Raw genomic sequence first — 224685 nt, forward strand, 5'->3', positions numbered from 1 at the left:
GTACGGATCCTGCTCGGTCAGCGACACGCCGCTGGTCTGGCAATGCGTCCGCAGCATCTTGCTGCGCTCGTCCTGCGCGCCCAGCTTCGTCATGGCGCGATGCCACAACAGGCGGGCGGCGCGCAGCTTCGCCACCTCCATGAAGAAGTTCATGCCGATCGCGAAGAAGAACGACAGCCTGCCGGCGAACTTGTCGATATCCAGCCCGCTCTCCACCCCGCGCCGGACATATTCGATGCCGTCGGCGATGGTGAAGGCCAGTTCCTGCACCTGCGTCGCCCCGGCCTCGTGCATGTGATATCCGCTGATCGAGATCGAGTTGAACTTCGGCATGTGGGCCGAGGTGTAGGCAAAGATGTCCGCGATGATCCGCATCGATGGCTCGGGCGGGTAGATATAGGTGTTGCGGACCATGAACTCCTTCAGGATGTCGTTCTGGATCGTCCCTTCCAGCAGCGCCTGATCGACGCCCTGTTCCTCTGCCGAGACGATGAAGAAAGCGAGCACGGGGATCACCGCGCCGTTCATCGTCATGCTGACGCTCATCTGGTCGAGCGGGATGCCGTCGAACAGGATCTTCATGTCCTCGACCGTGTCGATCGCCACCCCCGCCTTGCCGACATCGCCGGTGACGCGCGGGTGATCGCTGTCGTATCCGCGATGGGTGGCAAGATCGAAGGCGACGGACAGCCCCTTCTGCCCGGCGGCCAGGTTGCGGCGATAAAAGGCGTTGGATTCCTCTGCGGTCGAGAAACCGGCATATTGCCGGATCGTCCAGGGGCGACCGGCATACATCGTCGCCTTCACGCCGCGCGTATAGGGAGTAAAGCCCGGCAGGCCGGGGTCGATGCCCGCCGCATCCTCGGCGGTGTAGAGCGGCTTGATCGCAATCCCCTCCGGCGTGTGCCAGGTGAGGTCGCGGCCCTTCACTTCCTTCGCGGCGAGCGCGGCCCAGTCGGCGGGGGTGGGTTTGGCCGTCATACGCAATCTCAAATCCTGTTCCCCTCTCCCCTTGTGGGAGAGGGTTGCGAAAACTTGGCAGCTTGCTGCCTAGTTGGAGCTGGGTGAGGGGTGTTGAGGTGCAGGCCATAACGCCGCCGCACCGCCATTACCCTCATCCAACTGCGGCTAGCTCGCTTCGCTCACAAGCCTTCGTATCCTTCTCCCACAAGGGGAGAAGGTTTGTCATGCCCACGCGGCGTCTCCATGATCTCGGTCAGCACGCCGCCCATGTCGCGCGGGTGGACGAAGAAGATCAGCGTCCCATGCGCGCCGATCCGCGGCTCCCCCAGCACGCGCTTGCCTCTGGCCTCGAACCACGCCCTGGCGACATGAATATCGGGCACCTCATAGCACAAATGATGTTGCCCCCCGGCCGGGTTCTTCGCCAGAAACCCATGGATCGGCGAGTCCGTGCCCAGCGGCTCGATCAACTCGATCTGCGTGTTCGGCGTATCGACGAAGCATACGCGCACGCCCTGTGTAGGCAGGTCGAATGGCTCGTGGATGTGCGTCGCGCCCATCACGTCGCGGTAGAAAGCGATGCTGTCCGCGATCGACGGTGTAGCGATTCCGATATGGTTGACGGGGCCAAGCTTCATTGTTGGAAGTCCGTGTCGGATTTAACCGAGAGCAGCAGCTCATCATAGATTCGGTTCATGAATTTTCGCGCGTCCAGTGCGGATTTGAACAGCAGATCAACGCCCATTGCGTCGAGAAGCGGTCGAATGTCGTCCGTCGTTCCGTCAGAGTTTTTCCAATCGCGCCATTCCTTGAGAATGCCACGACGGTGTTCAGTCGAGCCATCCCTCACCGCACATTTAATCGCTCCCTCAAGCGATCCGTACAAAAGGTCGTAATCCTGGTTGAAGTAGCACCCCATCATGTTTGCCAGCCAAGGCCAGCGCTCTTCAATTCTCTTTCGGCACTCGCGCTTGGCTCTGCTCATAGCGGAATATTGTCATGCTTCTTCCATGGGTTCTCTAGGCTCTTCCCCCGCAGCTTGCGTAGGCCCAGCGCCACCCGTCGCCGCGTCGAATGCGGCATGATCACTTCGTCCACGAAGCCCTTGCTCGCCGCGACGAACGGGTTGGCGAAGCGCGCCTCGTACTCCGCCGTGCGCTCGGCGATCTCCTCCGGCGTGCGGCCGCGGAAGATGATCTCCACCGCGCCCTTTGCGCCCATCACGGCGATCTCGGCGGTCGGCCAGGCATAGTTCAGATCACCGCGCAAATGCTTGCTCGCCATCACGTCGTATGCGCCGCCATAGGCCTTGCGGGTGATGACCGTGATCTTGGGCACGGTCGCCTCGGCGTAAGCGAACAGCAGTTTCGCGCCGTGCTTGATGATGCCGCTATGCTCCTGTCCCACGCCGGGCAGGAAGCCGGGGACGTCCACGAACGTCAGGATCGGAATCTCGAAGGCGTCGCAGAAGCGGACGAACCGCGCGGCCTTCTTGCTGGCGTTGATGTCGAGACATCCGGCCAGCACCATCGGCTGGTTTGCGACCACGCCGACCGTACGCCCCTCGATCCGGCCGAAGCCGATCAGGATATTGCCCGCGTGCGCCGGTTGCAGCTCGAAGAATTCGCCCTCGTCCAGCACCTTCACGATCAACTCGTGCATGTCATAGGGCTGGTTGGCGGATGGCGGGATCAGCGTGTCGAGGCTGTCCTCGATGCGGTCCCACGGATCGTCGCTCGGGCGGACCGGCGGCTCCTCGCGGTTCGACGCGGGGAGAAAATCGAAGAAGTCGCGCGCGGCCAACAGCGCCTCGATATCGTTTTCGAGCGCCAGGTCAGCAACGCCCGACTTGGTCGTGTGGGTGATCGCGCCGCCCAGTTCCTCCTGCGTCACCACCTCGTTGGTCACCGTCTTCACCACGTCCGGTCCGGTGACGAACATATAGCTCGAATCCTTCACCATGAAGATGAAGTCGGTCATCGACGGCGAATAGACGGCGCCGCCCGCGCACGGCCCCATGATGAGGCTGAGCTGCGGGACCACGCCCGATGCCAGCACGTTGCGCTGGAACACCTCGGCATAGCCGCCAAGGCTCGCCACGCCCTCCTGAATGCGCGCGCCGCCCGAATCGTTCAGGCCGATGACTGGCGCGCCCACCTTCATCGCCATGTCCATGATCTTGCAGATCTTCTGCGCATGGCGTTCGGACAGCGAGCCGCCGAACACGGTGAAATCCTGGCTGAACACGAACACAAGCCGGCCGTTGATCGTCCCCGATCCCGTCACCACCCCGTCGCCGGGAACCACCTGATCCTGCATCCCGAAATCGGTGCAGTTATGCTCGACATACATGTCCAACTCTTCGAAGCTGCCGGGGTCGAGCAGTACGTCCAGCCGCTCCCGCGCGGTCAGCTTGCCCTTGGCGTGCTGTGCGTCGATCCGCTTCTGGCCGCCGCCCATGCGGGCACCCTGACGGCGGCGTTCCAGTTCCTCGATCGTGGAGGCCATGCGCGTTACTCCGCTGCCTGCAATTCGGCCTTTGCCTCGACTGCCATCGGCGTAATGCCCAGCCGGGCGAACAGCGCGGCGTCGCGGTCATCCCCCGCATTGGCGGTGGTCAGCAACCGGTCGCCGGTGAAGATACTGTTCGCCCCAGCCATAAAGCACAATGCCTGCGTCGCATCGCTCATGCTTTCGCGCCCCGCGGACAGGCGGACCATGCTCTCCGGCATGGTGATCCGCGCCACCGCGACGGTGCGGACGAACTCGATCTCGTCGATCCGGGCCAGCGGCGTATCGGCCAGCATATCGCCCAGCACCGTGCCCTTGACCGGGACCAGCGCGTTCACCGGCACGCTTTCCGGATGGCGGGGCAGGGTGGCCAGCGCATGGATGAATCCGACCCGGTCGCTGCGCGTCTCGCCCATGCCGACAATGCCGCCGCAGCAGACGTTGATTCCGGCCCTGCGAACATGCTCCAGCGTGTCCAGCCGATCCTCGAACGAGCGCGTGGTGATAACCTCGCCATAGCGTTCCGGGGACGTATCGATATTGTGGTTGTAGTAATCCAGGCCCGCATCGGCCAGCATCCCTGCCTGCTGCTCGCTCAGCATGCCCAGCGTCATGCAGGTTTCCATGCCCATCGCCCGCACGCCCTTCACCATCTCGACGATGGCGGGCATGTCGCGGTCCTTGGGATTGCGCCACGCGGCACCCATGCAGAAGCGGGTGGAGCCATGGTCCTTTGCCTGCGCGGCCGATTGCAGCACGGCGCGCACGTCCATCAGCTTCGTTGCCTTCAGCCCGGTTTCGGCATGAGCGGACTGGTTGCAATAGCCGCAATCCTCGGGGCAGCCGCCGGTCTTGATGCTGAGCAGCGTCGACATCTGGACGGTGTCGGGCGCGTGATGCTGCCGGTGGATCGTCTGGGCCTGGAACATGAGTTCGCCAAAGGGCAGGTCGAACAGCGCGGCGATTTCGGTACGAGTCCAATCGGTGCGGACGGAATCTGTATTGGGGGAAATGGGGGCTCTCCTCTCTTGATGCCCTCTCTATCCGATCGCACGGGCTTGTGAAGGGCAGGGGCAGCACGGCTTTGCCCCCGGGCAGAAAAGCTATGGCTGAAATACGGCCCGGCCTATCCCATGTTGCGTGGACGCCCGGCCTGACCCTAGATGCCGCGCAAGCGAATCCACCAAGGCACGATCATGACCGTTCATTCGACCCAGATGCTGATCCTCGGTTCCGGCCCGGCGGGGCTGACCGCCGCCATCTATGCCGCGCGCGCCAGCATGAGCCCCATCGTCGTCCAGGGCATCCAGCCCGGCGGCCAGCTGACCACGACCACGGACGTCGAGAATTATCCCGGCTTTGCCGAGGTGATCCAGGGCCCCTGGCTGATGCAGCAGATGCAGGCGCAGGCCGAACATGTCGGCACGCGCATGATGTACGACACCATCGTCGATATCGACCTGTCGCAGCGGCCGTTCCGCCTGATCGGCGATTCGGGCGATGTGTACGAGGGCGAGACGCTGGTGATCGCCACCGGCGCCCAGGCGAAATGGCTGGGGCTGGAGAGCGAGGACCTGTTGAAGGGCAAGGGCGTATCGGCCTGTGCCACCTGTGACGGGTTCTTCTATCGCGGCAAGAAGGTGGCGGTCATCGGCGGCGGCAACACCGCGGTCGAAGAGGCGCTGTACCTGACCAACCACAGCCATGACGTCACCCTGATCCACCGCCGCGACACCCTTCGCGCCGAAAAGATCCTGCAGCAGCGGCTGTTCGCCAATGATCGCATCACGACGCTGTGGAACAAGGAAGTGGTCCGCTTCATCGACGGCGGCGGCATGGCGGGGCTGGTTGGCATGGAACTCCGCGACACCGTGACGGGCGAACTGTCGACGATCGAGGTGGACGGCGGCTTCGTGGCCATCGGCCATTCCCCGGCGACATCCCTGTTCAAGGGGCATCTTGAGCTGGACGAGGACGGCTATCTGAAGGTCGATGTCGGCAGCACCCGGACCAGCGTGCCCGGCGTGTTCGCGTGCGGCGACGTGATGGACAAGGTGTATCGCCAGGCCGTCACCGCCGCCGGCACCGGCTGCATGGCCGCCCTGGATGCCGAGCGGTTTCTGGCCGCCGCGCATTTCGCCATGGCCGAAGCGGCGGAATAAGGGAACGCCCCCGCTTCGGTCAGCCTTGCAGCACCGTTAGCATTTGATCCCTTAGCCAGCGTTTGTCCGCATCGCGCGCAAAGCTGTGGCTGTCGGTATCGCAGCGGATGACACTGATCCGGCCATGCAGCGGGGCAAATGCCGGGCCACGCCACGCATCGGCAAAGGCAATGGCGGTATTGTCGCAATCGGCCAGCAGCATAGTGACCGGCGCATCGCTCGCCATCAGCGCGGCTGCAACCGTGTCGGCGAGTGCACCCGGCTGAGACGGTTTGCGAACGATGCTGGCCAGGCCCTTCAAAAGCTTGGCAATGCTGACGTCACCGCGCAGCAGGCGCAACAGCTGTCTTGGATCGCGAAACCGATCGGCATAGCGGGCGCGGATCGCGGCGGGCGGGGGCATATCGCCGGTCGGCTCGACCACCCAGGGATTGGCCAGCACGAGCGCGTCGATCCCGGCGTCGCGGTGAAACAGCGCCAGCGCCGTGGCCGCATCGCAGTTGCCGAAGCCGATGATGCGGGTCAGCAAGGGACAATGATGCCGAAACGCCGCGGCTGCCGCCGCAATGTCGGGGCCGCTTGAAAGAAACCCGCCATTCTCGCCGGTCGAATCCCCGACGCCGCGCCGGTCGAACCGGAACACCGGGTAGCCGGCGGCGGCCAGTTGCGCCGCCAGCATCGCCATGCCCCGATGTGCGCCCCAGCGCACTTCATTGCCGCCGGATGCGATCAGCAGTCCGGTGGTGCCGTCCGCATCGTCAACCGATCCGATCAGGGTCTGGTTGGCACAGGGAAAGGCGATCAGCCGCCGCATTGCCGCACCCAATCGGCGACATCGGCCGCCAGCGCCGTTGCAAGGGCTTCGTCCTGCCCCGGTTCCGACCGCCGCCACAGGGGGGCCGCATCGAACCGGACGTCCGCCGGGGCGGGATCGCTGGCCAGCCGGGCGACCCGGCGCGGCATCGGCGGTTCGTCCTCGGTTTCGGGTGCCAGGGCATGGCCATGCGCCAGATGGACCAGCAGGTCTCCGGGTATCGCGTTGCCGGCCAGCGTCACCGTCGGCAAGGGGGTTTCCGGGGCGGGGGCGGCCATCAGCGCGGCCATTTCGCCCTCGAACGCTGCATCGCGCCCGCTTGCCTGTCGCGCACGGATCAGGTCGCGGACCAGCGATGCGCCCTCCACCGGTGCGAACTGATACAGGCTGGCCGCTGGCGTCCATCCGGTCAGCAGCGCCCCGCCGCGCAGCGTCAACACATGCACCGGCCGATCCGGAGAGACTTGATACGCACATTCCGCAAATGCGGATAACCACAGGAGGTAACTAGCCTTTTCCACCGGCGTTTCGCTTTCACCCATGCCCGGCAGGTCAGGCAGGGCGCATGTCAGCCCATGCGACGCCAGCGCCCGCATCACCGACAACAGAAAGGCGCGGGTCCGGTTCGATTCCTCGAACAATGCCTGCGCGATCAGCACGAGGGGGCCGTCGTCCGGTCCGGTTCGCAGCATCGGTTCGCGGCTGCCGGGCCAGGGAAAGCCCGGCCAGTGATGGGGTTTGACGGCGTATCCGCCGATCACACCAGCGCCCGTTCGGCGGCGAAGCGGGTTAGGCTGCCAAAGCTGTCCATCATGTCGGCATCGACATCCGCATCGTCGATCACGATGCCCAGCCGGTCCTCGATCTCGGTCAGCACCCCTGCCACGGCCAGCGAATCGAGTTCGGGCATCGCGCCGAACAGCGGCGTATCCGGCGCCAGCGCGGCCGCCCGTGCATCGGTAAGCGCCAGCACATCGCGCAAGACGTCGCGGATCACCGCTTCGATCCGGTCATATCCCTCTTGTACCAACCGCCCAGTCCTATTCCGTTTCGTCCGGTCCGCGCGTGGCGGACCGCCAGTCTGGGCGGGCGTTAGCCGCTGTCCCGATCAAAGCCAAGACTGCCCCTTGGCGACGGCCTGCCCGGGCGGCTATCACGTCCGGCGATGATCGCGCTCGACCCCCAGCCCAGACCCGTCGACCATCTGACCCAGTTCGGCCAGCCGCATCATCCTGCCCTGGCCGGTCGGGCTGGGGAATTGACCTATGCCGCGCTGGAAACGGCGGTTGCCCGGCTGGCCGGCTGGCTTGCCGAACAGGGTCTTTCGGCGGGGGACCGGGTGGCGACTTGGCTGCCGAAATCCTTGACCGCTTGCCTGATGCCGCTTGCCGCGCCGCGTGCCGGGCTGATCCATGTGCCCATCAATCCCCAGCTCAAACGGGCACAGGTCGCGCATATCCTGGCCGACAGCGGCGCGCGGCTGCTGGTCAGCCAACCTGCGCGGCTGGCGTTGCTCGGCAAAGGCGATGTCCCCGATGGGTGTGCATCGGCAACCGTCGAACAGGCACCGCCCGCCGGGGACCCCTTGCCGCCATCCACCGTCGATCCGGACACGCTGGCCGCGATCCTCTACACATCCGGTTCGACCGGCCGGCCAAAGGGCGTGATGCTGAGCCACGCCAATCTGTGGCTGGGGGCGATCAGCGTCGCGAATTATCTGCGGATCGATCCGGCGGATCGCGTGCTGGCCATCCTGCCGCTCAGCTTCGATTACGGCCAGAATCAGCTGTTTTCCACCTGGGCGGCGGGTGGTTGCGTCGTGCCGCTGGATTATCTGACCGCAAGAGACGTCGTTGCGGCGGTCGAACGGCACGCCATCACGACGCTGGCCGGGGTGCCGCCGCTATGGGTGCAGCTGATGGAGGCGGAATGGCCGCGGGCCGTGGCGATGGCGCTGCGGCGGCTGACCAATTCCGGCGGGGCGCTGACCCCGGCGATGGTGCGGTCGCTGCGGGCGCGGTTCCACAATGCCGACCTGTATCCGATGTACGGCCTGACAGAGGCGTTCCGGTCGACCTATCTGGACCCCGATCTGGTCGACGAACATCCCGATTCCATCGGGCGGGCGGTCCCGTTTGCCGAGGTGATGGTGGTACGACCCGATGGCAGCCGGGCGGCGCCCGGCCAGCCGGGCGAGCTGGTCCATGCCGGGCCGCTGGTCGGGCATGGATATTGGCGCGATCCCGAGCGCACCAAGCAGCGGTTCCGGCCGGCGCCGGAATGGTCGGCCGAAGGCGGCATGGCCGTATGGTCCGGCGATACGGTCGTCGAGGACGCGCACGGGCTGCTGCGGTTCGTCGGGCGCGATGATGAAATGATCAAGGTTTCCGGCAACCGGATCAGCCCGACCGAGATCGAGGAGGCAGCGCTGGCCGGGGCGGAGGCAGCGGAGGCGGTAGCGATCGGCGTGCCCGATCCGCGCACCGGCCACGCGATCTTGCTCGTCGCCCGCCCGCAGGGCGATGCCGCCCGTGCCGAAGCTGCGCTGCGCGACCGGCTGCGCCGCGATCTGCCCGGTTTCATGCAGCCTGCGCGCTATGTCTGGCGGGACGAACTGCCGCGCAACGCCAATGGCAAGCTGGATCGCGCAAGGCTTCGCGCGGAACTGGCGTCATGAAGCCGACGGGGCCGATCCCGCCGGATTATGCCGATCAGCACCGGCTGTCGATCGCGGGTCGCCCAGCATCGGACTGGCTGGCGGAATCGGGCGACGGTCCGTGCGTGCTGTACGACTTTGCCGTGGTCGCTGCCCGCATCGCCGCGCTGCGCACCGCCATGCCGCCGGGGCTGGACGTGCATTATGCGATCAAGGCCAATCCCTATCCGCCGCTGCTGGCCGCCATTGCCCCGCTGGTCGATGGCCTGGACGTGGCATCGGCGGGTGAGCTGGCCCTTGCCGGCACGCTCAAGTCCGGATCGGCGATCAGCTTTGCAGGACCGGGCAAGCGGGATGCCGAGCTGGATGCCGCCATCCTGGCCGGGGCGACGCTGAACCTGGAATCGGAAGGGGAGGCCGCGCGAGCGCTGGCGATCGGCGATCGTCTGGGCATCGCCCCGCGGCTGGCCGTGCGAGTGAACCCCGATTTCGAACTGCGCGGCTCGGGGATGAAGATGGGCGGCCGTGCCTCCCCCTTCGGCGTGGATGCCGAGCGGGTCCCGCCACTGGTTCGGGCGATTGTCGCTGGCGGGGCCGACTGGCGGGGGTTTCACCTCTATGCCGGGTCGCAGTCGCTGGATGCCGACGCCCTTTGCGATACCATGGCGGCATCGGTAGCCCTTGCCGCCCGCCTGGCCGACGAGGCCGGACATGCGCCGCCGCTCGTCAATCTGGGCGGCGGTTTCGGCATCCCCTATTTCGCCGGCGATGAGGCGCTGGATATCGCAGCGATCGGCCGTTCCCTCGCGGTTACGCTGGACGGGCGGCCCGAGCCCCTGCGCGACAGCGGCTTTGCGATCGAACTGGGGCGGTGGCTCGTCGGCGAATGCGGCGTGTATCTGACCCGGATCGTCGATGTGAAGGACAGTCGCGACGAACGATTCTACATCGTCGATGGCGGCCTGCACCATCAACTGGCCGCCAGCGGCAATTTCGGCACGGTGGTCCGGCGCAATTACCCGGTGGCGCTGGCCGACCGGATGCGGGACACGCCGGGCAGGCCGGTATCGGTGGTGGGATGCCTGTGCACCCCGCTGGACAGGCTTGCAGACCGGGTGGCGCTGCCCGATGCCCGGCCGGGTGACGTCGTCGCCCTGTTTCTGGCCGGGGCATATGGCGTCACGGCCAGTCCGGCTGCGTTTCTAGGCCATCCGCCCGCCACCGAACGACTGGTCGGCACGGATTGAGCCGGCCGCTCGCCTAACGCGATCTTAACCTCTTAACGCCATCACAGCCTTGAATTGGTGCGATTTGGCCGGGACGCCGGTCGATTCCGCACCGCATGGAGGCTGGGCGTGATGCGTTTGACACTTCGGACCCGTTTGCTGGCCGCACCGGCCACCATGGCCCTGCTGGGGACCATGCTGAACGGATGCGCAACCGGCAATCGTCAGGAACTGCCCCCTGCGGCGTTTGTCGCCGGGCGGGAGGCGCCGAGCGAGGAATATGTCATCGGCCCTCTGGACCAGCTCGACATCTTTGTCTGGCGCAATCCCGAACTGTCGGCAAAGGGGGTGCAGGTGCGTCCGGACGGCCGCATTTCCACCCCGCTGATCTCCGACATGCCCGCCGTCGGCAAGACCCCGTCGATGCTGGCCGACGACATGAAGATCGCGCTGGGCGAATATATCCAAGATCCGATCGTGTCGGTCATCGTCCAGAACTTTGCCGGCACGTTCAGCCAGCAGGTGCGGATCGTCGGCGCCACCGAAAAGCCCGCATCCATCCCCTATCGTGCCAGCATGACGGTGCTGGACGCCATGATCGCGGTCGGCGGGCTGTCGCCCACGGCGTCGGGCAACCGCGCCCGCCTGGTCCGTTACGACCGCAAGACGGGCAAGCAGACCGAATACAAGCTGCGGCTGGCCAGCCTGCTGAAGGACGGGGATACCGCCGCCAATGTCCGGCTGGAGCCGGGCGACGTCATCATCATCCCCGAATCCATGTTCTGAGGCGGCTGGCATGGACGGCATTTACGACGAGATCCGCGCGGGCATCCACGGCATCTGGCATCGACGCTGGGTGGCGCTGGCGGCTGCCTGGATCATCTGCCTGGCCGGCTGGTTCGGGGTATCCATGATCCCCACCCAGTATCAGTCGACGGCGCGCGTGCTGGTGCAATCGCCCAACCTGTTGCCCGATGGCACCGCCAGCGCCCAGGCACAGGTCGAACAGGCGCGGGAGATCGAACGGGTCCGCCAGACGCTGACATCGGCTGTCAACCTGGAAAAGGTCGTGCGCGGCACCGAACTCGCGCGCCAGGCATCGACGCCGCAGCAACTGGCAGGCCAGGTGGCGACGCTGCAAAAGGCGGTCAAGATCACGGCGCAGCAGGACAATCTGTTCGAAATCAGCGCATCGATCAGCAATCCCGATCTGACCGACGGCGGTAATGCCCGGCTGGCGCGTGCCGTTGTGCAAAAGATGATCGACATCTTCGTCGAGGATAACCTGACCCAGTCGCGCGACGGCACCGGCCAGTCGCTGCGCTTTCTGGACGAACAGATCGCCCTTCGCCAGCGGCAGCTGCAGGACAAGGAAAACCAGCGCAGCGATTTCAACAATCGCTTTCTGTCCGGCTTGCCCGGCACGGGATCGCTGAACGACCGGATCGGCCAGGCGCGGACCGCGCTGGCCGATGTCGATGCCCAGATGGCGGGTGCCAATTCCAGCCTGTCGGCGATCAATTCGCAGATGGCGGGAACGCCGGCGATGGTCGCTGGGGCTGGGGGCGCGGTTGCGGGCCCGGCACGTGCCCGGCTGGCCGCGATCGAGGGCCAGATTGCCGAGGGCCGTGCCCGCGGCTGGACCAATTCGCATCCCGACATGCGCGCGCTCGCGGCGCAGCTGGCGCTTGCCCGCGCCGCTGCCGCGAACGAGGGGACGGGCGGCGCGGTGGCCGGGCAGCAGAACCCGGTCTATGTCGGTCTGCGCACGCAACAGGCCGAACGCCAGGCGCGCGTTGCCGAACTGGGCCAGCGCAAGGCGATGATCGAGGGGCAACTCGCCCAGCTTCAGCGCGCGCTTCAGTCCGATCCCAATGCCGCAGCTGCGCAGGCCCAGCTGGACCGCGATATTGACGCGCTGCGCGAGACTTACCGTCGGCTGGTCGACGACCGCGAAAACGTGCGGCTGAAGGGTCAGGTTCAGGCTGAAACCGCACCCGTGCGGTTCAAGGTGATCGATCCGCCCACGCTGCCGCGTGCTCCCGCATCGCCCAACCGTCCGCTGCTGCTGGCGGCGGTGCTGATCGTCGGCCTTGGCGGCGGCATGGCGGCTGCCTTTGCCCTCAGCCGCGTCCAGACCACCTGGCCGACCGCCGACCGGCTGGAACGGGCCAGTGGCCTGCCGGTCATCGGATCGATCAGCGAAGTGGTGCTCGCCACTCAGACCGCGCTTCGCCGCAAGCGACTGATGCTGTTTGCCGGTGGTGCAGGGGGGCTTGTCGTCGTGTTCGTGGCGATGCTGGGCATCGACCTGATCAGTGTCGGCATGATGGCGTGAGGAACCGGTAATGAACGAACCCCGCCGCATTCAGGGTAGCCTGCTGGAACGTGCCGCCGGCCTGAACGCCTTTGCGCCGCCGCCGCGCCCTGTCGCTGCGCCTGCCGCACCCGTAATCGACCGGACCGCTCCCGAAGCGAGGACCGATTCGCCGGTTGCCCCGGCGGCCGAACGGCCTGTCGTAGCACCGGTTGCCGCCCCGGCTCCTGCATCGCCCGCAGCGCGTCCGGTGGCACGGACCGTGCGCCGCCGCGTTGCGATCGACCGCGAGCGGCTGGCCGATCATGGCCTGCTGGTCCCCGATGCGCCGGTCGATGTGCTGGCCGAGGAGTTTCGGCTGGCCAAGCGGCAGGTGCTGCTGACCGCGCGCAAGGTGGCCGATGCCGATGATGCCCGCGCCCGCATGGTCCTGATCAGTTCGGCCCGGCCGAATGAGGGCAAGACCTTTTGCGCGATCAACCTCGCCATCTCGCTCGCCGCCGAAAAGGATGTCGAGGTGTTGCTGGTGGATGCCGATTTCGCCAAGCCGGACGTGCCGGGGCGGCTGGGCGTCGATGCGGGTTCGGGCCTGCTGGATGCGCTAGCCGATCCGGCCTTCGACGTCGAAAGCTGCATCCTCGATACCGACATCGCCAATCTAACGTTGTTGCCGGCGGGCACGCTTCGCGCCAACGATACCGAATTGCTGGCCAGCAATCACGCGCACGCGCTGCTGCACGGTCTGGCGATGGCTGATCCGCGCCGGATCGTCATTTTCGATTCTCCCCCGGCGCTGGCGGCATCGCCGGCATCGGTACTGGCGCTGAATGTCGGTCAGACGCTGATCGTGGTGCGCGCAGACCGGACGACCGAGGGGGATTTGCGGGAAACCGTCGCTCTGCTCGACGGATGCGACCAGCTGCAGCTGCTGATCAACAGCGTCACCTTTCAGCGGAGCGGCCCGCGCTTCGGCAGCTATTACGGACAGGAGTCCCAGAAATGACCCGGCTTGCCCTGATCGGTGCGGGGGTCGGTCTGATCGGCATTGCGGCTCCGGCCGTCGCCCAGACCGCAGCGCCCGCCGAACGCACCGTCGCCATCTCTCCCTATGTTCAGGTCGGCCAGATCCTGACCGCCGACCTGCGGGAAAACGACGTGCTGACCTATTCCACGGTCACCGCCGGGATCGATGCCACCGTCCAGACACAGCGCGTCACCGTCCAGCTGAATTATCAGTATGAGCGGCGCTTCTCCTGGGATGACCGGCTGGAGGACGGCGACGTTCATTCGGGACTGGCCAATGCCGCGGTGCAGATCGCGCCGGGCCTGTCGGTCGAGGGGGGCGCGATCGCCACGCGCGGCCGGTTCGACAGCCGCGGTGACGCACCGACCAATCTGGTGGGCAATGTCGGCAACACGGTCCAGGTCTATTCCGCTTATGTCGGCCCCAGCTTTTCCAGCCAGGTCGGCCCGGCATCGGTGACCGCCGCCTATCGGTTGGGCTATACCAAGGTCGAGTCGCCGGGCGTGGTCGGCATCGATCCGACCGCGCCGCCAGTCGATGTGTATGACGACGCCACCAGCCAGCTGGCCATCGCCTCCGTCTCGACCGGGGCGGGCGATGTGCTGCCCGTCGGACTGACGGTCAGCGGTGCCTATCAGCGCGAAGAGGCGCGCCAGCTCGACCAGCGGTATGAAGGGGGCTTTGCTCGCGCGGATGCGGTGCTGCCGGTCAGCCGGACCGTCGCGCTGGTCGGCGGCGTCGGCTATGAAAACATCGATATCAGCCAGCGCGACGTGCTGCTGGACGCCAATGGCGATCCGGTGCTGGATACCAATGGCCGGTTCGTCACCGATCCCAATTCGCCGCGCCGCCGCGCCTTTGCCTTTGACGGCGTCTATTATGACGGCGGCCTGTTGTGGCGGCCCAGCCCCCGGCTGACGCTGGAGGCGCGCGTGGGCGAACGGTACGGCACGTTCAGCGGCACGGGTTCGCTCAGCTGGCAGACCTCGCCCTCGTCCGGGCTGCAGATCGGCGTCTATGACAGCGTGCAGAGCTTTGGCCGCCAGCTGAACGGCGCGATCGACCGGCTGCCGACCAGCTTCACCAACAATCGCGATCCGTTCAGCGACAATTACAATGGCTGCATCTTCGGATCGGGCGGCGACGCCGGCGGCCAGTGCCTGAACGGCGTCTTCCAGTCGGTGACCACGGCCAATTTCCGGGCGCGCGGCGTCGATGCGGTTTGGTCGGCCCAACGGGGCAACACGCAGTTCGGCGTCGGTGGTGGTTATGCCCATCGCCGCTTCTATGTCCCCGACGTGCCGGTGGGCGCGGTGATCGACGGCGCCAATGACCAGGCCTGGTATGTGCAGGCATTCGCCGCGCGGGCGCTGGACAGCCAGTCGAGCGTCACCGGCAATGTCTATGGCAATTATTACGACAGCGGGATCGTGGGCGGCGGCGATGTGTGGGGGCTGGGGGCGAATGCCGCCTATTCCCGCAATTTCGGCCGGCTGAACGCTCAGGTCGTCGGCGGGATCGACACGTTCGATTCCGACGCGGCGCTGCGGTCGGACATCGTTGCACAGGCGCTGGTCGCGCTGGGATATCGTTTCTGATCCGGCGCGGGGGCGCGCCACGGAGAGCCTGATTATGTACGACGCCCATTACGGATTGAGCGGACGCCCGTTCCAGCTGACGCCCGATCCGACCTTCTGGTTCGACACGGCCAGCCACCGAAAGGCGATGGCCTATCTGGGCTATGGCCTGAGCCAGGGCGAGGGCTTCATCGTCATCACCGGGGAACCGGGGACTGGCAAGACCACCCTGGTCGCGCATCTGATGGAAACCATCGACTCCGACCAGCTGCAGGTGGTGCGCATCGTCACCACCCAGGTGGCGGCGGCCGATCTGCTGCATCTGGTCGCCGACGGGCTGGGCGCGGACACGCGCGGGCTGGCCAAGGCCGATGTGCTGAAGGCGATCGAGCGGGCGCTCCACGCGGTTGCCAGGGCGGGCCGCCGTGCGCTCTTGATCGTCGACGAAAGCCAGTCGCTGCCCGTCGACAGCCTGGAAGAGCTGCGAATGCTCTCCAACTTTCAATCGGGCGGCTTTCCGCTGCTGCAGATCCTGTTGCTGGGCCAGCCGGAGTTCCGCACCCTGCTGACCGGGACCGGCGGGCTGGAACAGCTTCGCCAGCGGGTGATCGCCATGCACCACCTGATGCCGATGGAGCCGGAAGAGGTCGGCCCCTATCTGGCGCACCGGCTGGCCCGTGTCGGCTGGACCGGCAATCCCGATTTCGAGGGCGAGGCGATTGCGGCCATGTATCGCTGGTCGGGCGGCGTCCCGCGCCGGTTGAATCAGCTCGCCACCCGCGTGCTGCTCTATGGCGCGGTCGAACAGCTCGACCGGTTCAGCGCCGAACACATCGATGCGGTCGCGGCCGATCTGGATGCCGACATGACCCAGCCCGAGCAGGACGGGGCAGGGGAACCGGCCACGCCTGCGCCGGCACTGGAGCCGATGGCGCTGACCCCGGCGGCCGCGCCCCGCCCGCCATTGCCGATCCGGCCGGAGGGCGAGGCCGTCCATGCCAACGCGCTCCCCACTCGCCCGGTGGATGACGCGTTCGCCGCCCGGCTGGACGCGATCGAGGCGCGGCTGGAGGAACAGGATGCGGCGCTGCGCCGGGTCTTGACGCTGCTGGTCGACTGGATTGAAACCGACGCCCGCAAGGCGGAAGTGGCCGGCGTTCAATCCAACGCCGCCTGATACCGGGCAGGGGAGCCGTTCAATGCTGCATCATCCGATTGCGCCCGGCCCCGTGCTGAATGGCATGTCGGTGGATATCGAGGACTGGTTCCAGGTCGGCGCCTTTGAAACGGTGCTGTCGCCCGATCGCTGGGACAGCCTGGAACACCGGGTCGAACGCAACACCGATGCCGTGCTGGCGCTGTTTGCAGAGGCGGGGGTTTCCGCAACCTTCTTCACCCTTGGCTGGGTGGCGCATCGCTATCCGGCGCTGATGCGGCGGATCGTCGATCAGGGGCATGAACTGGCCAGCCATGGCTGGGCGCATGGCCGGGTGTTCCGCATGACCGCCGACCAGTTCCGCGACGATATCGACCGCGCGCGAAAGACGCTGGAGGATGCATCGGGCACGCCGGTCACCGGCTACCGCGCCCCCAGCTTCTCGATCGATCAGCGGACCCCGTGGGCGCACCCGATCCTGGCGGAGGCCGGCTATGCCTATTCGTCCAGCGTCGCTCCGGTGACGACCGATCATTATGGCTGGGCCGACGCGCCAAAGCGGGCATGGCGACCGGTGGCGGGCAGCGATCTGATCGAGCTGCCGATCACGCTCGGCAGCCTGTTCGGCAAACCGACGCCGGCGGGGGGCGGGTTCTTCCGCTTGTTCCCCGGCGGCTTCACCACGCGCGCCGTGCGCGACGCCAATGCCGACGATGCACGGCCGGCCATGTTCTATTTCCACCCATGGGAGATCGATCCGGGTCAGCCGCGGGTCAGCGATGCGCCGCTCAAATCCCGGATCCGCCATTATGCCCGGTTGGGTGCGATGGCGGGCAAGCTGCGCACCCTGCTGCGCGACCACCGCTGGGGCCGCTGCGACGCGGTCGCCGCCGCCGAAGCGGCCCGGCTGCCATGAACGCCCCAGCTTTTGCCAGCGCGCTGTCGGTGCGCGTCGCCGACTTGGGCGATCCGGCGGAGCGCGCCCGGATCGACGCGTTCGTCGACGAACAGCCCGCTGCCACCCCCTTTCACCATAGCCGGTGGTCGATTGCGACGGCGCGGGGAACGGGACAGCGCTGGCATTATCTGGTTGCAGAGGATGCGCGCGGGTCGCTTCGCGGCGTGCTGCCTCTGACCGAGATGCATTCGCCCCTGTTTGGCCGGGCACTGGTTTCGACCGGTTTCGGCGTCGATGGCGGAATCCTGGCCGACCATGGCCGCGCCGTCGCGGCCCTGGCCGAATCGGCGGTTGCCCTGTCGCATCGCCTGTCCTGTCCCACGGTCGAGTTGCGCGGCGGTGCGGCCCCCGGGGATGGATGGGTGGCGGACGGGCACAGCTATCTGGGCCATGTGCGTCCGCTGGCGGCCGACGACGCCGCCGAATTGCTGGCGATCCCGCGTAAGCAGCGCGCGGAGGTGCGCAAGGCGCTGGACAAGGATTTGGCCGTCACCACCGGTGATGCCCCCGCCGACCGGGCGGCCCATTATGCCGTCTATGCCGAATCCGTCCGCAATCTGGGCACGCCGGTGTTTCCCGTGCGGCTGTTTGCAGAGGTGCTGGATGCGTTCGGTTTGGATGCCGATATCCTGACGGTGAGCCACGGCGCAGAACCGGTGGCCAGCGTGCTGTCGCTCTATTGGCGCGGCACGGTCTATCCCTATTGGGGGGGCGGCACGCACGCCGCCCGTGCGCTTCGGGCCAACGACCTGATGTATTATGCGCTGATGGGTCACGCCCGGCGTCGCGGCTGCACGGCATTCGACTTTGGCCGGTCGAAAACGGGAACCGGGGCGGCCGCGTTCAAGAAGAACTGGGGGTTCGACCCTCAGCCGCTCGCCTATTTCAAGCGCGCCTGGGACGGGGTGCCGATGCGCGAGGTCAATCCGCTCAGCCCGAAATTCCGGCTGCAGGTGGCGGCCTGGCAGCGGCTGCCGCTGGGCATCGCCAACCGGCTTGGGCCATGGATCGCCCGGGGCCTGGGCTGATGGGCGACATCCTCTACCTCGCCCATCGCATTCCGTATCCCCCCGACCGCGGCGACAAGATCCGCAGCTATCATCAGCTGGTGCATCTGGCGGCACGCCACCGGGTGCATCTGGTCGCCTTTGCCGACGATCCGCGGGATATGCATCACGGGCCGGCACTCGGCCGGCTGGCGGCAAGCCACCACATCCTGCTCCGGACCAAGGGGCGGGCGTGTGCCGCCATCGAGGCACTGGCCGCTGGCCGCCCCGTGTCGCTGACGGCCTTTGCCGATCCGGCAATGGCGCGCGCGGTGAATGCCGTGCTGACCCGCCATCCGATCGATACCCTGTTCGTGTTTTCCGGCCAGATGGCGCAATATCTGCCGGATCGGACCACGGCCCGGATCGTGATGGATTTCGTGGACATGGATTCCGCGAAATTCGCCGATTACGGGGCGGGGACCGGACCAATGGCCTGGATGATGCGGCGCGAGGCGCGATTGCTTCAGGCATTCGAGGCGGCGGTGGCCGCTCGCGTCGATGCCAGCTTGTTCGTCAGCACGGCCGAAGCCGGACTGTTCACGGACCGCACCGGCGCACCGCGCGTTCATGCCGTCGAAAACGGCATCGATACCGATCGTTTCGATCCTGCGTCCGTCGCGCCGATCGATGTCGCCGGCCCGTTGATCGTGTTCACCGGCCAGATGGACTATCGGCCGAACGAGGATGCGGTTGCCGGTTTTGCCCGCAACGTCCTGCCCCTGATCCATGCCCGCAGGCCCGATGCCCGCTTTTCGATCGTCGGGCGCGCGCCGACCGAAGCGGTGCGCAGGCTGGCGCAATTGCCCGGCGTGATCGTGACCGGAGAGGTGCCGGATACGCGGCAATGGCTGGCGGCGGCATCGGTCGTCGTCGCTCCGCTGGCGATTGCCCGCGGCGTGCAGAACAAGGTGCTGGAGGCGATGGCGATGGCCCGCCCGGTCGTCGCCAGCCCGGCGGCGGCTGAGGGAATCGATCATGGCGGCGCGCTGCGCGTTGCCGATGGATCGGCGGCGATGGCGGCGGCGGTTGCTGGCCTGATCGACGATCCGGCGGCGGCGCTGCTCGGCGCCCGCGCCCGGGATCAGGTGATTGCCCGATATGGCTGGGATGCCTGCCTGAGGGGACTGGACGCGCTGATCGGCTGTGATCGCCCGGCCGCGCGGGATGCGGCATGACGCTGGCCTGGCCCAGTCCCTTGGCCGTGCAAACGGCCCCGGCCGCCTGGCAGCGCCACGGCATCGCGCTGGCCGTCGCATGGGCGGCGCTGTTGCTGCTGTTTGCAGGCGACGTGGCTGACCTGGCCGAAATCTATTGGAATTCGACGACGTTCGGCCATTGCCTGTTCGTGCCGCCGATCCTCGGCTGGCTCGTCTGGCAGCGTCGGACGGAGCTGGCGCAGGTAACGCCGGTTGCCTGGTGGCCGGCCCTGATCCCGCTTGCCGGGGCGGCCCTGCTCTGGATTGTCGGCGATGCCGCCGGGGTCGCTCTGTTGCGGCATGTGGCGCTGGTCGGGATGATGCAATGCTCGGCGATCGCGCTGCTCGGGCCGAATGTGGCGCGCGGGCTGATCTTTCCGCTGGCCTATATGATCTTTCTGGTGCCGTTCGGCGAGTTCATGGAGGCACCGCTTCAGTCGGTTACGGTCGACATGGTGATGGCGTTGCTTGCGCTGTTTCAGGTGCCGGCATCGGTTGACGGCGTGCTGATCACCACGTCCAACGGGTTTTTCGAGGTGGCAGAGGCGTGTTCGGGCAACAAGTTCCTGATCGCCATGCTCGCCTATGGCTCGCTGGTCGCCAATGTCTGTTACCTGTCATGGCGGCGACGGATCGCGTTCATGGCAATGGCGCTGGTCGTGCCCGTGCTTGCCAACGGGGTGCGGGCATTCGGCACCATCTATGCCGCCTGGTGGACCAGTGTGGAGGCGGCGACCGGGTTCGACCATATCGTCTATGGCTTCGTCTTCTTCGCGCTGGTCATGGTGGCCGTGATCGCCATGGGCTGGCGCTGGTTCGACCGCGATCCGGCCATGCCCTGGTTCGATCCGGCCCGGCTCCAGTCGCCGCCCGCCCGGACCTTGGATCGCTGGACGGCCACCGGCGCGGTCATCGGGATCGCGGTGCTGGCGGCGACGGCTGCCTGGGCCACCGACCTGCGCGCCCAGCCGCTGCCCGCGCGGATCGACCTGCCCGATGTTCCGGGCTGGACGCGGATCGAAGCCAGCCGCACCGCGCCGTGGGAGCCCAATTATCCGACCGCCGATCACCGGCTGATCGGCCGGTACCGCGATTCGGTCGGCCGGACGGTCGATCTGGGCATCGCCGTCTATGCCGGCCAGCGCGAGGGGCATGAGCTGGTCGCCCATGGCCAGGGCGCGATCCGCGAAAACGACGTCTGGGTCCGCATCGAGGATATGGACCCGATCCAGGACGGATCGACCCTGCGCATGATCGGGCCCAACCGGGTGGAGCGGGAAGTGGCGACATGGTACCGTGTCGGCAATGTCGTCACCGCCAGTGAAAAGCGCGTCAAGCTGGAGACGCTTCGGGTCAAACTGCTGGGCGGGCCGCAGCGCGCCGTTGCCGTGCTGATTTCCGCCGAACGCACCGATCAGGACAGCCGCCGCGCGATCCGGGATTTCCTGGCGGCGATGGGGCCGATCGACCGGGTTGCCGATCGCGCTGCCGGGATGCCGCGCTGATGTGCGGCATTGCCGGGCTGTATCATCCCGAAACGCCAAAGCCGGTCGATCCCGCCCGCATCGCCATGATGACCGATGCCATCGCGCATCGCGGGCCGGACGGATCGGGCGTGTGGACTGCGCCGGGCGTCGGGCTAGGCCATCGGCGGCTGTCGATCATCGACCTGGCGGGCGGGGCACAGCCCATGGCTCTGCCGTCGGACAGCCATGTCGTCGTGTTCAATGGCGAGGTTTACAATTTTCTCGAGGTTCGCGCCGAGCTGGAGGCGATGGGCGCGCGGTTCACCTCGAACAGCGATACCGAAGTGCTGCTGCATGGCTGGCGTGCCTGGGGTCCGGACCTGCTCGCCCGGCTGAACGGCATGTTCGCCTTTGCCCTGTACGATGCCGACCGACGCAGCCTGTTCCTGGCGCGCGACCGGATGGGGGTGAAGCCGCTCTTCTATACGGAGCTTGCCGATGGCGCGGTTGCCTTTGCCTCCGAACTCAAGGGGTTGCTGGCACATCCTCTGTTCCGGCGTCAGGTGAATCCCGCCGCGATCGAGGATTTCATGGCCCTGGGCTATGTGCCCGACGATACGGCGATCCTGGCCGGAGTGTCGAAACTGCCGGCCGGGCATTTCCTGTTGCTGGAGCGCGGTCGCCCGGTGCCGCAGCCGGTGCAGTGGTGGGATGTCGATTTCTCGCGCCGCGCGCGCGGCTCGACGGCGGACCTGCAGGCGGAACTCACCCATCATCTGCGCGAGGGGGTGCGTTCGCGGATGGTGGCGGATGTGCCGCTCGGCGCGTTCCTGTCTGGCGGCGTGGACAGCTCTGCGGTGGTCGCGCTGATGGCAGAGACTAGTCGCCAGCCGGTCAAGACCTGCACCATCGGCTTTGCCCAGGCCGATCATGACGAAACCGCCTATGCCCAAGCGATCGCGGACCGCTTTGCCACCGACCACCGCACACGCCGCGTCGATGCCGATGATTTCGGCCTGATCGACACGCTGGTCGCGGCCTATGACGAACCCTTTGCCGACCCGTCGGCGCTGCCCACCTATCGCGTATGCCAGCTTGCGCGCGAAACGGTGACGGTTGCCCTGTCCGGCGACGGCGCGGACGAGGCGATGGCCGGGTATCGCCGCTATCGCTTTCACGCGGCCGAGGAACGGGTGCGCGGCGTGATCCCGGACGGTGTGCGTTCTACCCTGTTCGGAACCGCCGGGCGCCTATACCCAAAGGCCGACTGGGCGCCGCGCATGTTCCGGGCAAAAACTACGCTGCTGGCGCTGGCGGAGGATGGGGCGGATGCCTATGCCAAGGCGGTCGGCGTGACGACGCCCGCGCTGCGCCAGCGGCTGTACGGTGATGCCATGCGCCGTACCATCGGGGGGTACCGGGCGGAGGAGCGCTATCTGGCCGCCATGCGCGACGCCCCGGCGCGCGATCCGCTGGACCGGGCGCAATATGCCGATTTCCGGCACTGGCTTCCGGGCGACATCCTGACCAAGATCGATCGGACCAGCATGGCGGTGGGGCTGGAGGCGCGCGAGCCGCTGCTCGATCACCGGCTGATCGAGTTCGCCGCCACCCTGCCGGTATCGATGCGCTTGCGCGGCGGGCAGGGCAAATGGCTGATGAAACGGGCGATGGAGCCCTATCTGCCGCGCGATATCCTCTATCGGCCAAAGCAGGGGTTCGACGTGCCGATCGCCGGCTGGTTCCGTGGCCCGCTGGCGGATCAGGCGGCGGCACTCGCCACGTCGCCCGTGCTGCTGCAATGGTTCGACGGCAAGGCGCTTGCCCGGATCGCAGGCGATCACCGGTCGGGCATGGCCGATCATGATCGCACGCTGTGGCAGCTCATGACCCTGGAACGCAGCCTCAGGCGCCTGCTGGCCTGATCTCAGGCCAGGTGCCGCCCCATGAATCGGGCGAACTGGTTGCCCCAGCCATGCGCCGGATGGGCGCTGTTGAGCGCCATGCCATAGCCGTGACCACCCAGTTCATAGACGTGCAATTCCGCCTTTACCCCCGCAGCGCGGGCGGCGGCAAACACGCCAAGGCTCATGTCCACCGGCACCAATCCGTCATCGACCGAATGGACCAACATCACCGGCGGCAGCTGTGCCGTGATCCGGCGGTCGGACGAATAGCGGGTCAGCGCGGCAGCGGGCGGGTTCGGGCCCAGCAGGTTGATCGCGGACTGGCCCTTCAACCCGCTGTTCGGCGCGACGGTCGACACGGCATAGACCAGCCCAAGGCAATCGGGCCGCGCTGGCAGCCGGTCGGCGGCGTCGATGGGCGTATAGACCCGGTCGGCATGGCCAACCGCCAGCGACAGGGCCAAATGGCCACCGGCCGAAAAGCCGAGCACCGCGATCCGGCGTGGATCGATGTTCCATTCGCTCCACCGCGAACGAATGACGCGCATCGCCCGCTGCGCATCCTGCAGCGGCACGTCCCAACGGTCGCGCCACCCTTCCGTCGGCAGGCGATAGGTGAGCACGAACACCGTATAGCCGAGCGTATTGAGCGTCCGGGCGACGTTGACCCCCTCGTTTTCCACCGACACGAATCCATAGCCGCCGCCGGGGATGGCCAGCACCGCGCGTCCGTTCGACTGGGCCGGGCGGAATACCGCCAGCGTCGGCATGGCGATGCCGCGACCCCAGAGCTGGCGATCATTCGGCGCGCCGTTGATCGAATTGTTCGGGGCGGGCAGGGTGGCCGGCGCGTTGGGCGGTCGGCCGGGCCAAAGCGGCACTGCGCCGGGCGGAGGCCAGCTCGTGATGGTCGGCCCTGCCTGAGCGGCAGTCGCGGCCATGGCCGGGGCGGATGCGCCCGCACCGGCCAGCCCGATTGCCCCGCCAATGACGCTGCGGCGGTCCAGGGTCAGGGTCATCGGCAATCCTTTGGTCAGCGGAACAGGGGGATGGCCGCATGCAGCGTCAGCGCAGCCAGCGTCAATGTCGCCAGCGTGAACAGGGCAAAGCGCACGACCACCCGGTTGCTGGTCACCTGCACCAGCGAATGGGCGATGCGCAACCCCACATAAGCCCATGCAATCATTGCATTGATGCCGCCGCCCTGCTGGATCACGGCCAGCGTCAGGCAGATGGCGTAGAACAGGACCGGCTGTTCCAGCAGGTGATTGTAATTGTCCGCCGGCCACTGGCTTTTCGGGTCGATCCGCTGGCGCAGGTCGGCGCCCGTGCCGCCGGTCAGCCGCCGCACGTCGATGCCCGCCTGCCGCATCGCCGGAATGCGGGTCAGATACATCCATAGCCACATCACCAGCGTCCATGCGATCAATGCGACGACGGGTTGCAGGATCGTGATCCCGCCAAGCTGTCCGTGCATGAAAAAAGCCTCCCCCGAATGTCCTCGGGGGAGGCTGGATCAATCATATCGGTTGTTCAACCCGGTACCGGTCCGTGTTCCTGCGAAAGCCGGAATCCAGAGCGGCATGGCGTAGGCCCCGCGGCCCTTGGCACCTGCGTTCGCAGGTGCACCGGGGCGATCAGGCGAACAGCTTGGCCCAGGCGCGCTTGGCGCGGTCCTTCCAGTGGCCGCGATGATAGGCGTCGCTGGCCAGCAGCGGCATCACGCTGCCCGCTTCGGCGAAGACCATCTGTTCGATGCCGGTGTTCACCTTGCCCCAGCTCGCCGCTTCCTGCAGCGTGGAGGAGGAGCAGGCACCGTCGCGCACATCCGCCACGGTGATCTGCACCGCGTATTTGTGCACCTCGACATCGTCATGGCCGAGGATTTCGGCGCAGACGACCGTGTCCTGGATGAAGTTCTTGGGCACGCCGCCGCCGATCATCAACAGGCCTGTCGTGCCCGCCTGGATCTTGATCTCGGTCAATTCGCGGAAATCGGCGATGGCGTCGAGCACCATGTACGGCTTGCCCGCCTTCACCGAATCCACCTGATGCTTCACCAGACCGAAGCCAGCCGAGGAGTCCACGAATGCCGGGCAGAAGATCGGCACGTCATGCTCGTATGCGAGTTTGACCAGACTGTTGTCCTTCTTGCCATGCTCGACCAGATACTTGCCCATCTCGCGGATGAAGGCGCGGGACGAATAGGCTTTCGGCTCCAGCGTCTCGGCGATCTCGAAAATGGTGTGGTCGACATGCTGCAACGCCACCTCGTCGATATAGGTGTCGTAGATCCGGTCGATGTACAGCGAACGCAGCGTATCGTCGTCCGGCACTTCCAGCGCCTGATAATGCTTGTGGCCCAGCCCTTCGAAGAAATCCATGTCGACGATGGTCGCGCCGGTGGCGACGATCACGTCGACCATGTTGTTGCGTACCAGTTCGGCATAGAGGTTCATGCAGCCGCCGGCCGAGGTCGAACCGGCAATCACCAGCACCACCGTGCAATCCTTGTCGGCCAGCATCTGGTTGTAGATGCCCGTCGCGCGGCCCAGGTCGCGGCTGGTAAAGCTCATCTTGCCCATCGCGTCCACGATCGGGCGGGCGTCGAAACTGGTGATGTCGATATGCTCGACTTCGGTCGACAGCAGCTCCGCCTTGCGGGTGTCGTTGATCTTGGTGTCGGTCATGGTTGGTCTCTCGATCAATCACGCAGTCATTGGGGTCGGGGACGCGCAAACCCTTTTAAGGATGCTATCAGGCCCGCTCGCCCTGAGCCTGTCGAAGGGCTGTCCTTCTTCCGATGAAGAAAAGACAGGGCTTCGACATGCTCAGCCCGAGCGGGCACTGTAGTGAATGGCCTGCGTTACAGCTTGACGACGTTCGATGCCACCGCGGCGTCTTCGTCCGCCGCGACATACAGGCTGGTCATTGGCTCATCGTCGACGATCACCGTCGCATCGGAGCCGAAACCGTTGAACGCGGTGCGCATCGCCGCGCCGTAAGCGCCCAGCATCCCCACCTCAATATAGTCGCCCGCGCGCACATCGGCGGGCAGCATGAACGGCCCGGTCATGTGGTCGAGGTCGTCGCAGGTGGGACCATAGAAGCTGAACGCCATGTCGCGGGCATTGCTGTCCGGCTCGCGCAGCAGGCGGACGGGAAAGCGCCAGCCGATATGCGCCGCGTCGAACAGCGCGCCGTAAGCGCCGTCGTTGATGTACAGCTCGTCGCCGCGCCGCTTTTCGACGCGCACGATGATCGAGCTGTATTCAGCGCACAGTGCCCGGCCCGGCTCGCACCACAGCTCCGCCGAATAGCTGATCGGCAGGCTTTCGAAGGCGCGGTGGATCGTCGCGAAATAGCGTTCCAGCGGCGGCGGCTCCATGCCCGGATAGCTGGACGGAAAGCCTCCGCCGACATCGACCACGTCCACGGTCACGCCCGCCTCGACAATGGCGATGCGCACCCGCTCCATGGCGTTGGCATAGGCCTCCGGGCTCATCGCCTGGCTGCCGACATGGAAACAGATGCCGAGCGCGTCCGCCGCCTGGCGGGTGGCCATCAGCAGTTCCTTGGCCTCGCCCGGCGCGGCGCCGAACTTGGCGGCCAGCGACAGCTTGGAATGATCGGACGACACGCGGAGCCGGACGCACAGCGTCAGGTCGCTTGCCGCGACGCCGTCGCGGCTGGTCGCGCGGACGATCTTTTCCAGCTCCTCGATGGTGTCGAGCGAGAAGGTGCGCACGCCGTGCGTGAAATACGCCTCTTCGATCGCTTCCTCAGCCTTGACCGGGTGCATGAAGCACAGGGTCGCGCCAGGTACTTCGCGGGCAACCAGCCGTACCTCGCCGATGGAGGCGACGTCGAAATGCGTCACCCCGGCATCGAACAGGATGCGGAGCAGATCGGGCGACGGGTTCGCCTTGACCGCATACATCGACCGCCCCGGAAACTTCTCGACAAAGAAGCGGGCGGCACGCGATGCGGCGTGCGGACGAACGAGCGTGACCGGAGCAACCGGTCGAGTGGAGACAGCTAGCCCCAGCGCGCTATGATGCTTGTGCAATTCAAGGGACCTCCAAATGCCTTGCGGCAAACATTGACGAAAAGCTGCCTTGCGGTTGGAAGTCCCATGGGGCAGCGGAGGCGCGGACATATGCAGGATGGCCCCGGCTGTAAAGACATTGCACCGGGTTTTTTCGGGTCGGGGTGATTTTGTGACACTAATAAGACAGCCGACGCGCGCCGGAGTGCGCGATGCAGCAGCCAAGATCGCCGCAATTCTGCCGCCGACACCTCTGTTCGTCGCCGAAATCCGCGGGGTGCCCGTTGCGTTCAAGGCGGAATCGCTTCAGCCGATCGGGGCATTCAAGCTGCGCGGCGCATGGCACCGGCTGACGGCGATCGATCCGATGGTGCGGGCACCCGGAGTCGTCGCCTTTTCCTCGGGCAACCATGCGCAGGGCGTCGCCTGGGCGGCACGGCGGCTGAACATGCCTGCGGTCATCGTGATGCCGGAGGATGCGCCCCGCGTGAAACGCGATGCCACGCTCGCGCTGGGGGCAGAGGTGGTCACCTATGACCGGCGGAGCGAATCGCGTGAGAAGATCGCGGCGCATCTGGCCCATGCGCGCGGCGCGACGCTGGTGCCCAGTTTCGACGATCCTTGGGTCATCGAGGGCCAGGGAAGCGTCGCGATCGAGGCGCTGACCCAGATGGTCGAGATGCGCCTGCCCGATCCGTCGCACATCCTGGTCCCCTGCGGCGGGGGAGGGCTGGCGGCCGGCATGGCGCTGGCACTGCCCGATGCGCGCGTCACCCTGGCCGAACCTGCCGGGTGGGACGACATGCGCCGCAGTCTGGAGGCTGGATGGATCGAACCGGTCGGCCCCGACGCGCCCCCCACTGCCTGCGATTCGCTGCAGACGCCGCGGGTTGCGGAACGGACGTTCGAGGTGCTGGCCCGGCGCGGCGCAACCGGAGTTGCCGTAACGGAGCCGGAGGTGCGGGCGGCCCAGCGCTGGGCGGCGGCGCGCCTGCGACTGGTGATCGAACCAGGCGGGGCGGCGGCACTGGCTGCGATATTGGCGGGCAGGGTTGAGCCGCAGCCGGGAATGCTGGTCGTGCTGTCGGGGGGGAATACCGATCTGGATGCGTTCGCACAGGTGCTGGCAACATCCGATTGATCCGCTAAAGCACCCTCATGCCCGGCGCACTCACCTCGATCGGCAATGCCGCGCCCGCCATCGCCATGCTGGCGGTGTTCGCCCTGGTCATCGGCGCATTGGTGCTGTTCCGGCGGGGCGGGAACCGCCGCCAGCCCGTGCTGATGCTCGTGCTGGCGGCCATCCTGTTGGCCAACGTCCTGATCCTGACGCTCTGATCCGCGTCAGCTGGTCCGGAACCGGTGTCGAGCGTTGTCCTTGCGGACGCGTCGCTCACCGGATCGGACAGGAGGGATCCAGCCGGAAATCCAGATATTTGTCCACGCTGCCCATCAGGTCGTCCATTTCGTCCTGAAAGAAATGGTTCGCGCCCTTGATGGTGTCGTGGTGGATGGTGATGTGCTTTTGCGTGCGCAGCTTTTCCACCAGCTTCTGCGTGCCGCCCGGCGTCACGACCTCGTCGGCATCCCCCTGGATGATGATGCCCGACGACGGGCAGGGGGCCAGAAAGGTGAAGTCGTACATGTTCGCCGGCGGTGCGATCGAGATGAAGCCCCGGATTTCCGGGCGTCGCATCAACAGCTGCATGCCGATCCAAGCGCCGAAACTATATCCGGCGACCCAGGTGGTCGATGCTTCGGGGTGAAAGCTCTGCACCCAGTCGAGCGCGGCCGCCGCGTCGGACAATTCGCCCACGCCGTTGTCGAACACGCCCTGGCTTTTTCCGACGCCCCGGAAATTGAAGCGCAGCGTGGCAAAGCCGCGCCGCTGGAACGTCTTGTACAGTTCCTGGACGATCCGGTTGTTCATCGTGCCGCCCGACTGGGGATGCGGATGCAGGATCATCGCCACGGGCGCGCGGGGGCGGGGGGCGGGGGCGAAACGCCCCTCCAGACGACCTTCTGGGCCGGGAAAAATGACTTCGGGCATGGTTACTCGCGAAAATGGCCGGCCCGCGCTGGCGCGGGTCAAGTGACCGGCTATATAGACGCTCGGGCCGCGCGTGCAATCATTGCGCCCGTCCCGCAAATGGGAATTGCCGATGGCCAGTCGCATCTATCTCGATCATGCCGCGACGACGCCGATCCTGCCGGTCGCCCGTCAGGCGATGGCCGATGCGCTGCTCGATTGGGCCAATCCCTCCTCTCCCCATGCAGAGGGGCGGGCGGCGCGCGCCCGGCTGGAGGCTGCGCGGGCCGCGGTCGCCGATGTCTATGACTGGCCGCACGAGGTGATCTTCACCAGCGGCGCGACGGAGGCGATCCGCATCGGCCTGCGCCGGGCACAGGCCGGCCGCCGGCTGGTCGGGGTGACCGAACATGATGCGGTGCTGCGGGCGGCGAGCGATGCGGTGATGCTGCCGGTCGATCCTGACGGCGAGGTCGATCTGGACCGGATGGAGGCGTTGCTGGCCGATGCGGGCGAGCGGCCGCTGGTCGTGGTGCAATGGGGCAATAACGAAACCGGTGTCCTGCAGCCGCTGGCCGATGTGTCGGCACGGGTGAAGGCGGCGGGCGGCCTGTTGTTCGTCGACGCAGCCCAGATGCCCGCCGGTTGGTCCGACGCGCACCGACCGCAGGATCATGCCGATTTCATTGCCGTGTCTGGGCACAAGCGCGGTGGGCCGCCCGGCGTCGGCGCGCTGTTGGTGCGCGATTTCGCCCTGTTGCTGCCGACCGGCGGGCAGGAGCGCGGCTATCGCGGCGGTACCGAAAATCTGCCCGCGATCCTGGGCTATGCCGCTGCGCTCGCCGAGCCGGAGCCGCTGGACCGGCTGGCGGCGCTCCGCGACCAGCTGGAGGACGCGATCCTTGATGCCGGGGGCGAGGTGATCGGGGAAGATGCCCAGCGTCGATCCCCGCTGGTCGGTGCGTACCGGATGCCGGGGATGAAGGCGACGACCCAGCTGATCCGGTTTGACATGGCGGGCATCGCCGTGTCGGCGGGCAGCGCCTGTTCGTCGGGATCGATGCGGCCCAGCCATGTGCTGGCCCATATGGGCATCGACGGGGACGAGGCGGGCGAGGTGGTCCGCATCAGCTTTGGCCGGGACACGCAGGAGGCCGATGTCGATACGGTCTGCGATGCCTGGGAATCGATCGTGGGGCAGCGCGAATGTCCCGATCCGGACGAGGATAACCGCGACGGGCCGGTCGCCGGATGATCTATCTGGACCATCAGGCGACGACGCCGCTCGCGGCCGAGGCGCTGGCCGCGATGCTGCCTTGGCTGTCCGATGACGGATTCGCCAATCCCCATTCCCCCCATGCTGCCGGTCGACGGGCCAGGGCGGCGGTCGAGGCGGCACGGGCACAGGTGGCGGCCCTTTTGCCGCCGGGTGGGCAGGTCAGCTTTACCAGCGGGGCGACCGAGGCGCTCAATTGGGCGATCAAGGGTTTGCCGCCGGGCGATATCGTCACGCTGGCGACCGAGCACGCGGCGGCTCTGGATACGGTCGAAGCATTGCGGCGACAGGGCCGGGACGTGACCATCCTGCCGGTCGGCAAGGACGGGCTGGTCGACATGGATGCCGCGGTTCAGGCCATCGTGCCGGGGGTGGCCGCCGTCGTCGCCATGCTCGTCAACAACGAGATCGGCGTGATACAGCCCATCGCCGCCCTTTCCAAGCTGGCGGATTTCGCCGGCGCGGTTCTGATCTGCGACGCGGTGCAGGGCTATGGCAAGATCGCGGTACCCGATTGCTGCGACATCGTCGCCGTCTCCGCGCACAAGATCTACGGGCCGAAGGGCATCGGCGCGCTGTGGATCCGCGACGGCATCACCCTCGACCCGTTGATCCATGGCGGCGGGCAGGAGGGAGCGGGGCGATCCGGCACGCTGTCGCCCGCCCTGTGCGCCGGCTTTGGCGCGGCGGCGCGGCTGGCCGGACAGCGGATGGCCGGTGATGCCGCCCATGCCGCCCGCCTCTTCGCCCTGGCGCGCGACCGGCTGGGCAGCGGCTGGGCTCTGAACGGGGCCGCCGATCCTCGCTGGCCCGGCAACCTGAACGTCCGGCATGACGGGCTGGACGTCGCCCGCCTGATGAGCGACTGTCGCGACATCGCCTTTTCGGCGGGGTCGGCTTGCGCCAGCGGATCGGGTCGCCCCAGCCATGTGCTGCGGGCGCTGGGCCTCAGCGATGCACACGCCCGATCCAGCATTCGGCTCGGTTTCGGGCGGACCACGACGGAGGACGACCTGATGACCGCCCTAGACCGCATCTGCCGTGCCGCCGCCGATCAACGGATCGCTGCATGATCCGGCTGCGCTTCATTGCCGCCGACGGCCAGACGGTGCGGGAGGTTGCCGCAGCACCGGGCGGTCGGCTGCTGGAGGTGGCACAAGCCGATGGCCAGCCGCTTGAGGGGACATGCGAGGGCCAGATGGCTTGCAGCACCTGTCACGTCCTGGTCGCTGCCGAAGACTATGACCGGTTGCCCCCGCCGGTCGAGGAGGAAGAGGACATGCTCGACCTTGCCCCAGGGGCGACGCGGTTCAGCCGCCTGGCGTGCCAGATCGTGTTGACCGACGCGCTGGACGGGCTGACCGTGCGCATCCCGGGCAGCCACCGCGACATGCAGGGACGATAGGACGCCCATGACCATGACCCTTTCCCGTCGCCAGTTGGTGCTGGGCGGCATTACTGCTACCGCCATCGGACTGCCCGCCGCGACCTGGGCACAGGCCCGCGATCCCATCGCCCGGATCGTCGAGGAGGCGGGGGGCCGGATCGGGGTGGCCGCGCTCAACACCAACACCGGCCAGCGGCTGATGATCGATGCCGAATCGCGTTATCCGATGTGTTCGACCATCAAATTGCCGCTGGTCGCCGCCGTGCTGGCGCGGGTGGACGACGGACAGATCGGCCTTGGCGATCCGGTGCGTTTCGGCACGGCCGACCTGCTGGATCACGCGCCCGTCGTTCGCGCCGCCATCGGTCAGGGAGAGCTCAGCGTCGAGGCGCTGTGCGCCGCCGCCATCGTCCAGTCCGACAATACGGCGGCCAATCTGCTGTTCATGAAAGTGGGCGGCCCCGGCGGCCTGACCCGTTTCCTGCGCGCATCCGGCGATCCGGTGACTCGGAGCGACCGGATGGAGCCGGAGTTGAACCGGTTTTCGCCCGGCAGCGACCTGGATACCACCAGCCCCTATGCGATGGCCCGGCTGGCCAAGCAGTTGCTGACCGGCGGAGACGTGCTGGGTGCTGCATCGCGTGCCCGCCTGATGGGCTGGCTGGCCGCATCGACCACGGGCGTGAACCGGCTGCGCGCCGGACTGCCCGCCGCCTGGGCCGTGGGCGACAAGACGGGCAGCAGCGGGCGGGGCCACTGGAACGATGTCGCAATCGCCACGCCGCCCGGCCGCAAGCCCATCGTCATCGCCAGCTATCTGGAGGCATCGGGCATGGACCCCGCCCGTGCGGAGGCCGCGCATCAGGAAGTGGGCAAGCTGATCGGGGCGATCTGGGCACGCGCCTGACCTGACCCGGCTTGCATCGCGGCGCGCGCTGGCCCATATGCGCTGGCGGAAGTCGGGCGGGCGGTGCCGTCGCGAACCTGGTCAGGTCCTGACGGAAGCAGCCACAGTGATTTCGCTCCGGGTCGTCCCGGCTTCCACCTCCCTTCGCCAGCTCCCGTTTGCCGCCGCTGCCGCCCAGCGCTGTCCGGCAACGTGCCGTCCTGCGGTGCGACCCTTCGACTCCGCTCCATTCGCCCGCTAGGATGCTCGGCACATGAGCGACGAATCCTCCTTCGACCTGGGTGAGCCGCCCCAGCCGCCGCGCGATGCCGCCTATCGCGTGCTGGCGCGCAAATACCGGCCACAGACGTTCAGCCAGCTGATCGGCCAGGATGCGATGGTCACTACGCTGGGCAATGCGATCCGGCGCGACCGGCTGGCCCATGCGTTTCTGCTGACCGGCGTGCGCGGCGTCGGCAAGACATCGACCGCGCGGCTGATTGCCAAGGCGCTGAACTGCGTCGGCCCGGACGGTGAGGGCGGTCCGACCATCGATCCGTGCGGGGTTTGCGAACCGTGCCGTTCGATCGCGGAGGGTCGCCATATCGACGTGATCGAAATGGACGCCGCCAGCCATACCGGCATCGGCGATATCCGCGAGATCATCGAGGCGGTGCGCTATGCCGCAGTGTCGGCGCGTTACAAGATCTACATCATCGACGAAGTGCACATGCTGTCGAACGCGGCGTTCAACGGCCTCTTGAAAACGCTTGAGGAGCCGCCGCCCCACGTCAAGTTCCTGTTCGCCACGACAGAGGTGCACAAGGTGCCGGTCACCGTCCTGTCGCGGTGCCAGCGTTTCGACCTGCGCCGAATTCCCGCCGAGCTGCTGGCCGGTCATTTCGCCCATGTCACCGCCGCCGAAGGATTCGAGGCGGAGCCGGAGGCGCTGGCCCTGATCGCCCGCGCGGCAGAGGGTTCGGCCCGCGACGGCCTGTCGATCCTGGACCAGGCGATCGCCCATGCGGGGATCGAGGGCGGCGCGGTGACGGCAGAGGCGGTCCGCCAGATGCTGGGCCTGTCCGATCGCGGGGCGATCCGTGCGCTGCTCGGCCATTTGCTGGCGGGGGAGGCGCCGGCGGCGCTTGCGGCGCTTCGCGGCCAATATGATCTGGGCGTCGATCCGCTGGCGGTGCTGCGCACCCTGTTGGAAACCGTCCACGCCATCACCCTGACCAAGATCGGGACCGATGGCGGCGTTGCGCGGTCGGACGAAGAACAGGTGGCGCTGGCCGAATGGGCGGCGGGGCTGACCCATGCCCGGCTCCACCGCTTGTGGCAGCTGCTGCTGCGCGGCCATGAAGAGGTGACGCGCGCGATCCTGCCGATCGAGGCTTGCGAAATGGCCCTGCTGCGCATCATCCATGCCGCAAGCCTGCCCGATCCGGGCGAACTGGCGCGGATGATCCGGGGCGGAGAGGCGACGCTGGCCGGGCCGGTTGCGGCAGGCCCGGCGGCGGCGGAGGGGGAGGGCGCACCGGCTGCCGTGACCCCGGGTCCGTCGGCGACCCCGGCCGATGCTGCAGAACCCGGCATCGCCCTGCCCGAAACGCTTGGCGCGATGATCGACCTGCTCGGCGATCGCGGGTTCGGTGCGTTGGCGATGCAGGCGCGCAACCTGCTCCGGCCTGTGCGCTACGCCCCGCCGGTCATTGAAATCAGCAACAGCCGCCCGCTGCCGGCCGAATTTGTCGGCGACCTGAACCGGGCGCTGCGTCAGATCACCGACGCCCCCTGGTCGGTCACGCTTGTCGCTGGCGAAGGCGACCCCACATTGCGGGAACAGGAGGAACAATCGAGACAGGCGCAGCGCGCGGCCATCCTGGCCTCGCCGATGGTGGCGGCGGCGATGGCTGCCTTTCCCGACGCGAAACTGGTCGATTGACGGCCCGCAATTCAAGGAACAGGTGACGGATGAAATCGCTCGAAGACATCATGGCCATGGCGCAGAACGTTCAGAACGAACTGCAAAAGGCCCAGGCCAATCTGGACGGGATCGAGGTCGAGGGTGCGGCCGGCGGCGGGCTGGTCAAGGTGCGCGCCAGTGCCAAGGGAAGGATCATCGGGCTGGATATTGACGAATCGCTGCTCGCGCCGTCCGAAAAGACGATGCTCGAGGATCTGATCACGGCCGCCATGAACGATGCGCGGGCCAAGGCGGATGCCGCTGCCCAGGGCGAGATGTCGAAGCTGAGCGCGGGCATCCCGCTGCCGCCCGGTTTCAAGCTGCCCTTCTGATCGCACGGAACCGGATCGGTACGTCGGCGGTTCCGTCTTCCATCATTGATGGAGGGAATACATGGAACCGCGTGAACCGAACACCACTCACACGACCGTCATCGAAAAGCGTGGCGGCGGCGGCACCGTCATCATCGGCATCGCGCTGCTGATCGCGGTTCTGGTCGGTGCCTATTTCCTGATGAACATGAACCGCAACGAAGCGATCGAGACCGAGGCCGTGACCGATGCGGCCCGTTCGGTCGGCGATGCGGCGGACAAGGCCGGGGATGCCGTGGAAAAGGCGGTTCCGGGCGAATAACCCATGCCTAGCGCGGGGATCGGCGGATTGCCGTCGGTCCCCGTAGTTCGCTTGTGCTAAGACCCGGGGCAAACGCGTCGCCCCGGAACTCAATCTAGACAGCGATCCAGCCCGTCACGCGCAACGACGCCGATCCGGGCGGCGATCCGGTTGCCGTGCCGTCGGGTAAATCCGCTCGGGGCGATGCCGGGGCGCTTCTTGGGGAGGGGGAGCACGGCGGCGATCCGCGCCGCCTCGGTACGGGTCATGCGGTCAGCGCCATGCTTGAAATATCGTCTGGCCCCAGCTTCGACGCCGTAGGTGCCAATGCCGGTTTCAGCGACGTTCAGATACACTTCCATGATCCGGCGCTTGCCCCAGATCAGTTCGATCAGCACCGTGAACCATGCCTCCGCGCCCTTGCGGACAAAGCCGCCGCCTTGCCACAGGAAGACATTCTTCGCGGTCTGCTGGCTGATGGTCGATCCGCCGCGCAGAACGCCGCGGCCGCTGGCATTGCGGGCGGCGGCGGCGGCGATCGCCTTGTAATCGAACCCGGGATGGGAGCAGAAATTGGCGTCCTCGCCTGCAATCGCCGCGCGGGGCATGTCGCGGTCGATCGCATCCAGCGACCGCCAGCTTCGCGTCGCGCCGTGTCCGGCCATCATGTCGCCGATCATGGTCAGTGTGATCGGTGGGTTGACGAAGCGATAGATCAGCACCAGCGCGACCGAGGCGACGACGAAGATTGCCGCCGCCTTCCACAGCCAGCCGACGATGCGGCGGCCGATGCCGGGCTTGCGGCGGGCGGGACGGGGGGCGGCACTGGCCATGCCCCGTCCTTAGCGGCTGATCGGTGCCTGCGCCAAGTGGGCGTCAGGCGGTCAGCAGCCGCTTTTCCCCGGCCAGCCGCATCATTGCCTTTTGCAGCTTTTCGAACGCGCGCACCTCGATCTGGCGGACGCGCTCGCGGCTGACATTGTACACCTGGCTCAATTCTTCCAGCGTCTTGGGATCGTCGGTCAGGCGGCGTTCGGTCAGGATGTGCCGCTCCCGCTCGTTCAGGTCGTCCATCGCCTCCATCAGCAGCGCGTGGCGGACATCGGCCTCCTGCGCCTCAGCGACGCGTTCGTCCTGCAAAGGCCCTTCATCGGCCAGCCAATCCTGCCACTGGCTTTCGGAATCGTCGCGCATGGAAACGTTCAGCGAGGTATCGCCGCCCATTGCCATGCGGCGGTTCATGGACGTCACCTCTTCCTCGGTAACGCCCAGATCCTTCGCGATCTTGGCGACATCCTCCGGCCGCAGGTCGCCGTCCTCGAACGCGTCCAGCTTGGCCTTCATCCGGCGCAGGTTGAAGAACAGTTTCTTCTGCGCCGCCGTGGTGCCCATCTTGACCAGGCTCCACGAACGCAGGATGAATTCCTGGATGCTCGCGCGGATCCACCACATCGCATAGGTGGCTAGGCGAAAACCCCGATCCGGCTCGAACTTCTTCACGCCCTGCATCAGGCCGATATTCCCTTCGGAAATCAGCTCGCTGACCGGCAGGCCGTATCCGCGATAGCCCATGGCGATCTTTGCGACCAGGCGCAGGTGGCTGGTGACCAGCTGGGCCGCCGCCTCGGGGTCGCCATGCTCCTGAAAGCGCTTGGCCAGCATATATTCCTGCTCGGGCGCCAGGATGGGGAATTTCTTGATCTCGGAAAGATACCGGCTCAGGCTCGCCTCGCCGCCGAGCGCCGGGATCGTCGCCGGGACATTGCTGGATTTCGCCATCACCAAATCTCCCTTTACCGGTTCGTTGAAGCAGGATCGGCAACGTGCCGCCATCTGCCCCTTTCGCCGTATTGAATTTCAACCGCCAAGATGAACGATCAGTTCCCGAATGTCAGGCGGAGGTTCGCTATCGAACGACAAAGCGGTATTTGTCACAGGATGAATGAACCCCAGCCGGGCCGCGTGCAAGGCCTGACGCCTGAAACCTAGGGTTTCCAGCGCCTCCCGATGTCTGGGCACGGTCCGGCCATAGACCGGATCGCCTACCAGCGCATGACCGATGGACGCCATGTGCACCCGCACCTGATGCGTGCGCCCGGTTTCCAGCCGGCATTCGACCAGCCCGGCATGATCCAGTGGCCGAACCAGCCGCCAGTGCGTGACCGCCCGCTTGCCATGCGCGACGATCGCCACCTTCTTCCGATTGACCGGCGACCGCGCCAGCGGCGCGTCGACTACGCCCGACCCCTGTTTCGGAACGCCGTTCACCACCGCCAGATATCGGCGATCGATCGAATGATCCTTGAACTGTCTGGCCAGGCCGACATGGGCACGGTCCGTCTTTGCCGCGACCATCAGGCCGCTGGTATCCTTGTCGATCCGGTGGACGATGCCGGGCCTCGCCACGCCGCCGATCCCGGACAGCGAACCGCCGCAATGGTGGAGCAGCGCATTGACCAGCGTGCCGTCGACATTGCCCGCCGCCGGATGAACGACCAGCCCGGCCTGCTTGTCGATAACGATCAGATGCGCGTCCTCGAACACGACCGTCAGGTCGATGGCCTGTGCTTCGTTATGGGCGGGCTTGGGATCGGGAATAGTGACCGAAAACGGCGTGCCGGCCGCTGCCTTGCGCTTGGCATCCCGGACCGGACCGTCCGGCCCGATCACCGACCCTTGCGCGATCAGCAGCTTCAGCCGTTCCCGCGACAGGGTGGGCAGCGCATCCGCCAGTGCACGGTCCAGCCTCCAGCCATCAGCCTCAGCCGAAATGCGCGCTTGCAGTGTTGAGACCCCCCGATCCATGGTATCGGCCAAGATGGGTTGTGCATTGTCCATTTCAAGGGGGATAGTGAACGCAATCGTTCACGAAAGCAAGCGCGCCGCGCCGCTGGAGGCATGCGGCATCCTGTTCGGCAGGGACAACGCGGTCGCTGACTGGCAACCGGCCGCCAATGTCGCCGCCGACCCCGGCCGGCGCTTCGAAATCGATCCGGGGGCGCTGATTGCGGCCTATCGTCGGGAACGAAGCGGCGGGCAGGCGGTGCTCGGATGGTGGCATTCGCATCCGTCGGGTGTGGCGGTTCCTTCGCAAACGGATGCGGCGATGGCCGCGCCCGATGGCCGCATCTGGCTGATCGTGGCGGGCGACGAGGTCCGCGCCTGGCGGGCGGTGGCGGGTGGCTCCATGGTCGGACGGTTCGATCCCGTGCCGCTCGATCTGACCTGATCGCTTGCGGTGGCGGGTGGCCAGCGCCTAGAGATGGGCATGAGTAACGGGAGTGTGTCCGCCTTGACCATCAGCGCCACCGATTTCGCCAGCCTGCTGTGTTCGCGGCTCTGCCACGATCTGCTGTCGCCCGTGGGCGCGCTGAACAACGGGTTGGAACTGCTTGCCGATGAAACCGACCCGGACATGCGTGCCCGGTGTCTGGAGCTGTTGACGGACAGCGCGCGGGCATCGGCCAACAAGCTGAAATTCTTTCGCTTGGCCTTTGGTGCGGCAGGCGGATTCGGCGAATCCGTCGATGTGAGAGAAGCGAAACAGGCGCTGGAGGGGCTGTTCGGCGACAACAAGCGCCTGACCATCGGCTGGATGATCGAAGCGCAAAGCCTGCCCAAGACCGCGGTCAAGGTCATGCTGAACCTGGCGCTGATCGGCGGCGATGCGCTGATCCGGGGCGGCCAATTGGATATCGGGGCCGAAATCGATCACGGGCTCGTCGAAATCGTCGTCCGGGCGGCGGGGCAGCGGATCGTGCTGGATACGGAAATGCGCTCGGTACTGGCGGGCGAGCCGGTGGAGGCTGTGACGCCGCGCGCGGCTGCCGCCCATCTGGTCCGCCAGCTGGTCGGCGATGCGGGCGGAACCGTCATGATCTCGCCGCCGGATGCCGAAATCCTGTTGTTCGGGGCATCGCTGCGGGCGGCGTGATCTCCGATTTAGGCACCCATCCGGCTCTAACGCGGAATTAACCTTGGTTGTCCCATGGTCGCCGCGTCAGGGGCTGGCTGGAACCAATGGACGATCTGCTTATCGAATTCATCGCCGAAACGCGCGAGACGCTGGAGGCGCTTTCCGGCGAGATTGTCGCGTGGGAAGCCAATCCCGACGATCGCGCGCGACTGGATGCGATTTTCCGTTTCGTCCACACGGTAAAGGGTAGTTGCGGCTTTCTCGACCTGCCCCGGCTTGCGCGGCTCAGCCATGCCGCAGAGGACGTGCTGTCCGATGTGCGCGACGGCAAGCGGCGGCCCGATCCGCTGCTGGTCAATGCGGTACTGGCGATTGTCGACCGGATCGGCGAGATCGTCGAGGCCATCGACGCCGGTATCGCGCTGGACGATACGGGCGAGGATTATCTGATCGCGGCGCTCGCCGATGGCGGGGTTCAGCCGCAACAGGCGTCCGGCGCGGCGACCCCGGCGCAAACGCTGCGCACCGCGTCCCGGTCGGTCCGGCTCAGCGTCGAACTGCTCGACCGGATGATGAGCGGCATGTCCGACATGGTGCTCGCCCGCAACGAACTGGCCCGCCGCCTGCGCGACAGCGATGTCGATCCGGCGATCGAGGCATCGCTGGGACGGCTTTCCGCCACCGTTGCCGAAATGCGCGACACCGTGACCCGGACCCGGATGCAGAAGGTGGAGGCGCTGTTTTCCCCGCTGCCGCGCATGGTGCGCGATACCGCCGCCGCCTGTGGCCGATCGGTGACGCTGCAGATCGAGGGGTCGGAGGTCGAACTGGACCGCGAAATGATCGAGGTGATGCGCGACCCGCTGGTCCACATCATCCGCAATTCGATCGATCACGGCATCGAACCGCCCGCCGAACGCCGCCTGGCCGGCAAGCGCGAAAATGGACGCCTGACCGTGTCGGCGCGCCAATCGGGCAACCAGATCGTGATCGATGTTGCCGATGACGGCCGGGGAATCGATCCCGACCGGCTGATCGCCAAGCTGGTCCGCATGGGCCGCAGCGAACAGGAACTTCAGGCGCTGTCGCCCCGCGCCAAGCTTGACCTGGTGTTCGAACCGGGCCTGTCGACCAAGGATCAGGTGACGGAGATTTCGGGGCGCGGCGTCGGCATGGATGTGGTGCGTGCGTGCATCGAACAGATCGGTGGCCGCATCCTGCTCGACAATGCGCCGGGCCGGGGCCTGCGGGTGTCGATCCATGTGCCGCTGACCCTGTCGATCATCCCGACCATCGTCATCGGGCTTGGCGGACAGCGGTTCGCCGTGCCGCGCCAGACGATCGAGGAAATCGTGATGCTGCGCGGCGATTCCGTCCGCATCGACTGGCTGGGCGATCGCCAGATCGCCACGGTGCGCGGCCGTCGGCTGCCGCTGGTCGATCTGTGCGCGATGATGGGTCTCGGCACTTGCCGTCGGGACGATGAAGAGGGCCGGCAACTGGTCATCATCAATCTGGGCACGCTCAGCTATGTCGTTGCGGTCGATTCGGTCCTGGACAATGAGGAACTGGTCATCAAGCCGGCCGCCCCGGCCATCATGGCCTGCGGGCTGTTTGCCGGTCAGACGCTGCCCGACAACGGGGTGCCGATGCTGATCCTGGACTGTGCGGGAATCGCGACGTCGGCCGGTCTGTCGTCGACCGGCGCGCTGGCCGAAGCCGCCGATCCGGATCAGGCGGCGGCGGCCGAGCCGGGCTATGCCGCGCTCCTGGTGCATGACCTGGACGGCGCCCGGCGGCTGGTGCCGCTGGCGGCGGTCGACCGGATCGAGCAGGTCCCCATCGATGCGATCCGCACCAGTGCCGGTCGGCTGCGCATGACGATCGACGGGGCGATCATCCCGCTGTTCGTCACGGTCCCGCTTGGCGATCGCCAGCGGGTGAACGTGTTGCGGCTGCGCGATGGTGCATCGGAAATCGGCTATGCCATCGCCGAAAGCCTGGACATCGTCCGGGTGGTCGCGCCGTTGGTGCCCGCGCCCGACAGCGGCCCGGTCGCGGGCGTCACGCTGATCGACGATGAACCCGCCGAACTGATCGACCTGATCTGGCTGTTCGCCACCATGGCCGATCGAACGGCACCGGCGGACGACCGCCCGATCTGCGTGATCGGCGAGGATGCCAGCGGCTGGGCCCAGATCTTTCTGCGTCCCATGATCGAGGGGATGGGCTTTTGCGTCGTCGACCAGCTAGCCGAGCATGAGCGTGCCGACCTGCTGATCCTGACCGAGGCTCAGGCCCTGGCTCCGCTGCCTGCGGCGGCCACGGTCCTGACGCTGCGGTCGGCACCCGAACCCGATCAGTCGCGGCCGGACAGCCTGTGGCGCTATGACCGCCCGGCGCTGATGGCTGCGCTCAAATCGTCGATGCAACACAGGGGCGCACGATGACCGAACGGCTGTATCTGCTTGCGCAACTGGACGGGCGCACCGTCGCCATCGATTCGGATCAGGTGCAGTCCGTCGTCGATCTGGGCGACATCACGCCCGTGCCGTGCGTGCCCCAGCGGGTGCGCGGACTGGCGGCGCTGCGCAGCCGGGTGGTCACCGTCATCGACACGCGCGTCGCGCTTGGCCTGGACGGGCTGACGGTATCGCGTCGGGCCGTGATCCTGTCGCACGACAATCACCTCTATGCGATGCTGGTCGATACGCTGGACGATATCGTGCCGCTGCCGATGGCTGGCCTGAACGCCGCCATGCCGGTGGCGGGCACGTGGGGGCGGGTCGCCACCGGCATCGTCGATCATCTGGGCGAGCCCGTGCTGGTCATCGACCTGACGGCGATGGTGCCGCTTCAGGCCGAAGCGGCCTGATCGGCCTGACCGTTAACGCGCTGGTTACCGCAGCCGTGCCAGAACGAAAACCATAGCAGTATCGGGAAGCGTTTCATGAAATCATGTCTGGTCGTCGATGATTCCAAGGTGATCCGCAAGGTCGCGCGGCATATCCTTGAGACGCTCAATTTCGAGGTCCGCGAAGCGGGCGACGGGCGCGAGGCGCTCGAATCCTGCATGGCCACGCCGCCCGATGTCGTCCTGCTCGACTGGAACATGCCGATCATGAGCGGCATGGATTTCCTGCGGGCGCTCAAGGACAGCGGGATCGCCTCCAAGCCGAAGGTGGTGTTCTGCACGACCGAAAACGGCATGGCCTATATCCGCGCCGCGATCGAGGCGGGGGCGGACGAATATGTCATGAAGCCGTTCGACCGCGAAACGCTGCACAGCAAGCTGCAAATCGTCGGCATGGCCTGATCGACTGCTGCGACAACGGCGGAAACGACCATGCACGGGCCCAGTCATCATCGGATACAGTCGGACACCGATGGCTCGGCGGCCCGGCGAGTCCTGATCATCGATGACTCCGTCGTCGCGCGATCGGTGATCGAACGGCTGGTGCAGTCCATTCCGGGGTTTGTCATCGCCGGTGCGGTTCCGGATGCGATGCGGGCACTTCGGTTCCTGACCGAGAACCGGGTGGATGTCATCCTGCTCGACATCGAATTGCCCGGCATGGACGGGTTGACCGCGTTGCCGCGCCTGATCGAGGCGGGGGCGGGGGCCAGGGTGCTGATCGTGTCCTCTGCCGCGTCCGACGGCGCTGCGTCCTCGATCCAGGCACTGGCGCTGGGGGCTGCGGATACGCTGGTCAAACCGGGCATCGGCAGTTTTGCCGGCCGGTTCGCCGACAACCTGACCGAAAAACTGTCCAGGCTGGTCGACCGGCCTCAACTCGATGCGGTGCAGGTGCCTGTGCCTGCGCTGCCGCTGCCGCCCCAGGCCATCGGCAGTTTCGACGTGATCGCCATTGGCGCTTCCACCGGCGGTATCCATGCGCTCAGCGGGATGCTGCGGGAAATCCCGCCCGGCATGACCGCACCCATCCTGATCACCCAGCATCTGCCCGAAAGCTTCATGCCCTATTTCGCGGCCCAGCTCGCCGTGCTGGCGGGTCGGCCATGCGATGTCGCCTCCGATCACCTGCGGGTCCGTCCCGGGCGGATCGTCATCGCGCCGGGCACGGCGCACATGGTCTGCGTCAAGACCGCCGACGGGGTCGCCATCCGCCTGTCCGACAGCCCGGCGCCCAGCGGCTGCCTCCCGTCGGTCGATCCGATGTTCCATTCCATCGGCCAGGTTTATGGCGACCGGGCGCTGGCCGTGGTGCTCAGCGGCATGGGACGCGACGGCGTTCGCGGCGCGGCGGAACTGGTTGCGCGTGGTGGGCGGCTGATCGCGCAGGATCAGGCGACGTCGGTGGTCTGGGGAATGCCCGGTGCCGCCGTTCAGGCGAACCTGGCGCAATTTGTCCTGCCGCCCCAGGAAATCGGCCGCCTGATTGCCCGGCGGCGTCCCGCATGACCGTTGCTCATCCGCCGCTCGCGTCCACGCGTGCCATCACCGCCATTGCCGCCCTCCTCGAACGGCGCACCGGCCAACAGATCGCCGAATCGCGGTTGTGGCGGATCGATACGGTGTTGAAACCCGTCATGCGCAATCACGGCATCGCGACGCTGGACCATCTGGCGGCGGCGATTGCCGGAGCCCGGTCCAGTTTGGCGGACGACGTGGTCGAAGCGCTGTTGAACCACGAAACCTCGTTCTTCCGCGATGGCCCGCTGTTCGACCAGCTGGTCGATGCCGTCGCCCAGCGCGCCCGGGAAACCCCGCATCGGCGGCAGCGGATCTGGTCGGTCGGCTGTTCCTTTGGCCAGGAACCCCTGTCGCTTGCCATGCTGTTTGCCGATCATCCCGATCTGGCCGGCGCGCAATGTCCCGAAATCACCGCCACCGATGTCTCCGTCGTGGCGATCGATCGCGCGCGCGAAGGGCGCTATTCGCAGTTCGAGGTTCAGCGCGGCCTGCCCATCCGGCGGCTGATGCAGCATTTCGACAGCGGCAGCGACGATCAGGAATGGCATGCGAGCGCCGAGCTCGTCTCCCGCATCCGCTATCGCCAGCATCACGTCGCCGCCGACGAACCGCTGCCGGGCCGGTTCGATCTGATCCTGTGCCGCAACGTCCTCATCTACTTCGCCCCGGATCAGCGGCAGCGGGTGTTCGCCCGGTTGGCGGCGGCGCTGCGGCCCGACGGCTTGCTGGTGCTGGGTGCGGGCGAAACGGTGATCGGTCAGACCGATGCGCTGGTTCCCAGTACCCGCCATCGCGGCTATTACGAACTTCGCGGCGGCTGACTTGCCTTTTTCCGGTCCGCGCCGCATCCCGGCTGCGTTGGCTTTGGGAAATGCCCCGCGCAATGGACTGGATTGACTCGCCTTCGCCCAATTTCAACGATCGGCGGCTGCCGATCAGCATGATCGTGCTGCATTATACCGGGATGGCCGACGCCGACGTCGCCCTTGCCCGGTTGCGCGATCCCGATGCGCAGGTATCCGCCCATTATTTGGTCGAAGAGGATGGCCGCATCCACCGGCTGGTGGCCGAGGAGCACCGCGCCTGGCATGCCGGGCGGGCGCACTGGCGCGGCATCACCGACGTGAACAGCGCCAGCATCGGCATCGAAATCGTCAATCCGGGCCATGAATTCGGCTATCGCCCGTTTCCCGACGAACAGGTGGCGTCGGTGGTGCGGCTCGTCCATGCGATCAAGGATCGCTACGATCTGACGCGCGGCAACATCGTCGGCCATTCCGACGTAGCGCCCGCGCGCAAGATGGATCCGGGCGAACTGTTCCCTTGGGGCAAACTGGCGCGACTGCGGCTGGCACTGCCGCGTCCCACCCGCAATCTGGTCGATCCGGGCTGGTCCGATGCCGGTTTCCTGCTGGCGCTGGAACGGTTCGGCTATGACGTCGGCGATGCGCAGGCTGCCGTGACCGCGTTCCAGCGGCGGTTTCGCCCCGAAATGGTTGACGGCGTGATCGATGCCGAATGCCGGATGATCCTGCTCGCGCTATTGCTTCCCAAACCGCAGGGAGACGATTAGGGACAAAGGGGTCAGAGGGCCGGGCGGCCGCGGTCTCCGCATGTGCGGGGGGCGAGGAAAGTCCGGGCTCCACGGAACAGCGGTGCCGGGTAACGCCCGGCGGCACCGGCTTTCAGCCGGGGTCAGGGAAAGTGCCACAGAGAGCAGACGGCCACGGTTTCGACCAGGTCATGGTGAAAGGGTGCGGCAAGAGCGCACCGCGCGCCCGGCAACGGGGGCGGCACGGCAAACCCCACCGGGAGCAAGACCGAATAGGGATGCCATATGGGCCATGTTCCGGCCCGGCGTCCGGGTTGGTTGCTTGAGGCGGCGTGCAAGCGTCGTCCTAGAGGAATGGTCGCCCATCCCCGATAAGGGGTGGACAGAACCCGGCTTACAGGCCCTCTGACACCATCATGCCGCCGCCGGGCTGGTTGCCGAAAGTACGCGGTCCAGCGGGCCGAGCGCATCCAGGTCGGTTTCGGCCTCGATATCCAGCAACGGCTTGATCAGCCCGTCGCGCAGGTCATAGACCCAGCCGTGCAGGTGCAGCCGCTGGCCGCTGCCAAAGGCCGCCTGCACGATGTCGGTGCGGGCCAGGTCGAGCAACTGGTCGCGGACGTTGCATTCGACCAGCCGGTTCAGCTTGGCCTCGGCATCGGGTTCCGCCTCGATCTCGTGCCGGTGATTGGCATGGACGTCGGCTGCGTTCTTCAGCCAGTCGCCGATATGCCCCTCCGGCGCACCGTTCAGCGTCGCGTGCAGGCCGCCACAGCCATAATGGCCGCAGACGATGATGTGACCGACCTTCAACACCGTGACGGCGAATTGCAGGACGGACATGAAGTTATCGTCGGTGGTGTGGACCAGATTGGCGATGTTGCGGTGGATGAACAATTCGCCCGGCTGGGTGCGGGTGATCTGTTCCGGCGATACCCGGCTGTCCGAACAGCCGATCCACAAAACGTCGGGCTTCTGTCCCTCGATCTGGCGCCGGAAATAATCGGGATCCAGCTCGGTCAACTCCTGCGACCAGGCGCGATTGGCCAGGATCAACTGGTGATAGGTTCTCATGCGTACACCACATCCTTGGGTTCGGCCTTGATCAGGGCGGCGGCCTTGCGCGGAATGTCGCCCCGGACGAAAAGGTCGATGTTCCTGAACCGCGCGCCTTCGCTGAAGCCGTTGATGATGTCGATATTGTCGGGATCGACGAAATCGGTCGCGGTCAGGTCGATGATGACGTTCGCGCCGTCCGGCACCCGGTTGAATGCCTTTTGCAGCTCATATTTGTGGATGAAATACAGGTTGCGGCGCGCCCGGACCAGCACGTTGCCGTGCGTATCTTCGACATAGGTGACGGCCGGGCGGAAATTGCGCGCGATCACGAACACGAACCCGATGACCAGCCCGATCGCAATGCCCTTCAACAGGTCGGTGAACAGGATCGCGGCAACCGTGGCCAGGAACGGGATGAACTGCGCCCAGCCCAGTTTCCAGAACTTTGCATACAGGGCCGGCTTGTTCAGCTTGTATCCGGTCTGGATCAGGATGGCGGCCAGCACCGACAGGGGGATCAGGTTGATGATCGTCGGGATCAAAAGGACGCTCAGCAACAGCCAGAAACCGTGCATGATCGTCGATGCCTTGGACGCGGCATTGGCATCGGCGTTGGCCGACGACCGCACGATGACCGACGTCACCGGCAATCCGCCGATCAGTCCGGACACCAGGTTTCCGCTGCCCTGGGCCAGCAATTCGCGGTTCTTGTCCGTCGTCCGGCGTTCCGGGTCGATGGTATCGATCGCCTTGACGCTCAACAGCGATTCCAGGCTGGCGACCAGCGCCAGGGTGATGGCGGCCGACCAGACGGCGGGCAGGGTGATCGCGCTGAAATCGGGATAGGAGAAAAAGCTGGTGAACTCGGCGATCGATCCGGCGACCGGCACCTGCACCAGGTGCGACTGTTCGATGACCAGTCCGGGGGCGGCGGCGGCAAAGACCGCATTGGCGATGACCGCGAATGCCACGACGACCAGCGGCCCCGGCAACAGCCGCAACATGCCGTCCTTCGGCTTGTTGGCATCCCACCAGAACAGAAAGATCAGCGATATCAGGGCGACGATCGTCGCACCCCACTGAATGCTGTTCTGGATGGTGTACCAGATGGTCGACATGGTGTTCATGCCGTCCTGCTGCAGGAACGCGAAATCGCCCTCGACATCGCCGTCATAGCCCAGCGCGTGCGGAATCTGCTTCAGGATCAGGATCAGGCCGATGGCGGCCAGCATCCCCGTCGTCACCGATGTCGGCACGAATTCGCCCAGCACGCCGCCCTTGGTAAAGGAAAAGGCGATCTGCATGACGCCGGCCAGCACGACGGCCAGCAGGAACGCCTGATAGGTGGGCACGGATTCGATCGCCGTCAGCACGATCACGGTCAGCCCCGCGGCCGGGCCGCTGACCGACAAGGGCGATTTGGACAGGATCCCGACGACGATGCCGCCAACAATGCCGGCAATCAGCCCGGAAAACAGCGGTGCGCCGGACGCCAGGGCAATGCCAAGGCATAGCGGCAATGCCACCAGGAATACGACGATCGAGGCGGGGAAGTCGCGCCGCCAGTTATCGGCGAAGGAGGCGAGGGGGTTTGACATGGCGGTCCAATATCGTCGGTGGATGCGACAGGATGATGGCAGCCGCGTCGGCAGGCAAGCGATACGATCTTAAATGCCGGGCATATAGCGCACTGCTATCGAATGAATAAGGCACCCCTATACGCTGCCTTTGACAACAATGCTTGGCGATGGCGGTCGCCATGCCTATGTGCCGTCCATGGCGCGCTCGACCCGTTCCAACGACTGGGGATTTCCCCGCTGGCGCGGCTATGGTTCGTCGCGCGAGGCGCAGCCGGTGCGTCTGTGCGACCGGGATGGCTGCGACCGGCCGGGCGACCGGCCAGCGCCGAAAGCGCCGAACAATCCCGATCGCTGGTATTTCTGCGAGGATCACGCCGCCGAATATAATCGCGGCTGGAATTATTTCGAAGGATTGAACGAGGCCGAGGCCAAGGCGCGCGAGCAGGCGGAACGACGCGCCGCGAACGGTTATGCAGAGGCGTCGCATTATGCCTGGTCCGGCCCGGGCGATGGCACCCGCTCGCGCGAGGAAATGCGCGCGCTTGGCGTGCTGGAGCTTGAATCCGACGCCAATTTCGATGCGGTACGCACCGCGTGGCGGCGGCTGGCAAAGGCCAATCATCCCGACGTGCAGCCCGGCGATGCAGAGGCGGCGAAGCGGTTTCAGGCGATCCAGGCTGCCTATGAGGTGTTGCGGGCGGCAGAGGAACGGCGCCAGCCGCGGGGCGCTTCGTGAAGACGCGGGTCCGTGCCAACTGGTCCAATGCCGTCATGGTGTGCGCCAAATGCTCGAAAAAGCTGGATGGCGGGTTCGGGAAAGACGGTCGCACCCCGCTGACCAAGGCGCTGCGCAAGCATCTCGGCGCGAAAAAGGGCCGGAAAAGCCCGGTCGGTATCGTCGATGTCAAATGCCTGGGCGTCTGTCCGCGCGATGCAGTGACGGTGCTCAACGGGCGCGAACCGGGGGTGTGGAACCTGGTGCCCGCCGGGGCCGATCTGGATCAGGTCAGCCGCGAACTGGGCCTGGTTCCCGGCAAGGACCAGGCGGAATAGCGCGGATCGCCTGACCCCGCTCGTGCGGCTCAGCTCGATCCGATCACCGATGCCAACGCCGCCTGCCATCCGGCCAGCCGGGCCGCGCGTTCCGCATCGGCCAGGGCCGGGGTGAACCGGTCCGTCCGGTCCTGCATTGCCGCTGCGGCCTCGGCCAGGTCGGAATACAGGCCGGCACCCACCGCCGCCAGCATCGCGGCCCCCAATGCCGTCGTCTCCACCATCCGGGGCCGTTCCACCGGCACGTTCAGCATGTCGGCCAGGTCCTGCGCCATCCAGTCGTTGGCTGCCATCCCGCCGTCGATCCGCACGGTTTCCCAATCCGCACCGTCGGCGGCAAAGGCGGTTTTCAGGTCGTGCGCCTGATAGGCCATCGCCTCCAGCGCAGCACGGACGATGTGCGGGCGCTCGGCGGCAAAGCTCAGGCCGCTCAGTGCCCCGCGCGCCGATGGCCGCCACCACGGCGCGCCCAGGCCCGACAGGGCGGGCACGCAGTAAACCCCGGCCGTATCGGGCACCGATGCGGCCAGGTGGGCGGTATCCGCCGCGCTGTCGATCAGGCCCAGCCGGTCGCGCAGCCATTGGATCAGGCTGCCGGCGACGAAGATCGACCCTTCCAGCGCATAGGCGCGCTGGCCGCCCATCTGCCATGCGACCGTGCCGAGCAGTCGGTGGCGCGACATGGGCGGGGTGGGGCCGCTATGCGCCAGGATGAACGCGCCGGTGCCGAACGTCGCCTTGGTCTGGCCAGGGGTCAGGCAACCCTGGCCGATGGCTGCCGCCTGCTGGTCCCCGGCCAGTCCGCAAATCGGGATCGCCGGGCCGAACAGCCGCGTCTCGCCAATCCGCCCCGCACTGTCGACGATGCGGGGCAGGGCCGCGCGCGGCACGTCGAACAGGTCGATCAGCCCGTCGTCCCATGCCCCCGATCCCAGACCCATCAGCAGGGTGCGCGACGCATTGGTCGCATCGGTGACATGCGCCCCGCCGGTCAGGTGCCAGACCAGCCAGCTTTCCACCGTGCCGATGGTCAGTCGCTCGCCGGCCGCCGCCAATTGCGGCCAATGCGCCATGGCCCAGGCGATCTTGGTTCCCGAAAAATAGGGGTCGAGCAGCAATCCGGTGCGGGCGCGCACCCCCGGTTCCTCGCCGGCATCGATCAGCTTGCCGCACAGCTCGGCGCTGCGGCGGTCCTGCCACACGATGGCCGGGGCCAGCGGCTCGCCGGTGGTCCGGTCCCAGAACAGGATGGTCTCGCGCTGGTTGGCGATGCCGATGGCGGCGATGCGGTCCGCGCCGCCCGCCGCCGCGACCGCCTCGTCCGCCGCCGCCCGGGTCAGGTGCCACAGGTCGCCTGCATCCTGCTCGACGCGGCCGGGTGCCGGATAATGCCGGGGGATGGGCCGCGCCGCCTGCGCGACGACCTGGCCCGTCACGGTAAACAGCATCGCGCGGGTGGAGGTGGTGCCGGCATCCAGCACCAGGATCAGGGGATCGGACATGGCAGTCAGCTTATGCGGGATTACACCGGCTGGGAATGACGCTAGGATCGCGCCATGGATGTACGCCCGCCCGAAGCCGATCTGGATCCCGCCTTGTCCGCCACGGGCGGCGCGGCGGGGGCGCCGCCGCTGGCGCGTGCCGAACCGGATGCCGACGAAACGCGGCGAGACCGGCTGCTCGCCGGACTGACGCTGATCGCCGGGCTGGGGCTGTTGCTCGCCACGCCCTTTGCGCTGCGGGCCGGGGCGCAGTTCTTTCTGCCGCTGACGGCCGCGCTGGTGATCGCCGTGGCGCTGGTGCCGATGCTGGAATGGCTGGAGCGCCGCCGCATCCCGTCGGGCCTGGCGGCGCTGATCTGCCTGTTGCTGCTCTTGGTGGTGGCCAACGCAGCGTTGGCGTCGATCGTGGTGCCCGCCACGGGCTGGGTCCGCGAACTGCCGGTGCGGATCGAGCGGATCCAGTCGAACATCCGGCCGCTGATCGATTATTACGCGCAGCTCGAGGATTTCGTGAACCGGTTGATTGCCGAGGTGGCGGCGGCGCCCGCGCGCACTGCCGATGCAGCCGTAGGATCGCCGCCGACCTCGCTGATGGACCTTGTCGGCACCAGCGCGCCGTCCGCGCTCCTGGAGATGTTCTTCGCGATACTCGTCATCTATTTCGTGCTGTCGGGATGGAGCCGGTTGCGCGCCCGGGCCATCACCGCGCGGCAAAGCTTTGACGGGGCGATGGCCACCGCGCGGGTGATCCAGACCGTGGTCAGCGATACCTCTGCCTATCTGGGCACCATCACTCTCATCAACCTGATGCTTGGTCTGACGGTCGCGGCGGGGCTGTGGCTGATCGGAATGCCGACGCCTCTGATGTGGGGCGGGATCGTCGCGTTGCTCAACTACATCCCCTATCTGGGTCCGATCCTGGCAGCGGCGTTGCTGGCGCTGGGCGGATTGATGACGTTCAACGATCTGGTCTGGGCATTGCTGCCCGCCGCGCTGATGACGGCCGCGCACCTGATCGAGGCGAATCTGGTGACGCCGCTCGTGGTCGGTCACCGGCTTACCATCAACCCGGTGCTGATCCTCGTCTCGCTCAGCTTCTGGGGATGGGTGTGGGGCACCACCGGCGCATTGCTGGCCGTGCCGCTGCTCATCATCATCCAGACGATCCTGAACGCCGCCGGAAAGCCGGATATCGCTGGCTTTCTGTTCGAACGGGGGATGCTGGTGCGCGGCGCGCGGCGGGGACAGACCGATGATTCCGCCCCCGGTCATCAGGGTGTTGACAGGGCACCGACCCTCCCTTAGAGGCCGCGCTCTCGCAAGCGAATGCGGGTGTAGCTCAGTTGGTTAGAGCGCCGGCCTGTCACGCCGGAGGTCGCGGGTTCGAGCCCCGTCACTCGCGCCACTTGCCGCCATTGGCGGTCGGTCGGCGCGCCCCGCCATCGCGGCGAACCCCCTTAATCGACAGTATTGCGGATTGGCTCAATCGGGCCGCTGAACGGTCCGATGGCTGCGACGAATGGCATATCGGTGCCATTCGCCGACGCATCCTGCTCGCCCTTGATGCGTTGGCATCATGCGGGCGAGCAGAATCGCTTGCATCTCAATGCTTTGGATGGAGGGATTTATGGACGTCGATACGCACGAAACCGCGCAGCTGATTGCATCGGACAAGGTCGAGGGCACGGCGGTGTACAGCCCCGACGGCGAAAAGCTGGGCCATGTCGAACGCTTCATGGTCGACAAGGTGTCGGGCCGCGCCGAATATGCCGTGCTTGCCTTTGGCGGGCTGTTCGGCATTGGCCACCGCCATTACCCGCTGCCCTGGCAGGCGCTTGCCTATGATACTGCAAAGGGCGGCTATGTCGTCAGTGTCAGCCGCGAGCAGCTGGAAGGCGCGCCGTCCTACGAACAGGACGAACCGTCCTATGACCGCGCCTATGGCGAACGGGTCTATGGCCATTACGGCCTGACCTACATGTAATCCGGGATCGGGGACCGGTCAGCGCCAGCGGCCGGTCTCCATCCACATCAACAGCGGGCGCATCGGCATGATCCAGATGATGCCCGCCACCAGATAGATCACGGCCTGCACCGGCCACCACAGCATCGCGATCCAGTCGGACAGGCTGGCGATCAGCACCACCCAGACCAGAATGATCCCCATGATGGCCAGCGCGCCCACGGGTTTGCGCCAGCTTGGTGCATCATCCTGCATCGCTGTCCTCCTGATGGCGCAGCGCGCCGGCTTCGGTCACGACGGCATGCAGCGGCACGTCCCATGGATCGGTCGGCACGGCCGGCACCTGCTGCACCGACCAGGCGACGCCGATGCGCCGCGCATTGGGATAGCGGGCAAAGGCGCGATCATAATGGCCTGCCCCCTGGCCCAGCCGGTGCAGGGCGGCATCGAATGCCAAGAGCGGGGTCAGGATAAGGTCGGGGGCCAGCTCCTCGGCTCCCTCGTCGGGTTGCTTCAGCCCCATCGGCCCGTCGACCAACGGCTCGCCGGGCTGCCACGCCAGAAACCGCAAGGGCGCAGCGCGCGACGTCACATGGGGCAGGGCGATGCGGGCCTGATGCTCGGCAGCGGCGTGGATCAGCTGTTCGCAACCGGCCTCGCTGCCGATCGCGATATAGGCCGCCACCAACCGATCGCGGCGGATCATGTCGATCAGCCAGTGCGGCGCGGCGACCTGTGGCGGCCCGGCGGCGACGAATCCGTCGCGGCGGTCGCGCATCACGGCGCGCAATTCCCGCTTGCTGGCTGTCATCCGGCCCTCCGCCTGTGTGGCCGATGGAGTGGCGGAACCACCATGGGCCGTGTGCTTGAATATCCTCTGACGCCAGTTACGTCAGGTGGGAACCATGTGCATCGGACCAGGGTCCGAACAGGGACAGCTCCCTAGGAGAGTGAATCGCCTCAGGGATAATCGCTAAAGCGCGCACCGGGCAGTCCCGCCATGGTCATAGTTAGGGGCTCGTCGGCATTTCCTCAAGCTGCGATGCGATGCGCTCCAGCCGTTCGGCAATCTCGTCGACCAGCGCGGGCGGCAGGCCGGTCGGCGGATTGCGCTCTGCCTCGACCAGCTTGTCGGTCACGATCAGCGCCAGCAGCAACAGGGTGCGTTCGTTGGCGATGCCGCCGGATGCCCGGATGGCGACATCGGCATCGGCATTCAGCCGGTCGGCCAGGAGTTTCAGATGCGCCTCTTCGCCGTCGCGGCACTGGACGATATGGGTCTTGCCCGCGACGGTCAGCGATATCTGGCCCATCAGTCCTGTTCCTCCGCTGCGTCCCGCCGGGCGATCAGTCCGTCCAGCACCGCAACCGCATCGGCCATGCCCGCCTTCAGCGCGGCATGGCGCCTGGCAAGTGCCTCGGTCGCGGCGGTGCGGGCGGCGGCGGCACACTCGATCCGGGCCAGGGCGGCCTCGATCCGGGCGAGTTCGGGGGCGGGTTCGCGGTTGGGCATCCTGATCCGATAGGCGGCACGCATCCGGCTCGCAAGCCATTGCGATTGCCGCGGTGCGGCAGGTTGACGGCAGCGGACGGCGGTTCCAAAGGGGCGGGCGTTCACGACTCGCCGTCCCGGCCGGGTGCAGGGGCGGCATCCGTGCCGGGCAGTCCTGCCCATTGCGCCGCCGAAGGGAGACGAGCGAACCGATGACCGTGCAGCAAACTGCCATGGCCAATGCCATCCGAGTGCTTTCGATGGACGCAGTTCAGGCGGCCAATAGCGGCCACCCGGGGATGCCGATGGGCATGGCCGATGTCGCCACGGTCCTGTGGACCCGCTATCTGAAATTCGATGCCAGTGCGCCGAAATGGGCCGACCGCGACCGGTTCGTGCTGTCGGCGGGCCATGGCTCGATGCTGATCTACAGCCTGCTGCACCTGACCGGGTTCGAACGGCCGACGCTGGATGACATCCGCCGCTTTCGGCAGCTGCACAGCCCATGCGCCGGGCATCCCGAAAACTTCGAGCTGCCGGGCGTCGAATGCACCACCGGGCCGCTGGGGCAGGGGCTGGCGATGGGCGTCGGCATGGCGATTGCCGAGCGTCACCTGAATGCGCAGTTCGGCGACGATCTGGTCGATCACCGCACCTGGGTCGTCGCCGGCGACGGCTGCCTGATGGAAGGGATCAATCACGAGGCGATCGGCATTGCCGGCCATCTGAAACTCGGCCGACTGATCGTCCTGTGGGACGACAACAACATCACCATCGACGGCAACGTCACGCTGTCGTCCAGCGAGGATATTCCGGCACGTTATGCCGCGACCGGCTGGCACACCGTGTCCTGCGACGGCCATGACGCCGACGATATCGCCCGCGCGATCGAAGCGGCGATGGTCGACGAACGCCCCAGCCTGATCCGCTGCACCACCGTCATCGGAAAGGGTGCGCCCAACAAGCAGGGCACGAACAAGACCCACGGTGCGCCGCTGGGTGCCGATGAAGTCACCGCCACCCGGGCCGCCATCGGCTGGGACCTGGAGGCGTTTCAGGTGCCACAGGACGTGCTCGACGCCTGGACCGAGGCCGGCAAGCGCGGCCGGGGCGACCACGCTGCCTGGAACGAGCGGCTGGCGGCCCATGCCGACCGCGCCGAGTTCGAGCGGCGCATGGCAGGCGAGTTGCCCGCATCCTTCTCGATGCAGGCGCATATCGACGGCCTGCTCGCCGCCCCGCAAAAGGTGGCGACGCGAAAGGCGTCGGAACTCGCGCTCGGCGCGATCAATGCCCAGCTGCCCGAGACGGTCGGCGGATCGGCGGACCTGACCGCGTCGAATCTGACCAAGACCAAAGAAACCGAATCGCTGCTGCCCGGCAATTATGGCGGTCGCTACGTGAATTACGGGATCCGCGAATTCGGGATGGCCGCCGCGATGAACGGCATGGCGCTGCATGGCGGCGTCATCCCCTATGCCGGTACGTTCCTGGTGTTCGCCGATTATTGCCGCGCCGCCATCCGCCTGTCCGCGCTTCAGAATGCGCGGGTCGCCTATGTCATGACGCATGACAGCATCGGCGTTGGCGAGGATGGCCCGACGCATCAGCCGATCGAACAGGTGATGAGCCTGCGCCTGATCCCGCATCTCGACGTGCTGCGCCCGTGCGATGCGGTGGAAACGGCGGAATGCTGGGAACTGGCCGTCCGTCGCGCCGACGGCCCGTCGGTGCTGGCGCTGTGCCGTCAGAACCTGCCGCAATTGCGGACCGAGGCGGCTGAGAATCGCTCGGCGCGCGGTGCCTATCGCCTGCGTGCGGCCTCTGCACCGCGCAAGGTCGTGCTGATCGCCACCGGTTCCGAAGTCGCGATCGCCGTCGGCGTTGCCGAACATCTTGAAGCGGACGGCATTGGTGCCGATGTCGTGTCCATGCCCAGCTGGCTCCGTTTCGATGCGCAGGACGCGGCCTATCGCGCCGATATCCTGCCTTCGGATACGCTGAAGGTGTCGATCGAGGCGGGGGTCACATCGGGCTGGCAGCGCTATACCGGCGCGGACGGCCTGAACATCGGCATCGACCGGTTCGGCGTGTCCGGCCCTGGCGACGATGTCTATGCTTATCTTGGCCTGACCCCCGACGCCATCGCGCCAAAGGTCAAGGCGGCGCTGGGCTGATTTTGTCCGTTCAGGCTGAGCTTGTCGAAGCCTTGCCTTTCTTGGAGAAGGGCTGCGCTTCGACAGGCTCAGCGCGGACGGTTGCGGGATTGAAGGAGAATTGAGATGACCAGAATTGCGATCAACGGGTTCGGGCGCATCGGCCGGCTGGTGGCGCGCGCCATCCTGGAACGGGCCGACAGCGGGCTGGAACTGGTGACGATCAACGATCTGGCGGATGCCAAGGCCAATGCCTGGCTGTTCTCGCGCGATTCGATCCATGGCCGCTATCCCGGGGAAGTCGCTGCCGACGGCACCGACCTGATCGTCGATGGCAAGCGCATCAAGGTGACGGCGGAGCGTGATCCGGCCAACCTGCCCCACGGCGACAATGGCGTCGATCTGGTGCTGGAATGCACCGGCTTCTTTACCGACCGTGCGTCGTGCGAAAAGCATCTGGCGGGCGGCGCGAAGAAGGTGCTGATCTCCGCGCCGGGCAAGAATGTCGACCTGACCGTCGTGTATGGCGTCAACCACGACAAGCTGACCGCCGATCACACCATCGTGTCGAACGCGTCCTGCACGACCAACTGCCTGGCGCCCGTCGCCAAGGTGCTGAACGACAGCGTCGGCATCGAACGCGGCCTGATGACCACGGTGCACGCCTATACCAACGACCAGAAGATCCTGGATCAGATCCATCCCGACCTGCGCCGCGCCCGCGCCGCCGCGATGAGCATGATCCCGACCACCACCGGCGCCGCCCGCGCGGTGGGCGAGGTGCTGCCGGAGCTGAAGGGCAAGCTGGACGGCTCGGCCGTGCGCGTCCCCGTGCCCGATGGGTCGCTGATCGACCTGACGTTCCAGCCGGGCCGCGACACGTCGAAGGAAGAGATCAACGCCCTGCTGAGGGCGGCGGCCGAAGGGCCGATGAAGGGCGTGCTCGAATATAGCGAAGACCCGCTGGTTTCCGCCGATATCGTGCACACGCCGTTCAGCTCGACCATCGACAGCCTGGAAACGGCAGTGATCGACGGCAAGCTGGTCCGCGTGGTCAGTTGGTACGACAATGAATGGGGCTTCTCCAACCGGATGGTCGATACCGCCGGGGCCATGGCGAAGTTCCTGTAACGCCGATGGGCCGCATCGCCGGCATTGCCCGCCACGCCCGGTCGCGCGGCCCGATCGAGACGATCGACCGGGCCAGGATCAGCATTGCGGGCGGCATCGCCGGCGACCTGCGCGGCGCGCGCAAGCCCGGCGGCACCGGCAAGCGCCAGGTGTCGCTGATCGAGGCGGGCGACTGGGCGGCGGCAATGGTGGAGGTGGGGCACAACCTGCCCTGGTGGCATCGCCGCGCCAATCTGCTGGTCGAGGGGCTTGATCTGCCCCAGCGGCCGGGCGCGCTTCTGGCCATCGGTGACGAGGTGGTGCTTGAAATCACCGTCGAATGCGATCCGTGCACGCGCATGGAGGAAATCGCGCCGGGCCTGCGCGCCGCGCTGACCCCCGACTGGCGCGGCGGCGCGCTTGCCCGCGTGATCCGCGAGGGCGAGATTGCGGTGGGCGATGCGATCCGGGTGATCGAGAACGACACATAACGAAAACCCCGTTCAGGCTGAGCTTGTCGAAGCCTTGCCCTTCTGGCCAAAGCAGGACAGCGCTTCGACAGGCTCAGCGCGAACGGATAAACCGAGGGGCGATTAGCATGGCACGCAGTTTCAAGACGCTGGACGATATGGGCGACGTCACCGGCAAGGCGGTGCTGGTGCGTGAGGATCTGAACGTCCCCATGGCGGACGGATCGGTGACGGACGACACCCGCCTGCGTGCTGCCGTCTCGACCATCGCCGAACTGTCGGATCGCGGCGCGCGCGTGGTCGTGCTCGCCCATTTCGGCCGACCCAAGGGCCGCCCCGATCCGACCCAGAGCCTCAGCCAGGTGACCGGCGCCCTCTCCGCCGTCCTTGGCCGCGAGGTCCGCTTCATCCCCCACAGTGCCGCGCCGGAAGCGGTGGCGATGCTCCGCCCCGGCGATATCGGCTTGCTCGAGAACACCCGTTTCGATCCGGGCGAGGAAAAGAACGATCCCGAAACGGTCGCCCGCCTGGCCGCGCTCGGCGACCTCTATGTCAACGACGCCTTTTCCGCCGCCCACCGCGCCCATGCCTCGACCGAGGGGCTGGCCCGCGCACTGCCTGCCTTTGCCGGGCGTCAGATGGAGGCGGAACTGGACGCGCTCGACAAGGCGCTGGGCAATCCCGAACACCCCGTCGCCGCCGTGGTTGGCGGGGCCAAGGTGTCGACCAAGCTCGACGTGCTGAAGCATCTGGTCGCGCGCGTCGATCACCTGATCATCGGCGGCGGCATGGCCAATACCTTCCTGGCCGCGCGCGGCGTCGATGTCGGCAAGAGCCTGTGCGAGCATGACCTGACCGGCACGGCGGATGCGATCCTAGATGCGGCAGAGGCGGCCAATTGCACCGTGCACCTGCCCTATGACGTCGTGGTGTCGAAGGAGTTCGCCGCCAATCCGCCGTCCTTGCGCACCGTCAATGTGCATGAGGTGGCGGCCGACGAGATGATCCTCGACACCGGCCCCGCTGCGACCGAGGCGCTGGCGGACGTGCTCAAGACGTGCCGCACGCTCGTCTGGAACGGCCCGATGGGCGCATTCGAAACGCCGCCCTTCGATGCGGCCACTGTCGCGCTTGCCCGCACGGCGGCAGCGCTGACCAAGGAAGGGTCACTCGTCTCGGTCGCGGGCGGCGGCGATACCGTGGCTGCGCTCAATCAGGCGGGGGTCGCGGGCGACTTCACCTTCGTCTCAACGGCAGGCGGTGCGTTCCTGGAATGGATGGAGGGCAAGGCGTTGCCCGGGGTCGCCGCGCTTTCCAACTGACGGAATTGTCAGGGTGTTGCGCCGCAACAAGCTAGCGGCTATGCGCCGCTGCATACGTATGTAAGATGGAGTCGCCGGATGAGCTTCGACACGACTACAAAGATCGCCACCGGCCATGGCTTCATCGCCGCGCTCGATCAGTCGGGCGGCTCCACGCCAAAGGCGCTGGCCGGATACGGCATTGCCGATGATGCCTGGTCCTCGGATGAACAGATGTTCGCGCTGATCCACGACATGCGCGCCCGCATCATCCGCTCGCCGGTGTTCGCCGGGGACAAGGTGATCGGCGCGATCCTGTTCGAACGGACGATGGACGGCACCGTCGATAGCGTGCCGGTTCCGACCGCGTTGCTGCAAAAGGGGATCGTGCCGTTCCTCAAGATCGACCAGGGACTGGAGCCGGATACGGACGGCGTCCAATTGATGAAGCCCATGCCCGGCCTGTCCGACCTGCTGGCGCGCGCCGCATCGCTGGGCATCTTCGGCACCAAGGAGCGCTCGGTCGTCCACCTCGCCAACGCGGCAGGGATCGACGCGGTCGTTGCCCAGCAGTTCGAGATTGCGCGCCAGGTGCTGGCCGCCGGGCTCGTGCCGATCATCGAACCGGAAGTGAACATCAAATCGCCCGAGCGGGCCGATGCCGACGCACTGCTGCGCGATTCGATCCTGCGCGCGCTGGATGCGATGCCCGGCACCGACCGGGTGATGCTGAAACTGTCGATCCCGGCCCAGCCCGGCCTGTTCGATCCGCTGGTCGATCACCCCCGCGTCCTGCGCGTCGTCGCCCTGTCCGGCGGCTATGCCCGGCGCGAAGCCTGTGCTGAACTCGCCAGGAACCGCGGCATGATCGCCAGCTTCAGCCGCGCGCTGCTCGACGATCTGCGCCACGGCATGTCCGATGCCGAATTCGACGCGGCGCTCGGCCAGGCCATTGACGACATCTACGCGGCGTCGGTCGAAAAGCAGGTCGTCGCCGCATGATCCGATGCTAACGCGCTGATCCGCCGCGCCTTCACCTCACGCACAGAAATTTCGCCGTTTAGGTCGTTCGTGATATGAAACGACCGGCTGCAGGGCGCGAGTCGTGCTCGGCAGCCGGGGGGCTGTTGATGGCAGGCGGATGGATACGAGCGGCACTGGCGCTGCTTGCAGTTATGGGCGCCCTGGCGGCATCCGCCGCTCCGGCATCGGCCCAGACCTATGTCCAGGTGATCAACCGATACCGCGCGGCGGAGGGGCTGCACAGCGAAACCGGCCCGGTGACGTCCGGCCCGTTCAATCCAAGATGGTGGAGCGCGGACTGGACGTTCGAGCCCACAGGCGAGCCGAATGTCTATCGCATCGTCAATCGCCATCGCGGCTCCGTGCTGGCGGCGACGCCGGCACTGGCTCTTGCCTCCCCTGCTCTGGTTTCCCCGGGCGCGCTCTGGCAGGTCGAGGATGCGGGAAACGGCTATTACCGGATCGGCAACCGCATGGTGCAGGGCGCCTATCTGCATACCGAAAACGGGCGGCTGGAACTCGGTCCGATCCAGCCCGGCTGGTGGAGCGCGCACTGGGCGCTGAAGGGCTTTGGCGCGCAGACGGGCCGCAGCACCGAACAGAATGTTTATTATGCCCCCGATCCCGATGATCGGGGGCAGCATGGCTGGATCGCCGGGCGCGATCCGGTGATCACGGTCTATAATCCCCTCGATGGCGCGCCGTTTCTTCGCTATCGCTACATGGGCGAGCCGGGCAGTTCCGATGGCTGTTCCGGCCCCGGCGCGGCATCGGACAAGACGCGGTTCCGCTCCGCCTGCTTCGCCCATGATCTGGCTTACGACACGCCGTTCGCCGCGTTCGGCTTTCCCGCCTATGAAAGCGACGGCATGTCGCTGGGCCGCGATATCGCCGACTTCCTGTTCCTGAAGGACATGATGACGATCTGTGACGGGGACTGGACGTGCGAGGCGAGCGCGGGCTCGTTCTGGACGGCGGTGCAGGGCTTTGCCAAGGACGGTTATCGCGGCAATGCCCCGGCCACGCTGATGGAAAAGGGCGGCGTGATCGCGGTCAAGAACAATGGCGGCTATTCCGCCATCCTGCGGGTCGAATGGACTGCGCCCGATGGCTCGTCCAAGTCGACCCAGGTGGAAACGACCGCCGGCACCCAGGCGATGGTGGTGCCGCTCTCCATCGGTGCCCGCAACATCCAGATGTCGGTGGAGGCGCGCGGCGGCAAGGCGATCGCGAAAAAATCCTTTGCCGGGCCGGGGATGTACGCCTTCACCGTGACCGGCACGACGTTGGTGAACGGGATCGAGGACGGGCTGAAGGGCGGGACCGCCGCCGGTGCCTTCACGACGGTCAAGGAAGCGTTCACCGGCGGCACCGCGCCCAGCGGATTGCGCTCGATCCGGCTGCGCTCGGAGGCGGGCTATGTCAGTTCGATGGCCGTGCAGTATTTCGAGGGGACGACGATGCGCTTCGTCGCCACCGACAAGATCACGGCGGGCCTCAGCCGGGTGATCGTGCTGCCGCCGGGCACGAATTTCGACCTGCCGATCACCGTCACCATCCAGGGGGTCGGCACCGTCAAGGCCGATCCGCTGTTCAGCACCACGATCATGGGCGCGTTCCAGGGCGAGAAATGCGTCAAGGCAACCGGCACCATCTTCAACGCCGGGGGTGCGACATGCTGATCCCCCAGCCGTTGGAAAGGCAAGATGCGCAATACCATGAGAAATCGACCGACATTGACGTGGTCAAGCGGGGGGACGGGATGACAGGTTCGATATCGCTGCGGCAGATCGCCGGAATCGTCATGGCGGCACTGATCGCCAGCATCTTCGCCAGTTCCGCTGCCATGGCGCAGCAGGGCGTGCGGATCGAGAACCGATGGAAGCCGGACATGGCGGTGGAATCGCGCAACAGTCCCGTGCGGGTCGCGCCGATCGGCCCGGAATATGTCGAATCGCATTGGACGTTCGTGAAACAGGGCAACAACGCCTATTTTATTGTGCATCAGGCGACGAACCTCGTGCTGACGGCTGCGGCCCGCCCGACGCTGAAACCGTTCAACAATACCGATACCAGTCAGGTGTGGATCGTCGAAAATGTCGGCGGCTTCTACCGCATCCGGCCCGGTGCCAATGCCTTTGCCGGGCAGGCCCTGCATATCGAACGCGGCGTGCTGGAGGTCGGCGCGGTCGAGCCGGGCTGGTGGAGCGCACACTGGACGCTCAGGAACTTCAATCCGAACGTTTCCGTAGCCATGCCGCAGGCGGCGGTCGGCGCGCAGGCCGTAGCCGCGCGACAGCAAAGCGCGCCGCGGTACTACCGCGTCGTGAACCGCTATAATCAGCAGCAGGTACTGGATTGGGTGAACCCGACAGTCGGCACGAGTGCGCTGGGTGCGACCGAATGGAAATCGCTTTGGGTGTTCATACCGATCACGGTGCAAACCGCAAACGGACCCAAGGAGGCCTTTACCATCCAGACGTTCAGCAAGTCTGAAGTCATCTCCGGCGAAACACGGCCAATGCTGCGGCCGGTGAACTCGCAGAACCCGGACCCCCGGACGCTGTGGTTTGTCGAGCAGTCCGGCAAGTTCGTCCGCATCCGCAATGTAGCGGCGCCCGACAGATATCTGAATATCGAGCCTGGCAGTTTGGATTACGGCGCCATCCAGCCCGGGTGGTGGAGTGCCGACTGGATCTTGGAGCCGTACGATCCCGAGACGACGGCGCGCCTCATCAATACCCGCGAGGCCGCCAATCCCCAGCCGCAGCCGAAGCCGCCAGCCACCGCCACCCCGGCGGTGGCCGGGCCAACGCAGGCCGCCCGCTATTACCGCGTCGTCAATCGCTACAACCAGCAACACGTGCTTGACTGGGTGAACCCGACGGTCGGCACAAGCGCGCAGGGGCCGACCGATTGGAAATCCTTGTGGGTGTTCATCCCGATCACCGTTCAAATCGCAAATGGTCCCAAGGAGGCCTTTACCATCCAGACATTCAGCAAGCCTCAGGTCATCTCCGGCGAAGCACAGCCCATGCTGCGGCCGATGAATGCCCAGAATCCGGACCCCCGGGCGCTGTGGTTTGTCGAGCAGTCCGGCAAGTTCGTCCGCATCCGCAATGTGGCGGCGCCCGACAGATATCTGAATATCGAACCTGGCCGGTTGGAATACGGCGCCATCCAGCCCGGGTGGTGGAGTGCCGACTGGATCCTCGAACCCTATGATCCCGATGCGACGGCGCGGATCATCAACGAGCGGGACGCCGCCGCGAATCCATAGCGCCATGCGCTGCTGGTGCCTTTCGCCCCGTGCTTTGGCGCGGTAGGGAGCGGCATGATCGACGATATCGACCCGCTTGGCCCGCTCGACCCCGACTTTGCCGCGCAGTTCGTGCGCGACGACAGGCGGCCGCCGTGCCAGCTCTATCTGATCTCGCCGCTCGATGTCGGTGGAGCGTTCCCCGACCGGCTGGCACGTGCGCTCGATGCCGGGCCGGTCGCCGCCTTCCAGTTCCGCGTAAAGGGGTTGGACCAGCATCAGGCCGCGCGGCTGGCCGAGCCGCTCCAGCGCATCTGCGCCGATCGCGACGTCGCCTTCATCGTCAACGACAGCGTCAGTCTCGCCAAAAGGCTGGGCGCTGACGGCGTGCATCTGGGGCAGGGGGATGACGACCCGCGCGAGGCGCGCGCCGTCCTGGGTCCGCAGGCTCAGATCGGCGTCACCTGTCACGACAGCCGCCACCTCGCGATGGAGGCCGGGGAGGCTGGGGCCGATTATGTCGCCTTCGGGGCGTTTTATCCCACGACCACCAAACAGGTCCGGCACGTGCCCGATCCGGTGATCCTGTCCTGGTGGTCCACCGTGTTCGAGCTGCCCTGCGTCGCCATCGGCGGCATCACGCCGGCCAATGCCGCGCCGCTGGTGGCGGCGGGGGCCGACTTCCTGGCGGTCTGTGGCGCGGTCTGGAACGGCGATGAGGCGGCGGCGGTCGCGGTCTTTCAATCTGTGCTGGAAATGTAGGATTTCGCCTGCTCTGCTGACGGGATGAACCCCCTGCCGTCAGCATCATCCGTCTCCGGCCCGCACCGCGAAACCGTCAACCGATCTCGTGTAAACCGCTTCATTTCGTCAAAAGCGTCAACCCCTTTGTCAACCGGGCGCTGTCGACCGCTAAACGCGCACCCGGTGGGGGGTGATTTCATGGGTGACGTGCCACCACTTTCGCCACCTTCCGGCACCCCGCTTGCCCCGCCGCCCGCCAGCGGCTAAGGGCGCGCCTTCTTTCTCATCCTTGGCAGGCAGGCGATCCATGAAGATCAGCGGCGTTGATATCCGTCCCGGCAACATCATCGAATATGAAGGCGGCATCTGGCGCGCCGTGAAAATCCAGCACACCCAGCCGGGCAAGGGCGGCGCCTATATGCAGGTGGAGCTGAAGAACCTGCGCGACGGGCGCAAGAACAACGTCCGCTTCCGCTCCGCCGAAACGGTCGAGCGCGTGCGGCTCGACACCAAGGATTTCCAGTTCCTCTATCCCGAGGGCGACGGCCTCGTCTTCATGGACAAGGAAACCTATGATCAGGTGACGCTGCCCCGCGACCTGCTGGGCGATGCCGCCGCCTTCCTGCAGGACGGCATGGACGTCGTCATGGAACTCTATGACGAGGAAGCGATCAGCGTTCAGCTGCCCGACACGATCGAGGCGACGATCGTCGAGGCGGATGCGGTGGTAAAGGGGCAGACCGCCTCGTCCAGCTACAAGCCCGCCGTGCTCGACAATGGCGTCCGCATCATGGTGCCCCCGCATATCGCATCGGGCACCCGCATCGTCGTCGACGTGTACGAACAGACCTATGTCCGCCGCGCGGACTGATCGTGCGCTATGAGGACGATCCGCGTTTTGCACCTTACTCTTTCGTGGACAGCTGGGTGCTGGGCTACGAGATCGAGCCCGAGCGGATCGTCCTGACCGTGGACGCGGTCTTGTCAAACGACCATCCATTTGCCGGCCCTCCTCGCCAAGGCGAGATGTACCGCTATGAACAGATCGAGCTGCGCTTTGATGGGGTCAGTGAGCTTCGGTTCGCTGAAAGTTTTCAGCCCCCCGCGCGCGACTCTGCGGGCGAAGCTGATTACGGCAGTATCGGTCATTTTGAGGTCGGTTCGGACGGACGCTACATTCTGCAAGGCATGATCTTCGGGGATTTGGATTTTAAAGCGCGCGACTGTCGCCTAACCGTCCTGTCGCGCGACTGGGAGAATTGAGTTGGTTGCCCATTCCGGCCTGATCACTGTCATCGACCGCGCTGCCCGCAAGGCGGCGCCGCGCCTGCGCCGCGACTTCAACGAGGTGCAGCAGCTTCAGGTCAGCCGAAAGGGGCCTGCCGATTTCGTGTCGATCGCCGACAAACGCGCCGAGGACACCATTGTCGAGGAACTGCGCAAGGCGCGGCCCGACTGGGGCCTGGTGCTCGAGGAAGGCGGTACGATCGAGGGCGATCCGGACAAGCCGCGCTTCATCGTCGATCCGCTGGATGGCACCACCAACTTCCTGCACGGCATTCCGCATTTCGCCATCTCGATCGCGGTCGAAGATCCGCGCGGCAGCCAGGGCAAGCCGGAAATCACCCACGGCCTGGTCTATCAGCCGCTGACCGATGAGAGCTTCTGGGCGGAAAAGGGCCGGGGGGCCTGGGTCCAGTCCGAACGGCTGCGCGTCTCCGCCCGCCGCGATCTGGCGGACGCGCTGATCGCCACCGGCATCCCGTTCCTGGGCCATGGCAATTTCGCCGAATGGACCCGCATCTTCGGTGCGGTCGCGCCGGAAGTCGCCGGCATTCGCCGGTTCGGCTCGGCCGCGCTCGACCTTGCCTGGGTCGCGGGGGGCCGGTTCGACGGTTTCTGGGAAAGCGGCCTGCAAAGCTGGGACATCGCCGCTGGCCTTTTGCTCGTCAAGGAAGCGGGCGGGTTCGTCACCGACTATCGCGGCACGGATCAGGCGCTGGTTAAGGGCGAGGTGCTGGCCGCCAACGACACGCTTCATTCCAAGCTGCACAAGCTGGTGGCCGGGTCGCTGCGCTGACGCAGCAACCCGCCGGCGCCGGGATCAAAGTTTCATATCCTCCTGAAACTGGCCCAGCAACGACAGCCACACATCGACCGAATCGGCCAGGTTCGCCTCCGCGACCCCTCCGAAATCCAGGTTGACGTCCATCTCCAGCCAGGGGTCCTGCGTGTCGTCCAGATAGGCCCGGGTAAATCGCTTGGACTTGTTCCAGGCGTTCATCTGTTCCAGCGTCCGCTTCTCCTTGGTGGACCAGCCGGCAAACAACTGGATCGTCTTGCAGTTCTTGGCGGTCCCTTCATCGCAGTTCAGCAGCGGCACGAAAAACTGGGCGCCGGACGCTGCACTCTTTATCTCGATGCCACCCTGTTCCGTCCTGGTCACCTGAGCCTGAAGCCCCTTGGCCTACAACACGCCAACGATCTCCGCCTCGGTTGCCGTCGCCATCTCAGCCGTTGCCGGTGCAGCGATGGTCAGCATGGCCGCCAGGGCCGCACCGCGAGCCCACATCTTCAACTGAATCGCAATTTTCCCCCCGGTTTTGTTCCCCGACACAGCATCATCCCGCCATCCCGGCTTGGCAAGTGCATCTGCGGTGGCCCGGTTACCGCCCGAATAATGGACCCGGAACCGGATTGGCTATTTTTGGGCGAGTCTTGGCCTTGCGGGGCGGGGGGCATCGGCTTAGAAGCCACCCCAATCCATATCGCAAGCGCGAGAAAAACCTTGGTCGATCTCAGCCAATATCTGCCGATCCTCTTGTTTCTTGGGGTCGCGCTGGCCCTCTCAGTGGCGTTCGTGTTCCTGCCCATGGCGGTGTCGCGCCTGACCGGCGCGCACAAGCCGTCCCCTGAAAAGCTGACCGAATATGAGTGCGGTTTCCCCGCGTTCGAGGATAGCCGCAGCCAGTTCGACGTGCGCTTCTACCTGGTCGCCATCCTGTTCATTATCTTCGATCTGGAAGCGGCGTTCATCTACCCCTGGGCCGTATCCGTGTTCGATCTCGGCTGGGTCGCCTGGACGTCCATGATGATCTTCATCGCCGAACTCGCGCTGGGCCTGGTCTATGCGTGGAAAGTCGGCGCGCTGGATTGGGAATAAGCCATGAATCAGACCTCTCCCATCCTCGCGCCGCAGGGCGGCATTGTTCAGCCCGATCAGCAGTTTTTCAACGACCTGAACGGCGAGCTGACCGACAAGGGTTTCCTGGTCACCTCGACCGAAGACCTGTTCCAATGGGCGCGGACCGGCAGCCTGTGGTGGATGACGTTCGGCTTGGCCTGCTGCGCGGTGGAGATGATCCACGTCAACATGCCGCGCTATGACATGGAGCGGTTCGGCGCCGCCCCGCGCGCGTCCCCGCGCCAGTCGGACGTGATGATCGTCGCGGGCACGCTGTGCAACAAGATGGCCCCGGCGCTGCGCCGCGTCTATGACCAGATGTCGGAGCCGAAATACGTCATTTCGATGGGCAGCTGCGCCAATGGCGGCGGCTATTACCATTATAGTTACTCGGTCGTTCGCGGATGCGACCGGATCGTGCCCGTCGACATCTACGTCCCCGGATGCCCGCCGACGGCCGAGGCGCTGCTTTATGGCGTCATGCAATTGCAGCGAAAGATCCGCCGGGTCGGGACGATCGAACGGTGAGCAGCCTGACCGCCCCCCGCTATGCCGCCAATGACGGCGTGATCGACACCGCCCGCGCGGCGCTTGGCGACTTGCTGATCGATGCCGTCGATCATGTCGGCGAGGTGTCGCTGACCGTCGTGCGCGACAGCCTGGTCGCGGCGATGGTGACGCTGCGCGACACCCCGGGCCTGGAATATCAGCAGTGCATGGAAATCGCCGGGGTCGACTATCCTGAGCGGGCCGAGCGCTTCGACGTCTGCTATCATCTTCTCAGCCTGACCCGGAACCACCGTATCCGCGTGCGGGTGATGACGGACGAGGTGCAGCCGGTGCCCAGCGTCACCGGCATCTGGCCCGTCGCCGGGTGGCTGGAGCGCGAAGTGTACGATATGTACGGCGTGCTGTTCGTCGGTAATCCTGACCTGCGCCGCATCCTGACCGATTACGGCTTTCGCGGCCATCCGTTGCGCAAGGATTTTCCGCTGACCGGCTATGTCGAGCTGCGCTATTCCGAAGAGGCCAAGCGCGTCGTCTATGAACCGGTGAAGCTGGCGCAGGATTTCCGCAGCTTTGATTTCATGTCCCCGTGGGAGGGCGCGCAATACGTCCTGCCCGGCGATGAAAAGGCGCCTCAGCCAGAGGCAAAGGGTGCCCAGACGCCGGCCGCTGCCAAGGATGTTTCCAAGACCGAGGACAAGGGGCCGACGCCTGCCGCGGTGGACAAGCCCAAGGTGACCGACAGCCCGGCCGACACCGGCGCGGGCAAGGCCGAGCCCGGCAATAATCCGGCGGACAAGCCCAAGACCGACCAAGCCCCAGCATCCGCCGCCAGGCCGGAGGGAGACGCCTGATGGCCGATTATCTGGAAGAATTGGAAGGCCGCACCGACGCCGCCGATCCGACGACGGGCGATGTCGAGATCCAGAACTACACGATCAATTTCGGGCCGCAGCACCCGGCCGCGCACGGCGTGCTGCGCCTGGTGATGGAGCTGGACGGCGAGATCGTCGAGCGGCTCGACCCGCATGTCGGCCTGCTCCACCGCGGCACCGAAAAGCTGATCGAATACAAGACCTATACCCAGGCGCTGCCCTATATGGACCGGCTGGATTACTGCTCGCCGCTCTGCATGGAGCACAGCTTCGTCCTGGCGGTCGAAAAGCTGCTCGGCCTCGAAGTGCCGCTGCGTGCGCAATATCTGCGCGTGTTCTTCGCCGAGCTGACCCGCATCTCCAACCACATGCTGAACCTGGGTTCGCATGTGATGGACGTGGGCGCGATGACGCCGAACCTGTGGATGTTCGAGGTCCGTGAGGACTGCATGAACTTCTTCGAGCGGGCATCGGGCGCGCGGATGCACTCCAACTATTTCCGCGTTGGCGGGGTGCATCAGGACGTGCCGCTGAAGCTGCTTACCGACATTGCGGAATGGCTGGACACCCGCCTGCCGCAACTGTTCGGCGACGCGATCAGCCTGGTCGCGGAAAACCGCATCTTCAAGCAGCGCAATGTCGATATCGCCGTGGTCAGCCGCGACGATGCGATCAAATGGGGCTTTTCCGGCCCGATGATCCGCGCCGCGGGCATCCCCTGGGATATCCGTAAAAGCCAGCCCTATGACGTCTATGACCGCATGGAATTCGACGTGCCGGTGGGGACGAAGGGCGATTGCTATGACCGGTTCATGGTCCGCGTCGAGGAAGTGTATCAGTCCGCCCGCATCATGAAGCAGTGCCTGGCGCAGATGCCCGAGGGCCCGATCATGACCGAGGACCGCAAGGTCGGCCCGCCCAAGCGCGCCGAGATGAAGCAGTCGATGGAAGCGCTGATCCACCACTTCAAGCTCTATACCGAGGGCTATCACGTGCCCGCCGGCGAAGTGTATGTCGCGACCGAAAGCCCCAAGGGCGAATTCGGCATCTACATGGTCTCGGACGGCTCGAACAAACCGTACCGCTGCAAAATCCGCCCGACCGCGTTCAGCCATTTGCAGGCAATGGACTTCATGTCGCGCGGGCACATGCTGGCGGACACCACCGCGATCCTGGGCGCGATGGACATCGTGTTCGGGGAGTGCGACCGGTGATCGGTTGTTGCCCCGTCATTGCGAGGGCGGCAGGCCCGCGGCAATCCAGCGAACGGCCCGTGGCTCAGGATTGCTTCGCTACGCTTGCAATGACGGAAAGTGTTTTGTGGGGGTGCGGCCGGTGAGCCAAGATGCTCGTGACTCGATCTATCTCTGGCTAGGCGGCATCGCATTTGTAGCGTTTTTTTGGATTTCGCTGCAGCTGCACCTTTTTGACCGGATACCCGAGTGGGTCATCCAATTTGGCCAAGGTTTGCTCATTCTATTGTTGCTGGTCCGGTTTGGCCGTTGGTGTCTGGGGCAAATTGAAAAGCGAAGTGAATCAAATGGCTGACGCACCTAATATCCCCTCCGAGGCCGAGACCCGCGCACGCTGGGGCGCATTTGCGTGGAACGAGGCCAACGCCGCCAAGGCGAAAGAAATCATCGCGCGCTATCCCGCCGGGCGGCAGATGTCGGCCACGCTGCCGCTGCTTGATTTGGCCCAGCGCCAGGTGGGGGCGGAGACGCAGACGCAGGGCTGGTTACCCGTGCCGGTGATCGAGTTCGTCGCCCGCACGCTCGACCTGCCCTATATCCGCGTGTTCGAGGTCGCGACCTTCTACACGATGTTCAACCTGGCGCCGGTCGGCCGCTATCATGTGCAGGTGTGCGGCACGACGCCGTGCATGCTGCGCGGGTCGGACGACGTGATGGCGGCGTGCAAGAACAAGGGGCTGATCAAGGGCAAGACGACGCCCGACGGCCTGTTCACGCTGACCGAGGTCGAGTGCATGGGCAATTGCTCGTCCGCGCCGATGGTCCAGATCAACGACGACAATTACGAAGACCTGGATTATGATCGCACGGTCGCGATCCTCGATGCCCTGTCGCGCGGCGAAAGCCCCAAGACCGGCACGCAGGAGCCGGGTCGCCATACGGTCGAGCCGCTGGGCGGGCCGACCACGCTGACCGCGATGGTGACCGAAAACCACGATTACCGGGGTGAATGGGCATGAAGAACCAGAGCCTGATCGTCACCATCCTCGCCATCATCGGCGGGATCGTGGTGCTCGGCTGGGCACTCAAGCTGACGTTCAAGCTGATGGGGCCGCTGCTCCTGATCGGCCTGGGCGTCGTGATCTACCTCATGTTTTTCAAAGGCAAGGGCGGCGTACGATGAGCCTGTCTGACAAGGATCGGATCTTCACGAACCTCTATGGCTATCAGTCATGGCGGATCGATGCGGCCATGGGGCGTGGCGACTGGGACAATACCAAGGCGCTGCTGGCGCTCGGCCAGGACACCATCATCGAGCGGATCAAGGCATCCGGCCTGCGCGGGCGGGGCGGGGCGGGCTTCCCCACGGGCATGAAGTGGAGCTTCATGCCCAAGGAGCCGAAGCCGGATCGCCCCAGCTTCCTGGTCATCAATGCCGACGAATCCGAACCCGGGTCGTGCAAGGACCGTGAGATCATTCGCCACGATCCGCACAAGCTGATCGAAGGGGCGCTGGTCGCCGGTTTCGCGATGCGCGCGCGTGCGGCCTATATCTATATCCGCGGCGAATATATCCGCGAGGCGGAGACTTTGTTCGCCGCCGTGGCCGAGGCCTATGACAAGGGCTTTCTGGGCAAGAATGCCTGTGGCTCCGGCTATGACTTCGACGTGTTCGTCCACCGCGGCGCGGGCGCCTATATCTGCGGCGAAGAGACCGCGATGATCGAAAGCCTGGAGGGCAAGAAGGGCCAGCCGCGTCTGAAGCCGCCCTTCCCGGCGGGTGCTGGCCTGTATGGCTGCCCCACCACCGTCAACAATGTGGAATCGATCGCGGTTGCGCCGACGATCCTGCGGCGTGGGCCGGAATGGTTTTCCAGCTTCGGGCGGGAGAATAACAAGGGCACCAAGCTGTTCCAGATCAGCGGCCATGTGGAAAAGCCGTGCGTGGTCGAAGAGGAAATGAGCATCCCCTTCCGCGAGCTGATCGAAAAGCATTGCGGCGGCATTTGCGGCGGCTGGGACAATCTGCTCGCCGTGATCCCGGGCGGCTCGTCGGTCCCGCTGGTCCCGGCGGAGCAGATCATGGACGCGCCGATGGATTTCGACGGGCTGAAGGCACTCGGCTCGGGTCTGGGCACCGCCGCAGTGATCGTCATGGACAAATCCACCGACATCGTCCGCGCGATCAGCCGTCTGAGCTATTTCTACAAGCACGAAAGCTGCGGCCAGTGCACGCCGTGCCGTGAGGGCACCGGCTGGATGTGGCGCGTGATGGAGCGGATGCGCACCGGCGATGCCGATGTCAGTGAGATCGACACGCTCTACAATGTGACCAAGCAGGTCGAGGGCCACACCATCTGTGCGCTGGGTGACGCCGCCGCGTGGCCGATCCAGGGCCTGATCCGCCATTTCCGCCCGGAAATGGAGCGACGCATCGCTGAGCGGAATGGTGGCGGCATGCTGGAGGCGGCGGAGTGATTGCTGCCCTGCTGATCGCCGCGGCACTGCAGCAGCAGCCTGCGCCACCCTTGCGGGCCGATACGCGTCCCGCAACCTGGCCTGATCCCGTCAGCGATGGTCAGGATGAACAAGGCGCCACGGATCGCGGTCGCCTTCGGATTTTCGAATTCGGCACATGCGTTGCGCGCCGCAGCCCGGCAAAGGCAGCCGAAACCCTGCGCCAGGATTTTCGCAGCAAGAGCTATGCCTCCGGAATGGCGCAACTGGTGCAGACCAACATGGATGCATGCCGCACCTTTCGCCGGGGGCGGATGAGGGCTGCCAACCTGTTGGGCGCTGGCGCAATGGCGGAGCAGCTGCTGGAATCGGCACCCGTTGCACCGAACGTCCGGCTTGCAAGGGCTGCTGCAGGTCCGGCGATCCCGTCGTTCAGTCCGTCCGATGCGATCGCGATCTGCGTCGTCCGCTCGGTGCCCGACGACGTTGCCGCGCTGTTCGCGACGGACGTTGAAACGCCGGCGGAAACCAACGCTGCCGCCAAGCTGGATATCGTTGTGACGCGTTGTTCAAGCCCGGTGAGCCGGGTGGAAACGTCCGTTTCGGGTCTGCGATCGATGCTGGCCACGGCCGCATTCCGCAGCGCCGACGCGGCGGAGAAGAAGTAAGCCATGCCCAAGTTGAAAGTCGACGGAATCGAAGTGGAAGTGCCGCAGGGGGCGACCGTGCTCCAGGCGTGCGAGGCGGCGGGCAAGGAAATCCCGCGCTTCTGCTATCATGAGCGCCTCAGCATCGCGGGCAATTGCCGCATGTGCCTGGTCGAGGTGAAGCCGGGGCCGCCCAAGCCGCAGGCGTCGTGCGCGCTGCCCGCTGGCGAGGGGCAGGAAATCCGTACCGACAGCCCGATGGTCAAGGCCGCACGCGAAGGCGTGATGGAATTCCTGCTGATCAACCACCCGCTCGATTGCCCGATCTGCGATCAGGGCGGCGAATGCGACCTGCAGGACCAGTCGGTCGCCTATGGCAAGGGTCAGAGCCGCTATTCGGAAAACAAGCGGGCGGTGACCGAGAAATATATGGGTCCCATCGTCAAGACGGTGATGACCCGCTGCATCCACTGCACCCGCTGCGTCCGCTTTTCGGAGGAAGTGGCGGGCGTGGAGGAAATCGGCGCGATCTATCGCGGCGAGAACATGCAGATCACCAGCTATCTGGAAAAGGCGGTGTCGTCCGAGCTGTCGGGCAATGTCGTCGATCTGTGCCCGGTCGGCGCGCTGACCAGCCGCCCCTATGCGTTCGAGGCGCGGCCATGGGAGCTGAAAAAGACCATGGCGATCGACGTCATGGACGCAGTCGGCACCAACATCCGCCTCGACAGCCGGGGTCGCGGGGTGCTGCGCGCGCTGCCCCGGATCAACGAGGACGTGAACGAGGAATGGGCGCACGACAAGACGCGCCATGCTGTCGATGGCCTTGCCCATCGCCGCCTAGACCGCCCGTTCGTTCGCAAGGACGGCAAGCTGCGGCCGGCAAGCTGGGAAGAGGCGTTCGCTGCGATCAAGGCGGTCGATGCCGGGTCCAGCGTCGCCGCGATCGCGGGTGACCTGCTCGATTGCGAGACGATGTTCGCCGCCAAGAAGCTGGCGGGGGCGATGGGATCGTCGCTGCTCGAGGGCCGCCAGACCGGCATGGCCTATGACGTGACCAACCTGGCCGCGGTCGCGTTCAATTCGACCATCGCCGGGATCGAGACGGCTGACGTCGTGCTGCTGGTCGGCAGCAATCTTCGCTGGGAAGCGCCGCTGGTCAACACGCGGCTTCGCAAGGCCGTACGCAAGCGCGGGGCGAAGGTGTTCGCCATCGGGCCGGAAGTCGATCTGACCTACAAGGTCGAGTGGCTGGGCGACGACCTGGGCCTGCTGGGTAAGCTGCCCGGCCATGTTGCCGAGGCGCTGGACGCGGCCGAGCGGCCTGCGATCATCGTCGGGCCGGGTGCGCTGAAGGCGGGCCATGGCGCGGCGCTCAAGCTGGCTGTCGATGGCAAGATCGTGCGTGACGGATGGAACGGCTTCAATGTCGTCCACACCGCTGCCGCGCGCATGGGGGCGCTGATGCTCGGCTTCGCTCAGCCGGGTGGCATTGCCGATATCGCAGCGGCAAAGCCCAAGCTCGCCTTTTTCCTGGGCGCTGACGAGGTCGATTTTGCGGCGTTTGCGGACAGCTTCAAGGTCTATGTCGGGCATCACGGCGACAAGGGCGCAGCCCATGCCGACGTGATCCTGCCGGCTGCCAGCTATGCCGAAAAGCCCGGCACCTACGTCAATCTGGAGGGCCGTGTTCAGCGCGGCGACCGCGCGGTTTTCCCGCCCGGCGATGCGCGCGAGGACTGGGCGATCCTGCGGGCGCTGTCCGACGTGCTGGGCCACACCCTGCCGTTCGACAGCTTTGACCAGCTGCGCGCGGCGATGGCGGCGGAAGTGCCGGCGCTGGGCGCGGAGGGGCTGGTCGAATATGACTGGAACCCGCCATCGCTGCCGGTCGAGGCCAGCGGCGCGGTGACCTATCCCATCGCTGACTTCTATCTGACCAACGCGATCTGCCGGGCCAGCCCGACGATGCAGCGCTGCTCGGCCGAACTGATCCACGGCCAGGATTTCGCGGAGGCGGCGGAATGACCGAATTTTTCCAGACCACGCTCGGCCTGCCGTTCGAGGCCGCCTGGTTCACCGCCACCATCATCGGCATCCTGCTGATCGCGTTTCCCGTCATGCTGGCGGTGGCGCTGATCATTTATGCCGATCGCAAGATCTGGGCGTCGATGGCGCTGCGTCGCGGGCCGAACGTGGTCGGGCCGCTGGGCCTGCTTCAGTCGTTCGCCGACGGCCTGAAGGTATTCCTTCAGGAAACGATCATCCCGACGGGCGCGAACAAGGGGCTGTTCCTGCTCGCCCCGATCATCACCTTCACGGTCGCGCTGATCGTCTGGGCGGTGGTGCCGTTCGATGTCGGTGTCGTCCTGTCCGACATCAATGTTGGCCTGCTCTACATCCTCGCAGCATCATCGCTCGGCGTGTACGGCATCATTTTGGCCGGATGGGCGTCGAACTCCAAATATCCTTTCTATTCCGCCATCCGCGCTGCGGCGCAGATGGTCAGCTATGAAGTGTCGATCGGCTTCGTCCTGATCGCGGTCGTGCTGTGGACCGGCAGCTTCAACCTGTCGGAAATCGTCGAGAATCAGAAGGGCCATGTGCTTGGCTTCATCAACGCTTACGGCTTCAACCCGCTCTTGTTCCCGATGGCGGCGGTGTTCTTCATTTCTTCGCTTGCCGAGACGCAGCGCGCGCCGTTCGACCTGACCGAGGCGGAGAGCGAGCTGGTTGCGGGATATCAGACCGAATATTCGTCCATGGCCTTCGCGCTCTATTGGCTGGGGGAATATGCGAACGTCATCCTGATGTGCGTGCTGAATGCGGTGCTCTTCTGGGGCGGGTTCCTGCCGCCGATCGACTGGGCGCCGCTCTACCTTGTGCCCGGCATTATCTGGCTCTTCATCAAGATGCTGGTCTTCTTCTTCCTGTTCAGCTGGGTGAAGGCCACCGTCCCGCGCTATCGCTATGACCAGCTGATGCGGCTGGGCTGGAAAATCTTCCTGCCGCTCAGCCTTGTCTTCGTCTTTCTCGTTTCGGGTTACCTGATGCTGACCCGCGTTGGAGTTCCAGCATGAGTTTCGTCCAGACCCTAAAGGCGTTCACGCTGTGGGAGTTCATCGGCGCGCACGCGCTGACGCTGAAGTATTTCTTCAAGCCCAAGGCGACGATCAATTATCCGTTCGAGAAGAACCCGATTTCGCCGCGTTTCCGGGGCGAGCATGCCCTGCGGCGCTATCCGAACGGCGAGGAACGCTGCATCGCGTGCAAGCTGTGCGAGGCGGTGTGCCCAGCCCTGGCCATCACGATCGAGGCAGAGCCGCGCGAGGACGGCAGCCGTCGAACGACGCGCTATGACATCGACATGACCAAGTGCATCTATTGCGGCCTGTGTGCCGAGGCATGCCCGGTCGATGCGATCGTCGAAGGCCCCAATTTCGAGTTTTCGACGGAAACGCGTGAGGAACTGATCTACCAGAAGGAGAAACTTCTGGAAAATGGCGACAAATGGGAGCGGGCCATCGCCGCGAACCTTGCCGCCGATGCGCCCTATCGTTAATGCCGCGCCGAGTTCGATTCACCGCCGTTCGGGCTGAGCTTGTCGAGGCCCTGACCTTCTTCACCGTGAAGCAGGACAGCCCTTCGACCAGTTCAGGGCGTACGGTGCCAGGGGACACGATCAAACTGTGATCCAAGCCATCGCCTTTTACCTGTTCGCGGGCATCGTGCTCATTTCCGGCGCGATGACCATCGCGTCGCGCAACCCGGTTTATTCCGTGCTGTGGCTGATCCTCGCGTTCTTCAACGCCGCCGGGCTGATGGTGCTGGTCGGCGCCGAGTTCATCGCGATGCTGCTGGTGATCGTTTATGTCGGCGCGGTCGCCGTGCTGTTCCTGTTCGTGGTGATGATGCTCGATATCGACTTCACGGAATTGCGCGCCGGGGTCGTCCGCTATTTCTGGATCGGCCTGACGCTGGCGGTTGCGCTGGCGGCGGAGATAATGATCGCCATCGGCGCCTGGAGCGCGGGCAAGATCGACCTGTCGGGCCGGATCGCCCCGATCGACCCGTCGGTCAGCAATATCGAGGCGATCGGGCAATTGCTCTATTCGCGCTATCTGTTCGCGTTCGAGGCGGCGGGGCTGGTCCTGCTGGTCGCGATGATCGGGGCCATCGTGCTGACCCATCGCCAGCGCACTGGCGTGTTCAAGCAGAATGTCGCGGCGCAGGTGGCCCGGCGTCAGAAGGATGCGACGCGCCTGGTCAATCAGCCCGTGGGGCAGGGGGTGTCGCTGTGATCGGTCTGACCCATTATCTCGTCGTATCGGCCATCCTGTTCACGCTCGGCGTGCTGGGCATTTTCGTGAACCGCAAGAACCTGATCGTCATCCTGATGGCGATCGAGCTGATCCTGCTGGCGGTGAACCTGAATCTCGTCGCCTTTTCCGCCTTTTTGGGCGATCTGGTGGGGCAGGTGTTCGCCATGTTCGTGCTGACCGTCGCCGCTGGCGAGGCAGCGATCGGGCTGGCGATCCTGGTCATCTATTTCCGTGGCCGGGGCACGATCTCGGTCGAAGACGTCAACCGGATGAAGGGGTGATCATCTGGTGATCTACGCCATTGTATTCCTGCCGCTGCTGGCATCCATCGTCGCGGGCCTGTCGAACAAGTCGTTCGGCACCACGCTGCCCAAGGTGCTGACCACCGGCGCGTTGTTTATTGCAGCAGGCCTCAGCTGGCCGATCTTCATCGGGTTTCTGACGGAAACGCAGAGCGCGCATGTCCATCCCGTGCTCAACTGGGTCGCGTCGGGCGACCTGACGTTCGAATGGGCGCTGCGGGTCGATGCGCTTACCGCCGTCATGCTGGTGGTCATCACCAGCGTGTCGGCACTCGTCCACCTCTATAGCTGGAGCTATATGGAGGAGGATCCGGATCAGCCGCGCTTCTTCGCCTATCTGTCGCTGTTCACCTTCGCCATGCTGATGCTGGTGACGGCCGACAATCTGGTTCAGATGTTCTTCGGCTGGGAAGGGGTGGGCCTTGCGTCCTACCTGCTGATCGGCTTCTGGTTCCGCAAGCCCAGCGCCAATGCCGCCGCGATCAAGGCGTTCGTCGTCAACCGCGTCGGCGATCTGGGCTTCATGCTCGGCATCTTCGGTACCTTCCTGGTCTTTGGCACCGTCTCGATCCCCGAAATCCTGGCTGCCGTGCCGGAACAGGCGGGATCGACCATCGGCTTTCTCGGCTACCGCGTTGACACCCTGACGGTGCTCTGCCTGCTCCTGTTCGTCGGCGCGATGGGCAAGTCGGCTCAGCTGGGCCTGCACACCTGGCTGCCGGACGCGATGGAGGGCCCGACGCCCGTGTCCGCGCTGATCCACGCAGCGACCATGGTGACCGCCGGCGTGTTCATGGTGTGCCGCCTGTCGCCGATGTTCGAGGCGAGCCAGACTGCGCTCTATGTCGTGATGGCGGTGGGTGCCGCGACCTGCATCTTTGCAGCCACCATCGGCACGGTGCAGACCGATATCAAGCGGGTCATCGCCTATTCGACCTGTTCGCAGCTCGGCTACATGTTCTTTGCCGCAGGCGTCGGCGCTTATGGCGCAGCAATGTTCCACCTGTTCACCCACGCCTTCTTCAAGGCGCTGTTGTTCCTGGGCGCGGGATCGGTGATCCATGCCATGCACCATGAGCAGGACATGCGCTTCTATGGCGGCCTGCGGAAGGAAATCCCGGTCACCTTCTGGGCGATGCTGATGGGCACGCTGGCGATCACCGGCGTCGGCATCTACGGGATCGGCGGATTTGCGGGTTTCCATTCCAAGGACGCGATCCTCGAGGCGGCCTATGCGAGCGGCACCGGCGTCGGCGCGTTCTGGGTGGGCACGCTGGCGGCGCTGCTGACCAGTTTCTACAGCTGGCGGCTGATGTTCCTCACCTTCTGGGGCAAGCCGCGTTGGGCCGCATCCGAGCATATCCAGCATGCGATCCATGACGCGCACGGCCATGACCACCATGACGATCATGCCCATGCCACGCACGGCCACGGGGACGAGACGCAGAATGCTCCGGCTCAGGAAGATGCAGGCCATGCCCCGCATCACGATCCCGTGCCGAACCATGCCAGCCAGATGGCGGCCGGGACGGGCGGCTATCATCCCCACGAAAGTCCGTGGCCGATGCTGGTGCCGCTGGCGCTGCTCAGCGTGGGCGCGATTGCGGCAGGGTTCGTCTTCTTCCCATTCTTCCTGGAGGCCGGCCATGCCGAGGCTTTCTGGAGTGGAAGCATCTTCTTCGACGCGACGCTCGCCCATGCGATGCATGAGGTCCCGCTGTTCGTGAAGCTGGCGGCCAGCATCGTCATGCTGATCGGCCTGGCAGCCGCCTTCTACACCTATATCCTGCGGCCGCGCACATCGGCGGCGGTGGCGGGTGAACTGCGCATCCTGCACCGGTTCCTGATGAACAAATGGTATTTCGACCAGCTCTATGCGCTGCTGTTCGTCCGGCCATCGCTGGCATTCGGCCGGCTGTTCTGGAAGGCGGGTGACGAAGGCACGATCGACCGGTTCGGGCCGAACGGATCGGCGGCGCTGGTCGGGGTCGGCAGCCGGCTCGCGGCGCGGGTGCAATCGGGCTATCTCTACAGCTATGCTTTCGTGATGTTGATCGGCCTGACCGCCGCCGTCACCTGGGCCATTGCGGGTTGAACGGGGCGATGAACGGTTTTCCAATCCTCTCCATCATGCTGGCCGTTCCCGCGTTGGCGGCGGTGGCCTGTCTGTTTGCCGATGCGCCGCGCGCGCGGATGATCGCGCTTGTCGCGACGCTGATCGACTTTGCGCTGGGTTGCGTGCTGTGGGCGAATTACGACATCGGCGGCGCGCAGTGGCAGTTCCAGGAAAGCTCGGCGATCTTCGGCCAGTTCACCTGGGCGCTCGGCATCGACGGCTTTGCGCTGATGCTGATCATGCTCAGCGTGTTCCTGATGCCCATCTGTATCGGGGCAAGCTGGGAAGCGGTGCAGAAGCGGGTGCCGGAATATATGGCTGCGTTCCTGGCGACCGAGGTGCTGATGATCGGCACCTTTGCGGCGCAGGATCTGCTGCTGTTCTACATCTTCTTCGAGGCTGGCCTGATCCCGATGTACCTGATCATCGGCATCTGGGGCGGGGCGAACCGCATCTACGCCAGCTACAAATTCTTCCTCTACACGCTGCTCGGCTCGCTCCTGATGCTGATTGCCATGATCTACATGATCGGCACGGCGGGTACCTCCAGCATCCCCGAACTCATGGCCTATGACTTCCCGGCAGAGGTTCAGACCTGGCTGTGGCTGGCCTTCTTCGCCTCGTTCGCGGTCAAGATGCCGATGTGGCCGGTGCATACCTGGCTGCCCGACGCCCACGTTCAGGCACCGACGGCAGGGTCGGTCATTCTGGCGGGCGTGCTGCTCAAGCTTGGCGGATACGGCTTCCTGCGCTTCAGCCTGCCGATGTTTCCGGAGGCGACGGCTCAGCTTGCCTGGCTGGTGCTTGGCCTGTCCGCGGTGGCAGTGGTTTATACCAGCCTCGTCGCGCTGGTGCAGAGCGACATGAAGAAGCTTATCGCCTATTCATCCGTCGCGCACATGGCGATCGTCACCATCGGCCTGTTCGCGTTCAACCAGCAGGGGATCGAGGGCGCGATGATCGTCATGCTCTCGCACGGCCTTGTCTCGGGCGCGCTGTTCCTGTGTGTCGGCGTGATCTATGACCGGCTGCATACGCGGGAGATTGCGCGCTATGGCGGCCTGGCGATCAACATGCCGCGCTATGCGCTGTTATTCCTGCTGTTCACCATGGCCTCGATCGGTCTGCCGGGGACCAGCGGCTTTGTAGGCGAGTTTTTGAGCCTGCTCGGCACCTATCAGATTTCGACGACGATCACGCTGATCTGCACCACGGGCATCATCCTGGGTGCGGCTTATATGCTGTGGCTGTATCGCCGCGTCGTGTTCGGCGAAATCAAGTCGGACGACGTCCGCGCAATGACCGATCTGTCGCCACGCGAGCTGGCGCTGCTGGCGCCGGTCGCTGCGGTGGTGCTGTGGATGGGCGTCTATCCGGAGCCGTTCATCGCACCCATGCGCGCCGATACGACTGTGCTGCTGGCGCGGGTCAACCGGTCGGCACCGGTGGGCGACAGCCAGCCGACGCCGGGCACCGACTCAGGCCGCGCCGAATATGCCGAGCGGGTGAAGGTGGCCGAGGGTCATCATGGACCCAGCGAAGAACATGGGCAGGCGGGTGAAGCCGCAGCCGAAGGGGCGCATTGATGAGTTACGCCAGCCAGTTGATGTTGATCCTGCCCGAACTGGTGCTGACCGTTGCAGCACTTGTGCTGATGCTGGTCGCCGCCTGGGGCGGTCCGTCCGTGACCCGCGCTGTCGGCTGGGTTTCGGTAGCCGCCTTTGTCGGGGCCGGTATTGCCCTGTTCGGTCCGGCATCGTCCGGTGGAGAGGCGTTTGACGGGCTGATCCGGGCCGATGGCTTCTCTGCCTTTGCCAAGGTGCTGATCTATCTGGCCGCAGCGGTTGCAATCATCATCGCGCCGCGCTTCTTTCATGGCACGGTCGGCGAAAACCTGCGTCCGGAATATCCGGTGCTGATCCTGCTGTCCGCCGTCGGCATGGGCATCATGGTGTCGGCGGGCGATCTGATCACCCTGTATGTCGGCCTCGAACTGCAGTCCCTCGCCGCCTATGTGCTTGCCAGCTTTATGCGCCGTGACACGCGCTCGGCCGAGGCTGGCCTGAAATATTTCGTGCTGGGCGCACTGGCCAGTGGCATCCTGCTCTATGGCATCTCGCTGGTGTACGGGTTCAGCGGCACGACCCTGTTCGATGGCATCGCTGCAGCCTATGCCGCACCCGATGCCGGCATCGGCCTGCTGTTCGGGCTGGTGTTCGTCTTCGCCGGCCTTGCGTTCAAGATCAGCGCGGTGCCGTTCCACATGTGGACGCCGGACGTGTATGAAGGTGCACCGACGCCGGTGACCGCATTTTTCGCCTCCGCTCCGAAGGTTGCTGCCGTCGCGCTGACGCTGCGCGTGGCGATGGAGGCCATGGGTCCGGCGGTGGATCAGTGGCGGCAGATCGTGATCTTCGCCAGCCTCGCCTCCATCCTGTTCGGCGCGGTCGCGGCCATTGGCCAGACCAACATCAAGCGGCTGCTTGCCTATTCGTCGATCAACAATATCGGCTTCGCCCTGGTCGGCCTGGCTGCGGGGACGCAGGACGGCATTGCGTCTGTCCTGTTCTACATGGCGGTTTATGTCGTGATGACGCTGGGTTCGTTCCTGGTCGTGCTGCAGATGCGGCGCGAGGATGGGTCGCAGGTCGAGGATATTGCCAGCCTGTCCGGCCTGTCGCGGACCCGGCCGGGGCTGGCCCTGGCCTTGGCGATCTTCATGTTTTCCCTGGCGGGCATTCCGCCGCTGCTCGGCTTCTTCTCCAAGCTTGCGGTGTTCGAGGCGGCCGTGGCGGCCGGGCTGTTCCCCTTTGCCGTTGTCGCGGTGCTCGGGTCGGTCGTCGGGGCCTATTATTACCTCAAGATCGTCAAGACGATTTACCTCGACGAGCCGGCCGCACCGTTTGCTCGGCATGACGACCGGATCGAGGGTGGGCTGATCGTCGTCAGCGCAGCCGCGATGTCGCCTCTTGGCTGGTTTGCGCTGCCCGCCCTGTCCGCCTGGACCAGTGCGGCTGCTGGAGCCCTGTTCTGATCGAGCGCATCCGTACCGTCGCGGTCACGGGTTCGACCAACGCCGATTGCCTTGAACTCGCCGCGTCGGGCATGGCCGACGGCTTCTGGCTGCGCGCCGATCGGCAAGAGGGCGGGCGCGGACGCCAAGGCCGGGCATGGCAGTCGCCTCCGGGCAACCTGTATGCCAGCACGATCGTTCGGCTCCGCCCGGACGACCCGCCGATCCATACGCTGGCGATGGTCGGAGCCGTGGCGCTGGCCGATGCCGTTCAGGGATTGACCCGGCTGGGTGAACGGTTGCGCATCAAATGGCCCAACGATCTGATGCTGGATGGTGCGAAGCTGGCCGGCATATTGATGGAGCGGATCGAGGCGGTGGTCGTGATAGGCTTTGGGGTCAATCTGGCCCATGCGCCCGACCTGAAGGATCGCCGCACGATTGCGCTCGCCGATGTCGGCAGCAGTGTGTCGCCGAGCGAACTGGTGACCGCGCTTGCCGATGCGGTTGCCATATGGCTCGCCCGCTGGCGGGCAGAGGGGGTGGCGGCCATCCGCCGGGCCTGGCTGGCCAACAGCTATCGTCCCGGAACGCCGATCCGGACCCACCATCCCGACGGACGCCGGATCGAAGGCCGGTTCGGTGGCATTACCGCCGATGGTGCGCTGATAGTCGAGTGCGCCGACGGTGAACGCGTGATCCTGCATGCGGCCGACGTGTTCCTTGCCTGATCCACTCGCGTTCGTGACCCGGAAGGAGTAGGACTGCGCCATGCTGCTCGCCATCGATGCCGGGAACACGAATATCGTCTGTGCGCTGATCGAACCCGCCCCGGGTCTGGATGGTCGGCACGCCGTTACCGCGCGCTGGCGGATTGCCACCGATCCGCGACGGACGGCGGATGAATATGCGGTCTGGCTGAACCAGTTGCTGCAATTGAACGGGCTGGATCGATCGGTAGTTACCGGCGTCATCATAGGCACGGTGGTGCCGCGCGCCCTGCATAACCTTCAGACGCTGGCCAGCAAGTATTTCGGTGTCGACGCCGTGATCGCCGGGAAGGGGCGGGCGGCATGGGGATTTGCGCTGGATGTCGACGAACCGGACAGCCTGGGCGCGGATCGCGCGCTCAACTGCATCGCGGCCCATGCGCTGCATCCAGGCGACGCCATCGTCATCGATTTCGGTACGGCCACGACGTTCGAGGTGATCGATTTCCGGGGCGCGTATAAGGGCGGATTGATCGCGCCTGGCATCAACCTGTCGCTGGATGCCCTGTTTTCCGCCGCAGCCAAATTGCCGCGCATCGCGATCGAGGCGCCGGCCGGCACCAGCGTGATCGGTCGCAATACGGTCGACCAGATGCAGATGGGCATCTATTGGGGCTATGTAGCGATGATCGAGGGGCTGGTGGCGCGAACCAGGGCCGAGATCGGTCGTCCCGCCCGGGTGATCGCCACCGGCGGTCTGGCCGTCCTCTTTGAACGGCACACCTCAATATTCGACGTGATCGAGCCGGAACTGACGCTGCAGGGTCTGGCGATGCTGTGGGCACGGGCCCATTGAAGAACGACGGCGGCACTGTCCGCCCAACATGATTGGATGAATGTGACTCCTGGTAAAGAACTGCTTTTCCTTGCGCTCGGCGGATCGGGCGAAATCGGCATGAACGTCAATCTCTACGGCACCCAAGGCAAATGGGTGATGGTGGATTGCGGCATCACCTTCAGCGGCGGCGAATATCCCGGCGTCGATATCGTTCTGCCCGATCTGCAGTTCATCGAGGATCATCTGGATGACCTGCTGGGCATCGTCCTGACCCATGGGCATGAAGATCATATCGGTGCGCTGCCCTATTTCGCGGCGGACCTGGGCGTCCCGCTGTTTGCGACGCCGTTCACTGCGGGGTTGATCCGGGGCAAGCTGGACGAAGAAGGGATCGCCAACCGCGTCAAGTTGAACGTCGTCGACAATGAAAGCAGTTTTCAGCTCGGGCCGTTCGGTTTCACCTATCTGCCGCTGGCGCACTCGATCCCAGAGGGCAATGCCCTGCTGATCGAAACGCCGCATGGCCGCATCCTTCACACGGGCGACTGGAAACTGGACGACGAGCCGTTGATCGGCCAGCCGAGCACTGCCGAGGAACTGACCGCGATCGGGGACAAGGGCGTGCTGGCGCTGGTCTGCGATTCGACCAACGTGTTCAATCCGGAAGCCTCCGGTTCGGAAGGCGATGTCCGTCGCGGGCTGGATGCGGTGATCGGGGCGGTCGAGGGGCGGGTGCTCGTCACTACCTTTGCCTCCAACGCGGCACGCCTGCAGACCCTGGCCGCCGTGGCGCAGGACACTGGCCGCAAGCTGTGCATCGCCGGACGCTCGCTGGACCGGATCCTGAAGGTCGCCAAGCACACCGGCTATCTGCGCGATTTCCCCGAAACCATCGATTTCGATACCGCGATGCGGCTGCCCCGCCATCAGGTGATGATCGTGGCGACGGGCGGGCAGGGCGAGCCGCGCGCGGCGCTGGCCCGGATCGCCGACAATACCCACCAGCTCAAATTATCGGCAGGCGACACGGTGGTCTTTTCGTCAAAGCAGATCCCTGGCAACGAAATGGCCATTGGCCGCATTCAGAACCAGTTGTCCGCAGCTGGCGTTATTATGATTACGGATCGGCAGGCGTTCGTTCATGTGTCCGGACATCCTGGTCGGCCCGAACTGGCCGAGATGTACCGGTGGATCCGTCCGGACATGGTCGTGCCGGTGCACGGCGAGATCAGGCACATGGCCGAACAGGCCCGATTTGCCGTCAGCCAGGGGGTGCCGGGCGCGGTCGTGCAGAAAAATGGCGAGATCATCCGGCTGGCTCCGGGTCAGCCCGAACGCATTGGCCATGTTCCGACAGGCCGTCTGGTCCTGGACGGCGATGTCATCCTTCCGGCGGATGGCGGGACGATCAACGAGCGGCGCAAGCTGGCCCTGAATGGTCAGATATCGATTGGGGTAGCAATCGACGGCCGCGGCCGACTGATCGGTCGGCCGCAAATCCGGTTGAACGGCGTTCCGGTGGAAGAGGAGCGCGACAGTTTTCTGGATGAAGCGGAGGAAGCTGCGGAAAAGGTCGTGCGCGATACCGGTGCCGGCGATCCCGACAAGCTGCGGGAAGCACTGCGGTTGGCGATCCGCCGGGTGGCGACGCGCTGGACCGGCAAGAAACCGGTGGTGGATGTCCTGTTGATCGGGGGCTGACCGAAATGGCCTGGCAATCGGCGCTGGCGATCTATTTCCTGTTCTGGATGTTCTGCCTGTTCCTGGTGCTGCCATTCATGCGGCGTCGCGGGGATGACGGCGCGCGGGTGCCCGGCCATGCCGATGGTGCGCCCGCGCGGTTCAGTTTCGGGCGGCTCGCGCTGTGGAATACGCTGGTCGCGACGACGGCATTCGGGCTGTTCGTGCTGAACTACAGCTATGGCTGGGTGACGGTCGACATGATCGACATCACCCCCTTGCTCGGTACCCCGCCGGAATAGCGATTTCAGGCGCGCAGCCGCTCGATCGCCTGTGCCAGCGCGACGTAGAGCTTGCCCATGTCCGACGACAACAGGGTCACGCCCAGCGGCGACCCGTCCCGCAGGGCAAGGATCTGGCGGAGCATCGCTTCAAAATCGTGGATGTAGCGGTTCACCTGTTCCCGCACGGCGTCGTCGCGGTCGTAGAGCTGGGCGATTTCGCGGGCCTGCGCCGTATCCAGCAACCGGACAGCCCGACGGGTGAACACCCCGCGATCGCCCTTCAGATAGGCTGCCCAGGCGCTGTCCGATACGTCCTGCGCAAACACCTTGGCGATGTCGATCGACGCTGAATTGAGCGCCTCGATCAATAGCGAGACCCGGCGTGCGAACTGTTCGTGATCGCCCTTTTCGCGCTCTTCGCGGGCGTCTTTCAGACGGGTCTCGATCGTCGCGGTTGCCTCCGAAATGGCGAACATCTGCTGGCTCAACCGCTCGGTCGCCCGGGCGACGGCTGCGGCGGCCGTATCGCTGGTTTCGGCCAGCTCCTCGATCTGCCGGCGGACGGTTCGGTCGACTGCCCCCTCCAGCGCGGCTGCGCCTTCGGCCTCCAGCTGGCGGGCTGCGGCAGGGATGACATCGCCCAGGGTGCGGCGGGCATGATCGCTTGCGGTCTGGGCCGTTTCACGGATGCGGACCAGCGCCTCGATCAACTGCGGCGCCGATTCGTCGGCAAATCGCCGGGTCGTCTCGATCGTCGCGTCGGCGATGGCCCGGACGCCGCTGATCCGGTCATGGCCGGTGTCCAGCGTCTCCAGCAGATGTTGCGACAACGCGGCCAGCGTGTCGCGCTGGGTGGCGATCACGCCGGCAATCGCCTCGATCGCGTCATGGGTGCTTTCGGCAGCGGTAACCAAGGCAAGCAATTCGGGCTTTGCCTCACCCACGATGCGCCGGCTGTCGGCGATGCGATGATCCAGCCGGGCCAGCGCATCGGGCAGGGTTTCGTCGACTTCCCGGGCAGCCGCATCCAGCGCGATCAGCAGCGATTCGGATGTTGCGATCACCGTCCGCGCAGTCGCGTCGCCGGTTTCCAGGGTCCGGTTCATCGCCTGGGCCGATTGGTCCAGCGCGCTGATCGCGGCGGCGAGCGACTGGCTGCGCTCCATGCCGAAGGCGTGCATGGCGGCGATCCGCTGATCCGCCTGATCGACGCCGCTGTCCAGGGTCTCGAACAGCGCGTCGCTCGCCCCTTGCTGGTCGGCCAGCCGGTCGGCCAGGCGTTGCAGCGCCGCTTCGATGGCACTGATCCGCTCGGCCAGCGCCGCGCTGCCCTCCATCCCGGTGCGTTCGATCGCGGCCTGATTGGTGGCCAGCATCGCCAGCATCGCATCACCCTGTGCGGTGATGCCGCGCCGTGCTTCTTCAACGGCTTGCGCGGCGCGGTCGAGAACGCCGTCCACCGCGTCGGACATCTGGCTCGTCACCGCCTCCAGCCGGGCGCCGGCCACTTCGCTGGTCGCTTCCATCCGCGCGATATGCGCCGCCAGCCGTTCGGCCGCGCCGCCGGCAATGGCATCCGCTTCCCGTCCGCGCTCGGCGACCCGTGCCAGCTCGGCGGACAGGCTGGCAACGCGTTCGCCCGCCGACAGTCCGGCTGCGTCCAGAGCCGCGGTCATCGCCTCGGTTTCCGCCTGCGCCTTCGGCATCAGCGCCAGGATCAGGTTCAGCCGCTGATCGACGCGGTCCGCACTGATGCCCAGCTGAGTGGAGCTGGCATCCAGCTGACGCGCCTGCTGAGAGACGGTATCGCTGACCTGGCTCAGCCGTTCGCTCGCGCGATCGCCAATGGCGAGCATGTCGTTGATCTGACGCTGCAATTCCGTGCGGTTGGCGTCCAGGGTTGCCGACATGATGGCAATCGCGCGGTCGAGGCTGGCGGCCTCTGCCCGCATCGCCGCTGCGGTAGCGGCGAACCGCCGCGCCTCTGCCCGGCTGGTGCGCAGCATCAACAGCGCGGCCAGACCGATCAGCAGAAGCGGCACGATCAACGCCGCGATGAACTGAGCCAATGCGATCGGCTCGATACCCCGTGCAAGGGCAGGGGCGCTGAGCCACAGCATCGCCCCCAGCCAGGCCAGGGTCAGGACGGCACCCAGCGCGATCAATCGGCCATGGCGCGGCTCATCTGCCGCTTCATCCTGGTCCAGCCAGTCGCCGTCCGGCTGACCCATGGCGGCGGGTTCCGCAGCCAGTGGCAGCGCAGCGTCCGTGCCAAGATCGACAGCGCTTTCCGTGCCGTCGTCGCCCTGATCGGCACGAATGCCGACAATCCTTGATCCCCCGTTCATGACACTGTCTTTACCACGTTTTCGGCCGACCGGAACCACGCTTTGGCAACGCTTGCTTAACGATCCCTGCTTAGCGTCGGGTCATGGCTTATGATCCTGGTGCCATTGATGCGACGCTGGCGGCGGCGGTGGGCGACGAGCCCGCACTGATCGCCGAATTGCGGGCGGCGTTCCTCGACGGCGTGCAACGCAGTCTGGCGATGATGGAGAATGCCGACGAGCGCAGCGACTGGCGCGTGGCGGCCCTGCGCCTGAAGGGCCTGGCCGCCAGTTTCGGTGCAGTGCGCCTGATGGCGCTGGCGGCGGAGGCTGCCGATGCTGCCCCAGGCGATATTGCGGTAACACGGCGGCTGCGCCGCGCAATCGACCGGCTCTGACCGCAGGACGTAACCGGCATCGCCGACCTATCGGCGCCGAACGAGTTCCCGCATCGCATCGTCCAGTCCGGCAAGGGTCAGGGGATACATGCGCCCCTTCATCGCATCGGCGATGATCCGCGTCGATTGACTATAGCCCCAAAGCGCTTCGGCAACCGGGTTGATCCAGACCGATGATCGCCAGGTGTCCGTCAGCCGCGACAGCCAGAGCAAGCCGGATTCTTCATTGAAATGCTCCACCGATCCGCCTGTGTGAGTCAGTTCATACGGGCTCATCGCGGCGTCGCCGACCAGGATCAACTTGTGGTCCGGCCCGTATTTGTTGAGGATTTCACGCGTGGCGATCCGTTCGTGATGGCGTCGGCGGTTGTCCAGCCACAGCCCTTCATAGGGGCAGTTGTGGAAGTAGAAGAATTGAAGGTGTTTGAACTCGGCGGTGGCGGCCGAAAACAGCTCCTCGACCAGCCGGACGTGCGGGTCCATCGACCCGCCGACGTCCAGCATCAGCAGCAGCTTGACCGCATTGTGCCGTTCGGGCCGCATCCGCACGTCAAGCCATCCCTGGCGAGCGGTGCCGGAAATGGTGGCATCCAGGTCGAGCTCGTTCGCCGCCCCTTCGCGAGCGAAACGGCGCAGACGGCGCAGGGCGATCTTCAGCGAGCGGGTGCCCAGTTCTCGGCTGTTGTCCAGGTTGCGGAATTCCCGCGCCTCCCAGACCTTGATCGCGTGGCCCCGCTTGCCTTCACCCCCGATCCGGACGCCGGCGGGATTATGGCCGGAATTGCCATAGGGGCTGGTGCCGCCGGTGCCGATCCATTTGCTGCCGCCTTCATGCCGCTCGCGCTGCTCGGCAAGCCGCTGCTTCAGCGTTGCCATGATGGTATCCCAGTCACCGATTGCCTTTAGTTCGGCCAGTTCCTCGGACGACAGATAGCGTTCTGCGACCGCGCGCAGCCATTCGGCGGGAATATCGCCCTCTGGCAGAGCGGCGGGGCCAAGGGCACCGCGAAAGACGCTGGCGAACACCTGATCGAACCGGTCGATCATCGTCTCGTCCTTGACGAACACCGCGCGCGCCAGATGATAAAAGGCATCGGGCGTCCGGTCGATTACCTCGCGGTCCAACGCTTCCAGGAGCAGCAGGTGCTCGGTCAGGCTTGCCTGGATGCCGGCCGCCCGAAGCGCGTCGATAAAGCCGAGGAACATGCTCCCCCTAACGCTCCTGGCGCTGATACAGCCGCCAGTGCGTGCCGGACATGCCGGTCGCATAGCGAGTGGCGATCGGGCGAAAGCGAACGCCGCATTTCACGATGAACTCGGGAAAGCGCTCGCCGCGATAACGGTCTGCAAGGACGAACTGGCCAGCCGGGCAGGGGGTCAGTCGAATGTCCAGCCGGTATCCGGCCTGGGCTGCCGCCACCTCCATGATCGCATCGGCGGTATCCCGGTCCAGCGTGACGGACGTGCCGGCGGGAGCAATGCGTTGCAGGATGGTGATGACCTGTGCCGGGTCGCCGCGCTGGTTGCGGATCAGCTCGACATTCTGGATGACGCTGCCCGTCATCAGTGCCGCTGCGCTGACGAGTGCCGCAATCCGCCGCCATCCCCCCGCTGCCAGGGCAAGGCCGATGATTTCACCCAGCAGCAGCAGAAAGGCGAGCCCCGCGACCAGATAATAGCGCGGATGGCCGACATTACCCGATTGAAGCAGCGCCAGCATGGCCGGAAACGCCAATATGGCCAGCCGGTAAAAGGCCAGACGCCGCGCTTCCGCCGCCCGCCCGATGATGACGAGCCCCGCCACGACAGCCAGGATCCACAGCATGTTCATCGGCCAGCCGATCGCATAATCGAACAGTTCGATGACGCCGTGCAGGAACAGCAACAGGTCGAACGGCTCATAGGCGCCGAACTGAAACCCCTTGGGATCGGCCGCAGCGGCACCGGCAATGATCGCCAGCGCAAGCAAGGCGGCCACCAGCGCCGGACCGAACAGGCGCAGACTGCCGATGATCGCCGGGAGAAACCCGTGGCGTGCCCAAAGGGTGAAAAACACCCAGCCGCCCAGCGCGACAATGCCGAACAGCATCGTCATCTGGCTGAAGATGCCGAGGAAGAAGCACAGCGCAAGCGCCGTCTGCGGCCGGTATTCCGGGCCACGCGCCAGCCAGCGATCGACCAGCAATATGGCGATCAGCAGGGCCAGCGCCATCGGCGCATAGCCCCGCGCCTCCGATCCCATGGTCACCAAGAGCGGCGACAGGGCAAACAAGGCTGCGGTGACGATGACAGGCCAGCGGCCACGGGGCGCGGCGACGGCGGCCGCAACGCCGACTGCCAATGTCCCCGTCACGATCGCAGGCAGTCGTGCGAGCCATGGCGGAGCGGCAATCCCGACCGTCTGCAGCCACAGGGAGTTGAGATGATGGCTGTTGTCGTGATTGATGTTCAGAAAGATGCCGAGCGGCGTCCCGACGTCGCGCGCCAGCCGGGCCGACCAGGCCTCGTCCAGCCACAGCCCACCCTGTGCCGCCAGCCAGCGCAGGATCAAGCCGATCGATGCGAACGCCGCAACGATCAGCCATGTCCGCCGATCCATGGATGTTTCCCCCGCCATCGCCGTCCGCCTTAGGCGGGGCATCGACCCTGCATCAAGCCCCGCGCATCAGCGGGCATAGGCGTCGATCAGCGATCCGACCACGTCCGGCGCTTCCGCGGTCAGCTCCGGCGAGGGCCGGGCAGCCGCCAGCCCGCGCTGGACCGTGCGGCCATGGATGAACCCGGCAATGGGATAGCGGCTCGAGCCGAGGCCCCGGCTGTCGCGGTACCAGACGCGCACTTCGCTCCAATCGCCGCGCTTCGACACGTCGAACAAGGTAACGTCGCGTTCGGGGCGGCCGCGCTTGCCGTCGAACCGCGACCAGTTGGCATGGGTGACCATCAGGACGCGGGGCTCGATGATCCGGCTGACCACCGCGACATGCCCCAGGCGGAGATGCGGTGCCTGGCGAAAGACGATGACCGATCCGATGCGCGGCGAATGGCCGCGTTCGTACCGGTTCTCTGCCGCGTCCCACCATGTCCATGCGTCGCCATAGATCTGGATGCCCGACATCTGCCGGGCGAACGGCACGCATTCGCCGACATAGTCGGCCCAGCCGCGCGCCTTTGCCGGGGACATGACCGGTACCGCCATGACGAGACCGCACAATATGGGGAGAGAGAATAGGCGACGCCAACGCATGACGAAGGCCTATCCCGCCAGCCCTTGCCACTGGCTTTGCGGGATTGGTTAACAACAGCCAAACCGTGTTTTCCGGATTGCCACGGATGTCGGCTGGCACCCGTGCGGTCAGTTGCCGCCCTGCCGCCGCGCCATGAAGGCCAGCCGTTCGAACAACATCACATCCTGTTCGTTTTTCAGCAGCGCTCCATGGAGCGGCGGGATCGCCTTGGACGGATCGCGGTTCTGGAGCACCTCCAGCGGCATGTCCTCGTTCAACAGCAGCTTCAGCCAGTCGATCAGTTCGCTGGTGGACGGCTTTTTCTTCAGGCCAGCGACATCGCGCACCTGATAGAACAAATCGAGCGCACGCCCGACCAGGATCTTCTGGATGCCGGGAAAATGGACGTCGATGATCGCCTGCATCGTCTCCCGGTCCGGAAACCGGATATAGTGGAAAAAGCAGCGGCGGAGGAATGCGTCCGGCAATTCCTTTTCGTTGTTGGACGTGATGACGACCACCGGCCGCTCGGTGGCTCGCACCGTTTCTCCCGTCTCATAGACGTGGAATTCCATCCGGTCGATTTCCTGCAGCAGATCGTTCGGAAACTCGATATCGGCCTTGTCGATCTCGTCGATCAACAGCACCGGAAGCCTGGGGCTGGTGAACGCCTCCCACAGCTTGCCGCGCCGGATATAATTGCCGATGTCGTTGACGCGCGGATCGCCCAATTGCCCGTCGCGGAGCCGGGCAACGGCGTCATATTCGTACAGACCCTGTTGCGCCCGCGTTGTCGATTTGACGTTCCATTCGATCAGCGGCGCATCCAGCGCGCGGGCAATTTCCTGTGCAAGCACGGTCTTGCCTGTGCCCGGTTCGCCCTTGACCAGCAGCGGCCGGCGCAAGGTCACGGCTGCATTCACGGCGACCTTCAGGTCGTCGGTGGCGACGTAGGTGTCGGTTCCCTGAAATCGCATCGGCCCGCCCGTTTCATGCTGCAACGGGTCCGGATTAACGCCGTGTCCGGCATTGGCAAGCCGATCAGGCGCTTTTGTGCATGCAGATTTCGTTCAGCGCACAAGGCGGTCCGCTTACAGCCGCCGACGCGCTTCGGCCCGTGCGGTGAGCAAATCCCATAGCCCCCGATGCTGTCCGATCAGCTGTTGCGCACCGAAGGTCATCGCCCGTTCGACGGGCGTGCTTGCCGCCATGGCCTCGACCAGCGCAGCGGTTTCGAACCGTTCGGGCAAGGCGAGGCGGGGCGGGGTGAGGCCCAGGCGCTTGGCCGCATTGTCCATCACGGCACGGAGCGTGGGCCAGTCGAGGACCAGCGCAATGGCCGCCCCCATCGCACAGCCCCGCCGGTCCGAACGGCCCAGCATGTCCAGCGCGTGGCGCTGCATCGCAACGGCGGCCTCTGCCTCGGCATGGCCCGGCGTGCTGGGCAGCGGGCCGACCGCCGACACCAGCCGGGCAAGATAGCCGCGTTCCCCGGCAAAGACGCTGGCGACATCGGCAGTCCACTGCGCCGCTTCGGGAATATCGCCGCGCGCTGCGGCCAGGTCGATCAGACCCGGATAGCGCCCATGCAGGATGCACAGATGATGGACGATGTCCGCCAGATCGCGCTCGGCGAACGCCGGCTGCACCGCAAGCGCGATGGTCCGGTGGGCGCGGGCACCATCCGCTTCGACCAGCGCCGATAGCGTATCCCAGCCATTTCCGAACCCGTGAACCGCTGCTTTTGCCATTGTCCTGCCTTGTCCTGTTCGGCCCGGATGCCGTGGTAGCCGAGCCTCAAGCGGGCAGATTAGGGCAATGGAGTAAAGAGGGGGTTTAGATGGCAGTGCCTTGTTCGCCGGATCCCCGGATCATGACCAACTGAACCTGATGAATGGTCGCTCCATGCGGAACCGGGCTGAACGCGATCGCCACCGGTAAAGGGTCGCCGCCATTGCGGAGCAGGACGCCGGAGCCAAGCCGCGGCGCGCGATCGGCGAATACGGCCTCTACCGCATGCGTTACCGCGACGCGCGATCGGATATCGAACAGGCTGGCCAGCCGCACCTGCCGCAGCGCTGCTTCGCCCAGGCCCGTCAGGTGCATCAGCGACCCGGTGGCCGATGCGCAATAGCCACGCGCATTGACGCGGACGGTCGCCACGCCGGGCAACAGGGCCAGTGCCCCGTCCACGGCCTCCAGCGCGGCCTTGGCCTCGGCCAGCGCGTGATGCAGGGCGACGTCGCGGGCAATCAGCGCAACGCCGTCGCGGAGCGGCTGAATGGTCAGGGACAACAGCCGTTCGCGGCCATTGTCGCCGATGGTCATTTCGATGCTGTCGGCGATGCGCGATGCCGAAACCCGGCGCAGGACGGTGACCAGAAACTCGGCGCCGGACAGATGGCCCAAGTCGGCAAAGCGCATTCCGATCAGCGATGCACCATTGCTGCCGAACAGATCGGTTGCAGCGCGGTTGTGCCACCGAACGACCAGCGAATCGTCCATCATCAAAACGGGCTGGGCCATGCCCTCCATCACCGGGTGACCCAAATTGTCCCGATCCATCTGGGGCGCAACCGGGACAGCGGGATCGCGGCGATCCAGCAGATCGGTCGCCATCAGGACCAATCGGGATCGACCCCGTTTATGGATGAACACAGGCCGGTTCAGCGCCCGATCCTGCCATTCGCCGAAATTGCGGACCAGTTCCGACGCCGATACCGAAATCGGCGTCCCCACGTTGCTCAGTTCCCGGTTGTCCTGCATCTGCGGTTCCTTGGAATGGCGATGCGGTCAGCATGCCATGAACCAGCGACGTCAGGTGCCAAACCCAATCCGGAATCGAGCCAGTTTGCGCAAGAAACAGGAACGATGGAAGGGTGGCGGCAAAGCGTACGCGATTTGCACCAATCGCGGATTATCGTGCCGCCGCTTGTCGAAATGGTTAAGCCGCCATTTCGGATCAATTAGACTTACTGATCCAGGAAACTGCGCATCTTGCGGCTGCGGCTCGGGTGCTTCAGCTTCCTGAGCGCCTTGGCCTCGATCTGCCGAATGCGTTCGCGGGTGACGCTGAACTGCTGGCCCACCTCTTCCAGCGTGTGATCGGTGTTCATCCCGATACCGAAGCGCATCCGCAGCACGCGTTCCTCACGCGGGGTAAGGGACGCCAGCACGCGCGTCACCGTTTCCTTGAGGTTCGCCTGAATGGCAGCATCCACCGGGATAACCGCATTCTTGTCCTCGATGAAATCGCCCAGATGGCTGTCTTCCTCGTCGCCGATCGGCGTTTCGAGGGAAATCGGCTCCTTGGCGATCTTCATCACCTTGCGCACCTTCTCCAGCGGCATGGAGAGGCGCTCGGCCATTTCCTCCGGCGTCGGCTCGCGGCCCTGCTCGTGCAGGAACTGGCGGCTGGTGCGCACCAGCTTGTTGATCGTTTCGATCATGTGCACCGGGATACGGATGGTGCGCGCCTGATCGGCGATCGAACGGGTGATCGCCTGACGGATCCACCAGGTCGCATAGGTGCTGAACTTGTAGCCGCGACGATACTCGAACTTGTCGACCGCCTTCATCAGGCCGATATTGCCTTCCTGGATAAGGTCCAGGAACTGCAGCCCGCGATTGGTGTATTTCTTGGCGATGGAAATGACGAGGCGCAGGTTCGCCTCGACCATTTCCTTCTTGGCGATGCGCGCCTCGCGCTCGCCCTTTTGCACCATGTTCACGATGCGGCGGAACTCGGCCAGGCTCATGCCCGTCGCCTGCGCGATTTCGGCGATTTCGGTACGAATGCGATCGACGCCGTCGGCCTCGTTCTCGACGAAGGCCTTCCACTTCTTGTCGATGCCAGCGACCGAGGCGAGCCAGTTTTCGTCCAGCTCGCTGCCCATATAGGAATCGAGGAACGCAGCGCGGGGCACCTTGTGCCGCTCGGCCAGGCGCAGCATCTGGCCACCCAGGGCGGTCAGCCGCCGGTTATAGCTGTACAGCTGATCGACCAGATACTCGATCTTGGCCTGATGAAACTGAACGCTTTCCACCTCGGCAGTCAGTTCCTCGCGCAGCTTTTGATACTTGCGCTCGTCCGATGCCGAAAAGTCGACGCCAGCCGCCATCGCATCGATACGCTGCTGCTGAACCTTGGAAAACTTCTTGTAGATCGCAGTGATGTTGGCGAACTTTTCCAGCGCCTGCGGCTTCAGCTGCTCCTCCATCTGGGCAAGGCTGAGGGTATTATCCTCTTCCTCGTCATCGGACGGACGGCGCGCGCGGCGCTCGGTCATCGAATCCTCGTCGTCGTCGCCGGATTCCTCCTCGACGTCTTCCTCTTCCTTGAACGACGGGCCGGCGGTCTTTTCGCTGATCTCGCCGTCGCCTTCCTCTTCCTCGTCGGACAGCGATTCGGGCGCAGGATCCTTTGACAGCATGGCGTCGAGATCCAGGATCTCGCGCAGTTGCATCGTTCCTTCGTTCAGGGCGGTGGACCAGCCGATGATCGCGTTGAAGGTGATGGGCGATTCGCACAGGCCCAGGATCATGGTGTCCCGGCCAGCCTCGATCCGCTTGGCGATGGCGATTTCGCCCTCGCGGCTGAGCAGTTCGACTGCCCCCATCTCGCGCAGATACATGCGGACGGGATCATCGGTGCGATCGACCGTCTCTTTCTTCTTCGTCTCGACGATCAGGGTGCCGTCGTCGCTGCTGTCGCCGGCATCCATTTCGTCGGCGGAATCCTCTTCCGCCTCGCCGTCTTCGCCGACATCCTCGTTTTCGACCACGTTGACGCCCATGTCGGACAATGCCGACATGACATCCTCGATCTGTTCGGACGAGAATTGATCCTGGGGCAGCATTTCGTTCAGTTGATCGACGGTGATGTACCCGCGCTTCTTCGCGCGCGCGATCAGCTTCTTGATCGACCCTTCGTTCAGGTCGATCAGCGGCGCATCGCCAGCCTCGATCGTGTCTTCGCCGCCGCCATTCGCCTTCGCCATCAAAACCCTCGAAAATTACTGCTGCGCTGCCCGAACGCAGGATTCTAATCGTCTTTGTCCGAACCCATCAGATTTGCAAGCCGTGCCTTCAACGCCATCGACTCGCGCAACAACGCCTGTTGGCGATCGAAAGCCGCCGGATCGTCGCTGGCGGCGGCGGTTGCCGTCGCCTCGGCCAGCGCCTGTTCGATCCTGGGTCCGGCCGCCAGAATGGCAATCGCTTCACCCAGATCGGCCACGGCGCGCCGCCGCTGATCCTCGACCCTTGCCCGCAGGGTCGCATCGCTCTGATCGTCCACCGCCGCAACGGGTCGGTTGAAACTGAACAGCACCCCGTCTGCACGGAGCATTTCGCCTGCAATCTGATCCAAGCCGGATGTGGCCAATATGGTACGCAGCCGAGCAGTATCAAGCGCTTGATCCTCCAGTGCCACATCGATCACGGCTTCGAACAGTCGCGCGAGGGCCGTGTCGGCACGCGCCAGGGATCCGAGAACCTCCAGGTGCCGGGCGATTTCGGCCGGATGCCGGATCAGGCCGCCCAGCACCGCCTTTGCCAGCACTCGGTCGATCCCGTGTTCCTTGACCCGCTGCGATTCCTCGGTCGGGGGCGGATCGGGGGGTGTCCACCATGGTTTGCCCTTGACCCCACGCCCGGGCTGACGTCCCGGTTGGCGCGGCGTGAACGCCCGTCGCGGCGGTGCGAAATGCGTGTCGCAGCGGTTGCGGAACTCGGCCAAATATTCGCTGCCCACGCCCCTGTCCCCGATTGCGCGGGCATGATCGGACAATCGCCGTTTCAATCCGGCACGCTGTTCGGGCGTATTGAGCGGTTCGGCCGCGAGTTCGTGCCGCCACAGCCGTTCGACCAGCGGTTCGGGCTTTGCCAGCAGTGCCTCGAACGCGGCGGGCCCGGCAGAGCGGACCAGATCGTCGGGGTCCTGACCCTGGGGCAGGGTGACGAAGGACAGGCTGCGGCCCGGTGCCAGCATAGGCAGCGCGCGGGTGGCGGCGCGGATCGCCGCCTTCTGCCCGGCGCCGTCGCCGTCGAAGCACAGGATCGGTACGTCCGCCATCCGCCACAGCCGGTCGAGCTGATGCTCGGTCATCGCCGTGCCGAGCGGCGCGACCGCCTCGTCAAACCCCGCCTGGGCCAGGGCGATGACGTCCATATACCCCTCGACCGCCACGATCCGGCCCGCCTTTCGCGCAGCGGCGCTGGCACGATCGAGATTGTAGAGCTGGCGCCCCTTGTCGAACAGCGGGGTTTCGGGGGAGTTCAGATATTTGGGCTCGCCGTCACCGATGATGCGCCCGCCGAACGCGATCACGCGCCCGCGCGGATCGCGGATGGGGATCATCAGCCGGCCGCGGAACCGGTCATAGGGATCCTTGCCCTCCACCTCGATCAGCAGCCCCGCCTCGATCAGCAGGCGGTCCCCATAATCCTTCAGCGCGTCGCGGATGCCGCGCCGATTGTCCGGGGCATAGCCAAGTCCGAAGGCGCGGGCCGTCTCCGCCCGGATGCCGCGCCGCTCCAGCACCGCCCGCGCTTCCGCCCCGTTCACGCCCCATAGCTGATCGGCATACCAGGCGGCGGCATCCGCGCAGGCTTCGTGCAACCCCTTTGCCCGTTCCGCCTTTTCGGCGGCGCGGGGATCGGGGGCGGGCATCTGCATCCCGGCCGCCTCCGCCAGTTCCTTCACTGCATCGATGAAGCCAAGGCCACGCTGATCCGTCATCCAGCGGATGGCATCGCCATGCGCGCCGCAGCCGAAGCAGTGATAGAAACCCTTGTCGTCATTCACCCAGAAACTGGGCGTCTTTTCGTTATGAAACGGACAGCACGCCTTGTATTCCCGGCCTGCGCGGACGAGCTTCACCGTCCGCCCGACCAGTGCAGACAGCGTCGTGCGCGCGCGCAATTCGTCGAGGAATTGGGGGGAAAGACTCACCCCGCCAGTGCCGCCTTTACCAGCCCGCTGGCCTTGCTCATGTCCAGTTGCGCTGCGTGGCGGGCCTTCAGCTCGGCCATGACGCGGCCCATGTCCTTCATGCCGGTCGCGCCGATATCGGCCTTGATCGATTCGATCGCGGCGGTCGTCTCTGCCTCGCTCATCTGTTGCGGCAGGAACCGTTCGATCACCGCCACCTCGGCAGCCTCCGCCGCCGCCAGTTCGGCGCGGCCGCCCTGTTCGTACATGGCAATCGATTCGCGGCGCTGCTTCACCATTTTCTGCAGGACCTCGACGACCACAGCGTCGTCATCGCCCGAAACCGTTGCCGTGCGCAGTTCGATATCGCGATTCTTGATCGCGGACTGGATCATGCGGATCGTCTGGGTCGTGGCCTTGTCGCCGCCCTTCATGGCGGAAATCACGGCGGCCTGGATATCGTCTCGGATCATGTTTCGTTCACCTGAATCGCAAAACTGGTCTCTAGCGCGGTTGACGGGCGAAGGGCAGGGGTCTAGCGGGCGGGACTTAGCGACATTGCCGGAACCCAACCAGGAGCGACCACCGATCATGGCCGATGCCAAACCCTTGCCTGCGCCGGATGGAGCCACGGGTGTTCTGGTCCTGGCGAATGGCGACGTGATCTGGGGCCATGGTTTCGGGGCACAGGGCAGCGCGGTCGGCGAAGTGTGCTTCCACACCGCCATGACCGGGTATCAGGAGATCATGACGGATCCGTCCTTCGCGGGACAGATGATCACCTTCACCTTTCCCCATATCGGAAATGTCGGTGCGAACCCCGATGATTTCGAGGCGGACGATCCCCATGCACTCGGCATGATCGTGCGCGAAATGCCGACCCAACCCAGCAATTTCCGCAGTGTCGAGACGCTGCCCGAATGGATGGCCAAGCATAACCGCATCGGCCTGGCCGGCGTGGATACCCGCGCGCTGACCCGGCGCATTCGTGGCGGCGGCGCGCCCAATGGGGTGATCGCTCATTCCGTCACCGGCGAATTCGACATTCCCGCGCTCCTGGAACAGGCACGCGCATGGCCGGGGCTGGAGGGGATGGACCTGGCCAAGAGCGTGACGCGCGAGACGCACGGGACGTGGGACGGCGGCATCTGGCGGCTGGGCTTCGGCTATGAAACGGCGGGCGAGGGCGAGCGGCCGCACGTAGTCGCCATCGATTACGGGGCCAAGCGCAACATCTATCGCAACCTTGTCCGTGCGGGCGCGAAGGTGAGCGTCGTGCCGGCCGAGGCGACATACGACCAGATCATGGCGCTGAAGCCGGACGGCGTGTTCCTGTCCAACGGTCCCGGCGATCCGGCGGCGACGGGGGATTATGCGCTGGCTCCGATCCAGCGGCTGCTGGACGACAAGTTGCCGGTGTTCGGCATCTGCCTGGGCCACCAGTTGCTGGCACTGGCGGCGGGCGCGAAGACGACCAAGATGTTTCAGGGGCATCGCGGCGCCAACCATCCGGTCAAGCGGCTGGACGACGGTGTGGTCGAGATCACCAGCATGAACCACGGCTTTGCTGTGGACCGGGGCACGCTGCCCGCCAACGCCCGCGAAACGCATGTGTCGCTGTTCGACGGGAGCAATTGCGGGATCGAACTGACCGACCGCCGGGCGTTCAGCGTGCAATATCACCCGGAGGCCAGCCCCGGCCCGCAGGACAGCTTCTATCTGTTCGAGCGGTTTGTGGGGATGTTGCGGTGAGCGCGACGCGGCAGATCGGGCGGGGTAGCCGCCGGATGCCGGTTCGGAGTGTCAATTGCCGGGGCGTCCGGTGATCGATCCGCTTCCTCCATCCCTTCGGGCGGGAGCGCTTTTGCCGTTGCCAAAGGGGGCCGAGCGGCCGCCAGCCAATCCGGGTCAAGTGCGCGTCGCGGTCGAACCCAGCAGCGCCAACGGCGCGGCTGCGCCTGTCAAACCGGTGACGGCCGATGCGGCAAGACCGACAGGCGGAGCGCGGCCGGGCGAGCCGGTCCAACCGCGTTCCTCGACACAAGGGTCCGACGATGCACGCATCCTCCGCGCCCTGTTGACGCCTGCTGCCGCGTCTGAACTGACGGAGGAAGATGTTGTCCGGCTGACGCGCATTGCATCGCGGGTGTCGGACGACGGCATCTATCTGCCGAACCAGCCCGGGGTGTCGCATCAACCCGTTTCGCCCGAGCGGGCCGCCGAATTGCTTGCGCGGCTCGACCCGGCACTTGTTCAGCGGCTTCAGGGCGGCGTGCCATTTCCGGGCCAATCGGCGGTCGATCGAACGCTTGCGGGCGCGAGCAGCATGGCAACGGTCCGCATCATTCGCTGGACCATGGCGGCATGCGTCGCCGGATTGGTGTTCCTGTTCATCGCGTGGATCCGATGATGCGCCATTGCACGCACCGCAGGATGCCGCCGCGACCGCTGGCACGCCGGCGATTTCATCATTGCAGTCGAGCCGTTCGGCCGATTGCCACATTCAATTGCTGATCAGGACAGACGCAGACCGATGCCCAAACGCACAGATATCTCCTCGATCCTCGTCATCGGCGCGGGCCCCATCGTCATCGGCCAGGCGTGCGAGTTCGATTATTCGGGCACGCAGGCGATCAAGGCGCTGAAGGAAGAGGGCTATCGCATCGTCCTGGTCAATTCCAATCCGGCCACGATCATGACCGATCCGGAGCTGGCGGACGCGACCTATGTCGAGCCGATCACGCCCGCCATCGTCGCCAAGATCATCGAGAAGGAGCGGCCGGACGCCGTCCTGCCCACCATGGGCGGGCAGACGGCGCTGAACACCGCGCTGGCGCTGTTCAACGACGGCACGCTTGAGAAGTACGGCGTCCAGATGATCGGCGCGGATGCCGAGGCGATCGACAAGGCGGAGGATCGGCAGAAATTCCGTCAGGCGATGGACAAGATCGGGCTGGAATCCGCCCGTTCCGCCGTCGCGCACACGGTGGAGGAGGCGATTGCCGCGCTCGACATCACCGGCCTGCCCGCGATCATCCGGCCGAGCTTCACGTTGGGCGGCACCGGCGGCGGCGTCGCCTATAACCGGGAAGAGTTCATCCGCATCGTCACCGGCGGCCTGGATGCGTCGCCTACCACCGAGGTGCTGATCGAGGAATCGCTGCTCGGCTGGAAAGAATATGAGATGGAGGTCGTCCGCGACCGCAACGACAACTGCATCATCATCTGCTCGATCGAGAATGTCGATCCGATGGGCGTCCATACCGGCGATTCCATCACCGTAGCGCCTGCGCTGACGCTGACCGACAAGGAATATCAGATCATGCGCAACGCCAGCATCGCGGTGCTGCGCGAGATCGGCGTGGAGACGGGCGGGTCGAACGTCCAGTTCGCGGTCAATCCCAAGGACGGCCGCCTGATCGTGATCGAGATGAACCCGCGCGTTTCGCGCTCATCGGCGCTCGCGTCCAAGGCGACGGGCTTTCCGATCGCCAAGGTCGCGGCGAAGCTGGCGGTCGGATACACGCTGGACGAGATCACCAACGACATCACCGGCGCGACTCCGGCGTCGTTCGAGCCGACCATCGATTATGTGGTGACGAAAATCCCGCGCTTCGCCTTCGAGAAGTTCAAGGGATCGGAGCCTTTGCTCTCCACCGCGATGAAGTCGGTCGGCGAGGTAATGGCGATCGGCCGCAACATTCACGAATCCATGCAGAAGGCGCTGCGCGGCCTGGAGACCGGCCTGTCCGGCTTCAACGACGTCGAGCATCTGATCGGCGCGCCGCGTGCGGAGATCGAGGCGGCGCTGGCTCAGGCGACGCCGGACCGGCTGCTGGTCGCGGCACAGGCGCTGCGCGAGGGCTTCACGGTGGCGGAGGTACACGCCATCGCCAAATATGATCCCTGGTTCCTGGAGCGGATCAGGGAGATTGTCGAGGCGGAGAATGCGATCCGCGCCGACGGCCTGCCGCGCGATGCGGCGGGGCTGCGCCGGCTCAAGGCGATGGGCTTTTCCGACAAGCGGCTTGCCTATCTGGCGGTGCAGTCGGCAGGTCTTCGCGACCGGTTCCAGGCGCGCGGCGGCCTGATCAACGAAGCGGTCAAGGCGATGACTGGCGGGGTAAACGAGGCGGATGTCCGCGCACTGCGCCACAAGCTGGGCGTGCGGCCGGTGTTCAAGCGCATCGACACCTGCGCCGCCGAGTTCGAGGCGAAGACGCCCTATATGTATTCGACCTATGAAGCGCCCAGCTTTGGCGAGCCCGAGAACGAGGCGATGCCGAGCGATCGGCGCAAGATCGTCATTCTGGGCGGCGGGCCGAACCGGATCGGGCAGGGGATCGAGTTCGATTATTGCTGCTGCCATGCCTGTTTCGCGCTGGCCGATGCCGGGTTCGAAACGATCATGGTCAATTGCAATCCGGAGACGGTGAGCACGGATTATGATACGTCGGATCGCCTCTATTTCGAGCCGCTGACCGCCGAGGACGTGCTGGAAATCCTCGACGTGGAACGCTCGACCGGCGAGCTGGTCGGCGTGATCGTCCAGTTCGGCGGGCAGACGCCGCTCAACCTCGCCAAGTCGCTCGAGGCGGCGGGTATCCCCATTCTGGGCACCAGCCCCGACGCCATCGACCTGGCCGAAGACCGCGAGCGCTTTGCCGCGCTGGTCGCCAAGCTGGGGCTGAAGCAGCCGCTCAACGGCCTGGCGCGCAGCCGGGACGAGGCGGTCGCGGCTGCCGAGCGCATCGGCTATCCGGTGCTGATGCGCCCCAGCTATGTGCTGGGCGGGCGCGCGATGGAGATCGTCGATACGCTGGCGCAGCTGGACGACTATATCCAGACGGCGGTTCAGGTGTCCGGCGACAGCCCGGTACTGATCGACCAGTATCTGCGCGACGCCATCGAGGTGGATGTCGATGCGATCTGCGACGGGACCGATGTCGTCGTGGCCGGCGTGCTTCAGCATATCGAGGAAGCCGGGGTCCATTCCGGCGACAGCGCCTGTTCGCTCCCCCCGCACAGCCTGCCTGCCGAGATCATCGCCGAGATCGAGCGCCAGGCCGAGGCGCTGGCCCATGCGCTGAAGGTGAAGGGGCTGATGAACATCCAGTTCGCGGTCAAGGATGGCGAGGTTTACCTGATCGAGGTGAATCCCCGCGCCAGCCGCACGGTGCCGTTCGTCGCCAAGGCGATCGGCAGCCCAATCGCCAAATATGCATCCCGCGTGATGGCGGGCGAAATGCTCCGCGACATGCCCGCGATCGATCGGCACATCAATCATATCGCAGTGAAGGAAGCGGTCTTCCCCTGGGCGCGCTTTCCCGGCGTGGATCCCGTGCTGTCCCCGGAAATGAAATCCACCGGCGAAGTGATGGGCATCGATCGGGATTTTGCGACTGCCTTCGCCAAATCCCAACTGGGCGCTGGCGTCACCCTTCCCGATGGCGGCACGGTGTTCATCAGCGTCAAGGACACCGACAAGGCGGTGATCCTGCCCGGGGCCAGGATCCTGTCCGAACTCGGATTTGCCATCATCGCCACGGGCGGGACGGCCGATTATCTGGCGGAACAGGGTATTGCCGTGGAGCGGGTGAACAAGGTGGCGCAGGGTCGCCCGCACATTGTCGACCGGATCCTGGACGGCAAGGTAACGCTGGTGTTCAATACGACCGAAGGCTGGCAATCGCTGAAGGACTCGGCATCAATCCGCGCATCCGCCGTCGCGCAGAAGGTGCCCTATTTCACCACCGCCCCCGCCAGCGTCGCCGCATCACAAGCGATTGCCGCCGTCCGTGGCCAATCCCTTGAAGTAAGACCTTTGCAGGCTTATTACTCGTCTTCGCACAATTGATCCCCGATCATTGGTGAACGGTGCGGGCGGCCAGGGGATGGGCCGCTTGGGACGAGATTATTGATGTAAAGGGTTTTAGGGATGGCGACCGTCGAAAAGATGCCGATGCTGGCTCAGGGCTATGAGATGCTCAGCGAGCAGCTCAAGGCGCTGAAGGCGGAGCGCCCGCAGATCGTCGATGCGATCGAAGAGGCGCGGGCGCATGGCGACCTGTCCGAAAACGCCGAATATCACGCCGCCAAGGAACGGCAGGGGCAGATCGAGGCATCGATCGCGGATATCGAGGACAAGCTCAGCCGGGCGCAGGTGATCGATCCCCGCGATCTGTCCGGTGACAAGATCGTGTTCGGCGCGACCGTGACCCTGATCGACGAGGATGAAAAGCCGGTCCGTTACCAGATCGTCGGTCTGGCCGAGGCGGACGCCAAGACCGGCATGATCAGCTATAACTCGCCGCTTGGCCGTGCATTGATCGGCCGGAAGGTCGGCGACGAGGTGGAGGTCACCGTACCCGCCGGGGACCGCTGGTACGAGGTGAGCAAGATCGAGTTCATCTGAGCCGCCGACCACCTTTGGTCGCAGATTGAAAAAGGGCCGCTATCCGATTGGGATAGCGGCCCTTTTTCGTTCAGGCGTTCGGTTCGAGAAGCCGGTGAAGATGGACGACGACATAACGCATTTCGGCGTCGTCCACCGTGCGCTGCGCCGCCGCCCGCCATGCCTTTTCGGCGCTGGCATAGTCAGGATAGATGCCGACGACATCCAGCTTGGACGGATCGGTAAAATCCAGCGTCTGCGGGTCGGTCACGCGCCCGCCGAATACCAGATGCAATTTGCTCATCGGCATTATTCCCCGGAAAGATTTGGTTTGACTCCGCTTACCGTAAACCCGGCGCGGCTCAACCCCCGGGGGCGCCGGGTCAGCCGGATTTCTTCGCTGCTTCCCGTCCCGCTTCCTTCGCGGCCAGGATGACATGCTCGACGATCGAGCCTGCCCGCGCCTTGGCACTCGCCTTGTCCGGGGTCAGCGCGCTCAACTCCTGCCGACCGACTTCACGGGCGGCAGCGGCAGCGGCACCGGCGGTTTGGGTGATGCGTTTGCCGAGCGGCCCCAACACTTCCTTTTCCCGCTGGGTCTTCGGCAACAATGCGCCGGCCGCCATACCGATCGCCAGCCCGCCGACCAGCACCGCCAGCGGATTGTCCTCGACCCGCTTGCCGGTTTCGGACTTGGTGGTGTCGATGGCCGTCGAGACCTTGTCCTTCACGCTGTCGGCGGTCGATTTGACTTTGCTTTTACCGGTCATGCCTTGTCCTTTCCTTGTCCGTTCGGCGACGTTCCCGTCCGCCGCGTTCCGATACCCCATCGTCTCAGCATCATGGCCAGGCCCATCACCAGCGCCAGCACGACGGCCGGTTTGCTGGTCGCTACCTTGCCCGCGACATTGGTCGCCAACTGCCGTCCCTTTCGAGCGGCAGCGGTGGACAGCCGCTCAAGCACCTCGTCCGGGCCAAGCTGATCGCGCAGCCGGGCCGCCGTCACGTCCATTTGGCGACGAGCGGCATTAGCCATCTGGCGCGCGGTCAGCGGGTCGATGCCATTGCTCATTCCGCGTCATCCTTGGGCGCGACGGCGGTGGGATCGAGCGGCCGGACCAGCCGCTTTGCCCGGGCCCTGGCGGTCAGGGCCAGCAGGGCAACCGACGCAAATCCGGGCACCAGCACGATCAGCATCGCCGCCACGAGGCCGACCAACGGTTGCAGCAACAACATCAGCCCGACCAGTGCCGCCAGCAGGAGCGCGGTTACGATTGCCAGCGCGGCTGCACCCATCGCCACCAGCATGATCGCATCACGCGCCCGGTCCCGAGCCACGGCTTCGGCAAACACAGCCTCTGCACGGGCATAGGCGCGGACATCCTTGACCAGCTGGCTCATCAGCTTGGGCACGGTGTCCAGTTCAACGGGATCGGCCAACACTCGCTCCCCTACAGTGCCCGACAATGCGTGTTCAGGCGGCCGGATCATTCTTCGATGCGTTTTCGGCACCGTCAGCGACCGAATCCACGCCAGCCTTGATCACGCGCGCTAGGACGAAGCCGATCGCTGCAGCCGCGCCGATCGCGACGGCTGGCGACTTGCGGACGAAATCGCGCATGTCGTCCATCAGCTCGTCCACATCCTTGCGGTCGATGGTTCCGGCCAGGCCTGCGACGGCGCTGGCGGCGGAGCGGGCATATTGCCCATATTGCTCGCCAACCTTTTCATCCACCGTGCCGGCGGCATCGTCGATCATCCGCGCGAACTCGTTCAGCGCACCGGACGCCTTGTCCTTGCCCTCGGCAGCAAAGCTGCGCGCCTTGTCGGCCGCCTGGCTGCCAAGCTTGCCGGCCTGTTCCTTCAGCGCATCGGTCGCCTTGGGGGTGGCAGTGGCGGTGTCGGCAGTGTCGATCACCGGATCATTGGGAGCCCCAACCGTCGGGGCAACGGGGTCATTCATGGTTTGATCCCTCCATTCGAATTCACTGGCGTCAACCCGTCCCCGGGCCGCTTGTTCCGTCCGACCTTCGATTGCCCGGCAGCAAAACTGCCGATAGAGGCGGGCAGGACGACCGGCGATCAACCGCCCCTCATATCTAGGAGGACCATTTCGTGACCGCAATCATCGACATTCACGCCCGCCAGATTCTGGACAGCCGCGGCAATCCGACCGTCGAAGTCGACGTGCTGCTTGAAGATGGCAGCTTCGGACGTGCGGCGGTGCCGTCCGGCGCATCGACCGGCGCGCATGAGGCTGTGGAGCGGCGCGACGGCGACAAGGGCGTCTATCTGGGCAAGGGCGTGCTGGGCGCGGTCGAAGCGGTCAATTCCGAGATCTTCGAAGCCATCACCGGCATGGATGCCGAGGATCAGGCCGATATCGACGCCGCGATGATCGAATTGGACGGGACGGAGAACAAGGGGCGGCTGGGCGCCAACGCCATCCTGGGCGTATCGCTGGCAGTGGCGAAGGCGGCGGCGGATGCGCGCGGCCTGCCGCTGTATCGCTATGTCGGCGGCGTGTCGGCGCACGTCCTGCCGGTGCCGATGATGAACATCATCAATGGCGGCGAACATGCCGACAATCCCATCGATTTCCAGGAATTCATGGTGATGCCGGTCGGTGCCGAAAGCCTGTCCGAAGCGGTGCGCTGCGGTTCGGAGATTTTTCACACGCTGAAGAAGAAGCTGCACGAAAAGGGTCTGGCGACCGGCGTGGGCGATGAGGGCGGTTTCGCCCCGAACATCGCCAGCACACGCGAGGCGCTGGACTTCATCATGTCGAGCGTCGAGGCGGCCGGATACAAGCCTGGCGAGGACGTGATGCTGGCGCTGGATTGCGCGGCGACCGAGTTCTTCAAGAACGGCCGATACGAGATTTCGGGCGAGGGCCTGTCGCTGACGCCGCACGAAATGGCGGATTATCTGGCCGAGCTGACCCGCGCCTATCCGATCCTGTCGATCGAGGACGGGATGGGCGAGGACGATTTCGAGGGGTGGAAGGCGCTGACCGACAAGGTCGGTGGATCGGTCCAGCTCGTCGGCGACGACCTGTTCGTCACCAATCCCAAGCGTCTGGCAATGGGCATCGAGCAGGGGCTGGCCAATTCGCTGCTGGTCAAGGTGAACCAGATCGGCACGTTGACCGAGACGCTGGCGGCGGTGGGCCTGGCGCAGCGTTCATCCTATACCGCAGTCATGTCGCACCGGTCCGGCGAGACCGAGGACGCAACCATTGCCGACCTGGCGGTCGCCACCAACTGCGGTCAGATCAAGACCGGGTCGCTGGCGCGGTCGGACCGGCTGGCCAAATACAACCAGCTGATCCGAATCGAGGAGGAACTGGGTGCTGCCGCCGTCTATGCCGGGCGCAGCGTCCTGCGCCGCTGATCGTCAGAACAGGCGCGCGCCGTCGGGGACGGGCAGGTCGGGGCTGAACAGCACGACCTCGCCCGCTTCGTCGGGGAAGCCGAGCGTCAGCACCTCCGACATGAACTTGCCGATCTGGCGCGGCGGGAAATTGACGACGGCCGCGACCTGCCGTCCGATCAAAGCGTCGGCCGTGTAATGCGCCGTCACCTGCGCGCTGGATTTCTTTCGGCCGATTGCCGGGCCGAAATCGATCAGCAGCTTGATCGCCGGCTTGCGCGCTTCGGGAAACGGCTCGGCCGAAACGATCGTGCCGATGCGGATGTCCACCGCCAGAAACTGGCCGAACTCGATGGATGGGGCGGGCGGGGCGGATGGTTCGTGCGACAAATGCATTGATTTTCCACGATTCGGGGGTTGATTCGCCGAGTCGGGTCGGCCATGATTCGCAAATGTCGACGGGCAATGTGGTTCGGTCAATTCTGTGGCGTGCGCTCGTCCCATCGCTGGCGATCGGGTTCATGAGCCTGTTCGCGTACAATGCGGTGCTCGGCGCCAACGGCCTGATGAAATACCGGGAATATAGCAGCGACCTGCGCGTCAAGCAGGCGCAGTTCGGTGCCCTGAAGCAACAGCGCCAGCAATTGGCGAACCGCGTCCGGCTGCTGAAGGGCAGGGCCGATCCCGACCTGGTGGACGAATTGATCCGCAAGCGGATGGGCGTGGCGCGGGAGGACGAAGTCGTCATCCTGTTGAACCAGAACTGATCGCCGGATCGTCACATTCGAATACGGGACATTGCCCTAGGGCTGAAAACACGCCTATAGGCGGGCACCTTCCTTCCCCAGGAACGAGGATCAAGAACACGTGGCAAAGGCACCGGCGAGCACCGCCAGCACCGAACCCCCCCTGTCCAATCGGGAACGCCCCGGCGAACCGCAGCGGTTCAAGGCGTCGAAGGAACAGCTTCTGGAATTCTATCGCCAGATGCTCCTGATCCGCCGGTTCGAGGAAAAGGCGGGACAGCTGTACGGACTGGGACTGATCGGCGGTTTCTGTCACCTGTATATCGGTCAGGAGGCGGTCGCCGTCGGCCTGCAGTCCGCGCTGGACGGCGACAAGGACTCGGTCATCACCGGTTATCGCGATCATGGCCACATGCTCGCCTATGGCATCGATCCCAAGGTGATCATGGCTGAACTGACCGGGCGCGAGGCGGGCATCAGCCGCGGCAAGGGCGGTTCGATGCACATGTTTTCGACCGAAAAGAAGTTCTATGGCGGGCACGGCATCGTCGGCGCTCAGGTCAGCCTGGGCGCAGGCCTGGCGTTCGGCCATAAATATTCGAACGATGGCGGCGTCTGCCTGGCCTATTTCGGCGACGGCGCGGCGAACCAGGGCCAGGTCTATGAATCGTTCAACATGGCCGAGCTGTGGAAGCTGCCGATCATCTTCGTGATCGAGAACAACCAGTACGCCATGGGCACCAGCGTTCAGCGCTCGTCCGCCGAGGACCAGCTCTACCGCCGCGGCGAAAGCTTCCGCATCCCCGGCATTCAGGTCGACGGCATGGATGTGCTGGCCTGTCGCGGGGCGGCGGAGACGGCGCTGGAGTGGGTGCGCAGCGGCAAGGGGCCGATCATCCTGGAGATGAAGACCTATCGCTATCGCGGCCATTCCATGTCCGATCCGGCCAAGTATCGCTCGCGCGACGAGGTTCAGTCGATGCGGGACAATTCGGACCCGATCGAGGGCGTGAAGAAGGAACTGGCGTCGGCCGGGGTGACCGAGGCCGACCTGAAGGCGATCGAGACCGAAATCCGCAAGATCGTCGGCGAAGCCGCCGATTTCGCCGAATCCACGCCGGAGCCGGATCCGGCCGAACTCTACACCGACGTGCTGGTGGGGACCTACTGACATGGCGATTGAACTGAAAATGCCTGCCCTGTCGCCGACCATGGAGGAAGGCACGCTGGCTAAATGGCTCCTCAAGGAAGGGGATGCCGTGAAGGCAGGCGACATCATGGCCGAGATCGAGACCGACAAGGCGACGATGGAGTTCGAAGCCGTGGACGAGGGCGTGATCGCCAAGATCCTGGTCGCCGAGGGCACCGACAATGTGAAGGTCGGCACGGTCATCGCGCTGATCGCGGGCGAGGGCGAGGATGCGTCGGCCGTCGAAGCCGCGCCCGCTGCTGCGCCGGCCGAGGCGCAGAAGACCGAGGCACCCGAGGCTCCGGCCAAGGGCGACACCCCGACCGGTACCCAGCAGCTGTCCGATGTGAAGCCCAAGGCCGCCGATCCGGAAATCCCGGCGGGGACCGAGATGGTCAAGACGACGGTGCGCGAGGCGCTGCGCGATGCGATGGCCGAGGAAATGCGGGCCGACGACCGCGTGTTCGTGATGGGCGAGGAAGTCGCCGAATATCAGGGCGCGTACAAGGTGACCCAGGGTCTGCTCGACGAATTCGGTGCGCGCCGCGTCATCGATACGCCGATCACCGAATATGGCTTTGCCGGGATCGGCACGGGCGCGGCGATGGGCGGCCTGCGCCCGATCATCGAATTCATGACGTTCAATTTCGCCATGCAGGCGATCGACCACATCATCAATTCGGCCGCCAAGACGAACTACATGTCCGGCGGCCAGATGCGCTGTCCGATCGTGTTCCGCGGGCCGAACGGCGCGGCCAGCCGCGTGGCCGCCCAGCACAGCCAGAATTACGGCCCCTGGTATGCCAGCGTCCCCGGCCTGATCGTGATCGCGCCCTATGACGCGGCCGATGCCAAGGGGCTGCTGAAGGCTGCGATCCGCAGTGAGGATCCGGTCGTTTTCCTGGAAAACGAGCTGATGTACGGCCGCAGCTTCGACGTGCCCAAGCTCGACGATTTCGTCCTGCCGATCGGCAAGGCGCGGATCGTGCGGCCGGGCAAGGACGTGACCATCGTATCCTATTCGATCGGCGTCGGCGTGGCGCTGGAAGCGGCGGAGACGCTTGAGGGCGAGGGTGTCGAGGCCGAGGTGATCGACCTGCGCACCCTGCGTCCGCTCGACACCGCGACGGTGCTGGAAAGCCTGAAGAAGACCAACCGCATGGTGGTGGTCGAGGAAGGCTGGCCGACCTGTTCGATCGCGTCGGAAATCGCGGCGGTCGCGATGGAACAGGGCTTCGACGATCTCGACGCGCCGGTGCTGCGCGTGACGAACGAGGACGTGCCGCTGCCCTATGCGGCCAATCTGGAAAAGCTGGCCCTGGTCGATGCGGCGCGCGTGGTCGCAGCCGTCAAGAAGGTCACCTATCGCGGCTGACCTTTGGTCGGAACCCATGCTGAAAGGGGCCGGGCATCGATCGATGCCTGGCCCCTTTTTGGTTCCGGTGACCGGAAAACCACCGATCAGACGTGGCGCATTGCGCTCGCTTTAGTTGCGGCTATTGCCACGACCATTACGGCCCCCCGCCGCCGGGATTGCTTTCGTCGTTGCCGTCCTCGTCATTGCCATGGCCGTTGTTGCCATCATCGTCATCATCGCCGTCGCCGCCGCTGGGTGCCGGCGGCGGCACTGCGCATCCTGACACTGTCGCGTTTTCGGTGTTGTAGATCTGGGTCATGTCGCGGGCGTCCCGCACCATCATCGACGCGATTTCGCTGAATTCCAGCCGCGGGACGAATTGCGAGCGGATGAGCGGGCGATAGACGTAATGCACCTCGACGAACATCGTCGCACCGTAATCGGTCGCCGTTACCTGGCGGTTGGCCGGGCCGACGCCGACCAGATTGGTATCGCCGGCCGATCCGTAAGTGGATGTCTTTGTCGTGCGTGTTCCGTAACAGCGCTGCCACGCGATCTTGTACCGCGCATTGCTGTTGGGATTGGCAACCGGTTCCACGCTGGACAGGATCACCCGGCCATTGGCGCGAAGGTCCAGTCCCCCGGACTGAAGCTGGGCACCCGTGAACAGGTCGTTGATGTCGGTTTCGGTGATCTTCTTCGATGCCAGCTGGCTGCCGGTGCCGATCCGTGCCGCATTGTCCGCGATGTGCAGCGCCAGCTGGCTGATCCGCATCCGGGCGATGACATAGTTGGTCGATTCCGCACCCGCCATCAGCAACAGCAGCAGGGGCGGCAACGACAGCGCAAATTCCAGCAGGGCCAGCCCGCCCGTGTCGGTACCCAGACGACGCAGGGCCAGCCGACGAAAGACCGGACGACGAATGAATTGGATGATCCGCTTCATGCCGAATATCCTCAAATTGCAACGCAGATGCCGAGGGCATTGACGACGCACGGCGTGCCGCTGGGCGTTGGTGTCGGCGTCGGCGACGTGACCGCTGCCGGGCAATTGCGGATGACCGGGGCCGCGTAGCTGCTCTGTTCGCTGTACGGCTGATTGCGCAGCACGGTGGATGCGCTGACCTTGACCTTGTCCCCCATTGACGGGACGAAACCATGCACCGGGAACAGCCGGTCATATTCCATCGACACGGTATAGATCACCGCGTCCTTGGCCCCGCCCTGTCCGGCATTGCCGCCATCGGCATCCCAGGTCGAATTGTTGTTGGCATCCTCATACGGTTCGGAATTGTCGCAGGTGCGGTTGTTGTTGGTGTCGTCCCAATCCTCGGGCTGCTTCGCCGCAGCGTCGGAAAAGGTGCGATAGAAGCGGCGCGAGAAATAGGGCGTGGCGTTGGCGTTGATCTTGCGCACTTCCTTGGTGACCTTCTCGTCGATGGTCGTCTGACGGCCCGTGGTGCCACCGTCCTCCAGCGACGAGTCGCGCGCGGCCTTTTGAACGATGCCGTGCAGCGCCGCCCGCATGTACAGCGTATGCGCAATGTCGAACGCCCCCATCAGCAACAGGCACAGGACCGGCGCGACAAATCCGAACTCGGTCAGCGTTGCCCCGCGGTGATCGGTGTTGAGCAGGCGAAGGCGCTGGATCATTTGATCAACCTCAGGGCCGAAATCTGGTCGGCGATCGATTTGAACGTGGTCAGCAGCGTCGCATTGTCGCGCGCCGTGAAGAACTTGCCGGGGCTGGCACAGCGGGTCAGCCGCGCATCGGTATCGGCATTCAGGCCATTGCCGTACGAGATGACCCAGACGGTGATGTTCTTGTTCTTGACCACCGTGCACAGCGCCTCGAACCGGGCATTCACCTGGGCGACGAGCTGTTCGTTGGTCGGCGGATTGGCTGCATCGGTCTGGCGCCGGTCGAACCAGGGCAGGCCATAGGCGGCATAGTCGGTGTTGCTGGCCACGGTGTCACCGTCGGTCATGAAGATCATGTGCCGTTCGATGTCGCCGCCCTGGGGCGTCTTGAAGTTTTCCGAGGCAAAGATGCCGGTGGGCGACATCAGCCGCGCACCCCACAGGATGCCGATATCGTGATAGGTGTTTCCGTCGGCGGTCAGATTGTCGACATAGGTCTGGAAATCCGTGACGCTTGGCCAAGCCTGCAGCTTTTTGGCGGGCTTGGGGCAGAAATAGGGGACGGAATTATAGTAATTGGTCGCGGTGTCCACCTGGTCGGCGCTCAGCTGATCCCAGCTGGTCCGCACCTGCCGCGCATAGACAAGTCCGGGCAGGGCGAAGCCCCATTTGGTGCTGGCATCGCCCGTCGGCACCAGATCCACATCCAGATCCTTGGCATCGGCCGGGATCGGGCTGTACGTCGTCGCGCGGACGGTCGCGCGCTCCTCGATGCATCCGTCCCAGGTGATCGTCCTGTTGGTCGGCGTGATCGTCCCGCTGGCGGAGTTGCCGATCTGGACGGTGAAGCTGTTGTTGTAGCCGGTGCCGTTCTTCAGCCCGGATACGTCGACCGACCGCGCATGATAGCGCCACTGCGCGCCCCAGTCGCGACGCTCATGATAACACAGGTCGCCATAGCCGTTGACCCAAGTCTTGGTCACCTGCCACTGGCGCGCGGCCGTGTCGTTATATTTCGTGCAATTGCCCCGGTTGTTGGGCCAGGTATAGCTATCGCCGACCCAATCCTGCCAGGCACCTTGGTTGCGATAGGTTCGCGACTGATAGGTCCAGCTGTCGGCAAAATAGCTTGAGGGCAGCAGTCGGCCGACATTGACGTTGGTCGCATAGGGCACGAACCCGAACCGCAATTGCACGGCGGCGCTGGTGCCGCCGCTGGGGTTGCCGGTTTCGCAGCTGGCATCCGTATCCAGCCGCGCAACGATCTCGTAGAAGCACTTCACCGCCTTGCGCAGCGCGACGATCTTGGACGTCGAACCGCTGTTGCAGTTATTGCCATCGGCATCGCAGGCCATGGATCCCGTGGTATCCAGCACGAACATCACGTCGGTATTCGGCAGCCGCATTTCGGCATCGCAGGTGACGGTCAGCGTTCGGGTCGTTTCGCCAAGTACGCGCATCAGCGTCATCGGCACGGTCGCAGTCGCCGTCCCGGTCACCTTGCCCGCATTTTCGGAAAAGGCCCGCGTCACGTTGCGTGCGCCATAGGGGGTTGCCGAGATGTTGGCGGCAAAGAACTGCTCGGCGGTTCGGCGCGGCATCTCGTTCGACTGATTCCAGGCGCCGCCCGCCATCGCCTTGCGGCCGGCCAGGGCGCCCGCATCGCAGGCATGCTGAAGCCGCGTCTTGACGATATACAGCCGGGACAGGTCGACCCCGCCGCCAACCATGCCGACCAGCGGCACCAGCGCCGCGGCCATCATGGCCAGGGTATTGGCCCGCACATCGTTCGCCAGACGGCGCAGAAATCCGGCCTGTTGACCCGATGCGATCCTGAAGAAGACGTTCATTCCTGTGTCATGCCCCGGCTATACGAGGTTGCGCCTATGCACCGGCATTCGATAAGCCGCGTTCAACTGACGTGGTTACCGCCCCGGTAACCGTTGATCGGGGCGGTTCATGGTTAGACTGGTCGACAATCCCGAGGTCGCGTTGGCGATCGGATACGCGCCGCCCCGGCTGGGCGAATCGATGCGTGCATTGCTGGCACTGGACGATGCACTGGGCGCAGTGCTGCGGGGCACGACCCAGCCGATGCTGGCCCAGATCCGGCTGGCGTGGTGGCGGGAACGGCTGGAGGCGCTGGACAGCGAGGCACCGCCCGCCATGCCCGTGCTGGTCGATGTCCAGCGCAGTTGCGTGGCAAACGGCGTTTCCGGCGCCGCCCTGGCCGGGATGGCGATGGGGTGGGAGCGGCTGGCAACGGCCGAGTCGCTGGACCTGGCGGTGCTGGATCAGTGCGCGGCTGAGCGGGGCGGCACGCTGTTCCGGGCGATCGCTGCATTGGCTGCCGTGCCGCCGCCCCCCGGGCTGGACGCGGCCGGGCAGGGATGGGCGATGGCCGATCTGTCGCGGCACCTGAGCGACATGGCTATGGCGAGTGATGCCCAGCGGCGGGCGGCGGCGATGCTGGCGGAGGGGCCGGGGCGATGGCCGGTGCCGCTGAGGATGCTGGGCGCATTGGCGCTGCTGGCCCGGATGGATTGCGCCATGCCACCGGACCAGCCGATCCCGCATGGTTCGCCGCGGCGGGTGGCGCGGATGCTGGCGATGCGGCTGACCGGGCGCTGATCGGCCTATGCCATGGCGTCAAGCTGGGTTAGCGTGGCGCAAGGCTGGGGGAGTTGGGCGATGTGGCGGTATTTGGCTGGGGCTGCGGGGGCCATGCTGTTGATGACGGCGGGCCTGTTTCTCTATCGGTCGATGGCCAGTGCTGAGGTCGATCCGCTGCCGCCGCCCCCGGCGAAGCAGGCCCTGTCGCAGCCGCTGCCTGAAGCGGCCCCTTCGGCCCCGGAGCGGAGTCGGGAGGAGAAGCGGTTCGACCGGTATGACAAGGACCGGGACGACCGGATCACCCGGGACGAATATCTGGCCAGTCGGCGCAAGGCCTATGCCAAGCTGGACAGCAACGGCGACGGGCGGCTGTCGTTCGAGGAATGGGCGATCAAGACGACCGACAAGTTCGCCAAGGCCGATGCCAGCGGCGACCGGGCGCTGACCCGGGCGGAGTTTGCGACGACGGCGGTGAAGCGGAAAGCCCCGACAACCGTCAAATGCCCGCCGGCCGAGCGGGCCCCGGAACCGGCGGACGAGGCGGCCGAGGGTTAGGCCGCCAGCCATTCGCCCAGCGCCGCGCGGGCACGGTCGGTGTACATCCGTTTCCGGTCCGCCTTTTTGGTTCGGCCAGGGATGGGCGGCATCAGGCCGAAATTGACGTTCATCGGCTGATAGCTTTCAGCCCGCGCATTGCCCGTGATGTGGCCGAGCAGCGCCCCCAGCGCGGTTTCGACCGGTGGTGGCGTCATGGTGCGGCCCGCCAGTTCGGCGGCCCAGAAGCGCCCGGCAATCAGGCCGATGGCCGCGCTTTCGACATAACCCTCGCACCCCGTAATCTGTCCGGCGAAGCGGATGTGCGGGGCCGATTTCAGGCGCAGCGTGGCGTCGAGCAGTTCGGGCGAGCGGATGAAGGTGTTGCGATGCAGGCCACCCAATCGGGCGAACTCGGCATTTTCAAGCCCCGGAATGGTGCGGAAAATGCGCACCTGTTCGGCATATTTCAGCTTGGTCTGAAAGCCGACCATGTTCCACAGCGTCCCCGTGGCATTGTCCTGCCGAAGCTGGACGACGGCATGGGGCCAGCGGCCGGTGCGCGGGTCATCGAGGCCGACCCCCTTCATCGGGCCGAAGCGCAGCGTATCCAGCCCCCGTTCCGCCATCACCTCGATCGGCATGCAGCCGTCGAAATAGGGGACGTTTTCCCATTCGCGGAACTCGGTCTTTTCGCCCGCCATCAGCGCGGCGTGGAACGCCTCATATTGTTCGCGGTCCATGGCGCAGTTGATGTAGTCGCTGCCTTCGCCCTTGTTCCAGCGCGACTGTTTCCAGGCGATGTCCATATCGATGCTGTCGGCATGGACGATGGGAGCGATGGCATCGAAGAATGCGAGCTGATCCTTGCCGGTCGCGGCCCCGATGGCATCGGCCAGGCCGGGGGCGGTCAGGGGGCCGGTGGCGATGATCGTCGGGCCGCTGGCGGGCAGGGTATCGACCCGTTCCCGCACGATGGTGATGTTGGGATGCTGGGCAAGGCGCGCGGTGACGCCGGCGGCAAAGCCGTCGCGGTCAACGGCGAGCGCCGATCCGGCCGGCACCTTGTGCACGTCTCCTTCGGCCATGATGATCGAGTTCAGCGCGCGCATCTCCTGATGCAGCAGGCCGACGGCATTGCTGTCGGCGTCGTCCGAGCGGAAGCTGTTCGAGCAGACCAGTTCGGCAAGATCGTCGGTCTGATGCGCGGGCGTGCGGTCTCCGGACCCGCGCATTTCGGACAGGCGGACGCGTAGCCCGGCATTGGCCAATTGCCAGGCGGCTTCCGATCCGGCGAGGCCGCCACCGATGATGTGAATGTCGTGAGTTTGGGTCATGGGACGGGGCCAGTTTTGACAGATCGGTTGACAGTTTTGACGAAATGAATGGGTTTTGTGAGCGGTTGACAGCCGAACATGGGTGTTCCCGCGTGATACACGGGGCTTTTGCGCAGGCGGAGCCTAGGCGCAAGCCGGGTGTGTAGGAAAGGGGCGGGATGGGAAGGGGAAGAGGAAGGAAGGCCCTTACCCTTCCCACCGCTTCCCTCTCCCGCAAGCGGGAGAGGGAGGGAGTGCCGTCAGGTGCGGAAGAGTGAGGGGCCTCTGTCTTTTCTCGTCATGCCGGAGTTGATCCAGCATCCAGCCGGCAGCAGCGGTAGGGGCGTGCGGTGGCAAGCTGGACACCGGCACAAGGCTGGGGTGACGGGGAATGCTGGCGTCGGGGCCGGAAGAAGGGCAGTGCTTCGACAGGCTCAGCACGAGTGGGAGAGCATATGGCGCGACTGATCTGGATTGCGGCGCTGATCGCGGGGGCGAGTTATTCGCTGGTCGGGTGGACCGACCTGAGCGGGCCGGGAGTCGTCGTATGGAAGGGGCTGGGCGTCGGGCTGCTCGCACTTTGGGCTGCGATGACGGCGCGGAATGGCGACGGGCGGCTGCTGGCGGCGGCGTTGGCGCTGGGGGCGCTGGGCGACGTCCTGTTGGCGGCGGTGAGCCTGACCGTGGGGGCGGTCGCGTTCCTGGCCGGGCATCTGGTCTATATCGCGCTGTTCGCCCGGCAACGGCGGGCTGCGATGAGCCGGAGCCAGCGCCTGCTTGGCTGGATCATCGCGCCTGCTACCTCGCTGATCGCCGCCTTGCTGAGCCGCGATGTCGGCGTCGCCGTCTATGCGGCGGGACTGGGCAGCATGGCGGCACTGGCGTGGACCAGCCGCTTTCCCCGATACCGGGTGGGCATCGGCGCGATGCTGTTCGTCGTGTCCGACCTGATCCTGTTTGCCCGGATGGGCGGGTTCGACAGCTGGGAGGCGCTGATCTGGCCGACCTATTTCGCGGGCCAGGCGCTGATTGCGTGGGGCGTGGCGGTTAATGGCTCTCGTCCCATTCCGCACGGTCGCGGATGATGATCAGCACATTGCCCGAAACGTCGCCGATCAGGAGTTCGCCCCAGAGGCGGGCATAGGGGTTGACCGGCGTCTGCGCCCAATAGTTGGTCGTCAGCGTCAGGCGGGTGCCGCCGCCGGGCAATGGCTCCAGCCGATAGCCGCCATCGGTGATCCGGTAATGCGGGCTGTCGGGCATCAGGTGCCGGTCCTGCATCGCCCAGCCGTCCATTGCGGCGCGTCCGAAACGGAAATCCCAATGCAGCCGCTGTCCCGGCTGCCATGCCGTCACGACTTCATCGAAGCGGATATCGTCCTGCCACGCGACATGACGGACCGCGCCCAGCCGGTCGGCATCGAGACGCACGCCGACGGGGCGCGGCAGGCCGATGAGGCTTTGCGAAATCGTGAAGCGTCCCTCGTCCGCACGGATTACCCCGGCGCCCTTGGCAATGTCCCAAACGGTCATCGGATCGGCGGCGATGTCGATGCTGCGCGTCACCGCATAGCGATCGCGGGGCAGCGGGATCATCGGTTCGACCTGAAAGGCGACGAGCGGGAGGACCAGCAGTACGCTGGCGTTGAAGGTGGCCTCGATCGATTCATGGGGCTGGCGGCGGTGGCGCAGCTTCATGGTGAGCGCGCCGCCGATCATGCTGCTCGCCAGCCAGAGCGGGGCGAGCATCAGGATGCAGATGACCCCTTCGCGGAGGAAAACCGCTGATGCGACAATGACAATGAACATCAGCGAAAAGGGGACCGCACCCAGATACCAGCCGCGGCTTCGCTCGCCCCGCGGATCGCCGACCCAGGCGATGAACGCCGTCGTCGCACCGGGCAGGACGAGCAGGAAGGTGAAGCCCACCAACGCGCCGGGGCGAGTGGAGTCGAGCAACAGATAGACGCCAAGCGCAAAGGCCAGGGCGACCGCAAAGGCACCGGCGATGCGGCGGGCGGCGGTCGGCAGGCGAGGCGATTTGAGGTTCATGTTAATCTGCCTTCAGTTCATTCTGGAAATACAGAAACATACGGGCGCGGCTGATCGGGACTGGACGGGCGGCGGGCAGTTCAGCCTTCCTGCTTGCCGGACCCGGGGATGAAACGGGCGACCCTGGCGCCCAGCTTCATGAGCGTCACAAGGGTGGGTTTGGGCAGGACGCGGACCTGATCGTACCAGCCGCCCAGCGTGCCGATGAACTCATGCATCCGCACGATGCGGTCGCGGACCTGGGGCGGGGCGGTCTTGTCCGCCTTGAGCCTTTCGGCCAGCTCGTCGAGCAGCTGGATCGTCGGGTCGATCTCTCTCCGCTTGCGCTCCCGCGTGATGCGCATGAGCATTTCCCACAGGTCCGTCTCCGCGACGAAATGATCGCGGCGGTCGCCGTCGATATGGACGCGGCGCACGATGCCATAGCCGGTCAGCTCCTTGAGCGCGGTCGAGACGTTGGAGCGGGCCAGGGTGAGCGTGTCGGTGATGTCGTCGGCGGGTAGGGGATGCTCCGACAGATAGAGCAGGGCATGGACCTGAGCCACCGATCGGTTGACGCCCCAGTGCGTGCCCATTTCCCCCCAGTGGAGGATGAACGCCTTGGCATCGGGATGGTCGAACAGGCTCACTTGCGATCCTTTCTGTAAAAACAGAAATAACAGATGATGCTGATGAGTCAATCGGGAATGCCGCGCTCTCTTGCGCTGACCGTCCGCCCGGTTATTGCGCGGAGCATGACCGAAATGTCCCGCACGTTCACGCCCGCCGAAATCGAGGCCCGCTGGTATGCCCATTGGGAGGAGCGCGGCCTGTTTCGCCCCGAACGGCCCGGCGCGGAGCCATGGACGATCGTCAATCCGCCGCCGAACGTCACCGGCAGCCTGCATATCGGCCATGCGCTGGACAATACGTTGCAGGACATCCTGGCCCGCCATGCGCGGTTGCAGGGCAAGGATGCGCGATGGGTGGTCGGCATGGACCATGCCGGTATCGCCACGCAGATGGTGGTCGAGCGGCAGTTGAACGCGGCCGGCAGCAAGCGGACGGACTTCACCCGCGAGCAGTTTGTCGACAAGGTGTGGCAGTGGAAGGCGGAGAGCGGCGGGGCGATCACGCGGCAGCTGCGCCGGCTGGGCTGTTCGATGGACTGGTCCGACGAGCGGTTCACGATGGACGATGGCTTCAGCAAGGCGGTGCTGAAGGTGTTCGTCGACCTGTATCGTCAGGGTCTGCTGTACCGCGACAAAAGGCTGGTGAATTGGGATCCGGGGCTGGGGACGGCGATTTCCGACCTTGAGGTCGAGACGCGCGAGGTGAAGGGGAGCTTCTGGCGGATTCGCTATCCGCTTGAGGATGGGAGCGGCCATATCGAGGTGGCGACGACGCGGCCGGAGACGATGCTGGCCGACATGGCGGTGGCGGTGCATCCCGAGGATGCGCGCTATACGGTGATGGTGGGGAAGCAGGTGCGGCTGCCGATCACCGGGCGGCTGATCCCCATCGTCGCGGACGAGCACGCCGATCCGGCGCTGGGGTCGGGCGCGGTGAAGATCACGCCTGGGCATGATTTCAATGACTTCGAGGTGGGCGTTCGCAGCGGGATTAAACCCGCCGAGATGCTCAACATGCTGGATGCCAGGGCCGCTGTCTGCCAGACGGCCGACGGGATGATCCCCGCCGAGCTGGTCGGGCTGGACCGGGCCGATGCGCGACGGGCCGTGGTCGAGCGGCTGAAGGCCGAGGGCTGGCTGATCCCGCATGTCGACAAGGACGGGGCCGAGCATGACGCCGAGCCGCGCACGATCCAGACGCCCTATGGCGACCGGTCGGGCGTGGTGATCGAGCCATGGCTGACCGACCAATGGTATGTCGACGCCAAGACGCTGGCCAAGGGGCCGATCGAGGCGGTGAAATCCGGTGCGATCCAGGTCGTGCCGAAGTCGTGGGAAAAGACGTTTTTCCACTGGATGGACAATATCCAGCCTTGGTGCGTGTCGCGGCAATTGTGGTGGGGGCACCGCATCCCGGCATGGTATGCCGAGGACGGCCGGGTGTTCGTCGCCGAAACCGAGGCGGAGGCACAGGCCGAGGCGGGGGCAGGCGTCGCGCTGACCCGCGACAATGACGTCCTCGACACCTGGTTCTCGTCCGCGCTGTGGCCGTTCGGTACGCTGGGCTGGCCGGAGAATGGCGACCGGACGCTGGGCGGCCGCTATCCGAACGACATCCTGATTTCCGGGTTCGACATCCTGTTCTTCTGGGATGCGCGCATGATGATGCAGGGGATGCATTTCATGGGCGATGTGCCGTTCCGCAAGCTGTACCTGCACGGGCTGGTGCGCGCGGCGGACGGGCAGAAGATGTCCAAGTCCAAGGGCAATGTGGTCGATCCGCTGGGCCTGATCGACAAATATGGCGCGGACGCCCTGCGTTTCTTCATGGCGGCGATGGAGAGCCAGGGCCGCGATGTGAAGATGGACGAGGCGCGGGTCGAGGGATACCGGAACTTCGCCACCAAGCTGTGGAATGCGGCGCGATTCTGTCAGGCGAACGGGATCGGGGCGAGCGCATCGGTTGCGGCGCCGGAAGCGAGCCTGGCGGTCAATCGCTGGATCATCGGCGAGACGGTGGCGTGCGTGCAGGCGGTCGATCTGGCGCTGGCCGAGCTGCGGTTCGATGCGGCGGCGAACGCGATCTATCAGTTCGCGTGGAGCCGGTTCTGCGACTGGTATGTCGAGCTGATCAAGCCGGTGCTGCAGACCGAAGGGGCCGAGGGCGGCGCGGAAACGCGTGCGGTGGCCGGATGGGTGCTGGATCAGATCCTGGTGCTGCTCCACCCGTTCATGCCGTTCGTGACCGAGGAATTGTGGCACGCGCTGGGCGAGCGGGAGCATGACCTGATCGTCGCCAAATGGCCGATGCCGGATGCGCGCTCGCTGGATGCGGAGGCGGGGCGCGAGATCGACTGGCTGATCCGGCTGGTGAGCGAGGTGCGGGCGGCGCGGGCTGAACTGAACGTGCCGCCGGGCGCACGGCTGGCGTTCCACCTCCGCGATGCGGGCGAGACGACGCTGGGGCGGCTTGACCGGCAGGCAGCGGCGATTGCGCGGCTGGCGAGGATCGACCGGGCGGAGGGCGCAGAGCCTGAGGGCGGCGCGCTGCAGGTGGTGGTGGACGAAGCGGTGCTGGTCCTGCCGCTGGAAGGCGTGATCGATCTGGAGACCGAGAAGGCGCGGTTGACCAAGGCGATTGCTGCTGCGGCGAAGGAGCGGGATGCGCTGGCCGGGCGGCTTTCCAATCCCAGCTTTGTCGAGCGTGCGAAGCCCGAGGCGGTGGAAAAGGCGCGGGCCGATCATGCGGAAAAGGCAGCGGAGGCGAATCGGCTGACGGCGGCGCTCGCGCGGCTGGGATAGCAGGACGTGCCGGTCGCGCTCAGAATACCGCGTGATCGCCGCGGTCGACGGTGACGGCTCCGTCCAGCACGGCGCGGTAGTGATCGAACAGGGTGTCGGTGCCGGTTTCCGTGGTGGCGGCTGCATCGTAGCGCCCGGTGACGGGATCGCGCACCAGCATGGATTCGGTGGCGTAATATCGGCCGATCCTGGCCAATTCGGCCTTGTCGGCCAGGGATGGGACCACCCGGCCAGCGACGCCCAGCCCGGCGATGATCCCGTTGAGCAGGCCGATGGGCACCGAGCGAAAGCGGGGCGGCCGACCCGTCATTGCGAACAATGCCTCGCCCTGTTCGCGCGGCGTGATCGCCGGGCCGGGGCCGCCGATCGGCAGGATGCGATTGGCGCGGGCGGGCTCCGTCAGGCAATCGGCGAGATAGGCGGCAAGATCGCGGTCGCTGATCGGTTTGCACGCCGTCAGCCTGCCGTCGCCGAACAACAGGAACGGCTTGCCGGCGCACACGCGGTCGATCTGGCCCGACAGCGATTTGAAGAAGGCGGTGGGCCGGACGATTGACCAGGCCAGGCCGGAGGCTTGCAATTCCGCTTCGAACGCCAGCTTGGCGTGCTGGAACGCCAGCAGCGGTTTCTGCACGCAGATGGCGGACAACAGGACGAAGTGCGCCGCGCCCGCCCGTCGGGCCGCGTTCAGCAAAGCGAGGTTGGCAGCATGATCGACTGCCCAGGCGTCCGATGGGGTGCCGGTGCGCGATGCCATGCAGGAGATGACGGCATCCACCGGCCCGTCGTTAAGCCATGTCAGATGACTGTCATCCGGGCTGGTCGGATCGAAGGGACATGTATCGATGCCCGCCGACAAGTCCGACGTTGAAGGACGATCCGGACGGGTCAGGCACAGGACCCGGTAGCCGCGCCGCACGAGTTCGGCCACGGTAGCCCTGCCTATCGTGCCCGTTCCACCCGCGATTACGACCCGTAGAGGCCGGGACGGCATGGGTTCCGCCATTCCTGCGGCTTCAGTTGGCGTGGCATCCATGCCGCGCGACTGTCGCCCATCCGCTGTCGGACGACAAGGGGAGGGCACATGGTCCGGCCGTCAGTCCTTCGTTCGGTGCATGCGTCCGCGCAGCAGCCAATAGGCCAGGCCGCCGGCGACCAGCGCACCGCCCGCGACACGCGCCGGGTGGAGCTGGGCCGCCAGCGCCAGGCTGGATTGCCGGACGAAGCGTGTCTGATTGGACGCCACGCGCCCGTCGCTGCGCGGTTCGAACAGGTTATCCGATGCGCCCGGCTCCGGAGGCTGATCATTGGTCTGGTTCCACCGGCCGAACAGCTTGGCGATCGGCCAGTCCGACAGGCCGGGCACCAGATTGCCGACGACGGTGGCCGACATGCCAGCCCCGCCGACCAGCAATTCGCGGCGGGGATGGGCAGCGGCAAAGCAGATGGCCTTTGCTACCAAGTCGGCGCTGTACAAGGGCGGCGGGATCTGCGCCGGTTTGCCGAGCCTGTTGCGGGCATGTTCGGGATAGGGCGTATCGATGCCGTGCGGCTTGATCAGGGTTACCTGAATCGGCGCCCCTTCCTGTTGCAACTCGCTCCGCAGCGCCTCCGTAAAGCCGAGCACTGCGTGCTTCATGGCGGAATAGGCACCCTGCAGCGGGGCGGCGCGTTCGGACAGAACCGATCCGACGTTGATCAGGGTGCCGCCGCCGGTCGCCTTCATCTGTTCGACGGCATGCAACGATGCGGCGACGGTGGCGAAATAGCCGACGTCGAACACCCGGCGCTGTTCGTCCAGCGTGGTCTGATCCAGCCGGGCGAACAAGGCGACGGCCGCATTGTTGACCCAGGTGTCGATCGGGCCAAGCGATGCCAAAGCCTTGGCGGAGATCCGTTGCGCTGCGTCCGCATCGGCGACATCCACCGCCAGATGGTCGGCAGTGCCACCGGACTGACGGATATCCGCCACGGCCTTTTCCAGCGCGTCACCGTTGCGCGCCACCAACAGTATTTTCGCGCCAGCCGAGGCCGCCATGCGGGCGGTGGCCAGGCCGATGCCGGACGACGCGCCGGTGATGACCATGACCTGCTGGTTCAGGGGTTTCTGCCGGATCATGCCGCCATCCCCGGCTTGAGGACGATCTTGGTATATTCATTCTGTTCGTCGCGGAAATGGCGATAGCCGTCCGCCGCCTGCTCGAGCGGCAGGCGATGCGAGATCAGGAAGGTCGTGTCGATCACCCCGTCCGAGATCATCGCGAGCAGGTCGGTCATATATTTCTGCACATGAGTCTGGCCGGTGCGCAGCGTCACGCCCTTTTCCATCACTGCCCCGATCGGAAACTTGTCAGTCAGGCCGCCATAGACGCCGGGGACCGAAATCCGCCCGCCCTTGCGCACCGACAGGATCGCCTGTTTGAGCGCCGATGTGCGGTCCGCCCCGATGCCGATGGTCTGTTTGGCGATATCGATCATGTTGTCGATGGCGAAGCCGTGCGCCTCCATCCCCACCGCGTCGATGACCGCATCCGGCCCGACGCCGCCGGTCATCTCGGCAAGCGCCTCGCGGACATGGGTTTCGCGGAAATTGATGATGTCGCAGCCAAGACCGCGTGCCAGTTCGAGTCGGCGCGGATAATGATCGATCACGATGACGCGTTCCGCACCCATGATGCGGGCGCTTTGAGCGGCGAACAGGCCAACCGGTCCTGCGCCCCAGACGGCAACCGTGTCGCCGGGTTCGATCGCGGCATTTTCGGCCGCCATCCAGCCGGTGGGAAGGATATCCGACAGGAACAGCACCTTGTCGTCGTCCAGCCCGTCATCCTCGATGACGATGGGTCCGACATCGCTGAACGGCACGCGGACATATTCCGCCTGTCCGCCCGGATAGCCGCCGGTCAGGTGCGAATATCCGAAGATGCCGGTCATCGGATAGCCATAGATGGTTTCGCCCAGTTCCTGTGTTTCGACCGGGTTGGAATTGTCGCAGGCGCTGAATTGCTGCTTGCCGCAGAAATAGCAGCTGCCGCAGGAGATGGTGAACGGCACGACGACGCGCTGACCGCGCTTCAAGGTCGAGCCCGGACCGATCTCTTCGACGATGCCCATGAATTCGTGGCCCAGAATGTCGCCGGGCCGGGTGCCGGGGATTACCCCGTCGAACAGGTGCAGGTCGGATCCGCAGATCGCCGTGCTCGTCACCTTGATGATCGCATCGCGAGGATTGACGATCATGGGGTCCGGAACCGTGTCGACGCTGACATTCTTCGTTCCGTGAAAGCAAAGGGCGCGCATCAGACCGTCTCCTCATGGTCAAGGCGGTTCTTGGCGGTGGCAACCTCGCCGGTTTCCATCAGCATCTTGAACCGCCGCAGATCGCGGCGCGACTGGATCGCCGGTTCGCGCTGGAGCAGGCTGGCTACCGCCTGTCCGACCACCCCGAGCGGCGGCTGATAGGCGATGACCAGTTCGACATAGGTGCCGCGGTCGGCCGGAGCATCGCGGAACGTGACGCGGCCCTCGGTCTCGATCTCCGACGTTTCGGTAGAGCGCCACGCGATCAGCTCGCCCGGCCGGTCCTGTGCAATGATGGTTTCCACGCTGACCGTGCCGCCGCCCGGCGCCTTGATCCGCCACCGGCTGCGTTGGTCGTCGATCCGCTCGACGGCATCCAAATTTTCCATGACCAGTGGCAGGTTGCTGAAATCCCGCCAGAAATCGTAAAGTTCGCTGCGCGATGGCTTGGCGATCAGTACCGTCTTGCCGGTGACCCGTTTGTCGTCCGATGGCTTGCGCCGGGCCGTTCGACCGGGCGCGTCATCATGCGATCCTGTGTCGCTCCGCGTGCGGCCGCCAATGGCCAATAGCCCGCCGACAGCCGCAGCCACACCGATGGCCGCGCCCGTCAGCGCCAAATTCTTGCGCTGCATGGGATAATCCCCTGTTTGTCCGGTTGTTGCGCAGTGAGCGCATCAGGCGGCCGAGGGTTGCCTGCAAATGAACGATTGCGATGAACGGAGGCGTGGGAGCGATCAACCGAGCCGTTCGGTGCGGCTGTGTCGGGTCAGCCTGTTCCTTCCTGCTTACGAGTGCGTCGCCACGCGATCGACTGGCGATTTAGGGCGGGCAAGTCCGCGGTCCCGGACCGCACCGCCTCGCCCAGTGCGACCGCCCGGGCAAGCAGGGCGGCATCGGCATGGGCATAAGCCGGGCGGCCGGCGATGTGATCGTACCAGACGCCGCCCGCCGCGTGATCGAGCAGCACGCGCTGAAAACAATGATCGGCGCGGATCGGCCAGCGGCGCTCGGCCGCGACCGAGGGCAGGTCGGTGCGGGTCAACGTCAGCCAGCGGGATTCGAGGGAGGCGCGGTCGGTGATCATGGCGATGCGATTATCCGGACGGAAGGCATGCGCAAAGCCCATGCCGTCAGTCGGCGCCCGAGCGCCGCTGGCCGTCCGCGTCTTGTGCGCTCGGGATCAGCAGGGCTGATCCCTTCGCCGACGCGGACGCGGATCAGATGTGGATCGGCTTGCCCATCACGGCCATCGCCGCTTCCTTGAGCGCCTCCGGATGGGTGGGGTGGGCGTGGCAGGTGAGGGCGATGTCCTCGCTGGTCGCGCCGAACTCCATCGCCTGAACCGCCTGGGCGATCATCGTCCCCGCGACGCTGGTGATGATCCACACGCCCAGCACCTTGTCTGACTTGGCATCGGCGATCACCTTCACGAAACCGTCCGGCTCGTGATTGGTCTTGGCGCGGCTGTTGCCCGCCATCGGGAACTTGCCGACCTTGATCTCGCCCTTTTCGCGCGCCGCTTCCTCGGTCAGGCCGATGCCGGCGATTTCGGGCATGGTATAGACGACGCTCGGAATCAGGTCGTGGTTCACGATGCCGTGCAGGCCCGCAATGTTCTCGGCGACCGCGATCCCTTCATCCTCCGCCTTGTGGGCCAGCATGGGGCCGGGGACGACGTCGCCGATCGCCCAGATGCCGTCGACGGCGGTCTTGAAGCTGTGGCCGACCTCGATCTGGCCGCGCTGGTTGACGGACAGGCCCGCCTTGTCGAGCGCCAGGCCATCGGTATTGGGACGGCGGCCGATGGCGACCAGCACATTGTCGGCGGTCAGCGTTTCCGCGTCACCCCCCTCGGCCGGTTCCAGCGTGACGGTCGCCTTGCCGCCATCCACCGTGACGCCCGTCACCTTGGTGCCGGTCTTGAACTCGATGCCCTGCTTCTTGAACAGCTTGAGCGATTCCTTGCGAACGTCGCCGTCGAAGCCGGGCAGGATTTGGTCGAGATATTCGACCACGGTGACCTTGGCGCCCAGCCGCTTCCACACGCTGCCCAGTTCAAGGCCGATGACGCCGCCGCCGATGACGACGAGATGTTCGGGCACCTTGGGCAGTTCCAGTGCGCCGGTGGAGTCCACCACCACCTGCTGGTCGACCTCGACGCCGGCCAGCGGGGTGACGCTGGAGCCGGTGGCGATGACGATGTGCTTTGCGGTGACGGTCTGCTCGCCCACGGTGACGCTGTGCGCGTCCGTGAACGCGGCGCGACCCTTGAGCCAGGTGACCTTGTTCTTCTTGAACAGATATTCGATGCCGCCGGTCAGGCCCTTCACTGCCTCCAGCCGCTGCGCGTGCATGGCATCGAGGTCGAGGCTGACCTTGTCGAACTTGACGCCCAGCTTGGCGAGCTTGCCGCCTGCCGCTTCCTCGAACAGTTCGGACGCGTGGAGCAGCGCCTTGGACGGGATGCAGCCGACATTGAGGCAGGTGCCGCCCAGCGTCTCGCGGCTTTCCGCGCACGCGGTTTTGAGGCCCAGCTGAGCCGCGCGGATGGCGGCAACATAACCGCCAGGGCCGGCACCGATTACCAGGACGTCATAGTCGTACGTATCGTTCGCCATCACTCACTCCATCGTACCCCTGCGAAAGCAGGGGTCCAGGGTTACGAGGGACGTCGCTTGGTGCTCTGGGCTCCTGCTTTCGCAGGAGCACTGGGAACGTCAAAGCAACGTTTCGTACCTATCCTTCCACTGCGGGTTGGTCTGCTCGATCAGTTCGACCTTCCAAGCCCGCTTCCATTTCTTCATCTGCAGTTCGCGGTAGCGTGCCGCTTGCAGATCGTCATGCGCTTCGAACCAGACCAGCGTCTTGCAGCCATATCGTTTGGTGAAACCCTCAACCAGCCCCATGCGATGCTGATATGCCCGGCCGATCAGATCGCTGGTCACGCCAATATAGAGCGTGCCGTTGCGATTGCTGGCCATGATGTAGACATATCCGGTCTTCGTCATGCTTCTCCCGGCCCGTGCTCCTGCGAAAGCAGGAGCCTAGGATGATCGAGGTCGGTCCCATGCTGCTCTGGGCTCCTGCTTTCGCAGGGGCACGGCGGGCTTACAAATCGATCAGCAGCCGGGTCGGGTCCTCGATCGCGTTCTTGATCGCGACCAGGAACGTCACCGCCTCGCGGCCGTCGATCAGGCGGTGGTCGTAGCTGAGCGCGAGATACATCATCGGACGCACCACCACCTGGCCGTCACGGACCACGGGGCGATCCTCGATGCGGTGCAGGCCAAGCACCGCCGACTGGGGCGGGTTGATGATGGGCGTGGACATCAGCGAGCCGAAGACGCCGCCATTGGAGATGGTGAAGGTGCCGCCCTTCATCTCGTCCATCTTCAGCGTGCCGTCCTTGGCGCGCTTGCCGAAATCGCCGATCGTCTTTTCGATGCCGGCGACCGTCAGGCTTTCGGCATTGCGGATCACCGGCACGACCAGACCCTGCGGTGCGGAAACCGCAACCGAGATGTCGGCATAGTCGTGATAGACGATCTCATCGCCCTGGATCTGGGCATTGACGCCGGGCATATCCTTCAGCGCCTGGCACGCGGCCTTCACGAAAAAGCCCATGAAGCCGAGGCGGACGCCGTGTTTCTTTTCGAACAGGTCCTTGTACTTCGCCCGCGCCTCGATGACGGCGGTCATGTCGACATCGTTGAAGGTGGTGAGGAGGGCGGCGGTATCCTGCGCTTCCTTCAGCCGCTTGGCGACCGTCTGGCGCAGGCGGGTCATGCGGACGCGCTCTTCGCGGCGACCGGGCGCGCTTTCGCTGGCGGCGGGCTCCGGAGCGGTGGCGGGGGCGGGGGCCGCCGGGGCAGGCGCGGCCGACTTGCCGGCAGCGGCGGCTTCGACATCTTCCTTGGTGATGCGGCCATCGCGGCCCGTGCCCTTGATGGTGGCGGGGTCCAGCCCGGCCTCGAGCACCGCGCGGCGCACTGCCGGGGACAGGGCGGCCGCATCGATATCCTGGGCAGGCGTGGCCGGGCTTTGCTGGCCGGCGGAGGCAGGGGCCGGGGAGGGCGCAGGGGCCGCGGCAGGCTCGGCCTTCGGCGCGGCGAGCGCGGCAGCAGCGCCGCCCGCCTCGATCATCGCGATCACCGCGCCGACCTCGACCGTATCGCCAACCTTGGCCATGTGATCGCCCATCACGCCGGCGGCGGGGGCGGGCACCTCGACCGACACCTTGTCGGTTTCGAGCGAAGCGATCGGCTCGTCGGCCGCCACGGCGTCACCGGGCTGTTTCAGCCATTCGCCGATGGTCGCTTCAGTGATCGATTCGCCCAGTACGGGGACTTTGACTTCGGTTGCCATGATCGTTTCCCGATCCCTTTTTCAAGCGTTTCAAGAAGGACAGCCCCTCAACAAGCTCGGGGCAAGCGGTCCTCCAACTATCCCTTGCGCGTGCGGCGCACTTCCTCGCGGACATTGTGGCCGAGCGCATCGGCGATCAGCGCACCCTGTTCCAGCTGGTGCCGCTTCATCAGGCCCGTCGCAGGCGACGCCGCCGCCGAGCGGCCGGCATAACGAGGCCGCTTCGGCTTGATGCCGGCATCGGCCAGGCACTGTTCGATCAGGGGTTCGACGAAGAACCAATAGCCGTTGTTCTTCGGCTCTTCCTGTGCCCAGACCACCTCTTCCAGATTGACCATCCGCTTCAGCCGAACGGTCAGCGGATCGCCGGGGAAGGGATAGAGCTGTTCGATGCGAACGATGGCCGTGCTCTTGTCCCCGGCCGCGTCGCGCGCTTCGATCAGGTCATAAGCGACCTTGCCGGAACACAGCACCAGCCGCTTCACATCCGCATCGGCGGGTGCGCTCGGATCGGACAGGATTCGCATGAAATGCGTCTCGCCCTGGAACTCGTCGGCCCGGCTGACCGCCATCTTGTGCCGCAGCAGCGACTTCGGCGTCATCAGCACCAGAGGCTTGCGGAAATTCCGGTGCATCTGACGGCGCAGCAGGTGGAAGTAATTGGCCGGCGTCGTCACGTTCGCCACCTGCATATTGTCCTGTGCGCACAATTGCAGGAAGCGTTCGGGGCGGGCCGACGAATGCTCCGGACCCTGGCCTTCATATCCGTGCGGCAAGAGCATGACGAGCCCGTTGGCGCGCAGCCACTTGATCTCGCCTGCCGCGATGAACTGATCGATCATGATCTGGGCGCCGTTGACGAAGTCGCCGAACTGCGCCTCCCACAGCACCAGCGTCTTCGGATCGGCCAGCGCATAGCCATATTCGAAGCCCAGCACGCCATATTCGGACAGCGGGCTGTCCAGCACCTCGAAACTGCCGTGCGGGATTTCCTTCAGCGGCACATATTTGTGCTCGTCGGTCTGATCGACCCAGACGGCGTGCCTCTGGCTGAACGTGCCGCGCCCGGAATCCTGGCCGGACAGGCGCACGCCGAACCCTTCGGACAGCAGCGATCCGAACGCCAGCGCCTCGCCCGTCGCCCAGTCGAACCCCTCGCCGCTGGTGAACATCTGGCGCTTGGCGTCGATCACGCGGGTCAGCGTCTTGTGGATCTGGATGCTGTCCGGAACCTCGGTCAGGGTGCGGCCAAGGCTATCGAACAGCTTCTTGTCGATACCGGTATCCACCGCGCGGCGTGCGCTTTCGGGATCGGCGGGGGCGGACAAGCCCGACCAGCGTCCGGCGAACCAGTCCGCCTTGTTCGGCTTGTAATTGGCCCCGGCCTTGAACTCTTCCTCCAGCAGGTCGGTGAACTGCTGCACCTTGCCGGATACGAAGCTGTCGTCGATCACCTTCTGGCCAGCCAGCTTCCTGCCATAGACGTCGCTGACCGGCGGGTGCTGGCGGATCTTCGCGTACATCAGCGGCTGAGTGAAGCTCGGCTCGTCGCCCTCGTTATGGCCGAAGCGGCGATAGCACCACATGTCGATCACAATGTCGCGGTGGAACTTCTGCCGGAACTCGATCGCCATCTTGCAGGCAAAGGTCACCGCTTCCGGATCATCGCCATTGACATGCAGGATCGGTGCCTGGACCCCCTTGGCCACATCCGACGGATAGGGGGAGGAGCGGGCGAATTGCGGCGAGGTGGTGAAGCCCACCTGGTTGTTGATGATGAAGTGGACGCAGCCACCGGTGTTGTAGCCGCGGATGCCGGAAAAGCCGAGGCATTCCCAGACGATGCCCTGACCGGCGAACGCCGCGTCGCCGTGGATCAGCACCGGCAGCACCTGCTCGTGCGCCTCAAGGTCGCCGCGCATTGTCTGAAGCGCGCGCACCTTGCCCAGCACGACGGGATCGACCGCTTCCAGGTGCGACGGGTTGGCGACCAGCGACATGTGCACGGTGGTGCCGTCGAATTCACGGTCGGTGCTGGAGCCGAGGTGATATTTGACGTCGCCCGAACCGCCGATCTCATCGGGGTTGGCCGATCCGCCCGCAAATTCATGGAAGATGACGCGGTATGGCTTGCCCATCACATTGGCGAGCATGTTGAGCCGTCCGCGATGCGCCATGCCATAGACGATTTCGCGCACGCCCATCTGGCCGCCATATTTGATGATGGCTTCCATTGCGGGGATCATCGCTTCGCCGCCGTCCAGGCCGAAACGCTTGGTGCCGACATATTTCTTGCCGAGGAACTTTTCCCACTGCTCGGCCTCGATCACCTTGGACAGGATCGCCTTCTTGCCCTCCGGCGTGAAATCGATCGCCTTGTCCTGGCCCTCGATCCGTTCCTGCAGGAAACGGCGTTCCTCGACATCGGCGATGTGCATATATTCCAGGCCGACATTGCCGCAGTAATTGCGGCGCAGCGTATCGACCAGTTCGCGCACCGTTGCGGTCTGCAGGCCAAGCGCGCCGCCCAGATATACCGGGCGGTCGACCTCGCTGTCGGGGAACCCATGATATTCGGTCTTCAGATCGTCCGGCAGGTCGCGGTTCGACAGGCCGAGCGGATCGAGATTGGCGGCAAGGTGGCCGCGCACCCGGTAGGTGCGAATGAGCATCATCGCGCGGATGGAATCGCCCGCGGCCTTTGCGATCTGATCGGCCGACGGCGCGGCAGCAGGGGCCGCCTTTGGCGCGGCACCGGGCTTGGCGGGTTTGGGCGCCGGCTCCATCTGGGTCGGGTCCAGCCCGGCGGTCAGCGCATCGGTATCGGTCAGCGGCCAGCCCTTGCGCTGCCAGCTCGGCCCGGAAACGGCGTTTTCCAGGCCGTCGAACCAAGCCTGCCAGCCCGGCTCTACCGAGGCGGGATCCTGCCGATACCTGGCGTAGAGCGATTCGACGAACGCGGGGCTCACCCCTGCGACCGCATCGAAATCCAGACCTTCGTAACCCATTTCATCCTCCATCCCTCTCCCGCTGGCGGGAGAGGGTTGCGCAGACTTAGGCCAGAAAGGCCTTAGTCGGAGCTGGGTGAGGGTGGGTTTGCAATGCCAGCAAAGGCCACCCTCATCCAACTGCACCTAGGCGCTTACAGCGCCAAGGTTTCGTATCCTTCTCCCGCTGGCGGGAGAAGGATTAGTGGCTTAACCCTTCAACACCTCGACCAGCGTTTCGCCCAGCAGCGACGGGCTGGCCGAAACCTTGATGCCGGCCGCTTCCATCGCGGCGATCTTGCTTTCGGCATCGCCCTTGCCGCCGGAGACGATCGCGCCGGCATGGCCCATGCGACGGCCCGGAGGGGCCGTGCGACCCGCGATGAAGCCGGCCATCGGCTTCTTGCGGCCGCGCTTGGCCTCGTCGATCAGGAACTGCGCCGCCTGCTCCTCGGCATCGCCGCCGATTTCGCCGATCATGATGATCGACTGAGTGGCGTCGTCGGCCAGGAACAGTTCCAGCACGTCGATGAAATTGGTGCCGTTGACCGGATCGCCGCCGATGCCGACCGCCGTCGTCTGACCCAGACCCGCATTGGTGGTCTGGAACACGGCTTCATAGGTCAGCGTGCCTGAACGGCTGACAACGCCGACGCTGCCCTTGGAAAAGATGCTGCCGGGCATGATGCCGATCTTGCATTCGCCGGGGGTGAGCACGCCAGGGCAGTTCGGGCCGATCAGCCGCGACTTCGATCCCGACAGCGCACGCTTGACGCGGACCATGTCGAGGACCGGGATGCCTTCGGTGATCGCGACGATCAGCGGCACTTCCGCGTCGATCGCCTCCAGAATGGAATCGGCGGCGAAGGGCGGCGGAACATAGATGACGGACGCGGTGGCGCCGGTCTTTGCGACGGCTTCCGCGACGGTGTCGAAATTGGGCAGGCCCAGTTCCTCATGGATCGTGCCGCCCTTGCCGGGCGTGACGCCGCCAACCATCTGCGTGCCGTAATCCAGCGCCGCCTTGGTATGGAAAGTGCCTGTCTTGCCGGTCATCCCCTGGGTGATGACCTTGGTGTTCTTGTCGACGAGGATGCTCATCTAGTCTTCGCTCCCTTGTTCCCCGGGGTTCCCCGGGGCAGCGCTAATTTCAGGCCAGGCTCTCGTCGATGCCCTTGCAGGCGACCAGCAGTTCCTTGACCGCGTCGATGCTGACCTGAAGGTTGCCCTTGGCCTCGTCCGACAGGGCGATTTCGATCACCTTTTCCACGCCGCCCGCGCCGATGATGACGGGGACGCCGACATACAGGTCATCCACGCCGTACTGGCCGGTCAGGTGCGCGGCTGCGGGCAGGACGCGCTTCTGGTCGAACAGATAGCTTTCCGCCATGGCGATGCCGCTGGTGGCGGGCGCATAGAAGGCCGAACCGGTCTTGAGCAGGCCGACGATCTCGCCGCCGCCCGAACGGGTGCGCTGGACGATCGCGTCGATCCGCTCCTGCGTGGAAAAGCCCATCGCGATCATGTCGGCGACCGGGATGCCGCCGATGGTCGAATATTCGAGCACGGGGACCATGGTGTCGCCGTGTCCGCCGAGCACGAAGCTGGTCACGTCCTTGACCGACACCTTGAACTCGTCGGCCAGGAAATGGCTGAAACGGCTGGAATCGAGCACGCCCGCCATGCCGACCACCATATGATGCGGCAGGCCGGAAAATTCGCGCAGCGCCCACACCATCGCGTCGAGCGGGTTGGTGATGCAGATGACGAACGCGTCGGGGGCGTTGGCGGCGATGCCTTCGCCGACCGCCTTCATCACCTTCAGGTTGATGCCGAGCAGATCGTCGCGGCTCATCCCCGGCTTGCGGGCGACACCGGCGGTGACGATGATGACGTCGGCGCCCGCAATGTCGGCATAGTCGTTGGTGCCGGTGATCGTGGCGTCGAAACCCTCGACGGGCGCGCACTGCGACAGGTCAAGCGCCTTGCCCTGGGGCACGCCCTCTACCACGTCGAACAGGACGATATCGCCCAGTCCCTTCAGCGCTGCGAGATGGGCGAGCGTGCCGCCGATATTGCCAGCGCCGATCAGCGCGATCTTCTTGCGAGCCATGGGTCTCCCTTTTCTGGCCGGTGCGGGCACTCTCCACGGCCCGCGGAAACGGGTGCGGCTTAGGCGCTTTGATAAGGCCGGGCAACTAAAGAATCGTGAAAAGACCGGAAATCTTTGCACATGCGAACGATGTGCAATAACGCTGGATTTGGGTCGGATGCAACGTGACAGGGCAAGATGGCCATGGCATGAACGGCGCGAGTTCAAGCGCGTTCGGAGGTCAAGCCATGCGGATACGGGGCGGAACGATTGGCATGGGGGTTGCTCTGGCGGCCATGTGCGCGGCGGCGGTGGCTGCCAGCGCCGGGGAAGCCGATCCGGCAGCGCGCGTCCGGGCGCCGGCGCTGGCGGAAGTCGAAACCGTCGTGGTGGCGGACGGCACGCCGATGCCGCGCTTTCGCGTCGATGCCGCTTGGCCCACGATGCCCGCCGACCTGATGCTGGGTCAGGTTTCCGGCGTGGCGGTGGACGGTGATGACGATGTCTGGGTGGTGCACCGTCCCCATTCGCTTGGGCCGACCGATACCGGTGCCGCGCAGACCCCGCCGATCGCCGTCTGCTGCAAGCCCGCGCCGACGGTGGTGCGCTTCAGCCGGGATGGGGCCTATCTGGCCGGATGGGGCCTGCCCGACACCGGACCGGTGCTGGACGGGGTGAACCAGTGGCCGAAGAGCATTCACGGTGTCTATGTCGATGCGGCCAAGACCGTGTGGTTCGGCGGCAATGGCGATGGCGACCATGCCGTCCTCAACTTCACCGCCGACGGCAAGTTCATCCGCGCCTATGGCCGCCGCGACAAGACCGGCGGGAACGAGGATCTGAGCAGCCTGGGCAACCCGGCCGACGTGTTCCACGAAGATGGCGAATTGCTGATCGCGGATGGGTACAAGAACAAGCGGATCATCGGTTTCGACAGCCGGACCAATCGCAACACGGCGGCCTTCGGTGCCTATGCCAGCCCGCCGGCAGGTCCGGCGCGCGCAGGCAATTTCGATCAGAGCCAGGCGACCAGCACCGGCGATGGCGGGGCCAACCCGGCTTCGAAGAGCTTCGGCGATATCGTGCATTGCATCGTCAAGACGAAGGACGAGCATTATTATGTCTGCGACCGGCGCAACAATCGCGCCCAGCTGTACCGCAAGCGCGCGGGCAAGTTCGAGTTCGTCCGCGACCTGGTGATCGCTCCGGAAACGGGCGGCACCCGCACCGTCACCGACATCGCGATGAGCCCGGACGAAAAATATCTCTATGTCGCCGACATGATGAACGGGCGCATCTGGATCCTGCTGCGCGAAACGCATCAGGTGCTGGGCGCCATCGGGCGAAACGGGCGTCAAGCGGGCGAGTTCATCTGGCTGCACAGCATCGACACGGATTCGCAGGGCAATATCTATGCGACCGAGGTGAACACGGGTCGCCGCGTCCAGAAATTCGTGTTCGAGGGTGTGCGATAAGGACTAACATCCTCTCCCTTGATGGGAGGGGATAGCGAAGCTTGCCGCGACAGCGGCTAGCGGCGCTTGGAGAGGGTGATGAGCTTTCCCGAGCGTAGGCCATCACCCCTCTCCCAGCTTCGACTAGGCGGCAGCGCCGCCAAGTCTCCGCATCCCTCTCCCGCAAGGGGAGAGGGAGTATTTAGCGTCCCTCCTGCTCGATCCGCCGATACTCCGTTGCCAGCACGTCGAAGGCCAGCTTGCGCGTGCCGACCTCCGAGATCAGCCCCTTGCGGTTCCAGCCCTGTTGATAGACCGGGTGCTGGCGACGCGGCGAGCGGAAGTCCTTGAGGATCCAGGGCGACAGGCCAGCCAGGAACGGTACCTTGCGCGCCATGGCCAGCGTCTGGCGATAGACCTCTGCCTGATATTCCTCGCTGAACTTGTGCGGATCGGCCGAGCCGTCGCGATAGCCCGCCAGAGCGCCTGCGCCGAATTCGGAAAAGATCAGCGGCTTGTCGACCGGGCTGCGCCATTCGAACGATGGCAGGTCCGCCAACGGATCGCCGGAATACCAGCCGGAGTAGGTGTTGATCGCCATCACATCCAGATCGGCGAGCAGCGGATCGTCGATCGTCGATACCTTGCCCTTTCGCTCGCTGAGGAGCGCGGCAGTGACCAGGCGGGTATCGTCCAGCGCGCGGACATCGGCGATCAGGGTGCGGAGGAACGTGTTGCGGGCATCGCCGATGGGGGTTTCGTTGGCGACGCTCCACAGGCCGATCGAGGCGCGGTTGCGGTCGCGCCGGATATTGGCGGCCAGCATCGCGCGGGCCGTGGCCAGCGTATCTGCGTTCGACCAGTCGACCAGCCAATAGACGGGAATCTCGCTCCACACGATCAGACCGAGTTCGTCGGCGGCGCGGGTCATCACCTCGGCATGGGGATAATGGGCCAGGCGCACGAAATTGCCGTTCAGGCCGTGCTTGACCTCGCCCAGCAGGGCGCGGGCGCTGGCCGGGGTCATGGCGCGGACGGGATTTTTGCCAATTTCCTCCTCATGCACGGAAATGCCGCGCAGAAAGAGGGGCTTGCCGTTCAGCATGATCCGGTGCCCGCGCACCTCGATCGTGCGAAAGCCGATCCGGTCCACCATGCGGTCGGCACCCGCAGTGACCGTCACGTCATAAAGCATCGGGTCGTCCGGCGACCAGCGGCGGAGCGCACGCGGAGCGGGCGCCGACCCCTCCCACATCCCGCCAGCGGCCCGCCCGTCCAGCGTCACGCCCAATGCCGGGATCGTCACGCGAACAGGCGCGGCGGCATCCGGCCCGTTCAGCCGGATGGTCGCGGCAATCCGGCCATCGCGGGTCACGCGGACCCAGGCGTCATCGATAAAGGTGTCGGGAACGGCAATCAGCGAGACGGGCCGGGTGATCCCGCCATAGGTTTCCCAGTCGGTGACGGGCGGCGGCACGCTTTGCGGTGTGCGGGCGGAATCCACCCCCAGCGTGATGCGGTTGGTCCCTGCGCGGACCAGCCCCGTCACTTCGAACGCAAAGGGCACGAACCCACCCTCATGCCGCCCGACTTCCTGCCCGTTCAGAAACACCGCCGTCGAATAGTCCGCCGCGCCGATGCGCAGGAACAGCCGTTCGCCCGGCCCTGGCTGCGCGTGCTCGAACGTGCGCTGATACCAGACCAGGCCGTGATAGTGGCGCATTTCTGACGAATGTCCGATCCAGCTGCCCGGCAGATGAGTGATGGCCGACCGCTGAACGTCGAATTCGAACAGCGCGGTCGGGTTGTCCCGCTCGACATCGGCGATCACCCGGTCCTGCCAGCGGCGTGTGGAATCATTGGGCGGCCCGCCGTGAAACCCCTTCACACCGTCGCGGAACGGGTCGATCGACCAGTGCCACGCCCCGTCCAGCTTTTGATGTGGGCGCAAATCGGCGGCGGTCAGCGTGACCGGCTGGGCGGCAAGCGGCAGGGCAATCAACGCCAGCGCCATGGCGGCCAGAAAACGCAGCATCCTCATCCCCTTGTTCCGTGGGTACGAGGCTAACGGCTAATCGCCGGCTTGCAACCGGCGCTCAGTCGGTACCGTGGCCCTTGGCCAGATAGTCGAAGCTGCGCATTTCGTTGAGGCGGCTGACGGTTCGCTGGAATTCGAAGCGGCCATCGCCTTCGGCATAGAGTTCTTCGGGCGTGGCATCGGCGGCGGCGAGCAGCTTGACCCGGTGTTCGTACAGCGCGTCGATGAGCGTGACGAAGCGTGCGGCCTCATTGCGGTTTTCCGGCCCGAGCCGCGGGATGCCGACCAGGATGACGGTGTGAAAGCGGCGGGCGATGGCCAGATAATCGGCGGCACCGCGTGCCTCTCCGCACAGCCGCTTGAAGCTGAACACCGCGACGCCCTTCAGCGATTTGGGCACGTGCAGCGTGCGGCCGCCGCCCACGTCCAGTTCCTCGACGGGTACTTTCGCTCGGTCCTCGACCGGATAGTCGGTGAGGCGGAAAAAGGCGGCCGACAATTCCGCCGTTGCCTCCGGGCCATTGGGGACAAGCCAGGTGTCGATGCGACCCAGTCGATCGAGCCGGTAATCGACCGGGCCATTGAGCGCGACGACATCGCATTTCTGCTGGATCAGGTCGATGAAGGGCAGGAACAGCGACCGGTTGATCCCATCCTTATACAAATCGGTCGGCGCGCGGTTGGAAGTGGCGACGATGGTGACGCCGCGATCGAACATCGCGGTGAACAGGCGCGACAGGACGGCGGCATCGGCGGGGTTGTTGACGATCATTTCGTCGAACGCCAGCAGCCGCACCTCGTCCGACATGGTTGCCGCGACGGGCTGAATCGGGTCCGGCACCTCGCTGCCGCGCGCGATGTGCAGCCGGTGATGCACCTCCTGCATGAAGGCGTGGAAATGGACCCGGCGTTTGCGGCGGATGTCCAGATGCTGGAAGAACAGGTCCATCAGCATGGATTTGCCGCGTCCGACATCGCCCCACAGATAGGCTCCGCGCGGCGGCTCCGGCGTGCGGCCGAGCAGTTTCCAGAGGGTCGATCCGCGCTTGGGAACCGCTTCCAGTTCGGCCGCCAGCCGGTCGAGCCGTTCGGCGGCAGCGGCCTGAGTGGGGTCGGGGCGCAATTCGCCAGCCGCGACCAGCGCGCGATAGGCCGCAAGCGGGCGGGTCATCGCGGCGTGCTGCCCTTGCGTGCGGTGCCGGTGAAGCTGGCGATCACCCGTCCTTCCTGAACGACGCGGCCGCGCATGAAGAACAGCCGACCGGTTTCGCGCAGCAGTTCGACCTCCGCTTCGATCGCCGTGCCCATCCGGGCGCCGTCGATGAACTGAGCGGACAGGTCGACCGTCGAGGCGCCGTCGATACTGGCCACGCCCAATGCACGGCCCGCGCCGAACAAGGCCATGTCCATGAACCCCAGCAGCGCGCCGCCATGCACCTGATCGCGCAGGTTGCTGTGTCGGCGGGCCGGTGTCATCCGGACCAGTGCCATCCCGGCGCCCTCCGCCCGGACGGATATCGCGCCGAGCATGTCGTTATAGCGGTCGCGCTCAACCAGTTCCCACCGGTGCCATCCGGGGAGATCCGGGTCGGGAAAGAAGCGGAAGGGCGATGGATCGGTCAAGGCCGGGTGCCGCTATGCCTCCCCGGGGCCGGGGAGGCATACCGGATCAGATCGCGCGTTCCATTTCCATCTTCTTGATCTCGCCGATCGCCTTGGCCGGGTTTAGGCCCTTGGGACAGACATTGGCGCAGTTCATGATGGTATGGCAGCGATAGAGGCGGAAGGGATCCTCCAGCTCGTCCAGCCGCTCGCCCGTCATCTCGTCGCGGCTGTCGGCCAGCCAGCGATAGGCCTGAAGCAGAATCGCCGGGCCGAGAAACCGGTCAGAATTCCACCAATAGCTGGGGCAGCTGGTCGAGCAGCAGGCGCACAGGATGCACTCGTACAGGCCATCGAGCTTGGCGCGGTCCTCCGGCGACTGCAGCCGTTCCTTGCCCGAGGGCGGCGGCGTCACCGTCTGCAGCCACGGCTTGATCGAAGCGTACTGGGCATAGAAATGGGTGAAATCGGGGACCAGGTCCTTGATGACATCCATGTGCGGCAGCGGCGTGATACGGATCGCGCCCTTGATGTCCTCGATGGCGGTCGTGCAGGCCAGCGCATTGCGCCCGTCGATGTTCATCGAACAGGAACCGCAGATGCCCTCGCGGCAGGACCGGCGGAAGGTGAGGGTGGGATCGACCTCGCCCTTGATCTTGATCAGCGCGTCGAGGACCATCGGGCCGCAATCGTCCAGGTCGACCTCGAACGTGTCGTAGCGCGGGTTGGCGCCGGCGTCGGGATCGTAGCGATAGATCTTGAACTGCTTGACGCGCGTAGCGCCTTGGGGCGCTTTGTGAACCTTGCCCTCGTTCCTGATCTTGCTGTTCTTCGGCAGGGCGAATTCGGCCATGGTCACTTCCCGTTGTTGCACATTCCGATCTGGCGCGGCGGGCGCGCCAGTCAAGACCCGCACCCGTTACAACAGGCTGACGCTGCTCGCAAATGCAGCAGACGCGAAAAATGCGATTATCGATCGAGAGAAAATCGCAATCCGGCGGCGATCAGATGACGTCGAGCACCAGGCCTAGGTCGCGCGCCTCCTGCGCTTCGATATACCAGTTTTCGGGCGCTCGGGCTTTCAGCACCTCCAGGTCGATCTGCGTGCCCTGGACCAGGTCGCCGAACCCCTCTTCCTCGATGCGGATCGAATGTTCGATCTCGTGCAGCGCGGCCTTCAGGCTGGCGATGCAGGTCTTGAGCGGCCCTTCGAGCTGGATGGTCTTCGACAGGATGCGCTCGTGGATCATGATCCGCGTTCCACGGGTCAGGAACCTTTTGTCCGCGGGAAAGGCGGACATGAACGTCGCGCCAGCCGAATAGACCGCGACCTTGCCCAGGAACAGCAGTTCGCGCCCCTTATATTCCCGCAGCAGCCGCACCTCGTCGCCCATCAGCCGGGCGACCTCCGGATCGCCGCCAAGGGTCGAGATCGAAATGACGATCGGCCCGTCTGCGGGAGCGCTGGCCAGTGCATCGCGGAAGGTGGCGGCCATGGCGTGATTGACCGGCCCCGACAATTCGACATGCGGGGTGGCGAGCAGGGGATAGGGGTGCTGGTTATGGGTCATGCCCGCCGAACGGGTGGTATCGGGCATGGTTCCGTAACAATTTTGCGGTGCAGCGCTTTTGTCGTCTATCGGCCTGCGCTGGCCGGGCCATCGACCATCGCCATTGCCGGTCGGCCGACGGGCTTGCCGGCATCGCGCGGGGCGCGGGCATCCAGCGCGGCCAGCCAGACGCCGGTTTCCGCTCCGATCGACAATTGCGGGTTGCTGGCGTCGACCTTTGCCGTTTGCTCCCATCCGGACACGAGCCCGCGCGCTTCGGCCGCCGCACCGGCAAAGGGTTGCGGCTTGCGCAGGGCAATGTTGATCAGGGCGTCGCCGAAAAAGGTCCAGTCATTGTCGGCGGCGCATCCGAAGCTGGGACGGTCGGCCGATGCGGCGGTGGCGACCACGCGGTCCGGGTCGGCGAGCAGCGGGACGAAAACACCCGAATAACAGGCGCTGATCAGGATCATCGCCCGGTCGATGCCCAGCGTATCGAGCGTCGACCAGAGGCGGAAGGGCGAGATGGCCCCGAAGCCGCTGTCGCCGTCATGATAGACGATGCCCCATGGGGCGCCGTGGCTGGTGGTGTAGAGGATCAGGACATCCTCCTGCCGGTCCATGCGGTCGGCGATGGCGGCCAGCGCCGATTCGATGTTGGCGGGCGATCCCATGGCCAGTTTCGACGGCGCCTGCCCATCGCTGCCGGCCAGCACGATGCTGCGTCCCTGCGCCTGATAGCGCCGTTCCAGCACCTGGGCCGTCGCCCGCGCCTCCCGCCCGAACACGGGATCGCTGTCCAGCCCAGCGACCAGGACATAGGCGTCGATCACCCCCGGGCGCTGCGGTTTCAGCGCATCGATCTGTTGCGTCAGTCGCCGCGATTCCTCAAGTGCCCAGCCGACGGGCCGCGCTCGCTCGACCGCCAGTCCCGCATCGGCCATCGCCTGGCGTTGCTGGGCGGAGGCCGCCGCCACACTTCGCTGGGCAAGGCCGGTGTGCATCGGCGGGGCATAGGCTGTCTGCGGGCCGGGCGCGGCCGATCCGGCAAAGACCGATGCCGTCAGCATCGCCGCCGCGACCATCCAGCGCTGAAGCCCGATCCGTTCCATGGACCACCAGCTTTCCCCGGCGGCGGCATCAGGTCAAGCAGTCACTGGACCCGTTCGATTGGAAATCGTTGCTTTCCTGCCTATCTGAAGGCGCATGACACGCCTTTCCCTGCTTGACCTGATCCCGGTGCGCGAGGGCGCGACCGTGGCCGACGCTCTTGGCGATGCGGCCGCCATCGCCCGCCATGTCGAGGGGTTGGGCTTTGCCCGGTACTGGGTGGCCGAACATCACGGCATGGCGGGCGTCGCGGGCGGTGCCGCCGCCGTGGTGATCGGCCATGTCGCTGCCGCCACGCAGCAGATTCGCGTGGGAGCAGGCGGCATCATGCTGCCGAACCACGCGCCGCTGGCGATTGCCGAACAGTTCGGGACGCTGGCTGCGCTGTATCCCGGCCGGATCGACCTGGGCCTTGGCCGAGCGCCCGGCAGCGATCAGCGCGTGGCACAGGCGATGCGCCGCACGCTGGCCAGCGATGCCGACGGGTTCCCGCGCGACGTGATGGAGTTGCAGAGCTACTTCGCCGATGACGGCCGGACCGGTATCCGGGCGACGCCGGGTGCGGGCGCCGACGTGCCCATCTATATCCTGGGGTCCAGCACCTATGGCGCGCAGCTCGCCGCCGCGCTGGGCCTGCCCTATGCCTTTGCCAGTCATTTCGCGCCGCAGATGCTGGACGAGGCACTGTATCTGTATCGCCGGGATTTCCGCCCCAGCACGCAATTGAAGGAGCCCTATGCGATTGCGGGGTTCAACGTGTTCGGTGGCGAGACCGACGCGGCGGGCGAATATCTGGCCAGTTCGATGCAGCAAAGCTTCGTCGCGCTGCGCACCGGCAATCCCGGCAAGCTGAAACCCCCGGTCGCTGGCTATCGGGACAGCCTGCCGCCCCAGGCACAGGCGATGCTGGACGGCGTGCTGAGTGCCAGCGCCATCGGATCGGCCGCGACGGTGGAGGCCCGGATGCGGGCGTTCGTCGATCGCACGGGTGTCGACGAACTGATGCTGACCAGCGCGATATTCGATCAGGATGCCCGTGCGCGCAGCCTGACCATCGCCGCGAACGCCATTCGGGCGATCGCGGCCGCACCCGAGCCGGCACTCGCCGGCTAAGGGCCAATTCCCGTTTGAATGTTGCGGTGCCACCCCTTAAGTGCCGCCGCGACACCCCCCATCGGCAGGAGAGAGGGCATGACGATCACTGGCGAACTTTTTATTGGTAGCGCTCGCATTGGCACGAATGAGCGGTTTCACGCATATAATCCGGCCACCGGAGAGGCCATTGCCGATGCCGGTTTTTCGCTGGCGACGGTAGAGCAGGTCGAAGAGGCCTGTGCGCTGGCCGCGGCTGCTTTCCCCATCTATTCCCAGCTGTCGCTTGAACAGCGGGCAGCATTTCTGGACGCGGCTGCCGACGAGATCGATGCGCTTGGCGATACGCTGACCGAGCGGGGCTGCGCCGAAACCGGCCTGCCGCCCGCCCGCCTGAACGGCGAGCGCGGACGCACCGTCGGTCAGTTGCGGCTGTTCGCCAAGGAAGTGCGCGACGGCGCATGGCAGGGCATCCGCATCGACCATGCGATCCCGGATCGCCAGCCGCTGCCCAAATCGGACCTGCGCCTGCGCCGCGTGCCGATCGGCCCGGTCGCTGTCTTTGGCGCATCGAACTTTCCGCTCGCCTTTTCGGTGGCGGGCGGTGACACCGCATCGGCGCTGGCCGCCGGTTGCCCGGTGATCGTCAAGGCGCATTCAGCACACCCCGGCACGTCGGAGCTGGTCGCCGGTGCGATCGTGCGCGCTGCCGAAAAGACGGGAATGCCGAACGGGGTGTTCTCGATGATCACGGGCGCAGGATCGACCGTCGGGCAGAAGCTGGTGTCCGACCCGCGCATCATGGCGGTGGGCTTCACCGGATCGCGTGGCGGCGGCATCGCCCTGATGAAGACGGCGGCGGCACGGCCGGTGCCGATCCCGGTCTATGCCGAAATGTCGAGCATCAACCCGGTGATCCTGATGCCGCACGCGCTCGCCAATCGCGGCGCTGCACTGGCGGACCAGTTCGTGGCGTCGGTCAGCATGGGTGCCGGCCAGTTCTGCACCAATCCCGGGCTGATCCTGGCGGTGGACGGACCCGAGCTGGATGCGTTCATCGAGCGCGCCGGTGGCGGGGTGTCCGGCCTGGGCGCGCAGGTGATGCTGACGGACGGCATCCACAAGGCGTTCGAAGAGGGCAAGTCCAAGCTGGCGGCGCTGCCCGGTGTCCAGACGGTGGCGACCGGACTGGCTGCCGAAGGCCCGACCCGCGGCGTTGCGGCCCTGTATGCAACGACGGGTGCCCAGTTCATCGCCGATCCGGCGCATGCGCATGAAATCTTCGGCGTGTCGTCGCTGGTCGTCAAATGCGCCGACGTCGATGAGCTGAACACGGTGCTGACCAAGCTGGAAGGCCAGTTGACGGCGACCCTGCAGGTGGACGAGGCCGATCACGACGCCGCCCGCACGCTGATCCCGGCGCTGGAACAGACGGTCGGCCGGATCATCGTCAATGGCTGGCCCACCGGGGTCGAGGTGACCCATGCCATGGTGCATGGCGGGCCGTTCCCGTCGACATCGGATGGCCGATCGACTTCCGTCGGCACGCTGGCGATCGACCGGTTCCTGCGCCCCGTCAGCTATCAGGACATGCCGGAGGCGTTGCTGCCCGACGCGCTGAAGGGTGCGGTGCCCGGCGTGCTGGCCCGCGTCGACGGAGCCTGGACCGTCTGATCCGGAACCGATTGACGGGACGTTGAAACGGGCCGGTTCGCTCTTGCGTTCCGGCCCTTTTCGGTTTTAGCGTGATACCGATAACAGCGGGGGAGAGGTCAGCATGACGACCAAGGGAGTTTCGTTCGCGCTCGGCATGGCGATCATGGTCGCCGGAGCGGCATCGGCATGGGCGCAAAGCGGTGGCGAAGTGCAGATCACCGATGCGGAAAACGCCGAATGGAATTTCACGGGCAAGGGGATGCGGACCCGCGTGGTCGAATCCGAAGGCGCGCCGGGCGGCATGGCGATCGAGGCCGCGGTGGCACGCAAGGGCGCCAACCCTTGGGACATCCAGACCGCCATCACCCTCAAACAGGGATTTGCGGTGGGCGACAAGCTGAGCTTCGGTTTCTACGCCCGCGCGGTGAAGGGGGATGCCGGTGGGTCCACCGTCACGCTGCCCATCCGCATTCAGCGCACCGCCGCCCCCTATGACGCGGCGATCGAAGGTGCCGTGACGGTCGGCCCGGAATGGAAATATTACTGCATTTCCGGCCCGGCGAAGATCGCGTTGCAGCCGAACGAGATGAACGTTTCGGTCCAGATGGCCGGCGACAAGCACACGGTCGAATTCGGCCCGTTCCTGGGCTTTCTGATCCCGGCAAGCTCGTCCGCTAATTTCAGCCGCAAATGTGCATGACGACCGGGCTTTGTCCCCTGCGCGGCCAAGCATTGCTTGACTCGGGCAGGGGGCGGACTAGTGGTAGCGCTACCAGAGTGAACAGCTGATGGGAATTGCCGTGGAGAGGATGCTTACGCCCGAAACCCTGCCGGTGGATTATCGCGACGCAACGCTGGTTGGCCGCGTTGCGCTGGCCGATGGTCCCGTGCCCGTGGTGGTGCGTGGCGGCACGGTGTTCGATGTGTCGCGCGAAGTGCCGACGGTCGCCGACCTGCTGGACGGCGATGCGGCGTCGGTGACCGGCCGGGCGCTGGGCGACGTGCTGGACTTGGCGGCGCCGGGCAGCGACGGCGGCCCCGTGCTGTTGTCGCCGGTCGACCTGCAATGCGTGAAGGCGGCGGGCGTGACCTTTGCCGTGTCGGCGATCGAACGGGTGATCGAGGAACGGGCGCGCGGGGATTCCGGCGCCGCGGCCGCGATCCGCGCCGAGCTGGAGGACAAGGTGGGTGACGGCATCCGTTCCGTCGTTCCCGGCACCGAACCGGCCGCGCGGCTGAAGCAGGCGCTGATCGATGCGAACATGTGGTCGCAATATCTGGAAGTCGCCATCGGCCCCGATGCCGAGGTGTTCACCAAGGCGCCCGTGCTGTCGACGCTGGGCTGGGGCGCGGAAATCGGCGTCCGGTCCGATTCGACCTGGAACAATCCCGAGCCCGAAGTCGTCCTGGCGGTCAATTCGCACGGGCAGACCGTGGGCGCGACGCTGGGCAACGACGTCAATCTGCGCGATTTCGAGGGGCGCAGCGCGCTGCTTCTCGGGAAGGCGAAGGACAACAACGCTTCTTGCTCGCTGGGGCCGTTCATCCGCCTGTTCGATGGCAGCTACGGCATCGACGATGTGCGTGCAGCGGAAATCGACCTGCTGATCGAGGGCGAGGAGGGCTATCGCCTGGAGGGGCATAGCTCGATGCGGCAGATCAGCCGCGATCCGCTCGATCTGGTCAAGCAGACGTTGAGCGAGCATCAGTATCCGGACGGATTCGTCCTGTTCCTGGGCACGTTGTTCGCGCCCGTGCAGGACCGGGACGAGCCGGGTCGCGGGTTCACCCACAAGGTCGGCGACCGGGTGACCATCGCCAACGACCGGCTGGGACGGCTGGTCAACCGGGTGACCACCAGCAAGGCGGCTGCCCCGTGGACCATGGGCATCCGCGGATTTTATCGCAACTTGGCTGAGCGCGGGTTGCTGGTCGAGCCGGTTTCGGCTTGACGGAATGAACGGGCGCGGGGAGGGGATGCCCCGCTGGACAGGAACTCAGAGTGACGAAGGAATTGATTATGGCCGAGGCTGATCCGGCTCAATTGACGCAAGCCGCGGCCAAGCGTGCACTCTATCCGAGCCTTGAGGGCAAGCGCGTGCTGATCACCGGCGGCGGCTCCGGCATCGGTGCGGGACTGGTCGAGGGCTTTGTCGAACAGCGGGCGCAGGTGACGTTCTTCGATATCGCCGAAGCGGATTCGCAGGGCGTGGTCGACCGGCTGGATGGCCCCCATCGGCCGACGTTCCACCGCGTCGACCTGACCGACATCGCCGCGCTCCAGGCGGCCATCGCCAAGGTGGAAGCGGCCGACGGCCCGTTCGACATCCTGGTAAACAACGCCGCCAATGACGACCGGCATTCCATCGAACAGGTGGACGAAGCCTATTGGGACAACCGCCTGTCGGTGAACCTGAAGCACATGTTCTTTGCCGCCCAGGCCGTCGTGCCGGGCATGAAGGCGAATGGCGGCGGCGTGATCGTCAACCTGGGGTCGATCAGCTGGCATCTGGGCCTGAAGGACCTGCCGCTGTACCAGACGTGCAAGGCCGCGATCGAGGGATTGTCGCGCAGCCTGGCGCGCGATCTGGGCGAGTTCGGGATCCGGTCGACCTGCGTCATCCCCGGCAATGTCCGCACGCCGCGCCAGCTGAAATGGTACACGCCGGAGGGCGAGGCGGAGATCGTGGCGGCCCAGTGCCTGAAGGGGCGGTTGGTACCCGATGACATCGCCGCGATGGTGCTGTTCCTGGCCTCCGACGACGCGCGGCTGGTCACCGGACACAGCTATTTCGTGGATGCGGGCTGGCGCTGAGATGAGCGTCGTGCGGTCCGAGCCGAAATCGGTCTGGTCGCTCGGCGCGCCGCTGGGCGAGGGGCCGGTCTGGGTCGAACGGGATGCGGCGCTCTGGTTCGTCGATATCAAGGGCCACCGCATTCATCGCTATGACCCGGCGACGGACGAACGCCGATCCTGGGATGCGCCGGCGCAGGTCGGATTCTGTCTGCCCACCGAGAGCGGGCGGTTCATCGCCGGATTGCAAACCGGATTGGCGATATTCGATCCCGTGTCCGGCAGCTTTACCCCGTTGGTGGACCCCGAACCGCATATGCCGGGCAACCGATTGAACGACGGCGTGGTCGATGGCCATGGCCGCTTGTGGTTCGGCACGATGGACGATGCCGAAACGGCGGACACCGGTTACTGGTACCGGCTGGACGGCGACCGCTGCATCAAGGCGGCGGGTCCGGTTTCCATCACCAACGGCCCGGCGCTCTGTCCGAAAAGCGAGACCATCTATACCGTCGATACGCTGGGCGGCCCGGTCTATGCCAGCGATGTTCAGCCCGACGGTAGCCTGGCCAACACCCGGCTGTTCACCGCGATCCCGAATGGCGAAGGCTATCCGGACGGTCCGTGCGTCGATGCCGAGGGATGCGTCTGGATCAGCCTGTATGCCGGATGGGGCGTGCGGCGCTATTCGCCCACAGGCGAGTTGCTGGAGGTCGTCGAGTTTCCGGTCAGCGCGATTACCAAGATCGCCTTTGGCGGGCCGGACCTGAAGACCGTGTTCGCGACCACCGCCGCCAAGCATCTGGATGCCGACGCGCGTGCGCGCGAGCCGCTGGCCGGGGACCTGTTTTCATTCCGGGTCGATGTGCCCGGATTGAAGGGAACAACGATAAAAGGGTATTGAAGAGGATGATCCACCGCACGCTCGCGCTCGCGCTCCTGCTGACCGCCGGGGCGGCGGCGGCGGAACCCGTCATCCTGACCCCGATGAGCAGCCATGCGGTGATCCAGCGCGATCGGCCGCTGATCGTCATCGGCACCGCCGATCCCGGCGAGGCGCTGACCATTGCCATGGGCAGTGCTTCGGTTCAGGCAACCGCCGACGCAGCGGGCAAGTGGCAGGCGACGCTGCCCGCGCTCCCCGCCGGTGGGCCGCACAAGCTGACCGTTACCGGCGCGAATGGCGCGACGGCGGTGATGGACGACCTGTTGGCGGGCGATGTCTGGCTGTGTTCCGGCCAGTCGAACATGGAATATGAGACGCGCAACACGCTGAACGGGCCGGGCATCGTCGCGTCCTCGGCCGATCCGCAGCTCCGCCTGCTCAAGATGGAAAAGCGCGTCGCCTATTCGGCCGACGCCCCGCTCGAGAAGCGGCCTGCATGGGCGGCCGCATCGCCGGAGAGCGTCGGCGGCTTTTCGGCGGCCTGTTACCTGATGGTCAAGCAGTTGAAGGCCGAACAGGGCGTGCCGATGGGCGCCATCGATTCGAGCTGGGGCGGCACCGCCATCCGGCCGTGGATCGCGCTGGAGGACGCCCGCCCGCTGCCCGGCAATGCCGAGGATGCGACGTTGATGCAACTGCGCGGCGAGGATCCGGCCAAGGCGCTGGCGGTGTTCGCCGGACGCTGGGGCACATGGTGGCGGGAACAGTCGGGCGACAAGCCGGGGCAGGAGCCGTGGAACGCCCCCGACCGCCTGAGCTGGCAGCCGGTGCCGAAGATGACGCCGTGGGAACAATGGGGCGGCGAGACGGCGGAGCTGAACGGCACGGTACTGTTCCGGCGCGAGGTGACGATCGGCAAGGATGCGGCGGGCAAGGGCGCGACGCTCGATCTGGCCGGTATCGACGAGCGTGACACGGTGTGGGTCAACGGCGTCGCGGTCGGATCGACCTTTGGCTGGGGCAATTGGCGCAGCTATGCGGTGCCCGCCGGGGTGCTGAAGCCGGGTGCAAACCGCATCCTGGTGGCGATCAGCGACAATTGGGGGCCGGGCGGCTTCATGGGCCCGACGGAGCGCATGGCGCTGACGGTCGAGGGTCAGGCGGCGCTGCCCCTGGCCGATGGCTGGCGCTATGCCATCGCCAAGGTGAAGGGCGAGCCGCCGCGCACGCCGTGGGAAAGCCATTGGGGGCTGTCGACGCTGTATAACGGCATGATCGCCCCGCTGGGGTCGATCGCGCTGAAGGGTGCGGCCTGGTATCAGGGCGAGAGCGACGTTGGGACGCTTGGCTATGACAAGCGCATGGCCGCGCTGATGGCCGGGTGGCGGCGGCAGTCGGGGGTGGCGGACCTGCCGTTCCTGATCGTCGGGCTGGCGGATTATGGTGCGCCCGCATCGCAGCCGGTGGAAAGCGGCTGGGCGGTGGTGCGCAACGAACAGCGACTGGCCGCAGTGAATGACGGCCATGCGGCCATCGTGACGGCAGTCGATATCGGCGAGCGGACCGACATCCACCCGGCGAACAAGAACGAACTGGCCGCTCGGCTGGCGCGGGCGGCGACGACGCTGGCCTATGGCGGGACCAAATCCCCGTCGGGGCCGCTGGTCAGCGGGGCGCAGCGCGACGGCGCTGACGTCGTCGTCCGCTTTTCCGGGGTGACCGGCAAGCTGAACGCGTGGAGCGCGCCCGGGCCGATCGGGTTCGAATTGTGCGGCGCGGGGGCGGGATGCCGCTATGCCACCGCGCGGACCGAGGGGGCGACGGTGCGGCTGACGGGCGACGGCAAGCCGGTGGACAAGGTGCGCTATGCCTGGGCCGACACGCCCGTCACCAACCTGTATGACGAAGCGCCGCTGCCGGCCGTGCCGTTCGAGGTCGCGGTTGAATAGCGGTTGACGACAGAAAGGCCCTCACCCTTCCGCGCCTGACGGCGCTCCCTCCCTCTCCCGCACGCGGGAGAGGGAAGGGGCCCGCCGCGAAGCGGTGGGAAGGGCGAGGGTTTTCTTGGACGGGCCATCGCTCCTCACCCAGCTTCGACCCGGTGGCAAGCCGCCAAGTCTGCGCAACCGGTTCGGGGTGAACAGCCGCCTCACGCTGTTCAATCCATGCCGCGGGCATGGACGACTCCGAACCCCCCTTTTAAGGCGAGAGGGGAACGGCGCTCCTGCGAAAGCAGGAGCGCTATACGCTTGCGATCAGTGATTGTGCCTGGGCACCTTTTCGCTGGTCTTGCGGTATTTCAGCGCGAATTCCATCACGCCGCCTTCGCCGAGCTGTCCGGTCTTTTCGCGGAACAGCTCCTCCCACGGGGTCGCGCTTTCGGGCACGGGGGGCAGGCCGTCGGCGGCAAGACGGCGGTCGATTTCCGCCTGTTCAACCAGCGCGTTGCATTCGCCGGTGTTGAGATCGACGCGGATCATGTCGCCAGTGCGGAGCCAGGCAAGACCGCCGCCCGCAGCACTTTCGGGCGACGCGTTGAGGATCGACGGGCTGTCCGACGTGCCCGACTGGCGGCCATCGCCCAGCGTCGGCAGGCTGCGAATGCCGCGCTGGAGCAGGGCAGCGGGCGGCTGCATGTTGACGACCTCCGCCGATCCGGGCCAGCCCAGCACGCCGGAGCCGCGGATGACGAGGATACAGTTCTCGTCGATCTCCAGCGCCGGATCGTCGATGCGGTGATGATAATCGTCTGAGCCATCGAACACGATGGCGCGGCATTCGAAAATGCCTTCCTGACCCGGGCGCGACAGGTAACGCTGGCGGAACTCGTCGGAAATCACGCTGGTCTTCATGATGGCGAAATCGAAGAGATTGCCCTTGAGCACCAGGAACCCAGCCTTGTCGATCAGCGGTTCGGCATAGGGCTTCACCACTTCGCGGTCGGTGGTGTGGCGGCCGGTGATGTTTTCCGACATCGACTTGCCCGTGACGGTCAGGACGCTGCCATCGACGCGGCCCGCCTCGATCAGTTCGTGCATCACGGCGGGCACGCCGCCCGCGCGGTGGAAGCGCTCGCTCAGATACTTGCCGGCGGGCTGCATGTTGACGAGCAGCGGCACGTCATAGGCGTCCTGCCAATCCTGCGGCGTCACCTCGACCCCGGCATGGCGGGCCATGGCGACGATGTGCGGCTGGGCATTGGACGAGCCGCCGATGGCGGAGACGAGGGTGATTGCGTTGACGAAAGCCTGACGCGTCAGGATGCGCGACGGGCGAAGGTCCTCATAGGCCATCTCGACGATGCGGCGGCCGGTTTCATACGCGATCTGGCCGCGCTCGCGATAGGGTGCAGGGATCGCGGCGCAGCCGGGCAGGGAAAGGCCAAGCCCTTCCGCCACGGCGTTCATCGTGCTGGCGGTGCCCATGGTGTTGCAATGCCCGGCGGACGGCGCGGAGCTGGTCGCGGCGCGCAGGAAATCGGCCTCCGTGATTTCGCCCGCCGCCAGCTTGCGGCGGCTGCGCCAGATGACGGTGCCGGAGCCGACCAGATCGCCCTCGTCCCAGCCGTCGAGCATCGGGCCGCCGGACAGGACGATGGCGGGAATGTCGACGGTGGTGGCAGCCATCACCTGACTGGGTGTGGTCTTGTCGCAGCCCGTGGTCAGGACGACGGCGTCGATCGGATAGCCGTTAAGGATTTCGACCAGGCCGAGATAGGCGAGGTTGCGGTCGATTGCCGCGGTCGGGCGACGGCAATTCTCGAAGATGGGATGGACCGGAAACTCGATGCACACACCGCCCGCTGCTTCGATGCCGGAACGCACGCGCTTGGCGAGTTCGAGGTGGATCCGGTTGCAGGGGGAAAGGTCGCTGCCGGACTGGGCGATGCCGATGATCGGCTTGCCGCTCATCAGCTCCTCGGGCGTGATCCCGTAATTCATGAACCGCTCGAGATAGAGTGCGGCCATGTCGCTGCGCCCTGGCGCTGCAAACCATTCGCGAGAGCGGAAGGGGCGGGCGGGGGTGCGGGTCACGGGACAGTCTCCAGTCAAAAAAAGGGGGAGGGTGGCGGTGCACCCTCCCCGGATCGATGCGGAAGGCGGATCAGCCTTCCATGGCTTCCAGTTCCTTGCCCGCCGTTTCCTTGATGAAGCGCTGGACGAGGAAGAAGCTGATCACGGCGCAGACAGCGTAGAAGCTGTAGCTGGCGGCCAGGCCAATGCCCGCAGCCATGATCGGGAAGCTGAGTGAGATCAGGAAGTTCGTGAACCACTGGAAGAAGCCGCAGACAGCGAGGGCCGAGCCGCGAATCTGGTTCGGGAACATCTCTCCCAGCATGACCCACATGATCGGGCCCCAGCTCATGTTAAAGAAGATCACATAGAGGTTGGCGGCGACCAGCGCGAGCGTGCCGAGCGACGGCGACAGGCTGAGCTGCCCTTCGGCATCCAGCGTGCCGTTGGCAAAGGTATAGACCAGCGCGAACAGCGTGACCGCCATGCCGGCCGAACCGATCAGCAAAAGCGGCTTGCGGCCGATCTTGTCGACCAGGAAGATGGTGATGATGCAGGCGGCGATGGACACGACGCCGGACACGATGTTGATCTGCAGCGACTGATCTTCGGTGAAGCCGGCCAGCTGCCACAGGGTCGCGCCGTAATAGAAGATGACGTTGATGCCGACGAGCTGCTGGAACACCGCCAGCAACAGGCCCGCCCAGACGATCGGACGGATGCCAAGGAAGCCGCCGGGCGTCAGGATGTCCGACAGGCGTGGACGGTGATCGGCGGAAAAGCTCCCCTGGATGTCGGCCAGCTTGGCCTTCGCCGTTTCCGGTCCGAACAGGCTGGTCAGCACGGTCTGCGCTTCGGCCAGCTTGCCCTTCGACACCAGATAGCGCGGGCTTTCCGGAATGAAGAGGAGGGCGACCAGGAAGACGCCGGCCGGGATCGCCTGCATCAGGTACATCCAGCGCCATGCCTCCAGCCCCAGCCAGAACGGCGCGGTCGACGAACCGGCAGCGGCGGCCAGGAAATAGTTGACCACGAATGCGGCGGTCAGGCCGGTGATGATCATGATCTGCTGAATGGTGGTCATCCGGCCGCGAATGTCGGCGGGAGCGACTTCCGAGATATAGGCAGGCGACAGCACGCTGGCGGCGCCGACCGCCATGCCGCCCATGATGCGGGCGACGACGAACAGCGGCTGCATTTCGGAAAAGCCCTGGATCAGCGCGCCGATCAGGAAGACGATCGCCGTCAGGATCATGACGTTGCGGCGGCCCATCGTGTCGGCCAGGCGACCGGCGAAGAAGGCACCGATGAAGCAGCCGATCAGCAGCGAGCCGACGGTGAAGCCCAGGCCCCCCTCGGTCAGGTTGAACGCGCCCTTCAGCCCGTCCTGCGTGCCGTTGACCGCGCCGCTGTCATATCCGAACAGCAATCCGCCGATCGTCGCCACCGCGACGATGGCAATAACGAGCGCCAGATTGGTGCGCTCCGCCGTTGTCTGAACCATTATTCCCTATCCCCTCCGGTCTCACCCTGAAGTCGCCGGGCTTGTGCCCGACTGTTAGCGTTAACTGAAAAGCCCATCCGGCGCATGATTGCAAGCGCCTTTGCGATGGGTGCCCTATCGTTCACCGCTTTGGCGGCGGACCGGCGGATTCGCGCTCGATCAGCACGAACGGAACGATCTGGTCATGCCCCTCGACGCCCTGATCGTCGTGGCGGCCGGAAATGCGACGCAGCAGCAGGGCGACGCCGTGTTCCGCCATTTGCGCGGTCGGCTGACGGATGGTCGTCAGTTCCGGCCAGATCGACGTGGCGATGGCCGTATCGTCGAACCCCACGATGCTGATGTCGGCGGGGACGTGCAGGCCAAGCCGGTGCGCGACACCCACGGCGGCCGCCGCCATGTCGTCGTTCGACGCGAACAGCGCGGTCGGCCGCGACCGGCTGTCCAATATCCGCTCCGCTGCCTCCATGCCCGAGCGAAAGGTGAAATCCCCCCGCTCGACGCGTGCCGCAGAGGGGTTCAGCCCGGCATCGGCCATGGCATCGCAAAAGCCACGATACCGTTCGGCAGAGGCGACCTGATTGGGATTGCCGAGAATGAACGCGATCTCCCGGTGGCCCAGCCGCAACAGATGATCCGTCATCGCCCGCGCGGCAGCATAATCGTCGATGCGGACATTCAGGCTGCCCGGCATGAATTGCCCTAGCGAGATCGACGCATAGGGGAGGCCGGCTGCTTCCAGTTCGGTGCGGACCGTCCGATTTTCCGACAGAGGCGCGGGGATCAGCACCCCCTGAACCTCGGTCGCGGCAAGCTGTCGCGTCGCTTCGGCCAGTTCCTCGTCGCTTTCGCCCTCGCAGGATTCCAGGACGACATGGCATCCCGACTTGCGCGCGGCATTCAGCGTGCCAATCAGCAACTGGCTGAGATAGCCAGCCGAGGGGTTGGCATAGAACAGGCCGATCTGGGTTGCCTCACCCGCGGCCAGATTGCGCGCGGCGGTATTCGGACGGTAATTCAACCGTTCGATCGCCTGCAAAACCGCCGTTCGCGTGGCTTCGCGCACATTGGTGCCGCCGTTGACCACGCGGGATACCGTCATGGCCGACACCCCCGCAGCCACGGCCACATCCTGCACGGTCGGGCTGCCCTGCCGCCGTCTGCTCGTCTTCATGCCCCCTCCATCTCCGGCAGCCTGCATAATGTTACGGCATAACAAACGCAATTGAGTCTGATGGTTGACGCCTGTGGATCGGGATGCCAGTCAGCCGCTGGTAACGATATCAGGCCTGGTGTGTGCCGATCTGGCGCGCTTTGGCCGCATGAGGGGAACGCCATGACACTGTATCGCACCCGGGCCGCGCTGGCGGCATCGGCCAGCATGATCCTGTTTGCGGCGGGCGGTGCCGCCCTGGCCGCGCCGGACCCCGCACCCGTTCAGGCGGAGGCCCGCCCGGCCTATAAGGACCCGTCCCAGCCGGTCGAGGCGCGCGTCGAGGATCTGCTCAAGCGGATGACGCTCGAGGAGAAATTTGCCCAGATGATCGCCATCTGGGGCACCAAGAACAAGGTCCAGACCGCCGATGGCACCTTCGATCCGGCAGCGGCGTCGAAGAATTTCCCGAACGGTCTGGGCATGTTGTCGCGTCCGTCCGACAAGCGCGGCGTGGTGCGCGATACCGGTGCAGCCGGGGCAACGGCCGATGTGGTCAACCGCGAGGCGGAGGATACGGCCAATTACGTGAACGCAGCCCAGAAATGGGCGGTGGAAAAGACCCGGCTGGGCATCCCGCTGTTCGTCCATGAAGAAGCGCTGCACGGCTATACCGCGCGCGGCGCGACCAGCTTTCCCCAGGCGATCGGCCTGGCCAGCACGTTCGATCCAGCACTGGTCGAGCGGGTGTTTTCCGTCGCTGCGAAGGAAATGCGGGCACGGGGCGCCAATCTGGCGCTGGCCCCCGTGGTCGACGTCGCCCGCGACCCGCGCTGGGGCCGGATCGAGGAAACCTATGGCGAGGATCCGCATCTGGTGTCCGAGATCGGCCTGGCTGCGATCAAGGGGTTTCAGGGCACGACGCTGCCGCTGGCCAACGACAAGGTCTATGTCACGCTGAAACACATGACCGGGCATGGCGAACCGCAGAACGGCACCAACATCGCCCCGGCCCAGATTTCGGAGCGCATCCTGCGCGAAAACTTCTTTCCGCCGTTCGAGCGGGCGGTGAAGGCGCTGCCGGTGGCGGCGATCATGCCCAGCTACAATGAAATCGACGGCGTGCCGAGCCATGTGAACCCCTGGCTGCTCGACACGGTGCTGCGCAAGGAATGGGGGTTCAAGGGCATGGTGGTCAGCGACTATTTCGCGGTCGCCGAGACGGTCAGCCGTCACAAGATGTTCACCGACAAGAAGGAAGCGGCGGCGCGTGCGGTCGAGGCCGGTGTCGATGTCGAGGCACCGGACGACGATGCGTTCAAGCACCTGCCCGAACTGGTCAAGTCCGGCCGCATCAGCGAGGCGCAGATCGACACGGCGGTGCGCCGCATCCTGACGCTGAAATTCCAGGCCGGGCTGTTCGAAAATCCCTATGTCGACGCCAAGGCGGCGCTGACCAAGGAGAACACGCCCGACGCCATCGCACTGGCGCGGGAAGCGGCGCAGAAGGCGATTGTCCTGCTGAAGAACGACAAGGGCGTCCTGCCGCTGGATCCCGACCGGATCGGCCGGATGGCCGTGATCGGCACCCATGCGCGCGACACCCCGATCGGCGGCTATTCCGAAGTGCCGCGCCACGTCGTCAGCGTGCTTGAGGGAATGCAGAAGGCCGGCGAGGGCAAGTTCCAGGTGGACTATGCCGAAGGCGTGCGCCTGACCAAGTCGCGCGCCTGGGCCGGCGACGAAGTGGAGCTGATCGATGCCGAAACCAACGCGCGGCTGGCCGACGAGGCGGTCGAAAAGGCGAAGGCGGCCGACGTCATCGTCATGGTGCTGGGCGAGAACGAGCAGCTGAGCCGGGAGGCATGGGCGGACAATCACCTGGGCGACCGCTCGTCGCTGGACATGGTGGGGCCGCAGGACGAACTGGCCAAGCGCATCATCGCGCTGGGCAAGCCGGTGGTCGTCGTGCTGCTGAACGGACGGCCGCTGGCGGTGAACTATCTGGCAGAAAATGCTCCCGCCCTGATCGAGGGCTGGTATCTGGGCGAACAGACCGGCCATGCGGTGGCCGATGTCGTTCTGGGCAAGGCCAATCCGGGCGGCAAGCTGCCCGTCAGCTTTGCGCGCCATGCGGGCCAACTGCCCGTCTATTACAACACCAAGCCCAGCGCGCGGCGCGGCTATCTGTTCGATACGACCAAGCCGCTTTACCCGTTTGGCTATGGTCTCAGCTACACCAGCTTCGACATCGGTGTGCCGCGCGTCACGACCCCGACGATCAAGGTGGGCGGCACCGCCACGGTCGAGGTCGACGTCACCAACACCGGGCTGCGGGCCGGGGACGAGGTGGTGCAGCTTTATGTCCGCGACGATGCGGCCAGCATCACGCGACCGATCAAGGAGCTGAAGGCGTTCGAGCGGGTGTCGCTGAAGCCGGGCGAAAAGCGCACGGTCCGCTTCACCCTGCCGCCCGAGGCGCTGTCGCTGTGGAACATGAAGATGGAGCGGGTGGTGGAGCCCGGCACCTTCACGATCATGGCGGGGCCGGACTCGGTTCAGCTGAAGGAAGCCAAGCTGACAGTGGAGTGACCTCTGATCCTCCCCCTTGATGGGGGAGGATAGCGGAGCTTGCCGCGTCAGCGGCTAGCATAGCTTGGAGAGGGTGAGGGTTCGACGCTGACGGCGGGCCTTACCCCTCACCCAGCTGCCACTAGGCAGCAAGCTGCCAAGTCTTCGCAACCCTCTCCCGCAAGGGGAGAGGGTTTACGGTGTCACCGCCCGCTCTGCGCGAACGGGCCGATGGTGGTGCCGACGAAGCCGCCGGCCTTGCGCGTCGACAGGATGGTCGCGTCGGCACCTTCGAGCAGCGGCCGCCAGTCGCCACCGCTGGGGGCATAGGCAAAGCTGGCCTTGCCGCCGTCTATGCTGACGCGCAGCCGAACGGGACCGGCATCCAGCGGTCGTTCGACCAGCACCCGCCCGTCCTGCGCCTCGCCCGCATTGGCGCGCGCCGCGACGCGGATCACGCGCTCGCGCCCCTTGCGAACGACCTGGACGCCCATCCACGCCTCGTCCGACTGCATGGCGATCAGACCGGCCCGATCGCCATCCTTCAGCGGTTCGTACAGCATCTGCGTTTCGACCGTCGCCTTCAGATGCTGCTGGCGTCGGGCGATGTAGCTTGGGTTGCCGTTTTCGCCCAGGCTGACCGGACGGGGCGTCAGCTGAAGCGCGCCCTGATCGACCCGGAACCAGTTGCCCTGCGGGTTGCGCAGCATCACCCATTCCATGCCCAGCGGCTTGTCGAAGTCATAGCGGACGCTGAACGGACCATTGTGCGGCACGGGGCCGGGCTTGCCGGCGGGCAGGTTCGGCTTCTTCGCGGTCCATGGGATCACCTGGCCGGGGCGGGTGATGACCGGCCAGCCATTTTCCCATGTGACCGGCATCAGGAACGTCTCGCGCCCGATATTGTAGAGGTCGCCCTCATAGGGCCGCACGGCGAGGAACGGTGCCCACCATTCGCCGTTCTGCGTCTCGACCAGATCGGCATGGCCGGCCGAGGTGATCGGATTCGACCGATCGCCGGGCAGGTCGCGCTGCGTCAGGAACGGGTTGTTCGGATTGGGCGTATAAGGGCCGTCGGGCTTGCGCGAACGCAGCACCACCTGGCTGTGATTGACCGCCGTGCCGCCCTCTGCCGCGGTCAGATAGTACCAGCCATCCTTCTTGAAGATGTGCGGCCCCTCGATCCATACCGGGTTCTTGGACGGATCCACGCCGCCATCGACCAGCACGGTGCGCGGGCCGAACGTCTTGAGCGTCGCAGGGTCGATCTGCTGGATCCAGATGGCGCGGTGGCCGTCGTAGCGGGGGGTGCCCAGCGGTGCGCCGTTGTTCAGCACCCATGCCTTGCCGTCGGTGTCGAAGAAGATCGACGGATCGATGCCGCCGTCCAGATCGGGCAGGAATACCGGGTCGCTCCACGGACCCTTCGGATCCTTGGCGGTGATGATGAAGTTGCCGTTGCAGTCGACACAGGTGTTGATGATGTAGAACGTGCCGTTGTTATATTCGATCGCGGGGGCGAACACGCCGCGCGACAGGCCCAGCCGCTTGAAATCCAGCTGATCGGGCCGGTCGATCGCATTGGCGATCTGCGTCCAGTTCACCAGGTCGCGGCTGTGCCAGACGGGAATGCCGGGGAAATGAGCGAAGCTGGAATTGACCAGGTAATAATCCTCGCCGACGCGGGTGATCGACGGATCGGGATAATAGCCCTGCAGGATGGGATTGCGGAACTCGCCGGGGCCTGGCCTGGCGATGGCATCGACGGGATCGCTGCCCTGATAGGTCAGCCAATCGAACTGCGCGACATTGGTGGCGGGGATGGCCGGATCGCCGGCGGCGCCGGTGGTGGCTGCACAGCCGGTCAGCGCGATCGTGCTGCCGAGCAGGGCTGCAAGCATGGTCTTGTTCATTTCAACTCCCCTTGGGCCACATTGCATTTCATCGAATTCATCCAGGCCCCGTTCGTGCCGAGCCTGCCGAATGGCTGCCTTTCCCCGCTGAGGAAGAGAGAAGGACAGCACTTCGACAAGCTCAGTGCGAACGGTTTCTGCCTTGGCTATCAGTCCATCGTCACTCCCCGCTGCCCGGGGCATAGGGGGTTTTGATCGCCTTGTAATGCTCGAGCGGATGCGGCGGCGCCTTTACGCGGGCGGGCAGGGGACGGCCGCTGACGCTTTGCCAATAGGCGATGCTGGCATCCCGCCACCACTGCGCCTCGTCCCGCTGGATCTTCAGGAATTGCGCGACTTCCCGGTGCCGCTCTACATCGACCTGATCGGCGAGCGCCGACCAGCTTGCCTGCATCCGGCCCACTTCGCCCACGCCGCGATCATAGCGGGCGAGCAGTCCCTGCCACACTGTCTCTCCCGATTGCAGCCGGTGATCCCAGGGCAGATGGTGAAACCACAGCAGATAACGCTCGTCCATCTTCGCCGGATCGCGCCACTGCGCCGCAGCGCCCGGTGCATATTGGCTGATCGCATTGCTGCCGGTTTCCAGCCGGTCGAAGCCGATGCCGTTCCGGTCGGCCTTGTGATAATAGACCGGGTTCCATTCGGGGCGGGCGAGATCGTCGACCCAGGGGCCGGGGCCGTAATGATGCCCGGTCGCCATCAGATGGGTGAGGCCGAGCGGGGTCATGTAATCGGCCACCGCTTCCCGGCTGGCCATCATCATGTCGACGATCGCCGTGGTGCCGGTGGCATCGGCGTCCCAGGTGAGCTCCGCCCAGTCGCGCGCAATGGCGGCGGCATCGGCCTTGGGGTTCCAGGCCAAGCGGCCGAACGCGTACCAGTTGGCCTGATCGAACTGCGATCCGCTCCAGTTGCGGTCCGCACCGATATTGGCGACGCCGGCCATGCCGGTCACGGCGTTCGGGCGGACCCGGCGGATCAGGACGTCGGCAACGGTCGTGCCGGCCCGTGGCCGATGGGTGTCGGCGGCCAGCACCTCCGTCCACATCGGGCCGAGATAGGCGAGATGGGTTGCGAACCCCAGATACTCCTTGGTGATCTGGAATTCCATCATCAGCGGCGTTTTTGGCATCGCGCCGAACAGCGCGTGGAACGGCTCGCGCGGCTGGAAGTCGATGGGCCCGTTCTTGACCTGAACCAGCACATTGTCGCGGAACTGGCCGTCATAGGGTTCGAATTCGATCGACGCCTGTTTGGCGCGGTCGGTCGGGTCGTTCTCCGAATAGACGAAGGCGCGCCACATCACGATGCCGCCGTGCGGCGCGATCGCGTCGGCAAGCATGTTGGCGCCGTCGACATGGTTGCGGCCGTAATTCTGCGGCCCCGGCTGTCCCTCCGAATTGGCCTTGACCAGAAAGCCGCCGAAATCGGGGATGGTGCGATAGATTTCGTCCGCCTTCGCCTTCCACCACCGCTTGACCGCCGGGTCGAGGGGGTCAGCGGTCTTCAGGCCACCGATCTCGATCGGCGCGGAAAAGCGCGTGGAGAGATAGACGCGCATGTTCCACGGGCGAAGCTGCGCCGCGATGGCCGCGACCTTTTCCAGATAGGGCGCGGTCAGGATGTCGGCATTGGCGTTGACGTTGTTCAGGACCGCCGCGTTGATGCCGATGGACGCGTTGGCGCGGGCATAGTCGGTGTAGCGCGGATCGGCGAAGCGCGGCAGCTTCTGCCAGTCCCAGATGGATTCGCCCGCGTAACCCCGTTCCACATGGCGATCCATATTGTCCCAGTGGTTGAGGATACGCACGTCCAGTGCGGGCTTGTCGCTGAGATTCAGGCCGACCAGCGCCTCGCCCTTCATTGCCAGTTCCAGATAGCGGAACGCGCCGTACAGCACGCCCGCGCCGTCATTGGCGGCGATGACCGTCACCGGCTTGCCGGCGATGCGGGCAGAGCGGATCACGAATCCTTCCTTGCCCAATCCCGCCAGCGGCAGTTTGAGCGCGGCGATTCGCGGACTGCCCTGCGGCGTGCCGATCACGAGCGATTCGCCGTCCCCAAGCACGGCCCCGGCAGCGACGGGGCTGCCCCGCATCGCGGAAAGACCGCGAACCAGTTCGTTGCGGGCGGACAGGATCCGCGGGTCGCTTTCCTCGACCGCCAATGTTCCCGGTAACATGGCAATCCGGCCTGCATCCGCGAGTCGGTATCGCAGCCACAATTCATGGCCGTCCTCGGCGGCGGCAAAAGCGGGCATCAGGAAGGTGAAAAGGGCAACCAGCCCGGTCAGCAAACGCATCGACATCCTCTCAATGGCTCGTTACCCCGGCGTTGACAGCCGATGTTCGCGCAAACATGGTAGCGGTATCAGGTGACAGGACAACCCGTCGTGGCGACTTTTGTCGGATAATGCGACGCGTTTGGGAAGGGGATGATGATGGCGGTGATTGAATCGGCACGCGTGATCGTGACGTGTCCGGGGCGCAATTTCGTGACGCTGCAGATCCGCACCAGCGACGGCGTGACCGGGCTGGGCGATGCCACGTTGAATGGCCGCGAACTGTCGGTTGCCAGCTATCTGACCGATCATGTCATCCCGCTGCTGATCGGGCGCGACCCGCACCGGATCGAGGATATCTGGAATTACCTGTATCGCGGCGCCTATTGGCGGCGCGGCCCCGTGACGATGAGCGCGATCGCCGCCGTCGATACTGCCTTGTGGGATATCAAGGGCAAGGTGGCGGGGCTGCCCGTCTATCAGCTGCTGGGCGGTGCGTGCCGCGACGGCGTGATGGTGTACGGTCATGCCAACGGCAAGACGGTCGAGGAAACCGTCGACAACGCGCTCCACTACCAGTTGCTTGGGTACAAGGCGATCCGCCTGCAATCCGGCGTGCCGGGGCTGAACTCGACCTATGGCGTGTCGAAGGACCGTTATTTCTACGAACCCGCCGATGCCGACCTGCCGACCGAGAATCTCTGGTCGAGCGAGAAGTATCTTCGCTCGGTACCGCCGCTTTTCGAGGCGGCACGCGAGGCGCTGGGCTGGGACGTGCATCTGCTGCACGACATCCACCACCGGCTGACCCCGATCGAGGCCGGGCGGCTGGGCAAGGACCTTGAGGTCTATCGCCCCTTCTGGCTGGAGGATGCGACCCCGGCGGAAAATCAGGCCAATTTCCGCCTGATCCGCCAGCACACCACGACGCCGCTCGCGGTGGGGGAGATTTTCAACACCATCTGGGATTGCAAGCAGCTGATCGAGGAACAGCTGATCGACTATATCCGCGCAACGGTCGTCCATGCCGGCGGGATCAGCCATCTGCGCAAGGTCGCGATGCTGGCGGACCTGCACAATGTCCGCACCGGGTGCCATGGCGCGACCGACCTGTCGCCGGTCTGCATGGCGGCGGCGCTGCATTTCGACCTGTCGGTGCCCAATTTCGGCGTGCAGGAATATATGCGCCATACCGAGGAAACCGACGCTGTTTTCCCGCATCATTACACCTTCGCCGACGGGATGATGCATCCCGGCGATGCCCCCGGGCTGGGCGTCGAGATCGACGAGGCGCTGGCGGCGAAATATGAGTATAAGCGGGCCTATCTGCCGGTGAACCGGCTGGAAGACGGGAGCATGTTCCATTGGTGATGTCGGCGGTCACCGCTGAGGCGGCGGCTGCCGCGATGAAGCCGGGGCGCTATCGCTGGGCGATCTGTGCACTCCTGTTCTTCGCCATCACGGTCAATTATGTCGACCGGCTGGTGCTCGGCAATCTGAAGTCGGTGTTCGATGCCGAGTTCGGCTGGAGCGAAACCGATTACGGCAACATCGTCACCGCGTTTCAGGCGGCCTATGCCATCGGCCTCCTGTTGATGGGCCGCTTCATCGACGCGGTGGGGACGCGGGCCGGATTGGCGGTGGCGATCCTGGTCTGGTCGGTGGCGGCGATGGCGCACGGCGCAGCATCGAGCGTGACGCACTTCATGCTCGCCCGCTTTGCGCTTGGTCTGGGCGAGGCCGGGGGCTTTCCCGGCGCGGTCAAGGCGGTGTCCGAATGGTTTCCCAAGCGGGAGCGGGCATTCGCCACCGGGCTGTTCAATGCCGGATCCAATGTCGGCGCGGTGCTGACGCCGCTTGCGGTGCCGTTCCTTGTCCTGTGGTTCGGATGGCAGGCGGCGTTCATCGTCACCGGTGCGCTCGGCCTGATCCTGCTCGTCTTCTGGCTGGTCGTCTATCGCAAGCCCGAGGAGCATCCGAGAGTGGGGCCGGCGGAACTGGCGCTGATCCATTCCGATCCGCCCGAGGCACAGGCGCGCATCGGCTGGGGCGAGGCGCTGCGCCATCGGGGCACCTGGGCGTTTCTGCTGGGCAAGTTGCTGACCGATCCGGTCTGGTGGCTGTTCCTGTTCTGGCTGCCCGATTTCTTTACCAAGACCTATGGCCTCGAATTGCTGCCAAAGGGCGGGGGCGCGCTCGCCTCGCTCGGCCCGGCGTTGATTGCCGTTTATCTGCTGGCCGATATCGGCAGCATCGGCGGCGGATGGCTGTCGTCGCGGCTGATCGCGCGCGGATGGAGCGTCAATGCGGGGCGCAAGACGGTGATGCTGATCTGCGCATTGTGCGTGGTCCCGGTCAGCATCGCGCCGTTCCTGCCCAACGCGCTGATCGCGGTCGGCATCATCGGGCTGGCGGCGGCGGCGCATCAGGGCTGGTCGGCCAATCTCTATACCCTGGTGTCGGACACGTTTCCGCGCCCGGCGGTCGCCACCGTCGTGGGCATCGGCGGGCTGGCGGGGGCGCTGGGCGGCATGGGCATCGCTCAGTTTGCGGGATGGACGCTGGAGACCACGGGCAGCTATATCCCGCTGATGGCCATCGCCGGGGTTGCCTATCTGCTGGCGCTGGCCATCATCCATCTGCTCGTGCCCCGCATCGGGGAGCAGCGCGCCGAGCCGAAACCGAAGGAATAGGGTATGGACCGCATGACGATCGACCGACGCCAGCTGCTCGGCGGGGCTGCCCTTGTCGGAGCATCGGCGCTCGCCCCAGCGGCCCTGGCCCAGACGGCGCCCGGATTGGACGCCATTGCCCGCACGCGCGGACTGCGCTTCGGCTCGGCAACCGCAAGCGGGCGGCCGGGGGCGGACCGGGGATCGCATGTCAATCCCGCCTATGCCGCGCTGCTGGAGCGGGACTGCGGCCTGATCGTGCCGGAAAACGAAATGAAATGGGGCGCAACCCGCCCCGCCGCCGACCGGTTCGAGTTCGGCCGCTTCGACCCGATGGTCGAATGGGCGACAACCAAGGGCATCAAGGTGCGCGGCCACACCCTGTTGTGGAACCAGACGCGCTGGATGCCGAAATGGCTGAACGAATATGACTTCGGCGCGCGACCCGCCAGCGAGGCGGAGCGGCTGGTGACCGAGCATATCCGCACCGTCACTGCCCGCTACGGCACCCGCATCTACAGCTATGACGTGGTGAACGAGACAGTCGAGCCGGGCACGGGCCAGCTGTACGACAACGCCCTGACCAAGGCGATGGGCAGCAAGGAAGCGGTGGTCGACCTGGCGTTCCGCACCGCCAGGGAAGCGGCACCGCATGCCGAGCTGGTCTATAACGACTATATGGGCTGGGACGGCGGCGATGACGACAAGCATCGCACCGGCGTGCTGAAGCTGCTGGAGGGATTTCGCAAGCGGGGCGTGCCGGTCGACACGCTTGGCCTGCAATCGCATATCGGCCCGCGCGCCGGCACATCCGTTGCCGAACAGCTTGTCGGCAAGCAGGCAGTGTGGCGCGCCTTCCTGAACGAAGTGACGGGCATGGGATACCGGCTGGTCATCACCGAGTTCGATGTGAACGACCGGCATATCGAGGCGGACGATGCGACGCGCGACCGGATCGTCGCCGATTATGCGCGCGGCTACCTCGACGTCACCCTGGCCTATCCGCAGATCCAGGATGTGCTCGCCTGGGGCATGAGCGACAAATATAGCTGGCTGACCGGCTTTACCCCGCGCAAGGACAAGACGCTGGTGCGGGGCGCACCCTATGATGCGAAGTTCAGGCCCAAGCCGCTCTACGATGCCATTGCACGGTCGCTGCGCGAGGCACCGGTGCGGGGCACGGTGGCATGATGGTCCGTCGGATCGCGCTTGGCCTGGCCGCCCTGTCGCTGGCGCTGCCGGGTGCAGCATGGGCGCAGAAAAAGCGATGGGTCGCCGTCTGGGCGAGCAGCAATTTCGAACTGAACGATCAGCAGCGGATGCCCCACGAGGGCGAAAACCCGGTGGTGATCCGCCAGCTGATCCGGCCGACCCTTTCCGGCGACCGGCTGCGCATCCGCCTGTCCAATGTTGCGGGCGATGCGCCGCTGAAGGTAACGGGCGTGACCGTGGCGACGGCGGTGTCGAAGGATGGGCCGGCGGTGCAGGGGACGCCGATCCGCGTGACGTTCAGCGGGCAGAGCGGGGCGCTGGTGCCGCAGGGGGCGGAGTTTCTGTCCGATCCGATTGCGATCCCGGTAACGGCGCTGGCGCATGTCGCCGTCACCATCGCGCTGGCCGACGTACCCGCGCGGCAGACCGGGCATCCGGGGTCGCGGACCAACAGCTATCCGGTGCCGGGCAGCGACCTGAATGCCGACTTCACGAAGGCGGAGAAGAAGGTCGGCTGGTTCAACCTGGCCAGCGTCGAGGTCGAGCGGGAAGGGGGCCGGGCGCTCGTCATCCTGGCCGACAGCATCACCGACGGATACGGCGTGCAGCCCGATACCGACGCCCGCTGGCCGGACACGCTGGCCAACCGGTTGCAGGCGGACGAGCGGACCCGCGACCTGGCAGTCATCAATCAGGGGATCGGCGGCAACCGCGTGCTGCGCGACGGGCTCGGCCCGAATGCGCTTGCCCGGCTGGAACGCGACGTGCTGGCGCTGCCGGGCGTCACGCATCTGATGCTGCTGATCGGAGTCAACGATCTGGGTACGCTGACCCGCGACGCGCCGGTGACGCCGCAGCGGCATATCGAGGAGCGCGACGCGATGATCGCCGCCTATACACAGATCGTCGCGCGGGCGAGGGCGCGGGGTGTCCGCGTCATTGGCGGCACGATCATGCCCTATGGTGCATCGGCCTATTATCACCCGGATGCGCGAAACGAGGCGGATCGACAGGCGATCAACGCCTGGCTGCGCACGCCCGGCAATGTCGATGCCGTGATGGATTTCGATGCGCTGGTCCGCGACCCTGCCGATCCGATGCGGATGCAGGCGGCGTATGACTCCGGCGATGGGCTACATCCGTCGATCGCGGGCTACAAGGCGATGGGCGAGGCCGTGCCGCTGACGCTGTTCGCTCAGTAGATTGATTTCGAAATAAGGATTCCCTCACCCTTCCCACCGCTTCGCGGCGGGCCCCTTCCCTCTCCCGCAAGCGGGAGAGGGAGGGAGCGGCGTCAGCCGCGGAAGGGTGAGGGTGTTTTCGGAACTTACCCCTCCGCCTGCGCGCGCTCGACGCTGTCCAGGATGCGGGTGGCCGCCATGAAAACCGCGATGGGGCAGAGGCAGAACATGAACCAGCCGAGCCAGCCGGGATATTGCACCAGATAATGGGTGCCGCGATCCGCCGCGCCGTTCGCCAGCCCGAAAATGACCATGAAGGCCTCGAACTTGGTCTTGATCGTGAACAGACGTGCCAACCGCTGGAACATGACAATCCTTAAAGCAATGCCCGTGCCAGCGGCTGAATTACGCGAGTTACAGGTTAACGAACAGCCTTACCTGTCAATTAATTCGACAAGCCCGAGCAGATCGATCAACGCCCGTCGCGCGGAACCGATCCGGTCGAGCAGATCGGCATTGCCCAGATCGTCGGCCCCGATCGCTTCCGGCCACCATTCGCCGACCAGCGCCTCCAGCCGGTCGAGCTTGCCCTCGTCCAGCAGGAAACGGGGATCGACCGTCGCAGGATCGCAGACGACGCGCAGTCGCAGACAGGCCGGGCCGCCGCCATTGGCCATGGATTCCCGCACATCCACCACTTTCAGCTGACGGATCGGGCCATTGCCCGCGACATGATCGTTCAGCCACGACCATACGGCTTCATTGTCGCGCGCTTCCGTCGGCAGGATGATCGCGCTTTCGCCGCCGGGCAGGGTCACCAACTGGGCATTGAACAGGTAGGACTGGATGGCATCGGCAAGGGATACGCGGGCAGCGGGCACCTCGACGATCTCCACCTCTGGCATGATGGCGCGCAGATCGGCGTAGAACCCGTCCCGATCCTCGAACGCCTGTTCGTGCGCCAGCAGCACCCGCCCGTTGGCGACCGCCACCACGTCGTTGTGGAATGCGCCTGCCGCGATCGCTGCCTCCGACTGCTGGACGAACAGCGTGCGCGCCGGATCGAGGCCGTGCGCGCGGGCGACCGCTTCGCTCGCCTCGCGGTGCTGGCGGGCGGGGAAGGGGCCGCCAGAGACGCCATAGACGAAGATCTCGACACCCGGCGCGTCATGACTGGCGCACAGCCGCATATGGTTTGCGGCGCCCTCGTCGCCGAACGGAGCGGGGACAGGACCGTGCACGGCAAAGGCCGGATCGGCAAAGGCGAGGCGAAGCTGGGCCAGCGTGTCGGGCCATTCATGGCTGCGATGCGGCATGGTGACGAGATTGGCGACGGTCAGGTGGCACCTGCCGTCCATCGTGTCCGGTGCGGGCGAGACTGTGGCGGCATTGGCGGCCCACATGGCGGAGGCGGACAAGGCCTGCGCCTTCAGATGCTCCGGTGCGGCGGCATAGTCGGTGGAAAGGCTGTCCAGCCAGCGATGATCGGGGCGGGGCAGGGGCACGAACAGCCCCTGCGGCAAGCCGAGCCGAAGATTGTGCCGCATCTTGGCCAGCCCCTGCAGCGCGGCGGCACGGGGATGCGACACCGCGCCCCGGTTGCGCGTCGCGGCCAGATTGCCGGGGCTGAGGCCAGCATAATTGTGGCTCGGCCCGATCAGTCCGTCGAAATTGATTTCGGTCAGCATTCCACTCTCCAGATCCTCTCCTGCAAAGGGAGGGGGCCCATTTGCGTCAGCAAATGGTGGAGGGGTATTGCTCTCACGAGCGCGCGATACCCCTCCGTCATCGCTGCGCGATGCCACCTCCCCTTGCAGGGGAGGATTAGCTATCGTTCCGCGTACAGCACCTCTGCGCCGTGCTCCACGCCCAGCAGCCTGGCGACATCGGCATCCACGCTCACGCCGTCACTGGTTACGCCAATCGTACCGGAACAGGCGCGAAATCCGGTCAGGCTACCGGTGGCGATCAGCGCCGGCTCGCCCCCATCGCCAACGCCGGTCACGGTCGCGGCCCGGGCGTCGCGGATCGTCTTCACCTGATCCGTCCGCGCGGTCATGGTCGGGCCGCCGTCGAAAATGTCGACATAGCTTTCATAGGAGAAACCCTCATTCTCCAGCATCCGCATCGCCGCCCGGCCGCTGGGATGCGGAAGGCCGATGACGCTGCGCGCCGTATCCGGCAGCATGGCGACATAGACCGGGTGCTTGGGCATCAGGTCGGCGATGAACTGGTTGCCGTGAATGGCGTTGAACTGGTCCGCCTCCTGAAAGCTCATGCCGAAGAAGCGGCCAGCGACCCCGTCCCAGAAGGGCGAGCCGCCTGCCTCGTCGATGATCCCGCGCAATTCCGCCAGAATACGGTCGGCAAAGCGGGCGCGGTGCTGGCGGATGAACAGATAGCGGCTGCGGGCAAGCAGCAGGCCCAGCCCGCCTGCCCGTTCGCCAGGGTGCAGGAACAGGCCGCCGACCTCGCTCGCCCCCTCCAGATCGTTGACGAGATTGAGGATTTCGGCGCGAAACGTGCGGCCCAGCTCCTCGCTGTGCTTGGTCAGCATCGACAGGCGATAGCTGTAGAAGGGCCAGCGCTGACCGACCTGGGCAAAGATCTGACAGGTGCCGCGCACCTCGCCCGTATCGGCATTTTCCAGGATCAGCACGAACAGGTCGTCGTGCACGCCGTCGTCCGTGCGTGCAAATGCCTGGGCGCTGCGATCCAGCTTGGCGCGCAGCGACGGCTTGTCGGGGGGCAGGTTGGTGAAACCGCTGCCGGCCAGTTTCGCCATTTCATACAGCGGTTGCAGGTCGCGGTCCTCCGCCGCGCGAATGACGAAACTCACAGGCCCCCCTTTTCGGCGATCCGGAGCAGCGTGACGGCGGACAGCGCGGCGCGCTCGCTCAGGCTGTCGGGGATCAGAAACTCGTCGGATGAATGAATGGCACCGCCGCGCGCGCCCATGGTGTCGACCACCGGCACCCCGCAGGCGGCGATGTTGTTACCGTCGCAGACGCCGCCCGTTGCGCGCCACGCAATTTCCAGACCCAGATCGGCGCCGGTCCGCTTGACCAGATCGAACAGCTTTTGCGCGCCCGGATCGATCGGCTTGGGCGGACGGTTGAATCCGCCGTGCAGCTCGACCGACACGTCATGCGCCAGCGCCGCCTCGCCCAGCACGCGGTCGAGCAGCAGCTGCGCGCGCGCGATCATGTCGGCATCCCTGGGGCGGAAATTAACGCGCAGCACGGCGAGGTCGGGCACCATGTTGTTCGGCCCGCCGCCGTCGATGCGGGCGGGATTGACGGCCAGCCCGTCGATCCGAGCCGCGTGCAGCCGGACGGCAATGTCGGCGGCGGCGACCAGCGCATTTCGGCCGTCTTCGGGATTGCGCCCGGCATGGGCGCTGCGGCCGCGGACGGTGATGGAAAAATTGCCGGTCCCGCCCCGTGCGCCCGCCAGCGTGCCGTCCGGCAATGCGGGTTCATAGGTCAGCGCTGCCGCCTTGCCCCGCGCCGCATCGGCGATCAGCGGAGCGGAGGACAGCGAGCCGGTTTCCTCGTCGGAATTGATCACGACGTCATAGCCGATGCGCGGTGCCAGCGGGCTGGCCTCCACCGCCTTCAGCGCGGCGAGCATCAGGGCGATGCCCCCCTTCATGTCGGCGGCACCGGGTCCGTTATAGCTGCCATCCGCCAACCAGCGCGCCGTCTGGAACGGGTGATCGACGGCGAATACGGTATCCATGTGCCCGGTCAGCACGACCTGAACCGGGGCGTCCGGCCGGACGGTCAGGCGAAGGTGGCGGCCATGATCCAGCTGCACCCGGTCGCCGGCCACCGTCACCTGTTCGACCGGCGCGGGTTCGACCAGAGAGATGTCCCCCGGCAGGGCGGCGAACGCGTCGGCCAGCTCGCCGGCCATCGCCGCGACACCCGCCAGGTTGCGGGTACCGCTGTTGATCGCCACCCAGCGCTCGGTCATCGCCAGCATCGGTTCGCCGGCCACCCGTTCCACCGCAGCGCGTTCGATCGGCGTCAGTTTCTCCATGGCGTTCGCCTAACCCGAAGCGGGCTGCGAAACCACCCCCGCCCGATCCCGGTCAGAAATCGTAAACGATCGAGGCGCGACTGATCGTATCGGTCGACACCCGGCCGGTGGGCGGCTCGCTTTCATACTGCACGGTATAGGACATCTGCCCCGACAATGGCCCAACCAGCCTGGCGCGCACCGCCGACTTGCTGGACACGGTGCTGTTCGCGCTTTGCAGATAGGCCGACGCATCCTGTTCGAAAGTGATCGACCGCGTCAGTTTCCACATGAAATCAAGCGAGCCACGCGCCGCCAGATTGCGTTCGTTTTCGGCGTTGACGAAATCGGTGTAACGGAATGCCGGGCCAAGCTCGACGTCCAGCGTCATGCCGGGCGACTTGATCGCGCTGTATCCCGCACCGACCGATGCGGAATAGCGCTCGGTATAGCCCAGGAAGCGGTCGCTTTCGAACTGGGCGGCACCGTAGATATAGGCGCGGTCGCCCAGCTTGTAATTGGGTTCATAGGCCGCGAGGTAGCGTTCGCGGTTGGTAACGCCCAGCGATTCCTGATAATCCGCCTGCAGCCGCAATTTATGCCGCCACAACCATCCTTCGCGGCGCAGGTCGAGCACGCCGTTGACGCCGATATTGTCGGTATTGCCCGTGGTCAGCCACGCGCCGACCTCTGCCCGGCCCTTGACCAATTCAAAGAACTCGGCCTCCGACAGATGCTTCTGATTGGCTTCGGCGCGGGCGCGTTTCCAGTCGCCGACGCGCCGGTTGATCATTTCCGTGGCATCGGGAGTCGCCGTCTTCGCGTATTTGGCGATGGTATTCACCTCGCCCTCGTTGCCGCTGTCGAACGCCGCCATCAGCATCGTTTCGACCGCCGGGGGCAGTTGGGGCGGCTCCTTCTTGGCCTCGTCGTCATTGGCCAGCAACAGGGGCGTCAGGGCCAGCAGGGTCAGGCGTGATCGCATGGCCCTACGCAATAACCCTGATTTCAGGCCGCGAAAAGGCAGCGCCGACTATAGATGCGGTGAAAAGAGGGTCAGGATGCGCTGATACAGGTCGCGTTTGAACGGCACGATCAGGTCCGGGAGCTCGGCCGGGTCCGCCCAGCGCCATGCCTTGAACTCCGGTTCTGGCGTGGCAATGTTGACGTCGGCGTCGGTGCCGGTGAAGCGGAACAGGAACCAGTGCTGGCGCTGGCCGCGCCATTGCCCCTTCCAGATGCGGCCGATCAGCTCGTCGGGCAGGTCGTAGAACAATTCCTCCGGCGCCCGCGCGATCAGTTCGACCAGGTGCCGCTCGATCCCCGTTTCCTCCCACAGCTCGCGATAGGCGGTTTCCAGCGGATCCTCGCCGGGGTCGATGCCCCCCTGCGGCATCTGCCACGCCTCCACCACCGAATCGAACCGCTGGCCGACCAGCACCTTGCCGTCGGCGTTCAGGATCATGACGCCCGCACAGGGGCGATAGGGGAGCGCTTCCTTGTCGATCATGGGCATGTCCGGAACTTGGGGGGAGGCAGGCGCACAAGATACCATTCGTGCTGAGCCTGTCGAAGCACTGTCCTTATGGCATGGCCGATTGCCGATTCGAAGAAGGGCAATGCTTCGACAAGCTCAGCATGAGCGGTGAGGCTGGGCTATAGCCGATCAGGCGGCGGCGGCAATCATCGCCTTCAGCACGGCATGGGCGCGGTCGAGATCGGCACGGCCCGACGGGATCACTTTCCGCAGCGTGATGAAGCCGTGGATCATGCCCGGCACCTCGACAAAGCTGACCGCGACTCCGGCATTGGCCAGCGCGGCGGCATAGGCGCGGCCCTGATCGCGGATCGGATCGTGGCTGGCGGTCAGCACCAGCGCGGGGGGCATTCCGGCCAGCGTGCCGAGGATGGGCGAGGCACGGACATGCGCTGCATCGGCGGCATAGGCTGCCTCGAACCAAGTCATGCTGTCATGCGTCAGCAGATGCCCCTCGGCATAGGTGTGATAGCTGGGATAGGGCGTACCCAGATGGGTCGCGGGATAGATGGCGAACTGAGCCATCACCGGCACGGCGGCGGGCGCATCGCGCAGGTCCATGGCGGTGACGATGGCCAGGTTCCCGCCCGCGCTGTCACCAGCCGCGACCAGCCCGGTGACGGACAGGCCAAGCGCATCGGGACTGCCGGCCACCCAGCGCGCCGCCGCCTCAGCATCGTCGACCGCGGCGGGCCAGGGATGTTCCGGCGCCAGCCGGTAATCGACCGACACGACCGGCAGGTCGAGCGCACGCGCCAGTTCCGCGCAATAGCTTGCATGGCTCTCCACATTGCCGATCACCCAGCCGCCGCCATGATAGAAGACGACGACCGGACCCGGATCCCGCTCTGCCCGCGCGTCGAACAGTATGGCGGGGATGTCACCCGCCGGGCCGGGGATTGCGAGCGGGCGCTGCACGGCCAGATCGCCGACCGGCTCGTCGACCAGCCCCTTCATCGCCACATATTGCGCGCGTGCAGCCTCTGGCGGCATTTCGTGCATTCGGGGCCCGGGCATGGCGTTGGCATAAGCGAGGAACGCCGCGACATCGGGGCGCAGGGTCCGTTCGGTCATGCCATCTCGCATGGTCTGTATTTGCCGGTTGCGGGCTTGCACTTATCTAGGCGGCAATGATCGCGGTCGTCCACCATCCCAGCTATGTCGCGCCCGCGCCCGCCCGCAGTGCCTATGAGTGGAACAAGAACGGGCTGGTCCGCGATGTGCTGGCCGGAGAGGATGGGCTGGAGTGGCACGCGCCCGAACCGATGCCGCGTGCCTGGCTGGAGGCGGTGCACGACCCCGATTATGTCGCCGAGGTGATTGAGGTGCGGGTGCCGCGCGAAAAGGAAAGGCGGATCGGTTTTCCCGTCACCCCCGCCGTCGCTCACCGAGCGGTGCATGTACCCGCCGGTACTTGGCTGGCTGGCAAACTTGCACTCGAGCGCGGCTTTGCGGCGAATACCGCCGGGGGGAGTCATCATGCGCTGTCCGATACCGGCGCCGGCTTCTGCATCTTCAACGATCTCGCCTGCGCCGCCGTGCGGCTGGTGGAGGAGGGCGATGCGCACCGGATCCTGATCGTCGATTGCGACGTGCATCAGGGCGACGGCACCGCGTCGCTGACCGCCGGGCGACCGGAAATCGCAACCTATTCCATTCATGCCGAAAAGAACTTTCCGGTGCGAAAGGCGCGCTCGACGCTGGACGTCGGCTTGCCCGACGGGGTGGAGGATGCCGAATATCTCGATATTCTCGCCACCACGCTGGTGCCGCTGATGGATCAGGTGCGGCCCGACCTGATCCTGTATCAGGCGGGGGTCGATCCATGGGCGGGAGACAAACTGGGGCGGCTATCGCTCAGTCTGGACGGGCTGGTCGCCCGCGATGCCTGGCTGGCTGGCCTGTGCGCAGCGCGGGGCATCCCGCTCGCCAGCGCGCTGGGCGGCGGCTATGGCAACGATCCGATGGAAGTGGCTCGGCGGCACGCGGATTCCGTGCTGACCCTGGGCCGCACCTATCACCGGTAGCGGTGCCGGGGCCGGTCAACACCGGCTTTCGACCACATTGTCTTGCACCCGATTTCGGCGTTGGCGCATTGTTGCCGGGTCGAAAGGATTGGAATGACTGAACCGAGCATCGTGTGGTTTCGCCGCGACCTGCGGCTGTCGAATCAGGCGGCCCTTGCCGCCGCAGCCGCCGAAGGGCCGGTGATCCCCGTCTATGTGCTGGATGACGACACGCCCAAACACCGGGCGATGGGCGGGGCGTCGCGCTGGTGGCTGCATCACAGCCTGAAGGCGCTGGACGAAAGCCTGCGGGAAAAGGGCAGCCGACTGATCCTTCGCCGGGGCAAATGCGATGCGGTGCTCGCTGAACTGGTCGAGGAAACGGGTGCGGGACGGGTGCACTGCATCCGCCATTACGAACCCTGGTGGCGCAACGCCGAAAAGGCGGTGGCGAAACGGATCGATCTGGCCTGCCACGACGGCAATTACCTGGCCCCGCCGGGCAGCGTGACCACCGGCAGCGGCGCGCCGTACAAGATATACACCCCGTTCTGGCGGGCGCTTCAGGAACAAATGCCGCCGGAAAAACCGGGCTATCGCCCGCGTGAGATAGCCGCGCCCTCGAAATGGCCGAAATCCGAAACGTTGGCCGATTGGGACCTGCTGCCGACCAAGCCGAACTGGGCAAAGGGGTTTGGGGAAGAATGGACGCCGGGCGAAGAGGGCGCGCGCAAGCGGCTGGACGCCTTCGTCCGCCATGCCGCCGATTATGACGAACAGCGCAACCTGCCGAGCATCGAGGGGTCGTCCAGACTGTCGCCTCACCTGCATTTCGGAGAGATTTCGCCAGCGGCGATCTGGCACAGGGTGGCCGATGCGGGAGGATCGGTTCGCGTCTATCTGTCCGAACTGGGCTGGCGGGACTATGCGCAGAACGTCATCCTGCAATTTCCCGACTATGCGACCAGGAATGCGCGCGACAAGTTCGACGCGCTCGACTGGCGCACCGCCCCCGCCGACCTGAAGGCATGGCAACAGGGACGGACCGGATACCCCATCGTCGATGCCGGGATGCGACAGCTTTGGGCGACGGGATGGATGCACAACCGCGTCCGCATGATCGCCGCCAGTTTCCTGATCAAGCACCTGCTGATCGACTGGCGAAAGGGCGAGCAGTGGTTCTGGGACTGCCTGGTCGATGCCGATTACGGGTCGAATGCGACCAACTGGCAATGGGTGTCTGGCACGGGCATCGACAGCAACATGTTCGTGCGGATCATGGCGCCCCTGACCCAGTCGGAAAAGTTCGATTCAGCGGGGTATATCCGGCAATGGGTGCCCGAACTGAAGCATCTGCAAGACGACGTGATCCACGATCCGGAGGAGTATGGGCGACGGCCCAAGGAGTATCCCTCCAAGATCATAGGCCACCGCGAAGCCCGCGACCGCGCGCTGAAGGCGGCCAAGGCCGTTCGCTGAACCCATCCCGGCTTTCGCGCGCCCGTGGCTTGTGCCAAAGGCGCGCACGATGGAGCAGGGGACGAGCAATCGCGGACGGCTGGCCGCTGGCGAACGCGGGGACGGGGCTGGTGCCGGGCAGGGCGCCTATCGGCTGATCCAGCCGGTTCTGGCGCGCGTAATTGCCCGGATCGATGCCGGACTGGCGGTCGGCCGGATCGACCTGACCCTGCCGGATGGCAGCCGACGGGTGCTGGGTGGACGACGACCCGGCCCAGACGTGATCCTGTCCCTCAATCACTGGCGGGCGATTGTTCGGCTGGTCAGCGGTGGATCGGCCGGATGGTACCGGGCATGGGCGGCGGGCGAATGGTCCAGCCCCGATCCGGTTGCGCTGTTCGAACTCTTCACCGTCAATCGCACGACGCTGGGCGGGGCCGGGCGGGCCAGGGGGTGGATCAACGCGGCGATGCGCCTGCGCCACCGGCTGCGGCGCAACGACCGGTCGGGTTCGCGGCGCAACATCGCCTATCACTATGATCTGGGGAATGATTTCTATACGCCCTGGCTGAGCGGCGACATGACCTATTCCAGCGCGATCCATGCCGATCCGGCAGAGACGCTGGAACAGGCACAGGCGCGCAAGCTGATGGCGGTGCTCGATCGGACGGGAACCCGGCCGGGCGACACGATTCTGGAAATCGGTTGCGGATGGGGCAGCTTTGCCGAATTGGCCGCGCGGGCCGGGCGGCGGGTCCATGCGCTGACCCTGTCGTCGGAACAAAAGGCCTATGCCGACGGGCGGATGGCAGCGGCGGACCTGTCGGGCGTCACCGTCGCGTTGACCGATTACCGCGACGTTCAGGGGACGTTCGACGCGGTGGCAAGCATCGAGATGGTCGAGGCGGTGGGCCGGGAATATTGGGATGCCTATCTGGGCACCATCGCCCGCGTGCTGAAACCGGGCGGGCGGGCGGCGATCCAGTATATCGCCATCGACGATGCCATTTTCGACGCCTATGCAGACAATGTCGATTTCATCCAGACCTATGTCTTTCCCGGCGGGATGCTGATTTCCGAAAGCCGGTTTCGCGCGGTCGCGGAGCGGCACGGCCTTGCCTGGACCGACCGGCATGGCTTTGGCGCCAGCTATGCCCGCACCCTTGCCGACTGGCGGGCGCGGTTCGATGCGGCGGATCGGGACGGGCGGTTGCCGCGCGCGTTCGACCGGCAATTCAGGGATTTGTGGCGCTACTATCTGATGTATTGTGAGGGCGGGTTCAAAGGCGGCGCAATCGACGTCGCTCAGGTGACTCTGGTAAAGGGAGGATAGGCGATGCGGATGCTGCGGCTGGCGATGCTGATCGGATCGGCGCTGATGATGCCCGCAGCCCATGCCCAGACAAGCACCGCGCCCGCCCTGACCGCCGAGCAAAAGGCCAGGCTGTCCCGCGCCGCCGCCGAAATCCTGTTCTGGCCCGACGCGGTGCGGTCAAAGAATTTCCGCGCCATGGAAACGATCTTCCCCGGCACCACGGCCAAGGCGTCGAGCATGGTGCGCCTGTTGCCGAAGGGCAAGCCGCTGCCGATGGACGAAGCGGACATCGCCGCCCGGATGGACACACAGAACATGGTCGGGCTGATCGTCGTCCAGGGCGGCCAGGTGCGGTACGAACGCTATGCTGAGGGCATGACGCCGACCGATCGCTGGACCAGCTTTTCCGTCGCCAAGTCCTTTACGTCGACCCTTGTCGGCGCGGCGGTTCGGGACGGCGCCATCAAGTCGCTGGACGATCCCGTCGTCACATTCGTCCCGGAGCTGAAGGGCAGCGGCTATGACCGCGTTACGGTGCGCCAGGTACTGACCATGACCAGCGGGGTGCGCTGGAATGAGGATTATACCAACCCCAACAGCGACGTCGCCCGCATGGCGCTGGCCACCGCGCCGGATAGCAAGGACTCCATGCTCGCCTATCTGGCCACGCTGCCCAGCGAAGCGGAGCCGGGGACGAAATGGGTCTACAAGACGGGCGAGACGAACCTGATCGGCATCATTGTCGAACGGGCGACCGGTCGCCGCCTGTCGGATTACGCACAGGAAAAGATCACCGGTCCTGCGGGGTTCGAAGGCGACCTGTTCTGGATGTTCGACCTGGCCGGCCAGAATATCGGCGGGTGCTGTCTGTCGCTTCGCCTGCGCGACTATGCCCGGATGGGTCTGTACGCGCTTGAAGGTGGCAAGGGACAGGTGCCGGAGGGGTGGTTTGCCGAGGCGGGTAGCAACCGGCTGGCTGACAAGCGCACCGACGGACAGGGTTATGGCTATCAATGGTGGGTGTTCCCCAACGCCTTTGCTGCGCAGGGGATTTTCGGCCAGTCGATCATCGTCGTGCCGGATAAACAGCTGGTGATCGCCTCAATCGCCAACTGGCCGCGCGCAACCGGCAACGATCTGCGCGTGGCGCAGCTTCAGTTCATGGCGGAGCTGTCGGCCGCGGCCGGGAAATAGACGGAGGCGGCATCGACTGGCATCGCTCCCTCTCCCACAAGGGGAGAGGGCATTGGGGCACTGGTCACCCCACGCGTTCGAAGCGGCCGTCCTCGAAATCCGATGCGAGCAGCGATAGGATCCGCTCGGCCACCACTTCGGGCGGCTTCACGCTGTCCGGATTTTCGCCGGGATAGGCGCGGGCACGCATCTTTGTGCGGGTCGCACCGGGGTCGACGATCGCCGTGCGCACAGGCGAGACGTTGCGCACTTCCTGACCATAAGCTTCAAGTAGCGTTTCGAACGCCGCCTTGGACGCGCCATAGACGCCCCAATAGGCACGCGGATTGCGCCCGACGCTGGAGGTGATGCCGATCACGCGGCCCGCCGAAGAGGCGCGAAGCATCGCGTCGAACGATGCCAGCAGGGCTGCCTGCGCGCTGACGTTCAGCGTCATCACCTTGGACAATTCCTTGGCATCGATCGCCGTCACCGCGCCCAGCGATCCGAGCATCGCCGCGTTCAGGACCAGCACGTCCAGTGCCTGCCACCGACCGGCAATCGCCTCGGCCAGCCGGACCACCCCGTCGCCTTCGCTCAGGTCGAGCGGCGCGATGGTCGCGGTGCCGCCAGCCGCATGGATCGCCTCTTCGACTGATTCCAGCCCGCCGGTCGTGCGCGCGGTCAGGATGACGTGCGCCCCGGCCGCGCCCAGCGCCGTGGCCGTGGCGGCGCCGATCCCCCTGCTGGCTCCGGTGACGAGCGCAAGCTTTCCGGCCAGCGGCCGGCTGTCCGTGGTGTCGGTCATGTCAGTGGCTCAACAGTTCAAGCTGATTGTCGCCCCGTTCGCGCTGATCGGTCAGCGGGGTCGGATAATCGCCGGTGAAACAGGCGTCGCAATAACGCGGGCGCACCGGCATCCGCCCGGCTTCGCCCAGCGCCTTGTACAGGCCGTCGATGGAAATGAACGCCAGACTGTCGGCATGGATGAAATCGGTCATCCCGCCCAGGTCCAGCTTGGCGGCGAGCAGCTTGGCGCGTTCCGGCGTGTCGACGCCGTAAAAGCAGCTGTGCCGGGTGGGGGGGCTGGCGATGCGCATATGCACCTCGCGGGCGCCCGCCTCGCGCATCATCTGCACGATCTTCAGGCTGGTGGTGCCGCGGACGATCGAATCGTCGATCAGGACGACGCGCTTGCCCTGGATCAGCGCACGGTTGGCATTGTGCTTCAGCTTGACGCCCAAATGCCGGACCTTGTCCCCCGGCTGGATGAAGGTGCGCCCGACATAGTGCGACCGGATGATGCCCAGCTCGAACGGGATGCCCGATTGCTGGGCATAACCGATTGCGGCGGGCGTGCCGCTGTCGGGCACCGGGATGACCAGATCGGCCTCGACCGGGTTTTCGATCGCCAGCTGGGCGCCGATCGACTTGCGCACCGAATAGACCGAGCGGTCATCGGCGATGGAATCGGGGCGGCTGAAATACACCCATTCGAAGATGCAGGGGCGGGCGGCGGCTGGCGCAAAGGGCCGGATCGATTCGATACGCCCGTCATGGTGGACGATGACCAGTTCGCCCGGATCGACCGACCGCACGAATTGCGCGCCGACGACGTCCAGCGCCACGGTCTCGGAGGCGAAGATGACCGAATCGCCGAACTTGCCCATCACCAGTGGCCGGATGCCCAGCGGGTCGCGGCAGGCGATCATCATCTGCGGCGTGGCGCAGATGAGGGAATAGGCGCCCTCGACCTGTTTCAGCGCATCGATGAACCGGTCGAGCGGGGTGCGGAAATTGGAGGTGGCGACCAGATGGATGATGGTTTCGGTGTCGCTGGTCGATTGAAAGATCGAACCCGACTGCACCAGCTCGTGCCGCAGGTGCATCGCGTTCGAGATGTTGCCGTTGTGCGCGATGGCGAATCCGCCGGTCGCCAGCTCGGCATAGAGCGGCTGGACGTTGCGCAGCGCCGTTTCCCCCGTCGTCGAATAGCGGACATGGCCGAGCGCGACCCGGCCCGGCATCTGTTCCATCACGTCCGGCTTGTCGAAATTGCCGGCGACATGGCCCATCGCGCGGTGCGTATGGAACAATTCGCCGTCGAAGCTGGTGATGCCGGCCGCTTCCTGCCCGCGATGCTGCAGCGCGTGCAGGCCGAGCGCGACGAGCGCAGCGGCGCCATCGGCACCGGACACGCCGAAAACGCCGCATTCCTCACGCAATTTGTCGTCGTCAAAGGGATTGGTGGTAATCATCATGCGCCCGTCACTGACCTGCCCTTGGCGCGCCATATAGGGACGTTGATCGGCTTTGTCGCCCTTTTGTCACATCCGCTTTCGCCATGCCGGTGAACCGGTGCGATGACCGCGCGTTCATCCCCCGACAGACAGGAGCAGGACATGGCAAAGGATCACGGCCCCAGCGTCAAGGACGATGAAACCTTCGAAGCGCTGCTGGACCAGGGCGCATCGAAGGAAAAGGCAGCGCGCATCGCCAATGCGCGCGCGGCAGGCACGCTGAAATCGGGGGGCGGCAAGCTGGAGGACCGGACCAAGGCGGAACTCTATGATCAGGCCAGAAAGATCGGGATCGAGGGTCGCTCGTCGATGAACAAGGCCGAATTGGTGAAGGCCATCCGGCAGCACTGAGCCGCGACGGACTGGATCAATCGGCGCGACGAAGCAGCGTCAGTCGCGCCTTGCCATGACTGCGGTCCGCATCGATCGCGAAACCCGCCGCATTCACCGGCTCGCCCTTTTCGGTTTCGATGCTGACCCATGTCGCCGGGCCGATCCAGCCCAGCCGGTTCAGCTTGTCCAGTGCGACGGCCCCTGCGCCAGTGCCATAGGGCGGGTCCATCATCACCAGATCGATCGGCCCCGGTGCCGGACCCAGCGCCATGACGGATTGCGCGCGAATATCGGCCCGGATGCCCAGCATCTCGGCATTGGCGCGGATGACCGCCAGCGCATCGCGGTCCTGCTCGACGAACAGGCAGGATGCGGCACCGCGCGACAAGGCCTCGAACCCCAGGGCGCCCGATCCGGCGAATAGATCGGCGACCGTCAGCCCCTCGAAACTGCCGATGCGGCTGACCAGCATCGAAAACAGCGCTTCGCGCGTGCGATCGGCGGTGGGGCGGGTGGCATCACCCTTCGGCGCCGCCAGCCGCCGACCGCGCCATTGCCCGGCGATGATCCTCATTACTTCAGCGTCCGGCGAAACGCGACCAGATCGTGCTGGCGCACCTCGCCGATCTCGCCCACGGGCAGGTCGTCCAGGATGAACGGACCATAGGCCATGCGGATCAGCCGGTTCACCTCAAGCCCCAGAAATTCCAGCACCCGGCGGACTTCGCGGTTCTTGCCCTCGGTCAGCTTGAGCGCGATCCAGACATTGGCGCCCGTGCGCCGTTCGATGTTCGCATCGATGGGGCCATAGCGCATCCCTTCGATTTCCACGCCGTCCATTAGCGATTCCAGCGCCTCCTGCGTCACCTGTCCATGGGCGCGGGCGCGATAGACGCGTTCGATGCCGCTGGACGGCAGTTCAAGCTGACGCTTCAACTCGCCATCGGTGGTCATCAAGAGCAGCCCTTCGGTATTGTAGTCCAGCCGGCCGACGGGCATCAGCCGGGGCAGGTCCTTGGGCAGCCGGTCATAGATGGTCGGCCGCCCCTTTGGATCGCGTTCCGTCGTCAGCACGCCGGTCGGCTTGTGGAACAGGAACAGGCGGGCGGGCGCCGGGGCCTTGACCGGCTTGCCATCGACCGTGACGCCGTGCAGCGACGTCAGCACGGTCGCGGGCGTCTCGACGGGCTTGCCGTCGATGGCGATGCGCCGCGCCTCGATCATCCGTTCGATCTCGCGCCGCGACGCGATGCCGGCCCGGGCCAGCAACTTGGCGATGCGCTGGCCGTCCCTCGGGGCGTCCTTGCGGGCCTGCTTGGGCGCGTCCTTGGATTTCGGTGGCGGCATGGTTGTGCTATATTCCGTTTCAGGGACCCGACAAAATGTGTCGGATGTCCGAACTCTATTTGGGGCAATGCGTTATTGCGATCGGGGGCGGATAAACCGTTCCGCCAGGGGATAGAGCGGATAGCAATGTTGTTCAGCAGAAGAAAGCGCCGGATCACTCGCGTGCTGATCGTCGAGGACGAGCCGCTGGTGGCGTTCGACGCCGAACATCTGTTGAGCGAGGCGGGCTATGCCGTGGTTGCGACCGTCGATACGGTCAGCGCCGCGCTGGTCCATCTGGATAACGACGATCCGCATCTGGTGCTGCTGGACATCAACCTGTCGGACGGGACCGGCCTTGCGATTGCCGAGCGGGCCCAGCAGCTGGGGGTGCCGGTGCTGATCGTCGCCGGCCTGTGTCCCGATCAGGCGCGCGTCGCGGCGGTCGGATGGCTGGCCAAACCTTATCGGCCCCGCGATTTGACCGGGGCGATCGGGGTGATTGAGGCGATCGGATCCGGCCGGTCTCCGCGCAGCGTCCCCGAACGGCTGTCGATCTTTGCCGCGGTCGGCTGACGCGGTGTAACCGGGCTGCCGGACGGGGCGAACCGGGGTGAGCACCCCCACCCTCGAAAGCCCATTCGCCATGTCCAGTCGTCTGTTCTACCTGATCCCGGCTGTGGCGCTGATCATCGGCGTTGGCTATGTGGCTATGCCCGGTGCGACCCCTATCCCCGATGCGGCGGCCGATGCCGAACCGGTTGCCCGGTCGGGCGGGCATCCCGTGGTCGTCGAACTGTTCACCAGCCAGGGCTGTTCGTCATGCCCGCCCGCCGATGCGTTGCTGGCACGGCTGGCAAAGGATCCGGGCGTCATCGCGATCAGCCGCCCGGTCACCTATTGGGACCGGCTTGGATGGCGGGACACGCTGGCGCTTCCCGCCAACACGGTCCTGCAACAAGGTTATGCCGCCCGGCACATTCCGGGCGCGGGCGTCTATACCCCGCAGGCAGTGGTTCAGGGCGCGGCGGGAACGGTGGGCAGCCGTACGGCCAGCCTGACCGGGCTGATCGCGCAGCATTCGTCGCTGCCGGAAATCAGCATCACGATCACCGGCGGCCCGGCCCCCAGCCTGACGCTGGACGGCAAGCCCGGTGCGCCTGCCACCGTTCAGCTGCTTGGGCTGGACAGCGCGGAAACGGTCAGGATCGGATCGGGCGAAAATGGCGGCAGGACGGTCAGTTACGTCAATATCCTGAAAAACGAGGCAAAGATTGCCGATTGGCGCGGCGGCCCGACGACCATCGCCATCGACCGGCGGTTGGTTCGCGCCGCCGGGGTCGATCGTCATGCAATCATCGTCCGCAGCGGCGATGCCGGCCCCATCCTTGCGGCGCGATACCTGTAGCCCCCACGCCCCGTCGCGCCGCCGGGCCGTGAGCGCTCCCTCGCTCGCGGCCCACCTTCCTCTAGGCAAGCGCCACAGTTTCGGTATGGCTTGGCAGGGTCCAATGGCTGTGGAGCAGGGTGGCGGTGAAATTCGGATGGGACACGCTGGTCTTTGTCGGGATTCTGGCAGCCATCATCGGCCTTGCCTATGTCGTACCGGCCTTTGCCCCCTATCGCCGTCGGATGCCGCTGACTGCGTTCCTGCTCGGTATTTCCAGCGGGTTTCCGCTGACGTTGCTGCTCGGCACGATGGCCTATTGGCTGTCCAAGGTGGGGGTCGACAAATCGACCATCGGTTTCGCCATCGGCCTGACCACGCCCTATACCCTGAAGTTCCTGTGGGCGCCGCTGGTCGACCGGCTGCCGCTGCCGATCCTGACGCGGTTATTCGGCCAGCGGCGGGGCTGGCTGTTCTTCATCCAGCTGCTTCTGTTCCTCGCCCTCTGGCAGCTGGGTGCCAGCGACCCGGCGAACAATATCGGCCTGTTCGCGGTCTGGGCGATCATCGTCGCGTTCCTTTCGGCGACACAGGATATCATCATCGACGCCTATCGTATTGAAATCCTTTCCGAAGAGGAGCTTCCGCACGGCACCGCGATGAATCAGTTCGGATATCGCACCGGCAATCTGTTCGCCGGGGTGGTGACGGTGTGGCTGGCGTCGACCGAGGGGTTTGATCTGGGCTGGGCCATGGCTTACGGCCTGACCGGCTTCCTGGTCGTTCCCGCCGCCATCGCCGCGCTGTTCGCCGGGCCGGGCAAGTTCGTTGCCCAGGCCGCGCGCGGGGCGGGGGTGGCTTTCGGCCCCTGGTTGAAAACGGCAGTGCTCGATCCATTCATCGAGTTTCTTGGCCGGCGCGGCGCGGTGCTGATCCTCGCCTTTGTGCTGGTGTACAAGGTGGGCGACGCGATGGGGCAGGGGATGCTCAATCCGATGATCGTCGAGCTTGGCTTTTCCGATACCGAGTTCATCACGATCAACAAGTTCGTGGGGATCGCCGCCCTGTTCATGGGATCGGCCCTGGGCGCACCGTTCATCGCATGGCTGGGCATGGGGCGGGCGCTGTTCGTGTCCGGCGCGCTGATGATGTTCTCCAACCTTCTGTTCGCCGTGCTCGCCAATGTCGGCCATTCGCCGCTGATGCTGGCGCTGGCGGTGGGGACGGAGAATCTGACCAGCGGCATCGGGCTGACGGTGTTTGTCACCTATCTGTCGGGCCTGTCCAACCTGGCCTATACCGCGACGCAGTTCGCGCTGCTTTCCTCCTTCGCTGCCGTCGGGCGCACCTGGCTGGCGACACCGGCCGGCTATCTGGCGGAGGGGCTGGGCTGGGTCGGCTTCTGGCTGTTCACCGTGGTCGTCGCCCTGCCGGGCATGATCCTGTTGTGGATCCTGTGGCGCAAGGGGTTCGTCGTCGAAAGCCTGCGCGCGGCAAAACAGGACGTCGAGGCCACTCAGTCGAGCGGCTGACCGCCCTCTGCAAAAGCGCGGGCGAGCAGGGCGGCGGTGGCCGCCGGGCCATCGGCATTGCGCCGCGCGGTCAGATCGGCCAGCAGCATCGCCGCGCGAGACGGATGGGTCGCGGCGCACGCAACAGCATCGCTCAGCATCGCCTCATCCACCGTCATCCGGCAGCATTGCGGGGCGGCGATCCGGATCGAACCGCTCGCCGCCTGCGACAATTCGGCCATCAGGCTGCGCATCAGCACCAGCGGACGGCGATAGCCCGCGCCGAATGCCGACATGAACAGGCTGGCCGTCATGGCGTCATCCAGCCCGAACTGACCGGTCCGGCGTATGCCGAGCATCAGCAGGCGGCGGGCGGGGTGTGTCGACTGATGCCGGGGAAGGGCGGCTGCAATGGCCTGGGCGGTGAGCATCGGGGGGCTGATCTCCTGTCTGAGCACCAGCCTAACGAACCGCTATTGATAGTCAATCGCAAATCGCAAATGGCCTCAGGCTCGGGCGATGTGACGATGACGACGCCGAAGTTAGTCCGGCAATTCGCCGTTCAGGCGCAGCACTTCGCCCGCCAGATAGAGCGAGCCGAGGATCAGCACCGTGCCGGGCCGTCCGTTTAGTCGCTGCGCCACATTGCGAACGGCCGACGCGGGATCGGATGCGGCCGCACCCTGCGCGACGCCCATCCTGCCAAGCGTTTCGACCAGCATCGCGGGGGCATGATGGGCATGGCCGGGAACGGGCAGGGCGGTGATGCTGGCCAGCATCGGCGCGATCGGGGCCAGCAGTCCCTCCGGCTGCTTGTTGGCGAGCATCCCCAGGATCAGGTGGATGCCGCCATCCGGCGCAATCCCCGCCATCGCATCGGCCACCGCCCGTCCCGCCGCCGGATTATGCCCGCCGTCCAGCCAGATCGACGAGCCGGGGGGCAGCATCGTCGTCAGCGGCCCGTCGCTCAGCCGCTGCATCCGCGCGGGCCAGCGCACATCGACCGGCGCCCGCTTCAGCGCATCGGCGCCGACCGGCAGCCGGTGCTGCGCGCGCAGCATGGCGGTGGCCAGTGCCAGATTGGCGACCTGATGATCGCCGAGCAGTGCGGGCCAGGGCGTCATCACCTGAGCACCGCCGCCGGGGCCGTGATGAAACACCTTTCGCAAGGTCGCATTGCCGCCGAATTGCCAATCCAGCCCCTCGCGCAACAGTGGAGCGCCCGCCCGCCGGCACTGGTCGGCGATCACGGCATTCAACGCATCGCCGTGGTCGAACGTCACCAGCGGGCGGCCGGGCTTCGCAATGCCTGCCTTTTCGAACGCGATCTTCTCGATCGTGTCGCCCAGAAATGCCTCGTGGTCCATGCCCAGCTGCGCAATGCCGCATACCGCCGGATCGGTCAGCACATTGGTCGCGTCGAGCCGACCGCCCAGGCCCACTTCGATCACGCAGGCATCGGCAGGCGTGCGGTGAAAGGCAAGAAAGGCAGCAGCCGTCGTCACCTCGAAGAAGCTGGCCCCGATATCGCCGCCTGCATCCAGCACCTCGGCCAGCAATGCCGCCAGCGCGTCGTCCGCGATCAGCCGCCCGGCCAGCCGGATGCGCTCGTTGAAGCGCACCAGATGCGGGCTGGTATAGACATGGACCCGGTATCCTTCCGCCTCCAGCGCAGCGCGAAGATAGGCGCAGGTCGATCCCTTGCCGTTGGTGCCTGCGACATGGAACACCGGCGGCAGCGCGCGGTGCGGATTGCCAATCCGGTCCAGCAACCGGGTGATCCGCTCAAGCCCCAGCACATCCGCACCGGGACCAAGCGCCATCAGCCGGTCGAGCTGCCGCTGGACCAGCGGGTCGGTGGAGGTCGCGTGGTCCGGCATCAGGCCATGTGAGCGGCGATGCGCGCGGCCGCCTGATCCGGGGTCATTTCCGTCGTGTCGATCGTCAGGTCCGGCGCCGGCATGCTCGCCGCGCATTGTTCGAGTTCGGCCCGGATCGACCGGAACAGCTCCAGGTCGCGCAGCTTGCCGAACGCGGCGCGATCGGGATCGGTCAGGCGGCGTTCCTGCTCGCCGGGGTCGAGCGTCAGCGCAACCAGATGGACCTTTGCACCGCTGCTGCGGGCCAGATTGATCAGGCGAGGCAGGAAATCGGCTGGCACGCTGGGTTCGGGGGCAAGGGTGAACAGGATATCGCGGCCTGCCCCCAATCCCTCGCTGATCAGATCAAGCCAGAGCCGCTCGCGCAGCCGGACGAACGCTTCGCTGCCAAAGGGGAACAGCGCGGCGACGGCATCGACCACCAGATGATTGTGGAACAGCGCCAGACCAGCCCGTTCGGCGACCAGGCGGCCGATCGTCAGCTTGCCCGACGCGATCGGACCGACAAGGATCAGCAGCCGCATCGCCCCTGGGCTCGGCTTTGGATCACGCCGCCTTGCGCGCGCCGGTCAGGTAATCGATCACCTGCGCCAGCGTGTCCGCCAGGGCGTGGCGGTGGACCACCATGTCGATCAGGCCGTGCGCGAGGTAATATTCGCTGGTCTGGAAATCGTCGGGCAGCTTTTCGCGGATCGTGCTTTCGATGACCCGGCGGCCGGTAAAGGCAAGCGTCGCGCGCGGCTCGGCGATCTGCACGTCGCCCAGCATGGCATAGGCCGCCATGACGCCGCCGGACGTGGGATCGGTCAGCACGACGATATAAGGCAGGCCCGCATCGTGCAGCATCTGGATGGCGACGGTGGTGCGCGGCATCTGCATCAGCGACAGGATGCCCTCCTGCATCCGCGCGCCGCCGCTGGCGGTAAAGACGATGTAGGGCACCTTGGCCTTGATCGCTGCCTCGACGCCCGCGATGAACGCCTCGCCGACCGCTTGGCCCATCGACCCGCCCATGAACCCGAAATTCTGGACGCCGATGATCGCGCGCTGACCGCGGATCAGGCCGTCGGCATTGACGAATGCGTCGGTGTCGCCGGTTTCGGCACGCGCCGCCTTCAACCGATCCGCATAGCGCTTTGAATCGCGGAACTTCAGCGGATCGTCGATGGTGCGCGGGCTGCTCAGCACTGTGAAGCCGGCATCGAAGAGCTGCGCGAACCGCTGTTTCGGCCCGATCCGGCCGTGGTGGCCGCACAGGGGACAGACGGCGCTGTTCTCTTCATATTCCTTCATGAAGACCATCTGGCCGCAACCTGCGCATTTGTGCCACAGATTGTCGGGCGTCTCCTTCTTTGCCGGGACAAATGCGGAGATTGCGTTGCGAACGCGGCCTAGCCAGCTCATGCGGAAACCCTTGATGCGGCGCGGATCGCCTGCGCCAGACTGGAGACATAGGACTGGACGGCGGCGGGCGCATCCGCGCCGTGCGCCGCCACCAGATCGATGATCGCCGAACCGACGACGACGCCGTCGGCCACGCGGGCGATGGCGGCGGCCTGTTCCGGCGTGCGGACGCCGAACCCGACCGCGATGGGCACGTCCGTCGCCGCCTTCAGCCGGGCGACGGCAGCATCGATGCTGTCCTGCGCCGCCTGTTGCTTGCCGGTGATCCCGGCAACCGAGACATAGTAAAGAAAGCCCGATGCGCCATCCAGCACGGCGGGCAGCCGCTCGGCGTCGGTGGTGGGGGTGGCGAGGCGGATCAGGTGCAGCCCGGCGGCGCGGAGCGCGGGGCCAAGCTGATCGTCCTCCTCGGGCGGAATATCGACGCAGATCACGCCGTCCGAGCCCGCATCGCGCGCGGCGGCGGCGAACCATTCCGGCCCGCGCCGCGTCATCGGATTGGCATAGCCCATCAGGACGAGCGGCACGTCCGGGTGGCGCTGACGAAAGGCGCTAGCGATGGCCAGGATGTCCGCCGTGGTCGTGCCGTTGGCCAGCGCGCGCAGATTGGCTGCCTGAATCGCCGGACCGTCCGCCATCGGATCAGTGAACGGCATACCAAGCTCGATCACATCCGCCCCGCCCGCGACGAGCGCATCGAGGATGTCGGCGGTGGGTCCGTCGCCAGCGGTCACGAAGGTGACGAGCGCGGCGCGACCGTCCGCGCGGGCGGCGGCGAAGGTGGAGGCAAGGCGGCTCATCTCAAGATGACCATTCTCGATTTCCACAACAGGCTGCTCACTCCATAACCAACACCGAAACAAGCGGCATAAAAGAACGCTTTTTCGTAGTTTATTGCTTCTTGAGATGCGGCGTAAAACAGGATTTGCAGTGTCATCGAAATCGTGAACACGCAGCAAACGGTTAGAAATGCTTCGCCAAGGCTTGGTCGCCGCCAGGCAATTCTCGGCGGCGCAATTTCGCCGCCTCCGCGGAACATCATATCTCCGTCCCCAGCGCTTCCGCCACGGTGAAGATGTCCTTGTCGCCGCGGCCGCACAGATTGGCGAGGATCACCTGATCCTGTCGCATCGTCGGCGCGACCTTTTCCACCGCAGCAATGGCATGGCTCGGCTCCAGCGCGGGGATGATGCCCTCGGTCCGGCACAGCAGCTGGAAAGCGGCGAGCGCCTCCATGTCGGTAACGCTGGTATAATCGACCCGGCCGATTTCCTTCAGCCAGCTATGCTCCGGGCCGATGCCGGGATAGTCGAGGCCCGCGCTGATCGAATGTGCTTCGGCGATCTGCCCGTCCTCGTCCTGCAACAGGTACGTCTTGTTGCCGTGCAGGATGCCGGGAAAGCCGCCCGCCAGGCTGGCCGCGTGCTGCTTGTCCAGCCCGTGCCCGGCGGCTTCCACGCCCAGCATCTTCACGTCCGCATCGTCCAGAAACGGATGGAACAGGCCGATCGCGTTCGATCCGCCGCCGATCGCCGCGACCAGCAGGTCGGGCAGGCGACCGGTGCGGCTCAGCATCTGTCCCCGCGCCTCGCGCCCGATCACGCTCTGAAAATCGCGGACCAGTTCGGGATAGGGATGCGGGCCGGCGGCGGTGCCGATGATGTAGAAGGTGTCGTGGACGTTCGCCACCCAGTAGCGCAGCGCCTCGTTCATCGCGTCCTTCAGCGTCGCGGCCCCGCTCGTCACCGGAATGACTTCGGCGCCGAGCAGCTTCATGCGGAACACGTTGGGCTGCTGCCGCTCAACGTCCTTCGCGCCCATGAAGATGGTGCAGGGCAGGCCAAAGCGCGCGCAGACGGTGGCGGTGGCCACGCCGTGCTGGCCAGCGCCGGTTTCCGCGATGATCCGCGTCTTGCCCATGCGCATCGCCAGCAGGATCTGGCCGATGCAGTTGTTGATCTTGTGCGCGCCGGTATGGTTCAGCTCGTCGCGCTTGAACCAGATTTGCGCGCCCATGCCTTCGCCCGCGTCTTTCCGCAGTTCCTCGGTCAGCCGCTCGGCATAATAAAGCGGGCTGGGGCGGCCGACATAATGTTCCAACAGGTCGTCGAACTGCGCGGCGAAGGCCGGGTCCGCCTTGGCCGACCTATACGCCGCTTCCAGCTCAAGGATCAGCGGCATCAGCGTTTCGGCGACATATCGTCCGCCAAACTGTCCGAAATGGCCCCGCTCGTCCGGCTGGGCGCGATAGCTGTTGGGTGCGTTCATGATGCGATCGCTTTAAGGAAAGCCGCGATCTTGTCCACATCCTTGATCCCCGGCGCGCTTTCGACGCCGGAAGATATATCGACCAGCGTAGCCCCTGTTATCCGCACCGCTTCTGCGACATTGCCCGCGTCCAGGCCGCCGGACAGCGCCCAGGGCAGGGGATGCCGGTATCCGCTCAGCAGCGCCCAGTCGAACCGCACGCCCATGCCACCCGGCAATGCCGCGCCATCCGGCGTCTTGGCGTCATACAGGATTCGGTCGGCGGCACCCGACAGGCGCGATGCCGTGTCCAGATCGGCGCGAGTCTTCACCGCCACCGCGGCCCAGACGGTCAGGCCGGTGCGCGCTCGGATCGCCGCGATCCGTTCCGGCGCTGCCTTGTGCAGCTGGATCGTGTCCAGCCGCCCCGCCGCCATGGCCGTATCCAGCATCGCATCGTCGGGATCAACGAACACGCCCACCCGCCGGACATGGCCCGGCACCCGATCCGCCAGCCCCGCCGCCCGGTCAAAGGACAGGTGACGTGGGGAGGGCGGAAAAAAGACCAGGCCGACATGGCTGGCACCGCCCGCCACGGCCGCGTCCATCGTTTCCGGCGTGGACAGGCCACAGATCTTGGCGGTGACAGACATGCCGATGCCGCTAAGCGCCGCTGGCCGCCGGGTCAATCATGCGGGCGGTCAGCCGGCGGGTTTGCCCGAGACGATGGCATCGAACTTCGCCTTGGGCATGTTGATCAACAGCCCCTTGTTGTTCTTCGCAAGCGAGGCGAAGTCGATCTCGATCCGCCCGACATCGCTCTTGATCGTCGCCACGCCCGGCACGACCTTTTCGATGGTGCCGAGCAGCTTGCCGCGCGAATCGCGCACCTCCGCGCCCGCCACCACGTCATCGGGGTGGACGGGCACCGGCGTCGAAGACCGGGGCAGCCCGGCACGCCCGCCCTTCACGTCGCGGTTCAATCGATCATAGAGCGTGCCCATCTCGTGCGGTGAAATCGGCGAAGCCTCCGGCATGGGCATGGGCGGCGGCGGTGCGGGCGCGTCCTGGGCGTGCGCCACCGACAACGTTGTCAAGCCGGCGAAAAACAGCATTGCCTTCAGCATCATTTTCCATCCCCTCCTTGTGCATTTTCAGATGGATACGCCTGGTGACTGCGTGAAGCAATACACAAGGCGGGGGATGCGGGGACTGTTGAGCGGTAACGGACTTACAGCGTGGCGCCGATGGCGCGGGCGGCGTGATCCGGGTCCTCGGCCTGAGTGATCGGCCGTCCGATGACCAGGATGGACGCTCCCCGGTCCAATGCCTGGCGCGGCGTCACCACGCGCTTCTGGTCGCCGGCCTGGCCATTGGCCGGACGGACGCCGGGCACGACGAAGAACCCGTCCTTCCACGCCGCATGCGCCGCGGCCACTTCCTCGCCCGAACAGACGATGCCGTCGACCCCGGCCGATCGCGCCAGTTCGGCCAGGCGGACCACCTGTTCGTGCGGATCGGGGGCAAGGCCGATCGATTCCAGGTCCCGGCCGTCGAGGCTGGTCAGCATGGTCACGGCCACCACCTTGGTCCCCTCCGGCGCAGCCGCCTTTGCATCCTCCATCATCGCCCGCCCTCCGCTTGCGTGGACGGTCAGGATCGCCGGGTTCAGCGGCCGAAGCGCCTGAACCGCCTTTGCCACGGTATTCGGAATGTCGTGCAGTTTCAGGTCGAGGAAAACGGGCAGGCCCAGCTCAGCCATGGCATGAACGCCCTGGCGGCCATTGGCCATGAAGAATTCCAGGCCGAGTTTGATGCCGCCGACATGAGTCTTCACGCGCCGGGCCAGCGCCTCGGCCCGCGCCAGATCGGGCGTGTCCAGCGCGACGAAGACCGGGCTGCTCACAACCGGCTACCGGCGGGGCCGTCGAGCGGCAGTTGCGCGGGCGTTGCGACGTCGCGCGCGGGTGCGATGCCATCGGGATGTTGCGTCGGTGGCGGCACCGGCGTCTGGGCGATGCGCAGATCGTTCAGCGCCCGCTCGGTGCTGGCCAGCTTGGATTTCAGGCGCCAGCGCATCGCGTGATAGGCGATGAAGATCGGCACGAAGCCCAGCAGGAACACGATGCCCAGCAACAGCGGCAAATTGGTCTGTGCAACCATGCCGCCCCACAGCCGCACATCGACGCTGGTCCAGTTGTTGAACGCGAATGCGACCAGAATGCCGACCAGCAAGGCCCAGAACAGGGTCCTCAGGAATTGCATGGGGGTCCTTTCCTTGTTCCCTTGGCCGACGACCCTAGGCGCAAATTGCGCATTTTGCCAATCGTTCGCCGGTTCAACCGATCTCTGTCCGCAACGTGGCGAACAGCGGGGTAATGGTTGTCAGCCGATCCTGTTCCTCGTCCAGGATGGCCAGGAACGCGCGGCGCTTTATGGCCGCGATCCGCTCCCTGTCCGGTTGCTGCGGCGGGGGCAGGGTGGACAACAGGATGTCGATCAGCCGATCCGCCCCGTGCAGCCGCCCCCACAGATAATCGTTTTCGCGGTAGGATCGGCTGAAAAACGCACCAAAACTGTTGAACTGAATGCCTTTCAACGTCGCCGCCGCCCCGCCCGGGCGGATGGCGACCGCATCGTCGGGCGAAATGCGGTCGACGCGAATCGGGTCGAATTCGTCCAGCCCCTCGCCCTCCAGCAACGGCAGCGTGGCCAGATCGTAGAACGGAAAGCCCAGATAGGCGAGCAGGACGGGGCGGCGATGGTCGCGCGACAACTGGCTAAGGCCCGCCGACAGCCGGTCGTCGGTTTCCTGGTCCAGTGTGATCAGGTCGGTCCGCCGCGCGATCCGGTCCAGGATCGCGGCAATGGCCTCGGCCGTCTCCGGCGCGTCGGTCGCATCGACGATCCCCTGATAATGATCCCGCCGTTCGCACTCCAGATACGCGCTGAGCGATGCATAGACGGCGTCGCGGATGGGCTTCAGCCCCTCATTGCTGCTGTCCTGATCCAGTTCGGTGATCCGCCGTGCCATCAGGCGCAACCGGCGGATGCGAAAGTTAAGGTCATGGTCGCGCAGAAAGGCGATGGCCGGCTCGGACGCGCCGGTCGCCAGGGCCGTCGCAAAATCCATTCCACCCCGGTCGCGCACCACTTGCGCCAGCAGCGCCCGGATCGCCCGTTCGCCCTGCGGATCCGGAACACCGGCCAGTCCGGCGATCAGCCCGGCCAGCCGACCGATGATCCCGTCCGCTTTCAACAGCGCATAGGCGGCATGGCCATATCCCGCACGGGTTGCGGCATGATGCTGCGCCCGCCTGCGCCAGTTCGCCAGGCGGCGGGGGGTGGGGTAATCGAGGAACAGCGTATAGCCGAACAGGCCGACGACCTGCTTTTCCACCTCTGCGCGAATGGCCTCGACGATCCCGCGCATCCGCTCGATCCGGTCCGACCGCGCGGCGAGCGATTCCAGATTGTCGCGGATCGGTTGCTGCCGGGGCAATTCGGACAGCGATCCGATGATGGTCTGGAAAAAACCCGGTCGTTCGCCCGGATCGCCCGACAGGTTCAGCCGCGCGCCGGGGGTGGGGTCGACAAAGACGAAGCGCCGGTCGATCTCCCGCCGGGCCGGGCGTTCCTTCAGCGCGTCGATGGCGGGTTCGAAGGGCGCGTTGACCAGCACCGATCCATCGATCAGCGCGGTCCGCTCGGCAGTGCCCGCCGCCCATTGCCGGGGCAGCGCACGCCTCAGGAACGCCTCGCGCCCCGGCCATTCCTCGCCGCGCGCCGCCAGCAGATCGTCCAGCTCGCCGACGGCAAAGGGAGGGAAGGCGCCCGGAAAGCTGGATGTGGCGCGCGCGGCGAAGGCCAGTTCCGCTTGATGGCCGATGGGGGCGGGGCCAGATAGCCCCGGGTCCGAAAAGCCGATGACCAGCCGGTGCTCGGTTTCCTCGGCCATGGCGGGCGAATTGATCCGCAGCGATTCGGGATAGCCCAGGAAATCGGTCACGGTGACGAACAGGTCGATCGGCTGGCCGGGTGGCAACAGGCGCGGCCCGACATCGCCCGCCGCCATGGCGGCGAACGCATCCAGCAGCATCGTCAGCATCCGCTGCCCGCCAAAGGGTGGCTCGAACCAGCGCGACCGGACGAAATGTTCGAGCTTGCGGCGCACTTCCTCGCGCGCCGGTTCCTCGACCGTCCGGTCGATCAGCGTGCCCCGGTTCATTGCCATCCACGCGATCGGCAACGCCCATAATTTGGTCATCGGCCCGGACGGTCCCTGATCGGGGTCGATCAGCGCCTCGACATCCGCAAGGTCCAGCCACAGGTCGGTCAGCGGGTCCAGCGACTGGCCCGTGCTGATCGCCTGAGCCAGGAACACGCCGTTGATCCCGCCCGCACTAGCCCCCGCGACGATATCGGCCAGGACGCGCAGATGAATGCCGGTTGCGTCGGCAATCTCCTGCATCAATGCGCGATAGACGCCCTGGCTGCCGCCCGCCGGCGGGTCGCCGTCGCAAAACGCACGGCTGGCGCGCGCCATGCGCCACACTTCCTTGGTGATGCCGTGCATATAGACGGCCAGGCTGATCCCCCCGTAACAGACCAGCGCCAGCCGCAATTCCTTTTCGCGCACCCGCTGCTCCCCTTCGGTCCCGTCCGGTTTTTGGCCTGATCGCGTCAGGCGGGCGTCAGCCTAGCCCAGACCGGCAGGTGATCGGAAGCGGCATGCGCAGTCACGCTTTGATGCACCCCGCATTCGGATATGCTCAGGTCGCTGCTCACCATGATCCGGTCCAGCCGACCGACGGGGCGGCGGGAATGGAAACTCGGCCCGGTATCGGCTAATCGATAGCTGCCGCAGAAATCGGCAATGCAGCCGCCGCGCGGCCGCCATTCGTTCAAATCGCCCATCAGCACGGTCGGCATCGGCACCGGCCGGGCGGCCAGATGCGCCAGGATCGCCTGCGCCTGCCGCCGCCGCCACAGGCCGGACAGGTCCAGATGCATACCCACCACCCGCACCTCACGACCCCGAATGCGCAGTTCCGCCAAAGCCGCACCACGCGGCTCCAGCACGGGCAGGTGCAGCGCCTCGGCATGCAGGATCGTCGCATCCGGCCGCACCAGCAATCCGTTGCCGTGCCAGCCCATGCTGGCTTGCCGCTGGGCGATGGGCACCACCTGCCACGCGCCATGATCATTCAGGACATGGCCGGGCAACACCGCCTGGCGCGTGCCGAACCGGCGATCGCATTCCTGCAATGCGACGATATCGGCGTTCAGTTCGGACAGCACCCGGACGATCCGGTCCGGGCGTCGTTGCCGGTCCGTGCCGACCGCCTTGTGGATATTGTAGCTGGCAACGGTCAGCATCGGCTTTACCGGGGCAGCCGGATGGTGGCGATCAACCCGCCGCCCTCGCGATTGGCCAGGGTGATGGTGCCGCCGGCATCGCGGACGATGGCGCTGGCCAGCGCCAGGCCCAGGCCGATGCCACCCGTTTCCCGGTTGCGGCTCGTCTCGACGCGAATAAATGCCTGGAACACGCTTTCCAGCTTGTCCGCCGGGATACCCGGACCGCGATCGCAGATTTCGATGGCGACGAACTTCCGTTCGCTGACCAGCCGAACCTCGGCCGATCCGCCATATTTCACGGCGTTTTCGACCAGGTTGCGCACCGCCCGCCGCATCAGGAACGGGCGCACGCGGATCGTCGTGCGGGGTGCCTCGGTCGCCGTCACATCGGCCCCGATATCCTCGAAATCGGCGACCACGGCGTCGACCAGAGCGGCGACGTCCACCGTTTCCACCGGTTCGCTCGGCCGCCCCATCCGCGCCAGCGACAGGATGTCCTGCAGCGTGCGGGTCATCTCCTCGATGATTTCGGCCATCCGCGCTCGGTCGCCCTCGTCCTCGACATTTTCGATGCGGACCCGCAGCGCGGACAGGGGCGTGCGCAGGTCATGCCCGATTGCGCCCAGCATCCGGTCCTTTTCATCCAGCATTGCCGTCACGCGGCCGGACAGGCCGTTATAGGCGGCGATCACCGACCGCACATCCTCCGGCCCGCGCTCTGGCACCGGATCGCCGGGCTGGGCCGGGTTGAAACTGGCCGCCGACTGCGCCAGCGCGCGCAGCGGCCGGGCGATGCGCCGCCCCAGCAACAGGATCGGCACCATCACGACGATGTACAGGACCAGCGTCTGCGCCACGAGCTGCCAGATCAGGAACCGTCCAGTCACCGGCCATGGCGCACGCAGCGCCAGCCAGCCCTTGCCCGGCAATTCCACGCCGACCAGCAGATCCGCCGATCCGCGACGGCGCGGCCCCACGATCCGGTTGCGCGGCTCCAGCGCGGGAACGATCTGTCGATCCTCGTTCAGCACCGCCACGATCCGGCCAAAGCGGATATTGCTCTGCTCCAGCCCGTATCGCACCCCGGTTGCGACCTCGGGCACCTCCGGCATGCCTGCCGGCACCGGATTGTCAGCGAACAGCCTGACCCGGCCGCGTGGCCGCTGGTCGTCCAGCGTCAGCCGACCCTGTTCCACTCGTTCCGCCGCATCAACGATCCGGGTGATGCTGGGCACTGCAATCTGGGCAAAGCGATAGGCCTGGCGTTCGCGCAGCAACAGGCCGAAATTGATCGCCTGCGCCACGAACAGCGCCAGCGCGACCAGCAGCGCGATCTGCCCCGACAGGCTGCGGGGGATCAGGCGGATGCGGGACATGCCGGGTTCAAAGCCGCGTGACTTCGGCTGCAAGCGTATATCCGCCGCCCCAGACGGTCTTGATCAGCACCGGGTTCTTGGGATCGGTTTCGATCTTCTTGCGCAGGCGGCTGACCTGATTGTCGATCGCCCGGTCGAATGCCGCCGCCTCTCGCCCCTGGGTCAGGTCGAGCAACTGGTCGCGGGTCAGCACCTGTCGCGGGCGCATCGCCAGCGTATGCAGCAGGTTGTATTCGCCGGTGGACAGCGGCACCGACACGCCGTCGCGGTCGACCAGTGTGCGCTCCCCGGTTTTCAGCACCCATCCGGCAAAGGCCAGGCTGGCGCTGTCCGGCGCGTGCTGGCGGGCACCATTGGCGGCGCGGCGCAGCACCACCTTGACCCGCGTGGCCAGTTCGCGCGGCGAAAACGGCTTCACCACATAATCGTCCGCGCCCATTTCCAGGCCGACGATGCGGTCGGTTTCCTCGCTCTTCGCGGTCAACAGGATGACGGGCGTGTCGCTGGTGGCGCGAATGTGCCGACACAGGCTCAGCCCGTCCTCGCCCGGCATCATGATGTCTAGGATGGCCAGGTCGATGTCGTAGGCGTTCAGCCGCGCCCGAGCGCCCTCCGCATCGCCCGCCTGGGTCACGCGAAATCCCTGTTTGGTCAGGAACTGGGCCAGCGGCTCGCGGATCGACCGTTCGTCATCGACCAGCAGGATGTGGGAAAGGCTCATATCGGGTCCGATTGTGGCGCGGGCGATGACGAAACGCCAGAGCCGGGCTTGCGGCTCCCCGCTATCGCCGGATCGTCGAGTTGGGGGTGCCGACCGGGCGGGGGGCTGTTCGCCCGGTCGGCTGGCGGCTGATCGGGTCAGCCCGCCGGGGAGGGGGTGGGGGCAGCGACCGGCGCACCGTCGCGGCGCTCCTGACGCTTGGCCTGCCAGTTGGCGCGGCGTTCGGCGAACTTGGCTGCTGCCGCCTGCCGCTCGGCCTGGTCGATCTGGCCATCCTTGTTGGCGTCCAGCCGGGCAAAGCGCGCCGCCGCCTGCACCCGCATTTCCGCCTGGCTGATCGATCCGTTGCCGTCGGTATCGACCCGCGCCATCATGCGGCCGCGCATCCGGCCCATCCGCTCGCGCGCTGCGGCCCGTTCTGCATCGGATACGGTGCCGTCCTTGTTGGTGTCGATCCGCGCCTCGATCCGGGCACGCATCGCTGCGCGTTCCGCATCGGATACGGTGCCGTCCCGGTCGGTATCGGCCCAGCGGCCGCCACCGCGCATCTGGCCCATCGCCTTGCGGGCGGCGCGCCGCTCTTCGCGGGAAACCTGCCCGTCCTTGTCGGTGTCCAGCCGCGCGATCATCGCCGCGCGTCCGGCCTGGCGTTCCTCTGCCGACACCTGGCCATCGCCGTTGGTGTCCATGCGCTGCATCATCATTGCGCGCATCTCGCCGCGACCGCCGCGCTTGGCCTTGCCGCGCTTGGGCATTTCGTCGGCAGAAAGCTGGCCGTCCTTGTTGGCGTCCAGCCGCGCAAACCGGGCATCCACCTGCGCCTGCATCTCCGCGGCGCTGATCTTGCCGTTCTTGTCGGCATCCATGCGGGCGACCATGCGGTCCATGCGGTTGCCGCCGGCCATTTCCTGCGCGGCATAGGCGCCACCGGCCAGCATGGTCGCGCCCAGCGCGGCGGCGATGATTGTCTTGCGGATCATTGCGTCGGTTCCTTGTCGTTCACCGGGCCATCCCCGATGCTGACGGCCCTTTTCGCACCCACTTGTCGCAGCACTGTCCCGGGCGCCGCGAAAACTGTCGCAACTTGTCGCAACGCCGGTCAGGGCTTGGGTGCGGATTGGCCGAACAGCACCTTCTTCTGCTCGTCGGTCATCGGGGCATCCGCCGGCCGGATCGCATCGCCCCTGGCATAGGCGGCGATGGTCGCCGGGCGCTCCCGGATCGCATCGAACCAGCGCCGCACATTGGGGAAATCGGCCAGGTCCTGGCCCTGCGCCTCATGCGGGACGATCCAGGGATAGGCGGCCATGTCGGCGATGGAATAGTCCCCCGCGATGAAGTCCCGGTCCGCCAGCCGCCGGTCGAGCACGCCGTACAGCCGCGCCGTTTCCCGGACATAGCGGTCGATGGCATAGGGGATCCGCTCAGGCGCATAGCGATTGAAATGATGGTTCTGGCCCAGCATCGGTCCCAGCCCGCCCATCTGCCAGAAAAGCCACTGGCTCACCTCGATCCGGTTGCGGGCGTCCGTACCCCCGAACCGGCCGGTCTTTTCGGCCAGATAGGTCAGGATCGCGCCGCTTTCGAACAGGCTGACCGGCGCGCCGCCATCGGCGGGGGCGTGATCGACGATCGCCGGCATCCGGTTGTTGGGCGCAATCGCCAGGAAATCCGGCTTGAACTGGTCGCCCGCGCCGATATCGACTGGGTGGATGGCGTAAGGCAGGCCGGTTTCCTCAAGGAACAGCGTAACCTTGTGCCCATTCGGCGTGGGCCAGTAATACAGGTCGATCATCGGGCATCTCCGCAGGATTTGGTGTCGCCGGGCGAGATAGGCACTGGCGTTCCCCCGCCAAAGCCGGACAGGCGGATAGAAAAACGATTGCGGTGCAAAGCGCCCGTCGTCCGCCGGTCAGAACCCGGTCTTGCACCCGCGGGTCCGGTGGATGCCGCGTAGATAGCCGCGCCGGGCATGACCGGCATCGGTCGCCGCCTGCAACCGCCGTTCCGCCCCGGCCGCGCCGCTCACTTCGCGCACCAGTCCGCGAAACGGGATCAGCGAATTGACGACGGCGCGCCCGCCGGCCTCTGCCAGCGCACCCTCGCGGCTGCGCTCTTCGGGCGTCGCGTCGAAATCCGGGCCAAGCGCCGTGTTCAGTTCGGTGACGGCGGCACTGATCTGGCGACAGGTCTTGATGCCGGTCAGGTCATAGGGCGCCTTTTGCGCCGCGATCAGCACATCGGGCGTCTTGGTCGGCATCGCGCCGATATCGCGCGCCGGCTGGCTGGCGATGTCGCCCGCGACCCGGCCGGTATCGTCCGGTTTTTCGTTGCGTTCCTCGCTGGCATCGGTGCCGGGCCGCTCCTGCGCCGTTGCCGGAGCCAGCGGGGCAAGCATCAGTACGATCAGCAGGGCAGGGGCATGACGCATTATGGGTCCTCCGTTTCGCCGGTTAAACGACCCAGTGCCCCGCCCGTTCCGCGCCCCTATCCGGTCGGCAGCGGATCGTCGAACAACCCCGACATCAAGGTAGAGGCATAAAGCGCGACGGCCCGGTCGCGCGGCATTGCGCTCGCCCATTTGCGCATGTCGAACGCGGCATTCAGCAGCGCCATCAGCGCCTGCGAAGCGATCAGCGGATCGACCGCGCGGATCGTCCCTTCGGCGATGCCGTCGCTGATCGTCCCGGCAAAGCGGCGCGCGATCATGTTCGACCGGTCGACCATCGCCTGGCGCACATCGACCGGCAGGCCGGACAGGGCGGTGGTCCGCAATAGCGGGCCGCGTTCGGAAAACTGGATGTCGATTAGCGTCGCGACGACATCGCACAATCGCTGCCACTGCGTGCCGCCGCGCTCGTCCGCCGCCCGCTGCGCTGCGCCGATCAGGTCGAAACTGCGGCGGTAACAGGCGATGACCAGATCGTCCTTGGCATCCAGATGGTGATAGAAACTGCCCTTGGTCACGTTCAGTTCGGATGCGATCCGCGTCACCGAAGCGCCGCGATAGCCCAGTTCGTTGATCAGACGGGTTGCCGCCAGCAGGAACGCCTCGCGCTGCGGTTCGCGCTCCACCGGTTCGAGCGCCAGCAGCCGGGGCGCCCAACGCTGTCCCGCCCCTGCCAGCCCGGCCGCGAACACGTCGCCCAGGCGCGCCTCCACCCGGCCATATTGGTCGGTCGAGTAGCGTTCGATCCACGCGTTCAGCCAAAAGGTGTTTTCAAGGACCAGGTGCGCGCGTGCCCCGAACAGGTCGGTCTGTGCCCGGTTGGCCGCATCCCCCCACAGGCGGCGGGCGGCACGGAACACGTCGCGCCATCCGGCCAGCAACCGCGACCGCATCGGTTCCTCCATCGCCCGCAGGTCGGACAGGATGGCGAAATTGCGTTCCCGTCCTTCGCGGAGCGCCGCCATGCGGGCCATGTTGATCGCCATGTAACGGCGCACGCGCTCTTCCGGCGTCGGCTCGGTCATCGCCTCGTTCAGCATCGCGCGCAACCGCGCCAGCGTCTGTTCGAACGCGGCGGCCGCCAGATCCTCCTTGCGCTTGAAATAATAGGTGACGCTCGTCGTGTTCAGCCCGACGCGGCGGGCCACATCGGCAAAGGTCATGCCCTTTGCACTCTGTTCGTTGATCGCATCGGCAGCGGCGGCCAGGATCGCGTCCCGCTTCTCCTGAAACCGCCTCGTCCCCTGCGCCTCGCCCTCGCGCACCCCAGTCTCGCCCGTCATCCGCCAAGCCTAGCAGCTTGGTTTCGTGGGGCCAGTATTTTCTTGGATTGGCGGCGGCTGCTGGAAAGCCAACGGATGTTATCGCTAAACCACTTGGTGGGCGACTTTACCGAAGATCGGGTATGGTCTAACCCCGATGAACCGCGACCGGATCGGGCGATTGGGGAGGATGGATTTGGACTTCACGCTGACCGATCGGCAGGCGACATGGCGCGACCGGGTTCGTTCGTTCATCGACCGGGAAATCGCACCGCGCGATGCCCTGTATCGCCAGCAGCTTGCGACCGGCGACCGGTGGAAGGTCATTCCCGTGATCGAGGCGGTAAAGCAACAGGCGCGCGCCGCCGGGTTGTGGAACCTGTTCATGCCGCCCCATTCGGGGCAGGCCCATGTCGACGACAGTTTCCGTTTCGACGGCGAATCCCTCAGCAACCTCGAATATGCGCTCTGTGCCGAGGAAATGGGACGCATCGACTGGGCCAGCGAATGCTTCAACTGTTCGGCACCCGACACCGGCAATATGGAGGTGCTGCACCGGTACGGCACCCGCGCGCAAAAGGACGCCTGGCTGCTGCCGCTGATGCACGGCGAAATCCGCAGCGCGTTCCTGATGACCGAACCGGCGGTGGCGTCTTCGGACGCGACCAATATCGAAACCTCGATCCGCCGCGACGGCGACCATTATGTCATCAACGGCCGCAAATGGTGGTCGTCGGGGACCGGCGACCCCCGGTGCCGCATCGCCATCGTCATGGGCAAGACCGATCCGGACGCCCGGCGGCATCAACAGCAATCGATGATCCTGGTGCCCATGGACACGCCCGGCGTCCGCATCGAACGCATGCTGTCCGTCTATGGCTATGACCATGCCCCGCACGGCCATGGCGAGGTGGTGCTGGAAAATGTCCGCGTGCCCGCGGAAAACCTGTTGCTGGGCGAGGGGCGGGGGTTCGAAATCGCTCAGGGGCGGCTGGGGCCGGGCCGCATTCATCACTGCATGCGCACGATCGGCACGGCAGAGGTCGCCATAGAGGCGATGGCGCGCCGTCTGCTCGGCCGCACCGCCTTTGGCAAGCGGATTGCCGATCACAGCATCTGGGAACAGCGGATTGCGCGTGCGCGCATCGACATCGAAATGACCCGCCTGTTGTGCCTGAAGGCCGCCGACATGATGGACCGTGCGGGGAACAAGGCGGCGCAGCTGGAAATCGCGATGATCAAGGTGCAGGCGCCGATGATGGCGCTGCAGATCCTGGACGATGCGATCCAGGCGCATGGCGGCGCCGGCGTGTCCGACGATTTCGGCCTGGCCAGCGCCTGGGCCAGCCTGCGCACGCTCCGCTTTGCCGATGGGCCGGACGAAGTGCACAACCGCGCCATCGCCCGCGCCGAATTCGGGAAATACAGCGCGTGAAAGCCGCCGTCCTGCGGGAAGCGGGCGGGCCGCTGTCGGTCGAAGCGGTCCGCATCGATGCGCCGGGGCCGCGCGAGGTGCTGATCCGCACCGCTGCCTGCGGCGTCTGCCGATCCGACCTGCATTTCGTCGATGGCAGCTTTCCGCATCCGATGCCGACCGTGCCGGGGCACGAGGCAGCTGGCGTGGTCGAGGCGGTGGGGCAGGGCGTCACCCATGTGAAGCCCGGCGACCATGTCGTCACCTTCCTCACCGTCTATTGCGGCACCTGCCAATTCTGCCTTGGCGGGCGGCCCTCGCTCTGTGTTGATCCATCGACCCGGCGGCCGGCGGATGCGCCCCCGCGCCTGTCGCTGGCGGACGGCACGCCGCTGGCTCCGTTCCTGAACCTGTCGGCCTTTGCCGAACTTATGCTGGTCCATGAACATGCCTGTGTCGCCATCGATCCGGCGATGCCGCTGGATAGGGCGGCGCTGCTTGGATGTGCGGTCATCACCGGCGCCGGATCGATCTTCAACGACAGCCGGGTGCGGCCCGGCGAAAGCGTCGCCGTGATCGGGGCGGGGGGCATCGGCCTGGCCGCGATAAATGCGGCAAAGATCGCGGGCGCGGGCATGATCCTGGCGATCGATCCCGTGCCAGAAAAGCGGGCGCTGGCGCTCAGGATGGGTGCCACCCACGCCCTCGATCCGGCTGGCGACGGCACGGCACGCTCGATCCTGTCCCTGACCGGCGGCGGGGTGGATTATGCGATCGAAGCGGTGGGGCGGGCGGATACCGCAGAGCTTGCCTGGGCCATTCTGAAACGCGGCGGTACCGCGACGATTTTGGGCATGATCGCGCCGGGCCAGTCGGTCAGCCTGCCCGGCCCGAGTTTCCTGACCGGCAAGAAGCTTCAGGGATCGCTGCTCGGCTCCACCCGCTTCCCCATCGATCTGCCTCGACTGGTGCGCATGTATCTGGACGGCCTGCTCGATCTGGACACGATGGTGGCCGAAACGATTTCGCTGGACGGGGTGAACCATGCCCTCGACCGGCTGCGCCAGGGCAGCACGGTGCGGTCGGTGATCGTGTTTCCATGAGCGACCTTGACCTCGCCGCGCTCCGCCGATGGATGGCGGACCATGTGCCCGATGCCGGAGCGGCAATCGAGTGCACTCGCTTCACCGGGGGGCAGAGCAATCCCACCTATCGCATTGATACCGAACGGGAACCCTTGGTCCTGCGCCGCAAGCCCTTTGGTCCGATCCTCCCGTCCGCCCATGCGATCGAACGCGAATATCGATTGATCGCGGCCCTATATCCCACCGGCTTCCCGGTCGCACGGCCAGTGGCACTGTGCGAGGATGCGGCGGTCATCGGTTCGCCCTTCTACCTGATGACGCTGGTTCGGGGGCGGACGCTGTGGGACGGCACCTTGCCCGGCATGGCACCCGCGGATCGCACCGCGCATTATCATGCGCTCGTCGATGCGCTGGCGGCGCTGCACGCGATCGATGCCGATGCGGTCGGCCTGTCCGATTACGGCAGGCCCGGCAATTATTTCGAGCGGCAGGTGGCGCGCTGGATCAAGCAATATCGCGCCAGCCAGACCGACGACGTGCCCGAAATCGAACGCCTGATCGACTATCTGCCGCGCACCGTGCCGCCCCAGACGCGGACCAGCATCGTCCACGGCGATTACCGCATCGACAACCTGATCTTCGCCCCCGACAGCGCTCGGGTGCTGGCCGTGCTCGACTGGGAATTGTCCACGCTTGGCGATCCACTTGCCGATTTCAGCTATCTGTTGATGAGCTGGGTGACCGAGCCGGAGGGGCGATCCGGCGTCAAGGGCATGACGGGGCCGGAAACCGGCATCCCGACGCTGGACGAAATGGTCGCGCGATACTGCGCAGCGACGGGGCGGGACGGCCTGCCCGCGCTCGACTGGTATTTCAGCTATAACCTGTTCCGGCTGGCGGGCATCGTTCAGGGGATCAAGCGCCGGATGATCGACGGCAATGCGTCCAGCCCGGCCGCCGCCGACGCTGTCGCCCGCCTGCCCGCGCTGGCCGTCGCTTCCTGGCACTTTGCCGAACGGTCGGGGGCGCGATAGGGCGTGGTGGGCGCCGGTCAGGCCGGTTCGCCGCCCGTCTGGCGAACTCGACGGATGCGCGGTTCGCGGTCCAGCCCTGCGGCATCCTTGATCCCCTTGCGCATTTCGTCGCGCTTTTCGTGGATGCTGGCGATCACCGGCCCCATGGCGACACCCAGATCGACCAGCACGGCCTCGGCCAGTTGCAGCGAGCTTTCCAGGGTTTCGGGCACGGCATCGGTCACCCCGGCCTTGTACAGTTCGGCCGCATGATCCTGATCGCGCGCGCGGGCGACGATGGGCAGGTCGGGCAACCAGCCGCGCACCCGCTTGGTCAGCCGCACGGTCAGAACCGGATCGTCCATGGTCAGGATCAGCGCATCGGCGCGCCCCAGGTTCAGCCGGTCGACCAGTTCGGCCCGCGAAACATCGCCAAAGATCATGGGGTAGCCCGCCCGGCGCGCGTCCATCACCCCCTCGATGCTTGCCTCCACCGCGACGAACCGCTTGCCATGCGCGCGCAGCAGGTCGGCGACGGTCCGGCCGACCCGCCCGAAACCGATGATGACGGTGCCCGGCCCTTCGCGCCCAACCTCGGCCTCGGGCGGCAATTCGCCGGTGCGCTGTTCGATCTCGCGGGCGAACACCTGGCCGATCTTGGCGAGCAGGGGGGTGATGGTCAGGCCGATGGCCGTCACCGCGGTCCAGAAGGTCGCGGTTTCCGGATCGATCAGCAGCGCGCCCGTTGCTACGCCCAGCACGATGATCGTCGTCTCGGACGGGCTGGCCATCATGACGCCGGTTTCGATCGCCGTGCTGTTCCGCGCGCCCGCCAGTTTCAACAGCACGGCTGTCACCGCCGTCTTGATCACCATCACGCCCAGGATCGCGCCGGTGACCATGGCCCAGTTCTCGGCCAGATACCGCCAATCGAGCCGCATCCCGACCGTGATCAGGAACACGCCCAGCGCCAGTCCCCGGAACGGCGCGGTCATCACCTCGACTTCGCTGTGATATTCGGTTTCGGCGATCAGCAGGCCGGCCAGCAGCGCGCCGACAATCGGGCTGAGGCCCGCAGCCGATGTGACCAGACTGGCGACGATCACCACCAACAGGCTGGCGGCCAGGAACAGCTCCGGATTCTTGGCCCGCGCCGCCTGGCCGAACAGGCGCGGCAGGAAAAAGCGCCCGGCGACGAACAGGACCAGGACGCTCAACGTTCCCCGGATCGCGATATCGGCCAATCCCGTCCAGCCATCGTCCCCCGCCGCCGGACCGAGCGCGCCCAGCAGGAAGATGATCGGCACCAGCGCCACGTCCTCGAACAACAGCATGGCGAACGCCGCCTTGCCCGCCGGGCGCTCGGTCCCGGCCAGCGGCAGCACCAGCGCGGTGGACGACAGGGCGAGGGCCAGCCCAAGCCCGATGCCGGCCGCCCATCCCTGTCCGAACAGGTGGAGTGCCGCGGCGATGATCGCTGCCGACCCCAGCAATTCGGCCGCGCCCACCCCGAATACGAGCGTCCGCATGCCCCACAGGCGCTTGACAGACAATTCCAGGCCGATGGAAAACAGCAACAGGATGATGCCGAACTCGGCGAACGGCTCGATCGACGTCGGATCGGAAATCGTCACATAGTAAAGGAACGGCGCCTGGGGCACGAGCGCGCCCAGACCCGCCGGGCCGACCAGCAGGCCGATCAGGATGAACCCGATCACCGGGCTGATGCGGAACCGGGCAAAGGCCGGGATGATCAGCCCCGCCGCGCCCAGAATGACCAGGGCGTCGGAAAGTCCTTCGTTCGACAGGCTGATGTGCATGCGCCGACCATAGCCATGTCGCGGCTTGCGATGGAAGCATTGGTTGCGCCCGGATGAAAAAGGGGGCCGTGCGGCAGATGCCGACGACCCCCTTTTTCATCCCATCGTCATCCGGATCAGCCGGTGATCTTGCCCATTTCGGCTTCCAGATTGACGCGGATTGCCTCGAAGAACTGCTCGGTCGTCATCCAGGGCTGGTCCGGGCCGATCAGGATGGCCAGATCCTTGGTCATCTTGCCGCTTTCGACGGTCTGGATGCAGACGCGCTCCAGCGTCTCGGCGAACTGCGTCACCTCGGGCGTGCCGTCGAACCGGCCGCGGAACTTCAGGCCGCCGGTCCAGGCAAAGATCGACGCGATCGGATTGGTGCTGGTCGCCTTGCCTTGCTGATGCTGGCGATAGTGCCGGGTGACGGTGCCATGCGCGGCCTCTGCCTCGACCGTCTTGCCGTCCGGGCTCATCAGCACGCTGGTCATCAGGCCCAGCGAGCCAAAGCCCTGCGCGACCTGATCCGACTGGACGTCGCCGTCGTAATTCTTGCACGCCCACACGAACTCGCCGTGCCATTTGAGCGCGCTGGCCACCATGTCGTCGATCAGGCGATGCTGATATTCGATGCCCGCTTCCTTGAACCGGTCCTTGAACTCGGCCTGGTACACGTCCTCGAAGATATCCTTGAAGCGGCCGTCATAGGCCTTCAGGATCGTGTTCTTGGTGGACAGATACACTGGCCAGCCCAGGTTGAGGCCGTAGTTCAGGCTGGCGCGCGCGAAATCGCGGATGGACTCGTCCAGGTTGTACATCGCCATGGCGACACCGGCGCCGGGGAAGTCGAACACTTCGCGGTCGATGCTCTCGCCATTGGCACCTTCCCACACCAGCCGCAGTTTGCCGGGGCCGGGCACCAGGAAATCGGTCGCGCGATACTGGTCGCCGAACGCATGACGGCCGACGACGATCGGCTTGGTCCAGCCCGGGATCAGGCGCGGGACATTCTGGATGACGATCGGTTCGCGGAACACGACTCCGCCCAGGATGTTGCGGATCGTGCCGTTGGGCGACCGCCACATCTTCTTCAGGCCGAATTCCTCGACCCGCTGTTCGTCGGGCGTGATCGTCGCGCATTTCACGCCGACGCCGTATTTCTTGATCGCATTGGCGCTGTCGATGGTGATCTGATCGTCGGTTTCGTCGCGCTTTTCGACGGCCAGGTCGAAATAGACCAGATCGATGTCGAGATAGGGCTGGATCAGCCGCTCGCGGATCCATTGCCAGATGATCCGCGTCATCTCGTCGCCGTCAATCTCCACGACCGGGGTTTTGACCTTGATCTTCGCCATGCGCTCGCTTTCCGTTGTTGAAACAGGGGTTCGGGTTCGCCTTGCCTCCTAGGGGCAAGCGCGCGGGCGATCAACCGTGCGGCACCGCACCGGGGAACCGCGAATGACGACAGGCATTGTGCTGCCATGGCGACGCAGTTAGACCCGGCCGATGCAAGAAGTTGATCCCGGTTCCGCCCTGCCGCCGTCGGTGAAATGGCGCTGGCCCGCCATTCATCCAGAGGGCTGGAAATATATCGCCATCAGCGGCGGTCTGGCCGCGCTGTTCCTCTTTTTCATCTGGGACGAACTCGGTTTCCTGCTGGTCGGACTGACGATCTGGGTCGCCGCGTTCTTCCGCGATCCCGTGCGGGTTACGCCGCAAGGGGCCGATCTGGTCGTCTCGCCGGCCGATGGGCTGGTTACGATGATCCGCCGGGTGCCCATTCCCCCCGAACTGGCGGGGCCGGGCGGCCTGGCCGATGCCACGCGGGTGCGGGTATCGGTGTTCATGAGCGTGTTTGACGTGCATGTGAACCGCACGCCCGTCACCGGCACCATCACCGAACAGGTCTATATCTCCGGCAAGTTCGTGAACGCCGATCTGGACAAGGCGTCGGACGAGAATGAGCGGCAGCATCTGGTGATCGAACGGCGCGACGGCGTCCGCATCGCCATGACGCAGATTGCCGGGCTGGTCGCCCGACGCATCGTCAGCTTTGCCAAGCCGGGGGACATGGTGGTCGGCGGTCAGCGGGTCGGCCTGATCCGTTTCGGCAGCCGCGTCGACATCTGGCTGCCCGACGGCGTCGAGCCGCAGGTGACCCTGGGCCAGCGGGCCGTTGCGGGCGAAACCATTATCGGCCGGGTCGGGGTCGCGTCGCCTCTGGGCATTTCCCAGTAATGCGTCCTGCGCGCCCGCGCGGCGGCATTCCGTTGCGGACGATCGCGCCCAATGCGGTGACGGCGCTGGCGCTATGTTTCGGGCTGACCGGCGTGCGCTACGCCATCGGGGCCGAGTTCGAGCGGGCGGTGACGATGATCCTGATCGCCGGCGTGCTGGATGGGATCGACGGCCGCGTTGCCCGGTTCATGCGCGGGGAAAGCCGGTTCGGTGCCGAACTGGATTCGCTGTCCGACGCAATCTCCTTCGGCGTCGCGCCTGCGCTGATCGTGTACCTCTGGTCGCTGGTGACGCTGCCCCGTCTCGGCTGGCTTTGTGCCCTGATCTACGCGGTGTTCTGCGCCCTTCGCCTGGCGCGGTTCAATGCCGCGATCGATCAAGTCGATCAGCCGCATAAATCCGCCGGTTTCCTGACCGGCGTTCCCGCACCCGCAGGGGCCGGTCTGGCCATGCTGCCGATCTTTGCCTGGTTGTGGAGCGGTGAGGAACTGCTGCGGTCCCCCTGGATCGTCGCCCCCTGGATCGCGTTCGTCGCGTTCCTGATGGTTTCCAGCCTGGCGACCTATAGCTGGAGCTCGCTGAAACTCCGGCCGAACATCCGGTTCGAGGCGATCCTGGTGGTGGTGCTCGCCGGGGCCGCGCTGCTGTCTGCGCCGTGGCAGACGCTGACGGTGATCTGCCTGGCCTATGTGGCGTCGATCCCGTTCAGCATCGCCAGTTATCGCAAGGTCAGGCGGTAGCCGAGCGGCCCGGTCGGCCCATCCGCCGCACCGGCACAGCCTGTCGCGCGATCCCATGAGCAACCGGGCGCTCGTCATCCGCGAACGGACGCGGGCCGCGCACGATCAGGTCCAGCCACAAGGCGCCGCGCGCCTCGAGCGCCAGCACGATGCCCGCAACCGCCAACAGCAATCCGCCGGCGATCAGCAGCGATGCGAACAATGCGACCATCTCAAACCCTCCTGCGACGATGCCCGACCGACACACGCCGAATACGAGCAAGTGAAATCCCGAGCCTGTGGATAAGTTCCATGTTTGCTCTATGGGCGTTCTATGTTCGATTTATGTTCCGACTGTCAAGCCTTGTGTTTCGACACCGGCTGGATTAAGCGGCTCGCCTAATCTCTCATGGGTGGCACATAACCCGGTGTCCGGCGCTTGCCGGATATTCGCCGCCCAGAGGACCAACCGGAAGGAGACTATCCCATGGCGGCACCTGTCGTCTCTCTGCAGCAATTGCTCGAATCGGGCGCGCATTTCGGCCACCAGACGCATCGCTGGAACCCGAAGATGAAGCCCTACATCTTTGGCGACCGCAACGGCGTCCACATCATCGACCTGTCGCAGACCGTGCCGCTGTTCGCGCGCGCGCTCGAATTCGTCAGCTCGACCGTCGCTTCGGGCGGAAAGGTGCTGTTCGTCGGCACCAAGCGCCAGGCGCAGGAGCCGATCGCCGACGCTGCCCGCCGCTCGGGCCAGCATTTCGTCAACCATCGCTGGCTGGGCGGTATGCTCACCAACTGGAAGACGATCAGCAATTCGATCAAGCGCCTCAAGACGCTTGAGGAAACGCTGTCGGGCGACACGCACGGCCTGACCAAGAAGGAAGTGCTGAACCTGACGCGCGAGCGCGACAAGCTGGAACTCAGCCTGGGCGGCATCCGCGACATGGGCGGCGTGCCCGACATCATGTTCGTGATCGACGCCAACAAGGAAGAGCTGGCGATCAAGGAAGCCAACACGCTGGGTATCCCGGTCGTCGCGATCCTCGATTCCAACGTGTCGCCGGATGGCATCGCGTTCCCGGTGCCCGCCAATGACGACGCCAGCCGCGCCATCCGCCTGTACTGCGAAGCCGTGGCGATCGCCGCGACCCGTGGCGGGCAGGAGCGTCAGGCCAGCTTCGGTCACGATCTGGGTGCGATGGACGAGCCACCGATGGAAGAAGCGCTGAGCGAGCCGGAAGCGCCCGCCGCGTCCACCGATCCGGAAACGGCGGTCGAGGGCGAGCGTCAGATCGACGCGTAAGAACGGACAGCTTCGACACCCTTTCACCGTTCGTGCTGAGCCTGTCGAAGCACTGTCTTTCTCTTGTAACGAAGAAGAAGGACGGCACTTCGACAAGCTCAGTGCGAGCGGTTTGATGTTTTACCTGGGGCGTGGATGCCCCGCACCGAAAAGGAAGTTACCATGGCAGAGATCACTGCAGCAGCGGTCAAGGAACTGCGCGAGCGTTCGGGCGCTGGCATGATGGATTGCAAGAAGGCGCTGGCCGAAACCGGTGCCGACATGGAAGCGGCGATGGACTGGCTGCGCACCAAGGGCCTGGCCGCCGCCGCCAAGAAGTCCAGCCGCACTGCGGCCGAGGGTCTGGTCGGCGTTGCCGTCGCCGGGACCAAGGGCGTCGCCGTCGAGGTGAACAGCCAGACCGATTTCGTCGCCAAGAACGAGATTTTCCAGGCGTTCGTGCGCGATGTGACCGCGCTGGCCATGGACGCGGGCGATATCGATGCGCTGCAGGGCGCGGCGATGCCCCAGGGCGGCACGGTCGAGGAAGTGCTTACCGCCAACATCGCCACCATTGGCGAAAACCAGGTGCTGCGCCGGATGCAGCGGGTGGAAGTCGCGCAGGGCGCGGTCATCCCCTATGTCCACAATGCCGCAGCGCCGGGCATGGGCAAGATCGGCGTGCTGGTCGCGCTGGAATCCGACGCCGGCGTCGACGTGCTCGAGCCGCTGGGCAAGCAGCTGGCGATGCATGTTGCCGCCGCCTTCCCGCTGGCGCTGGACGAAACCGGTCTCGACCCCGAAGTGCTGGAGCGTGAGCGCGCCATCGCCACGGAAAAGGCAGCGGAAAGCGGCAAGCCCGCCGACATCATCGCCAAGATGGTCGAGGGTTCGGTCAAGAAGTTCGCCAAGGAAAACGCGCTGCTCAGCCAGCCGATCGTCATGGACGGCAAGACCCCGGTCGCCGACGTGATCGCCAAGGCTGCCAAGGATTCGGGCACGTCGATCAAGCTGGTCGATTATGTCCGCTATCAGCTGGGCGAGGGCATCGAAAAGGAAGAGAGCGACTTCGCTGCCGAAGTCGCTGCCGCTTCGGGCATCCCGCAGGGCTGATCCCTCGGGAAGACCCAATGAAAAAAGGGGGGGCTGACCGGCCGGGTCAGCCCCCCCTTTTTATTTCGTCCCGGCGGCAAGTGCTGCCACGGGCCACCGCCTTGCCGGGTCAGGCGCCGACCAGCGCCAGCATTCCCTCGAACAACCGACGGCCATCGGTGCCGCCATGCGCCGCCTCGATCCGGCGTTCCGGGTGCGGCATCATGCCCAGCACATTGCCCCCCATGTTCAACAGTCCCGCGATCTTGCGCGCCGAACCGTTCACATCCTCGGCATATCGGAACGCCACGCGTCCCTCGCCCTCGATCCGGGCCAGCGTCTCGGCATCGGCGAAATAATTGCCGTCATGGTGCGCGACCGGGATGGTAATGGTCTGCCCCGCCGAATAGCCGCTGGTGAACAGCGACTGGCTGTTCTCGACGGTCAGCGCCACGTCGCGGCACACGAAATCCAGCCCGGCATTGCGCATCAGCGCGCCGGGCAGCAGCCCCGTCTCGGTCAGGATCTGAAACCCGTTGCAAACGCCCAGCACGGGAACGCCCCGCCCGGCCGCTTCGGTAACGGCCCGAATGATCGGCGACCGTGCGGCAATCGCGCCGCAGCGCAGATAGTCGCCATAGGAAAACCCGCCCGGCACCGCGATCACATCGACGCCGTCCGGCAATTCGGTGTCGCGGTGCCACACCATGTGCGGCTTGCGCCCCGTGACCGTCTCCAGCGCCACCGCCATGTCGCGGTCGCAATTGGAACCGGGAAAGACGATGACGGCGGCGGTCACAGCTTTTCCACCCGGTAATTTTCGATGACGGTGTTGGCGAGCAGCTTTTCGCACATGCCCGCAATCGCTTCGTCGCTGGTGCCGTCGGCTACCGTCAGTTCGAACAGCTTGCCGGCGCGCACATCGTCCACCCCGTCAAACCCGAGCGAGCCCAGCGCATGCTGGATCGCCCGGCCCTGGGGGTCCAGCACCCCGTTCTTCAACGTGACGATGATGCGCAATTTCATGGACGGTTCCCCGGACAGATCGAATGAGTCGGCTTGGCGGCGGCTATGGCGGGCCTGTGGCCGCGCCGCAACCCGCCGCTTACTTGCCCAGCTTCTTGCGGTGGCTGTCCAGGTCCAGCACGTCCGATTCAGCGCCCTCGGGCATCAGGCCAAGCCGACGCGCCACTTCCTGATACGCCTCGACCTCGCCGCCCAGGTCGCGGCGGAACCGGTCCTTGTCCAGCTTTTCGCCCGTGGTCATGTCCCACAGGCGGCATCCATCCGGGCTGATCTCGTCGGCCAGGATGATGCGGCTATAGTCATTGTCCCAGATGCGGCCGAACTCGAGCTTGAAATCGACCAGCCGGATGCCGATGCCAGCGAACAGGCCGGTCAGGAAATCGTTCACGCGAATGGCCATGTCGGCCATGTCGTGCAGTTCCTCCTGCGCGGCCCATCCGAATGCCAGGATATGTTCGTCGGTGACCATCGGGTCGCCCAGCGCATCGTCCTTGTAATAATATTCGACGATGGTGCGCGGCAGCTGCTGTCCTTCCTCGATCCCCAGCCTTTTGGCCAGCGATCCGGCGACGACATTGCGCACCACGACCTCGATCGGCACGATCTCGACCTGCCGGATCAACTGCTCGCGCATGTTCAGGCGGCGGATGAAATGGGTCGGAATGCCGATCGATCCCAGCATGGTGAACACATGCTCGGAAATCCGGTTGTTCAGCACGCCCTTGCCGTTGATCGTGCCCTTTTTCTGGGCGTTGAAGGCGGTCGCGTCATCCTTGAAATACTGGATCAGCGTGCCGGGCTCCGGCCCCTCATACAGGATCTTGGCCTTGCCTTCGTAGATCTGGCGGCGGCGTGCCATGGCGTCTTGTCCTTCAAAAACGAGCAGCCCCGGCACTAACGGATGCCGGAGCAACCGCCGGGGCCGGGGCCTTTGAACCGGCTATACCCAAAGGGGGGCGGGGGCGCAATCAGGCGGGTGTAACGCCATTCGCGCGTCGCCGCCGGACAAGCGGTCCAAGCCAGCGCCGCCAGCCCAGCCATGCGAGGCCAGCGAGCACCAGCCATGGCAACAGATAGATCAGCGCGACCACGATGGTGCGAAGCGCCTGCACAAAGCTTGCCGCGCTGTCGGCAATCGCATCGGACATCGCCCCGCCCGGCGCCGCAGCCACGCCCGCATAGCGAAGGTTGAACGTCGAATAGGCCACCCGCCCGCGCAATTCGGCGAGCAGGCCGCGCGCCTGATCCAGTTCCTCCTGCGCCTGCGCCACGCTGCGTTCGGCCTCGACCAGCTCAGCGACCTTGCCGGTCCGCGTCCGCAGGATCTCGGTCAGCCGCGCGACCAGCAATTCGCGCTGGCGGATGCGGGCATCGGCATCGACGATCGCCTTGGATACGTCTTCGGCCTCGACCTCGGTGTCGGCCGTGCGGCCACCGCCTGCGGCCGCCGCCTGCTCAAGCGCCCTGCTGAACGACCGGGCGTCCTGCGTCGCCACGCGCAACGTCATGCCGGCCTCGCCCCGTTCGCCTTCGCCGCTGTTGCGCGTCATGCCGGCCAACTGGCAGCGCGTGGCGCCCAGCCGGTCGCACAGCGCCAGATGCGCGTCCTGCACCTTGGCAATCGCATCCGTCGGCACTCGAAAGCCCAGGGAATAGACATAAGCAATCTTGGGCAGGGTCACGTCCAGCGGCGCGGCCCCCGATCCGGCCTTGGCCGGCTGTGGCGACGGCTCGGCGACGTCATAGGCTTCCATGGTTTCGGCACTTTCGGGCGATGAACATCCGGCCAAAGCCGCGACGGCCAGAATTACCGACAGCATCATCCTTGCCCGCATCGCGCTCTCCCCGCTATCTCGTAAAAGACTATCACCTCGATGGGATAAAGCAATTGCCCTTTCCGGGGCGATTGTGCGGGGCAAACCGTTGCGCTTGGCGACCGGTGCCCCGATATGCGCGGCGTGCCGGAACGACAGGGCGGGCGGGATGGGTCATGCGACCCGCATCCGGTTCGCGCGTTGGTCCGGCGAACGATTTGCCATCAGCGAAGAGGAGCACCGACATGGCCTATATCCTGCCCGAACTGCCCTATGCGAAGGACGCACTGGCGCCGCACATGTCGGCCGAAACCTTCGACTTCCATCATGGCAAGCATCACAATGCCTATGTCGTCAACGCCAACAAGCTCGTGGCCGACATGCCCGAACTGGCCGAGGCCAAGCTGTCCGACGCGATCCTGTTCGCCAAGGAAAAGGGCAACAAGGGCCTTTTCAACAACACGGCGCAAATCTGGAACCACAGCTTCTTCTGGCAGTGCCTGACCCCGGATTATGCCGCCCCGACCGGCAAGCTGGCCGACATGATCGCCGAGGAATTCGGCTCGACCGAAAATCTGGTCAGCAAGCTGGTCGCCGAAAGCGTCGGTCATTTCGCCAGCGGCTGGGGCTGGCTGGTGCTGGATGGCGACAAGCTCAAGGTGACGTCGCTGCACGATGCCGATACGCCGGTCGCCTATGATGGCATGAAGCCGCTGCTCACGATCGATGTGTGGGAACACGCCTATTATGTCGATTATCGCAACGCCCGCCCGGCCTATGTCGAGGCGGTTGCCAACAAGCTGATCAACTGGGAATTCGTCGCCCGGAACCTGGACGGCGAGGGCGTGTCCCGCGCCGATCAGGGCTGATCGCCAGACAGGTTCGAAGCCCTCACCCTCTCTCCCTCTCCCGCTTGCGGGAGAGGGAAGGGGCCCGCCGCGAAGCGGTGGGAAGGGTGAGGGCTTTTCCTTTTGCCTATCCCTCCGGCGGCAGCGGTGGATCCTTCGCCGCTTCGCCCGCCTGCAATCCGTTCTTCAAGAGCATCGGGATGTTGGCGGCGGCGAAGACCAGCGTCAGCGGGATCGCGCCGAACAGCTTGAAACTGACCCAGAAATCGGTGGTCTGCGTCCGCCAGACCGCCTCGTTCAACAGGGCCATGCCGACAAAGAACAACGCCCAGTTGATCGTCAACTGCCGCCATCCCCGTTCGTTCAGGCCGGGATAGGCGCTTTCCAGCAGCATCTTCAGCAACGGCCGCCCGGTCGCCAGGCCATAGGCGAGCACGACCGAGAAGATCAGATAGACCAGGGTCGGCTTCACCTTGATGAAGGTCTCGTTCTGGAAATACAGCGTCAGCCCGCCGAACACGAGCACCAGCGCGCCCGAAATCCACAGCATCGGCGAGACATGCCGCGTCCGCGCCCATGAAAACGCCATGGCGATGCCGGTGGCCACCATGAAAGCAGCCGTCGCATAGAGCAGCCGGGCCAGCTCCAGCCCGCGCGACAGGTTGTTGACCGCGAAAAAGACGATCAGCGGCCCGAAATCGATGGCCATGCGGGCAAGGGGGGACAGGGGTTCGCGCTTCAGTTGCGTCATGTCCGTTCCTGTTCAGATGTCATCGTTCAGCGTCTGACCCGCTCGACGCCGGCGATGGCGCGGGCAACTTCATTGGCATCGAACGCGCGCAGGTCCTCCGCCGTCTCGCCGACGCCGATCGCATGGACGGGCAGGCGGAACTTTTCTGCCGCCGCCACCAGCACGCCGCCGCGCGCCGTGCCGTCCAGCTTGGTCATGACAAGGCCGGTCACGCCCGCCACGTCGCGGAATACCTCGATCTGGCTCAGCGCGTTCTGCCCCGTGGTCGCATCCAGCACCAGCAGGACGTCGTGCGGCGCGCCCGGCAACTGTTTGGCGATGACGCGCTTGACCTTGGCCAGCTCGTCCATCAGTTCGCGCCGGTTCTGCAATCGCCCGGCCGTGTCGATGATCAGCATGTCGACCCGTTGTTCGATCGCCCGCTTCACCGCGTCATGCGCCAGCCCCGCCGCATCGCCGCCCTCGGCGCCCGCGACGATGGGCACGCCCAGCCGGTCGGCCCAGGTACGCAGCTGGCCGATGGCGGCGGCGCGGAACGTGTCGCCGGCGGCCAGCATCACGCTGAATCCCTGATCCTTCACCGTCTTGGCCAGCTTGGCGATGGTCGTGGTCTTGCCCGATCCGTTGACGCCGACGACCAGCACGACCTGCGGTTTCAGGTCCGTCCGGATCGGCAGGGGTTCGGCCACCGGTTCCAGCGCGCGCTCCACCTCTTCGGCCACGACCAGCCGGATGCCCAGATCCTCCAGATTGCGCTCATATTGCCCCTCGGCCAGCCGGGCGCGGACGCGGGCGGCGGTGTCGGGGCCAAGGTCGGATGCGATCAGCGCTTCCTCGATCTCCTCCAGCCGCGCCTCGTCCAGCCGGGCGGCGGACAGCCCGGCCAGGTTCCCCATCAGCCGGTCGGATGTCTTGCGAAAGCCGCCCAACAGGCGGTCGGACCAGCTCATGCGGCAATTCCAGTCAGATGGGTGTCGGTTGCGTCGGTTATGGTCACGGTGGCGATCTGTCCGATGGGCAGGGGGCTGGCAAGCCGGATTTCCGCAAAATTGGCGGCATGGCCCCGGTCGCCCGGCCGTTCCACCAGCATCGTCTGGTGCGTGCCGATCTGGTGGCGCAGCCATTGGGCGCGCCGCTCGGACGCCCGTTGGCGCAGCGCCGCGGCCCGCGCCTTGACGGTGGCGGGCGGCACCTGCGGCATCCGGGCGGCGGGCGTGCCGTCGCGCGGGCTGAACGGAAAGATATGGGCATGGACGATGTCGCAATCGTCGATCAGCGCCAGGGTGTTCGCCGCCATCGCCTCGTCCTCGGTCGGAAATCCGGCGATCAGGTCGGCACCGATGGCGATGTCCGGCCGCGCGGCTTTCAGCCGGTCGACGATGGCCACCGCCTGGGCCCGGCTGTGCCGCCGCTTCATCCGCTTGAGCATCATGTCGTCACCCGCCTGGAACGACAGATGGACGTGCGGCAGCACGCGCGCCTCCCCGGTCAACAGGGCGAACAGCCGGTCGTCGATCTCGATCGAATCCAGCGACGACAGGCGGAGCCGCTCGACCCGCGTATGGGTCAGGATACGCTCGACCAGCGCCCCCAGGCTCGGCGATCCCGGCAGGTCGGGGCCATAGCTGGTCAGGTCGACCCCGGTCAGCACGACCTCGCGGTATCCCTGATCCACCAGCGCGGCGATCCGCTCGACAACGGCACCCGCTGGCACCGACCGGCTGTTCCCCCGGCCATAGGGGATGATGCAAAATGTGCAGCGATGGTCGCAGCCATTCTGCACCTCGACGAACGCGCGGGCATGTTCGGCAAAACTGGCGGCCAGATGCGGGGCCGTCTCGCTGACCGCCATGATGTCGCTGACCCGGACCGGATCCGTCGATGCCCAGGCATGGGGCGACAGCTTGTCCGCATTGCCGACGATCCGGTCGACCTCCGGCATGGCGCTGAACGCCGCCGGTTCAATCTGCACCGCGCATCCCGTGACGACCAGTTCGGCATCGGGCCGGGCACGCCTTGCGCGGCGGATCGCGGCCCGTGTCGATTTCACCGCCTCGTTGGTGACCGCGCAGCTGTTGACCACCACCATGTCCCGTCCCGCGACCATCGCGCGGATCGTTTCGCTTTCCGCGATGTTCAACCTACAGCCAAGGCTGACGATTTCGGGTTGGGAAAGGGCGGACATGACAGGCGATCTAGGGGCGGACGGACGCGAAGTCCACGCGGGCACCACGGCGGTGCTGGATTTCTGGCTCGATCTGCCCACCGAAGTCCAGTTCAGGGCAGACCCCGATTTGGACCGGGCGATCGCTCAGCGGTTCGGTGCGCTGCGCGATGACGTGCTGGCCAGCGATGCGCGGCAGTGGCGCGACGATTCGGATGCGTTGCTTGCCGCCGTGATCCTGCTCGATCAGTTTTCGCGCAACATCCACCGTGGAACCGCCGCCGCCTTTGCCGGCGATCCCCTTGCGCTCGAACTCACCCTGTCGGCGATCCGGCGCGGATGGCACGCCGATGAAACCGGCGTGCGCGCCACCTTTCTGTTCATGCCGCTGATGCACGCCGAACAGGTGGCATTGCAGCGTTTCGCCATCGAATGTTTCGCGGCAGCCGGGCTGGACGAACAGGTGAGGTTCGGGCGCGAGCATCTGGCGGTGATCGAACGGTTCGGCCGCTTTCCGGGTCGCAACGAAGCGCTGGGCCGGGCCACCACCGATGCAGAGGCGGAATGGCTCAGCCGGTCTGCCGTAGACTGGTGACGGGATCGTCGACCGGATCGGCGGGCAGTGCATTCCCTGAAACCAGCCGGCGGCGTTCGGCCAGCAGTCGCCGGGTGGCCGCCAGTGACAGCGGCTTGCCGAATGCCCATCCCTGGCCCTTGGCCACGCCAATTGCGCGCAGCCGTTCCAGGATCGACCGGTCCTCGATCCCTTCGGCAGTGACCGGCAGGTTCAGGCTGTTGCCCAGGCTGACGATGGCGTTGACGATCGCCACTGAATCCAGGTTCTCGTTCAGCGACGTGACGAAACTCTTGTCGATCTTGATCCGGTCGAACGGCAGCGCGCGCAGATGCGCCAGCGACGAATAGCCGGTACCGAAATCGTCGAGCGCCAGCCGGATACGCTGGTTCTTCAGGCTGCCGACGATCGACTGGGCCAGCGCCAGATTGTCGAACAACGCGCTTTCGGTGATCTCCACCTCCAGCCGCTCGGCCGGAAATCCCGTTTCGGTCAGCACCTTGATGATCTTCTGCGCCAGCCATGCATCGCGCAATTGCCAGGGGGAGATGTTGATCGACAGGGTGATGGCCGAATCCCAGTCGCGCGCTGCCAGACACGCCTGGCGCATGATCGACATGGACAGGTCCGCGATCATGCCGGTTTCCTCGGCGATCGGGATGAATCGTTCCGGGCTGATCAGCCCGTTGACCGGATGTTCCCACCGCGCCAGCACCTCGAACCCGACCAGCTCGCCCGATTCAAGGTCGATCTGCTGTTCGAAATACGGCACGATCTGCCCGGCGGGGATCGCTGCGCGCAGCCCGGATTCCAGCGCGTTGCGGGCGTTCAGTTCCCGCTCCATCGACTGATCGAACCAGGCATAGCGGTTCCGCCCGGCCTTCTTCGCCGAATACATCGCAATGTCGGCCCGGCGCAGCAGCGCGTCCATGCTGCGGCAATCCATGTCCGACCGGGCGATGCCGATGGTGCAACTGACATGGCACGCGATGCCGTCGGCATCGAAGGGCTGGGCCATGCGCATCACCAGCCGCTCGGCAATCCGCTCGACCGTTTCGGGATAGTCGTGATCGAACAGGAATCCACAGGCGAATTCGTCCCCGCCCAGCCGGCCGGTCAGCGACAGGCCTGGCATGGCATCGGCGATCTCTCGCGCCACGCTCTTCAACAGCGCATCGCCGACCGAATGGCCGTGCATGTCGTTGACGGTCTTGAAATGGTCCAGGTCGAGGAGCAGCAGCGCCATGGCCTTCCGGCGTCGACCGGCCTGGGCAAACATGCCCGCACCTTCCTCACCCAGCGCCCGCCGGTTCAGAAATCCGGTCAGCGGATCGCGGCTGGCCAGCACGCGGGCGCGCTCCTCGGCCGCGGTCCGTACCTTCACCTCTTGGCGCAACGCCTTTTGCCGCCGCCATCCCAGCAGGATCAGCGCGATGTTCAGCATCAGTGCGATCGCCAGCGTCCGTTCGGTCGGCGCGGTGCCGCCCAGATACTGGCTCAGCGTGCGCGACAGGACCGAACTGCCCAGCGCGATGAACAACAGGATCGCGGCCAGGACGACCAGCGCAGGGATCCATTCGCCGCGCGACACTGGGGCGGCCGGGCTCGCCCGATCCGCTGTGTCCGCATCGATTTTCCGTCCGAACGCCATTCGTCGGCGCATCCCCCTGGTGTTGGCGTGAACGCCTTGCCCCGGTGATGGCCCATCGTTGGTGTAAAACGCGTTAATCCGCCTGGCCTTGCCTTTTTGCGCGGGCTGGCATAGGAGCCGCACAACGTTTCAGCGAAACGGGACATCATCGCACGCCCCACGGGGTGACGCTGGCTGACGAGGGTTCGTCCGCCGGCGTTTCTTGCTTTGACGCACCCGGGCTGGTTTGGAGTGACGATGTTCGAAAGTCTCAGCGATCGCCTTGGCGGCGTATTCGATCGGCTCAGGGGGCGCGGCGCCCTGACCGAGGCGGATGTGCGCGCCGCGATGCGCGAGGTGCGGGTGGCGCTGTTGGAGGCGGATGTCGCCCTTCCGGTCGCCCGCGATTTCGTCGACAAGGTGACGGAACAGGCGATCGGGCAACAGGTGCTGCGCTCCGTCACGCCGGGACAACAGGTCGTCAAGATCGTCAACGACGCGCTGGTCGAGATGCTGGGCGCGGACACCGCCGAACTGGACCTTGGCGTCACGCCGCCTGCCGTCGTCATGCTGGTCGGGCTTCAGGGTTCGGGCAAGACGACGACCACTGCCAAGCTGGCGAGGCTGATCGGCAAGACGGATCGCAAGCGCGTCCTGATGGCCTCGCTCGACGTCAACCGTCCGGCGGCGCAGGAACAGCTGGCGGTGCTCGGCACCCAGATCGAGGTCGCGACCCTGCCGATCGTGCCGGGCCAGCAGCCGGTCGATATCGCCCGCCGCGCGCTTCAGGCCGCAAAGCTTCAGGGCTTCGACGTCCTGATGCTCGACACCGCCGGTCGCCTGCACGTCGACCAGGCGCTGATGGACGAGATGAAGGCGGTGTCGGACGTGGCCCGGCCCGCCGAAACGCTGCTCGTCGTCGACAGCCTGACCGGTCAGGACGCGGTGAACGTGGCCGAGAATTTCTCGGCTCAGGTGCCGCTGACCGGCGTGATCCTGACCCGCATGGACGGTGATGCCCGCGGCGGTGCCGCCCTGTCGATGCGCGCCGTCACCGGCAAGCCGATCAAGTTCGCCGGCATGGGCGAAAAGCTCGACCAGCTCGAACCCTTCCATCCCAAGCGGGTGGCCGGTCGCATCCTGGGCATGGGCGACGTCGTCAGCCTGGTCGAAAAGGCTGCGGCCTCGATCGAGCAGGAAGATGCCGAGCGCATGGCATCGCGGCTGGCCAAGGGCCAGTTCGACATGAACGACCTGCGCAGCCAGCTGGCCCAGATGCGCAAG

The 224685-nt window shown here is 65.7% G+C and carries 217 protein-coding genes, 1 tRNA gene, 3 other RNA genes and 3 pseudogenes (2 of these 224 cut by a window edge); 113 read left to right on the top strand and 111 right to left on the bottom strand.

What is annotated here, in order from left to right:
* The 6 genes and pseudogenes from scpA to ACPVPU_RS07930 all read right to left on the bottom strand — a co-directional run.
* Nucleotides 1-981, bottom strand: partial view of a methylmalonyl-CoA mutase gene (gene scpA / locus ACPVPU_RS07905; protein WP_448657388.1) — the start only. The gene continues 1263 nt to the left of window position 1, outside the view; 981 of the gene's 2244 nt are visible here — the first part of the coding sequence; its start codon is at nt 979-981; its stop codon lies off the left edge, out of view.
* Between the two features lie 161 nt (nt 982-1142).
* Complete coding sequence (gene mce / locus ACPVPU_RS07910; RefSeq protein WP_448657390.1) at nt 1143-1601, bottom strand: methylmalonyl-CoA epimerase; 459 nt, start codon at nt 1599-1601, stop codon at nt 1143-1145.
* Nucleotides 1598-1948, bottom strand: coding sequence for a contact-dependent growth inhibition system immunity protein (locus ACPVPU_RS07915; protein WP_448657391.1), 351 nt, complete (start codon nt 1946-1948; stop codon nt 1598-1600). Before ACPVPU_RS07915 ends, mce begins: the two co-directional genes overlap by 4 nt.
* The gene (locus tag ACPVPU_RS07920; RefSeq protein ID WP_448657392.1) at nt 1945-3471 is read right to left on the bottom strand and encodes an acyl-CoA carboxylase subunit beta; all 1527 of its coding nucleotides are present in this window, start codon (nt 3469-3471) and stop codon (nt 1945-1947) included. Before ACPVPU_RS07920 ends, ACPVPU_RS07915 begins: the two co-directional genes overlap by 4 nt.
* A 5-nt stretch (nt 3472-3476) precedes the next feature.
* Nucleotides 3477-4466 (bottom strand): annotated as a pseudogene (gene bioB / locus ACPVPU_RS07925) (biotin synthase BioB); the annotation flags it as partial.
* Nucleotides 4418-4528, bottom strand: a pseudogene (locus ACPVPU_RS07930) (hypothetical protein); the annotation flags it as partial. The pseudogenes ACPVPU_RS07930 and bioB, both read right to left, overlap by 49 nt.
* Before the next feature lie 142 nt (nt 4529-4670).
* Between ACPVPU_RS07930 and trxB the strand changes: the two are divergent.
* The gene (trxB, locus tag ACPVPU_RS07935; RefSeq protein ID WP_448657393.1) at nt 4671-5636 is read left to right on the top strand and encodes a thioredoxin-disulfide reductase; all 966 of its coding nucleotides are present in this window, start codon (nt 4671-4673) and stop codon (nt 5634-5636) included.
* A gap of 19 nt (nt 5637-5655) precedes the next feature.
* On the opposite strand, the gene ACPVPU_RS07940 is transcribed toward trxB, so the two are convergent.
* The 3 genes from ACPVPU_RS07940 to ACPVPU_RS07950 are packed head-to-tail and all read right to left on the bottom strand — an operon-like array spanning nt 5656 to nt 7480.
* Nucleotides 5656-6450 carry a hydrolase 1, exosortase A system-associated gene (locus tag ACPVPU_RS07940; protein WP_448657394.1) on the bottom strand — a complete coding sequence of 265 codons (795 nt, stop codon included), beginning with the start codon at nt 6448-6450 and terminating at the stop codon, nt 5656-5658.
* Nucleotides 6438-7211 (bottom strand): hypothetical protein, encoded by a 774-nt coding sequence (locus ACPVPU_RS07945; RefSeq protein WP_448657395.1) that lies wholly within the window; start codon nt 7209-7211, stop codon nt 6438-6440. The genes ACPVPU_RS07940 and ACPVPU_RS07945 overlap by 13 nt, the downstream gene beginning before the upstream one ends.
* Nucleotides 7208-7480, bottom strand: coding sequence for a phosphopantetheine-binding protein (locus ACPVPU_RS07950; protein WP_448657396.1), 273 nt, complete (start codon nt 7478-7480; stop codon nt 7208-7210). Before ACPVPU_RS07950 ends, ACPVPU_RS07945 begins: the two co-directional genes overlap by 4 nt.
* Before the next feature lie 135 nt (nt 7481-7615).
* On the opposite strand from ACPVPU_RS07950, the gene ACPVPU_RS07955 reads away from it, so the two are divergent.
* The 12 genes from ACPVPU_RS07955 to ACPVPU_RS08010 all read left to right on the top strand — a co-directional run bounded on the left by ACPVPU_RS07955 (nt 7616) and on the right by ACPVPU_RS08010 (nt 23000).
* Nucleotides 7616-9127 carry an acyl-CoA ligase (AMP-forming), exosortase A system-associated gene (locus tag ACPVPU_RS07955; RefSeq protein ID WP_448657398.1) on the top strand — a complete coding sequence of 504 codons (1512 nt, stop codon included), beginning with the start codon at nt 7616-7618 and terminating at the stop codon, nt 9125-9127.
* Nucleotides 9124-10353, top strand: a complete 1230-nt coding sequence (locus ACPVPU_RS07960; RefSeq protein WP_448657399.1) for a pyridoxal-dependent decarboxylase, exosortase A system-associated — start codon at nt 9124-9126, stop codon at nt 10351-10353. The genes ACPVPU_RS07955 and ACPVPU_RS07960 overlap by 4 nt, the downstream gene beginning before the upstream one ends.
* Nucleotides 10354-10509: 156 nt before the next feature.
* Nucleotides 10510-11118 carry an XrtA/PEP-CTERM system exopolysaccharide export protein gene (locus tag ACPVPU_RS07965; RefSeq protein WP_448660443.1) on the top strand — a complete coding sequence of 203 codons (609 nt, stop codon included), beginning with the start codon at nt 10510-10512 and terminating at the stop codon, nt 11116-11118.
* Nucleotides 11119-11128: 10 nt separating this feature from the next.
* A complete protein-coding gene (locus tag ACPVPU_RS07970) occupies nt 11129-12670 on the top strand; it encodes an XrtA system polysaccharide chain length determinant (protein ID WP_448657400.1) in 1542 nt (513 codons plus the stop codon).
* Nucleotides 12671-12680: 10 nt separating this feature from the next.
* The gene (locus tag ACPVPU_RS07975; protein WP_448657401.1) at nt 12681-13652 is read left to right on the top strand and encodes an AAA family ATPase; all 972 of its coding nucleotides are present in this window, start codon (nt 12681-12683) and stop codon (nt 13650-13652) included.
* Complete coding sequence (locus tag ACPVPU_RS07980; RefSeq protein ID WP_448657402.1) at nt 13649-15271, top strand: hypothetical protein; 1623 nt, start codon at nt 13649-13651, stop codon at nt 15269-15271. The genes ACPVPU_RS07975 and ACPVPU_RS07980 overlap by 4 nt, the downstream gene beginning before the upstream one ends.
* 34 nt (nt 15272-15305) lie before the next feature.
* Nucleotides 15306-16427, top strand: coding sequence for an ExeA family protein (locus tag ACPVPU_RS07985; protein WP_448657403.1), 1122 nt, complete (start codon nt 15306-15308; stop codon nt 16425-16427).
* A 22-nt stretch (nt 16428-16449) separates the two neighbouring features.
* Nucleotides 16450-17322: an XrtA system polysaccharide deacetylase gene (locus ACPVPU_RS07990; protein WP_448657404.1), complete on the top strand. Its 873-nt coding sequence runs from the start codon at nt 16450-16452 to the stop codon at nt 17320-17322.
* Nucleotides 17319-18392: a FemAB family XrtA/PEP-CTERM system-associated protein gene (locus ACPVPU_RS07995; RefSeq protein ID WP_448657405.1), complete on the top strand. Its 1074-nt coding sequence runs from the start codon at nt 17319-17321 to the stop codon at nt 18390-18392. The genes ACPVPU_RS07990 and ACPVPU_RS07995 overlap by 4 nt, the downstream gene beginning before the upstream one ends.
* The gene (locus ACPVPU_RS08000) at nt 18392-19588 is read left to right on the top strand and encodes a TIGR03087 family PEP-CTERM/XrtA system glycosyltransferase (RefSeq protein WP_448660444.1); all 1197 of its coding nucleotides are present in this window, start codon (nt 18392-18394) and stop codon (nt 19586-19588) included. The genes ACPVPU_RS07995 and ACPVPU_RS08000 overlap by 1 nt, the downstream gene beginning before the upstream one ends.
* Nucleotides 19585-21114 carry an exosortase A gene (xrtA, locus tag ACPVPU_RS08005; RefSeq protein ID WP_448657406.1) on the top strand — a complete coding sequence of 510 codons (1530 nt, stop codon included), beginning with the start codon at nt 19585-19587 and terminating at the stop codon, nt 21112-21114. Before ACPVPU_RS08000 ends, xrtA begins: the two co-directional genes overlap by 4 nt.
* Nucleotides 21114-23000, top strand: coding sequence for an XrtA/PEP-CTERM system amidotransferase (locus tag ACPVPU_RS08010; protein WP_448657407.1), 1887 nt, complete (start codon nt 21114-21116; stop codon nt 22998-23000). The genes xrtA and ACPVPU_RS08010 overlap by 1 nt, the downstream gene beginning before the upstream one ends.
* A gap of 2 nt (nt 23001-23002) precedes the next feature.
* On the opposite strand, the gene ACPVPU_RS08015 is transcribed toward ACPVPU_RS08010, so the two are convergent.
* The 4 genes from ACPVPU_RS08015 to ACPVPU_RS08030 form a co-directional block, all read right to left on the bottom strand.
* Nucleotides 23003-24001, bottom strand: a complete 999-nt coding sequence (locus tag ACPVPU_RS08015; RefSeq protein WP_448657408.1) for an alpha/beta hydrolase — start codon at nt 23999-24001, stop codon at nt 23003-23005.
* A 14-nt stretch (nt 24002-24015) separates the two neighbouring features.
* A complete protein-coding gene (locus ACPVPU_RS08020; RefSeq protein ID WP_448657409.1) occupies nt 24016-24459 on the bottom strand; it encodes an MAPEG family protein in 444 nt (147 codons plus the stop codon).
* A gap of 160 nt (nt 24460-24619) precedes the next feature.
* The gene (locus ACPVPU_RS08025) at nt 24620-25672 is read right to left on the bottom strand and encodes a 1,9-bis(guanidino)-5-aza-nonane synthase (protein ID WP_448657411.1); all 1053 of its coding nucleotides are present in this window, start codon (nt 25670-25672) and stop codon (nt 24620-24622) included.
* A gap of 176 nt (nt 25673-25848) precedes the next feature.
* Nucleotides 25849-27051: a type III PLP-dependent enzyme gene (locus ACPVPU_RS08030; protein ID WP_448657412.1), complete on the bottom strand. Its 1203-nt coding sequence runs from the start codon at nt 27049-27051 to the stop codon at nt 25849-25851.
* A 151-nt stretch (nt 27052-27202) separates the two neighbouring features.
* Here ACPVPU_RS08030 and ACPVPU_RS08035 point away from each other — a divergent pair, with 151 nt between their 5' ends.
* Both ACPVPU_RS08035 and ACPVPU_RS08040 read left to right on the top strand, forming a co-directional pair.
* Nucleotides 27203-28171, top strand: coding sequence for a threonine ammonia-lyase (locus tag ACPVPU_RS08035; RefSeq protein ID WP_448657414.1), 969 nt, complete (start codon nt 27203-27205; stop codon nt 28169-28171).
* Nucleotides 28172-28188: 17 nt separating this feature from the next.
* Nucleotides 28189-28368 carry a hypothetical protein gene (locus tag ACPVPU_RS08040; RefSeq protein ID WP_448657415.1) on the top strand — a complete coding sequence of 60 codons (180 nt, stop codon included), beginning with the start codon at nt 28189-28191 and terminating at the stop codon, nt 28366-28368.
* A gap of 55 nt (nt 28369-28423) precedes the next feature.
* Here the strand turns inward: ACPVPU_RS08040 and ACPVPU_RS08045 are convergent, their stop codons facing one another.
* Nucleotides 28424-29080, bottom strand: a complete 657-nt coding sequence (locus tag ACPVPU_RS08045) for an alpha/beta hydrolase (protein ID WP_448657416.1) — start codon at nt 29078-29080, stop codon at nt 28424-28426.
* Nucleotides 29081-29192: 112 nt separating this feature from the next.
* Between ACPVPU_RS08045 and ACPVPU_RS08050 the strand changes: the two genes are divergently transcribed.
* The 8 genes from ACPVPU_RS08050 to ACPVPU_RS08085 all read left to right on the top strand — a co-directional run bounded on the left by ACPVPU_RS08050 (nt 29193) and on the right by ACPVPU_RS08085 (nt 35207).
* Nucleotides 29193-30314: a cysteine desulfurase family protein gene (locus ACPVPU_RS08050; protein ID WP_448657417.1), complete on the top strand. Its 1122-nt coding sequence runs from the start codon at nt 29193-29195 to the stop codon at nt 30312-30314.
* Nucleotides 30311-31408, top strand: coding sequence for a cysteine desulfurase family protein (locus ACPVPU_RS08055; protein ID WP_448657418.1), 1098 nt, complete (start codon nt 30311-30313; stop codon nt 31406-31408). The genes ACPVPU_RS08050 and ACPVPU_RS08055 overlap by 4 nt, the downstream gene beginning before the upstream one ends.
* The gene (locus ACPVPU_RS08060; RefSeq protein WP_448657419.1) at nt 31405-31740 is read left to right on the top strand and encodes a 2Fe-2S iron-sulfur cluster-binding protein; all 336 of its coding nucleotides are present in this window, start codon (nt 31405-31407) and stop codon (nt 31738-31740) included. Before ACPVPU_RS08055 ends, ACPVPU_RS08060 begins: the two co-directional genes overlap by 4 nt.
* 7 nt (nt 31741-31747) lie before the next feature.
* The gene (bla, locus tag ACPVPU_RS08065) at nt 31748-32629 is read left to right on the top strand and encodes a class A beta-lactamase (protein WP_448657421.1); all 882 of its coding nucleotides are present in this window, start codon (nt 31748-31750) and stop codon (nt 32627-32629) included.
* 46 nt (nt 32630-32675) lie between these two features.
* Nucleotides 32676-32769: signal recognition particle sRNA small type (ffs, locus tag ACPVPU_RS08070), an RNA gene on the top strand.
* A 113-nt stretch (nt 32770-32882) separates the two neighbouring features.
* Complete coding sequence (locus tag ACPVPU_RS08075) at nt 32883-34553, top strand: DNA polymerase III subunit gamma/tau (protein ID WP_448657422.1); 1671 nt, start codon at nt 32883-32885, stop codon at nt 34551-34553.
* 29 nt (nt 34554-34582) lie between these two features.
* Entirely contained in the window at nt 34583-34906 is a 324-nt protein-coding gene (locus tag ACPVPU_RS08080) for a YbaB/EbfC family nucleoid-associated protein (RefSeq protein ID WP_448657423.1), read from the top strand.
* Between the two features lie 61 nt (nt 34907-34967).
* Nucleotides 34968-35207, top strand: coding sequence for a hypothetical protein (locus ACPVPU_RS08085; RefSeq protein ID WP_448657424.1), 240 nt, complete (start codon nt 34968-34970; stop codon nt 35205-35207).
* A gap of 89 nt (nt 35208-35296) precedes the next feature.
* Here the strand turns inward: ACPVPU_RS08085 and mtgA are convergent, their stop codons facing one another.
* The 3 genes from mtgA to ACPVPU_RS08100 form a co-directional block, all read right to left on the bottom strand.
* Complete coding sequence (mtgA, locus tag ACPVPU_RS08090) at nt 35297-36019, bottom strand: monofunctional biosynthetic peptidoglycan transglycosylase (RefSeq protein WP_448657425.1); 723 nt, start codon at nt 36017-36019, stop codon at nt 35297-35299.
* A 43-nt stretch (nt 36020-36062) separates the two neighbouring features.
* Entirely contained in the window at nt 36063-36965 is a 903-nt protein-coding gene (gene rpoH / locus ACPVPU_RS08095; RefSeq protein WP_448657426.1) for an RNA polymerase sigma factor RpoH, read from the bottom strand.
* Between the two features lie 78 nt (nt 36966-37043).
* Complete coding sequence (locus ACPVPU_RS08100; protein ID WP_448660445.1) at nt 37044-37991, bottom strand: RluA family pseudouridine synthase; 948 nt, start codon at nt 37989-37991, stop codon at nt 37044-37046.
* 46 nt (nt 37992-38037) lie between these two features.
* On the opposite strand from ACPVPU_RS08100, the gene ACPVPU_RS08105 reads away from it, so the two are divergent.
* The 9 genes from ACPVPU_RS08105 to rnpB all read left to right on the top strand — a co-directional run bounded on the left by ACPVPU_RS08105 (nt 38038) and on the right by rnpB (nt 45502).
* Nucleotides 38038-38415 carry a M67 family metallopeptidase gene (locus tag ACPVPU_RS08105; RefSeq protein WP_448657427.1) on the top strand — a complete coding sequence of 126 codons (378 nt, stop codon included), beginning with the start codon at nt 38038-38040 and terminating at the stop codon, nt 38413-38415.
* Nucleotides 38416-38478: 63 nt separating this feature from the next.
* Nucleotides 38479-39120 carry a histidine phosphotransferase family protein gene (locus ACPVPU_RS08110; RefSeq protein ID WP_448660447.1) on the top strand — a complete coding sequence of 214 codons (642 nt, stop codon included), beginning with the start codon at nt 38479-38481 and terminating at the stop codon, nt 39118-39120.
* An 86-nt stretch (nt 39121-39206) separates the two neighbouring features.
* The gene (locus tag ACPVPU_RS08115) at nt 39207-41552 is read left to right on the top strand and encodes a chemotaxis protein CheA (RefSeq protein WP_448657428.1); all 2346 of its coding nucleotides are present in this window, start codon (nt 39207-39209) and stop codon (nt 41550-41552) included.
* Nucleotides 41549-41977: a chemotaxis protein CheW gene (locus ACPVPU_RS08120; RefSeq protein ID WP_448657429.1), complete on the top strand. Its 429-nt coding sequence runs from the start codon at nt 41549-41551 to the stop codon at nt 41975-41977. The genes ACPVPU_RS08115 and ACPVPU_RS08120 overlap by 4 nt, the downstream gene beginning before the upstream one ends.
* A 75-nt stretch (nt 41978-42052) precedes the next feature.
* Nucleotides 42053-42418, top strand: coding sequence for a response regulator (locus ACPVPU_RS08125; RefSeq protein ID WP_448657430.1), 366 nt, complete (start codon nt 42053-42055; stop codon nt 42416-42418).
* Between the two features lie 30 nt (nt 42419-42448).
* Nucleotides 42449-43525 (top strand): chemotaxis-specific protein-glutamate methyltransferase CheB, encoded by a 1077-nt coding sequence (cheB, locus tag ACPVPU_RS08130; protein WP_448657431.1) that lies wholly within the window; start codon nt 42449-42451, stop codon nt 43523-43525.
* A complete protein-coding gene (locus ACPVPU_RS08135) occupies nt 43522-44358 on the top strand; it encodes a CheR family methyltransferase (RefSeq protein WP_448657432.1) in 837 nt (278 codons plus the stop codon). The genes cheB and ACPVPU_RS08135 overlap by 4 nt, the downstream gene beginning before the upstream one ends.
* 62 nt (nt 44359-44420) lie before the next feature.
* A complete protein-coding gene (locus tag ACPVPU_RS08140; RefSeq protein ID WP_448657433.1) occupies nt 44421-45110 on the top strand; it encodes an N-acetylmuramoyl-L-alanine amidase in 690 nt (229 codons plus the stop codon).
* A gap of 11 nt (nt 45111-45121) precedes the next feature.
* Nucleotides 45122-45502: RNase P RNA component class A (rnpB, locus tag ACPVPU_RS08145), an RNA gene on the top strand.
* A gap of 1 nt (nt 45503) precedes the next feature.
* On the opposite strand, the gene ACPVPU_RS08150 is transcribed toward rnpB, so the two are convergent.
* On the bottom strand, nt 45504-46163 hold the full coding sequence (locus ACPVPU_RS08150; protein ID WP_448657434.1) for a carbonic anhydrase: 660 nt from the start codon (nt 46161-46163) through the stop codon (nt 45504-45506).
* Nucleotides 46160-47746 (bottom strand): SulP family inorganic anion transporter, encoded by a 1587-nt coding sequence (locus tag ACPVPU_RS08155; protein WP_448657435.1) that lies wholly within the window; start codon nt 47744-47746, stop codon nt 46160-46162. Before ACPVPU_RS08155 ends, ACPVPU_RS08150 begins: the two co-directional genes overlap by 4 nt.
* 178 nt (nt 47747-47924) lie before the next feature.
* On the opposite strand from ACPVPU_RS08155, the gene ACPVPU_RS08160 reads away from it, so the two are divergent.
* Both ACPVPU_RS08160 and ACPVPU_RS08165 read left to right on the top strand, forming a co-directional pair.
* Nucleotides 47925-48464 carry a J domain-containing protein gene (locus ACPVPU_RS08160; protein WP_448660448.1) on the top strand — a complete coding sequence of 180 codons (540 nt, stop codon included), beginning with the start codon at nt 47925-47927 and terminating at the stop codon, nt 48462-48464.
* The gene (locus ACPVPU_RS08165) at nt 48461-48781 is read left to right on the top strand and encodes a (2Fe-2S) ferredoxin domain-containing protein (RefSeq protein WP_448657436.1); all 321 of its coding nucleotides are present in this window, start codon (nt 48461-48463) and stop codon (nt 48779-48781) included. Before ACPVPU_RS08160 ends, ACPVPU_RS08165 begins: the two co-directional genes overlap by 4 nt.
* Before the next feature lie 29 nt (nt 48782-48810).
* Here the strand turns inward: ACPVPU_RS08165 and ACPVPU_RS08170 are convergent, their stop codons facing one another.
* A complete protein-coding gene (locus ACPVPU_RS08170) occupies nt 48811-50283 on the bottom strand; it encodes an FGGY family carbohydrate kinase (protein ID WP_448657437.1) in 1473 nt (490 codons plus the stop codon).
* A gap of 54 nt (nt 50284-50337) precedes the next feature.
* Between ACPVPU_RS08170 and ACPVPU_RS08175 the strand changes: the two genes are divergently transcribed.
* The 3 genes from ACPVPU_RS08175 (at nt 50338) to ACPVPU_RS08185 (ending at nt 52267) form a co-directional block, all read left to right on the top strand.
* Entirely contained in the window at nt 50338-51588 is a 1251-nt protein-coding gene (locus tag ACPVPU_RS08175; RefSeq protein WP_448657438.1) for an AI-2E family transporter, read from the top strand.
* 23 nt (nt 51589-51611) lie between these two features.
* Nucleotides 51612-51688, top strand: a tRNA-Asp gene (locus ACPVPU_RS08180).
* Nucleotides 51689-51910: 222 nt separating this feature from the next.
* On the top strand, nt 51911-52267 hold the full coding sequence (locus ACPVPU_RS08185) for a PRC-barrel domain-containing protein (protein WP_448657439.1): 357 nt from the start codon (nt 51911-51913) through the stop codon (nt 52265-52267).
* An 18-nt stretch (nt 52268-52285) separates the two neighbouring features.
* On the opposite strand, the gene ACPVPU_RS08190 is transcribed toward ACPVPU_RS08185, so the two are convergent.
* From ACPVPU_RS08190 to ACPVPU_RS08210, 5 genes are all read right to left on the bottom strand, one after another.
* Entirely contained in the window at nt 52286-52501 is a 216-nt protein-coding gene (locus ACPVPU_RS08190; RefSeq protein ID WP_448657440.1) for a DUF2842 domain-containing protein, read from the bottom strand.
* Nucleotides 52491-53057, bottom strand: a complete 567-nt coding sequence (locus ACPVPU_RS08195) for a 5-formyltetrahydrofolate cyclo-ligase (protein ID WP_448657441.1) — start codon at nt 53055-53057, stop codon at nt 52491-52493. Before ACPVPU_RS08195 ends, ACPVPU_RS08190 begins: the two co-directional genes overlap by 11 nt.
* Before the next feature lie 30 nt (nt 53058-53087).
* A non-coding RNA gene (gene ssrS / locus ACPVPU_RS08200) (6S RNA) lies at nt 53088-53245 on the bottom strand.
* 11 nt (nt 53246-53256) lie between these two features.
* Nucleotides 53257-53559 (bottom strand): cell division protein ZapA, encoded by a 303-nt coding sequence (locus ACPVPU_RS08205; RefSeq protein ID WP_448657442.1) that lies wholly within the window; start codon nt 53557-53559, stop codon nt 53257-53259.
* Nucleotides 53559-53759 (bottom strand): hypothetical protein, encoded by a 201-nt coding sequence (locus ACPVPU_RS08210; protein ID WP_448657443.1) that lies wholly within the window; start codon nt 53757-53759, stop codon nt 53559-53561. The genes ACPVPU_RS08205 and ACPVPU_RS08210 overlap by 1 nt, the downstream gene beginning before the upstream one ends.
* 191 nt (nt 53760-53950) lie before the next feature.
* On the opposite strand from ACPVPU_RS08210, the gene tkt reads away from it, so the two are divergent.
* The 11 genes from tkt to ACPVPU_RS08265 all read left to right on the top strand — a co-directional run bounded on the left by tkt (nt 53951) and on the right by ACPVPU_RS08265 (nt 65881).
* Entirely contained in the window at nt 53951-55915 is a 1965-nt protein-coding gene (gene tkt, locus ACPVPU_RS08215; protein WP_448657444.1) for a transketolase, read from the top strand.
* Nucleotides 55916-56020: 105 nt separating this feature from the next.
* Nucleotides 56021-57025 carry a type I glyceraldehyde-3-phosphate dehydrogenase gene (gene gap, locus ACPVPU_RS08220; RefSeq protein WP_448657445.1) on the top strand — a complete coding sequence of 335 codons (1005 nt, stop codon included), beginning with the start codon at nt 56021-56023 and terminating at the stop codon, nt 57023-57025.
* 5 nt (nt 57026-57030) lie between these two features.
* On the top strand, nt 57031-57495 hold the full coding sequence (locus tag ACPVPU_RS08225) for an MOSC domain-containing protein (protein WP_448657446.1): 465 nt from the start codon (nt 57031-57033) through the stop codon (nt 57493-57495).
* A gap of 107 nt (nt 57496-57602) precedes the next feature.
* Nucleotides 57603-58796: a phosphoglycerate kinase gene (locus ACPVPU_RS08230; RefSeq protein WP_448657447.1), complete on the top strand. Its 1194-nt coding sequence runs from the start codon at nt 57603-57605 to the stop codon at nt 58794-58796.
* 78 nt (nt 58797-58874) lie between these two features.
* On the top strand, nt 58875-59777 hold the full coding sequence (locus ACPVPU_RS08235) for a fructose bisphosphate aldolase (protein ID WP_448657448.1): 903 nt from the start codon (nt 58875-58877) through the stop codon (nt 59775-59777).
* A 128-nt stretch (nt 59778-59905) separates the two neighbouring features.
* The gene (locus ACPVPU_RS08240) at nt 59906-61480 is read left to right on the top strand and encodes an RICIN domain-containing protein (RefSeq protein ID WP_448657449.1); all 1575 of its coding nucleotides are present in this window, start codon (nt 59906-59908) and stop codon (nt 61478-61480) included.
* Between the two features lie 80 nt (nt 61481-61560).
* Nucleotides 61561-63078, top strand: a complete 1518-nt coding sequence (locus tag ACPVPU_RS08245; RefSeq protein ID WP_448657450.1) for an RICIN domain-containing protein — start codon at nt 61561-61563, stop codon at nt 63076-63078.
* Between the two features lie 54 nt (nt 63079-63132).
* Nucleotides 63133-63819, top strand: coding sequence for a thiamine phosphate synthase (thiE, locus tag ACPVPU_RS08250; RefSeq protein WP_448657451.1), 687 nt, complete (start codon nt 63133-63135; stop codon nt 63817-63819).
* A gap of 289 nt (nt 63820-64108) precedes the next feature.
* Entirely contained in the window at nt 64109-64672 is a 564-nt protein-coding gene (gene efp / locus ACPVPU_RS08255) for an elongation factor P (RefSeq protein WP_260019697.1), read from the top strand.
* A gap of 2 nt (nt 64673-64674) precedes the next feature.
* Nucleotides 64675-65064, top strand: a complete 390-nt coding sequence (locus ACPVPU_RS08260; RefSeq protein ID WP_448657452.1) for a hypothetical protein — start codon at nt 64675-64677, stop codon at nt 65062-65064.
* A gap of 1 nt (nt 65065) precedes the next feature.
* A complete protein-coding gene (locus ACPVPU_RS08265) occupies nt 65066-65881 on the top strand; it encodes an inositol monophosphatase family protein (protein ID WP_448657453.1) in 816 nt (271 codons plus the stop codon).
* Between the two features lie 24 nt (nt 65882-65905).
* Here the strand turns inward: ACPVPU_RS08265 and ACPVPU_RS08270 are convergent.
* Nucleotides 65906-66250, bottom strand: a pseudogene (locus tag ACPVPU_RS08270) (YbjN domain-containing protein); the annotation flags it as partial.
* Between the two features lie 339 nt (nt 66251-66589).
* Between ACPVPU_RS08270 and ndhC the strand changes: the two are divergent.
* The 21 genes from ndhC to ACPVPU_RS08375 all read left to right on the top strand — a co-directional run bounded on the left by ndhC (nt 66590) and on the right by ACPVPU_RS08375 (nt 85947).
* Nucleotides 66590-66964: an NADH-quinone oxidoreductase subunit A gene (gene ndhC, locus ACPVPU_RS08275; protein ID WP_448657454.1), complete on the top strand. Its 375-nt coding sequence runs from the start codon at nt 66590-66592 to the stop codon at nt 66962-66964.
* A gap of 3 nt (nt 66965-66967) precedes the next feature.
* The gene (locus ACPVPU_RS08280; protein ID WP_448657455.1) at nt 66968-67513 is read left to right on the top strand and encodes a NuoB/complex I 20 kDa subunit family protein; all 546 of its coding nucleotides are present in this window, start codon (nt 66968-66970) and stop codon (nt 67511-67513) included.
* Nucleotides 67510-68346 (top strand): NADH-quinone oxidoreductase subunit C, encoded by an 837-nt coding sequence (locus ACPVPU_RS08285; RefSeq protein ID WP_448657456.1) that lies wholly within the window; start codon nt 67510-67512, stop codon nt 68344-68346. The genes ACPVPU_RS08280 and ACPVPU_RS08285 overlap by 4 nt, the downstream gene beginning before the upstream one ends.
* Nucleotides 68346-69581, top strand: a complete 1236-nt coding sequence (locus ACPVPU_RS08290) for an NADH-quinone oxidoreductase subunit D (RefSeq protein ID WP_448657457.1) — start codon at nt 68346-68348, stop codon at nt 69579-69581. Before ACPVPU_RS08285 ends, ACPVPU_RS08290 begins: the two co-directional genes overlap by 1 nt.
* Before the next feature lie 121 nt (nt 69582-69702).
* Nucleotides 69703-69915, top strand: a complete 213-nt coding sequence (locus ACPVPU_RS08295) for a hypothetical protein (protein WP_448657458.1) — start codon at nt 69703-69705, stop codon at nt 69913-69915.
* Nucleotides 69908-70579, top strand: a complete 672-nt coding sequence (locus ACPVPU_RS08300; RefSeq protein WP_448657459.1) for a complex I 24 kDa subunit family protein — start codon at nt 69908-69910, stop codon at nt 70577-70579. The genes ACPVPU_RS08295 and ACPVPU_RS08300 overlap by 8 nt, the downstream gene beginning before the upstream one ends.
* On the top strand, nt 70576-70743 hold the full coding sequence (locus ACPVPU_RS08305) for a hypothetical protein (protein ID WP_448657460.1): 168 nt from the start codon (nt 70576-70578) through the stop codon (nt 70741-70743). The genes ACPVPU_RS08300 and ACPVPU_RS08305 overlap by 4 nt, the downstream gene beginning before the upstream one ends.
* The gene (gene nuoF, locus ACPVPU_RS08310; RefSeq protein ID WP_448657461.1) at nt 70740-72038 is read left to right on the top strand and encodes an NADH-quinone oxidoreductase subunit NuoF; all 1299 of its coding nucleotides are present in this window, start codon (nt 70740-70742) and stop codon (nt 72036-72038) included. Before ACPVPU_RS08305 ends, nuoF begins: the two co-directional genes overlap by 4 nt.
* Before the next feature lie 326 nt (nt 72039-72364).
* Nucleotides 72365-72685: a hypothetical protein gene (locus tag ACPVPU_RS08315; RefSeq protein WP_448657462.1), complete on the top strand. Its 321-nt coding sequence runs from the start codon at nt 72365-72367 to the stop codon at nt 72683-72685.
* Nucleotides 72686-72688: 3 nt separating this feature from the next.
* Entirely contained in the window at nt 72689-74692 is a 2004-nt protein-coding gene (gene nuoG / locus ACPVPU_RS08320) for an NADH-quinone oxidoreductase subunit NuoG (RefSeq protein WP_448657463.1), read from the top strand.
* Nucleotides 74689-75744, top strand: a complete 1056-nt coding sequence (gene nuoH / locus ACPVPU_RS08325; protein ID WP_448657464.1) for an NADH-quinone oxidoreductase subunit NuoH — start codon at nt 74689-74691, stop codon at nt 75742-75744. Before nuoG ends, nuoH begins: the two co-directional genes overlap by 4 nt.
* Nucleotides 75741-76226 carry an NADH-quinone oxidoreductase subunit NuoI gene (gene nuoI / locus ACPVPU_RS08330; protein WP_448657465.1) on the top strand — a complete coding sequence of 162 codons (486 nt, stop codon included), beginning with the start codon at nt 75741-75743 and terminating at the stop codon, nt 76224-76226. Before nuoH ends, nuoI begins: the two co-directional genes overlap by 4 nt.
* Before the next feature lie 127 nt (nt 76227-76353).
* Nucleotides 76354-76965, top strand: coding sequence for an NADH-quinone oxidoreductase subunit J (locus ACPVPU_RS08335; protein ID WP_448657466.1), 612 nt, complete (start codon nt 76354-76356; stop codon nt 76963-76965).
* Nucleotides 76962-77267: an NADH-quinone oxidoreductase subunit NuoK gene (gene nuoK / locus ACPVPU_RS08340; protein WP_260019684.1), complete on the top strand. Its 306-nt coding sequence runs from the start codon at nt 76962-76964 to the stop codon at nt 77265-77267. Before ACPVPU_RS08335 ends, nuoK begins: the two co-directional genes overlap by 4 nt.
* Before the next feature lie 7 nt (nt 77268-77274).
* On the top strand, nt 77275-79383 hold the full coding sequence (gene nuoL / locus ACPVPU_RS08345; protein ID WP_448657468.1) for an NADH-quinone oxidoreductase subunit L: 2109 nt from the start codon (nt 77275-77277) through the stop codon (nt 79381-79383).
* 8 nt (nt 79384-79391) lie between these two features.
* The gene (locus tag ACPVPU_RS08350) at nt 79392-80990 is read left to right on the top strand and encodes an NADH-quinone oxidoreductase subunit M (protein ID WP_448657469.1); all 1599 of its coding nucleotides are present in this window, start codon (nt 79392-79394) and stop codon (nt 80988-80990) included.
* The gene (nuoN, locus tag ACPVPU_RS08355) at nt 80990-82438 is read left to right on the top strand and encodes an NADH-quinone oxidoreductase subunit NuoN (protein WP_448657470.1); all 1449 of its coding nucleotides are present in this window, start codon (nt 80990-80992) and stop codon (nt 82436-82438) included. The genes ACPVPU_RS08350 and nuoN overlap by 1 nt, the downstream gene beginning before the upstream one ends.
* A gap of 8 nt (nt 82439-82446) precedes the next feature.
* On the top strand, nt 82447-83148 hold the full coding sequence (locus ACPVPU_RS08360) for a biotin--[acetyl-CoA-carboxylase] ligase (protein ID WP_448660450.1): 702 nt from the start codon (nt 82447-82449) through the stop codon (nt 83146-83148).
* 40 nt (nt 83149-83188) lie between these two features.
* Complete coding sequence (locus tag ACPVPU_RS08365) at nt 83189-83983, top strand: type III pantothenate kinase (protein ID WP_448657471.1); 795 nt, start codon at nt 83189-83191, stop codon at nt 83981-83983.
* A gap of 42 nt (nt 83984-84025) precedes the next feature.
* Nucleotides 84026-85666 (top strand): ribonuclease J, encoded by a 1641-nt coding sequence (locus tag ACPVPU_RS08370; RefSeq protein WP_448660452.1) that lies wholly within the window; start codon nt 84026-84028, stop codon nt 85664-85666.
* 5 nt (nt 85667-85671) lie between these two features.
* Nucleotides 85672-85947, top strand: a complete 276-nt coding sequence (locus tag ACPVPU_RS08375; RefSeq protein ID WP_448657472.1) for a DUF1467 family protein — start codon at nt 85672-85674, stop codon at nt 85945-85947.
* A gap of 5 nt (nt 85948-85952) precedes the next feature.
* On the opposite strand, the gene ACPVPU_RS08380 is transcribed toward ACPVPU_RS08375, so the two are convergent.
* Nucleotides 85953-88277 (bottom strand): hypothetical protein, encoded by a 2325-nt coding sequence (locus ACPVPU_RS08380; protein WP_448657473.1) that lies wholly within the window; start codon nt 88275-88277, stop codon nt 85953-85955.
* 83 nt (nt 88278-88360) lie between these two features.
* Between ACPVPU_RS08380 and ACPVPU_RS08385 the strand changes: the two genes are divergently transcribed.
* Nucleotides 88361-88654 (top strand): Hpt domain-containing protein, encoded by a 294-nt coding sequence (locus tag ACPVPU_RS08385; RefSeq protein WP_448657474.1) that lies wholly within the window; start codon nt 88361-88363, stop codon nt 88652-88654.
* A gap of 27 nt (nt 88655-88681) precedes the next feature.
* On the opposite strand, the gene ACPVPU_RS08390 is transcribed toward ACPVPU_RS08385, so the two are convergent.
* From ACPVPU_RS08390 to ACPVPU_RS08430, 9 genes are all read right to left on the bottom strand, one after another.
* Nucleotides 88682-89860, bottom strand: a complete 1179-nt coding sequence (locus ACPVPU_RS08390) for a vWA domain-containing protein (RefSeq protein ID WP_448657475.1) — start codon at nt 89858-89860, stop codon at nt 88682-88684.
* A gap of 7 nt (nt 89861-89867) precedes the next feature.
* Nucleotides 89868-91253 (bottom strand): hypothetical protein, encoded by a 1386-nt coding sequence (locus tag ACPVPU_RS08395; protein WP_448657476.1) that lies wholly within the window; start codon nt 91251-91253, stop codon nt 89868-89870.
* A 66-nt stretch (nt 91254-91319) separates the two neighbouring features.
* Nucleotides 91320-91850 carry a CHAP domain-containing protein gene (locus ACPVPU_RS08400; RefSeq protein ID WP_448657477.1) on the bottom strand — a complete coding sequence of 177 codons (531 nt, stop codon included), beginning with the start codon at nt 91848-91850 and terminating at the stop codon, nt 91320-91322.
* Nucleotides 91851-92006: 156 nt separating this feature from the next.
* Nucleotides 92007-92855, bottom strand: coding sequence for an AAA family ATPase (locus tag ACPVPU_RS08405; protein ID WP_448657478.1), 849 nt, complete (start codon nt 92853-92855; stop codon nt 92007-92009).
* A gap of 114 nt (nt 92856-92969) precedes the next feature.
* Nucleotides 92970-93629: a DUF6975 family protein gene (locus ACPVPU_RS08410; RefSeq protein ID WP_448657479.1), complete on the bottom strand. Its 660-nt coding sequence runs from the start codon at nt 93627-93629 to the stop codon at nt 92970-92972.
* Between the two features lie 85 nt (nt 93630-93714).
* Complete coding sequence (locus tag ACPVPU_RS08415; protein ID WP_448657480.1) at nt 93715-94644, bottom strand: PAS domain-containing protein; 930 nt, start codon at nt 94642-94644, stop codon at nt 93715-93717.
* A 206-nt stretch (nt 94645-94850) separates the two neighbouring features.
* Nucleotides 94851-96878, bottom strand: coding sequence for an RNA polymerase sigma factor RpoD (gene rpoD / locus ACPVPU_RS08420; protein WP_448657482.1), 2028 nt, complete (start codon nt 96876-96878; stop codon nt 94851-94853).
* A gap of 44 nt (nt 96879-96922) precedes the next feature.
* The gene (dnaG, locus tag ACPVPU_RS08425) at nt 96923-98833 is read right to left on the bottom strand and encodes a DNA primase (RefSeq protein ID WP_448657483.1); all 1911 of its coding nucleotides are present in this window, start codon (nt 98831-98833) and stop codon (nt 96923-96925) included.
* Nucleotides 98830-99285: a GatB/YqeY domain-containing protein gene (locus tag ACPVPU_RS08430; protein WP_448657484.1), complete on the bottom strand. Its 456-nt coding sequence runs from the start codon at nt 99283-99285 to the stop codon at nt 98830-98832. Before ACPVPU_RS08430 ends, dnaG begins: the two co-directional genes overlap by 4 nt.
* A 118-nt stretch (nt 99286-99403) precedes the next feature.
* On the opposite strand from ACPVPU_RS08430, the gene carA reads away from it, so the two are divergent.
* From carA to greA, 4 genes are all read left to right on the top strand, one after another.
* Entirely contained in the window at nt 99404-100564 is a 1161-nt protein-coding gene (carA, locus tag ACPVPU_RS08435; RefSeq protein WP_448657485.1) for a glutamine-hydrolyzing carbamoyl-phosphate synthase small subunit, read from the top strand.
* A gap of 160 nt (nt 100565-100724) precedes the next feature.
* Nucleotides 100725-101222 carry a hypothetical protein gene (locus ACPVPU_RS08440; RefSeq protein ID WP_448657486.1) on the top strand — a complete coding sequence of 166 codons (498 nt, stop codon included), beginning with the start codon at nt 100725-100727 and terminating at the stop codon, nt 101220-101222.
* 123 nt (nt 101223-101345) lie between these two features.
* Nucleotides 101346-104669, top strand: coding sequence for a carbamoyl-phosphate synthase large subunit (gene carB / locus ACPVPU_RS08445; RefSeq protein ID WP_448657487.1), 3324 nt, complete (start codon nt 101346-101348; stop codon nt 104667-104669).
* 81 nt (nt 104670-104750) lie between these two features.
* Nucleotides 104751-105227 (top strand): transcription elongation factor GreA, encoded by a 477-nt coding sequence (gene greA / locus ACPVPU_RS08450; protein ID WP_448657488.1) that lies wholly within the window; start codon nt 104751-104753, stop codon nt 105225-105227.
* A gap of 70 nt (nt 105228-105297) precedes the next feature.
* On the opposite strand, the gene ACPVPU_RS08455 is transcribed toward greA, so the two are convergent.
* The 5 genes from ACPVPU_RS08455 to ACPVPU_RS08475 all read right to left on the bottom strand — a co-directional run bounded on the left by ACPVPU_RS08455 (nt 105298) and on the right by ACPVPU_RS08475 (nt 107169).
* Complete coding sequence (locus ACPVPU_RS08455; protein WP_448657489.1) at nt 105298-105510, bottom strand: DUF4170 domain-containing protein; 213 nt, start codon at nt 105508-105510, stop codon at nt 105298-105300.
* Between the two features lie 79 nt (nt 105511-105589).
* Nucleotides 105590-105976, bottom strand: a complete 387-nt coding sequence (locus ACPVPU_RS08460) for a hypothetical protein (protein WP_448657490.1) — start codon at nt 105974-105976, stop codon at nt 105590-105592.
* Complete coding sequence (locus ACPVPU_RS08465) at nt 105973-106278, bottom strand: hypothetical protein (RefSeq protein ID WP_448657491.1); 306 nt, start codon at nt 106276-106278, stop codon at nt 105973-105975. Before ACPVPU_RS08465 ends, ACPVPU_RS08460 begins: the two co-directional genes overlap by 4 nt.
* Nucleotides 106275-106646, bottom strand: coding sequence for a phage holin family protein (locus ACPVPU_RS08470; RefSeq protein WP_448657492.1), 372 nt, complete (start codon nt 106644-106646; stop codon nt 106275-106277). The genes ACPVPU_RS08465 and ACPVPU_RS08470 overlap by 4 nt, the downstream gene beginning before the upstream one ends.
* A 34-nt stretch (nt 106647-106680) precedes the next feature.
* Nucleotides 106681-107169, bottom strand: a complete 489-nt coding sequence (locus ACPVPU_RS08475) for a hypothetical protein (RefSeq protein WP_448657493.1) — start codon at nt 107167-107169, stop codon at nt 106681-106683.
* A 152-nt stretch (nt 107170-107321) separates the two neighbouring features.
* On the opposite strand from ACPVPU_RS08475, the gene eno reads away from it, so the two are divergent.
* Complete coding sequence (gene eno, locus ACPVPU_RS08480; protein WP_448657494.1) at nt 107322-108599, top strand: phosphopyruvate hydratase; 1278 nt, start codon at nt 107322-107324, stop codon at nt 108597-108599.
* A 3-nt stretch (nt 108600-108602) separates the two neighbouring features.
* Here the strand turns inward: eno and ACPVPU_RS08485 are convergent, their stop codons facing one another.
* A complete protein-coding gene (locus ACPVPU_RS08485; protein ID WP_448657495.1) occupies nt 108603-108974 on the bottom strand; it encodes a tRNA-binding protein in 372 nt (123 codons plus the stop codon).
* Nucleotides 108975-109030: 56 nt separating this feature from the next.
* Here ACPVPU_RS08485 and ACPVPU_RS08490 point away from each other — a divergent pair, with 56 nt between their 5' ends.
* From ACPVPU_RS08490 to ACPVPU_RS08500, 3 genes are all read left to right on the top strand, one after another.
* Complete coding sequence (locus tag ACPVPU_RS08490) at nt 109031-109345, top strand: FtsB family cell division protein (protein WP_448657496.1); 315 nt, start codon at nt 109031-109033, stop codon at nt 109343-109345.
* Nucleotides 109346-109445: 100 nt separating this feature from the next.
* Nucleotides 109446-110495 (top strand): pyruvate dehydrogenase (acetyl-transferring) E1 component subunit alpha, encoded by a 1050-nt coding sequence (pdhA, locus tag ACPVPU_RS08495; protein WP_448657497.1) that lies wholly within the window; start codon nt 109446-109448, stop codon nt 110493-110495.
* Nucleotide 110496: 1 nt separating this feature from the next.
* A complete protein-coding gene (locus ACPVPU_RS08500) occupies nt 110497-111888 on the top strand; it encodes a pyruvate dehydrogenase complex E1 component subunit beta (protein WP_448657498.1) in 1392 nt (463 codons plus the stop codon).
* Nucleotides 111889-112024: 136 nt separating this feature from the next.
* On the opposite strand, the gene ACPVPU_RS08505 is transcribed toward ACPVPU_RS08500, so the two are convergent.
* Genes ACPVPU_RS08505 through ACPVPU_RS08515 form a run of 3 tightly spaced genes read right to left on the bottom strand, consistent with a single transcriptional unit; the run spans nt 112025 to nt 115361 of the window.
* A complete protein-coding gene (locus tag ACPVPU_RS08505; RefSeq protein ID WP_448657500.1) occupies nt 112025-112816 on the bottom strand; it encodes a TadE/TadG family type IV pilus assembly protein in 792 nt (263 codons plus the stop codon).
* A gap of 11 nt (nt 112817-112827) precedes the next feature.
* Nucleotides 112828-113523, bottom strand: a complete 696-nt coding sequence (locus tag ACPVPU_RS08510; RefSeq protein WP_448657501.1) for a TadE/TadG family type IV pilus assembly protein — start codon at nt 113521-113523, stop codon at nt 112828-112830.
* Nucleotides 113520-115361, bottom strand: a complete 1842-nt coding sequence (locus ACPVPU_RS08515) for a TadE/TadG family type IV pilus assembly protein (protein ID WP_448657502.1) — start codon at nt 115359-115361, stop codon at nt 113520-113522. The genes ACPVPU_RS08510 and ACPVPU_RS08515 overlap by 4 nt, the downstream gene beginning before the upstream one ends.
* A 109-nt stretch (nt 115362-115470) precedes the next feature.
* Between ACPVPU_RS08515 and ACPVPU_RS08520 the strand changes: the two genes are divergently transcribed.
* A complete protein-coding gene (locus tag ACPVPU_RS08520) occupies nt 115471-116142 on the top strand; it encodes a squalene/phytoene synthase family protein (RefSeq protein ID WP_448657504.1) in 672 nt (223 codons plus the stop codon).
* 60 nt (nt 116143-116202) lie between these two features.
* The gene (locus ACPVPU_RS08525; RefSeq protein ID WP_448657505.1) at nt 116203-116679 is read left to right on the top strand and encodes a histidine kinase; all 477 of its coding nucleotides are present in this window, start codon (nt 116203-116205) and stop codon (nt 116677-116679) included.
* On the opposite strand, the gene trmFO is transcribed toward ACPVPU_RS08525, so the two are convergent.
* Nucleotides 116676-117995: a methylenetetrahydrofolate--tRNA-(uracil(54)-C(5))-methyltransferase (FADH(2)-oxidizing) TrmFO gene (trmFO, locus tag ACPVPU_RS08530; RefSeq protein ID WP_448657506.1), complete on the bottom strand. Its 1320-nt coding sequence runs from the start codon at nt 117993-117995 to the stop codon at nt 116676-116678. The genes ACPVPU_RS08525 and trmFO overlap by 4 nt on opposite strands.
* Before the next feature lie 434 nt (nt 117996-118429).
* Between trmFO and ACPVPU_RS08535 the strand changes: the two genes are divergently transcribed.
* Nucleotides 118430-119059, top strand: a complete 630-nt coding sequence (locus ACPVPU_RS08535; protein ID WP_448657507.1) for a lysoplasmalogenase family protein — start codon at nt 118430-118432, stop codon at nt 119057-119059.
* On the opposite strand, the gene ACPVPU_RS08540 is transcribed toward ACPVPU_RS08535, so the two are convergent.
* Both ACPVPU_RS08540 and ACPVPU_RS08545 read right to left on the bottom strand, forming a co-directional pair.
* Nucleotides 119022-120026, bottom strand: coding sequence for an SRPBCC family protein (locus tag ACPVPU_RS08540; protein ID WP_448657508.1), 1005 nt, complete (start codon nt 120024-120026; stop codon nt 119022-119024). The two genes, ACPVPU_RS08535 and ACPVPU_RS08540, sit on opposite strands and share 38 nt — an antisense overlap.
* Before the next feature lie 80 nt (nt 120027-120106).
* Entirely contained in the window at nt 120107-120655 is a 549-nt protein-coding gene (locus ACPVPU_RS08545) for a GbsR/MarR family transcriptional regulator (protein WP_448657509.1), read from the bottom strand.
* A 105-nt stretch (nt 120656-120760) separates the two neighbouring features.
* Here ACPVPU_RS08545 and ACPVPU_RS08550 point away from each other — a divergent pair, with 105 nt between their 5' ends.
* Nucleotides 120761-123439, top strand: coding sequence for a valine--tRNA ligase (locus tag ACPVPU_RS08550; RefSeq protein WP_448657510.1), 2679 nt, complete (start codon nt 120761-120763; stop codon nt 123437-123439).
* Nucleotides 123440-123458: 19 nt separating this feature from the next.
* Here ACPVPU_RS08550 and ACPVPU_RS08555 read toward each other — a convergent pair whose 3' ends face one another.
* The 11 genes from ACPVPU_RS08555 to mdh form a co-directional block, all read right to left on the bottom strand.
* Nucleotides 123459-124475, bottom strand: coding sequence for an NAD(P)H-binding protein (locus ACPVPU_RS08555; protein ID WP_448657511.1), 1017 nt, complete (start codon nt 124473-124475; stop codon nt 123459-123461).
* A gap of 60 nt (nt 124476-124535) precedes the next feature.
* Entirely contained in the window at nt 124536-125558 is a 1023-nt protein-coding gene (locus ACPVPU_RS08560; protein WP_448657512.1) for an SDR family oxidoreductase, read from the bottom strand.
* On the bottom strand, nt 125555-126739 hold the full coding sequence (locus ACPVPU_RS08565) for a zinc-dependent alcohol dehydrogenase (protein WP_448657513.1): 1185 nt from the start codon (nt 126737-126739) through the stop codon (nt 125555-125557). Before ACPVPU_RS08565 ends, ACPVPU_RS08560 begins: the two co-directional genes overlap by 4 nt.
* Complete coding sequence (locus ACPVPU_RS08570; RefSeq protein ID WP_448657514.1) at nt 126739-127374, bottom strand: SRPBCC family protein; 636 nt, start codon at nt 127372-127374, stop codon at nt 126739-126741. Before ACPVPU_RS08570 ends, ACPVPU_RS08565 begins: the two co-directional genes overlap by 1 nt.
* A 134-nt stretch (nt 127375-127508) precedes the next feature.
* Complete coding sequence (locus ACPVPU_RS08575) at nt 127509-127826, bottom strand: GCN5-related N-acetyltransferase (RefSeq protein ID WP_448657515.1); 318 nt, start codon at nt 127824-127826, stop codon at nt 127509-127511.
* A 133-nt stretch (nt 127827-127959) separates the two neighbouring features.
* Complete coding sequence (lpdA, locus tag ACPVPU_RS08580; RefSeq protein WP_448657516.1) at nt 127960-129360, bottom strand: dihydrolipoyl dehydrogenase; 1401 nt, start codon at nt 129358-129360, stop codon at nt 127960-127962.
* Between the two features lie 99 nt (nt 129361-129459).
* A complete protein-coding gene (locus tag ACPVPU_RS08585) occupies nt 129460-129750 on the bottom strand; it encodes a GIY-YIG nuclease family protein (RefSeq protein WP_448657517.1) in 291 nt (96 codons plus the stop codon).
* A 100-nt stretch (nt 129751-129850) separates the two neighbouring features.
* The gene (gene odhB, locus ACPVPU_RS08590; RefSeq protein WP_448657518.1) at nt 129851-131107 is read right to left on the bottom strand and encodes a 2-oxoglutarate dehydrogenase complex dihydrolipoyllysine-residue succinyltransferase; all 1257 of its coding nucleotides are present in this window, start codon (nt 131105-131107) and stop codon (nt 129851-129853) included.
* A gap of 77 nt (nt 131108-131184) precedes the next feature.
* Complete coding sequence (locus ACPVPU_RS08595; protein ID WP_448657519.1) at nt 131185-134115, bottom strand: 2-oxoglutarate dehydrogenase E1 component; 2931 nt, start codon at nt 134113-134115, stop codon at nt 131185-131187.
* Nucleotides 134116-134304: 189 nt separating this feature from the next.
* The gene (gene sucD, locus ACPVPU_RS08600; protein ID WP_448657520.1) at nt 134305-135195 is read right to left on the bottom strand and encodes a succinate--CoA ligase subunit alpha; all 891 of its coding nucleotides are present in this window, start codon (nt 135193-135195) and stop codon (nt 134305-134307) included.
* Nucleotides 135196-135244: 49 nt separating this feature from the next.
* Nucleotides 135245-136207, bottom strand: a complete 963-nt coding sequence (gene mdh / locus ACPVPU_RS08605) for a malate dehydrogenase (RefSeq protein WP_448657521.1) — start codon at nt 136205-136207, stop codon at nt 135245-135247.
* Between the two features lie 266 nt (nt 136208-136473).
* Between mdh and ACPVPU_RS08610 the strand changes: the two genes are divergently transcribed.
* Nucleotides 136474-137661 carry a hypothetical protein gene (locus ACPVPU_RS08610; RefSeq protein ID WP_448660454.1) on the top strand — a complete coding sequence of 396 codons (1188 nt, stop codon included), beginning with the start codon at nt 136474-136476 and terminating at the stop codon, nt 137659-137661.
* Between the two features lie 181 nt (nt 137662-137842).
* Here the strand turns inward: ACPVPU_RS08610 and ACPVPU_RS08615 are convergent, their stop codons facing one another.
* The 6 genes from ACPVPU_RS08615 to ACPVPU_RS08640 form a co-directional block, all read right to left on the bottom strand.
* On the bottom strand, nt 137843-139675 hold the full coding sequence (locus ACPVPU_RS08615) for a glycoside hydrolase family 2 protein (RefSeq protein ID WP_448657522.1): 1833 nt from the start codon (nt 139673-139675) through the stop codon (nt 137843-137845).
* 61 nt (nt 139676-139736) lie between these two features.
* The gene (gene zapE, locus ACPVPU_RS08620) at nt 139737-140849 is read right to left on the bottom strand and encodes a cell division protein ZapE (protein ID WP_448657523.1); all 1113 of its coding nucleotides are present in this window, start codon (nt 140847-140849) and stop codon (nt 139737-139739) included.
* A complete protein-coding gene (locus tag ACPVPU_RS08625; protein ID WP_448657524.1) occupies nt 140846-141301 on the bottom strand; it encodes a PaaI family thioesterase in 456 nt (151 codons plus the stop codon). The genes zapE and ACPVPU_RS08625 overlap by 4 nt, the downstream gene beginning before the upstream one ends.
* A 46-nt stretch (nt 141302-141347) precedes the next feature.
* Nucleotides 141348-142133, bottom strand: coding sequence for a succinate dehydrogenase iron-sulfur subunit (locus tag ACPVPU_RS08630; protein ID WP_448657525.1), 786 nt, complete (start codon nt 142131-142133; stop codon nt 141348-141350).
* A gap of 151 nt (nt 142134-142284) precedes the next feature.
* On the bottom strand, nt 142285-142851 hold the full coding sequence (locus tag ACPVPU_RS08635; RefSeq protein WP_448660455.1) for an ATP-dependent Clp protease proteolytic subunit: 567 nt from the start codon (nt 142849-142851) through the stop codon (nt 142285-142287).
* 65 nt (nt 142852-142916) lie between these two features.
* A complete protein-coding gene (locus ACPVPU_RS08640) occupies nt 142917-143942 on the bottom strand; it encodes a C13 family peptidase (RefSeq protein WP_448657526.1) in 1026 nt (341 codons plus the stop codon).
* Nucleotides 143943-144036: 94 nt separating this feature from the next.
* Between ACPVPU_RS08640 and ACPVPU_RS08645 the strand changes: the two genes are divergently transcribed.
* The 7 genes from ACPVPU_RS08645 to ACPVPU_RS08675 all read left to right on the top strand — a co-directional run bounded on the left by ACPVPU_RS08645 (nt 144037) and on the right by ACPVPU_RS08675 (nt 152317).
* Nucleotides 144037-145053, top strand: coding sequence for an LLM class flavin-dependent oxidoreductase (locus tag ACPVPU_RS08645; RefSeq protein WP_448657527.1), 1017 nt, complete (start codon nt 144037-144039; stop codon nt 145051-145053).
* A 78-nt stretch (nt 145054-145131) separates the two neighbouring features.
* Entirely contained in the window at nt 145132-146706 is a 1575-nt protein-coding gene (locus ACPVPU_RS08650; RefSeq protein ID WP_448657528.1) for an aldehyde dehydrogenase (NADP(+)), read from the top strand.
* Nucleotides 146707-146809: 103 nt separating this feature from the next.
* The gene (locus tag ACPVPU_RS08655) at nt 146810-147388 is read left to right on the top strand and encodes a hypothetical protein (protein WP_448657529.1); all 579 of its coding nucleotides are present in this window, start codon (nt 146810-146812) and stop codon (nt 147386-147388) included.
* Between the two features lie 109 nt (nt 147389-147497).
* The gene (locus ACPVPU_RS08660) at nt 147498-148640 is read left to right on the top strand and encodes a fumarylacetoacetate hydrolase family protein (RefSeq protein ID WP_448660457.1); all 1143 of its coding nucleotides are present in this window, start codon (nt 147498-147500) and stop codon (nt 148638-148640) included.
* Between the two features lie 68 nt (nt 148641-148708).
* The gene (locus ACPVPU_RS08665; protein WP_448660459.1) at nt 148709-149503 is read left to right on the top strand and encodes an SDR family NAD(P)-dependent oxidoreductase; all 795 of its coding nucleotides are present in this window, start codon (nt 148709-148711) and stop codon (nt 149501-149503) included.
* Nucleotides 149487-150386, top strand: coding sequence for an SMP-30/gluconolactonase/LRE family protein (locus ACPVPU_RS08670; RefSeq protein WP_448657530.1), 900 nt, complete (start codon nt 149487-149489; stop codon nt 150384-150386). Before ACPVPU_RS08665 ends, ACPVPU_RS08670 begins: the two co-directional genes overlap by 17 nt.
* 5 nt (nt 150387-150391) lie before the next feature.
* Entirely contained in the window at nt 150392-152317 is a 1926-nt protein-coding gene (locus tag ACPVPU_RS08675; protein ID WP_448660461.1) for a sialate O-acetylesterase, read from the top strand.
* Nucleotides 152318-152623: 306 nt separating this feature from the next.
* On the opposite strand, the gene ACPVPU_RS08680 is transcribed toward ACPVPU_RS08675, so the two are convergent.
* From ACPVPU_RS08680 to ACPVPU_RS08690, 3 genes are all read right to left on the bottom strand, one after another.
* Entirely contained in the window at nt 152624-154402 is a 1779-nt protein-coding gene (locus ACPVPU_RS08680; RefSeq protein ID WP_448657531.1) for an IlvD/Edd family dehydratase, read from the bottom strand.
* 70 nt (nt 154403-154472) lie between these two features.
* Entirely contained in the window at nt 154473-155885 is a 1413-nt protein-coding gene (locus ACPVPU_RS08685) for a sugar porter family MFS transporter (RefSeq protein ID WP_448657532.1), read from the bottom strand.
* Between the two features lie 121 nt (nt 155886-156006).
* Nucleotides 156007-157059, bottom strand: a complete 1053-nt coding sequence (locus ACPVPU_RS08690; protein ID WP_448657533.1) for a LacI family DNA-binding transcriptional regulator — start codon at nt 157057-157059, stop codon at nt 156007-156009.
* A gap of 162 nt (nt 157060-157221) precedes the next feature.
* Between ACPVPU_RS08690 and ACPVPU_RS08695 the strand changes: the two genes are divergently transcribed.
* Nucleotides 157222-159630, top strand: a complete 2409-nt coding sequence (locus ACPVPU_RS08695) for a glycoside hydrolase family 3 N-terminal domain-containing protein (protein WP_448657534.1) — start codon at nt 157222-157224, stop codon at nt 159628-159630.
* A gap of 182 nt (nt 159631-159812) precedes the next feature.
* On the opposite strand, the gene ACPVPU_RS08700 is transcribed toward ACPVPU_RS08695, so the two are convergent.
* Together ACPVPU_RS08700 and ACPVPU_RS08705 are read right to left on the bottom strand one after the other, a co-directional pair.
* Entirely contained in the window at nt 159813-161522 is a 1710-nt protein-coding gene (locus ACPVPU_RS08700) for a glycoside hydrolase family 43 protein (RefSeq protein WP_448657535.1), read from the bottom strand.
* A gap of 160 nt (nt 161523-161682) precedes the next feature.
* A complete protein-coding gene (locus ACPVPU_RS08705) occupies nt 161683-163833 on the bottom strand; it encodes an alpha-glucuronidase family glycosyl hydrolase (protein WP_448657536.1) in 2151 nt (716 codons plus the stop codon).
* Between the two features lie 132 nt (nt 163834-163965).
* On the opposite strand from ACPVPU_RS08705, the gene manD reads away from it, so the two are divergent.
* From manD to ACPVPU_RS08725, 4 genes are read left to right on the top strand one after another with little or no spacing between them, the layout of a single operon-like run.
* Nucleotides 163966-165177 (top strand): D-mannonate dehydratase ManD, encoded by a 1212-nt coding sequence (gene manD / locus ACPVPU_RS08710; protein WP_448657537.1) that lies wholly within the window; start codon nt 163966-163968, stop codon nt 165175-165177.
* Complete coding sequence (locus tag ACPVPU_RS08715) at nt 165177-166499, top strand: MFS transporter (protein ID WP_448660462.1); 1323 nt, start codon at nt 165177-165179, stop codon at nt 166497-166499. Before manD ends, ACPVPU_RS08715 begins: the two co-directional genes overlap by 1 nt.
* A gap of 3 nt (nt 166500-166502) precedes the next feature.
* Entirely contained in the window at nt 166503-167669 is a 1167-nt protein-coding gene (locus tag ACPVPU_RS08720) for an endo-1,4-beta-xylanase (protein ID WP_448657538.1), read from the top strand.
* A complete protein-coding gene (locus tag ACPVPU_RS08725; protein ID WP_448657539.1) occupies nt 167666-168892 on the top strand; it encodes an SGNH/GDSL hydrolase family protein in 1227 nt (408 codons plus the stop codon). Before ACPVPU_RS08720 ends, ACPVPU_RS08725 begins: the two co-directional genes overlap by 4 nt.
* A 125-nt stretch (nt 168893-169017) precedes the next feature.
* On the opposite strand, the gene ACPVPU_RS08730 is transcribed toward ACPVPU_RS08725, so the two are convergent.
* The 7 genes from ACPVPU_RS08730 to ACPVPU_RS08760 all read right to left on the bottom strand — a co-directional run bounded on the left by ACPVPU_RS08730 (nt 169018) and on the right by ACPVPU_RS08760 (nt 175505).
* Complete coding sequence (locus ACPVPU_RS08730; RefSeq protein WP_448657540.1) at nt 169018-169239, bottom strand: hypothetical protein; 222 nt, start codon at nt 169237-169239, stop codon at nt 169018-169020.
* A gap of 66 nt (nt 169240-169305) precedes the next feature.
* Nucleotides 169306-170559: an N-succinylarginine dihydrolase gene (locus ACPVPU_RS08735; RefSeq protein WP_448657542.1), complete on the bottom strand. Its 1254-nt coding sequence runs from the start codon at nt 170557-170559 to the stop codon at nt 169306-169308.
* Between the two features lie 140 nt (nt 170560-170699).
* Nucleotides 170700-171710 (bottom strand): arginine N-succinyltransferase, encoded by a 1011-nt coding sequence (locus tag ACPVPU_RS08740; RefSeq protein ID WP_448657544.1) that lies wholly within the window; start codon nt 171708-171710, stop codon nt 170700-170702.
* Entirely contained in the window at nt 171707-172915 is a 1209-nt protein-coding gene (locus ACPVPU_RS08745; protein ID WP_448657545.1) for a hydrolase, read from the bottom strand. The genes ACPVPU_RS08740 and ACPVPU_RS08745 overlap by 4 nt, the downstream gene beginning before the upstream one ends.
* A gap of 52 nt (nt 172916-172967) precedes the next feature.
* Nucleotides 172968-173879, bottom strand: coding sequence for a DUF481 domain-containing protein (locus ACPVPU_RS08750; protein ID WP_448657546.1), 912 nt, complete (start codon nt 173877-173879; stop codon nt 172968-172970).
* Between the two features lie 48 nt (nt 173880-173927).
* Nucleotides 173928-174404, bottom strand: a complete 477-nt coding sequence (locus tag ACPVPU_RS08755) for an RNA pyrophosphohydrolase (protein WP_448660464.1) — start codon at nt 174402-174404, stop codon at nt 173928-173930.
* Nucleotides 174405-174560: 156 nt separating this feature from the next.
* Entirely contained in the window at nt 174561-175505 is a 945-nt protein-coding gene (locus ACPVPU_RS08760; RefSeq protein WP_448657547.1) for an alpha/beta hydrolase, read from the bottom strand.
* Nucleotides 175506-175561: 56 nt separating this feature from the next.
* Here ACPVPU_RS08760 and ACPVPU_RS08765 point away from each other — a divergent pair, with 56 nt between their 5' ends.
* From ACPVPU_RS08765 to ACPVPU_RS08780, 4 genes are all read left to right on the top strand, one after another.
* A complete protein-coding gene (locus tag ACPVPU_RS08765) occupies nt 175562-176458 on the top strand; it encodes a histone deacetylase family protein (RefSeq protein ID WP_448657548.1) in 897 nt (298 codons plus the stop codon).
* Between the two features lie 93 nt (nt 176459-176551).
* Nucleotides 176552-177916, top strand: a complete 1365-nt coding sequence (locus ACPVPU_RS08770; protein WP_448657550.1) for a cryptochrome/photolyase family protein — start codon at nt 176552-176554, stop codon at nt 177914-177916.
* Between the two features lie 49 nt (nt 177917-177965).
* Nucleotides 177966-179228, top strand: a complete 1263-nt coding sequence (locus ACPVPU_RS08775; protein ID WP_448657551.1) for a class I SAM-dependent methyltransferase — start codon at nt 177966-177968, stop codon at nt 179226-179228.
* Nucleotides 179229-179231: 3 nt separating this feature from the next.
* A complete protein-coding gene (locus ACPVPU_RS08780; RefSeq protein WP_448657552.1) occupies nt 179232-180404 on the top strand; it encodes a serine hydrolase domain-containing protein in 1173 nt (390 codons plus the stop codon).
* A gap of 64 nt (nt 180405-180468) precedes the next feature.
* Here the strand turns inward: ACPVPU_RS08780 and ACPVPU_RS08785 are convergent, their stop codons facing one another.
* Together ACPVPU_RS08785 and purF are read right to left on the bottom strand one after the other, a co-directional pair.
* Nucleotides 180469-181191 (bottom strand): SDR family NAD(P)-dependent oxidoreductase, encoded by a 723-nt coding sequence (locus ACPVPU_RS08785; protein ID WP_448657553.1) that lies wholly within the window; start codon nt 181189-181191, stop codon nt 180469-180471.
* A 1-nt stretch (nt 181192) separates the two neighbouring features.
* Nucleotides 181193-182641 carry an amidophosphoribosyltransferase gene (gene purF / locus ACPVPU_RS08790; RefSeq protein WP_448660465.1) on the bottom strand — a complete coding sequence of 483 codons (1449 nt, stop codon included), beginning with the start codon at nt 182639-182641 and terminating at the stop codon, nt 181193-181195.
* A 144-nt stretch (nt 182642-182785) separates the two neighbouring features.
* On the opposite strand from purF, the gene ACPVPU_RS08795 reads away from it, so the two are divergent.
* The gene (locus ACPVPU_RS08795) at nt 182786-183034 is read left to right on the top strand and encodes a Rho termination factor N-terminal domain-containing protein (protein ID WP_448657554.1); all 249 of its coding nucleotides are present in this window, start codon (nt 182786-182788) and stop codon (nt 183032-183034) included.
* Nucleotides 183035-183050: 16 nt separating this feature from the next.
* On the opposite strand, the gene rsmD is transcribed toward ACPVPU_RS08795, so the two are convergent.
* Complete coding sequence (rsmD, locus tag ACPVPU_RS08800; RefSeq protein ID WP_448657555.1) at nt 183051-183590, bottom strand: 16S rRNA (guanine(966)-N(2))-methyltransferase RsmD; 540 nt, start codon at nt 183588-183590, stop codon at nt 183051-183053.
* The gene (locus ACPVPU_RS08805) at nt 183590-184363 is read right to left on the bottom strand and encodes a pseudouridine synthase (protein WP_448657556.1); all 774 of its coding nucleotides are present in this window, start codon (nt 184361-184363) and stop codon (nt 183590-183592) included. The genes rsmD and ACPVPU_RS08805 overlap by 1 nt, the downstream gene beginning before the upstream one ends.
* A 126-nt stretch (nt 184364-184489) precedes the next feature.
* Here ACPVPU_RS08805 and ACPVPU_RS08810 point away from each other — a divergent pair, with 126 nt between their 5' ends.
* The 3 genes from ACPVPU_RS08810 (at nt 184490) to ACPVPU_RS08820 (ending at nt 187261) form a co-directional block, all read left to right on the top strand.
* A complete protein-coding gene (locus ACPVPU_RS08810; protein ID WP_448657557.1) occupies nt 184490-184918 on the top strand; it encodes a response regulator in 429 nt (142 codons plus the stop codon).
* Nucleotides 184919-184988: 70 nt separating this feature from the next.
* Nucleotides 184989-185750 (top strand): DUF1223 domain-containing protein, encoded by a 762-nt coding sequence (locus tag ACPVPU_RS08815; protein WP_448657558.1) that lies wholly within the window; start codon nt 184989-184991, stop codon nt 185748-185750.
* A 125-nt stretch (nt 185751-185875) separates the two neighbouring features.
* The gene (locus ACPVPU_RS08820) at nt 185876-187261 is read left to right on the top strand and encodes an AmpG family muropeptide MFS transporter (RefSeq protein WP_448657559.1); all 1386 of its coding nucleotides are present in this window, start codon (nt 185876-185878) and stop codon (nt 187259-187261) included.
* Here ACPVPU_RS08820 and ACPVPU_RS08825 read toward each other — a convergent pair.
* From ACPVPU_RS08825 to ACPVPU_RS08915, 19 genes are all read right to left on the bottom strand, one after another.
* A complete protein-coding gene (locus ACPVPU_RS08825) occupies nt 187246-187671 on the bottom strand; it encodes a DUF6628 family protein (protein ID WP_448657560.1) in 426 nt (141 codons plus the stop codon). The genes ACPVPU_RS08820 and ACPVPU_RS08825 overlap by 16 nt on opposite strands.
* A gap of 111 nt (nt 187672-187782) precedes the next feature.
* Nucleotides 187783-189120 carry a bifunctional folylpolyglutamate synthase/dihydrofolate synthase gene (locus ACPVPU_RS08830; RefSeq protein WP_448657561.1) on the bottom strand — a complete coding sequence of 446 codons (1338 nt, stop codon included), beginning with the start codon at nt 189118-189120 and terminating at the stop codon, nt 187783-187785.
* The gene (locus ACPVPU_RS08835) at nt 189120-189644 is read right to left on the bottom strand and encodes a shikimate kinase (protein WP_448657562.1); all 525 of its coding nucleotides are present in this window, start codon (nt 189642-189644) and stop codon (nt 189120-189122) included. Before ACPVPU_RS08835 ends, ACPVPU_RS08830 begins: the two co-directional genes overlap by 1 nt.
* A 22-nt stretch (nt 189645-189666) precedes the next feature.
* Nucleotides 189667-190524 carry an acetyl-CoA carboxylase, carboxyltransferase subunit beta gene (accD, locus tag ACPVPU_RS08840; RefSeq protein WP_448657563.1) on the bottom strand — a complete coding sequence of 286 codons (858 nt, stop codon included), beginning with the start codon at nt 190522-190524 and terminating at the stop codon, nt 189667-189669.
* Complete coding sequence (gene trpA, locus ACPVPU_RS08845) at nt 190521-191324, bottom strand: tryptophan synthase subunit alpha (RefSeq protein ID WP_448657564.1); 804 nt, start codon at nt 191322-191324, stop codon at nt 190521-190523. Before trpA ends, accD begins: the two co-directional genes overlap by 4 nt.
* On the bottom strand, nt 191321-191566 hold the full coding sequence (locus ACPVPU_RS08850; RefSeq protein WP_448657565.1) for a hypothetical protein: 246 nt from the start codon (nt 191564-191566) through the stop codon (nt 191321-191323). The genes trpA and ACPVPU_RS08850 overlap by 4 nt, the downstream gene beginning before the upstream one ends.
* Nucleotides 191563-192792: a tryptophan synthase subunit beta gene (trpB, locus tag ACPVPU_RS08855; protein ID WP_448657566.1), complete on the bottom strand. Its 1230-nt coding sequence runs from the start codon at nt 192790-192792 to the stop codon at nt 191563-191565. The genes ACPVPU_RS08850 and trpB overlap by 4 nt, the downstream gene beginning before the upstream one ends.
* On the bottom strand, nt 192789-193424 hold the full coding sequence (locus tag ACPVPU_RS08860; RefSeq protein WP_448657567.1) for a phosphoribosylanthranilate isomerase: 636 nt from the start codon (nt 193422-193424) through the stop codon (nt 192789-192791). The genes trpB and ACPVPU_RS08860 overlap by 4 nt, the downstream gene beginning before the upstream one ends.
* Before the next feature lie 48 nt (nt 193425-193472).
* Nucleotides 193473-193901 (bottom strand): hypothetical protein, encoded by a 429-nt coding sequence (locus ACPVPU_RS08865; RefSeq protein ID WP_448657569.1) that lies wholly within the window; start codon nt 193899-193901, stop codon nt 193473-193475.
* A gap of 101 nt (nt 193902-194002) precedes the next feature.
* Nucleotides 194003-194677, bottom strand: a complete 675-nt coding sequence (gene pyrF / locus ACPVPU_RS08870; protein WP_448657570.1) for an orotidine-5'-phosphate decarboxylase — start codon at nt 194675-194677, stop codon at nt 194003-194005.
* Complete coding sequence (locus ACPVPU_RS08875) at nt 194674-195036, bottom strand: lipopolysaccharide assembly protein LapA domain-containing protein (protein ID WP_448657571.1); 363 nt, start codon at nt 195034-195036, stop codon at nt 194674-194676. The genes pyrF and ACPVPU_RS08875 overlap by 4 nt, the downstream gene beginning before the upstream one ends.
* Nucleotides 195037-195109: 73 nt before the next feature.
* Complete coding sequence (locus ACPVPU_RS08880) at nt 195110-197410, bottom strand: patatin-like protein (protein WP_448657572.1); 2301 nt, start codon at nt 197408-197410, stop codon at nt 195110-195112.
* Nucleotides 197411-197454: 44 nt separating this feature from the next.
* A complete protein-coding gene (locus ACPVPU_RS08885) occupies nt 197455-198150 on the bottom strand; it encodes an endonuclease/exonuclease/phosphatase family protein (protein ID WP_448657573.1) in 696 nt (231 codons plus the stop codon).
* Nucleotides 198151-198155: 5 nt separating this feature from the next.
* On the bottom strand, nt 198156-199436 hold the full coding sequence (locus ACPVPU_RS08890; RefSeq protein WP_448660466.1) for a sensor histidine kinase: 1281 nt from the start codon (nt 199434-199436) through the stop codon (nt 198156-198158).
* A 79-nt stretch (nt 199437-199515) separates the two neighbouring features.
* Nucleotides 199516-200229, bottom strand: coding sequence for a response regulator (locus ACPVPU_RS08895; protein ID WP_448657574.1), 714 nt, complete (start codon nt 200227-200229; stop codon nt 199516-199518).
* A gap of 137 nt (nt 200230-200366) precedes the next feature.
* On the bottom strand, nt 200367-201209 hold the full coding sequence (locus ACPVPU_RS08900) for an EF-hand domain-containing protein (RefSeq protein WP_448657575.1): 843 nt from the start codon (nt 201207-201209) through the stop codon (nt 200367-200369).
* A 119-nt stretch (nt 201210-201328) separates the two neighbouring features.
* The gene (locus tag ACPVPU_RS08905) at nt 201329-202024 is read right to left on the bottom strand and encodes a glutathione S-transferase N-terminal domain-containing protein (protein WP_448657576.1); all 696 of its coding nucleotides are present in this window, start codon (nt 202022-202024) and stop codon (nt 201329-201331) included.
* A gap of 117 nt (nt 202025-202141) precedes the next feature.
* On the bottom strand, nt 202142-202660 hold the full coding sequence (locus ACPVPU_RS08910; protein WP_448657577.1) for a hypothetical protein: 519 nt from the start codon (nt 202658-202660) through the stop codon (nt 202142-202144).
* Nucleotides 202661-202716: 56 nt separating this feature from the next.
* Entirely contained in the window at nt 202717-203961 is a 1245-nt protein-coding gene (locus ACPVPU_RS08915; protein WP_448657578.1) for a TetR/AcrR family transcriptional regulator, read from the bottom strand.
* Between the two features lie 175 nt (nt 203962-204136).
* Between ACPVPU_RS08915 and ACPVPU_RS08920 the strand changes: the two genes are divergently transcribed.
* Genes ACPVPU_RS08920 through ACPVPU_RS08930 form a run of 3 tightly spaced genes read left to right on the top strand, consistent with a single transcriptional unit; the run spans nt 204137 to nt 207473 of the window.
* Complete coding sequence (locus ACPVPU_RS08920; RefSeq protein WP_448660467.1) at nt 204137-205375, top strand: acyl-CoA dehydrogenase family protein; 1239 nt, start codon at nt 204137-204139, stop codon at nt 205373-205375.
* Nucleotides 205372-206457: a Zn-dependent alcohol dehydrogenase gene (locus ACPVPU_RS08925; RefSeq protein ID WP_448657579.1), complete on the top strand. Its 1086-nt coding sequence runs from the start codon at nt 205372-205374 to the stop codon at nt 206455-206457. The genes ACPVPU_RS08920 and ACPVPU_RS08925 overlap by 4 nt, the downstream gene beginning before the upstream one ends.
* Nucleotides 206454-207473, top strand: a complete 1020-nt coding sequence (locus tag ACPVPU_RS08930) for a phosphotransferase family protein (RefSeq protein ID WP_448657580.1) — start codon at nt 206454-206456, stop codon at nt 207471-207473. Before ACPVPU_RS08925 ends, ACPVPU_RS08930 begins: the two co-directional genes overlap by 4 nt.
* Before the next feature lie 17 nt (nt 207474-207490).
* Here ACPVPU_RS08930 and ACPVPU_RS08935 read toward each other — a convergent pair whose 3' ends face one another.
* Together ACPVPU_RS08935 and ACPVPU_RS08940 are read right to left on the bottom strand one after the other, a co-directional pair.
* Nucleotides 207491-209272, bottom strand: coding sequence for a cation:proton antiporter domain-containing protein (locus ACPVPU_RS08935; RefSeq protein ID WP_448657581.1), 1782 nt, complete (start codon nt 209270-209272; stop codon nt 207491-207493).
* Nucleotides 209273-209388: 116 nt separating this feature from the next.
* Nucleotides 209389-210612, bottom strand: a complete 1224-nt coding sequence (locus ACPVPU_RS08940) for an NADP-dependent isocitrate dehydrogenase (protein ID WP_448657582.1) — start codon at nt 210610-210612, stop codon at nt 209389-209391.
* Between the two features lie 151 nt (nt 210613-210763).
* Here ACPVPU_RS08940 and ACPVPU_RS08945 point away from each other — a divergent pair, with 151 nt between their 5' ends.
* Nucleotides 210764-211495: a phosphatidylserine decarboxylase gene (locus tag ACPVPU_RS08945; protein WP_448657583.1), complete on the top strand. Its 732-nt coding sequence runs from the start codon at nt 210764-210766 to the stop codon at nt 211493-211495.
* Nucleotides 211495-212235, top strand: coding sequence for a CDP-diacylglycerol--serine O-phosphatidyltransferase (pssA, locus tag ACPVPU_RS08950; protein WP_448657584.1), 741 nt, complete (start codon nt 211495-211497; stop codon nt 212233-212235). Before ACPVPU_RS08945 ends, pssA begins: the two co-directional genes overlap by 1 nt.
* Here the strand turns inward: pssA and ACPVPU_RS08955 are convergent.
* The gene (locus ACPVPU_RS08955) at nt 212225-212446 is read right to left on the bottom strand and encodes a hypothetical protein (protein ID WP_448657585.1); all 222 of its coding nucleotides are present in this window, start codon (nt 212444-212446) and stop codon (nt 212225-212227) included. The genes pssA and ACPVPU_RS08955 overlap by 11 nt on opposite strands.
* Before the next feature lie 255 nt (nt 212447-212701).
* Here ACPVPU_RS08955 and rpsB point away from each other — a divergent pair, with 255 nt between their 5' ends.
* Both rpsB and tsf read left to right on the top strand, forming a co-directional pair.
* A complete protein-coding gene (gene rpsB / locus ACPVPU_RS08960) occupies nt 212702-213523 on the top strand; it encodes a 30S ribosomal protein S2 (protein WP_448657586.1) in 822 nt (273 codons plus the stop codon).
* 162 nt (nt 213524-213685) lie between these two features.
* The gene (gene tsf, locus ACPVPU_RS08965) at nt 213686-214615 is read left to right on the top strand and encodes a translation elongation factor Ts (RefSeq protein WP_448657587.1); all 930 of its coding nucleotides are present in this window, start codon (nt 213686-213688) and stop codon (nt 214613-214615) included.
* Nucleotides 214616-214724: 109 nt separating this feature from the next.
* On the opposite strand, the gene purQ is transcribed toward tsf, so the two are convergent.
* The 4 genes from purQ to ACPVPU_RS08985 all read right to left on the bottom strand — a co-directional run bounded on the left by purQ (nt 214725) and on the right by ACPVPU_RS08985 (nt 217443).
* Nucleotides 214725-215393 carry a phosphoribosylformylglycinamidine synthase subunit PurQ gene (purQ, locus tag ACPVPU_RS08970; RefSeq protein WP_448657588.1) on the bottom strand — a complete coding sequence of 223 codons (669 nt, stop codon included), beginning with the start codon at nt 215391-215393 and terminating at the stop codon, nt 214725-214727.
* Nucleotides 215390-215620, bottom strand: coding sequence for a phosphoribosylformylglycinamidine synthase subunit PurS (gene purS / locus ACPVPU_RS08975; RefSeq protein ID WP_448657589.1), 231 nt, complete (start codon nt 215618-215620; stop codon nt 215390-215392). Before purS ends, purQ begins: the two co-directional genes overlap by 4 nt.
* A 79-nt stretch (nt 215621-215699) precedes the next feature.
* Nucleotides 215700-216479, bottom strand: coding sequence for a phosphoribosylaminoimidazolesuccinocarboxamide synthase (gene purC / locus ACPVPU_RS08980; RefSeq protein WP_448657590.1), 780 nt, complete (start codon nt 216477-216479; stop codon nt 215700-215702).
* A 109-nt stretch (nt 216480-216588) separates the two neighbouring features.
* Nucleotides 216589-217443, bottom strand: a complete 855-nt coding sequence (locus tag ACPVPU_RS08985; protein WP_448657591.1) for a DUF4349 domain-containing protein — start codon at nt 217441-217443, stop codon at nt 216589-216591.
* Between the two features lie 236 nt (nt 217444-217679).
* Between ACPVPU_RS08985 and ACPVPU_RS08990 the strand changes: the two genes are divergently transcribed.
* Nucleotides 217680-218303 carry a superoxide dismutase gene (locus tag ACPVPU_RS08990; protein ID WP_448657592.1) on the top strand — a complete coding sequence of 208 codons (624 nt, stop codon included), beginning with the start codon at nt 217680-217682 and terminating at the stop codon, nt 218301-218303.
* Nucleotides 218304-218409: 106 nt separating this feature from the next.
* On the opposite strand, the gene ACPVPU_RS08995 is transcribed toward ACPVPU_RS08990, so the two are convergent.
* Genes ACPVPU_RS08995 through mtaB form a run of 3 tightly spaced genes read right to left on the bottom strand, consistent with a single transcriptional unit; the run spans nt 218410 to nt 221218 of the window.
* Complete coding sequence (locus ACPVPU_RS08995) at nt 218410-219033, bottom strand: septation protein A (protein WP_448657593.1); 624 nt, start codon at nt 219031-219033, stop codon at nt 218410-218412.
* Nucleotides 219034-219059: 26 nt separating this feature from the next.
* Nucleotides 219060-219983 (bottom strand): signal recognition particle-docking protein FtsY, encoded by a 924-nt coding sequence (gene ftsY, locus ACPVPU_RS09000; protein WP_448657594.1) that lies wholly within the window; start codon nt 219981-219983, stop codon nt 219060-219062.
* A complete protein-coding gene (gene mtaB / locus ACPVPU_RS09005; protein ID WP_448657595.1) occupies nt 219980-221218 on the bottom strand; it encodes a tRNA (N(6)-L-threonylcarbamoyladenosine(37)-C(2))-methylthiotransferase MtaB in 1239 nt (412 codons plus the stop codon). The genes ftsY and mtaB overlap by 4 nt, the downstream gene beginning before the upstream one ends.
* On the opposite strand from mtaB, the gene ACPVPU_RS09010 reads away from it, so the two are divergent.
* The gene (locus ACPVPU_RS09010; protein ID WP_448657596.1) at nt 221217-221792 is read left to right on the top strand and encodes a DUF924 family protein; all 576 of its coding nucleotides are present in this window, start codon (nt 221217-221219) and stop codon (nt 221790-221792) included. The two genes, mtaB and ACPVPU_RS09010, sit on opposite strands and share 2 nt — an antisense overlap.
* Here the strand turns inward: ACPVPU_RS09010 and ACPVPU_RS09015 are convergent.
* A complete protein-coding gene (locus ACPVPU_RS09015) occupies nt 221767-223434 on the bottom strand; it encodes a putative bifunctional diguanylate cyclase/phosphodiesterase (protein WP_448657597.1) in 1668 nt (555 codons plus the stop codon). The two genes, ACPVPU_RS09010 and ACPVPU_RS09015, sit on opposite strands and share 26 nt — an antisense overlap.
* 225 nt (nt 223435-223659) lie before the next feature.
* Between ACPVPU_RS09015 and ffh the strand changes: the two genes are divergently transcribed.
* Nucleotides 223660-224685 carry the 5' portion of a signal recognition particle protein gene (gene ffh / locus ACPVPU_RS09020; protein WP_448657598.1) on the top strand. 459 nt of this gene lie beyond the right edge of the window, so the window shows 1026 of its 1485 coding nt (coding positions 1-1026); its start codon is at nt 223660-223662; its stop codon lies beyond the right edge, outside the window.

The organism is Sphingomonas paludis, assembly GCF_053502515.1.

What these genes read in the sequence shown, in the direction of transcription:
- ACPVPU_RS08660 (WP_448660457.1), top strand. Translation starts at nt 147,498, where the DNA reads ATGCTTACGCCCGAAACCCTGCCGGTGGATTATCGCGACGCAACGCTG.
- trpA (WP_448657564.1), bottom strand. Translation starts at nt 191,324, where the DNA reads ATGAGCCGCCTTGCCTCCACCTTCGCCGCCGCCCGCGCGGACGGTCGC.
- ACPVPU_RS08535 (WP_448657507.1), top strand. Translation starts at nt 118,430, where the DNA reads ATGGCGCGACTGATCTGGATTGCGGCGCTGATCGCGGGGGCGAGTTAT.
- ACPVPU_RS08190 (WP_448657440.1), bottom strand. Translation starts at nt 52,501, where the DNA reads ATGCAGGATGATGCACCAAGCTGGCGCAAACCCGTGGGCGCGCTGGCC.
- ACPVPU_RS08025 (WP_448657411.1), bottom strand. Translation starts at nt 25,672, where the DNA reads ATGACCGACACCAAGATCAACGACACCCGCAAGGCGGAGCTGCTGTCG.
- ACPVPU_RS08075 (WP_448657422.1), top strand. Translation starts at nt 32,883, where the DNA reads ATGAGCGACGAATCCTCCTTCGACCTGGGTGAGCCGCCCCAGCCGCCG.
- ACPVPU_RS08245 (WP_448657450.1), top strand. Translation starts at nt 61,561, where the DNA reads ATGACAGGTTCGATATCGCTGCGGCAGATCGCCGGAATCGTCATGGCG.
- ACPVPU_RS08055 (WP_448657418.1), top strand. Translation starts at nt 30,311, where the DNA reads ATGATCTATCTGGACCATCAGGCGACGACGCCGCTCGCGGCCGAGGCG.
- zapE (WP_448657523.1), bottom strand. Translation starts at nt 140,849, where the DNA reads ATGACCCGCCCGCTTGCGGCCTATCGCGCGCTGGTCGCGGCTGGCGAA.
- ACPVPU_RS08595 (WP_448657519.1), bottom strand. Translation starts at nt 134,115, where the DNA reads ATGGGTTACGAAGGTCTGGATTTCGATGCGGTCGCAGGGGTGAGCCCC.
- ACPVPU_RS07965 (WP_448660443.1), top strand. Translation starts at nt 10,510, where the DNA reads ATGGCCCTGCTGGGGACCATGCTGAACGGATGCGCAACCGGCAATCGT.
- ACPVPU_RS08765 (WP_448657548.1), top strand. Translation starts at nt 175,562, where the DNA reads ATGATCGCGGTCGTCCACCATCCCAGCTATGTCGCGCCCGCGCCCGCC.
- ACPVPU_RS08900 (WP_448657575.1), bottom strand. Translation starts at nt 201,209, where the DNA reads ATGATCCGCAAGACAATCATCGCCGCCGCGCTGGGCGCGACCATGCTG.
- carB (WP_448657487.1), top strand. Translation starts at nt 101,346, where the DNA reads ATGCCCAAACGCACAGATATCTCCTCGATCCTCGTCATCGGCGCGGGC.
- ACPVPU_RS08525 (WP_448657505.1), top strand. Translation starts at nt 116,203, where the DNA reads ATGTGGCGGTATTTGGCTGGGGCTGCGGGGGCCATGCTGTTGATGACG.
- ACPVPU_RS07985 (WP_448657403.1), top strand. Translation starts at nt 15,306, where the DNA reads ATGTACGACGCCCATTACGGATTGAGCGGACGCCCGTTCCAGCTGACG.
- tkt (WP_448657444.1), top strand. Translation starts at nt 53,951, where the DNA reads ATGACCGTGCAGCAAACTGCCATGGCCAATGCCATCCGAGTGCTTTCG.
- ACPVPU_RS08780 (WP_448657552.1), top strand. Translation starts at nt 179,232, where the DNA reads ATGCGGATGCTGCGGCTGGCGATGCTGATCGGATCGGCGCTGATGATG.
- ACPVPU_RS08405 (WP_448657478.1), bottom strand. Translation starts at nt 92,855, where the DNA reads ATGCGATTTCAGGGAACCGACACCTACGTCGCCACCGACGACCTGAAG.
- bla (WP_448657421.1), top strand. Translation starts at nt 31,748, where the DNA reads ATGACCATGACCCTTTCCCGTCGCCAGTTGGTGCTGGGCGGCATTACT.
- ACPVPU_RS08280 (WP_448657455.1), top strand. Translation starts at nt 66,968, where the DNA reads ATGAATCAGACCTCTCCCATCCTCGCGCCGCAGGGCGGCATTGTTCAG.
- odhB (WP_448657518.1), bottom strand. Translation starts at nt 131,107, where the DNA reads ATGGCAACCGAAGTCAAAGTCCCCGTACTGGGCGAATCGATCACTGAA.
- cheB (WP_448657431.1), top strand. Translation starts at nt 42,449, where the DNA reads ATGCACGGGCCCAGTCATCATCGGATACAGTCGGACACCGATGGCTCG.
- ACPVPU_RS08240 (WP_448657449.1), top strand. Translation starts at nt 59,906, where the DNA reads ATGGCAGGCGGATGGATACGAGCGGCACTGGCGCTGCTTGCAGTTATG.
- ACPVPU_RS08490 (WP_448657496.1), top strand. Translation starts at nt 109,031, where the DNA reads ATGTCGACGGGCAATGTGGTTCGGTCAATTCTGTGGCGTGCGCTCGTC.
- mce (WP_448657390.1), bottom strand. Translation starts at nt 1,601, where the DNA reads ATGAAGCTTGGCCCCGTCAACCATATCGGAATCGCTACACCGTCGATC.
- greA (WP_448657488.1), top strand. Translation starts at nt 104,751, where the DNA reads ATGGCGACCGTCGAAAAGATGCCGATGCTGGCTCAGGGCTATGAGATG.
- ACPVPU_RS08210 (WP_448657443.1), bottom strand. Translation starts at nt 53,759, where the DNA reads ATGCCCAACCGCGAACCCGCCCCCGAACTCGCCCGGATCGAGGCCGCC.
- ACPVPU_RS08155 (WP_448657435.1), bottom strand. Translation starts at nt 47,746, where the DNA reads ATGTCAAACCCCCTCGCCTCCTTCGCCGATAACTGGCGGCGCGACTTC.
- ACPVPU_RS08750 (WP_448657546.1), bottom strand. Translation starts at nt 173,879, where the DNA reads ATGCGATCACGCCTGACCCTGCTGGCCCTGACGCCCCTGTTGCTGGCC.
- ACPVPU_RS08385 (WP_448657474.1), top strand. Translation starts at nt 88,361, where the DNA reads ATGGCTTATGATCCTGGTGCCATTGATGCGACGCTGGCGGCGGCGGTG.
- trmFO (WP_448657506.1), bottom strand. Translation starts at nt 117,995, where the DNA reads ATGACCCAAACTCACGACATTCACATCATCGGTGGCGGCCTCGCCGGA.
- thiE (WP_448657451.1), top strand. Translation starts at nt 63,133, where the DNA reads ATGATCGACGATATCGACCCGCTTGGCCCGCTCGACCCCGACTTTGCC.
- ACPVPU_RS08630 (WP_448657525.1), bottom strand. Translation starts at nt 142,133, where the DNA reads ATGGCCGAATTCGCCCTGCCGAAGAACAGCAAGATCAGGAACGAGGGC.
- ACPVPU_RS08205 (WP_448657442.1), bottom strand. Translation starts at nt 53,559, where the DNA reads ATGGGCCAGATATCGCTGACCGTCGCGGGCAAGACCCATATCGTCCAG.
- ACPVPU_RS08350 (WP_448657469.1), top strand. Translation starts at nt 79,392, where the DNA reads ATGAACGGTTTTCCAATCCTCTCCATCATGCTGGCCGTTCCCGCGTTG.
- ACPVPU_RS08945 (WP_448657583.1), top strand. Translation starts at nt 210,764, where the DNA reads ATGCAAGAAGTTGATCCCGGTTCCGCCCTGCCGCCGTCGGTGAAATGG.
- ACPVPU_RS08195 (WP_448657441.1), bottom strand. Translation starts at nt 53,057, where the DNA reads ATGACAGCCAGCAAGCGGGAATTGCGCGCCGTGATGCGCGACCGCCGC.
- manD (WP_448657537.1), top strand. Translation starts at nt 163,966, where the DNA reads ATGGCGGTGATTGAATCGGCACGCGTGATCGTGACGTGTCCGGGGCGC.
- ACPVPU_RS08725 (WP_448657539.1), top strand. Translation starts at nt 167,666, where the DNA reads ATGATGGTCCGTCGGATCGCGCTTGGCCTGGCCGCCCTGTCGCTGGCG.
- ACPVPU_RS08225 (WP_448657446.1), top strand. Translation starts at nt 57,031, where the DNA reads ATGGGCCGCATCGCCGGCATTGCCCGCCACGCCCGGTCGCGCGGCCCG.
- ACPVPU_RS08695 (WP_448657534.1), top strand. Translation starts at nt 157,222, where the DNA reads ATGACACTGTATCGCACCCGGGCCGCGCTGGCGGCATCGGCCAGCATG.
- ACPVPU_RS08045 (WP_448657416.1), bottom strand. Translation starts at nt 29,080, where the DNA reads ATGCCCGAAGTCATTTTTCCCGGCCCAGAAGGTCGTCTGGAGGGGCGT.
- accD (WP_448657563.1), bottom strand. Translation starts at nt 190,524, where the DNA reads ATGAGCTGGCTAGGCCGCGTTCGCAACGCAATCTCCGCATTTGTCCCG.
- nuoH (WP_448657464.1), top strand. Translation starts at nt 74,689, where the DNA reads ATGACCGAATTTTTCCAGACCACGCTCGGCCTGCCGTTCGAGGCCGCC.
- purS (WP_448657589.1), bottom strand. Translation starts at nt 215,620, where the DNA reads ATGAAATTGCGCATCATCGTCACGTTGAAGAACGGGGTGCTGGACCCC.
- ACPVPU_RS07975 (WP_448657401.1), top strand. Translation starts at nt 12,681, where the DNA reads ATGAACGAACCCCGCCGCATTCAGGGTAGCCTGCTGGAACGTGCCGCC.
- rpsB (WP_448657586.1), top strand. Translation starts at nt 212,702, where the DNA reads ATGGCGGCACCTGTCGTCTCTCTGCAGCAATTGCTCGAATCGGGCGCG.
- ACPVPU_RS08410 (WP_448657479.1), bottom strand. Translation starts at nt 93,629, where the DNA reads ATGGCAAAAGCAGCGGTTCACGGGTTCGGAAATGGCTGGGATACGCTA.
- ACPVPU_RS08430 (WP_448657484.1), bottom strand. Translation starts at nt 99,285, where the DNA reads ATGATCCGAGACGATATCCAGGCCGCCGTGATTTCCGCCATGAAGGGC.
- ACPVPU_RS08020 (WP_448657409.1), bottom strand. Translation starts at nt 24,459, where the DNA reads ATGCACGGACAGCTTGGCGGGATCACGATCCTGCAACCCGTCGTCGCA.
- ACPVPU_RS08885 (WP_448657573.1), bottom strand. Translation starts at nt 198,150, where the DNA reads ATGCTGACCGTTGCCAGCTACAATATCCACAAGGCGGTCGGCACGGAC.
- ACPVPU_RS08010 (WP_448657407.1), top strand. Translation starts at nt 21,114, where the DNA reads ATGTGCGGCATTGCCGGGCTGTATCATCCCGAAACGCCAAAGCCGGTC.
- ACPVPU_RS08650 (WP_448657528.1), top strand. Translation starts at nt 145,132, where the DNA reads ATGACGATCACTGGCGAACTTTTTATTGGTAGCGCTCGCATTGGCACG.
- gap (WP_448657445.1), top strand. Translation starts at nt 56,021, where the DNA reads ATGACCAGAATTGCGATCAACGGGTTCGGGCGCATCGGCCGGCTGGTG.
- ACPVPU_RS08875 (WP_448657571.1), bottom strand. Translation starts at nt 195,036, where the DNA reads ATGCAATTCCTGAGGACCCTGTTCTGGGCCTTGCTGGTCGGCATTCTG.
- ACPVPU_RS07955 (WP_448657398.1), top strand. Translation starts at nt 7,616, where the DNA reads ATGATCGCGCTCGACCCCCAGCCCAGACCCGTCGACCATCTGACCCAG.
- ACPVPU_RS08485 (WP_448657495.1), bottom strand. Translation starts at nt 108,974, where the DNA reads ATGCATTTGTCGCACGAACCATCCGCCCCGCCCGCCCCATCCATCGAG.
- ACPVPU_RS08850 (WP_448657565.1), bottom strand. Translation starts at nt 191,566, where the DNA reads ATGATGTTCCGCGGAGGCGGCGAAATTGCGCCGCCGAGAATTGCCTGG.
- ACPVPU_RS08395 (WP_448657476.1), bottom strand. Translation starts at nt 91,253, where the DNA reads ATGGATCGGCGGACATGGCTGATCGTTGCGGCGTTCGCATCGATCGGC.
- trpB (WP_448657566.1), bottom strand. Translation starts at nt 192,792, where the DNA reads ATGAACGCACCCAACAGCTATCGCGCCCAGCCGGACGAGCGGGGCCAT.
- ACPVPU_RS08785 (WP_448657553.1), bottom strand. Translation starts at nt 181,191, where the DNA reads ATGACCGACACCACGGACAGCCGGCCGCTGGCCGGAAAGCTTGCGCTC.
- ACPVPU_RS08475 (WP_448657493.1), bottom strand. Translation starts at nt 107,169, where the DNA reads ATGAATGACCCCGTTGCCCCGACGGTTGGGGCTCCCAATGATCCGGTG.
- ACPVPU_RS08510 (WP_448657501.1), bottom strand. Translation starts at nt 113,523, where the DNA reads ATGATCCAGCGCCTTCGCCTGCTCAACACCGATCACCGCGGGGCAACG.
- ACPVPU_RS08185 (WP_448657439.1), top strand. Translation starts at nt 51,911, where the DNA reads ATGGACGTCGATACGCACGAAACCGCGCAGCTGATTGCATCGGACAAG.
- ACPVPU_RS07995 (WP_448657405.1), top strand. Translation starts at nt 17,319, where the DNA reads ATGAACGCCCCAGCTTTTGCCAGCGCGCTGTCGGTGCGCGTCGCCGAC.
- ACPVPU_RS08770 (WP_448657550.1), top strand. Translation starts at nt 176,552, where the DNA reads ATGACTGAACCGAGCATCGTGTGGTTTCGCCGCGACCTGCGGCTGTCG.
- ACPVPU_RS08400 (WP_448657477.1), bottom strand. Translation starts at nt 91,850, where the DNA reads ATGGCGGTACCGGTCATGTCCCCGGCAAAGGCGCGCGGCTGGGCCGAC.
- sucD (WP_448657520.1), bottom strand. Translation starts at nt 135,195, where the DNA reads ATGAGCATCCTCGTCGACAAGAACACCAAGGTCATCACCCAGGGGATG.
- ACPVPU_RS08085 (WP_448657424.1), top strand. Translation starts at nt 34,968, where the DNA reads ATGGAACCGCGTGAACCGAACACCACTCACACGACCGTCATCGAAAAG.
- ACPVPU_RS08555 (WP_448657511.1), bottom strand. Translation starts at nt 124,475, where the DNA reads ATGGATGCCACGCCAACTGAAGCCGCAGGAATGGCGGAACCCATGCCG.
- lpdA (WP_448657516.1), bottom strand. Translation starts at nt 129,360, where the DNA reads ATGGCGAACGATACGTACGACTATGACGTCCTGGTAATCGGTGCCGGC.
- ACPVPU_RS08140 (WP_448657433.1), top strand. Translation starts at nt 44,421, where the DNA reads ATGGACTGGATTGACTCGCCTTCGCCCAATTTCAACGATCGGCGGCTG.
- ACPVPU_RS08235 (WP_448657448.1), top strand. Translation starts at nt 58,875, where the DNA reads ATGAGCTTCGACACGACTACAAAGATCGCCACCGGCCATGGCTTCATC.
- ACPVPU_RS08735 (WP_448657542.1), bottom strand. Translation starts at nt 170,559, where the DNA reads ATGCTGACCGAAATCAATTTCGACGGACTGATCGGGCCGAGCCACAAT.
- ACPVPU_RS08990 (WP_448657592.1), top strand. Translation starts at nt 217,680, where the DNA reads ATGGCCTATATCCTGCCCGAACTGCCCTATGCGAAGGACGCACTGGCG.
- purF (WP_448660465.1), bottom strand. Translation starts at nt 182,641, where the DNA reads ATGATTACCACCAATCCCTTTGACGACGACAAATTGCGTGAGGAATGC.
- ACPVPU_RS08745 (WP_448657545.1), bottom strand. Translation starts at nt 172,915, where the DNA reads ATGGAGAAACTGACGCCGATCGAACGCGCTGCGGTGGAACGGGTGGCC.
- ACPVPU_RS08775 (WP_448657551.1), top strand. Translation starts at nt 177,966, where the DNA reads ATGGAGCAGGGGACGAGCAATCGCGGACGGCTGGCCGCTGGCGAACGC.
- ACPVPU_RS09015 (WP_448657597.1), bottom strand. Translation starts at nt 223,434, where the DNA reads ATGCGCCGACGAATGGCGTTCGGACGGAAAATCGATGCGGACACAGCG.
- ACPVPU_RS08540 (WP_448657508.1), bottom strand. Translation starts at nt 120,026, where the DNA reads ATGAACCTCAAATCGCCTCGCCTGCCGACCGCCGCCCGCCGCATCGCC.
- trxB (WP_448657393.1), top strand. Translation starts at nt 4,671, where the DNA reads ATGACCGTTCATTCGACCCAGATGCTGATCCTCGGTTCCGGCCCGGCG.
- nuoF (WP_448657461.1), top strand. Translation starts at nt 70,740, where the DNA reads ATGAGCCTGTCTGACAAGGATCGGATCTTCACGAACCTCTATGGCTAT.
- ACPVPU_RS08500 (WP_448657498.1), top strand. Translation starts at nt 110,497, where the DNA reads ATGGCGATTGAACTGAAAATGCCTGCCCTGTCGCCGACCATGGAGGAA.
- xrtA (WP_448657406.1), top strand. Translation starts at nt 19,585, where the DNA reads ATGACGCTGGCCTGGCCCAGTCCCTTGGCCGTGCAAACGGCCCCGGCC.
- ACPVPU_RS08570 (WP_448657514.1), bottom strand. Translation starts at nt 127,374, where the DNA reads ATGCAGCGCAAGAATTTGGCGCTGACGGGCGCGGCCATCGGTGTGGCT.
- ACPVPU_RS07940 (WP_448657394.1), bottom strand. Translation starts at nt 6,450, where the DNA reads ATGCGGCGGCTGATCGCCTTTCCCTGTGCCAACCAGACCCTGATCGGA.
- ACPVPU_RS07980 (WP_448657402.1), top strand. Translation starts at nt 13,649, where the DNA reads ATGACCCGGCTTGCCCTGATCGGTGCGGGGGTCGGTCTGATCGGCATT.
- nuoI (WP_448657465.1), top strand. Translation starts at nt 75,741, where the DNA reads ATGAGTTTCGTCCAGACCCTAAAGGCGTTCACGCTGTGGGAGTTCATC.
- ACPVPU_RS08705 (WP_448657536.1), bottom strand. Translation starts at nt 163,833, where the DNA reads ATGTCGATGCGTTTGCTGACCGGGCTGGTTGCCCTTTTCACCTTCCTG.
- ACPVPU_RS08230 (WP_448657447.1), top strand. Translation starts at nt 57,603, where the DNA reads ATGGCACGCAGTTTCAAGACGCTGGACGATATGGGCGACGTCACCGGC.
- ACPVPU_RS08760 (WP_448657547.1), bottom strand. Translation starts at nt 175,505, where the DNA reads ATGACCGAACGGACCCTGCGCCCCGATGTCGCGGCGTTCCTCGCTTAT.
- ACPVPU_RS08670 (WP_448657530.1), top strand. Translation starts at nt 149,487, where the DNA reads ATGCGGGCTGGCGCTGAGATGAGCGTCGTGCGGTCCGAGCCGAAATCG.
- ACPVPU_RS08415 (WP_448657480.1), bottom strand. Translation starts at nt 94,644, where the DNA reads ATGCAGGACAACCGGGAACTGAGCAACGTGGGGACGCCGATTTCGGTA.
- purC (WP_448657590.1), bottom strand. Translation starts at nt 216,479, where the DNA reads ATGGCACGCCGCCGCCAGATCTACGAAGGCAAGGCCAAGATCCTGTAT.
- ACPVPU_RS08015 (WP_448657408.1), bottom strand. Translation starts at nt 24,001, where the DNA reads ATGACCCTGACCCTGGACCGCCGCAGCGTCATTGGCGGGGCAATCGGG.
- ACPVPU_RS08810 (WP_448657557.1), top strand. Translation starts at nt 184,490, where the DNA reads ATGTTGTTCAGCAGAAGAAAGCGCCGGATCACTCGCGTGCTGATCGTC.
- tsf (WP_448657587.1), top strand. Translation starts at nt 213,686, where the DNA reads ATGGCAGAGATCACTGCAGCAGCGGTCAAGGAACTGCGCGAGCGTTCG.
- ACPVPU_RS08905 (WP_448657576.1), bottom strand. Translation starts at nt 202,024, where the DNA reads ATGATCGACCTGTATTACTGGCCCACGCCGAATGGGCACAAGGTTACG.
- ACPVPU_RS08170 (WP_448657437.1), bottom strand. Translation starts at nt 50,283, where the DNA reads ATGTCCGATCCCCTGATCCTGGTGCTGGATGCCGGCACCACCTCCACC.
- nuoN (WP_448657470.1), top strand. Translation starts at nt 80,990, where the DNA reads ATGAGTTACGCCAGCCAGTTGATGTTGATCCTGCCCGAACTGGTGCTG.
- ACPVPU_RS08000 (WP_448660444.1), top strand. Translation starts at nt 18,392, where the DNA reads ATGGGCGACATCCTCTACCTCGCCCATCGCATTCCGTATCCCCCCGAC.
- ACPVPU_RS08995 (WP_448657593.1), bottom strand. Translation starts at nt 219,033, where the DNA reads ATGACGCAACTGAAGCGCGAACCCCTGTCCCCCCTTGCCCGCATGGCC.
- ACPVPU_RS08135 (WP_448657432.1), top strand. Translation starts at nt 43,522, where the DNA reads ATGACCGTTGCTCATCCGCCGCTCGCGTCCACGCGTGCCATCACCGCC.
- ACPVPU_RS09010 (WP_448657596.1), top strand. Translation starts at nt 221,217, where the DNA reads ATGACAGGCGATCTAGGGGCGGACGGACGCGAAGTCCACGCGGGCACC.
- ACPVPU_RS08100 (WP_448660445.1), bottom strand. Translation starts at nt 37,991, where the DNA reads ATGGATCGGGGGGTCTCAACACTGCAAGCGCGCATTTCGGCTGAGGCT.
- ACPVPU_RS08150 (WP_448657434.1), bottom strand. Translation starts at nt 46,163, where the DNA reads ATGAGAACCTATCACCAGTTGATCCTGGCCAATCGCGCCTGGTCGCAG.
- ACPVPU_RS08115 (WP_448657428.1), top strand. Translation starts at nt 39,207, where the DNA reads ATGGACGATCTGCTTATCGAATTCATCGCCGAAACGCGCGAGACGCTG.
- ACPVPU_RS08915 (WP_448657578.1), bottom strand. Translation starts at nt 203,961, where the DNA reads ATGACGGGCGAGACTGGGGTGCGCGAGGGCGAGGCGCAGGGGACGAGG.
- ACPVPU_RS08520 (WP_448657504.1), top strand. Translation starts at nt 115,471, where the DNA reads ATGGTTAGACTGGTCGACAATCCCGAGGTCGCGTTGGCGATCGGATAC.
- ACPVPU_RS08515 (WP_448657502.1), bottom strand. Translation starts at nt 115,361, where the DNA reads ATGAACGTCTTCTTCAGGATCGCATCGGGTCAACAGGCCGGATTTCTG.
- mdh (WP_448657521.1), bottom strand. Translation starts at nt 136,207, where the DNA reads ATGGCTCGCAAGAAGATCGCGCTGATCGGCGCTGGCAATATCGGCGGC.
- ACPVPU_RS08815 (WP_448657558.1), top strand. Translation starts at nt 184,989, where the DNA reads ATGTCCAGTCGTCTGTTCTACCTGATCCCGGCTGTGGCGCTGATCATC.
- ACPVPU_RS08865 (WP_448657569.1), bottom strand. Translation starts at nt 193,901, where the DNA reads ATGATGCTGAAGGCAATGCTGTTTTTCGCCGGCTTGACAACGTTGTCG.
- ACPVPU_RS08805 (WP_448657556.1), bottom strand. Translation starts at nt 184,363, where the DNA reads ATGCCGCCACCGAAATCCAAGGACGCGCCCAAGCAGGCCCGCAAGGAC.
- ACPVPU_RS08640 (WP_448657526.1), bottom strand. Translation starts at nt 143,942, where the DNA reads ATGGAACGGATCGGGCTTCAGCGCTGGATGGTCGCGGCGGCGATGCTG.
- ACPVPU_RS08315 (WP_448657462.1), top strand. Translation starts at nt 72,365, where the DNA reads ATGGCGGAGCAGCTGCTGGAATCGGCACCCGTTGCACCGAACGTCCGG.
- ftsY (WP_448657594.1), bottom strand. Translation starts at nt 219,983, where the DNA reads ATGAGCTGGTCCGACCGCCTGTTGGGCGGCTTTCGCAAGACATCCGAC.
- ACPVPU_RS08300 (WP_448657459.1), top strand. Translation starts at nt 69,908, where the DNA reads ATGGCTGACGCACCTAATATCCCCTCCGAGGCCGAGACCCGCGCACGC.
- ACPVPU_RS08700 (WP_448657535.1), bottom strand. Translation starts at nt 161,522, where the DNA reads ATGAACAAGACCATGCTTGCAGCCCTGCTCGGCAGCACGATCGCGCTG.
- ACPVPU_RS08675 (WP_448660461.1), top strand. Translation starts at nt 150,392, where the DNA reads ATGATCCACCGCACGCTCGCGCTCGCGCTCCTGCTGACCGCCGGGGCG.
- ACPVPU_RS08160 (WP_448660448.1), top strand. Translation starts at nt 47,925, where the DNA reads ATGGCGCGCTCGACCCGTTCCAACGACTGGGGATTTCCCCGCTGGCGC.
- ACPVPU_RS08930 (WP_448657580.1), top strand. Translation starts at nt 206,454, where the DNA reads ATGAGCGACCTTGACCTCGCCGCGCTCCGCCGATGGATGGCGGACCAT.
- ACPVPU_RS08935 (WP_448657581.1), bottom strand. Translation starts at nt 209,272, where the DNA reads ATGCACATCAGCCTGTCGAACGAAGGACTTTCCGACGCCCTGGTCATT.
- ACPVPU_RS08985 (WP_448657591.1), bottom strand. Translation starts at nt 217,443, where the DNA reads ATGATGCTGTCGGTAATTCTGGCCGTCGCGGCTTTGGCCGGATGTTCA.
- ACPVPU_RS08375 (WP_448657472.1), top strand. Translation starts at nt 85,672, where the DNA reads ATGGCCTGGCAATCGGCGCTGGCGATCTATTTCCTGTTCTGGATGTTC.
- ACPVPU_RS08720 (WP_448657538.1), top strand. Translation starts at nt 166,503, where the DNA reads ATGGACCGCATGACGATCGACCGACGCCAGCTGCTCGGCGGGGCTGCC.
- ACPVPU_RS08550 (WP_448657510.1), top strand. Translation starts at nt 120,761, where the DNA reads ATGACCGAAATGTCCCGCACGTTCACGCCCGCCGAAATCGAGGCCCGC.
- ACPVPU_RS08565 (WP_448657513.1), bottom strand. Translation starts at nt 126,739, where the DNA reads ATGCGCGCCCTTTGCTTTCACGGAACGAAGAATGTCAGCGTCGACACG.
- ACPVPU_RS08290 (WP_448657457.1), top strand. Translation starts at nt 68,346, where the DNA reads ATGGCCGATTATCTGGAAGAATTGGAAGGCCGCACCGACGCCGCCGAT.
- ACPVPU_RS08175 (WP_448657438.1), top strand. Translation starts at nt 50,338, where the DNA reads ATGGATGTACGCCCGCCCGAAGCCGATCTGGATCCCGCCTTGTCCGCC.
- ACPVPU_RS07915 (WP_448657391.1), bottom strand. Translation starts at nt 1,948, where the DNA reads ATGAGCAGAGCCAAGCGCGAGTGCCGAAAGAGAATTGAAGAGCGCTGG.
- ACPVPU_RS08040 (WP_448657415.1), top strand. Translation starts at nt 28,189, where the DNA reads ATGCCCGGCGCACTCACCTCGATCGGCAATGCCGCGCCCGCCATCGCC.
- ACPVPU_RS08835 (WP_448657562.1), bottom strand. Translation starts at nt 189,644, where the DNA reads ATGCGGCTGCTGATCCTTGTCGGTCCGATCGCGTCGGGCAAGCTGACG.
- ACPVPU_RS08940 (WP_448657582.1), bottom strand. Translation starts at nt 210,612, where the DNA reads ATGGCGAAGATCAAGGTCAAAACCCCGGTCGTGGAGATTGACGGCGAC.
- ACPVPU_RS08895 (WP_448657574.1), bottom strand. Translation starts at nt 200,229, where the DNA reads ATGAGCCTTTCCCACATCCTGCTGGTCGATGACGAACGGTCGATCCGC.
- rpoH (WP_448657426.1), bottom strand. Translation starts at nt 36,965, where the DNA reads ATGGCGAAATCCAGCAATGTCCCGGCGACGATCCCGGCGCTCGGCGGC.
- ACPVPU_RS08050 (WP_448657417.1), top strand. Translation starts at nt 29,193, where the DNA reads ATGGCCAGTCGCATCTATCTCGATCATGCCGCGACGACGCCGATCCTG.
- ACPVPU_RS08380 (WP_448657473.1), bottom strand. Translation starts at nt 88,277, where the DNA reads ATGAACGGGGGATCAAGGATTGTCGGCATTCGTGCCGATCAGGGCGAC.
- ACPVPU_RS08465 (WP_448657491.1), bottom strand. Translation starts at nt 106,278, where the DNA reads ATGAGCAATGGCATCGACCCGCTGACCGCGCGCCAGATGGCTAATGCC.
- ACPVPU_RS08655 (WP_448657529.1), top strand. Translation starts at nt 146,810, where the DNA reads ATGACGACCAAGGGAGTTTCGTTCGCGCTCGGCATGGCGATCATGGTC.
- ACPVPU_RS08455 (WP_448657489.1), bottom strand. Translation starts at nt 105,510, where the DNA reads ATGAGCAAATTGCATCTGGTATTCGGCGGGCGCGTGACCGACCCGCAG.
- ACPVPU_RS08575 (WP_448657515.1), bottom strand. Translation starts at nt 127,826, where the DNA reads ATGATCACCGACCGCGCCTCCCTCGAATCCCGCTGGCTGACGTTGACC.
- ACPVPU_RS08645 (WP_448657527.1), top strand. Translation starts at nt 144,037, where the DNA reads ATGACACGCCTTTCCCTGCTTGACCTGATCCCGGTGCGCGAGGGCGCG.
- ACPVPU_RS08665 (WP_448660459.1), top strand. Translation starts at nt 148,709, where the DNA reads ATGGCCGAGGCTGATCCGGCTCAATTGACGCAAGCCGCGGCCAAGCGT.
- ACPVPU_RS08860 (WP_448657567.1), bottom strand. Translation starts at nt 193,424, where the DNA reads ATGTCTGTCACCGCCAAGATCTGTGGCCTGTCCACGCCGGAAACGATG.
- ACPVPU_RS08715 (WP_448660462.1), top strand. Translation starts at nt 165,177, where the DNA reads ATGTCGGCGGTCACCGCTGAGGCGGCGGCTGCCGCGATGAAGCCGGGG.
- ACPVPU_RS08120 (WP_448657429.1), top strand. Translation starts at nt 41,549, where the DNA reads ATGACCGAACGGCTGTATCTGCTTGCGCAACTGGACGGGCGCACCGTC.
- ACPVPU_RS07920 (WP_448657392.1), bottom strand. Translation starts at nt 3,471, where the DNA reads ATGGCCTCCACGATCGAGGAACTGGAACGCCGCCGTCAGGGTGCCCGC.
- ACPVPU_RS08585 (WP_448657517.1), bottom strand. Translation starts at nt 129,750, where the DNA reads ATGACGAAGACCGGATATGTCTACATCATGGCCAGCAATCGCAACGGC.
- ACPVPU_RS08460 (WP_448657490.1), bottom strand. Translation starts at nt 105,976, where the DNA reads ATGACCGGTAAAAGCAAAGTCAAATCGACCGCCGACAGCGTGAAGGAC.
- ACPVPU_RS08825 (WP_448657560.1), bottom strand. Translation starts at nt 187,671, where the DNA reads ATGCTCACCGCCCAGGCCATTGCAGCCGCCCTTCCCCGGCATCAGTCG.
- ACPVPU_RS08615 (WP_448657522.1), bottom strand. Translation starts at nt 139,675, where the DNA reads ATGCTGCGTTTTCTGGCCGCCATGGCGCTGGCGTTGATTGCCCTGCCG.
- ACPVPU_RS08080 (WP_448657423.1), top strand. Translation starts at nt 34,583, where the DNA reads ATGAAATCGCTCGAAGACATCATGGCCATGGCGCAGAACGTTCAGAAC.
- ACPVPU_RS08125 (WP_448657430.1), top strand. Translation starts at nt 42,053, where the DNA reads ATGAAATCATGTCTGGTCGTCGATGATTCCAAGGTGATCCGCAAGGTC.
- ACPVPU_RS08910 (WP_448657577.1), bottom strand. Translation starts at nt 202,660, where the DNA reads ATGCGTCATGCCCCTGCCCTGCTGATCGTACTGATGCTTGCCCCGCTG.
- mtgA (WP_448657425.1), bottom strand. Translation starts at nt 36,019, where the DNA reads ATGGCCAGTGCCGCCCCCCGTCCCGCCCGCCGCAAGCCCGGCATCGGC.
- ACPVPU_RS08505 (WP_448657500.1), bottom strand. Translation starts at nt 112,816, where the DNA reads ATGAAGCGGATCATCCAATTCATTCGTCGTCCGGTCTTTCGTCGGCTG.
- ACPVPU_RS08730 (WP_448657540.1), bottom strand. Translation starts at nt 169,239, where the DNA reads ATGTTCCAGCGGTTGGCACGTCTGTTCACGATCAAGACCAAGTTCGAG.
- ACPVPU_RS08795 (WP_448657554.1), top strand. Translation starts at nt 182,786, where the DNA reads ATGGCAAAGGATCACGGCCCCAGCGTCAAGGACGATGAAACCTTCGAA.
- ACPVPU_RS08365 (WP_448657471.1), top strand. Translation starts at nt 83,189, where the DNA reads ATGCTGCTCGCCATCGATGCCGGGAACACGAATATCGTCTGTGCGCTG.
- ACPVPU_RS07990 (WP_448657404.1), top strand. Translation starts at nt 16,450, where the DNA reads ATGCTGCATCATCCGATTGCGCCCGGCCCCGTGCTGAATGGCATGTCG.
- ACPVPU_RS08755 (WP_448660464.1), bottom strand. Translation starts at nt 174,404, where the DNA reads ATGATCGACAAGGAAGCGCTCCCCTATCGCCCCTGTGCGGGCGTCATG.
- carA (WP_448657485.1), top strand. Translation starts at nt 99,404, where the DNA reads ATGGCCGATGCCAAACCCTTGCCTGCGCCGGATGGAGCCACGGGTGTT.
- efp (WP_260019697.1), top strand. Translation starts at nt 64,109, where the DNA reads ATGAAGATCAGCGGCGTTGATATCCGTCCCGGCAACATCATCGAATAT.
- ACPVPU_RS08955 (WP_448657585.1), bottom strand. Translation starts at nt 212,446, where the DNA reads ATGGTCGCATTGTTCGCATCGCTGCTGATCGCCGGCGGATTGCTGTTG.
- ACPVPU_RS07960 (WP_448657399.1), top strand. Translation starts at nt 9,124, where the DNA reads ATGAAGCCGACGGGGCCGATCCCGCCGGATTATGCCGATCAGCACCGG.
- ACPVPU_RS08560 (WP_448657512.1), bottom strand. Translation starts at nt 125,558, where the DNA reads ATGATCCGGCAGAAACCCCTGAACCAGCAGGTCATGGTCATCACCGGC.
- ACPVPU_RS08635 (WP_448660455.1), bottom strand. Translation starts at nt 142,851, where the DNA reads ATGACCCATAACCAGCACCCCTATCCCCTGCTCGCCACCCCGCATGTC.
- ACPVPU_RS08060 (WP_448657419.1), top strand. Translation starts at nt 31,405, where the DNA reads ATGATCCGGCTGCGCTTCATTGCCGCCGACGGCCAGACGGTGCGGGAG.
- ACPVPU_RS08305 (WP_448657460.1), top strand. Translation starts at nt 70,576, where the DNA reads ATGAAGAACCAGAGCCTGATCGTCACCATCCTCGCCATCATCGGCGGG.
- rpoD (WP_448657482.1), bottom strand. Translation starts at nt 96,878, where the DNA reads ATGGCGAAGGCGAATGGCGGCGGCGAAGACACGATCGAGGCTGGCGAT.
- nuoG (WP_448657463.1), top strand. Translation starts at nt 72,689, where the DNA reads ATGCCCAAGTTGAAAGTCGACGGAATCGAAGTGGAAGTGCCGCAGGGG.
- ACPVPU_RS08685 (WP_448657532.1), bottom strand. Translation starts at nt 155,885, where the DNA reads ATGGTTCAGACAACGGCGGAGCGCACCAATCTGGCGCTCGTTATTGCC.
- ACPVPU_RS07970 (WP_448657400.1), top strand. Translation starts at nt 11,129, where the DNA reads ATGGACGGCATTTACGACGAGATCCGCGCGGGCATCCACGGCATCTGG.
- rsmD (WP_448657555.1), bottom strand. Translation starts at nt 183,590, where the DNA reads ATGAGGATCATCGCCGGGCAATGGCGCGGTCGGCGGCTGGCGGCGCCG.
- ACPVPU_RS08830 (WP_448657561.1), bottom strand. Translation starts at nt 189,120, where the DNA reads ATGCCGGACCACGCGACCTCCACCGACCCGCTGGTCCAGCGGCAGCTC.
- pssA (WP_448657584.1), top strand. Translation starts at nt 211,495, where the DNA reads ATGCGTCCTGCGCGCCCGCGCGGCGGCATTCCGTTGCGGACGATCGCG.
- mtaB (WP_448657595.1), bottom strand. Translation starts at nt 221,218, where the DNA reads ATGTCCGCCCTTTCCCAACCCGAAATCGTCAGCCTTGGCTGTAGGTTG.
- ACPVPU_RS08390 (WP_448657475.1), bottom strand. Translation starts at nt 89,860, where the DNA reads ATGTTCCTCGGCTTTATCGACGCGCTTCGGGCGGCCGGCATCCAGGCA.
- ACPVPU_RS08690 (WP_448657533.1), bottom strand. Translation starts at nt 157,059, where the DNA reads ATGAAGACGAGCAGACGGCGGCAGGGCAGCCCGACCGTGCAGGATGTG.